Origin of the sequence: Halomonas sp. A40-4 (genome assembly GCF_015767635.1) — a bacterium.
Classification (GTDB): Bacteria; Pseudomonadota; Gammaproteobacteria; order Pseudomonadales; family Halomonadaceae; genus Vreelandella; species Vreelandella janggokensis.
Genome location: NZ_CP065230.1, coordinates 2,304,420 through 2,534,391, shown reverse-complemented (window position 1 = coordinate 2,534,391; position 229,972 = coordinate 2,304,420). Strand labels below are relative to the sequence as shown.

211 protein-coding genes, 1 tRNA gene, 1 other RNA gene and 1 pseudogene (2 of these 214 only partly in view) are annotated in these 229,972 nt (G+C 57.4%); 143 read left to right on the top strand and 71 right to left on the bottom strand.

From position 1 onward, the window contains the following. Both IT895_RS11810 and IT895_RS11805 read right to left on the bottom strand, forming a co-directional pair. Positions 1-2,514, bottom strand: partial view of an efflux RND transporter permease subunit gene (locus IT895_RS11810; RefSeq protein WP_199283557.1) — the 5' portion only. Its footprint begins 549 nt before the window's first position; only the first 2,514 of its 3,063 coding nucleotides appear in the window; its start codon is at positions 2,512-2,514; the stop codon falls past the left edge of the window. After that, positions 2,498-3,619, bottom strand: coding sequence for an efflux RND transporter periplasmic adaptor subunit (locus tag IT895_RS11805; RefSeq protein WP_199283556.1), 1,122 nt, complete (start codon positions 3,617-3,619; stop codon positions 2,498-2,500). The genes IT895_RS11810 and IT895_RS11805 overlap by 17 nt, the downstream gene beginning before the upstream one ends. Positions 3,620-3,859: 240 nt before the next feature. Here IT895_RS11805 and IT895_RS11800 point away from each other — a divergent pair, with 240 nt between their 5' ends. After that, positions 3,860-4,834, top strand: a complete 975-nt coding sequence (locus tag IT895_RS11800) for a malate dehydrogenase (protein WP_085920233.1) — start codon at positions 3,860-3,862, stop codon at positions 4,832-4,834. A 310-nt stretch (positions 4,835-5,144) separates the two neighbouring features. Here the strand turns inward: IT895_RS11800 and IT895_RS11795 are convergent, their stop codons facing one another. After that, positions 5,145-5,381 (bottom strand): hypothetical protein, encoded by a 237-nt coding sequence (locus IT895_RS11795; RefSeq protein ID WP_199283555.1) that lies wholly within the window; start codon positions 5,379-5,381, stop codon positions 5,145-5,147. Here IT895_RS11795 and ltrA point away from each other — a divergent pair. Next, positions 5,380-6,768 carry a group II intron reverse transcriptase/maturase gene (ltrA, locus tag IT895_RS11790; RefSeq protein WP_199283554.1) on the top strand — a complete coding sequence of 463 codons (1,389 nt, stop codon included), beginning with the start codon at positions 5,380-5,382 and terminating at the stop codon, positions 6,766-6,768. The two genes, IT895_RS11795 and ltrA, sit on opposite strands and share 2 nt — an antisense overlap. 140 nt (positions 6,769-6,908) lie before the next feature. Here ltrA and IT895_RS11785 read toward each other — a convergent pair whose 3' ends face one another. Beyond that, complete coding sequence (locus tag IT895_RS11785; RefSeq protein WP_199283553.1) at positions 6,909-7,565, bottom strand: HAD family hydrolase; 657 nt, start codon at positions 7,563-7,565, stop codon at positions 6,909-6,911. Positions 7,566-7,752: 187 nt separating this feature from the next. Here IT895_RS11785 and IT895_RS11780 point away from each other — a divergent pair, with 187 nt between their 5' ends. Beyond that, positions 7,753-8,244 carry an RNA pyrophosphohydrolase gene (locus tag IT895_RS11780; protein ID WP_085920235.1) on the top strand — a complete coding sequence of 164 codons (492 nt, stop codon included), beginning with the start codon at positions 7,753-7,755 and terminating at the stop codon, positions 8,242-8,244. Between the two features lie 81 nt (positions 8,245-8,325). After that, entirely contained in the window at positions 8,326-10,587 is a 2,262-nt protein-coding gene (gene ptsP / locus IT895_RS11775; protein WP_085920236.1) for a phosphoenolpyruvate--protein phosphotransferase, read from the top strand. 9 nt (positions 10,588-10,596) lie between these two features. Here ptsP and IT895_RS11770 read toward each other — a convergent pair whose 3' ends face one another. Continuing rightward, positions 10,597-11,367: an NRDE family protein gene (locus IT895_RS11770; RefSeq protein ID WP_199283552.1), complete on the bottom strand. Its 771-nt coding sequence runs from the start codon at positions 11,365-11,367 to the stop codon at positions 10,597-10,599. 178 nt (positions 11,368-11,545) lie between these two features. Between IT895_RS11770 and IT895_RS11765 the strand changes: the two genes are divergently transcribed. The 12 genes from IT895_RS11765 (at position 11,546) to hutC (ending at position 23,964) form a co-directional block, all read left to right on the top strand. Continuing rightward, positions 11,546-12,718, top strand: coding sequence for a response regulator (locus tag IT895_RS11765; RefSeq protein WP_199283551.1), 1,173 nt, complete (start codon positions 11,546-11,548; stop codon positions 12,716-12,718). Then, the gene (locus tag IT895_RS11760) at positions 12,715-13,515 is read left to right on the top strand and encodes a sulfite exporter TauE/SafE family protein (RefSeq protein WP_199283550.1); all 801 of its coding nucleotides are present in this window, start codon (positions 12,715-12,717) and stop codon (positions 13,513-13,515) included. The genes IT895_RS11765 and IT895_RS11760 overlap by 4 nt, the downstream gene beginning before the upstream one ends. Before the next feature lie 86 nt (positions 13,516-13,601). Next, positions 13,602-14,390, top strand: coding sequence for a prolipoprotein diacylglyceryl transferase (gene lgt / locus IT895_RS11755; protein WP_199283549.1), 789 nt, complete (start codon positions 13,602-13,604; stop codon positions 14,388-14,390). 92 nt (positions 14,391-14,482) lie between these two features. Then, on the top strand, positions 14,483-15,310 hold the full coding sequence (locus IT895_RS11750) for a thymidylate synthase (protein WP_309781007.1): 828 nt from the start codon (positions 14,483-14,485) through the stop codon (positions 15,308-15,310). Next, a complete protein-coding gene (locus IT895_RS11745) occupies positions 15,307-15,840 on the top strand; it encodes a dihydrofolate reductase (RefSeq protein ID WP_199283548.1) in 534 nt (177 codons plus the stop codon). Before IT895_RS11750 ends, IT895_RS11745 begins: the two co-directional genes overlap by 4 nt. 45 nt (positions 15,841-15,885) lie before the next feature. Next, entirely contained in the window at positions 15,886-16,677 is a 792-nt protein-coding gene (locus IT895_RS11740) for a ProQ/FINO family protein (protein ID WP_199283547.1), read from the top strand. A gap of 260 nt (positions 16,678-16,937) precedes the next feature. Then, positions 16,938-18,071, top strand: coding sequence for a porin (locus IT895_RS11735; protein WP_199283546.1), 1,134 nt, complete (start codon positions 16,938-16,940; stop codon positions 18,069-18,071). A gap of 109 nt (positions 18,072-18,180) precedes the next feature. Beyond that, positions 18,181-19,164, top strand: coding sequence for a hypothetical protein (locus IT895_RS11730; protein WP_199283545.1), 984 nt, complete (start codon positions 18,181-18,183; stop codon positions 19,162-19,164). Positions 19,165-19,522: 358 nt separating this feature from the next. Beyond that, positions 19,523-21,481: a sensor domain-containing diguanylate cyclase gene (locus IT895_RS11725; protein WP_233337232.1), complete on the top strand. Its 1,959-nt coding sequence runs from the start codon at positions 19,523-19,525 to the stop codon at positions 21,479-21,481. A gap of 127 nt (positions 21,482-21,608) precedes the next feature. Then, positions 21,609-22,556: an AEC family transporter gene (locus IT895_RS11720; RefSeq protein ID WP_199283544.1), complete on the top strand. Its 948-nt coding sequence runs from the start codon at positions 21,609-21,611 to the stop codon at positions 22,554-22,556. Positions 22,557-22,606: 50 nt separating this feature from the next. Next, positions 22,607-22,683 (top strand) — tRNA-Arg (locus IT895_RS11715). A gap of 564 nt (positions 22,684-23,247) precedes the next feature. Next, a complete protein-coding gene (gene hutC, locus IT895_RS11710) occupies positions 23,248-23,964 on the top strand; it encodes a histidine utilization repressor (protein ID WP_199283543.1) in 717 nt (238 codons plus the stop codon). 47 nt (positions 23,965-24,011) lie between these two features. Here hutC and IT895_RS11705 read toward each other — a convergent pair whose 3' ends face one another. Further along, positions 24,012-25,334, bottom strand: a complete 1,323-nt coding sequence (locus tag IT895_RS11705; RefSeq protein WP_085920248.1) for a YjiH family protein — start codon at positions 25,332-25,334, stop codon at positions 24,012-24,014. 310 nt (positions 25,335-25,644) lie between these two features. Here IT895_RS11705 and hutI point away from each other — a divergent pair, with 310 nt between their 5' ends. The 5 genes from hutI (at position 25,645) to IT895_RS11680 (ending at position 32,517) form a co-directional block, all read left to right on the top strand. Further along, positions 25,645-26,859, top strand: a complete 1,215-nt coding sequence (hutI, locus tag IT895_RS11700; RefSeq protein WP_199283542.1) for an imidazolonepropionase — start codon at positions 25,645-25,647, stop codon at positions 26,857-26,859. Further along, the gene (gene hutG, locus IT895_RS11695; protein WP_199283541.1) at positions 26,849-27,811 is read left to right on the top strand and encodes a formimidoylglutamase; all 963 of its coding nucleotides are present in this window, start codon (positions 26,849-26,851) and stop codon (positions 27,809-27,811) included. The genes hutI and hutG overlap by 11 nt, the downstream gene beginning before the upstream one ends. 54 nt (positions 27,812-27,865) lie before the next feature. Next, positions 27,866-29,545 carry a urocanate hydratase gene (gene hutU, locus IT895_RS11690; RefSeq protein WP_199283540.1) on the top strand — a complete coding sequence of 560 codons (1,680 nt, stop codon included), beginning with the start codon at positions 27,866-27,868 and terminating at the stop codon, positions 29,543-29,545. Positions 29,546-29,559: 14 nt separating this feature from the next. Continuing rightward, entirely contained in the window at positions 29,560-31,095 is a 1,536-nt protein-coding gene (gene hutH / locus IT895_RS11685) for a histidine ammonia-lyase (RefSeq protein ID WP_199283539.1), read from the top strand. 75 nt (positions 31,096-31,170) lie between these two features. Next, complete coding sequence (locus IT895_RS11680) at positions 31,171-32,517, top strand: Na+/H+ antiporter family protein (protein WP_199283538.1); 1,347 nt, start codon at positions 31,171-31,173, stop codon at positions 32,515-32,517. Between the two features lie 221 nt (positions 32,518-32,738). Here IT895_RS11680 and IT895_RS11675 read toward each other — a convergent pair whose 3' ends face one another. Both IT895_RS11675 and IT895_RS11670 read right to left on the bottom strand, forming a co-directional pair. Continuing rightward, a complete protein-coding gene (locus tag IT895_RS11675) occupies positions 32,739-33,323 on the bottom strand; it encodes an exopolysaccharide biosynthesis protein (protein WP_199283537.1) in 585 nt (194 codons plus the stop codon). Positions 33,324-33,536: 213 nt separating this feature from the next. Next, the gene (locus IT895_RS11670) at positions 33,537-35,489 is read right to left on the bottom strand and encodes a diguanylate cyclase (RefSeq protein ID WP_199283536.1); all 1,953 of its coding nucleotides are present in this window, start codon (positions 35,487-35,489) and stop codon (positions 33,537-33,539) included. Between the two features lie 199 nt (positions 35,490-35,688). Here IT895_RS11670 and IT895_RS11665 point away from each other — a divergent pair, with 199 nt between their 5' ends. Together IT895_RS11665 and IT895_RS11660 are read left to right on the top strand one after the other, a co-directional pair. Beyond that, complete coding sequence (locus tag IT895_RS11665) at positions 35,689-36,660, top strand: GlxA family transcriptional regulator (protein ID WP_199283535.1); 972 nt, start codon at positions 35,689-35,691, stop codon at positions 36,658-36,660. A 114-nt stretch (positions 36,661-36,774) separates the two neighbouring features. After that, positions 36,775-37,713 carry an ABC transporter substrate-binding protein gene (locus IT895_RS11660; RefSeq protein WP_199283534.1) on the top strand — a complete coding sequence of 313 codons (939 nt, stop codon included), beginning with the start codon at positions 36,775-36,777 and terminating at the stop codon, positions 37,711-37,713. Here IT895_RS11660 and IT895_RS11655 read toward each other — a convergent pair. From IT895_RS11655 to IT895_RS11635, 5 genes are all read right to left on the bottom strand, one after another. Then, a complete protein-coding gene (locus IT895_RS11655) occupies positions 37,710-38,531 on the bottom strand; it encodes an alpha/beta hydrolase fold domain-containing protein (protein WP_199283533.1) in 822 nt (273 codons plus the stop codon). The genes IT895_RS11660 and IT895_RS11655 overlap by 4 nt on opposite strands. Positions 38,532-38,581: 50 nt before the next feature. Beyond that, positions 38,582-39,037, bottom strand: coding sequence for a thioesterase family protein (locus tag IT895_RS11650; RefSeq protein WP_199283532.1), 456 nt, complete (start codon positions 39,035-39,037; stop codon positions 38,582-38,584). Further along, positions 39,037-39,990, bottom strand: coding sequence for an L-carnitine dehydrogenase (locus IT895_RS11645; protein ID WP_199283531.1), 954 nt, complete (start codon positions 39,988-39,990; stop codon positions 39,037-39,039). The genes IT895_RS11650 and IT895_RS11645 overlap by 1 nt, the downstream gene beginning before the upstream one ends. Continuing rightward, on the bottom strand, positions 39,987-40,880 hold the full coding sequence (locus tag IT895_RS11640; protein ID WP_199283530.1) for a 3-keto-5-aminohexanoate cleavage protein: 894 nt from the start codon (positions 40,878-40,880) through the stop codon (positions 39,987-39,989). Before IT895_RS11640 ends, IT895_RS11645 begins: the two co-directional genes overlap by 4 nt. A 177-nt stretch (positions 40,881-41,057) precedes the next feature. Continuing rightward, positions 41,058-42,362: an L-fuconate dehydratase gene (locus IT895_RS11635; RefSeq protein ID WP_199283529.1), complete on the bottom strand. Its 1,305-nt coding sequence runs from the start codon at positions 42,360-42,362 to the stop codon at positions 41,058-41,060. A 178-nt stretch (positions 42,363-42,540) separates the two neighbouring features. Between IT895_RS11635 and IT895_RS11630 the strand changes: the two genes are divergently transcribed. The 9 genes from IT895_RS11630 to nanR all read left to right on the top strand — a co-directional run bounded on the left by IT895_RS11630 (position 42,541) and on the right by nanR (position 50,534). Further along, the gene (locus IT895_RS11630) at positions 42,541-43,305 is read left to right on the top strand and encodes an SDR family NAD(P)-dependent oxidoreductase (protein ID WP_199283528.1); all 765 of its coding nucleotides are present in this window, start codon (positions 42,541-42,543) and stop codon (positions 43,303-43,305) included. After that, positions 43,302-44,318: a 4-hydroxythreonine-4-phosphate dehydrogenase PdxA gene (gene pdxA, locus IT895_RS11625; RefSeq protein ID WP_233337231.1), complete on the top strand. Its 1,017-nt coding sequence runs from the start codon at positions 43,302-43,304 to the stop codon at positions 44,316-44,318. The genes IT895_RS11630 and pdxA overlap by 4 nt, the downstream gene beginning before the upstream one ends. Further along, positions 44,305-44,889, top strand: coding sequence for a four-carbon acid sugar kinase family protein (locus tag IT895_RS11620; RefSeq protein ID WP_199283527.1), 585 nt, complete (start codon positions 44,305-44,307; stop codon positions 44,887-44,889). Before pdxA ends, IT895_RS11620 begins: the two co-directional genes overlap by 14 nt. Next, entirely contained in the window at positions 44,858-45,448 is a 591-nt protein-coding gene (locus IT895_RS11615) for a nucleotide-binding domain containing protein (protein ID WP_199283526.1), read from the top strand. Before IT895_RS11620 ends, IT895_RS11615 begins: the two co-directional genes overlap by 32 nt. A gap of 146 nt (positions 45,449-45,594) precedes the next feature. Then, complete coding sequence (locus IT895_RS11610; protein ID WP_199283525.1) at positions 45,595-46,593, top strand: sialic acid TRAP transporter substrate-binding protein SiaP; 999 nt, start codon at positions 45,595-45,597, stop codon at positions 46,591-46,593. Between the two features lie 63 nt (positions 46,594-46,656). Next, entirely contained in the window at positions 46,657-47,193 is a 537-nt protein-coding gene (locus tag IT895_RS11605; protein ID WP_085919002.1) for a TRAP transporter small permease, read from the top strand. A gap of 26 nt (positions 47,194-47,219) precedes the next feature. Beyond that, a complete protein-coding gene (locus IT895_RS11600) occupies positions 47,220-48,599 on the top strand; it encodes a TRAP transporter large permease (RefSeq protein WP_085919001.1) in 1,380 nt (459 codons plus the stop codon). Positions 48,600-48,624: 25 nt separating this feature from the next. Further along, positions 48,625-49,701, top strand: a complete 1,077-nt coding sequence (locus IT895_RS11595; RefSeq protein ID WP_199283524.1) for an Ldh family oxidoreductase — start codon at positions 48,625-48,627, stop codon at positions 49,699-49,701. Positions 49,702-49,811: 110 nt separating this feature from the next. Further along, complete coding sequence (nanR, locus tag IT895_RS11590; protein WP_085918999.1) at positions 49,812-50,534, top strand: transcriptional regulator NanR; 723 nt, start codon at positions 49,812-49,814, stop codon at positions 50,532-50,534. Positions 50,535-50,575: 41 nt separating this feature from the next. Here nanR and IT895_RS11585 read toward each other — a convergent pair whose 3' ends face one another. From IT895_RS11585 to IT895_RS11570, 4 genes are all read right to left on the bottom strand, one after another. Continuing rightward, complete coding sequence (locus IT895_RS11585) at positions 50,576-51,598, bottom strand: zinc-binding alcohol dehydrogenase family protein (protein WP_199283523.1); 1,023 nt, start codon at positions 51,596-51,598, stop codon at positions 50,576-50,578. 61 nt (positions 51,599-51,659) lie between these two features. Continuing rightward, positions 51,660-52,505 carry a fumarylacetoacetate hydrolase family protein gene (locus tag IT895_RS11580; RefSeq protein ID WP_085918997.1) on the bottom strand — a complete coding sequence of 282 codons (846 nt, stop codon included), beginning with the start codon at positions 52,503-52,505 and terminating at the stop codon, positions 51,660-51,662. Positions 52,506-52,567: 62 nt separating this feature from the next. Next, on the bottom strand, positions 52,568-53,317 hold the full coding sequence (locus tag IT895_RS11575; RefSeq protein WP_085918996.1) for an SDR family oxidoreductase: 750 nt from the start codon (positions 53,315-53,317) through the stop codon (positions 52,568-52,570). Between the two features lie 172 nt (positions 53,318-53,489). Next, positions 53,490-55,019, bottom strand: a complete 1,530-nt coding sequence (locus tag IT895_RS11570; protein WP_199283522.1) for a UxaA family hydrolase — start codon at positions 55,017-55,019, stop codon at positions 53,490-53,492. A gap of 376 nt (positions 55,020-55,395) precedes the next feature. Between IT895_RS11570 and IT895_RS11565 the strand changes: the two genes are divergently transcribed. From IT895_RS11565 to uxuA, 8 genes are all read left to right on the top strand, one after another. Further along, entirely contained in the window at positions 55,396-56,157 is a 762-nt protein-coding gene (locus tag IT895_RS11565) for a GntR family transcriptional regulator (RefSeq protein WP_199283521.1), read from the top strand. Then, positions 56,154-57,365, top strand: coding sequence for a D-mannonate dehydratase ManD (gene manD, locus IT895_RS11560; RefSeq protein ID WP_199283520.1), 1,212 nt, complete (start codon positions 56,154-56,156; stop codon positions 57,363-57,365). Before IT895_RS11565 ends, manD begins: the two co-directional genes overlap by 4 nt. Positions 57,366-57,379: 14 nt before the next feature. Beyond that, entirely contained in the window at positions 57,380-58,402 is a 1,023-nt protein-coding gene (locus tag IT895_RS11555; RefSeq protein ID WP_199285472.1) for a Zn-dependent oxidoreductase, read from the top strand. Positions 58,403-58,465: 63 nt separating this feature from the next. Beyond that, entirely contained in the window at positions 58,466-59,434 is a 969-nt protein-coding gene (locus IT895_RS11550; RefSeq protein WP_199283519.1) for a TRAP transporter substrate-binding protein, read from the top strand. Between the two features lie 96 nt (positions 59,435-59,530). Then, a complete protein-coding gene (locus IT895_RS11545; protein ID WP_199283518.1) occupies positions 59,531-60,109 on the top strand; it encodes a TRAP transporter small permease in 579 nt (192 codons plus the stop codon). Between the two features lie 2 nt (positions 60,110-60,111). Then, the gene (locus tag IT895_RS11540; protein ID WP_199283517.1) at positions 60,112-61,395 is read left to right on the top strand and encodes a TRAP transporter large permease; all 1,284 of its coding nucleotides are present in this window, start codon (positions 60,112-60,114) and stop codon (positions 61,393-61,395) included. A 2-nt stretch (positions 61,396-61,397) separates the two neighbouring features. Beyond that, on the top strand, positions 61,398-62,867 hold the full coding sequence (locus tag IT895_RS11535) for a mannitol dehydrogenase family protein (RefSeq protein ID WP_199283516.1): 1,470 nt from the start codon (positions 61,398-61,400) through the stop codon (positions 62,865-62,867). Between the two features lie 24 nt (positions 62,868-62,891). Further along, on the top strand, positions 62,892-64,070 hold the full coding sequence (gene uxuA / locus IT895_RS11530; RefSeq protein WP_085918986.1) for a mannonate dehydratase: 1,179 nt from the start codon (positions 62,892-62,894) through the stop codon (positions 64,068-64,070). A gap of 40 nt (positions 64,071-64,110) precedes the next feature. Here uxuA and kduD read toward each other — a convergent pair whose 3' ends face one another. The 5 genes from kduD to IT895_RS11505 form a co-directional block, all read right to left on the bottom strand. Beyond that, on the bottom strand, positions 64,111-64,863 hold the full coding sequence (kduD, locus tag IT895_RS11525; RefSeq protein ID WP_199283515.1) for a 2-dehydro-3-deoxy-D-gluconate 5-dehydrogenase KduD: 753 nt from the start codon (positions 64,861-64,863) through the stop codon (positions 64,111-64,113). A gap of 47 nt (positions 64,864-64,910) precedes the next feature. Then, positions 64,911-65,594: an HAD family hydrolase gene (locus IT895_RS11520; RefSeq protein ID WP_233337230.1), complete on the bottom strand. Its 684-nt coding sequence runs from the start codon at positions 65,592-65,594 to the stop codon at positions 64,911-64,913. Positions 65,595-65,602: 8 nt separating this feature from the next. After that, positions 65,603-66,577, bottom strand: a complete 975-nt coding sequence (locus IT895_RS11515) for a 2-hydroxyacid dehydrogenase (RefSeq protein WP_085918983.1) — start codon at positions 66,575-66,577, stop codon at positions 65,603-65,605. 45 nt (positions 66,578-66,622) lie between these two features. Further along, positions 66,623-67,606: a sugar kinase gene (locus tag IT895_RS11510; RefSeq protein WP_199283513.1), complete on the bottom strand. Its 984-nt coding sequence runs from the start codon at positions 67,604-67,606 to the stop codon at positions 66,623-66,625. Positions 67,607-67,691: 85 nt separating this feature from the next. After that, positions 67,692-68,702, bottom strand: coding sequence for a LacI family DNA-binding transcriptional regulator (locus IT895_RS11505; RefSeq protein WP_085918981.1), 1,011 nt, complete (start codon positions 68,700-68,702; stop codon positions 67,692-67,694). 177 nt (positions 68,703-68,879) lie between these two features. On the opposite strand from IT895_RS11505, the gene IT895_RS11500 reads away from it, so the two are divergent. Together IT895_RS11500 and IT895_RS11495 are read left to right on the top strand one after the other, a co-directional pair. Next, positions 68,880-69,689, top strand: coding sequence for a methyltransferase domain-containing protein (locus IT895_RS11500; protein ID WP_085917907.1), 810 nt, complete (start codon positions 68,880-68,882; stop codon positions 69,687-69,689). Then, a complete protein-coding gene (locus IT895_RS11495; RefSeq protein ID WP_199283512.1) occupies positions 69,686-70,693 on the top strand; it encodes a methyltransferase in 1,008 nt (335 codons plus the stop codon). The genes IT895_RS11500 and IT895_RS11495 overlap by 4 nt, the downstream gene beginning before the upstream one ends. On the opposite strand, the gene greB is transcribed toward IT895_RS11495, so the two are convergent. Further along, positions 70,694-71,230, bottom strand: a complete 537-nt coding sequence (gene greB / locus IT895_RS11490) for a transcription elongation factor GreB (protein ID WP_199283511.1) — start codon at positions 71,228-71,230, stop codon at positions 70,694-70,696. A gap of 194 nt (positions 71,231-71,424) precedes the next feature. Here greB and IT895_RS11485 point away from each other — a divergent pair, with 194 nt between their 5' ends. The 6 genes from IT895_RS11485 to cysN all read left to right on the top strand — a co-directional run bounded on the left by IT895_RS11485 (position 71,425) and on the right by cysN (position 76,532). Beyond that, positions 71,425-72,051: a hypothetical protein gene (locus tag IT895_RS11485; RefSeq protein ID WP_442786535.1), complete on the top strand. Its 627-nt coding sequence runs from the start codon at positions 71,425-71,427 to the stop codon at positions 72,049-72,051. Between the two features lie 72 nt (positions 72,052-72,123). Further along, positions 72,124-72,795, top strand: coding sequence for an NUDIX domain-containing protein (locus IT895_RS11480; RefSeq protein ID WP_199283509.1), 672 nt, complete (start codon positions 72,124-72,126; stop codon positions 72,793-72,795). Between the two features lie 2 nt (positions 72,796-72,797). Continuing rightward, positions 72,798-73,244: a DUF1249 domain-containing protein gene (locus IT895_RS11475; protein ID WP_085917912.1), complete on the top strand. Its 447-nt coding sequence runs from the start codon at positions 72,798-72,800 to the stop codon at positions 73,242-73,244. Further along, complete coding sequence (locus tag IT895_RS11470) at positions 73,244-73,978, top strand: metallophosphoesterase (RefSeq protein WP_199283508.1); 735 nt, start codon at positions 73,244-73,246, stop codon at positions 73,976-73,978. Before IT895_RS11475 ends, IT895_RS11470 begins: the two co-directional genes overlap by 1 nt. Before the next feature lie 155 nt (positions 73,979-74,133). Continuing rightward, positions 74,134-75,096, top strand: coding sequence for a sulfate adenylyltransferase subunit CysD (gene cysD, locus IT895_RS11465; RefSeq protein WP_422823549.1), 963 nt, complete (start codon positions 74,134-74,136; stop codon positions 75,094-75,096). After that, positions 75,096-76,532, top strand: coding sequence for a sulfate adenylyltransferase subunit CysN (gene cysN, locus IT895_RS11460; RefSeq protein ID WP_085917914.1), 1,437 nt, complete (start codon positions 75,096-75,098; stop codon positions 76,530-76,532). The genes cysD and cysN overlap by 1 nt, the downstream gene beginning before the upstream one ends. Before the next feature lie 103 nt (positions 76,533-76,635). On the opposite strand, the gene IT895_RS11455 is transcribed toward cysN, so the two are convergent. Genes IT895_RS11455 through IT895_RS11445 form a run of 3 tightly spaced genes read right to left on the bottom strand, consistent with a single transcriptional unit; the run spans position 76,636 to position 78,903 of the window. Then, a complete protein-coding gene (locus tag IT895_RS11455; protein ID WP_085917915.1) occupies positions 76,636-77,445 on the bottom strand; it encodes a substrate-binding domain-containing protein in 810 nt (269 codons plus the stop codon). Between the two features lie 34 nt (positions 77,446-77,479). Beyond that, on the bottom strand, positions 77,480-78,202 hold the full coding sequence (locus IT895_RS11450; protein WP_085917916.1) for an ATP-binding cassette domain-containing protein: 723 nt from the start codon (positions 78,200-78,202) through the stop codon (positions 77,480-77,482). Then, positions 78,199-78,903, bottom strand: coding sequence for an ABC transporter permease (locus IT895_RS11445; protein ID WP_085917917.1), 705 nt, complete (start codon positions 78,901-78,903; stop codon positions 78,199-78,201). The genes IT895_RS11450 and IT895_RS11445 overlap by 4 nt, the downstream gene beginning before the upstream one ends. A 117-nt stretch (positions 78,904-79,020) precedes the next feature. Here IT895_RS11445 and IT895_RS11440 point away from each other — a divergent pair, with 117 nt between their 5' ends. The 7 genes and pseudogenes from IT895_RS11440 (at position 79,021) to IT895_RS19390 (ending at position 89,237) form a co-directional block, all read left to right on the top strand. Beyond that, entirely contained in the window at positions 79,021-79,902 is an 882-nt protein-coding gene (locus IT895_RS11440; protein ID WP_199283507.1) for a helix-turn-helix transcriptional regulator, read from the top strand. 97 nt (positions 79,903-79,999) lie between these two features. Beyond that, positions 80,000-80,563 (top strand): type 1 glutamine amidotransferase domain-containing protein, encoded by a 564-nt coding sequence (locus IT895_RS11435; protein WP_085917919.1) that lies wholly within the window; start codon positions 80,000-80,002, stop codon positions 80,561-80,563. Then, on the top strand, positions 80,563-81,687 hold the full coding sequence (locus IT895_RS11430; RefSeq protein WP_085917920.1) for an App1 family protein: 1,125 nt from the start codon (positions 80,563-80,565) through the stop codon (positions 81,685-81,687). The genes IT895_RS11435 and IT895_RS11430 overlap by 1 nt, the downstream gene beginning before the upstream one ends. A 92-nt stretch (positions 81,688-81,779) precedes the next feature. Next, the gene (locus IT895_RS11425; protein WP_066317710.1) at positions 81,780-82,454 is read left to right on the top strand and encodes a zinc metallopeptidase; all 675 of its coding nucleotides are present in this window, start codon (positions 81,780-81,782) and stop codon (positions 82,452-82,454) included. Positions 82,455-82,673: 219 nt separating this feature from the next. Next, positions 82,674-84,811, top strand: a pseudogene (locus IT895_RS11420) (type VI secretion system Vgr family protein). Next, a complete protein-coding gene (locus IT895_RS11415) occupies positions 84,808-88,188 on the top strand; it encodes a toxin VasX (protein ID WP_199283506.1) in 3,381 nt (1,126 codons plus the stop codon). Before IT895_RS11420 ends, IT895_RS11415 begins: the two are co-directional and overlap by 4 nt. Positions 88,189-88,712: 524 nt before the next feature. After that, on the top strand, positions 88,713-89,237 hold the full coding sequence (locus tag IT895_RS19390; protein ID WP_233337228.1) for a hypothetical protein: 525 nt from the start codon (positions 88,713-88,715) through the stop codon (positions 89,235-89,237). A gap of 50 nt (positions 89,238-89,287) precedes the next feature. Here the strand turns inward: IT895_RS19390 and cmoB are convergent, their stop codons facing one another. The 3 genes from cmoB to cmoA are packed head-to-tail and all read right to left on the bottom strand — an operon-like array spanning position 89,288 to position 92,466. Then, the gene (gene cmoB / locus IT895_RS11405) at positions 89,288-90,274 is read right to left on the bottom strand and encodes a tRNA 5-methoxyuridine(34)/uridine 5-oxyacetic acid(34) synthase CmoB (RefSeq protein ID WP_199283505.1); all 987 of its coding nucleotides are present in this window, start codon (positions 90,272-90,274) and stop codon (positions 89,288-89,290) included. A gap of 15 nt (positions 90,275-90,289) precedes the next feature. Beyond that, positions 90,290-91,729 (bottom strand): phospholipase D-like domain-containing protein, encoded by a 1,440-nt coding sequence (locus tag IT895_RS11400; RefSeq protein ID WP_199283504.1) that lies wholly within the window; start codon positions 91,727-91,729, stop codon positions 90,290-90,292. Continuing rightward, entirely contained in the window at positions 91,726-92,466 is a 741-nt protein-coding gene (cmoA, locus tag IT895_RS11395; RefSeq protein WP_199283503.1) for a carboxy-S-adenosyl-L-methionine synthase CmoA, read from the bottom strand. The genes IT895_RS11400 and cmoA overlap by 4 nt, the downstream gene beginning before the upstream one ends. Positions 92,467-92,561: 95 nt before the next feature. On the opposite strand from cmoA, the gene pgi reads away from it, so the two are divergent. The 5 genes from pgi (at position 92,562) to serB (ending at position 101,807) form a co-directional block, all read left to right on the top strand. Beyond that, positions 92,562-94,256, top strand: coding sequence for a glucose-6-phosphate isomerase (gene pgi, locus IT895_RS11390; RefSeq protein ID WP_085917927.1), 1,695 nt, complete (start codon positions 92,562-92,564; stop codon positions 94,254-94,256). 279 nt (positions 94,257-94,535) lie between these two features. Continuing rightward, a complete protein-coding gene (gene parE, locus IT895_RS11385; RefSeq protein ID WP_199283502.1) occupies positions 94,536-96,431 on the top strand; it encodes a DNA topoisomerase IV subunit B in 1,896 nt (631 codons plus the stop codon). A gap of 123 nt (positions 96,432-96,554) precedes the next feature. Then, positions 96,555-98,507 carry a methyl-accepting chemotaxis protein gene (locus tag IT895_RS11380; RefSeq protein WP_233337227.1) on the top strand — a complete coding sequence of 651 codons (1,953 nt, stop codon included), beginning with the start codon at positions 96,555-96,557 and terminating at the stop codon, positions 98,505-98,507. A 109-nt stretch (positions 98,508-98,616) separates the two neighbouring features. Next, positions 98,617-100,863 (top strand): DNA topoisomerase IV subunit A, encoded by a 2,247-nt coding sequence (gene parC, locus IT895_RS11375; RefSeq protein WP_085917929.1) that lies wholly within the window; start codon positions 98,617-98,619, stop codon positions 100,861-100,863. Between the two features lie 20 nt (positions 100,864-100,883). Then, entirely contained in the window at positions 100,884-101,807 is a 924-nt protein-coding gene (gene serB, locus IT895_RS11370; RefSeq protein ID WP_085917930.1) for a phosphoserine phosphatase SerB, read from the top strand. Positions 101,808-101,814: 7 nt separating this feature from the next. On the opposite strand, the gene IT895_RS11365 is transcribed toward serB, so the two are convergent. The 7 genes from IT895_RS11365 to IT895_RS11335 all read right to left on the bottom strand — a co-directional run bounded on the left by IT895_RS11365 (position 101,815) and on the right by IT895_RS11335 (position 108,600). Beyond that, positions 101,815-102,627 (bottom strand): DUF6694 family lipoprotein, encoded by an 813-nt coding sequence (locus tag IT895_RS11365; RefSeq protein ID WP_325073205.1) that lies wholly within the window; start codon positions 102,625-102,627, stop codon positions 101,815-101,817. 114 nt (positions 102,628-102,741) lie between these two features. Continuing rightward, positions 102,742-103,128 carry a Na+/H+ antiporter subunit G gene (locus IT895_RS11360; protein ID WP_066317683.1) on the bottom strand — a complete coding sequence of 129 codons (387 nt, stop codon included), beginning with the start codon at positions 103,126-103,128 and terminating at the stop codon, positions 102,742-102,744. A gap of 37 nt (positions 103,129-103,165) precedes the next feature. Beyond that, a complete protein-coding gene (locus IT895_RS11355) occupies positions 103,166-103,435 on the bottom strand; it encodes a K+/H+ antiporter subunit F (RefSeq protein ID WP_066317677.1) in 270 nt (89 codons plus the stop codon). Further along, positions 103,429-103,926, bottom strand: a complete 498-nt coding sequence (locus IT895_RS11350; protein ID WP_066317673.1) for a Na+/H+ antiporter subunit E — start codon at positions 103,924-103,926, stop codon at positions 103,429-103,431. Before IT895_RS11350 ends, IT895_RS11355 begins: the two co-directional genes overlap by 7 nt. Next, positions 103,923-105,434, bottom strand: a complete 1,512-nt coding sequence (locus IT895_RS11345) for a monovalent cation/H+ antiporter subunit D (RefSeq protein WP_199283500.1) — start codon at positions 105,432-105,434, stop codon at positions 103,923-103,925. The genes IT895_RS11350 and IT895_RS11345 overlap by 4 nt, the downstream gene beginning before the upstream one ends. Further along, complete coding sequence (locus IT895_RS11340) at positions 105,431-105,763, bottom strand: Na+/H+ antiporter subunit C (RefSeq protein WP_066317667.1); 333 nt, start codon at positions 105,761-105,763, stop codon at positions 105,431-105,433. Before IT895_RS11340 ends, IT895_RS11345 begins: the two co-directional genes overlap by 4 nt. Next, on the bottom strand, positions 105,763-108,600 hold the full coding sequence (locus IT895_RS11335) for a monovalent cation/H+ antiporter subunit A (protein ID WP_199283499.1): 2,838 nt from the start codon (positions 108,598-108,600) through the stop codon (positions 105,763-105,765). Before IT895_RS11335 ends, IT895_RS11340 begins: the two co-directional genes overlap by 1 nt. A gap of 167 nt (positions 108,601-108,767) precedes the next feature. Between IT895_RS11335 and IT895_RS11330 the strand changes: the two genes are divergently transcribed. The 4 genes from IT895_RS11330 to IT895_RS19380 all read left to right on the top strand — a co-directional run bounded on the left by IT895_RS11330 (position 108,768) and on the right by IT895_RS19380 (position 112,817). Then, positions 108,768-109,637, top strand: coding sequence for an ion transporter (locus IT895_RS11330; RefSeq protein WP_199283498.1), 870 nt, complete (start codon positions 108,768-108,770; stop codon positions 109,635-109,637). Positions 109,638-109,957: 320 nt separating this feature from the next. Continuing rightward, on the top strand, positions 109,958-111,664 hold the full coding sequence (leuA, locus tag IT895_RS11325; protein ID WP_085917938.1) for a 2-isopropylmalate synthase: 1,707 nt from the start codon (positions 109,958-109,960) through the stop codon (positions 111,662-111,664). A 31-nt stretch (positions 111,665-111,695) separates the two neighbouring features. Continuing rightward, positions 111,696-112,097: a hypothetical protein gene (locus IT895_RS19385; RefSeq protein ID WP_233337226.1), complete on the top strand. Its 402-nt coding sequence runs from the start codon at positions 111,696-111,698 to the stop codon at positions 112,095-112,097. Positions 112,098-112,106: 9 nt separating this feature from the next. After that, positions 112,107-112,817 carry a hypothetical protein gene (locus IT895_RS19380; protein WP_233337225.1) on the top strand — a complete coding sequence of 237 codons (711 nt, stop codon included), beginning with the start codon at positions 112,107-112,109 and terminating at the stop codon, positions 112,815-112,817. Between the two features lie 74 nt (positions 112,818-112,891). On the opposite strand, the gene IT895_RS11315 is transcribed toward IT895_RS19380, so the two are convergent. The 3 genes from IT895_RS11315 to epmB all read right to left on the bottom strand — a co-directional run bounded on the left by IT895_RS11315 (position 112,892) and on the right by epmB (position 116,522). Next, complete coding sequence (locus tag IT895_RS11315; protein ID WP_199283497.1) at positions 112,892-114,970, bottom strand: pyrroloquinoline quinone-dependent dehydrogenase; 2,079 nt, start codon at positions 114,968-114,970, stop codon at positions 112,892-112,894. 10 nt (positions 114,971-114,980) lie between these two features. Then, on the bottom strand, positions 114,981-115,346 hold the full coding sequence (locus IT895_RS11310; RefSeq protein WP_199283496.1) for a hypothetical protein: 366 nt from the start codon (positions 115,344-115,346) through the stop codon (positions 114,981-114,983). A gap of 156 nt (positions 115,347-115,502) precedes the next feature. Then, positions 115,503-116,522 carry an EF-P beta-lysylation protein EpmB gene (epmB, locus tag IT895_RS11305; RefSeq protein ID WP_233337224.1) on the bottom strand — a complete coding sequence of 340 codons (1,020 nt, stop codon included), beginning with the start codon at positions 116,520-116,522 and terminating at the stop codon, positions 115,503-115,505. 108 nt (positions 116,523-116,630) lie between these two features. Here epmB and efp point away from each other — a divergent pair, with 108 nt between their 5' ends. Together efp and epmA are read left to right on the top strand one after the other, a co-directional pair. Continuing rightward, entirely contained in the window at positions 116,631-117,197 is a 567-nt protein-coding gene (gene efp, locus IT895_RS11300) for an elongation factor P (protein WP_066321208.1), read from the top strand. A gap of 235 nt (positions 117,198-117,432) precedes the next feature. Further along, positions 117,433-118,413: an EF-P lysine aminoacylase EpmA gene (epmA, locus tag IT895_RS11295; protein WP_199283494.1), complete on the top strand. Its 981-nt coding sequence runs from the start codon at positions 117,433-117,435 to the stop codon at positions 118,411-118,413. 19 nt (positions 118,414-118,432) lie between these two features. On the opposite strand, the gene asd is transcribed toward epmA, so the two are convergent. The 3 genes from asd to rsgA are packed head-to-tail and all read right to left on the bottom strand — an operon-like array spanning position 118,433 to position 121,156. Continuing rightward, positions 118,433-119,266 carry an archaetidylserine decarboxylase gene (gene asd / locus IT895_RS11290; protein ID WP_199283493.1) on the bottom strand — a complete coding sequence of 278 codons (834 nt, stop codon included), beginning with the start codon at positions 119,264-119,266 and terminating at the stop codon, positions 118,433-118,435. Positions 119,267-119,276: 10 nt separating this feature from the next. Then, positions 119,277-120,119, bottom strand: a complete 843-nt coding sequence (locus tag IT895_RS11285; protein WP_199283492.1) for a sulfurtransferase — start codon at positions 120,117-120,119, stop codon at positions 119,277-119,279. Further along, on the bottom strand, positions 120,116-121,156 hold the full coding sequence (rsgA, locus tag IT895_RS11280) for a small ribosomal subunit biogenesis GTPase RsgA (RefSeq protein ID WP_199283491.1): 1,041 nt from the start codon (positions 121,154-121,156) through the stop codon (positions 120,116-120,118). The genes IT895_RS11285 and rsgA overlap by 4 nt, the downstream gene beginning before the upstream one ends. 87 nt (positions 121,157-121,243) lie before the next feature. On the opposite strand from rsgA, the gene orn reads away from it, so the two are divergent. Further along, positions 121,244-121,825: an oligoribonuclease gene (gene orn / locus IT895_RS11275; protein ID WP_199283490.1), complete on the top strand. Its 582-nt coding sequence runs from the start codon at positions 121,244-121,246 to the stop codon at positions 121,823-121,825. Between the two features lie 13 nt (positions 121,826-121,838). On the opposite strand, the gene queG is transcribed toward orn, so the two are convergent. Beyond that, positions 121,839-122,930 carry a tRNA epoxyqueuosine(34) reductase QueG gene (queG, locus tag IT895_RS11270; RefSeq protein WP_199283489.1) on the bottom strand — a complete coding sequence of 364 codons (1,092 nt, stop codon included), beginning with the start codon at positions 122,928-122,930 and terminating at the stop codon, positions 121,839-121,841. A gap of 127 nt (positions 122,931-123,057) precedes the next feature. Here queG and IT895_RS11265 point away from each other — a divergent pair, with 127 nt between their 5' ends. The 11 genes from IT895_RS11265 to IT895_RS11215 all read left to right on the top strand — a co-directional run bounded on the left by IT895_RS11265 (position 123,058) and on the right by IT895_RS11215 (position 136,104). After that, positions 123,058-124,551 (top strand): NAD(P)H-hydrate dehydratase, encoded by a 1,494-nt coding sequence (locus IT895_RS11265; RefSeq protein ID WP_199283488.1) that lies wholly within the window; start codon positions 123,058-123,060, stop codon positions 124,549-124,551. A gap of 11 nt (positions 124,552-124,562) precedes the next feature. Further along, positions 124,563-125,060, top strand: a complete 498-nt coding sequence (tsaE, locus tag IT895_RS11260) for a tRNA (adenosine(37)-N6)-threonylcarbamoyltransferase complex ATPase subunit type 1 TsaE (RefSeq protein ID WP_085917949.1) — start codon at positions 124,563-124,565, stop codon at positions 125,058-125,060. A gap of 5 nt (positions 125,061-125,065) precedes the next feature. Continuing rightward, entirely contained in the window at positions 125,066-126,544 is a 1,479-nt protein-coding gene (locus tag IT895_RS11255; RefSeq protein WP_442786519.1) for an N-acetylmuramoyl-L-alanine amidase, read from the top strand. 30 nt (positions 126,545-126,574) lie between these two features. Then, positions 126,575-128,473 carry a DNA mismatch repair endonuclease MutL gene (gene mutL, locus IT895_RS11250; RefSeq protein WP_199283487.1) on the top strand — a complete coding sequence of 633 codons (1,899 nt, stop codon included), beginning with the start codon at positions 126,575-126,577 and terminating at the stop codon, positions 128,471-128,473. Positions 128,474-128,518: 45 nt separating this feature from the next. Beyond that, positions 128,519-129,457, top strand: a complete 939-nt coding sequence (gene miaA, locus IT895_RS11245) for a tRNA (adenosine(37)-N6)-dimethylallyltransferase MiaA (RefSeq protein WP_085917951.1) — start codon at positions 128,519-128,521, stop codon at positions 129,455-129,457. Between the two features lie 136 nt (positions 129,458-129,593). Then, on the top strand, positions 129,594-129,842 hold the full coding sequence (gene hfq, locus IT895_RS11240) for an RNA chaperone Hfq (protein ID WP_066321194.1): 249 nt from the start codon (positions 129,594-129,596) through the stop codon (positions 129,840-129,842). 37 nt (positions 129,843-129,879) lie between these two features. Next, on the top strand, positions 129,880-131,190 hold the full coding sequence (hflX, locus tag IT895_RS11235) for a ribosome rescue GTPase HflX (protein WP_085917952.1): 1,311 nt from the start codon (positions 129,880-129,882) through the stop codon (positions 131,188-131,190). Between the two features lie 136 nt (positions 131,191-131,326). Further along, on the top strand, positions 131,327-132,586 hold the full coding sequence (gene hflK / locus IT895_RS11230) for an FtsH protease activity modulator HflK (protein ID WP_199283486.1): 1,260 nt from the start codon (positions 131,327-131,329) through the stop codon (positions 132,584-132,586). Then, entirely contained in the window at positions 132,587-133,471 is an 885-nt protein-coding gene (gene hflC / locus IT895_RS11225; RefSeq protein ID WP_085917954.1) for a protease modulator HflC, read from the top strand. It begins immediately after the preceding gene. A 144-nt stretch (positions 133,472-133,615) separates the two neighbouring features. Beyond that, positions 133,616-134,809 carry an ATP phosphoribosyltransferase regulatory subunit gene (locus tag IT895_RS11220; protein ID WP_199283485.1) on the top strand — a complete coding sequence of 398 codons (1,194 nt, stop codon included), beginning with the start codon at positions 133,616-133,618 and terminating at the stop codon, positions 134,807-134,809. After that, complete coding sequence (locus IT895_RS11215) at positions 134,809-136,104, top strand: adenylosuccinate synthase (protein ID WP_199283484.1); 1,296 nt, start codon at positions 134,809-134,811, stop codon at positions 136,102-136,104. Before IT895_RS11220 ends, IT895_RS11215 begins: the two co-directional genes overlap by 1 nt. A gap of 87 nt (positions 136,105-136,191) precedes the next feature. Here IT895_RS11215 and cobO read toward each other — a convergent pair whose 3' ends face one another. Then, positions 136,192-136,791, bottom strand: a complete 600-nt coding sequence (gene cobO, locus IT895_RS11210) for a cob(I)yrinic acid a,c-diamide adenosyltransferase (protein ID WP_085917957.1) — start codon at positions 136,789-136,791, stop codon at positions 136,192-136,194. A gap of 201 nt (positions 136,792-136,992) precedes the next feature. Between cobO and IT895_RS11205 the strand changes: the two genes are divergently transcribed. From IT895_RS11205 to IT895_RS11190, 4 genes are all read left to right on the top strand, one after another. Further along, entirely contained in the window at positions 136,993-137,478 is a 486-nt protein-coding gene (locus tag IT895_RS11205) for a YajQ family cyclic di-GMP-binding protein (RefSeq protein WP_085917958.1), read from the top strand. Between the two features lie 64 nt (positions 137,479-137,542). Further along, a complete protein-coding gene (pepN, locus tag IT895_RS11200; RefSeq protein ID WP_199283483.1) occupies positions 137,543-140,173 on the top strand; it encodes an aminopeptidase N in 2,631 nt (876 codons plus the stop codon). Between the two features lie 34 nt (positions 140,174-140,207). Further along, positions 140,208-141,167, top strand: a complete 960-nt coding sequence (gene yegS, locus IT895_RS11195; RefSeq protein WP_199283482.1) for a lipid kinase YegS — start codon at positions 140,208-140,210, stop codon at positions 141,165-141,167. A gap of 69 nt (positions 141,168-141,236) precedes the next feature. Further along, positions 141,237-141,947 carry a hypothetical protein gene (locus IT895_RS11190; protein WP_199283481.1) on the top strand — a complete coding sequence of 237 codons (711 nt, stop codon included), beginning with the start codon at positions 141,237-141,239 and terminating at the stop codon, positions 141,945-141,947. Between the two features lie 76 nt (positions 141,948-142,023). On the opposite strand, the gene IT895_RS11185 is transcribed toward IT895_RS11190, so the two are convergent. Next, positions 142,024-142,227: a cold-shock protein gene (locus tag IT895_RS11185; protein ID WP_066321172.1), complete on the bottom strand. Its 204-nt coding sequence runs from the start codon at positions 142,225-142,227 to the stop codon at positions 142,024-142,026. A 134-nt stretch (positions 142,228-142,361) separates the two neighbouring features. Here IT895_RS11185 and IT895_RS11180 point away from each other — a divergent pair, with 134 nt between their 5' ends. After that, positions 142,362-143,018 carry a LysE family translocator gene (locus IT895_RS11180; RefSeq protein ID WP_199283480.1) on the top strand — a complete coding sequence of 219 codons (657 nt, stop codon included), beginning with the start codon at positions 142,362-142,364 and terminating at the stop codon, positions 143,016-143,018. Between the two features lie 14 nt (positions 143,019-143,032). Here IT895_RS11180 and IT895_RS11175 read toward each other — a convergent pair whose 3' ends face one another. After that, on the bottom strand, positions 143,033-144,967 hold the full coding sequence (locus tag IT895_RS11175) for a transglycosylase SLT domain-containing protein (protein ID WP_199283479.1): 1,935 nt from the start codon (positions 144,965-144,967) through the stop codon (positions 143,033-143,035). 97 nt (positions 144,968-145,064) lie between these two features. On the opposite strand from IT895_RS11175, the gene IT895_RS11170 reads away from it, so the two are divergent. The 4 genes from IT895_RS11170 (at position 145,065) to sixA (ending at position 149,235) form a co-directional block, all read left to right on the top strand. Then, positions 145,065-145,412, top strand: coding sequence for a YkvA family protein (locus tag IT895_RS11170; RefSeq protein ID WP_085917964.1), 348 nt, complete (start codon positions 145,065-145,067; stop codon positions 145,410-145,412). 100 nt (positions 145,413-145,512) lie between these two features. Further along, positions 145,513-147,417: a molecular chaperone HtpG gene (htpG, locus tag IT895_RS11165; RefSeq protein WP_085917965.1), complete on the top strand. Its 1,905-nt coding sequence runs from the start codon at positions 145,513-145,515 to the stop codon at positions 147,415-147,417. 263 nt (positions 147,418-147,680) lie between these two features. Next, positions 147,681-148,748, top strand: a complete 1,068-nt coding sequence (locus IT895_RS11160; RefSeq protein WP_085917966.1) for an NAD(P)H-dependent glycerol-3-phosphate dehydrogenase — start codon at positions 147,681-147,683, stop codon at positions 148,746-148,748. Next, positions 148,741-149,235, top strand: coding sequence for a phosphohistidine phosphatase SixA (sixA, locus tag IT895_RS11155; RefSeq protein ID WP_199283478.1), 495 nt, complete (start codon positions 148,741-148,743; stop codon positions 149,233-149,235). Before IT895_RS11160 ends, sixA begins: the two co-directional genes overlap by 8 nt. 42 nt (positions 149,236-149,277) lie before the next feature. On the opposite strand, the gene gatB is transcribed toward sixA, so the two are convergent. The 3 genes from gatB to gatC all read right to left on the bottom strand — a co-directional run bounded on the left by gatB (position 149,278) and on the right by gatC (position 152,546). After that, positions 149,278-150,732, bottom strand: a complete 1,455-nt coding sequence (gene gatB, locus IT895_RS11150) for an Asp-tRNA(Asn)/Glu-tRNA(Gln) amidotransferase subunit GatB (protein ID WP_085917968.1) — start codon at positions 150,730-150,732, stop codon at positions 149,278-149,280. Next, positions 150,732-152,192: an Asp-tRNA(Asn)/Glu-tRNA(Gln) amidotransferase subunit GatA gene (gatA, locus tag IT895_RS11145; RefSeq protein WP_199283477.1), complete on the bottom strand. Its 1,461-nt coding sequence runs from the start codon at positions 152,190-152,192 to the stop codon at positions 150,732-150,734. Before gatA ends, gatB begins: the two co-directional genes overlap by 1 nt. A gap of 66 nt (positions 152,193-152,258) precedes the next feature. Next, complete coding sequence (gatC, locus tag IT895_RS11140) at positions 152,259-152,546, bottom strand: Asp-tRNA(Asn)/Glu-tRNA(Gln) amidotransferase subunit GatC (protein WP_199285467.1); 288 nt, start codon at positions 152,544-152,546, stop codon at positions 152,259-152,261. 228 nt (positions 152,547-152,774) lie between these two features. On the opposite strand from gatC, the gene IT895_RS11135 reads away from it, so the two are divergent. From IT895_RS11135 to tldD, 7 genes are read left to right on the top strand one after another with little or no spacing between them, the layout of a single operon-like run. Next, positions 152,775-153,812 (top strand): rod shape-determining protein, encoded by a 1,038-nt coding sequence (locus tag IT895_RS11135; protein WP_066321157.1) that lies wholly within the window; start codon positions 152,775-152,777, stop codon positions 153,810-153,812. Between the two features lie 24 nt (positions 153,813-153,836). After that, positions 153,837-154,781: a rod shape-determining protein MreC gene (gene mreC / locus IT895_RS11130; RefSeq protein WP_085917971.1), complete on the top strand. Its 945-nt coding sequence runs from the start codon at positions 153,837-153,839 to the stop codon at positions 154,779-154,781. Continuing rightward, positions 154,781-155,266: a rod shape-determining protein MreD gene (gene mreD / locus IT895_RS11125; RefSeq protein WP_085917972.1), complete on the top strand. Its 486-nt coding sequence runs from the start codon at positions 154,781-154,783 to the stop codon at positions 155,264-155,266. The genes mreC and mreD overlap by 1 nt, the downstream gene beginning before the upstream one ends. Before the next feature lie 39 nt (positions 155,267-155,305). Continuing rightward, positions 155,306-155,905, top strand: coding sequence for a Maf family protein (locus IT895_RS11120; RefSeq protein WP_085917973.1), 600 nt, complete (start codon positions 155,306-155,308; stop codon positions 155,903-155,905). An 18-nt stretch (positions 155,906-155,923) separates the two neighbouring features. Further along, entirely contained in the window at positions 155,924-157,387 is a 1,464-nt protein-coding gene (gene rng, locus IT895_RS11115) for a ribonuclease G (protein WP_085917974.1), read from the top strand. 3 nt (positions 157,388-157,390) lie between these two features. Then, complete coding sequence (locus tag IT895_RS11110; RefSeq protein ID WP_199283476.1) at positions 157,391-161,266, top strand: YhdP family phospholipid transporter; 3,876 nt, start codon at positions 157,391-157,393, stop codon at positions 161,264-161,266. Further along, positions 161,263-162,714 carry a metalloprotease TldD gene (gene tldD / locus IT895_RS11105; RefSeq protein WP_085917976.1) on the top strand — a complete coding sequence of 484 codons (1,452 nt, stop codon included), beginning with the start codon at positions 161,263-161,265 and terminating at the stop codon, positions 162,712-162,714. The genes IT895_RS11110 and tldD overlap by 4 nt, the downstream gene beginning before the upstream one ends. Positions 162,715-162,718: 4 nt before the next feature. Here tldD and yjgA read toward each other — a convergent pair whose 3' ends face one another. Beyond that, positions 162,719-163,237 carry a ribosome biogenesis factor YjgA gene (yjgA, locus tag IT895_RS11100; RefSeq protein WP_085917977.1) on the bottom strand — a complete coding sequence of 173 codons (519 nt, stop codon included), beginning with the start codon at positions 163,235-163,237 and terminating at the stop codon, positions 162,719-162,721. 95 nt (positions 163,238-163,332) lie between these two features. Here yjgA and pmbA point away from each other — a divergent pair, with 95 nt between their 5' ends. After that, the gene (pmbA, locus tag IT895_RS11095; RefSeq protein ID WP_085917978.1) at positions 163,333-164,673 is read left to right on the top strand and encodes a metalloprotease PmbA; all 1,341 of its coding nucleotides are present in this window, start codon (positions 163,333-163,335) and stop codon (positions 164,671-164,673) included. 21 nt (positions 164,674-164,694) lie between these two features. Here pmbA and IT895_RS11090 read toward each other — a convergent pair whose 3' ends face one another. The 10 genes from IT895_RS11090 to IT895_RS11045 all read right to left on the bottom strand — a co-directional run bounded on the left by IT895_RS11090 (position 164,695) and on the right by IT895_RS11045 (position 171,762). Next, a complete protein-coding gene (locus tag IT895_RS11090) occupies positions 164,695-164,964 on the bottom strand; it encodes an HPr family phosphocarrier protein (RefSeq protein WP_085917979.1) in 270 nt (89 codons plus the stop codon). A 56-nt stretch (positions 164,965-165,020) separates the two neighbouring features. Beyond that, positions 165,021-165,902: an RNase adapter RapZ gene (gene rapZ / locus IT895_RS11085; protein ID WP_199283475.1), complete on the bottom strand. Its 882-nt coding sequence runs from the start codon at positions 165,900-165,902 to the stop codon at positions 165,021-165,023. Between the two features lie 76 nt (positions 165,903-165,978). After that, complete coding sequence (locus IT895_RS11080; protein ID WP_085917981.1) at positions 165,979-166,452, bottom strand: PTS sugar transporter subunit IIA; 474 nt, start codon at positions 166,450-166,452, stop codon at positions 165,979-165,981. Positions 166,453-166,456: 4 nt separating this feature from the next. Further along, positions 166,457-166,765 (bottom strand): ribosome hibernation-promoting factor, HPF/YfiA family, encoded by a 309-nt coding sequence (hpf, locus tag IT895_RS11075; RefSeq protein WP_009721972.1) that lies wholly within the window; start codon positions 166,763-166,765, stop codon positions 166,457-166,459. 86 nt (positions 166,766-166,851) lie between these two features. After that, on the bottom strand, positions 166,852-168,273 hold the full coding sequence (locus tag IT895_RS11070) for an RNA polymerase factor sigma-54 (RefSeq protein ID WP_199283474.1): 1,422 nt from the start codon (positions 168,271-168,273) through the stop codon (positions 166,852-166,854). A 104-nt stretch (positions 168,274-168,377) separates the two neighbouring features. Continuing rightward, positions 168,378-169,127 (bottom strand): LPS export ABC transporter ATP-binding protein, encoded by a 750-nt coding sequence (gene lptB / locus IT895_RS11065; RefSeq protein ID WP_199283473.1) that lies wholly within the window; start codon positions 169,125-169,127, stop codon positions 168,378-168,380. 10 nt (positions 169,128-169,137) lie between these two features. After that, positions 169,138-169,632, bottom strand: a complete 495-nt coding sequence (gene lptA / locus IT895_RS11060) for a lipopolysaccharide transport periplasmic protein LptA (RefSeq protein WP_199283472.1) — start codon at positions 169,630-169,632, stop codon at positions 169,138-169,140. A 3-nt stretch (positions 169,633-169,635) separates the two neighbouring features. After that, a complete protein-coding gene (lptC, locus tag IT895_RS11055) occupies positions 169,636-170,214 on the bottom strand; it encodes an LPS export ABC transporter periplasmic protein LptC (RefSeq protein ID WP_085917985.1) in 579 nt (192 codons plus the stop codon). A 6-nt stretch (positions 170,215-170,220) separates the two neighbouring features. Then, positions 170,221-170,757, bottom strand: a complete 537-nt coding sequence (locus IT895_RS11050) for a KdsC family phosphatase (protein WP_085917986.1) — start codon at positions 170,755-170,757, stop codon at positions 170,221-170,223. 21 nt (positions 170,758-170,778) lie between these two features. Then, positions 170,779-171,762 carry a KpsF/GutQ family sugar-phosphate isomerase gene (locus tag IT895_RS11045; RefSeq protein ID WP_199283471.1) on the bottom strand — a complete coding sequence of 328 codons (984 nt, stop codon included), beginning with the start codon at positions 171,760-171,762 and terminating at the stop codon, positions 170,779-170,781. A gap of 262 nt (positions 171,763-172,024) precedes the next feature. On the opposite strand from IT895_RS11045, the gene IT895_RS11040 reads away from it, so the two are divergent. The 9 genes from IT895_RS11040 (at position 172,025) to hisD (ending at position 178,858) form a co-directional block, all read left to right on the top strand. Continuing rightward, positions 172,025-172,846, top strand: a complete 822-nt coding sequence (locus IT895_RS11040) for an ABC transporter ATP-binding protein (protein ID WP_199283470.1) — start codon at positions 172,025-172,027, stop codon at positions 172,844-172,846. A gap of 5 nt (positions 172,847-172,851) precedes the next feature. Next, on the top strand, positions 172,852-173,646 hold the full coding sequence (gene mlaE, locus IT895_RS11035; protein ID WP_199285466.1) for a lipid asymmetry maintenance ABC transporter permease subunit MlaE: 795 nt from the start codon (positions 172,852-172,854) through the stop codon (positions 173,644-173,646). Positions 173,647-173,663: 17 nt separating this feature from the next. After that, positions 173,664-174,128, top strand: a complete 465-nt coding sequence (gene mlaD, locus IT895_RS11030; RefSeq protein WP_085917988.1) for an outer membrane lipid asymmetry maintenance protein MlaD — start codon at positions 173,664-173,666, stop codon at positions 174,126-174,128. 159 nt (positions 174,129-174,287) lie between these two features. Further along, positions 174,288-174,884 (top strand): MlaC/ttg2D family ABC transporter substrate-binding protein, encoded by a 597-nt coding sequence (locus IT895_RS11025; protein WP_422823556.1) that lies wholly within the window; start codon positions 174,288-174,290, stop codon positions 174,882-174,884. Next, on the top strand, positions 174,881-175,219 hold the full coding sequence (locus IT895_RS11020; RefSeq protein WP_085917990.1) for an STAS domain-containing protein: 339 nt from the start codon (positions 174,881-174,883) through the stop codon (positions 175,217-175,219). Before IT895_RS11025 ends, IT895_RS11020 begins: the two co-directional genes overlap by 4 nt. 98 nt (positions 175,220-175,317) lie before the next feature. Further along, positions 175,318-175,569 carry a BolA family protein gene (locus IT895_RS11015; protein ID WP_085917991.1) on the top strand — a complete coding sequence of 84 codons (252 nt, stop codon included), beginning with the start codon at positions 175,318-175,320 and terminating at the stop codon, positions 175,567-175,569. A 10-nt stretch (positions 175,570-175,579) separates the two neighbouring features. Then, positions 175,580-176,842 carry a UDP-N-acetylglucosamine 1-carboxyvinyltransferase gene (gene murA / locus IT895_RS11010; RefSeq protein WP_085917992.1) on the top strand — a complete coding sequence of 421 codons (1,263 nt, stop codon included), beginning with the start codon at positions 175,580-175,582 and terminating at the stop codon, positions 176,840-176,842. A 28-nt stretch (positions 176,843-176,870) separates the two neighbouring features. Further along, positions 176,871-177,527 (top strand): ATP phosphoribosyltransferase, encoded by a 657-nt coding sequence (gene hisG, locus IT895_RS11005; RefSeq protein WP_085917993.1) that lies wholly within the window; start codon positions 176,871-176,873, stop codon positions 177,525-177,527. A gap of 11 nt (positions 177,528-177,538) precedes the next feature. Then, positions 177,539-178,858, top strand: a complete 1,320-nt coding sequence (gene hisD / locus IT895_RS11000) for a histidinol dehydrogenase (protein WP_085917994.1) — start codon at positions 177,539-177,541, stop codon at positions 178,856-178,858. Positions 178,859-178,887: 29 nt separating this feature from the next. On the opposite strand, the gene IT895_RS10995 is transcribed toward hisD, so the two are convergent. Beyond that, positions 178,888-180,162, bottom strand: coding sequence for a S1C family serine protease (locus tag IT895_RS10995; RefSeq protein ID WP_199283469.1), 1,275 nt, complete (start codon positions 180,160-180,162; stop codon positions 178,888-178,890). Between the two features lie 139 nt (positions 180,163-180,301). Here IT895_RS10995 and IT895_RS10990 point away from each other — a divergent pair, with 139 nt between their 5' ends. After that, on the top strand, positions 180,302-181,063 hold the full coding sequence (locus tag IT895_RS10990) for a Nif3-like dinuclear metal center hexameric protein (protein ID WP_085917996.1): 762 nt from the start codon (positions 180,302-180,304) through the stop codon (positions 181,061-181,063). Between the two features lie 51 nt (positions 181,064-181,114). Here the strand turns inward: IT895_RS10990 and IT895_RS10985 are convergent, their stop codons facing one another. After that, a complete protein-coding gene (locus IT895_RS10985; RefSeq protein ID WP_176243638.1) occupies positions 181,115-181,567 on the bottom strand; it encodes a YhcB family protein in 453 nt (150 codons plus the stop codon). A gap of 192 nt (positions 181,568-181,759) precedes the next feature. Here IT895_RS10985 and zapE point away from each other — a divergent pair, with 192 nt between their 5' ends. From zapE to IT895_RS10945, 8 genes are all read left to right on the top strand, one after another. Then, a complete protein-coding gene (gene zapE / locus IT895_RS10980; RefSeq protein WP_085917998.1) occupies positions 181,760-182,938 on the top strand; it encodes a cell division protein ZapE in 1,179 nt (392 codons plus the stop codon). Positions 182,939-183,203: 265 nt separating this feature from the next. Beyond that, positions 183,204-183,632 (top strand): 50S ribosomal protein L13, encoded by a 429-nt coding sequence (gene rplM / locus IT895_RS10975; protein WP_085917999.1) that lies wholly within the window; start codon positions 183,204-183,206, stop codon positions 183,630-183,632. 13 nt (positions 183,633-183,645) lie between these two features. After that, complete coding sequence (gene rpsI, locus IT895_RS10970; protein ID WP_066321105.1) at positions 183,646-184,035, top strand: 30S ribosomal protein S9; 390 nt, start codon at positions 183,646-183,648, stop codon at positions 184,033-184,035. 205 nt (positions 184,036-184,240) lie between these two features. Next, a complete protein-coding gene (petA, locus tag IT895_RS10965) occupies positions 184,241-184,840 on the top strand; it encodes a ubiquinol-cytochrome c reductase iron-sulfur subunit (RefSeq protein ID WP_199283468.1) in 600 nt (199 codons plus the stop codon). Next, complete coding sequence (locus IT895_RS10960; RefSeq protein ID WP_199283467.1) at positions 184,840-186,099, top strand: cytochrome b; 1,260 nt, start codon at positions 184,840-184,842, stop codon at positions 186,097-186,099. The genes petA and IT895_RS10960 overlap by 1 nt, the downstream gene beginning before the upstream one ends. Further along, positions 186,099-186,848, top strand: a complete 750-nt coding sequence (locus tag IT895_RS10955; protein ID WP_199283466.1) for a cytochrome c1 — start codon at positions 186,099-186,101, stop codon at positions 186,846-186,848. Before IT895_RS10960 ends, IT895_RS10955 begins: the two co-directional genes overlap by 1 nt. A 147-nt stretch (positions 186,849-186,995) precedes the next feature. Next, positions 186,996-187,622 (top strand): stringent starvation protein SspA, encoded by a 627-nt coding sequence (sspA, locus tag IT895_RS10950; protein WP_085918003.1) that lies wholly within the window; start codon positions 186,996-186,998, stop codon positions 187,620-187,622. A gap of 53 nt (positions 187,623-187,675) precedes the next feature. Then, positions 187,676-188,182, top strand: a complete 507-nt coding sequence (locus tag IT895_RS10945; protein WP_199283465.1) for a ClpXP protease specificity-enhancing factor — start codon at positions 187,676-187,678, stop codon at positions 188,180-188,182. An 88-nt stretch (positions 188,183-188,270) separates the two neighbouring features. Here the strand turns inward: IT895_RS10945 and IT895_RS10940 are convergent, their stop codons facing one another. Genes IT895_RS10940 through IT895_RS10925 form a run of 4 tightly spaced genes read right to left on the bottom strand, consistent with a single transcriptional unit; the run spans position 188,271 to position 191,389 of the window. Continuing rightward, the gene (locus tag IT895_RS10940; RefSeq protein WP_233337223.1) at positions 188,271-188,855 is read right to left on the bottom strand and encodes a BON domain-containing protein; all 585 of its coding nucleotides are present in this window, start codon (positions 188,853-188,855) and stop codon (positions 188,271-188,273) included. 34 nt (positions 188,856-188,889) lie between these two features. Further along, positions 188,890-189,477: a phosphoheptose isomerase gene (locus IT895_RS10935; RefSeq protein WP_066321086.1), complete on the bottom strand. Its 588-nt coding sequence runs from the start codon at positions 189,475-189,477 to the stop codon at positions 188,890-188,892. 21 nt (positions 189,478-189,498) lie between these two features. Next, positions 189,499-189,870 carry a YraN family protein gene (locus IT895_RS10930; protein ID WP_085918005.1) on the bottom strand — a complete coding sequence of 124 codons (372 nt, stop codon included), beginning with the start codon at positions 189,868-189,870 and terminating at the stop codon, positions 189,499-189,501. Continuing rightward, positions 189,860-191,389: a penicillin-binding protein activator gene (locus IT895_RS10925; RefSeq protein ID WP_199283464.1), complete on the bottom strand. Its 1,530-nt coding sequence runs from the start codon at positions 191,387-191,389 to the stop codon at positions 189,860-189,862. The genes IT895_RS10930 and IT895_RS10925 overlap by 11 nt, the downstream gene beginning before the upstream one ends. 110 nt (positions 191,390-191,499) lie before the next feature. On the opposite strand from IT895_RS10925, the gene rsmI reads away from it, so the two are divergent. The 17 genes from rsmI (at position 191,500) to lpxC (ending at position 210,492) form a co-directional block, all read left to right on the top strand. Continuing rightward, entirely contained in the window at positions 191,500-192,357 is an 858-nt protein-coding gene (rsmI, locus tag IT895_RS10920; RefSeq protein WP_199283463.1) for a 16S rRNA (cytidine(1402)-2'-O)-methyltransferase, read from the top strand. 32 nt (positions 192,358-192,389) lie between these two features. Next, positions 192,390-192,748, top strand: an RNA gene (gene rnpB / locus IT895_RS10915) — RNase P RNA component class A. Between the two features lie 96 nt (positions 192,749-192,844). Next, the gene (gene rsmH, locus IT895_RS10910) at positions 192,845-193,795 is read left to right on the top strand and encodes a 16S rRNA (cytosine(1402)-N(4))-methyltransferase RsmH (RefSeq protein WP_199283462.1); all 951 of its coding nucleotides are present in this window, start codon (positions 192,845-192,847) and stop codon (positions 193,793-193,795) included. Between the two features lie 14 nt (positions 193,796-193,809). Continuing rightward, on the top strand, positions 193,810-194,145 hold the full coding sequence (ftsL, locus tag IT895_RS10905) for a cell division protein FtsL (RefSeq protein ID WP_085918009.1): 336 nt from the start codon (positions 193,810-193,812) through the stop codon (positions 194,143-194,145). Further along, a complete protein-coding gene (locus IT895_RS10900; protein ID WP_199283461.1) occupies positions 194,142-195,848 on the top strand; it encodes a peptidoglycan D,D-transpeptidase FtsI family protein in 1,707 nt (568 codons plus the stop codon). Before ftsL ends, IT895_RS10900 begins: the two co-directional genes overlap by 4 nt. A 15-nt stretch (positions 195,849-195,863) precedes the next feature. Continuing rightward, the gene (locus IT895_RS10895) at positions 195,864-197,348 is read left to right on the top strand and encodes a UDP-N-acetylmuramoyl-L-alanyl-D-glutamate--2,6-diaminopimelate ligase (RefSeq protein ID WP_199283460.1); all 1,485 of its coding nucleotides are present in this window, start codon (positions 195,864-195,866) and stop codon (positions 197,346-197,348) included. Beyond that, complete coding sequence (locus IT895_RS10890; RefSeq protein ID WP_199283459.1) at positions 197,349-198,707, top strand: UDP-N-acetylmuramoyl-tripeptide--D-alanyl-D-alanine ligase; 1,359 nt, start codon at positions 197,349-197,351, stop codon at positions 198,705-198,707. 9 nt (positions 198,708-198,716) lie between these two features. Next, on the top strand, positions 198,717-199,799 hold the full coding sequence (mraY, locus tag IT895_RS10885; RefSeq protein WP_085918013.1) for a phospho-N-acetylmuramoyl-pentapeptide-transferase: 1,083 nt from the start codon (positions 198,717-198,719) through the stop codon (positions 199,797-199,799). A gap of 56 nt (positions 199,800-199,855) precedes the next feature. Then, on the top strand, positions 199,856-201,244 hold the full coding sequence (gene murD / locus IT895_RS10880) for a UDP-N-acetylmuramoyl-L-alanine--D-glutamate ligase (protein WP_085918014.1): 1,389 nt from the start codon (positions 199,856-199,858) through the stop codon (positions 201,242-201,244). Beyond that, positions 201,241-202,422: a putative lipid II flippase FtsW gene (gene ftsW, locus IT895_RS10875; RefSeq protein WP_085918015.1), complete on the top strand. Its 1,182-nt coding sequence runs from the start codon at positions 201,241-201,243 to the stop codon at positions 202,420-202,422. The genes murD and ftsW overlap by 4 nt, the downstream gene beginning before the upstream one ends. Positions 202,423-202,442: 20 nt before the next feature. Continuing rightward, entirely contained in the window at positions 202,443-203,537 is a 1,095-nt protein-coding gene (gene murG / locus IT895_RS10870) for an undecaprenyldiphospho-muramoylpentapeptide beta-N-acetylglucosaminyltransferase (protein WP_267905854.1), read from the top strand. Positions 203,538-203,590: 53 nt separating this feature from the next. Further along, the gene (gene murC, locus IT895_RS10865) at positions 203,591-205,000 is read left to right on the top strand and encodes a UDP-N-acetylmuramate--L-alanine ligase (protein ID WP_199285464.1); all 1,410 of its coding nucleotides are present in this window, start codon (positions 203,591-203,593) and stop codon (positions 204,998-205,000) included. Continuing rightward, complete coding sequence (locus tag IT895_RS10860; RefSeq protein WP_199283458.1) at positions 204,997-205,938, top strand: D-alanine--D-alanine ligase; 942 nt, start codon at positions 204,997-204,999, stop codon at positions 205,936-205,938. The genes murC and IT895_RS10860 overlap by 4 nt, the downstream gene beginning before the upstream one ends. Then, positions 205,935-206,648 (top strand): cell division protein FtsQ/DivIB, encoded by a 714-nt coding sequence (locus IT895_RS10855; RefSeq protein WP_085918018.1) that lies wholly within the window; start codon positions 205,935-205,937, stop codon positions 206,646-206,648. The genes IT895_RS10860 and IT895_RS10855 overlap by 4 nt, the downstream gene beginning before the upstream one ends. A gap of 299 nt (positions 206,649-206,947) precedes the next feature. After that, a complete protein-coding gene (gene ftsA / locus IT895_RS10850) occupies positions 206,948-208,237 on the top strand; it encodes a cell division protein FtsA (RefSeq protein WP_066321059.1) in 1,290 nt (429 codons plus the stop codon). Positions 208,238-208,271: 34 nt separating this feature from the next. Next, positions 208,272-209,444, top strand: a complete 1,173-nt coding sequence (ftsZ, locus tag IT895_RS10845; RefSeq protein WP_085918019.1) for a cell division protein FtsZ — start codon at positions 208,272-208,274, stop codon at positions 209,442-209,444. Between the two features lie 136 nt (positions 209,445-209,580). Further along, positions 209,581-210,492: a UDP-3-O-acyl-N-acetylglucosamine deacetylase gene (gene lpxC, locus IT895_RS10840; protein WP_199283457.1), complete on the top strand. Its 912-nt coding sequence runs from the start codon at positions 209,581-209,583 to the stop codon at positions 210,490-210,492. 68 nt (positions 210,493-210,560) lie between these two features. Here the strand turns inward: lpxC and IT895_RS10835 are convergent, their stop codons facing one another. Beyond that, complete coding sequence (locus tag IT895_RS10835) at positions 210,561-211,046, bottom strand: DUF721 domain-containing protein (protein ID WP_085918021.1); 486 nt, start codon at positions 211,044-211,046, stop codon at positions 210,561-210,563. Positions 211,047-211,203: 157 nt separating this feature from the next. Here IT895_RS10835 and IT895_RS10830 point away from each other — a divergent pair, with 157 nt between their 5' ends. The 4 genes from IT895_RS10830 to IT895_RS10815 all read left to right on the top strand — a co-directional run bounded on the left by IT895_RS10830 (position 211,204) and on the right by IT895_RS10815 (position 216,698). Continuing rightward, on the top strand, positions 211,204-211,566 hold the full coding sequence (locus tag IT895_RS10830; protein ID WP_085918022.1) for a hypothetical protein: 363 nt from the start codon (positions 211,204-211,206) through the stop codon (positions 211,564-211,566). A gap of 74 nt (positions 211,567-211,640) precedes the next feature. Beyond that, positions 211,641-214,382, top strand: coding sequence for a preprotein translocase subunit SecA (secA, locus tag IT895_RS10825; protein ID WP_199283456.1), 2,742 nt, complete (start codon positions 211,641-211,643; stop codon positions 214,380-214,382). A gap of 29 nt (positions 214,383-214,411) precedes the next feature. Then, positions 214,412-215,641, top strand: coding sequence for a bifunctional glutamate N-acetyltransferase/amino-acid acetyltransferase ArgJ (argJ, locus tag IT895_RS10820; protein ID WP_199283455.1), 1,230 nt, complete (start codon positions 214,412-214,414; stop codon positions 215,639-215,641). A 100-nt stretch (positions 215,642-215,741) separates the two neighbouring features. Then, the gene (locus IT895_RS10815) at positions 215,742-216,698 is read left to right on the top strand and encodes a Nudix family hydrolase (RefSeq protein ID WP_233337222.1); all 957 of its coding nucleotides are present in this window, start codon (positions 215,742-215,744) and stop codon (positions 216,696-216,698) included. 82 nt (positions 216,699-216,780) lie between these two features. Here the strand turns inward: IT895_RS10815 and IT895_RS10810 are convergent, their stop codons facing one another. Both IT895_RS10810 and IT895_RS10805 read right to left on the bottom strand, forming a co-directional pair. Next, a complete protein-coding gene (locus IT895_RS10810) occupies positions 216,781-217,683 on the bottom strand; it encodes a carbon-nitrogen hydrolase (RefSeq protein WP_199283454.1) in 903 nt (300 codons plus the stop codon). Then, positions 217,680-218,756 (bottom strand): agmatine deiminase family protein, encoded by a 1,077-nt coding sequence (locus IT895_RS10805; RefSeq protein ID WP_233337221.1) that lies wholly within the window; start codon positions 218,754-218,756, stop codon positions 217,680-217,682. The genes IT895_RS10810 and IT895_RS10805 overlap by 4 nt, the downstream gene beginning before the upstream one ends. Positions 218,757-218,961: 205 nt before the next feature. Here IT895_RS10805 and IT895_RS10800 point away from each other — a divergent pair, with 205 nt between their 5' ends. Together IT895_RS10800 and IT895_RS10795 are read left to right on the top strand one after the other, a co-directional pair. Next, the gene (locus tag IT895_RS10800) at positions 218,962-220,203 is read left to right on the top strand and encodes a lipoprotein-releasing ABC transporter permease subunit (RefSeq protein ID WP_199283453.1); all 1,242 of its coding nucleotides are present in this window, start codon (positions 218,962-218,964) and stop codon (positions 220,201-220,203) included. A gap of 10 nt (positions 220,204-220,213) precedes the next feature. Further along, positions 220,214-220,918, top strand: coding sequence for an ABC transporter ATP-binding protein (locus IT895_RS10795; RefSeq protein ID WP_085918027.1), 705 nt, complete (start codon positions 220,214-220,216; stop codon positions 220,916-220,918). Here the strand turns inward: IT895_RS10795 and IT895_RS10790 are convergent. Then, the gene (locus tag IT895_RS10790) at positions 220,915-221,466 is read right to left on the bottom strand and encodes a DUF2062 domain-containing protein (protein WP_199283452.1); all 552 of its coding nucleotides are present in this window, start codon (positions 221,464-221,466) and stop codon (positions 220,915-220,917) included. The two genes, IT895_RS10795 and IT895_RS10790, sit on opposite strands and share 4 nt — an antisense overlap. A 97-nt stretch (positions 221,467-221,563) precedes the next feature. Here IT895_RS10790 and IT895_RS10785 point away from each other — a divergent pair, with 97 nt between their 5' ends. Genes IT895_RS10785 through murB form a run of 7 tightly spaced genes read left to right on the top strand, consistent with a single transcriptional unit; the run spans position 221,564 to position 229,108 of the window. Beyond that, positions 221,564-223,834 carry a DNA internalization-related competence protein ComEC/Rec2 gene (locus tag IT895_RS10785; protein WP_085918029.1) on the top strand — a complete coding sequence of 757 codons (2,271 nt, stop codon included), beginning with the start codon at positions 221,564-221,566 and terminating at the stop codon, positions 223,832-223,834. A gap of 56 nt (positions 223,835-223,890) precedes the next feature. Beyond that, positions 223,891-225,627, top strand: coding sequence for a lipid A export permease/ATP-binding protein MsbA (gene msbA / locus IT895_RS10780; protein WP_199283451.1), 1,737 nt, complete (start codon positions 223,891-223,893; stop codon positions 225,625-225,627). Then, positions 225,624-226,619, top strand: a complete 996-nt coding sequence (gene lpxK, locus IT895_RS10775) for a tetraacyldisaccharide 4'-kinase (protein ID WP_085918031.1) — start codon at positions 225,624-225,626, stop codon at positions 226,617-226,619. The genes msbA and lpxK overlap by 4 nt, the downstream gene beginning before the upstream one ends. A 16-nt stretch (positions 226,620-226,635) precedes the next feature. After that, on the top strand, positions 226,636-226,845 hold the full coding sequence (locus IT895_RS10770; RefSeq protein ID WP_085918032.1) for a Trm112 family protein: 210 nt from the start codon (positions 226,636-226,638) through the stop codon (positions 226,843-226,845). Further along, positions 226,846-227,622: a 3-deoxy-manno-octulosonate cytidylyltransferase gene (kdsB, locus tag IT895_RS10765; RefSeq protein WP_085918033.1), complete on the top strand. Its 777-nt coding sequence runs from the start codon at positions 226,846-226,848 to the stop codon at positions 227,620-227,622. It abuts the gene before it with no gap. 3 nt (positions 227,623-227,625) lie between these two features. After that, positions 227,626-228,090, top strand: coding sequence for a low molecular weight protein-tyrosine-phosphatase (locus tag IT895_RS10760; RefSeq protein ID WP_085918034.1), 465 nt, complete (start codon positions 227,626-227,628; stop codon positions 228,088-228,090). 1 nt (position 228,091) lies between these two features. After that, positions 228,092-229,108, top strand: coding sequence for a UDP-N-acetylmuramate dehydrogenase (gene murB, locus IT895_RS10755; protein WP_085918035.1), 1,017 nt, complete (start codon positions 228,092-228,094; stop codon positions 229,106-229,108). A gap of 83 nt (positions 229,109-229,191) precedes the next feature. On the opposite strand, the gene rne is transcribed toward murB, so the two are convergent. Next, positions 229,192-229,972, bottom strand: the end of a protein-coding gene (rne, locus tag IT895_RS10750; RefSeq protein ID WP_199283450.1) for a ribonuclease E. 2,543 nt of this gene lie beyond the right edge of the window; 781 of the gene's 3,324 nt are visible here — the last part of the coding sequence; its start codon lies beyond the right edge, outside the window; its stop codon occupies positions 229,192-229,194.

The window sequence follows — 229,972 nt, the reverse complement described above, 5'->3', positions numbered from 1 at the left end:
CTGCTCACCGGCCACATTCACCATCAAACCGTCGGGTAGACTATCGTTGCCGGCTTCTAACAGGGCGTTCAGACGCTCGTCAGCCAGATAGCCAGGGGCAAGGTCGGCATCGATGGTGATTGCCCGGCGGCCGTCAATGCGGTTCAGTGTGCCGACTTTAGGGGCCGGTTCCAGGGTCACGAAATGCGAGATGGGTACCTGCCCCCGCTGAGTATTGATGGTCAAGCGCTCAAGCTGATTCAGCGAGCGCCAGTTTTGCGGTAGCCGTACGCGGATATCCACTTCATCGTTCACCTCGGGCGGACGATAGCTTGCTACCTGAAGGCCGGTGGTGAGCAACTGCACCGCGCTCCCAATGGTTGTCACGTCGGTGCCCATACGCGCCGCAGCTTCCCGATCCACGTTCACCCGCCACTCCACACCGGGCAGGCTGCGGTTATCCTGAATATCGGTAAAGCCGCCCAGCTCGCGCATTAACTGGGTCAGTTGGTCAACGCCGGCATCGGCAACATCAGGATTCGTGGCGCTCACTTCGAGCACAATGGGTTTGCCGCCGCCTGGGCCCATTTCCTGTTCCTGAAACTCCAGCGTAATGCCGGGGATATCCCCGGCGCGCTTGGCCATATCGTCCAGAATGGCCTGGGCAGGGCGGCGCTCATGCCAGTCGATAAACTGGAACTGCAGCATGCCGATGACGTCATTGCCCATCTGCTCGTTGGGCACTGCGAAGGAGCGCGCATAAAGCGCACGTACTTCGCTCATGCCGGATAGCTTGGCTTCTACCCGCTGCACGATGGCGTCGGTCTCCTGCGCAGAGAAATCCCCCCGGGCACGCACCAGCACCTGGGCGCTGTCCGGCTCCACATTGGGAAAGAAGTCGACGCCGTGGTTGAAGCGCGCATAGCCGGTATACAGCAGCGCCATTAACAACAGGGCGATCAACAGCACCCAAGCGGGATGCTTGAGCAGCCTGGCCAGCAGGTGACGATAGCCGCGACCAAAGGACGTCGTCGCCTCTTCAGGGGGCGCACTATTCGACGCTGCCGCGGTACGTGTAAACAAACGGCCTAGCGCCGGCAAGAATACCAGCGCCATGGCCAGCGACGCTAAAAGGCACAAGATCACCGTGGCGGGCAGGTACTTCATGAACTGGCCGACCACGCCGGGCCAGAACAGCAGGGGAATAAACACCGCGAGCGTGGTGGCTGTGGAGGCAATGACCGGCCAGCTCATCCGCGAAGCGGCGTTAAGCCATGCCTGGTGAGGGGCTTGGCCATCGCGCAGGTGGCGGTCGGCAAGCTCGCTGACAACGATCGCCCCATCCACCAGCATGCCGGCTACCAGAATCAGCGCGAACAGCACCACGATATTGAGCGTAAAGCCGCATGCCCAAACCAGCAGGATGCCGGTCAAAAAAGCGCCGGGTATGGTAAGCCCGACCAGCAAGGCCATACGCCACCCCATTGCTGCTACCACCACAATCAGTACCAGCACCACGGCGGTGAGCACGTTGTTCAAGAGCTCTGAGAGCATATTCTCAACGGTGGTCGACTCATCCAGAATGGTGGTGAAGCGCAACTGGTCGGGGAGCAGGTCATCGGCTTGGGCTAACCTTTCACGCACAGCGCCAATGGTAGCGATAATATTGGCCCCGGCACGTTTGGAAATTTCCAGTACGACCGCAGGTTGGCCGTCAATTCGGGCAAAGCCTTCGGGGTCTTTGTAGGTCGGGTTGATCCAGGCCACATCGCCAAAGGTGACCACACGGTCCTCATCGACCTTGACCGGCATATTCATGACATCGTCAAGGGACTCGATGATACCGGGGACTTTTAACGCCAGGCGCCCCGCGCCGGTATCCAGGCTGCCCGCTGCCACCAGGCGATTATTGCGCGATACCTGATTGAACAGCGTATCAAAATCAACCCCGTAGCTCTCCAGCACCAGTGGATCGACGACGATTTCCAGCAGGTCTTCCCGCTCACCGGCAATATCGACTTCCAGCACATCGGCAATGCCTTCGATCTCTTCCTGTAGGCGCCGGGCTACGGTCATGCGTTCGCGGGTGTCCAGCTGCCCAGAAAGACCAATGGTCAATACCGGGAACTCCGATACATTGACCTCCATGACCCGAGGCTCATCGGCCTCGTCAGGTAGTTCGCTACGGGCAATATCCACTCGGTCGCGGACATCTGTCAGCGCAGTGTCAGGGTCAAAGCCAGGGTCGAATTCCAGCGTGATCGAGCCATGCCCCTCGCTGGATTGGGCTGTAAATTTACGCAGCCCCTCAATACCGCGCAGTTCCTGCTCCATGGGGCGAATCAGCAGCCGCTCGCCGTCCTCGGGGCTAACGCCCTCCAGCGACAGCGAGACGTAGATCATCGGAATGGTGACGTCGGGGTTGGCTTCCTTGGGGATCACCTGCCAGGCCGTCATACCTGCCAGTAGCAAACTGACTAACAGCAGTAGTGTTGTACGGCTGTGGGCTAGCGCGGCATCAATCAACTGGCGCATGAACGCTATCCTGGCCAGTTAACGGTTGTGAAATCGTGGCTTCTTCCATTATTACCGGGGTGACCGTTTCGCCAACGTCCGCCATACCTGCGCCCAATGTCACCAAGCGTAGCGGGTCGGGCAGGCCGGTCACGTAGGCGCGCTGGGTATCGGCACTGACCAGTTCCACGGCGGTCTGCTGCACCTGGTTGTTGTCATCCAGGTGCTTGACCGCCAGTTGCCCTTCGCTATTCAGGCTGAGCAGCGCAGGGGATAGGGTATGCACCTGGCGAGGCGGCAGGGTGATAGTCAGCTCGGCGCTGCCGCCTGCAAGGCGTTTACCGGCTGGGTTATCAAGCGTGGCTTCGACATAGAAAGTGCGTGTGGCTTCTTCTGCACGGTGGCTGATAAAGGTCAGCTCGCCCTCCAGGTGGTCGCCGTTCAGCAGTCGAGCGGTGACCGGCAGGCCCACGCTCAAATCGCCCACCTGTTGCTGTGACACCCAGGCAACGCCTTTCAAGCGGCGATCATCAACCAGTTGGCCCCACTCTTCGCCGGGCTGGAGTAAATCACCTAGCTCTACCTGTACACGGTTAAGCACGCCGTCAAAAGGCGCGGTGGGACGGCTGTCATCCAACTGCTTCTGCAACTGGGCCACCGAGGCGGCGCTGGCGCTAAGCGCGCTCTGAAGGCGTAATAGTTCGGGCTGGGAGATCAGTTCCCGCTCACGCAGGTTGCGGGCACCAGCATATTCCGCCTCGGCGACGGCCAGCTCGTCTCGGGCCTGTTGCAGTTGCTCGGGCAATGCGTCGTTATCCAGTACTAACAGTGTATCGCCCGACTCAACGCGGCTACCCTGGGTCACCGGCTTCTCGGCCACAAAGCCCGCTATATTGGCACGCAGTGTGGTTTCGCGCTCAGCTGTCAATTGGCCTTGGGTAACCTGCTGCGGGATAAAGACGATGCTTTGTTGCTCAACTACCTCGACCCTCGGGCCTTCAGTCTGGCGATCAGGGGCATCCGGGGGGGTGCTTTGAAAGCCCTGGAAGTTACCCAAGGCGAGCCATATCACCAGCGCCAGCACGAGCAGGCTGGCGAGTGCGTAGGAGAACGGGATTCTTCGCATGGGGCGTCCATGTCCTTGGCAACACGAGAAAAGCAACTGTTGAACGTTGACACCATAGCGCAACTGAACCTGTTCGGCGAGTCGCAAACGGCTGTGTCGATAGCAAGCATGCCAAATGGGTACTAGTCGCATGTCTGATTGAGTTTTTGCCTAACTGGGCATACCATCTTTGCGTCTTGAGTTCTGTCGACCCACCCTCAGGCGAGAACCATCCCTAGGCGAACCCATCAAGGAGCAATGATGAAAGATCCAGTACGTATTGCGATTACCGGCGGTGCCGGTCAGATTAGCTACTCTCTTATTTTCCGCATCGCCGCCGGCGACATGCTGGGGCCGGATCAGCCTGTCATTCTCCAGCTGCTGGAAATTCCCCCGGCAATGGATGCACTGACGGGCGTGGTGATGGAAGTCAACGACTGCGCCTTCCCGCTCGTTCAGGATGTCGTCGCCACCGACGACCCTAATGTCGCGTTCAAAGACGCTGACTTCGCCCTGTTGGTGGGTGCACGTCCGCGTGGCCCTGGCATGGAACGTAAGGACCTGCTGGAAGCCAACGCAGCGATCTTCTCTGTTCAAGGCAAGGCGCTTAACGACCACGCCAGCCGTGACGTGAAAGTACTGGTTGTCGGTAATCCGGCCAACACCAACGCGCTGATTGCTTCCTGCAACGCGCCGGACCTGGATGCGGGTCAGTTTACGGCCATGACGCGTCTGGATCATAACCGCGCCCTGACGCAACTGGCACAGAAAACCGGCAAGCACGTCACTGACGTTGAAGACTTGATCATCTGGGGCAATCACAGCGCGACTCAGTACCCGGATCTGGCTCAGTGCAAAGTCGACGGCAAGGCAGCGTTCGATCTGGTTGAGCGCGACTGGTACGAAAACGACTTTATCCCCACCGTGCAGCAACGCGGTGCGGCGATCATCAAAGCACGTGGCGCCTCTTCTGCTGCCTCTGCTGCTTCTTCTGCCATCGACCATATGCACGATTGGGCGCTGGGTTCCAAGGGCATCGTCAGCATGGCGATTCCGTCTGACGGCAGCTACGGCATCGACGAAGGCATCATCTACTCCTACCCGGTACGTTGCCAGGGTGGCAAGTATGAAATCGTTCAAGGCTTCGAGATTGACGAGTTCAGCCAAGAGAAGATGAAGGCTACCGAGACAGAACTGCGCGAAGAACGTGCGGCCGTCGAGCACCTGCTCGGCTGAGCGGAGAAAAGCAAGAAATTAGAAGTAAGCAATAAGATGTAAGAGAGCCCCACAGGCTGTGACCTGTGGGGCTTTTTTGGTGTGCGCCAGGCATGGCGCGCAGCGCCTTAACTGGCGCTGTTCCTGGGGGTGGTGCCTCAGGATGACTTGGGGGTGAAAGTCCCCTGCACGCCCGGCAAGGGGAAGTGCTAGCCGACGGCAAGGGTGTCTCCCGCGAGGGGGAATCTGAAGGCAGCCTGAGGCAAAACGCTGGCCTGACGAATAGGAAGCGGATACGAGGCGTTATGGCGGGGTGAGGTGGCACTAATCACTAAAGCCCGATACTTGCACGGAACGTCATGACGTAAATCCGACAGGCATAAGCGGGAAGGTCGCGCGTCTTACCCTGGGAGGTCTGGTGGTCTGCCATGGTGCTACCGGCGTCGAGAGGCGACGGGATGGACCACCAGACGTCAGCAGAGGCCATAGTAAGTGCCGGTTCACTCCGGCACCAAGGGCCGAACATGAAGAACCGCGAGTAGGCGATAACGTCTCGAGGATCGATCATGAAGACAGAAACTGACGCTAACACCGTCACTCACCCAGAGGGGCAGGGGCAGTACCCTGAGCCCCAGCCGGTGAGCGTCGAGACGACCCCGGCGTCGCTATCGTGGACGAAAGCGGAGCCAACCTCGCTCATGGAACGGGTCGTTGACCCGGAGAACATGGAGCGAGCTTACCGTAAGGTGGTTGCCAACAAAGGGGCACCGGGTGTCGATGGCATGACAGTGCATCAATTAGCCAACCACCTAAAGCAATACTGGCCAACGCTGCGCGAGCGGCTGCTGGCCGACGAGTATCACCCAAGCCCAATCCGAGCGGCCACGATCCCCAAGCCTAAAGGCGGCGAGCGGCAACTCGGCATTCCTACGGTCACAGACCGACTGATCCAGCAAGCGCTGCTGCAGGTGCTCATGCCTATCTTCGACCCGATGTTCTCCGAGTCGAGTTACGGCTACCGCCCCAAACGCAACGCCAAGCAGGCCGTCTCGTCCATGAAGGCCCACGTTACCGCCGGCCACCGCTGGGTGGTCGATCTCGACCTGGAAGCCTTCTTCGACCGAGTGAACCACGACCTGCTGATGGCACGGGTGGCGCGACGCGTTGACGACAAATGCGTGCTGCGCCTGATCCGCCGCTACCTGGAGGCAGGCATATTCCAGCACGGCCTGCCCACACCGAGACGCCAAGGAGCGCCTCAAGGTGGGCCCCTCAGCCCGCTGCTGGCGAACATCCTGCTGGACGATCTGGACAAGGAGCTGGAACGCCGAGGCCACCGCTTCTGTCGCTACGCCGATGACGTTCAGGTGTACGTCAAAAGTCGACGAGCAGGCGAGCGTGTCATGGACAGCTTGAGTGAGTATCTCGAGAGTTCACTCCGGCTGACGGTCAATCGCCGCAAAAGTGCGGTGGATCGGCCGTGGAAACGCGGCTATCTAGGCTACAGTCTCACTCGGCACAATCAGCCGAAACTGACGCTAGCCAAGACCAGCCTGAAGCGTATGACGCAGCGTGTCCGGGAGATCCTGAAGCGTGGCAGGGGGCGTAACATCCAACGGGTAATCGAAGGGTTGAGGCCAGTCCTACGAGGATGGGCCAACTACTTCAGCCTCGTTGATGTAAAGCGCCCGCTGGAAGCGCTGGATCAATGGATACGCCGCCGCTTACGCGGCCTGCTCTGGCGGCAATGGAAGCGCCCAGCGACCCGGCGGCGGAAACTCCGAGGCCTAGGTCTGGACGCATACCGAGCTTGGAAATCGGCGGGTAATGGGCGAGGCCCCTGGTGGAATGCCGGGGCATCGCACATGAATCAGGCCCTGCCGAGGAAGTGCTTTTATGACCATGGCCTAATCTCGATACTCGATACGGTAGGATGGCTCAAACGTTGTTCATGAACCGCCGTGGTACGGAACCGTATGCCCGGTGGTGTGAGAGGACAGGGGAGGTAACTCCCCTTCCTACTCGATTGATATCTTGAGCTATCCTGGCTCTCTTTCAGGCACAAAGCGGCGCTTTTCAAGCTTCCAACTGGTTATCAGTCCCGTAAACTCATGATCCGCCATTGGCGCTCTTCGGCGATCTGGCGAAGGGTATCGTCAGGGTCGACGGCCACCGGGTTTTCGACTTTCTCCAGTAGCGGCAGGTCATTGTGGGAATCGCTGTAGAACCATGCGTCGTCCATGGTCATTTGCTGTTCTTCCAGCCATTGTTCCAGGCGGATGACCTTGCCTTCACGGTAGCTGGGTACACCCTTCACACGGCCGGTGTAGTGGCCGTCGATGCATTCGGGTTCAACAGCAATCAGGTGCTCAATGCCCAGGCGCTCGGCAATCGGCCCGGTAATGAAGCGATTGGTAGCGGTAATAATCAGTAGCGTATCGCCCATGGTGCGGTGGCGGGCCAGCAATTCCTCAGCTTTCGGCAGGATATGTGGCTCGACCTTGCTGGCCATGAACTGCTGATGCCAAGCGGCAAGCTGCTCTGGCGTGTTGTCGGCAAGCGGCTTTAGCGCGACAGCCAGAAAGTCGGCCATGTCGAGCGTGCCCGCTTGGTAATCGGCCATAAACCGGTCATTGGCTTCCCGGTAGGCAACGGGATCTACCGCCCCCTGCTCAAGCAGGAACTCCCCCCAGGCATGATCGCTATCGATTGATAGCAAGGTATTATCCAAGTCGAAAATGGCCAGACTCACGGCGCTCCCCTTATGCTTGATGATGGTCGTTTGCAGCCAGACGTGAAGCGCCGGATTATCGCAGAGTCGCCGATGCTTTGACACCGACGCGCCGCGCTGCGTTGGTAACTTGGCGCTATATTGTATTGATACGCTTGTTGTCCTTGTGGAAAAATGGTCACAACTGAAAATTTATAAGGTGATGTCCGTGATCGACGCTGACGGCTTTCGCCCCAATGTTGGCATTATTATCGCCAACCGCCAGGGGCAGCTGCTATGGGCGCGTCGTGTAGGACAGAATGCGTGGCAGTTCCCCCAGGGAGGCATCAAATCAAGCGAGACGCCGCAAGAAGCTCTTTTCCGTGAGCTTCACGAAGAAATTGGCCTGACGGCCAATGACGTTGATATTGTCGCCTGCACCCGGGGCTGGCTGCGCTACCGTCTGCCACGACGCATGATTCGCACACATTCGCGGCCAGTTTGTATTGGCCAGAAGCAGAAGTGGTTTTTACTCCAGATCCGCTGCGAGGACAGTCGTATCTGCATGACGGCGACACCCAAGCCCGAATTTGATGGGTGGCGATGGGTTAGCTACTGGTACCCTCTTGGTCAGGTTGTGCCGTTCAAGCGTGAAGTGTATCGCCGTGCGCTCCGCGAGCTGTCGCCCCGTGTTCAACGATTGGCATTAATTGATGAGTAAACTGCCGCCCTGCGATAGGGTGGAGGTTGACGGCCAAGAAATTCCTCAGCGAGTCAAATAACAGTGAAAAGTAAAACGTCCATGCTTGAGGTTCTGCGCCGCGTTATTCAGGAAGTGAATGGCGCGCGCAACCTGGATGCTGCATTGGCCACCATGGTGCGGCGCATTCGCAAAGCGATGCAAACCGATGTGTGCTCTTTTTACCTTTACGATAAAGAGCTTGAATCCCTTGTGCTCATGGAAACTATCGGTCTGCGCACTCAGGCCGTCGGGCAGGTGGTGCTTCCATTAGGCGAGGGTCTGGTGGGGCTCGTCGCCAAACGCAGCGAGCCGCTTAACCTCGAAGATGCTCAATCTCATCCCCACTTTCGCTATTTTGAGGCGACCGGCGAGGAGCGTTATTCGAGCTTTCTGGGTGTTCCCATCATCCATCAACGTCTCATGCTGGGTGTGCTGGTCGTGCAGCAAGCCGAGCAGCGCCAGTACGACGACGAAGACGAAGCCTTCCTGGTGACCATGGCGGCTCAGCTCGCGGGTGTGTTGGCGCACGCGTTGGCGACAGGCAATTTAAACCGCCGTGCGCTGCCCAGTGGGCAGACCATGTTCAAGGGCGTGGCTGCGTCGCCGGGTATGGCGATGGGTGAGGCCGTGGTGATCACTCCGCCATCGGATCTCAACAGCGTGCCTGATCTGGTCCCCAGTGATGAGGACTTCGAAGTCGCGCGGCTCAAGGAGGCCATTGGCAAAACGCGCGCTGAAATCCGTGCGGCGGCTGAACGATTGGTCAATCGTATTTCGACCCAGGAGTTGGCGCTGTTCGACGTTTATCAACAAATGCTGGGTGAAGCAGCGCTTTCAGAGGAAGTTGAAAAACGTATTCGTGAAGGGCAGTGGGCACCTGGTGCCCTGGCCGACGTGGTTCGACGTCATGTGCAATACCTTGAGCGCGTGGATGATAATTATCTGCGCGAGCGGGCGGCGGATATTCGCGACCTGGGGCGCCGCGTGCTGGCCCACTTGCAGGAGGATTCCCCCTCAACGCCGGAGACCTATCCCGATAACGCCATACTGGTCGGCGATGAAATCAGTGTTGCGATGCTCGGTGAGGTGCCCCGCGACAAGTTGAAAGGGCTGGTGTCGGTGCGCGGTTCGAGTACGTCTCACGTGGCGATTGTTGCCCGCGCAATGGGCATACCCACGGTGCTTGGCATGGTGGATCTGCCGCTTCCGCGCCTGTCGGGAGCGCCAGTCGTGCTCGACGGCCACCGGGGGCGGTTATTCGTCAGGCCTGCCCCTGAGTTGAAAGCCCGCTATGAAAGCCTGATTGCCGAAGAAGAAGCCCTCAGTGAACTGTTGTCGCACGAACAGGATCTGCCCAGCGAGACGCCGGATGGTCATGATATGCCGCTGATGGTGAATACAGGGCTTGCTGTCGATGCCGCTGCCTTGCTCAAAAGCCGTATTAGTGGCGTGGGGCTTTATCGTACCGAAGTGCCGTTCATGATTACTGAGCGTTTCCCAGGCGAGAAAGAACAGACACGACTCTACCGCGATCAGTTGGAAAGCTTTTCGCCGCTACCGGTGGTCATGCGTACGCTGGATATCGGCGGCGACAAAGACCTGCCGTATTTCCCGATCGAAGAAGCCAACCCCTTCCTGGGCTGGCGCGGTATGCGAGTGACCCTGGACCACCCTGAAGTCTTGATGGTTCAGCTGCGGGCGATGCTGAAAGCGTCCAAGGAACTCGATAACCTCTACGTACTTTTCCCGATGATTACCAACGTCGAAGAAGTGGACGAAGCACTGCGATTGCTGGACCGTGCGATCCTGGAGCTAGGCGAGGAGGGTATCGACGTAGAGCGTCCCAAGGTAGGGGTAATGATCGAGGTGCCGGCCACTATCTATCAAATGGATGCCCTGGCCAAACGGGTGGATTTCTTCTCGGTGGGCAGTAACGACCTGACTCAGTACCTTCTTGCGGTAGACCGTAACAACCCGCGCGTTTCTAGCCTCTATGATGCACTGCATCCAGCGCTGCTTGGTGCGCTGCAGGAGCTGTCCCAGGATGCACAACGACTCAAAAAGCCTATTTCGTTGTGCGGTGAGCTGGCCGGTGACCCGTCGGGGGCATTACTGCTAATGGCGATGGGCTTCACCAGCCTGTCCATGAATGCCCCCAGTCTGCCCAAAGTGCGCGCGGCGATTCGCCGTGTTCCTTTCAGGGATGCCCAGCAGTTGCTGTCGGAAGTCATGCTGCTGGATACGCCTGCTCAGGTGCATATGCACCTGGATAAACGGATGGATGACTGGCAGCTCTCGCATTTGCTCCCCCCGCGTGACTAGATGCGTTGCTCAGCGCTCGCAAGGGACGCTGAGCGTCGTTTCTCCTTCAAATGTCCCACACGGCCCAAAACGTTGCTCGGTGAGAGAGATGTCGCCATTGTCAGCTAGCGTTAACCAACTGGTGGCACGTGTACCGTAGCGTTCGCCGACGATAAACGCTGCTGATAGCTGTTTTTCAAGTTCGGTTCCCACGCCGGTATCCGGTAGTGCGGATAGGGAGGCTTGGCGGGGATCCTGGAAGGCGTCCAGCGCCTTCCCCGGGAAGTGCATGGGGTCAACCTCTTCAAGCGCAGCTCTGGCCGTTAGCAGTTTCGGCCATGGGCTGTTGAGTGTCGCATTAGACAGGCCGTGAATGCCCGCCGACACTTCATGGAGTGACACCTGCTCGCGGCCGCGATGCAAGCACCAAAGCTGAGTCGGGGTGGCAACCAGCAAGTTGAACCCCGCGTACTCAGTTGCCCCGCCGTCAGCGAGGTTGTCTAACCAGACCAAGATGTTGTCGCACTCCAATGCTTGTTTCACCAGATGCCCGCGGCTTGGCGCGCCAGGCGCTGAGGCCAGGGCAGGATCACGAACATTGGTAATCGCCGCGACCCTGCCCTGATGGTTGGCGGCAAGCCAGCTTCCTCCTGCCACCAGATCGCGTCCACCTACCAGGCAGGGAGCGTCCTGCCAGGTTGCGAGGGGGGCTGTTGGTCGCGCGTGGAACTCATCGCGGTTGCCGATCAGTTGCAAAGGGGTTGCAGATTCGGGATGCCAGCGGAAAGCGATTAAACACATGGAGGGCTCAATGTCAGGTTAGTGTTTCAGACAGTGCGTACATGACACTCCACGCGTCTCGACGTACACTTGCTGCCTGTCATTTCCTACACTAACGCAAATTACCGCAAAAATTCGTGGATTATCAGGTTTACGCATTCGTTCGAGTCAATTTGCCAGAGAGGAAGGCGCTTCTTTTATGCAACCTAGTCAGCGGGAACATTTCTGGAACACGTTGATATGGCCAGTGCTTTGGCCATTACTACTCCTGCAGGCCACGCTGGTGGTGCTTTGCGTGCTGTTGGTTTGGCTGATTGGCTGGGTTTCGCCTGGCTACGCCTCATGGAGCATTTCGCTATGGTTGATGCTAGCACTACTGGTTGGCAGTTGTTTGAATGTGGCGGCGTTTTTGATGCTTGTGAAATCACGTGCCAAGCACAAAGAAGCGCGCCTGATGCAGCAGTTGGTTGAGCTCGAGAGGCATACGCAAGCCATCAGCCAGCAAATGTCGACAGCGTATTCTCAACAAGCGTCAACGCTTGACGAACTCCCTAAAACACCGCCTTTCGCACGCATTGCTAACGTTAATCGGGTGTTGGCAAGCCTGTCGACGTCGATGGCTGACGGCTCTTTATCAACACCGGAGAAACCGGCCAGCGCTGACGAAGATGCCAAGGTGCTACTCGATGACCTGCATGACCAGCAGCAGCAGGTAAAACGTTTGCTCGCCGGGCGCGACCGAGCGCGAGAAGAGTCGCGGCTCAAATCCGAGTACCTGGGCTTGTTACAGCGCGAGACCGATGCGCTGTTTGCACGTTTGAGTGAGCAGTTAAATAGTGAAGTCAGCGAAGATTGTCGGGCCAACATGCTCGAGGTGCGCGAGCGAATCGCCGATATCCGGGCCTTGCTAATGAACCTGGTGCAAGACCGTGACGTCCAGACTGAGGCTTCCGATCCAGCACCGGTGGCAATGTCGCTGCGCGTGCTGGTTGTCGATGACGGCCCTGTTAATCTCATGTTAGCGCGTCAGATGCTCGAAAATCACGGCCTGCATGTCGAGGGCGTGAGCAGTGGAGAACAGGCGCTGGAGCGTCAACAGCAAAGCGATTTTGACCTTGTTTTCATGGATATTTTCATGCCCACGCTCAGCGGGTTGGAAACGACCCGTCGCTGGCGGGAGGTTGAGGCAACCCAGGGGAGTCGCAAAAGTGTTCTCGTTGCGCTTACGGCGAACGCTGACAATATGGGGCAGGACGAATGCTTGTCTGCAGGGCTCGATGATCTGCTGACCAAACCCTATCAGCCGGACACCCTGCTGGGCATCATTGCCAAGTGGTTTCCCGATAATCAACGAACACCGTCTGGCGCATGAGCACCTTGACGATAACGTTAGGCTATTGGCTGCTTGGCGCTGTCGCCGGCACGATGGCGGGTCTTTTTGGCGTCGGGGGCGGGTTGATTATTGTGCCCGCTTTAGCCGCGGCCTTTACCCTGCAAGGGCTATCGCCAGATGTTGTGATGCACCTTGCCATCGGTACCTCGCTGGCTACCATCGTGGTAACGGGAACGTCATCCACATTGGGCCACTGGCGACGGGGAAGTATCCATCTTGCCTGGTTTCTCGCCTTGCTACCCGGGTTGATGGCCGGTGCCATACTGGGGGTGCTGGTTGCCGGGCAGTTGGAAGGGCCGCTGCTGGGTACGTTGTTTGGTCTGTTTGTCCTGTCGGTGGCTGTTAAAATGGCGCTGGGGTTCAGGCCTTCGCCACGCCGGGGTGCCCAGACACCTCGTTATGCGATGGTTCTGGCAGGGAGTGTCATTGGGGGCGTGTCGGCGTTGTTTGGCATCGGCGGTGGCACCTTGGCGGTTCCATGGCTGTCACGCTGCGGGGCGAGTGTAACCCAGGCGGTGGCGACATCAGCCGCTTGTGGTGTGCCTATCGCGTTATTCGGCACCGCCACTTTTGTATGGATGGGCTGGAACAATTCCCTGTTGCCTCCCTGGGCCACGGGGTATGTGATGTGGCCAGCCTTTATTATCATTGTCATGACAAGTATTCCCTTCGCCCGCCTGGGCGTTCGATTGGCACACCGACTGCCCAGCCATGTCTTGCGCTGGGCATTTGCGGCCCTGCTCACCGTTGTGGGGCTTAAGTTTTTATTGAGCTAGACATCGCTCAGCGAGGCATGGTCGTTGAGCTAATCGCGTTAATCCTATTCAGACATATTAATAGACCCACTAAGTAGAGAGCCTAGATGATTAATTATCCAACAATCGACCCGGTTGCCATCGCCATTGGGCCGCTGCAAGTTCATTGGTATGGGCTGATGTACGTCGTGGGGTTTGTGGCCGCCTGGTGGTTGGGTTGTCGGCGAGCGGCGCGAATTGGGTTGAACCGGGACGATATCGGCGACTTGCTGTTTTACTGTGCCATCGGGGTGGTCGCCGGAGGGCGCTTAGGCTACGCGCTGTTCTATGGCCTGGGTCAGTGGACGGCCGACCCGCTATGGGTGTTTAAGGTCTGGGATGGCGGCATGAGCTTCCATGGCGGCCTGATAGGGGTGCTGCTGGCGGCCTGGCTCTTTGCGCGGCGTAAGCAATTGGCCATATTGACGTTAACCGACTTTATTGCCCCCCTGGTGCCCATTGGGCTAGGCGCTGGCCGCATCGGTAATTTCATAAACCATGAGCTGCCCGGACGTATCACCTCGCTGCCCTGGGGGATGCCATTCCCCGGTATGGGGCCGGAACCGCGTCATCCATCGGCCCTTTACGAAGCGTTGTTAGAAGGCCTCGTGCTGTTCTGTATCATATGGTGGGCATCGGCCAAACCGAAAGCGCGCGGCTTTATCTCAGGCCTGTTCTTGCTTGGTTACGGCATATTCCGCTTCCTGGTCGAGTTTTTCCGTATGCCCGACGCCCATATCGGCTTTATTGCCTTTGGCTGGGTGACCATGGGCATGTTGCTGACGCTGCCCATGATCGCACTGGGCACCGTGTTGATTGCCTGGTCGCGCCAACAGCCGGTGGATGCAGTTCGGTGAATTTTGGATAGTGAGTCGTCAGTGGTTCACTGTTCGCAGGCGGCTCACATGTATAGAATAGACGTTAATTGATGACTTGATCTGGGATTGCCGTGACTGCAACGACGCCGATGAAAGAGGCTCTCGAACAGCCCTATTTGGATTTAATGCAACTGGTATTGAATCAGGGAACCGATCGCCATGACCGCACCGGGGTGGGCACCCGCTCGGTGTTTGGCCACCAAATGCGCTTCGACTTGTCGCGTGGTTTCCCGCTGTTGACCACTAAAAAGCTGCATTTGCGCTCGATTATTCATGAGCTGCTGTGGTTTTTAAAAGGCGATACCAACATCGCCTACCTGAAAGATCATGGCGTGCGTATCTGGGATGACTGGGCGGATGAAAACGGCGACCTGGGGCCGGTTTATGGTTATCAGTGGCGTAGCTGGCCCGACCCCAAAGGCGGCAGCGTTGATCAAATTGCCAATGTGCTGGAGCAGATTCGCACGTCGCCCCAGTCTCGTCGGCTGATAGTGTCAGCCTGGAACCCGGCTCAGGTGGACGATATGCAACTGCCGCCATGCCATTGCCTGTTCCAGTTTTACGTGGCGAACGGGCGACTTTCCTGTCAGCTTTATCAGCGCAGCGCCGATATTTTCCTGGGCGTGCCGTTCAATATCGCAAGCTATGCCTTGCTGCTGAGCATGGTGGCTCAGGTGACCGGGTTAGAGCCTGGTGAGTTTGTGCATACCTTGGGCGATGCCCACCTTTACAGTAATCACTTGGCCCAGGCGGAGCAGCAGCTTGGGCGCACACCCAATGCACCGCCGCGGTTGAACCTGAACCCCGAGGTCAACGATCTCTTTGATTTCCAGTTCGACGATATCGAGATAGTCGACTATCAGCCACACCCCCACATTAAAGCAGCGGTGGCGGTATGAGCGAGTTCGAGTCGTTGGTACCGGTGGCCATGATCGTGGCCATGGCGAAAAATCGCGTTATCGGGGTGGAAGGGCAGTTGCCCTGGTACTTACCCGAAGATCTGAAATTCTTTAAGCGCATGACCCAGGCCAAACCGCTGGTGATGGGGCGTAAGACCTTTGCCTCGATTGGCAAGCCGCTGCCGAATCGGTTAAACATAGTGGTGACCCGTCAGGAAGCGTTCGCTCACGACGGTGTTCGAGTCTGTCACGACCTGTCGGCAGCACTTGCGCTGGCGGATCAGCAGGCAACCATTGAAGCGGCCGAAGAAATCATGGTGATGGGCGGGGGAGAAATATATCGTCAAGCCATGCCGTATGCGACCCGACTCTATGTCACAGAAGTTGACATTGAAGTGGAAGGTGATGCGTACTTTCCCTTGTTAGACCCCAGCGAGTGGCGTGAAACGCAACGCGTAGCCGGGCAGCCTAACGAACAGCAGCCTGATTATGCGTTTGTTACTTACGAGCGCATCGTGGCAGAGGCCTAGCTGTGTTCAAGCTGTGTCTAAAAGCACCGCGAAGGAGAGCCCAGAATGTCGGTTAGCACTAAATCGGTAAGCGCTGAATCAAGCCCTATGGCGTTATTGGACGATCTGGAACGGCGCTTGATGCTCACGCAGGCAGAGCTGGCCCAGTTGCGTGCGGAAAACGCCAAGCTAAAGCAGCAACTGGCTCAGGCCCCCGGGTCGACGCCATCGGAAGCAGAGGCATCTGATGCTCAACAGTCGGCTTTTGAGTTCGTAGGCTCAAATGAAACAGACGAGTCTGAGCTCGAAGCGACGGCCTCGTCAGCGGTTGATGTTCCCGCGCAAGGGGCGCCCGGGTCTGAGCCTCCATCGCCGCATGCACTGCTGGCACAATGGTACAAACGCTACCCTAAAGCGTTTTTCAAGGGGCATACCCAGCCGCTGAAGGTGGGTATACACCACGATTTGGCAGAGCGTGAGCCATGGTCGGGTAAGCTCATTCGCCGCGCGCTGGCAAACTACGTCAATCTGCCGCGCTATATAAAGTCGGTGCGGGAGGGGGCCACTCGGATTGATCTGGAAGGCAATGAAGCGGGAGTGGTAGACGCGGAAGCCGCGCGCCATGCGGCCCAAAAGCGTGCCCAGCAGGTGTCTTCTCCGCCAAGTGAGCCTGTCCAGGCGACCAAGGAAGCCCCCTCTCGCGCCAAGACGGCAAAGCCCAAGAAACCCAAGAAACAAACATCTGAAAAAGCGGGTGGCAGCGCAAAAAATACACCGACGGACGCTAACAAACCGCAAAAGCAACTTAGCCTGGAAGATAAGCTCTTGGGCTTGCAGCAGAAATTTCAGGACCGCTAGGACCCCGCTTAAGTGGGCTTGGTTCCAAAAAAAATCACAAATAATAAAAAAACAGTGTTTTTTTCTATTGCGTTCCTCTGAATCCCGGTATAGAGTTTGCCCTGCGAGCATTGGAATATAACAAGGTGTTGTTGAGGAAGTGCCGCATTGAATTGGGAATGCTCCCGTCAGTGACACAAGAGCACACCCAGCATCCCGGCTGTCGACCTTAGGTCGGACAGAAACGATCAAAACAGTAAGCTTGTTAAGGAACCTACACCATGAAAAAGACACTTTTAGCGACTGCTATCGCTGGTGCTGCATTCGCCTCTGGCGCCCAGGCAGCTACCATCTACAACGAAGATGGCACCAAACTTGATCTGTACGGCAACATTCAGATTGCCTACAAAAGCATTGATCAAGGTGCTGATGGCAGCGAAGACGAAATTTTTGACAACGGCTCAACAATTGGTTTTGCTGGTGAACATCTGATCACTCGTGATTTAACTGGCTATTTCAAAGCTGAGGTTGAGCACGACGCAGACGAAGCAAAAACTGCTGGCGGCCTCGACACTGGTGACCAAGCTTACTTGGGTCTGAAAGGCAACTTCGGTGATCTGCGTGTCGGTTCTTGGGATCCGCTGATCGACGATTGGATTCAAGACCCGATCACCAACAATGAATTCTTCGATGTGACTGATTCCAACAGCCGCATCGTAGGCATCGAAAGCCGTGAAGGTGATAAGTTCACTTATACCTCTCCATCTTTCAGCGGCTTTACTTTTGCCATTGGTACTCAGTATGAAGGCGATGCTGAAGGCGGCGGTACTGTCAATACTGGCGGTGATACCGGTGCTAACATTACCGTTAGTGACGAGACTGGAAGTAACGCATCCGCTTTTGCTGGTGTTGAATACTCAGCGGGCGCTTTCTCTATCGCTGCCGTTTATGACGATCTGGGTAATAACGATGGTACTTTCACCGGAACAGATGCTGACGGCAACGCTGTAAGCGGCGACTATGACGCTGGCGAACAGTACGGTATTACTGGTCAGTACACCGTTGACACGCTGCGTGTTGCTCTCAAGCTGGAGCGTTTCCAGTCTGACAGTGACTTCTTGGCTGATACCAACTACTACGGCGTTGGTGCTCGTTTCGGTTATGGCAACGGCGATATCTACGGTGCCTACCAGTATGTTGACGTTGGCGGTGACGATTTCACCGATACTGCTGATGCAGCCTTCACCAGCGGTGACTTCCCGAACGAAGTTTCTGACGAAAGCTACAACGAAATCGTTCTGGGTGCCACTTACAACGTTTCTGACGCAATGTACACCTTCATCGAAGGCGCTATGTACGATCGTGAAAACGACGAAGATGACGGCGTAGCGGTTGGTGCTGTCTACTTGTTCTAAACCCTCTTTCGAGACATGGGGGTTCCCAGTCTCCTAGGGTTTTGATATATAAAGCCGATCCCTTAGGGGTCGGCTTTTTTATATGTGGGTACAAATGGAGAGTGGTGTTATGAAGAAAGTAACGTTGACGGCTAGTCTGCTGGCTCTTGGAATCTGTATTGCGAGCACTCCCGTCGTCGCCAGTACCATCGAAGAGCGCTTTCGCGAAGAAGGCAAGCAAATGGATTTGACGCGTTTTCTTAGCTCCGAAAACGATGCCCGCAGTCGTAGCTTTTTTTACGGTAGCGTTCACGAGCATGACTTCACGGTGGATGAGGAAGGCACTTATATATTCAGTAGCCAGGTGCCGGCGGGAGAGTCGGATGACTACCGTGTTGATGTTGTCTTGATGGATGATGCGGGCAATGTAGTCGCACGTGATGAACTGAACAGTAATGAGCGGTTGAGCCAGACACTTGTGCCTGGCGACTACGTTTTGCAGGTACAGGGCTATAAATACGGCAGCACGAGCACCGGCGGCAACAGTTTTTATGTCACCGTGGGTGGGCAGAATGTTGACCAAGGCATTTCAACCGGTGACGCCATTGCCTTTACGGGGAATCGTCGCGAAGGCGGCCAGTCAGCCTTTGTACGCCGATCAGACACGGTGGTCGCCATTGCTGCCAGTAATGATTCTGTTTCTCAAGAAGAGCCCGCTTCATCGTCTAACACCAATGAGCGAGTAGCCAATAACGCGGCCGGCCAAGCATCGAATTCTGAAAGCCGTCAAGGCTTCCAAGAAATCGTCACCGACGTGAAAATTCGTGCAAAAGGGGAGGTGCTCAACTTCGAAATGCTCGAGGCCGGGCCTATTCTCATTACCACTTCCACCTTCGGTAATAACAGCAGTGAGTACCGTATCGTGGCAGAAGTCCTGAATGACCAAGGCCAAGTTGTAGCCCGTGATAGTGGCGAAGGTTTTGATGGTGATATTGATTTACGCACTGAGTTGCCACAAGGCCGTTACAGCATCCATGTTCAGGGGCAAAAATTCGGTGGTGCTCGTTCAGGTGTTAACAATTACGAGTTGAGAGTTAAGCGTCTTGATCCATAACACATCATTCATATGCATCGATAAGCCCCAACAGCGTTGGGGCTTAAGGATCGAATCCTGCCGGTTTTTACCCTTGTCCTATGACGACTTCACAATGTTGACCGAGCTGCTATACCGATGCCGATATCGTTACAGAGCTCTGTGGTGACAGATGTTTACTAGAAGGAGTTGTCATCAGGGTATGAGTCACGCTTGATTCTTTTGTCGTAAACGCTCAGGTAACGGTACTATAGGCCGATATACAATCAAGATAGCAATTTCCTACGTTGAATATTCGGCAAAGTAAGCGAGGTGCGAGGGTTTGGTTCGCTGGTTAACACGCAAAACTTGCATCGGCTCGCTTCAGAACCGAATGCTGATGGGACTGGCTATTACCTGGCTACTGGTTGTGATGCTGGTACTGGGGATGGCCTGGCAGTTAGGCAATTCCATGGTAAAGGCCACCAATATGGCGCACTTGCGCTATGAATCGACGTTGGTGGCTGACGAGGTTACCGAGCAGATAGAAGCCCGTATTGATGCGTTAAGTCGTCTCGACAGCCAGGTCGAGGACGATGAGAATCGTGACGCCATACGCGCCACCCTGAAACGCAATGAAGCCCTGATGGCCTGGTTCGAAGGTGTCGTCGTCGCCAATAAAGAAGGGCAAGTGATTGCCGACTGGCCGAATGTTGCCGGGCGTGAAGGGTTGGATACCTCTCAGTTGGAATACTTTAAAATGTTGCGTGGCGCACAAAGGCCTTATGTGAGTGAGCCCTTTGTGGGCCGTGCCAGCGGTATGCCCATGGTCCTGATCAGCGTGCCGCGCATTGATGAACGCGGTGAGTTTAAGGGCTTTTTAGGCGGGATTGTCAGTCTTGATTCCGGTGGCCTGTTTGATCGCCTATCGCGTGTAAGATTAGGCGGAGAAGGCTACGTCGGTGTGGCGACGGCGTCGGGGAAGATTCTTTATCACCCTAACCGAGACCTGATCATGACCGATGTGCCGGATAGGGATTTCAATCCCTGGCTCAATCTGGCATTGGATGGCTGGGAAGGTGAGTCCATCGGCTCGCTGCTTAACGGCCAGGAGGGTTTTCAGTCCTACGGTCAGGTTTGGCCGGCAAACTGGGTCGTCGGCCTGTACTTGCCCAGTGATCAAGCCCTGGCGCCGCTGAATGATTTTCTGCAGCGACTGTGGTGGCTCGGGGTTGCGCTGACACTGCTGATGCTGCCGGTACTCTGGTTGATCCTGCGCCGCATGCTGTCGCCATTAAAGCATTTAGCCAAACAGATCGGGCAAGTGGGGCGTGGTGAGCGCGCGCGAGTGGAGCTTGGCACCCGGATGCAAGAGTTGCAGCACGTGGCGGGCACCTTCAATCGCGTTGAGGACGAGCGCCAGGTATTAATGGCCAACCTTCAAGAGCGTGAAGCCTTTCTTGACTCTGTGCTGAATGCCACTCCCCAAGGCATGTTCGTCGCCAATTTTGATGGCGACATTACCTATATGAACCCTGCATTGCTCGATATGCTCGATATCCAGCCGAATACCCCGATGGAGACCTGGCTACATAAAATTCATTCGGATGATCGGGGGGGCGCCAAGGATATGTGGCAACACAGCTTGAAGTCCGGAAGCGATTTCGTCCGACAGTTGCGCTTTATGCGCAATGAGAAAGAAACGCTATGGCTGGATATTCATGCGCGAGTGGTCATGCTCTCCCAGGGCGGACATTCGCTGGGATTGGTGGGAGTGGTCAAGGATATTACCGAGCGTCGCGAGCAGGAGGCCATTCAGCGCTGGGAAGCCGAACATGATCCGCTAACCGGCTTGCTTAATCGGCGCGGTTTCGAGCGGCGCCTTGATGATGCTTTTGCTGAGTTTCAAAAGACCAGCACGCCTTCGGCGCTATTGTTGTTTGACCTTGACCATTTCAAGCCGATTAATGATGAAGGCGGTCATGCGCTGGGTGATGAAATGCTTAGGCGCATTGCCCAAGTGGTGGCCTGGGAGGTGCGTCGCAGCGATCATGTTGCCCGTCAGGGCGGTGATGAGTTCGGCGTTCTTCTGCCCAGCTGTACCTTGAATCAGGCACAAAAAATAGCTGAATCCCTTTGTCATTCAGTGGGGGAAATTTCGGTTGTTCATGAAGGCAAAGAATATAGCGTAACGCTAAGCATTGGGGTCACGACCTTCCATGAGGATGATGGCAGTACTGAGGACGCAGTGGCTCGTGCCGACGCCGGAAGCTACGCGGCGAAAGACAAAGGCCGCAATGGGGTGGTAGTCAATTTGCATGACGAAAAAGAAGCTGACTTTGTTCATCTTTTTGAGTAGTTTCTAGCCTAGCCTTTCCCACCCAGCCTTTCATTACTTCCACTTTGGTCGACAAAACCCCGCCAACCGTAGAATATAAGCAGGTGCTGTTCTTGATATTGATATTCAGGAAAAGAGATTGCCGCCTGTGAGCCTATTTGAACTTTTTGCCCGGACCCTTGATGTTACGTTGCCTGTCTTTGCCATGGTATTCATTGGTTTGGGCTTAAAGCGACTGGGCTGGATTGATCGGGCATTCGTATCCACCGCCTCTGCACTGGTCTTCAGGGCGACCTTGCCGACGCTGATCTTCCTGAGCTTGATTAAAGCTGATCTGGCCGTGGCGCTGGATATACCGCTGTTGGTGTTTTTCGCCTTGGCGACGCTTTGCCAATGCGCGCTCAGTTGGGGGTGGGCGCGCTTTCGGATCCCGCGTCGGGAGCGTGGTGTCTATGTGCAAGGCGCATTTCGCGGTAATTGTGGCGTGGTGGGGCTGGCCCTGGCGGCGGGCATGTACGGCAACTATGGTCTTTCAGCAGGTAGTTTGTTGCTGGGTATTGTCATCGTTACATATAACGTTCTTTCGGTCGTTATGCTGGCGATGTACCAGCCTGGCCAGGCCACCGACTGGCGAAGTCTGCTCTGGAAGATCGTTACCAACCCGCTGATTATCGCCGTAATAGCCGCGCTGCCATTCACTGCCTGGTCAGTTGAGTTGCCCCGTTGGTTGATGACATCGGGCGATTATTTTGCCTCTCTTACCTTGCCGCTGGCACTGATTTGTATCGGGGCCACTCTGTCGGTTAGCAGTCTGAGAGATAATCAGGAGGTTGCACTAAGCGCCAGCGTGATGAAAATGGTCATTCTTCCCGTCTTGTCGACCGGAGCTGCCTGGCTGATGGGGTTTTCCGGGCAATCGCTGGGCCTGCTTTTTCTCTTCTTTGCCAGTCCTACTGCGGCAGCCAGCTTTGTCATGGTCAAAGCGATTGGTGGTAATGTCGCCTTGGCAGCCAATATCATTGCCATCACCACACTGATGGCCAGCGTGACGGTAACCGTTGGGATTTTTGCGTTGCGATTGCTCGGCTGGATATAGCCATGCCTTGGCCTGGGTTGGCCGAGACGTTATAATCCGCCTGCCTATAAGTCCCTGTAGCTCAGCAGGATAGAGCAGCCGCCTCCTAAGCGGCAGGTCGCAGGTTCGAATCCTGCCTGGGACGCCAATTAAATCAGTTGGTGAGTTGTGCATTTCCCTTAGTGTTTCCGCTGCATTTTCATTTCGCCTCCGCAGGTGCCCCTCAAACTCTCGCTTCTGTCAGTTATTCAAAACCTTCCTTGCCTTTGATTCCGCAGGTTTTTCAGAAATCGAATGTTATTTCATCAACCTATTAGCCCGGACTGGTTTAACAGGTAAACCCAAGAATTATTCGATGTGTGAGCTTTTTGTATGCCTGGCTAACAAATAGTTATAGACATTCCACCCATAATTCTTGTGTTTAGTTCATACATAAGGACTTTAATGGAAATAGTGTCAGATGATTCTTTCTTAACAGATATAAAGCTTTTTAAGCGTGACTCGATTTCGCGATCGGCGTTGTGGCGGCGACTGGAGGAGAGGAACGTGCCTCCAGGCAGCAGAGTTGAACCTCGCGCGATAAAGGTTATTGGTAGAGGTTCACAGCTTCACATCACTGGTATGCCTAACAACGCGAGAAAGCGTTTGTGACTTTGCTTTAACGTGTAAACTATATGTATATACATTGTTGGCAGTGAAAAAAGGTGCTTTTATGGCTAGCTCTTCTCCTCTCTACCAGCAGATACAGAAGCATCTGCTGGACAAAATAAAAAGCAACGAATGGCCATCGCACCATCAGATCCCACCAGAAGAGAAGCTGGCACGTGATTTCAATGTCAGCCGCATGACCGCTAACAAAGCGATCCGTGATTTGGTGCAGAAAGGGTATCTGACGCGCCAGCCAGGGCTCGGTACCTTCGTGACCGACCGCAAGGCCGAGTCATCGCTGGTCGAGGTGTACAACATCGCTGAGGAGGTGCGTTTACGTGGACACCGCTATGACAACCAAGTGTTGATCTGCGAAGCCATTGAGGCCGATGACGAGGTGGCGTTGCGCCTGGGGGTCAGGCTTGGTAGCCGCGTCTTTCATACCTTGATCGTGCATCTGGAGGATGAGGTGCCGATTCAACTGGAGAAGCGCTACGTCAATCCACGCTGGGTGCCAGACTATCTAGATGCCAACTTCACCACTCACACTCCCAATGAGGTGTTGGTGGCCGCCTGCCCCATCACCGATGTCGAACACATCGTTGAGGCGATTCTGCCCGAAGCACAGGCTGCCGAATGGCTGAGTATTGATACGGCTAGCCCCTGTCTCAGCATGATTCGGCGCACCTGGTCTGGTGAGCAACTGATCAGCTACGCGCGGCTGCTCCATCCTGGGGAGCGGTATAAGCTGCGTTCATCAATGCATCGAGAGCTGAGCTGACCCCGCGGGTAGCCAAGACCAACGCCAATGCAAGTTTGACGGTGGACTCAGCCAGTTAGTGTCTGCACCAAATAACCGGTGGGTACCGCCAGCAACAGGCTCAGCGCCACGCGGATAAACCACACGATCAGCATCTTTCCCACCGTCAGCGGGATGCTGGTTGAGAGAATACAGGGGATGGAGGCCGAGAAGAACAGGACGGCGGAGACCGACACCACTCCCGCGGCGAAGCGAGCGGCGAACTCGGCCTCAGCCATCAACAGCGCCGGTAGGAACATCTCGGCAAGCCCGGCAGCAGAGGCCTGAGCCAGCATTGCGGCGTCCTCCAACCCCCACACGGCCACGAATGGGTAGAACACCCAGCCCAGCCATTCGAACAACGGCGTGTACTTGGCAGCCAACAACCCTAGCAGGCCCACCGACATAATCGACGGCAGGATGCTGATTGCCATCACCAACCCTTCCTTGAAATTAAGCGCCACGCTGCGATGTAGGCTTGGTGCTTTGGCTGCCACCTCCAGCCCGACCTGCCAGGCGGTAACCAGCCGCTTACCGGGTTCAGCCTCCGGTTCGCCATCCTCCACACTGTCATCCATGCGCGAAAGTGGCGGGAAGCGGACGGTGACCGCGGTGACGATGAAGGTGATCAGGAGTGTCAGCCAGAAGTAGAGGTTCCACACCGCCATCAAATCGAGGGTCTTGGCGACGATGATCATGAAGGTGGCCGAAACCGTGGAAAAGCCAGTGGCGATGATAGCCGCTTCTCTGGCGGAGTACTGCCCCGCCTGATAGACCCGGTTGGTGATCAGCAGTCCGATGGAGTAACTGCCGACGAAAGAGGCCACCGCATCGATGGCACTGCGCCCCGGTGTGCGCCAGATGGGGCGCATCACCGGTTGGATCAGCACGCCGATCAGCTCCAGTAGCCCGAAGCTGATCAGCAGGGCCAAGAAGATAGCGCCGATGGGCACGATCAGACCTACTGGAATCACCAGCTTGTCGAACAGAAAAGGCAGTATATCGGGCTCGTGTAGAAAGGCGGGTCCCCAGCCTGTCAGTGCCATTAGTGCCGCGATGACCCCGAGCAGTTTTAGCACCGTGAATAGGCGTTCTGTGAGGTTGCGGTTCCAGTAACCACGGACCAGCGGGTAGGCAGCACCCGCCACGATCAGCGCCAGCGCATAGAGTCCGCTGGCATCACCCAATAGACTGCGGGCGCCGGTCACCATGTGATCAAGCAGAATCGTGCTGTGTCCATTGATCTCGACCGGAACGAAGAAGATCAAGATACCCAGGGCACTGGGTAGGAAGAGCTTGAGGATGGTGATGCGGCTGGCCCGCTGTTGGGGGTTGTCGCTTGGGGGTTGCATGGCACACCTCTTGATGGTGATGGCGGAAGAGAACATTCTGCTTGTTAATGTATATACATAATTTACGCCCCAGATCTTATCCGAGCCACTCTTTGTGATTAGACATTGGTCTAGTTAAAGAGTGGTTTTTATCATCTTGCAGCTCGACGATTTATAAATAAACAATTGAAAAATATATAAAATTTTTTATTTTCAATGTTTTTTTCTATCCAGCAGATACACCTTTGAACAATATTCAGGGGGTGACTCGGCGCGTCTTCGGAGCTAGTCTAATTGTATATACATAACATGCCTTATCCGAGGAGGTTCCATGTCTAACACCGAAAAGCGTCGTTTGTGGCGCGACGTCAGTGTCTTCGACGGTCTCCACACCCTGCCGGAGCCCATGGCCGTGATTACTCAGGGTGGTCGCATCGTCTCTCTGGTTGCCATGCATGACTTCGTTGAGCATCAGGCTGAAGGCTGTGACGAGATGGGGCGTGGCGGAGTCATGACCCCTGGCCTGGTGGACTGTCACACCCATCTGGTGTTCGGCGGTTCCCGTGCAGACGAGTTCGAGGCGCGCCTGGAGGGAGTTGGCTACGAAGAGATTGCCCGCCGCGGAGGCGGCATTCTAAGCACCGTGTCGGCCACTCGCGATGCTAGCGAGCAGGCGTTGTTCGAACTGGCTAAGCCGCGCCTTGAAGCATTAATTGCCGATGGTGTCACCACCGTGGAGATCAAGTCCGGTTATGGACTGACGGTCAAAGACGAACTGAAGATGCTGCGAGTGGCGCGCCGCCTCGGTGAGGCACTGCCGGTGCGTGTGGAGACGACACTGCTTGGCGCGCATGCGGTGCCGCCAGAATTCGAGAATGACAGCGACGGTTATATCGACCTGGTGTGCCAGGAAATGATCCCGGCTGCAGCAAAGGAAGGCTTGGCCGATGCCGTTGACGTGTTCTGCGAGAAGATCGCCTTCTCGGTGGCCCAATGCGAGCGGGTGTTCGAGGCGGCTGAGGCCCATGGCCTGCCAATCAAGGCCCATGCCGAGCAACTCTCCAATCTGGGCGGCACCGCCATGGCGGCCCGCCACGGGGCGCTCTCCGCCGACCATGTCGAGTACCTCGATGCGGCTGGGATTGCGGCCATGCGGCAGGCCGGTAGCGTCGCCGTGATCCTGCCGGGGGCTTTCCATACTTTGCGTGAGACCCAGCAGCCGCCCATCTCAGCACTGCGCGAGGCAGGCGTGCCCATGGCCGTGGCCACCGACGCTAATCCGGGCAGCTCGCCGCTGTTCATGCCGACCCTGATGCTCAACCTGGTCTGTACCCTGTTCCGCCTGACGCCTCAAGAAGCCCTGGCCGGCATGACCGCCCATGGCGCTTCCGCTCTTGGTCTCAAGGGCGAGGGGCGGATCGAGGAGGGTGCCCGCGCCGACCTGTGTGTCTGGGACATCGATACCCCGGCTGCGCTGGCTTATGCCGTCCAACCAGGACGCCTGCGTCAGCGGCTGTTCCAGGGAGAACTGACTCATGCCATCTGATACTCCGCTCGAAAACGCTATCGACATGACGCCCTGGAAAGGACGCACCGATCCCGAGCCCCATAGCGAGCGCTGGCACCAAAAAGTTCAGCCACTGAATGGGAGTGGCGCCCCGGGCTGTGCGTTGCTGGGCTTTGCTTGCGATGCGGGAGTGGCGCGCAACCAGGGCCGTGTGGGTGCTGCCGAGGGACCCGCCGCATTGCGCCAGGCACTAGCTCCGCTAGCTTGGCACCGTTGCGGTCCAGCCTATGATGCCGGTGACGTGCGCTGTAAAGGCGACGCCATGGAAGATGCCCAGCAAGTCCTGGCTGATCGTCTGAAACCATTGCTCGACGCTGGCCACCGACCCATCGTGCTAGGCGGCGGCCACGAGATCGCCTATGCCAGCTGGACGGGGCTCGCCCAACACCTGGCAGGTCGAGGCGAGACCGCGCCGCGAGTCGGCATCATCAACTTCGATGCCCACTTCGATCTACGCGACCCGGCTAACGTACGCTCCTCCGGCACGCCGTTCTCGCAGATCGCCGACGACAGTCAACAGCGAGGTTGGCCGTTCCGCTACGCCTGCTTGGGCGTGAGCCGGGCCGCTAATACCCGGGCGCTGTTCAACCGAGCGACCGAACTCGGCGTGCTGGTCCGCGAAGACCGGGACTTCGACACGCGTTACCTCAATGCCATCCAACGTGACTTGGAACGGTTCATCGCCCGTTGCGACCACCTCTACCTGACCATCGATCTGGACGTGCTGCCTGCCGCCGAAGCGCCTGGGGTGAGTGCCCCGGCTGCTCGTGGCGTCTCGCTTGCCCTGATCGAGCCGCTGATTGAGCGCATTCGAGACAGCGGCAAGCTGCGCCTGGCCGACCTGGCGGAGCTCAACCCCGGCCATGACATCGATGGCCGCACCGCCAGGGTGGCGGCTCGCCTAGTGCACCTGCTGACCCTGAATGATTAAGCGCTTAAGGCTCAACGTTCCTGATCACGAACATCACCCTCAGAGGAAGACACCATGACGATGCACGACAAGCGCCACGACCCCTCCCGCAAGATCGCCGCTCCCACTGGTACTGAGCGCAGCTGTAAAAGTTGGCTCACCGAGGCACCGCTGCGCATGTTGATGAATAACCTGCACCCTGACGTGGCCGAGCGGCCCGAGGATCTGGTGGTGTATGGCGGTATTGGCCGCGCCGCCCGTGACTGGGAATGCTATGACAAAATTGTTGATACGCTCCAGCGCCTGGAGGACACCCAGACCTTGATAGTGCAGTCCGGCAAGCCAGTCGGTGTATTTGAAACCCATAAAGACGCCCCGCGTGTACTCATTGCTAACTCTAACCTGGTACCCGCCTGGGCCAACTGGGAGCACTTCAACGAGTTGGATCGTAAAGGCTTGATGATGTATGGACAGATGACCGCAGGTTCGTGGATCTACATCGGTTCTCAGGGCATTGTCCAAGGCACCTACGAAACCTTTGTCGAGGCAGGTCGCCAGCACTTCGATGGCGAACTGAAAGGGCGCTGGATACTGACTGCTGGCCTTGGCGGTATGGGCGGTGCGCAACCGCTTGCGGCTACTTTGGCTGGTGCCTGTTCGCTCAACATCGAGTGCCAGCAAACCAGTCTCGACTTTCGCCTGCGTACCCGCTATCTGGACGAGCAGGCGGAGGATCTTGACGACGCCCTGGCACGCATCGAGCGCTATACCGCCGAGGGTAAGGCGATCTCCATCGGCCTGTGTGCCAACGCTGCTGATGTGCTCCCGGAGCTTGTCAAACGTGGCGTCAGGCCCGACATGGTCACCGATCAGACCAGCGCTCATGACCCGCTGCATGGCTATCTGCCAGCAGGCTGGACATGGGAAGAGTACGTCGCCCGCGGAAAACGCGAGCCACAAGCCACCGTCAAGGCTGCCAAGCAGTCCATGGCAGTGCATGTCCAGGCGATGCTCGACTTCCAGAAGATGGGTGTGCCGACCTTCGACTACGGCAACAACATCCGCCAGATGGCGATGGAAGAGGGTGTTGAGAATGCCTTTGATTTCCCCGGTTTCGTGCCAGCCTACATTCGCCCGCTGTTCTGCCAGGGCATCGGCCCCTTCCGTTGGGCGGCGCTGTCCGGCGACCCTGAAGACATCTACAAGACCGACAAGAAGGTGAAGGAGCTAATTCCCGACGATCCGCACCTGCACAACTGGCTCGATATGGCGCGCGAGCGCATCAGCTTTCAGGGCCTGCCAGCGCGCATCTGCTGGGTGGGTCTCAAGGATCGTGCTCGTCTCGGCCAGGCATTCAACGAGATGGTCGCCAATGGCGAGCTAAAGGCGCCGGTGGTGATCGGTCGTGATCACCTGGACTCTGGCTCGGTGGCCAGCCCCAACCGCGAGACCGAGTCGATGATGGACGGTTCCGACGCTGTCTCCGACTGGCCACTTCTCAATGCCCTGCTCAACACCGCTGGCGGTGCCACTTGGGTCTCACTGCACCACGGCGGTGGCGTGGGCATGGGTTACTCCCAGCATGCCGGTGTGGTGATCGTCGCCGACGGCACCGACGACGCCCACGCCCGCCTGGGCCGCGTGCTGCGCAACGACCCGGCGACCGGTGTCATGCGCCACGCCGATGCAGGCTACGAGATCGCTAAAGAGAGCGCCCGCGAGCACGGCCTCGACCTGCCGATGCTGGACAAATAACAGGAGATTTACTGATGACCCATCTCGAGATTCAACCCGGCAAGATGACGCTGGCTCAGGTGCGCTGCGTCTTTGAGGGGCATGTGCCGGTCAGGCTCTCGGAAAGCGCCAACGCCGATATCCATAAAAGCGTGGATTGTGTTAACCGGGTGGTCGCTGAGAACCGGACTGTCTACGGCATCAATACGGGCTTTGGACTGTTGGCCCAGACCCGTATTGCCAACGAGGATCTTGAGGCGCTGCAGCGCTCGCTGGTACTTTCCCACGCCACCGGTGTCGGCGCGCCAATGGACGACGCCCTGGTGCGACTGATCATGGTGCTCAAGGTCAATAGCCTGGCCCGCGGCTATTCTGGTATCCGTCGCGAAGTACTTGATGCCCTCATTGCACTCATCAACGCTGAAGTTTATCCACATATTCCGTTGAAGGGCTCAGTAGGCGCCTCTGGGGACCTGGCGCCGTTGGCGCACATGAGTGTCGTACTACTCGGCGAAGGCAAGGCGCGCTATCGGGGGGAGTGGCTCTCCGCCAAGGAGGCGCTCAAGGTGGCAGGGCTAGCCCCGATGGAGCTGGCACCCAAGGAAGGTCTGGCGCTGCTCAACGGTACCCAGGTTTCCACCGCCTATGCGCTGCGCGGCTTGTTCGATGCCGAGGATTTGTTCGCTGCGGCTACTGTGTGTGGTTCGTTGACGGTTGAGGCCACTCTTGGGTCGCGCTCGCCCTTTGACGCGCGTATTCACGAGGTACGTGGCCAGCGTGGTCAGATCGACGCCGCGACAGCCTATCGTCACCTGCTCGGCGATGGCAGTGCCATTGGCGATTCTCATGCTGACTGCGACAAAGTTCAAGATCCATACTCTTTGCGCTGCCAGCCCCAGGTGATGGGGGCAGCACTGACCCAGATTCGTCATGTTGCCGAAGTGTTGGCAGCCGAAGTCAACGCTGTCTCAGATAACCCGCTGGTGTTTGCTGAGAGTGGCGACATCCTTTCCGGGGGCAACTTCCACGCTGAACCGGTTGCCATGGTCGCCGATAACCTGGCGCTGGCCATCGCTGAGATCGGCTCGCTGAGCGAGCGTCGCATCTCGTTGATGATGGACAAGCACATGTCCCAACTGCCGCCTTTCCTGGTTGAAAAAGGCGGCGTTAACTCCGGGTTCATGATCGCCCAGGTGACGGCGGCAGCCCTCGCCAGCGAGAACAAAGCACTTGCGCACCCTCACAGCGTTGACAGCCTGCCAACTTCAGCCAACCAGGAGGACCATGTCTCCATGGCGCCGGCGGCTGGCAAACGACTATGGGAAATGGCCGACAACGTGCGAGGCATCCTTGCCATTGAGTGGCTCTCTGCCTGCCAGGGGCTCGACATGCGTCACGGCTTGAAGAGCACTGAGATGCTAGAGCAGGCCAGAAAGCTGCTACGCGACCGGGTTAGCCACTACGATCAGGACCGCTTCTTCGCGCCTGATATAGAAGCTGCCAGCGACTTGCTAGCGTCCAGAACGCTGAGTCACTTGCTCTGCTCTGGCATCCTGCCAAGTCAACACTAACTAGCATCTCCCTCCCCGCAGCTACAGGCTTCGGGGATTACCGCATTCAATTCCAACGACAAGAGTAGCTTTTTTATGAATGCTATCGTTTTGGCCATTTTGGTGATGGTCAGTCTCAGTCTTGCCCGAGTTTCCGTCGTCTTTGCTCTCATTGTCGCGACATTGGTAGGTGGCCTCTATGCTGGCATGCCAATCAACGACATTCTCAATGCCTTTAACGACGGCCTTGGAAACGGTGCTACCGTGGCGCTGGCTTATGCAGTGTTGGGGGCTTTTGCTGTCGCGCTCTCTCGTTCGGGGATTACAGAAGTCATGGCCAATCGGGCTATTCGCCGCTTTCATATCAACGAAACGGGTAGTAGTAGGCGCATGGTGACTTATACTTTGCTGGCGGCTCTGCTGGCAGCTGCGGTCAGCTCTCAGAACCTTATTCCAGTGCATATTGCGTTCATTCCTGTGCTGGTGCCGCCGTTACTGAAGCTGATGAACCATCTGCAGCTCGACCGCCGACTTGTTGCCTGCGTGATTACGTTCGGCATTACCGCCCCCTACATGCTACTGCCAGTAGGGTTCGGCGCTATCTTCCTCAATGACATTCTGCTCACCAATCTCAACGAAAGCGGTGCCGAATTAGGGCTGGAAGTAACACGCCAGATGGTGCCCATGGCCATGGTGATTCCCATCGGCGGCATGGCATTAGGCCTTGCTGTGGCTGCGCTGTTTAGCTATCGCAAGGGCCGTGACTACGAAGATCGCGATTTGGCGCATGGCGAAGAGTCCCCCGCCGAGGCGGCCCAGCACCTCAAACTCTGGCAGAAGGTGGTATTGGCTATCTCGCTTGTTGGCACGGTAGCAGTGCAGTTGTACACCGGTTCGATGGTGCTCGGCGGTATCTTCGGTTTTGCTCTGCTGTCGCTGAGTGGTGTTTTTCGCTGGCATGAGCAGGATGGCATCTTCACTGAAGGTATGCGCATGATGGCTTTGGTGGGCTTCATCATGATTACCGCGGCTGGCTTTGCCAGCGTCATGCAGGCAAGCGGTGAAGTTGAAGCATTGGTGAGTAGTTCCACTGACATCATCGGTGACAACAAGGGGCTGGCGGCGTTGGTCATGCTGTTAGTGGGGCTTTTCATCACCATGGGCATTGGTTCGTCATTCTCGACGATCCCTATCATCGCATCTCTTTATGTACCGCTTGCCCTCAACTTCGGCTTCTCGCCCCTGGCGACCGTAGCCCTTGTGGGAACCGCCGCAGCCCTGGGGGATGCCGGTTCTCCAGCATCAGATTCAACGCTAGGCCCAACCGCCGGTCTCAATGCCGACGGCCAGCACGATCACATCTGGGACAGCGTGGTACCGACCTTTATCCACTACAATATCCCACTCATTGTCTTTGGCTGGGTCGCTGCGATGATGTTGTGAAACTATCGTGACTTCTGCAGCAGCGATCCTGCTGGCGATGGAATAGAAGAGCCGGGGCTGGTGATCCAGCCCTGGTTATGGCTCTGAAGCAGAAACAGGGAGAAATGGCGATAGCAGTGAGTCAGGGCAGCACTATGTCGGATGGGTTAGGTGTTTCACTTGCTTATTGATACCGCCCGGTTTCGAATATTCTGCGACTCTCCGCTCATGTCGAAGAGCCGTCACAGAATGTTGGCAACGATAAGTATGAGAGTTGCGCTGAATGCCCCAAGAGCCAGCAGTACCAACAAGCCGTCATGCACGACGAGTGCCAGTCCTAGCGCCAATAACGCCAGACCAGCGGCCGAAGATGAAAATGGCACCAGCTCCATAAATGGCATGCAAAGTCCGACGACGATGCATAGTAAGGCAATCCCATAGCTACCGCCGTTACGAACCAGAAATGTTAACCTCGGTTTGAGAACGCGGTCGATGCTGCGTGCAGGCTTGTTGAGCCAATGGAGCGCTTTTTGAAGCTTGCGGCGCTCGATGGAACGGTTGAGGATAAAGTGTGGCAACCAGAACTGTTTTCGGCCGATGAGCATCTGTACGGCGATTAGCAGCACGAATGACCCCATGAAGATGGACATGCCGGGTAAACCGCTTAGCGGCGAAAACAGCGTAATACCAATCAGCATCAGCAACGGCCCAAAAGAACGCCTGCCAACCGACTCGACAACCATCCCGACTGAGACCTGGTCGTTGTCGTGCGTCGATTGACTAACCCGGTCGATTAGTTGTTCAAGGCTTTGCAGTGGTTGGGTCATCAAAGGTTTCCATTCCATGTAGAAGTCAAGCGCCCGACGCACTGCTTCGGGTGACTAAAAGTGTATAAGAAGCTGGGACCACTTTACTGATCGCAGAATTCCCCTGGCCCTCAAGATAATCTGGTCAGAAAGCAAATTAAGCTGTCGCTAGCAAAACGTCATCGGGAAGAATTGATGGCTGAACGGGAGGGCGAATCATTCAAAATTCAGTCATTACCTCTCTTGAAGAACAATACGATTCCGGCCCGCAGCTTTAGCTTCGTAGAGGCCGTTGTCGGCGCGTTTGATAGCGGCCTTTAAGCTCATTTCGCCACTGGCGACGTGCGTCACGCCGAAGGAAGCGGTGATGGCAATGGTAATCGGTACGTCGTCTTGCTCAAGGGGCACTTGAGTCTGCTCCACGGCAACTCGAATGCGCTCTGCCACTTGCCACGCTTTCTCCAACGGAGTGTCAGGCAGCAAGATGGCGAATTCTTCGCCGCCTACACGGCACAGAAGATCTTCATGGCGCAGCAATCCTTTAATGACATCGGTAAAGCGTTTAAGCACTTCATCGCCGGCGTCGTGACCGTATTCGTCGTTGATGCGCTTGAAATGATCAATATCAATGGCGATGAGAGAGATAGGCGTCTGGTGCCTTGAGGCACGTGATATCTCGACGCTGGCCTGCGCTTGTAAGTAGCGCCGATTGTAGACGCCGGTTAACGGATCCGTCATGGCCTGGGCGCGGAGCTTTTCTTCCAGTTGCTTGCGCTCGGTAATGTCAAAGACGGTGGCGTTTGAGTACTTGAAACGATCTTTTTCCAGATACCCGACGGCTTGAATGACCACTTGGCGCTCCTGGCTATCGGTGGCTATCAGTGTGCATTCTGCCTCGCCCTGGCGGCCTGCTTTTACGTCCTGAAAGGCGGCATCAAAAGCGGACAGTGAATCTGGCGAAATAAAGTCGCGATAGCAACGCTTGCCGATAACATCGCGGGTTAAGCTCAGCCAGTCGAGTTCGGTCTGGTTCATTTTAAGGATCACGCCATCGGCGTTCAGTGAATGGTAACCACAGGGGGCGTTTTCATACAGATTGCTGACTTCGGTGGCTTGCTGCTGTGCCTGACGACGCAGCTTGCGCTGTTGGTGACTGCTTATTGACCAATAGATGCCCAGCGCCACAGCCGTGGAGTAGGTGAGCAATAAAAACCAGACAACGATGGCTTCATCTTGCAGCAGCGACTTCCAGGTGGGGGTGGGTAGGCTAACCCCCAATACCCAGGGGAGGGTGTCGTCCTGGCTAAAAATGCGTCCTGTTAGCCCCTCGTAGGCTTCGCTACGTATATCCAAACGCTGAAAACGTAATAAATGGTCGCCAAGGGTGAATGCCCCTTCATCTTGCTCGGTTACAGGTTGCCATGGTTCAGCGGCCAGTCGGGCGTAATTGTCACCAAACCTGATCATCGGCAGGCGCTGGCTGCCTTCCGTGAGAAGCCAACCGCCCTGGGCATCCGCCAATAGAACGCCCGCGTCGGGATCAATGAGCATGGCCTGTTGGACGGCCTTGGTGAGGTGCTGCCAGTTAAGGCTCAACAGGACCATCCCCTGGCGTTCGCCTTGATCATCAAAAATAGGGGTGGCGACATTGACGACCGGGACCACTTCACCACTGAATAGCTCGAATTGGAGGTTGTGACCGGGTGGGGAGATGTAGAGATCACGGGCAAACAGCTTACTGGCAGCTTTGAAATAATCGGTACTGGCATGACGATGGTCTGCAAATCGAGGGTCGGAGGTAATCCCAACCGGAGCACGCAGGACTTCGTTACCCTGATTGTCGATCAGTATAAGCTTGGTGTAGCGCGGGTAGTGTTCGATCAGCGTCGATAAAAAACCGGTCAACTGCGCCGCTGTCGTGTTGTCGACGCCTTCACCGCTCTCGCCTGTCATATGAGCCTTGATGACCGGCATCTCGGCAACTGCGAGCGCGTAACTGAGCGTCTCGTTAATATCGCGTAACAGGGTATCTTTGCCCACCTGCATAATGGCGCGAGTTTCTGCACGTATGCTTTCCTGGCGGGTTTCCAGGTGCACACGCAGTACCGGCCATAGTGTGGCGGTGACCAGCATCAACGGTAAGGTTACGGCCATCAAGAGGCGCGCGTAAAGGCGCTGTCGAGTCAATTGTGATTCCTGTGATTATTTTAAAGAGCTATCGTCTTTAATATATAAAGTATACGTCAAGGGCCGATAATCTGATATGCGAGAAAGCCAGCATGCCAGGGCTATTTAATCGTTTGCCAATCGTTGCGGAAGAAACGTCAAGTGGCCGATAAATCGCTTTTCTTTCAAGTGTTTAAATGTACTGAACGTGAGCATTGTTATGCGTCTTAGTTACCATGGCCCGACACCCGAAATGGTAGGGTTTTTATTGTTGCCACAGTTTTCCATGATGGCCTTTTTTGCGGCAGTCGAGCCACTGCGTATCGCTAATCGCATTGCCAACCGCCCACTGTTCGACTGGACCTTGATTAGTGCGGATGGCGGGCCAGTAACGGCGTCCAACGGCATGACGCTTATGGCAGACCAAGCGACCCGAGAGGTGCATCACTTGCCATCCCTGGCAGTATGCAGTGGTTTTACGCCCGAGGCGCATCTCACTCGGCCATTAATGGCGTGGCTTCACCAGTTGGATCAGGCGGGCTGCTGTTTGGGTGGCATTGATACCGGCGCGTTTCTGCTCGCCGCCACTGGGTTGTTGAAACGCGAACGGGTGGCGCTGCACTGGGAGAGTCTGCCGGCTTTTCGCGAACGCTTTCCGGGTATTGATACCACCGATGAACTTTATGAGCTTGGCGAGCGGCGTTTTTCCTGCGCGGGTGGGGCGGCGGCGATGGATATGGCGCTGGAGGTAATCGCGCGACGGCATGGCGCGAAGCTGGCCATCGATGTTTCGGAGCAGCTTATTCATGACCGGATTCGTACCCGCAGCGACCAGCAGCGTATGGCGCTTGTCAAGCGGTTAGGTACCCACAACCGGCGCGTGGTCGAGGCGGTGGCGCTAATGGAGCAGAACCTTGAAGAGCCGCTCACCCTTGAAGAGGTGGCAAGCCGAGTAGAGGTGTCGGTGCGTCAGCTACAGCGACTGTTTGAACAGGAGCTGGAGGCCACCCCGCGACAGTGGTATTTGCAGTTGCGTATTAAACGCGCAAGGCGACTGCTGGCTGAGACCGATTTAGCCGTCTTGGCAGTGGCCGTGGCCTGCGGATTTAGTTCGTCGTCGAGCTTTGCGCGTGCGTTCCGCACTTATTACGGCGTTTCGCCACGGCAGGTACGTTATTCAGACACAGAATAAAGACGCCAGACGGTTGAAAGTCGCTTAATGATTAATAAATGTCGCTTTGTGGTTAGTAGTGGAGTGGAAGCCGCGCATACTGACGGAACCTAATCAACAAGAGGGTTTAGCCAGATGCCGACCACTATCAAATCGATGTCTTTAAAAGCGGGATTTTTACTCACTGCATTGACCACGACCCCCGCCATGGCAGAACTTGACGAGCTGCGCTTCGGGGTACCGCCGTGGCCAGGTGTCACCGTGAAATCCGAAGTGGCGGCCCAACTGCTCGAAGCCATGGGTTACCAGACGCGGCAGCAGGATCTAGCCGTGAGTGTCATTCTTGAAGGCTTGTCGAATAACGATCTTGAGGTCTATTTAGGCGGCTGGTACCCCGTGCAGACCGATATGGTCGAGCCGTTGGTGGCTGACGGCAAAGTTGAGAAAGTGGTTTCGAACATCAGCGGTGCCAATTCCGGGCTGGTGGTTCCCCAGTACGTTTATGATGCTGGCGTCACGACGGTCGCTGAACTGGCAGAGCATCACGACCGGTTTGACGGTGAAATCCAGGGTATTGAAGCGGGAACTGGCATAAACGAGGCGATTCTCAACGCCATCGATAACGACCTTGCCGGCTTGGGCGATTGGCAGCTCCGCGAAAGCTCGACCTCGGCGATGCTTGCCCAGGCTGAGCAAAAAATGGCCGATGAGGAGTGGGTGACGTTTGTCGGCTGGGAGCCTCACTGGATGAACGTGAGTTTCGACCTGGCCTACTTGGCCGATAGCGACGACGCGGGTGTGGCATCGATTGAAAGCACCGTATGGACCATTACGCCGGCCAGCCTGGCGGACGAGGCGCCCGAGGTCCACCGTTTCCTGTCGCAGTACGTGATCGATATCGAGGACCAGAATGAGTGGGTGCATGAGTACAGCTACGAAGAGCGCCCGGCTGATGAAGTCGCGAACGAGTGGATAGGCAACAACCTGGATACCGTTGCCCAGTGGCTTGAGGGCGTTGAAACCCGTGAGGGCGAATCCGCTATTGAGCAGGTGCGGGCCCAGTTCGGCTCTTAACCAACAAGGCGATGCTTGAGCGCATGGCAAAACGCCTGCCATGCGCTGCCCATATTGGGCAGCTGTGATTGGGCGTGCAGAGCGCCGTGTACCATCTGCGGCGCACAGCGATAGCCGATTGAGGCACCCGCTTCCTGCCAGTTAGCGACTGCGGTTTCGATGGGCCGAGTCAGCGGATCGTGTTCGACTGTCAGTACTTCGATGCCCGTCGCAGGTGGCGCAAGATCGCGCTTGGCGGCGCTGATCTCTGGGCAGCGTTGGCGAAGGCCTAGTATATCGTCGCGTGAGAGCAGCGGCGCATCCTTCCCGAGACACCCAGGTGATAGCTCGCCAACCGTTGGATAGATCAACCCAAGCGGTGGGGCCTTAATCAACGGGTGGGCAAGATCGATAGCCAGACGCCCGCCTGCGCTGTCACCTACCAGCGCAATGGGCTGTATCGCTTCGAGCACCGTTTGGCAGTCTGCCAGCATGGCAGGGTAAGCGACTTCAGGCGCAAGCCGGTAGTTGACGCTTATCACTTCTCGACCCAGCGCACGGGCCAGGCTGGCGGCGGGGCCATGGTGGCTTTCGATCGAGCCGATGGTAAAGCCACCGCCGTGTATAAACAGCACACGCCCCGGTAGACGATGCTTGGGGATAAAATGGCGAACATCGATACCATCAACAGTGCCGTCTTTAATCCGCATACCGGCCGGATCAGAAGGGGCGAAGGTTCGGCAAAGAATGTCATAGGCGTGCCGTGCCAGGGGTAATGGCATTTTTTCCATTTCCGCCAGTTGTGCACTAAAACGTTGAATAAAGGCATCAATGTGCATGGCGTTTGCCTTTTCGCATCACCTGTCCTGGATAGCCTGTTTTGTATAACCTAGCGCCGTATGCCGATAGTGCGTCCTGCAAGCTCCGGCCACAGGTCTTTGTTGGCTTGAGGAAGCTTCGCCACGGAGCTTGCTACCGGCTCAGGAAACGCGCTGGGGCGTCCTGATCCCTGTTCCATGCCCATCAGCATCTGTTCGCTGCTCGCCAGCAGGTTGTCTTCATCATCGAACATGGCGAAAAACACATGCAGGCGTTTGGCATCGCTATCCAGTAGCGTCAGGTCGACACTTAACGGTTGGCCTTGATGTGCCTCGCGGCGATAGCAGAGGTGGGTTTCCAGCGTGTAGATCGTGTAGCCGTAGTGTTCCCGGCCTGCTTCGTCGAGTCCTATCTGGTCGATCAGCGCTTCACAGGCCTGGGAGAAGACGCGGGCGTATGCCGCGTCGTTCATATGCCCATTGTAGTCGACCCACTCAGGGGCGACTTGGGTTTCATGGATGATCATTAAATGCGTCCTTTTAAGCCCTCGGCTTCCGGCCAGTACTTGTGGACGACCTCAAGCAACTCGACCAGAAAGTCATCGCGACGCTTGTCCAGTGTCGCCACCGAGCGCCCCGCGGCTTGATGTTCACAGCCTTCTACCACTTTATCAATCAATTCGTCGGTAAGTTCCGGGGCTTCAAGCTTGGTCCAGGGCAGTTTTAACGCCGGGCCGAACTGTTCCAGCATATGCCGCATGCCTGGCTCACCACCCGCCAGGTGGAAGGTTAAAAACGTACCCATCAACGGCCAGCGTAGTCCACAGCCGTAAACCACGGCCGCATCAATCTCTTCGGTGGTCGCCACGCCATCGTTGACCAGATGCAATGCTTCCCGCCACAGCGCTTCCATCAAGCGGTCGGCGATATGGCCTTCAATTTCACGGCGAACCACCAGCGGGCGCATGGCGAGTGACTGATAGCGTTCCTGGGCAGCGGCAATCTGCTCGGGCTGAGTGGCGTCACCCCCCACAAGTTCCACCAGCGGCAGTAAATATACCGGGTTGAAGGGGTGGGCGACGATCACGCGTCCGGGTGTCTTTTGGCACTTTTGCTGCAGGTCGGTGGGCTTGAAGCCGGAGGTTGACGAGCCGATGATGACGTCCGGTTCGGCAGCAGCGTCAATGGCCGCTAGGGTTTCTTGCTTAAGCGGTAGACGCTCGGGAACGTTTTCCTGAATCAGGTCAGCACCGTTCACGGCCTCTTCAATCGTCGCTACAAACGTTAGCCGCTCAGGGCTGGCATCAGGTGCCAGGCCGAGCTGGGTTAATGACGGCCAGGCGTTGTCGATAAATGAACGGGTGCGTTCCGGCGCTTTGGGGTCTGGATCGAAAGCGACGACCTCCCAACCCTGGGCGAGGGCGCGGGCAATCCAGCCGTTGCCAATCACGCCGGTTCCAATCACGGCTAAACGGCTCATGCATCACCTCCTGATGGATGGCGTAAGCTCAGGTGGGCGCGGGTTTCCGCAGGCGTCATGACCCGGGCGCCGAGGTTCTCGATAATGGTTGAGGCTTTCTCCACCAGTTGGCCGTTGTTGGCCAGTACGCCTTTCTCCAGAAACAGGTTGTCTTCCAGGCCAACTCGGGCGTGGCCACCCAGCAGCACCGCCTGAGCGACCATGGGCATCTGATGGCGACCAATACCGAAGGCCGCCCAGTTGGCGTTATCCGGCAGCTTGTTACGCATAGCCAGCATGGTTTCGGTGTCGGCTTCGGCGCCCCAGGGGATGCCCAGGCAGAGTTGATAGAGAGGGTCATCGTCGATCAACCCCTCTTGCTGAAGCTGACGGGCAAACCAGACATGGCCCAGGTCAAAGCACTCAAGCTCTGGTTTGACGCCGGCGGCTTGCACCAAACGAGCATGTTCGCGCAGCCAATCGGCGGGGTTCACGTAGACCATGTCGGCAAAGTTGAGGCTGCCGCAGTCCAGGGTGCACAGCTCGGGGAGCAGCTCACCCACCGGTGCGTGACGTTCAGCGGGCGTCTGTATATCGGTGCCTGGGCCGCCGCGGGTGGGATCGCTTACATCCGGTATCCAGTCGCCGCCGCCACCGGCGGTGACGTTCATGACGATATCGACATCCGCCTCTCGCACACGCTCCATCACCTCACGGAATTGCTCGGTGGAATGGCTGATGCCACCGGTTTCCGGGTCGCGCACGTGGATATGCGCGATGCTGGCCCCGGCGCGGGCAGCCTCGATGCAGGACGCCGCGATGGCCTTGGGCGTAATGGGTACATTGGGGTTTTTAGTCGTGGTATCACCCGCGCCGGTAACGGCGCAGGTGAGGATGACATTGCGGTTCATGGCGCGCTCTCTAATCAGCGGTTTATTCGCTGACTAGTGTGTCGCGGTGGATAAAAAAAAGTTGTCGTGAAGCGTCGTTCACTATACATAATCTGCCTAAAATACTTGGCGCGTTTTGTCGCCCGCCTTGAATGCGCGGTCAGGCGTCAGGCTGATCTAAAAACCGCCCCGCACCCTTCAGCTTTCTTCTTGCCAGGCAGCGCCATCAGGGAAACGGTGTCTGGCAAGCGAGTCGTCATGCATGGTGATGCTATAACCGGCGGCAGTCGGCACCTGGTAACGGCCTTGGCGAACGACGACCGGATCGACGAAGTGCTCGTGTAGATGGTCGACGTACTCCAGTACCCGGCCCTCGAGGCTACCCGACACGGCGATATAGTCGAACATCGAGATGTGCTGGACGTATTCGCACAGCCCAACGCCACCAGCGTGTGGGCAGATCGGCACACCGAACTTGGCGGCCATCAGCACCACCAGGATGACCTCGTTCAGCCCGCCCAGTCGCGCAGCATCGATCTGGCAATAGTCGATGGCGTCGGCTTGCAGGAACTGCTTGAACATCACCTTGTTATGACAATGCTCGCCGGTGGCCACGCCAATCGGCGCGACACGGTGACGTATCTCGGCATGGCCCAGGATGTCATCCGGGCTGGTGGGTTCTTCGATCCACAGCGGGTCGTACTCCGCCAGGCGGCGCATCTTGGCCACTGTCTCATCGACTTCCCATACCTGGTTGGCATCCATCATCAATACGTTGTCCCAGCCGATCTCCTCGCGCAACAAGGCGGCGCGCCTTGCATCTTCGTCGAGATCGCCACCGATCTTCTGCTTGAAGTGCGTCCAGCCCTCGGCCAGGGCCTCGCGAGCCAGTTGGCGGACCTTGTCGTCGGTATAGCCGAGCCAGCCTGCCGAGGTGGTGTAGCCGGGAAAACCATCACGACGCATTTCGGCTTCCCGCTCGGCCTTGCCGGGTGCCTGCTTGCGCAGCAGGGCAATGGCTTCTTCCGGCGTCAAGGCATCGGTGACGAAGCGGAAGTCGAGGCAGCGAACGAGCTCTTCAGGACTCATGTCGGCGAGCAGTTTCCACACCGGCTTGCCTTCGCGCTTGGCCCACAGGTCCCAGACGGCGTTGACCATGGCGGCGGTGGCCAGATGGATCGCACCCTTGTCGGGGCCGATCCAGCGCAGTTGGCTATCGCCGGTGATCTCACGCCAGAAAGCACCCATGTTGGCGGTGATCGTCTCCAGCGAGCGGCCCTCAAGGAGTGGAGTGAGTGAGCGAACGGCGGTGACCACGATCTCGTTGCCGCGGCCAATGGTAAAGGTCAGGCCATGGCCCTGGGGGCCGTTGTCGTCATCGGTGTGCAAAATTACGTAGGTGGCTGAGTAATCAGGCGCGGCGTTCATGGCGTCCGAGCCGTCGAGCGAACGGGAGGTCGGAAAGCGTATGTCCTGGACCTCAACGCGAGAAATGGTGGTCATGATGGCGTCCTCATGGTCGTTGGCATTGGTGAGTAATGCGAATGGCTAAGAAGGTGAACTGGCATCTGGCCAACTTTCACCTATCATGCAAGCAATGTCATGATGTATGAAAGGTATGCCATAAACCCTAACGCAACCTAATGGCGATTGCCACACGATAACCAATCAGGAGTGCAGCATGTTCGATGAAATGAAAGGCAAACGAATACTGGTGACCGGTTCGAGTCGGGGGATCGGCGCGGCAGTTGCCAGGCGGCTCGGTGGACTGGGGGCGCGCGTGGCGGTGCATTACCACCGCAGTGAAGGACCGGCCCAGGCGGTCTGCGACGATATCCGCCAGGCGGGCGGCGAGGCCTTTCTGATTCAAGGTGATATCAGCCGCACGAAAGAAGCCACCTCGATTGTCGATCAGGCGGCGGAACAGCTGGGTGGGCTCGATCTGTTGATCAACAATGCCGGTGATATGCAGGGACGCGTCAGCCTGGACGAGATGGATGATGAGTATTACGACAGCGTCATGGACCTCAACGCGCGTTCGGTTGTCATGGCCAGTCGGGCGGCGCTGCCTTACCTGCGCCAGGCCGGGGCTGGAAATATCATTCATACCGGCTCGATCGCAGCGCGTAATGGCGGTGGCACTGGCGCGGGGCTCTACGCTTCGGCCAAGGGCTTCGTCACTACCTTGACCCGCAACATGGCCAAGGAGCTCGCCGGCGACAAGATTCGTGTCAATGCCGTGGCGCCTGGCGTGATTACCACGGATTTCCACGCGCGTCACTCCAACGATGCCCAGATGGAAGCCGCGCGTGCCACGATCCCTCAGGGGCGTCTTGGCAGCGCTGAGGATTGCGTTGGTGCCTACCTGTTCCTGGCGACCGATGCCCTCAGCAGCTATGTCACCGGGCAGATTATTGAAGTCAACGGCGGGCAGTTGATGCCATGAGCCGCAACAGGCAATACGACATCGCCATTACCATGGGGGACCCGGCGGGTATCGGCCCCGAGATCATCTGTCGGGCCATCGCTGACATGTCGCCATCGGCGCGGGCGGGCACTTTGTTGGTCGGCGATCCGGCGATCTTTCGACGTGCCGCGCAAACCATCGGCAGCAACCTGGATTTCGCGCCTTTGGATATGGCCGACGCCGATATAGATCGTGTGGCAGTCGCGGTGGTGGAAGCACCTGCCGATGCCGACATTCCCGACGGCGAGATCAGTGCCGGTGCCGGTGACATGGCCTTTCGCTGCATCGCCAGGGCCGTGGAGCTGGTGCAGAGCGGTCAGGCCGGAGTGATTGTCACGGCGCCGTTGAACAAGGCAGCACTGCATGCGGCCGGTCATTATTATGATGGCCACACCGGTATGCTGGCGGCGCTAACCGGTGCGCCCTCATCGTTCATGCTGTTAGCCTCCGAGCACTTGTCGACCCTGCATGTGTCGACCCATGTGTCGTTGCGTGAGGCCATTGATCGGGTAACGCCTGAACGGATCATTGCCACCGTCGAGGCCGGTGACGAGCATCTCAGGTCGCTGGGAATGGCCAATCCGCGCATCGCGGTGGCCGGACTTAATCCGCACTGCGGTGAGGGCGGTATTTTCGGTGACGAAGACACCCGCTGTATTGCACCGGCTGTCGAGACCCTCAAGGCGCGTGGATTTGAAGTAAGTGGCCCGATCTCCGCCGATACTGTTTTCTTTCGCGCGTCGCAGGGCGAGTTCGACCTGGTGGTTGCCCAATATCACGACCAGGGGCATATCCCGGTCAAGCTGATTGCCTTCGACACCACGGTGAATGTCAGTCTTGGTTTGCCGATCCGGCGTACGTCTGTGGACCATGGTACCGCCTTCGACATTGCCTGGCAGGGCAGGGCGGATGCGACCAACATGGGCGCGGCGATTGCGTACGCGCATCGGTTGGTGGCTGGAATGAGAGCTAACCCAAATGGACGTGAATGAGTGCCGCGTCGCCATTGTCGCCGACGACCTGACCGGTGCGCTGGACGCCGCGGCACCTTTCGCCCAGCGCGGCGCGACGACACGCGTGGTCGTGGCATTGGAGAGCCTGGAGGCTTCCCTGGACGCGTGGCAAGGGGCGCTCCCTGACGTGATCGCGGTGACAACCGAATCGCGCCACCTGATGGCATCGGCGGCGGCCGAACGCGTGACCCAGGCGACCCGGATACTCGCTCGTCTGGCTCCTGCTGTGTGGTTCAAAAAAATCGACTCGACACTGCGCGGCCAGGCAGTGGCTGAGAGCCTGGCGATGCACCGGGCTTGTTGTCGACGGCTGTTGCTCGCTCCCGCCGTTCCTTCTCAGGGCCGCACGACCTGCGATGCCCGAATCCTCGTGTACGGCCAACCCCTCGAAGCAACCGACTTTGCCCGCGACGCACGTTCCCAGCCCCCCCACTGGTGGCCTGGATGCTCTGTTCGCTGCCGCCGGATTACCCCTGGCGCGCCATGTTCCAGGTCAGCGACTGCCGATGGCGGACAGCGTGGCCGATGCCGAAACAGATGCCGACCTTGATGACTTGGCCGGTGGGGTCGGCGACGAGCCGGGGAAGTGGCTGGCGGTAGGTGCTGCAGGGTTGAGTCGCGCTCTGGCTCAGGTCATGTTCGGTGCGGCGGTGCCATTGGACCATGCCCCTTTTGTCGGCCTCTGGATGGCCGTCGGGTCGCGCAGCGAGCGAGCCAGGCAGCAGGTGGCCGCGCTGCGTCGTGCCGTGCCCGAGCTTCCTGTCATGACGGACATTGACGAAGCGACGGTTGAGTCGCCTTGCCTGTTGTTGATGCCCGATACAGAGGCACCTCCGCGTGGTGCCAACGAGGTGGCGGCAGCGCTTGCCGACGCACTTGCCTTGGGCATGCTGGCGGCCAGGCAGCGCCTCTACCTGGTGACCGGTGGTGATTGCGCCAGTGCGCTGATGAAAAGGCTGGATGCTTGCTATATCGACGTAGCGGGCGAGTGGGAACCAGGAATGGTACTGGGCTATCCGCAGGGCAATCGGAAGTGGCCCTTGCTGACCAAGGCAGGTGGCTTCGGCGACGAGGCGTTGCTGGTGCGCTTGTTAAGATCCCTGGATTGAACGTCAATCCAGAGGTTGCATTGCTCAGAATTGGCGACTAGATTGGATTATGATGGTATGACACGTATACAAGAAGTCCATCACCTTCACTTTCAAATCACCCAACAACCCAACTCCCCAATCATCACGCTATGGAGCAAAATAAAATGGGTAACGCCAACTTCCGACTCAAAACCTTCCATCGTCTCGCCTCCGGCACCCTCCTGCTGGCGGGCATGACGGCAAGCGGCTATGCCTTCGCCGAAACGCTCAATTTTGCCCACGTCTACGAGACATCCGAGCCCTACCATGAGTGGTCGCTGTGGGCGGCTGATGAGATCGAGGAGCGCACCGACGGCCGCTACGAGATCGAGGTTCATCCCGCCTCGTCGCTAGGTAAAGAGGCCGATATCAACGAGGGCCTCCAACTGGGTACCGTGGATCTGATCTACACCGGCAACCAGTTCGCCGGGCGTTTTTACGGCCCCATCGGTATTGCGGGAGCGCCCTACATGTTCCGCGATTTCGATCACTGGCGTGCCTATGCCGACAGCGATCTTTTCGACGAGATCGCCCAGGGCTACCAGGATGAGACCGGCAACGTGCCATTGGCGATGAACTACTATGGTCGCCGTCATGTGACCTCCAATGAACCCATTAACGAGCCGGCGGATATGGAAGGCCTCAAGATCCGCACGCCTAATGCGCCGATGTATATGATGTTCCCTGAGGCCGTGGGTGCCAATCCGACCCCTATCGCCTTCGCTGAGGTCTATCTGGCGCTTCAACAAGGCGTCGTGGACGCCCAGGAGAACCCTCTGCCGACCATTCGCGCCAAAGCCTTCTACGAGGTGCAGGACTACATCAACCTGACCGGCCATATCACCGACTCGCTGATCACCATTGCCGGTGGGCCACTTTGGAACCGCCTCTCTGAAGAAGATCGCGAGATTTTCCGCGAGGTCTACATGGAAGCGGGTGAGAAAATCACTGAAGACATCCTCCAGTCCGAAGAAGATCTCGTTGCCTGGTTCGAGGATCAAGGGGTGACCGTCAATGAGGTCGACATCACGCCATTCCGCGAAGCCACCGTGCCGTACCATACCGGTGAAGATGCGACCTGGGATCAGGAAACCTACGACCGCCTTCAGGCGATCGGTCAGTAAGCCTCTTCTCATAGCCGACACGCCATCCCCTGAAGGGGGGGGCGTCTTCTGCGGAGCTTGCAAATGACAATCGATAAATGGCCTGCCGAGACATCCGACTTTCAGATGGAGGAAGACGATACCTTTGAGTGGCGTGACTATGGGATTGAGGATTACGCCACCCTGGTGGTGTTCTGGCTGCTGGCGCTGGATGTATTCATGCAGTTCTTCAGCCGCTACGTATTGGGGAATTCGATCGCCTGGACGGAAGAGATGGCTCGCTATCTTTTGGTGACCGTGGGGTTCATGGGAGGCTCCATGGCTGTCCGCACGGGTACGCATATTTCCGTCGAATTCTTCTATCGCTATATGCCCGGCTGGATGAGTCGGCTGCTTGTGACCTTGGTGGATGTTGTCAGTATTGCCTTCTTTGCCACCGGCGCCTGGATCACCTGGAAGCTCGCCGACCGGACCACGGCGTTGATGGCGTCGGTCGATATCCCCAAGAGTTTTCTCTACTACCTGGTGTTGTTGGGGTTCATCTTGATGTTGGGACGGGCTATCCAGATGGCGGTAATTCGCTGGCGTGACCGCAATTCCTCGCACCCTGACGCCCCATAACGACCACTTTGGCCGGAGCTTTCCCCATGTCCCATTTCCTGGCTATGCGCCCTCGAGGGGCGTTGGTTTCACCCCTGATCGCCGCCCTTGCGGTATCGGGTTGCTTGACCCTGGCTTTCTTCGGCGAGTATTTGCTGTTCCTGTTTGCCGCGCTGTTCACCATGTTGCTGCTGGGCGTGCCGATTGCCATCAGCCTGGCGGGTTCCTGCCTGCTGTATGTCTATCTCACCGGGCGCGTGCCCGATGTGGTGGTCGTGCATCGAATGGTCAACGGCGTTGACAGCTTTCCGTTGTTGGCGATCCCGTTTTTCATCCTGGCTGGCAACCTGATGAACAATGGAGGTATCACCAAACGCATTTTCGATTTTGCCAAAGCGTTGATGGGTTGGATGCGCGGTGGTTTGGGCCATGTCAATGTCGGCGCGAGCATCGTCTTTTCCGGCATGTCCGGTGCGGCGGTGGCTGATGCCGGTGGCCTAGGGACTATCGAGATCAAGGCCATGCGCGATGCAGGCTACGATAAGGAGTTCTCGGTGGGCATCACAGCCGCCTCCTCGACGATCGGGCCGATTATTCCGCCCAGCTTGCCGATGGTCATCTACGGTGTCATGGCGTCGGTTTCCGTCGGTCAGTTGTTCGCTGCCGGGCTTATTCCAGGTCTGTTGATGGGCGTGGCACTGATGGTGATGATCACGATCATGGCCAAACGTCGCGGTTATCCCCGGGATTCGGCATTCTCGATTTCGCACCTATGGACGACGTTCCGCCGTGCTTTCCTGTCCCTTTTGACACCGGTGATCATCGTCGGTGGCATCATTTCTGGTGTCTTTACCCCTACCGAGGCCGCCATCGCGGCGGTGGTCTATGCGCTTTTCCTGGGCGGGGTGGTGTATAGAATCCTCACCTGGCGTCGCCTGATGAAGGTCAGCATGGAAACCATCGAGACGACAGCCGTCATTCTGCTGATTGTCGCGGGTGCTTCGATCTTTGCCTGGATCATGAGCAGCAACCAGGTAACGCAGCATGTCATGGGACTTTTGGGCCCCTTTGCCGATAATCCCATCGCTCTGCTGATTATCATCAACCTTGTGCTGATCCTGGTTGGCTGCTTCATGGAGACCATTGCGGCTATCACCATCCTGGTGCCCGTTCTGTTGCCGGTGGCCGTATCCGCGGGTGTAGATCCGGTGCACTTTGGCGTCATCATGGTACTCAATTTGATGATCGGCCTGCTGACGCCGCCGGTGGGTATGGTGCTTTATGTCTTATCGCGGGTCTCGAACATTTCCTTCGAGAGTTGCATGCGCGGCACGCTGCCGTTTCTCATTCCGCTGGTGATCTCGCTGCTGCTGGTGACCTTCATTCCAGCGATTTCGCTGTGGCTGCCAACCCTGGTCTACCGTTGAGTTTGACGAAAGGAGCTGAGTGTCGATGACATCCGATTCGCCTGATTTTCGCGTTGCCGTTACTGATCTGGAACGTTTCATCGATCGTATTCTGCATCGCGCGGGAGCCGATGTGGCCTCCGCCCAGGCCGTGACTCGCGCGCTGGTCACGGCTTCGCGCATGGGGACGGACAGCCACGGATTGCGGCTACTGCCGCACTATATCCAGGCCTTGCAAGGTGGGCGTATCAATGGTCGCCCCGAGATGCATTTTACCCAACCCCTGCCAGCCACTGGGTATCTGGATGCCGATGACGGCCTAGGGCATTTGGCGGGCTACACGGCCATGGGGCATGCCGCTGACATGGCCGAAAAAGTGGGGCTGGGCGCGGTGGCGGTGGGTAATTCATCCCACTTTGGCGCTGCAGGTTGCTATGCGCTGGCGGCCGCTGAACGCGGGTTGATCGGTATGGCCTTCTGCAACTCCGACCCTTTCGTCTTGCTGCACGAGGGACGGTCGCCGTTTCATGGCACCAATCCGATTGCCTTTGCGGCACCGGTCAATGGCCAAGCTCCCTACCTGCTGGATATGGCGACCAGTTCGGTGCCCTGGAATCGCGTTCAGCAGTACGGCGCCATCGGTCGTGAACTTCCGGACCAGGTCGCGGCGGATGCCGCGGGTCGCGTGACCCGCACGCCAGCCGACGTGTCAGCGTTGTTACCGCTGGGCGGAAGTGATTTCGGCTTCAAGGGGGCAGGGCTCGGTGGCATGGTCGAGATATTGAGTTCAACGCTTTCGGGCATGCTTAACGGTTTCCGTCTTTTGCCAATGGGCGGGCCCGATATGGCGACACCGCGGGGAGTAGGTCACTTTTTTCTGGCGATGAACCCTGATGCCTTTAATGAAAATGCATCCTTTGAGACTTGTCTACGCGAATACCTCGAGGACCTGCGTGCTCAGCCCGCCAACGAGGGGGCTGAGACACTGGCACCTGGGGACCGGGAGTGGCGATGCCTTGGTATGCGGGATGCTAATGGCATCCCCCTGGACAGGGCTAACCAGGCCGCTTATGCCGCGCTGGCCGAGCAGTTCGATGTTGAGCCGCTGACGCCTATGCGCTGAAAAAGACGCCTTTCCTGCCCCGAAATGACGGCGAAATGCGGTAAAATATGGCCATAAGGGGTAAAGAAAGGTTTGTTTTCTTTACCGAAGACAGTCAGGAGAAGGCGTGCATGAGTCGATATCAGGTAGAGCGCAAGACACTATCCGAGCAGGTAGCCGAGCAGCTGGAAACCGAAATCCTCGAGGGACGTTTGAGCGAAAACGCGCAATTGCCTTCAGAACGAGAACTGATGGAGCAGTTTGGGGTGGGGCGTCCGGCGGTGCGCGAAGCGTTGTTCTACCTGCAGCGTTTGGGCTTGATCGCCATCAATAGCGGAACGCGTGCGCGGGTTATTCGTCCTACGGCAGAAGCGGTGATGTCGCGCCTTTCAGGGGTAACCCGGCAGTTGCTTTCCAAGCCTGATGGGCAGCAGTATTTCCAGGAGGCCCGCGCCATGTTCGAGATATCGCTGGCGCGTTACGCCGCCGTCAATGCCAGTGAAGAAGACCTCCAGCGCCTGCGCGATGCCCTGCAGGACAATCGCGATGCCATAGGCGATGAAGCGCGTTTCAAGCGTTCAGATAACGAATTTCATGGGGTACTGGCCAGTATCGGGCGCAATCCTATTTTCGACGCTATTCATGTGGCACTTTCCGAGTGGCTTGATGACCGTCGTGCACAAGTGCTGCAGCAAGAAGGTGAGGATAAGGCCGCGACAGCAGCGCATACCGAAATCATCGAGGCCATCGAATCACGCGACCCCGATGCCGCCGAGGCAGCCATGCGCCGCCATCTGGACCGCCACTATGGTACCTATATGCAGCTCAAGGAACGCCTGTCAGCGTCGCCTTGAGAAGACGCTTCCCGATAACGGGGCTGCCTCTCCATGGGAGGCTAGTGGTCAAGGTGTATCATTGCCTTGATAACGCCGGTAGCAGGGTCACACCACGCCGACATTCGCTCCGGGACTGCATCGAGCTCTTCACGGTGTGTGATCATCGCTGTGTCTTGCAGTCTACCGGCTTCCATCAGTGTCGAGACCCAGGTGAAATCCTCACGTGTGGCATTGCGGCTACTGAGCAGGGTCATTTCCTTGCGGTGAAAGTCAGGGTCGTGAAAAGTGATGTCCGCTTTGACGATACTGACCAGAACGTAGCGTCCCGCCTGGCCGACAAGGTCGAAGCCCTGCTGCATGGCCTCGGGGTTCCCGGTAGCATCGAAGACGGCGTCTGCCAGTGCACCGTCGCTGAGGGTCTCCAGTTGCGCTAGCGTATCGTGTTGCAAGGGATTCAGGGTGTGGTCGACATGCAGTGTCTCGCGGCAGAAGGCTAGCCGCTGTTCGTTGGTATCGACGACCACCACGCGGGCCCCGCACTCCCGGGCGAATTGCGCTACCCCAATGCCTATCGGGCCAGCACCTACGACAACTGCCCATTCACCCTGAGCCAGCGCGCTGCGACGCACGGCGTGGGCGCCGATGGCCAGGCATTCCATCAGCGCGAGCTGGTCCAGCGACAGGGTGGGGGAAAGCATCAAGTGGTCGACTGGCACCACCAGCATGTCGCACATGCCGCCGTCGCGATGCACGCCGATGACCTTGATTCGCTGGCAGCAGTTGGTGAGCCCCCTTTGGCAGGCGCGGCATTCACCGCAATGCAGATAGGGGATGACTGAGGCGTTCTGACCCACCAGTGCCTGGTTGTGGCTATCACCCACTTGCACAACCTCACCAGCCAGCTCGTGCCCCAGCACTCGCGGATAGGCAAAGTACGGCTGATTGCCACCAAAAGCATGGATATCCGTGCCACAGATGCCGATTCGCCGGATGCGCAGCAGGGCCTCGCCCGCTCCGCAAACCGGTGTTTCTCGGTCATCGTGTTCCATCAAGCCGGGGCGCGTACAGACGATGCTGCGCATGGCTTGGCCCTCCTTCATCTCAACTCAACGGCGGGGTTGATTCTGACGATTGAATTTCAGCCTAGTCGTCGGCAACCACTTGCTGGTTCTGTTCGCCCAGCCCCTCAATCCCCAAGCGCATGCGCTGGCCAGGGCGAAGGTAGACCGATGGTTTCTGACCCATGCCGACGCCTGGGGGGGTGCCGGTCGAGATCACATCACCCGGCTGCAGGCTCATGAAGCGGCTCAGGTAGCTGATCAGGAAAGGAATCTGGTACACCATGGTGCGCGTGCTGCCGTCCTGATAGCGCTTGCCATCCACTTCGAGCCACATGTCTAGCTCGTGCGGGTCGGCTACCTCGTCGGGCGTGACCAGCCAGGGCCCCATCGGGCCGAAAGTGTCGCACCCCTTGCCCTTGTCCCAGGTGCCGCTGCGTTCGAGCTGAAACTCGCGCTCGGAAACATCGTTGATCACGCAATAGCCCGCCACGTGTTTCATGGCATCGGCTTCGGCGATGTACTTGCCGCCTTCACCGATCACTACACCCAGTTCGACTTCCCAATCGGTTTTCTGCGAATCACGCGGGATGATGACATTGTCATCGGGGCCGCAGATGGCGCTTGTCCATTTGTTGAACACTACAGGCTCGGGGGGCACTTGGGCACCGGTTTCGGCGGCATGGTCGGAGTAGTTGAGGCCGATGCACAGGAACTTGCCGACACCGCTGACGCAGGGGCCGAGGCGCGTGTCTTTAGGCACTTCCGGCAGTTTGTCGGTATCCAGCTCAGCCAATACGGACAGGTGGTCACGGCTGAGGTGGGGGCCATCGAGATCGGGCAGGTGGGCCGACAGGTCGCGAATGACCCCTTGAGTGTCCAGCAGGCCGGGCTTTTCATGGCCCGGAGGGCCGAAGCGCAGTAATTTCATGTGTGCTCCTTATAAATGTGGGCATTGATATCGTTCATTAACCATCATCTGGCGCGGCATTATCAGTTTAACCAGCCGCCATCGATGATCTGAGTGGTGCCGGTTGTATAGGCGGATTCGTCGGCAGCCAGGTAGGTGGCAAGTGCCGCGATCTCGTCGGCGCTGCCCAGGCGGCCCAAGGGCTGTCGGGCGTTGAATTCGGCGTAGACGTCATCCTCTTCGCGGCCCTGCTTTTCGGCCTGGGCGCGAATGCGCTGGCGCAGCGACGGTGAGTCCACGGTGCCTGGGCAGATGGCGTTGCAGCGGATGCCCTGGCCGATGTAGTCGGCGGCGACTGACTTGGTCAGCCCCAGAACCGCGGCCTTGGTGGTACCGTAGGCGCAACGGTTGGGCACGCCCTTGAGGCTCGACGCTACCGAGGCCATGTTAATGATGCTGCCACCGCCGTTGTCGATCATGGCGGGCAGCATGGCACGGATAATGCGCATCATGGCCATGACATTGAGCGAGAACGACAGTTCCCAGTCATCGTCGGTACCTTCAAGCAACGAGCCGTTGGCCACATAGCCTGCGCAATTGAAAAGAATGTCGACAGGGCCGACTTCATCGGCCAAGGCCTTGATGGCATCAGCATTGAGCACGTCCAGTTGACGAGTCTCGATGCCGGGCGTACCGGCCAACTCGGCCAGGGTAGCGTCATTGATATCCGTGGCGATGACCCGCGCGCCTTCAGCAGCGAATCGCAGCGCAGTGGCTCGGCCGATGCCCTGGCCTGCTGCGGTGATCAGGGCCGTCTTGTTATTCAATCGCATGGCAGGTTCCGTGATCGTGTTTGTTGAGACCTATTGGTCTGTTGTTGTTTTGTGATGAATAAGCTGTATGACAGGATGACAGTACGATATCTGCGTTTGAGTATGGCCCAATCGACTGTCTTTGCCAAATGGTCGCCGACAGCTGATAGGTATCACTGATGACGTCTGTTGATCAGGTGACGGCGCCCACCATCCAGGGGACAAACTCGTTACTACCATAGCCCAGCGATTCGCTGGCCGTTTCTTCGCCGGAGGCGATGGCAATGATCTTCTGGAATATCGCTTCGCCACAGCTCCTGACGGTGTCATCCCCGTCGATGATGCCGCCACAATTGATATCCATATCCTCTGACATGGCATCAAACATGGCGGTGTTGGTGGCAAGCTTGATACAGGGTGCAGGCTTGAAGCCCGACACGGAGCCACGGCCGGTGGTAAAGCACACGATCGTCGACCCAGAGGCAATCTGTCCCGTCACGGAGACCGGGTCGTAGCCAGGGCTGTCCATGAAGTTGAAACCGGGCTTTTTGATGGGTTCGGCATACTCGAGCACATCACTGAGACTTGAGGAGCCACTTTTGGAAACGGCGCCAAGTGACTTCTCAAGTATTGTGGACAGGCCACCGGCTTTATTACCTGGCGAGGGGTTGTTGTTCAGCTCAGCGCCATTGATCCAGGTGTAGTGCTTCCACCAGGCGATACGCTCCAGTAGCTTGCGAGCAACGCTGACATCGACGGCCCGGTTGAGCAGCAGGTGTTCGGCGCCGTAGATCTCTGGGGTCTCGGCCAGAATGACACTGCCCCCATGCTGTACGATGAGGTCGGCCGCATAACCCAGCGCCGGGTTGGCGGTAATGCCCGAATAGCCATCGGAACCGCCACACTGCAGGGCAACGGTAAGATGTTTGAGTGGCGCTGGCTGGCGCGGGGTATGCGCATGGGTATTGGCCATGGCGAGTATCTTGTCGCTGGCCAGTTTAATGCTGGCACGTGTTCCACCCGCCCCCTGAATGTTGAAGTAGTCGAGCCGTTGGCTATCCGTCATTCCGTACTTGTCGACCAGCGCCTTTACCTGGTTGCTCTCGCAGCCCAGGCCGATCACGATCACAAACGCGAAATTCGGGTTCACCGCATAGCCGGTGACGACTCTTTCCAGAAAGGCAAATCCCTCCGACTCGGTGTTCATGGCGCAGCCTGACCCATGCGTGACGGGAACCACACCATCGAAGCCGAGTTTTTCAAGCCCTGCCGACGCGTTAAGTTGATCCGCGGTGGCCTTGACCACGGTCGCCGAGCAATTGACCGTAGCCACGATGCCAATGTAGTTACGGGTACCGACGCGGCCATCACTGCGGTGAAAGCCATTGAAGGTCAGGTCACTCTCCACGATGGGTGTCGGTGCGGCGGGAGTGAAGTTTTCAAGCGATGTATCACGCTCCAGCATGGCCAGATTATGTGTGTGGACATGGTCACCCGCACGGATCGGCTGGCTGGCCAGGCCTATCGTCTGCCCATATTTTACGACGGGGGTGTTCGCCTCGATATCGACCAGCGCCACCTTGTGGCCGGCCATGATGTTTTCTCGTGCAGCCCCTAATGCCTGACTGAGCGAAAGCCCTTCGGCGATATTCCGGGTGGCAACGCCCACATTGTCATCAGGGTCCAGGCTGATCACCATCGGGTAATCATTGATAAGTTCCATCGTTTTCTCCAAATCGCGACAGGCGGTTCGCATACCGTCGGGCCAAGGTGACTCCTGGTGTGATGGTATAGCTGTCATGCCACCATGCTACACGTTTATATGAGCCCTAAAGTTCCGTCAAGGCTTTGTCGTTACTTGGCCTGTCTTGACGCTATTTTATGGGTTTTTGTCATGCGGCTTTGGGGGCGGACGTTACTGGTGGTGAAAAAATACTGGGTGCAGTGATACATCGTCACTTAGGACCTTATGGACGCCGATCAGTCAGCGACCAAAGTATAAGTGCCGCAGGCTTTCTATATCATCAATCCACTACCATACTAGTCATATCAGTAGTGGCCGTTACCTGTCACGAACCTTCTTATCAGGATCAGTTGTTATGCACGCGACCTTACAAACGCTATGGCAGGAAACCCACGAAAGAGACCCGGTACGCCAACGGCTATTTCATGTGCTGAGGCAGTCGATTATCCAGATGGTGCTGGCGCCAGGGCAGGCGCTATCGGAAAAGGAGCTTGCCGACACCTTTTCAGTTAGCCGCCAGCCAGTACGTGAAGCCTTCATAAGGCTCTCCGAGGCCGGATTAGTAGAGGTGAAGCCTCAGCGTGGCACTTATGTGGTGAAGATATCCCAGCGGGCGGTGCTTGAGGCTCGCTTTGTGCGTGAAGCGGTGGAAGTGGCGATTGTAAAAATGGCGGCTGAAAAAGGCCTTGATCCGGGCGTGTTAACAGATCTGCATGATCTGTTAGCACGGCAGCGTCGCTGTATTGAGCCTAATGATAATGAGCGATTTTATCGTCTTGATGAAACCTTCCATCGAACGCTTTCGCTGGGCGTAAAGCAGCAGGCAGCCTGGAAAGTCATTGAAGAAGTCCGGGCTCAGCTTGACCGGGTGCGCTATCTCAGTGTGCCCCATAGCACCCCGCTGGAAAGGCTTGTGGATCAGCATTCCAGCATCGTTGCGGCAATTGAGGAGCGAGACGCCTCCCGAGCAGAGCAGGCGATGTCTCTTCATTTGCGCGAGATATTGGTGTCCATGCCCGATCTGGTGCGTCGTTTCCCCAATCTTTTCGAGGCACAGGAAAATCAACGGTTCGATGAACAAGAAAACCCAGCGCTGAAGCAGGAGGCAATCCAATGAAGATTGAGCAGGCCTATACCATTGTAACCTCGCCGGGGCGCAACTTTGTGACGCTGAAGATTGTGACTGATCAGGGCGAGTACGGCATTGGTGATGCGACGCTCAATGGGCGCGAAATGGCGGTTGTGGCGTACGTGGAGGAGCACGTAATCCCGACGTTAATTGGGCGCGACCCCCAGCGCATCGAAGACATCTGGCACTACCTATACCGTGGTGCATACTGGCGGCGTGGCCCCGTCACAATGACCGCGATTGCCGCCGTGGATATGGCGCTTTGGGATATTAAAGCGAAGCTGGCGGAGATGCCGCTGTACCAGTTGTTAGGTGGTAAGAGTCGTGATCGGGTGATGGTGTATGGCCATGCTACCGGCCGAGATATCGACGCCTGCCTGGAAGAGGTCGCTCGCCACGTAGACGAAGGCTATAAGGCAGTCCGTGTTCAAGCGGGTATTCCAGGCATTGCCAGCATCTACGGCGTTGCCAAAAAAGATGGCGAACCCTACGAGCCTGCAGATGCTGACTTACCCGCAGAGCACGTGTGGAGTACCAGTAAATACTTAAACCATGTACCTAAATTGTTTGCCGCTGTTCGGGAGCGTTTTGGTGATGATTTGCACGTGCTACACGATGTTCATCACCGCCTGACCCCCATCGAAGCCGCCCGTTTAGGCAAAGAAGTTGAGCCTTATCATTTATTCTGGCTTGAGGACTGTGTGCCTGCTGAAAATCAGGAGGCGTTTGGACTCATTCGCCAGCACACCACCACACCGCTGGCGGTAGGTGAGGTATTTAACAGCCTGTTTGATGCCAAAACGCTGATTGAAAATCAGTGGATCGACTATATCCGCACCACTTTGACCCACGCTGGGGGAATTACCCACGTACGGCGAATCGCCGACTTGGCGGGCCTTTATCACGTGCGTACCGGCTTCCACGGGCCGACGGATCTCTCGCCGGTTTGCCTTGGCGCGGCGATTCACTTTGACACCTGGGTACCCAACTTCGGCATTCAGGAGTATATGCCGCATACCAGCGCGACTGATGAGGTCTTCCCCCACGATTACCGGTTTGAAAACGGGCACTTCATTGTGGGCGAAACGCCCGGTCACGGCGTCGATATCGATGAGCAATTAGCCAAGCAGTATCCCTATAAGCGGGCCAGTCTGCCGGTTAACCGGTTGGAAGATGGCACTTTGTGGCACTGGTGAGGAGAAGCATGACAATGAAAGCATTTCAGGTGAAGGCGCCGCACGACTACCAGGTCGCAGATGTTGCCCCCCCTCAGGCTGCCGCTGGAGAAGCGCTTGTACGTGTAGCCTTTGCAGGTATCTGTGGTTCGGATATGCATATTATCCATGGAGATAACGCTTTTGTGCGTTTTCCTCGTATCACCGGTCATGAGTTTGCCGGGGTCGTAGAGGCGGTCGGTGATGGAGTGCAGAACGTCGCTGTAGGGGATCGTGTTTGCATTGATCCTGTTATCAGCTGTGGCCAGTGCTATCCCTGCCGTATTGGCCGTCCCAATGTGTGCAGCGCGCTTGAAGTGATCGGCGTGCATCGTGACGGTGGCTTTGAGGAATCTGTTGCCGTCCCCGCCGCAAACGTCCACCACCTTCCAGATCATATCGGCCTGGACGCGGCTGCCCTGGTTGAGCCTTACACCATTGCCGCCAATGTGCTTGATCGTATGCAGCCGCATCCCGGTGACCGACTAATGATTTTGGGAGCGGGTGTTATTGGCATGACGATCCTGCAGATGGCCCTGGCCAAGGGCATTGAAGAAGTGATCGTAACGGATGTGATCCACGAACGATTAGCGGCAGCGAAAGAGCTCGGTGCAACTTATGTGTTCAATAGCCGCGAGCAGGATGTTGAAAATGAGGTCCTGGCCTTGACCAACGGTGAGGGGGTACCACTGATCGCGGATGCGGCCTGTGTGCCAGCGCTTTTACCCCAAATGCTGCGCTTGGCGTCTCCCGCCGGGCGCATTGGTTTGCTGGGTTTCAGCGTTCAGCCAAGTGAGCTCGTTCAGCTAGAGGTCATCAAGAAGGAGCTGACCCTGGTGGGGTCACGTCTTAATAACCGCAAATTTCCTGAGGTGCTTGAGCTAATGGCTAGTGGCCAGTTGGATCCATTGGCGTTGGTGAGCCATCGGCTGCCACTCAATGATATGCCAAGGGCTATAGACATGCTTGATCACCGACCAGAAGAAGCCCGAAAAGTGCTGATTCAAATCAGTGCTTAAAGGCTAACCACGCCAACTCGCGCGTCATTAACAACCTACAACACCAGTGTGCAGGAGAGAAAAATGATTAAACAACTACTATCTAGTGCGGTTCTTGGGGCTGCCATTTTAAGCAGTCATTCACTCATGGCAGCAGATTACACGTTGCAATTTGGCCACTTGGCAAATGAACAGAACATCTGGCACCAGGCTGCCGAAAAGTTCAAAGAGGAAGTTGAAACGAATTCCGACGGTCGGATTGAAGTGCAACTTTACCCCAATGAGCAACTCGGTAACGAAATGGATGTGATCAATAGTATCCAACTAGGCACGGCGGATATGACGATCACCGGTGAAAGCTTGCAGAACTGGGCACCTAAAGCCGCGATGATGGCGGTGCCTTACGCTTTCCGAGACGCCGAGCATCTGCATGCTGCGGTTAACGGTGACATTGGCGCCGAAATTGAAGCGCAAATCACCGAGCGCACTAACCTGGTACCTCTTGCATGGTTTGAGCGCGGCCCCCGTCACTTGACCTCCAATCGGCCTATCCGTACGCCTGACGACCTGGATGGCTTGCGCCTTCGAGTGCCTAACGTGCCGTTGTTCGTTGATACGTGGCAAGCATTGGGAGCGCGTCCTACGCCTATGGCCTTTAGTGAAGTCTTCACCGCGCTCCAGCAAAACACCCTGGAAGGCCAGGAAAACCCGCTTAGCTTGATTGAAAGCGCCAGCTTCAATGAAGTTCAGGACTACATCAACATGACTGGCCATGTGCGCAGTTGGATCTATGTCGTGATTGGACGTGATCAGTTGGAAAATATGCCTGAAGAGCTTCAGCAGGTGGTGCGCGATGCTGCTCAAACGATGCAAGCGTACGAAGCTGAACTGTTCGAGGAAGACCAGGCACGTCTGGAAGAAGCGCTAGAAGAGCGTGGCATGGAGTTTGTTGAGGTCGATGTCGATGCGTTTGCTGAAAAGGCACGTCCTGCCGTGCTTGAAGCACTGACGGATGAACAGCGTGAACTCTTTGACGCTATCCAGGACCTGTAAGGCCGTCTTGGCAATGAATTGGCAACCACAATGGGCTGGCCGCAGCGCCAGTCCGTTGTCTAACAACACAAGCAGCTTGCCCATGAGGATACGGTTATGAACTCGGATCACAAAGCGCTTGAAAAGCAAGCGTTGGAGAGTCTGGATTCAATGTCGGCGGTGCCTAAATTTAAAGGCCCCATTGGGCGCGTGATTGGCTGGGTGGATACCTGTTTTTTGACGTTGGCCGTTATGGCGTTGATTGCCATTGCTGCCACGGTACTGCTGCAAATATGTTCGCGACTGTTTTTACCATTTTCGATTGCTTGGACAGAAGAACTGTCGCGCTATCTGTTTATTTACATGGTGGCGTTATCGGTGGGTGTGGTATTGCGCCAGAATCGCAATATCAGCGTTGAGCTTTTCCATCATCGGCTGAGTCCTCGAATGAAGGCAGCTTTCCAAGTCTTGATCTGCTTGATGATTGGTCTGTTTGCCTTACTGGTGCTGCCTTATGCTTGGCAGTATGCCCAAAATGGCACCTGGCAGACCTCTCCAACGCTGCATGTCCCCATGCTGTATATCTTTTTCTCAACGGTCGTCACCTTTGCGCTACTCCTGGTGTATAGCTTACTGGGGTGCCTTGAGGGGATGATCGCGATGTGTCGCTCCTCTGCCTCCCTTCAGGAGTCGTAAGCATGGAAGTTATTATCCTGTTTAGTGTTTTCTTGGTGCTACTGCTGGTAGGGATGCCGATAGCCTTTTCGTTGGGGTTGGCATCACTTTCTTACCTCCTGCTGGAGGGTATTTCATTAACCATAGTGCCGCAGCGGATGTATGCGGGCATCGATACCTTCGTTTTACTCTGCATTCCGGGCTTTGTATTGGCCGGTAACCTGATGAATGCGGGTAATATCACTGATCATATTGTGCGCTTTGCCAACGCCTTATTAGGCCATATTCGCGGTGGGCTGGGGCTGGCGAATGTGGGGGGATCGATGATTTTTGGTGGTATTTCAGGTACCGCCGTGGCGGATTCTGCCAGCATCGGCTCGGTCATGATTCCCGGTATGGCGCGCGCAGGCTATGACAAACCCTTTGCCGCCGCCGTCACCGCCGCGTCGTCGACCATTGGGCCGATTATACCGCCAAGCGTTCCCATGATTATTGCTGGATCGCTGAGTGGTATTTCGGTAGGGCGGATGTTTTTGGCAGGGGCCGTTCCCGGCTTGTTGCTGGGGCTCGCCATGATGATTACGGTGTATATCCTGGCCGTTCGCCGCGGGTATCCAAAAGAGAAGCGGGTATCTTTGCTGCAGCTGCTTTGTGAAGCGAAAACGGCCTTTTGGGCACTCTTGATGACCGTGATCATTCTCTACGGCATCATTGGTGGCTTCTTCACGCCCACAGAAGCATCCATCGTTGCCAGCCTATATGCATTAGTGGTTGGCATGTATGTTTACAAAGGGTTGTCGTGGAAAAAACTGCCGGCGATTTTGTCTGACACTGTATTGACCTCCTCGGCATTGCTGCTGATGGTGGGGTTAGCGAATTTGTTTGGCTGGATCCTCACCAGCGAACAGATACCTCAGATGATCGCTGAGCTTATCCTCTCTATTAGTGATAATCCGCTGATAGTTTTATTAATACTTAATCTGATCCTGCTATTCGTCGGCGCGTTTATGGAAACCATCGCCGCGTTAATAATTCTTTTTCCCGCCCTGGTGGGTGTAGCGACTGGCGTGGGTGTCGATCCGGTTCATTTTGCGGTGATCGCGGTACTAAACTTGATGATTGGCCTCACAACGCCGCCGGTAGGGGTATGCCTATTCGTTGTCGCCGGGATTGGTAAGCTGCCGATGTTGACGGTCGCAAGAGCCATTGTGCCATTTTTACTTTGCAACTTAGCCGTACTGTTGTTGGTAACTTACGTGCCCGCTATTTCGCTTTGGTTACCCAACCTACTGATGGGGAGTCATTAACCATGCCTTCACACCGTATTGAAACCTCATCTAAAAGCGGAGAGGTTGGCGTCGTTCATCTGGGGCTCGGCGCCTTCCACCGCGCCCACCAAGCGGCGTATCTGGAGCGTTACCGCCAGCGTACAGGTGACTCTGAATGGGGTGTTTGCAGCGCTAACCTTCGTGCCAGCATTGGCTTGGTCGACGGATTGCGCGCGGCAGGGCATCGCTACCATGTTGCCGAGTACGCCGACAGTGAAAGCCTGACGCTGCGCGAAATAGGCGTGATCGAAGAGACGCTGTTCACTGGCTGCGATACAGAGGGTAACTGGGGACGCGACCGGGAGGCCTTGCTATCGCGGATGGCATCCGCGGATACGCGAATTGTGACCCTGACGGTCACTGAAAAAGGCTATTTCTTGAACCCTGCCAGTGGTGAGTTAAGAAATGATGACCCCATGATCGCCGCTGATATCGCTGCCCCCAAGCAGCCACGCACTGCGCCCGGGCTATTGGTGGAAGCATTGGCCCGGCGGCACAAGGCAGGCATTGCTCCTTTTACCGTTCTGTCTTGCGACAACATGCCAGATAACGCCAAACGGACACGCCAGGCGGTGGTGCAGCTCGCTGAACACCAAGATCCCGCCCTGGCGAGTTGGATTGCCGATGAAGTGGCGTTCCCTTGCAGCATGGTGGATCGGATCGTGCCCGCGATGACGGACGCTGACTTTGAGCGCTTGGCAGCGCTGGGCGTTAACGACCCAAACGCGGTGGTGTGCGAAGCATTCACGCAGTGGGTGGTCGAAGACCACTTCCCCGCAGGGCGGCCGAGCTGGGAAGCTGAAGGTGTTGAAATGGTGGCCGATGTGGCGCCGTTTGAAACCATGAAGCTACGCATGCTCAACGGTAGTCATTCGCTGCTGGCTTACCTGGGTGCGTTGGCAGGGATTGAAACGGTCTATGAGGGTGTCCAGCATGCCAAACTGCGGGCGCTGTTACACCGCTATATGCTCGAAGAGGCGGCGCCCACCCTCGAGATGCCAGAAGGCATCGATCTGGACGCCTACGCGGACTCGCTATTGGCCCGTTTTGCCAACGATAGCCTGCGCCATCGCCTGCATCAGATCGCCATGGATGGTAGCCAGAAGCTCCCGCAGCGCTGGCTATCCGCCGCCCTGAAGCGCGCAGGTGTCGGTCAGTCATCGCCGTGCGTGGCATTAGGCATGGCGGCGTGGATTCGCTATACCTCGGGTGAGGATCTGATGGGCAATCGCCATCCCGTCGACGACCCGCTCGCCCAGCGCTTCCAGTCGATACATCACGCGCATGGTCGCGATGCTGACGCACTGGTGGCGGCGTATCTGGCCATGGATGATGTGGTGCCAAGCGAACTGGCAACGAATAAGGCATTTGCCCAGGCCGTGGTGACGGCGTACCAGACGTTGACCCAGGAAGGCCTGGAGGAGGCGCTCGCAGCGCTGAAGCATGGTTAGGGGCTAACAAAAAAGGAGAGCACCATGGAACACACCTGGCGTTGGTTTGGCCCGAATGATGCGATTCGCCTGGACGAGATTCGCCAGACAGGCGCAACCGGTATCGTTACCGCCCTGCATGAGGTGCCTAATGATCAGGTATGGCCGGTTGAGGCGATTCGCGAGCGTCAGCAGATGATCGAAGCGGCTGGACTGACATGGTCGGTGGTGGAGAGCGTCCCGGTCCATGAGTCGATCAAGAAAGGACTGCCAGAACGTGACGCGCTGATCGAAACGTATTGCCAGACGCTGCGACACCTGGCGGCCTGCGGTATCGACACCGTTTGCTATAACTTCATGCCGGTACTCGATTGGACACGTACTGACCTGACCTATGAATTAGCTGATGGCGCCTTGGCGCTGCGCTTTGATCAGGTGGCTTTTGCGGCCTTCGATCTTTATCTGCTGCGGCGACCAGGGGCTGAGCAAGACTACAGCGCTGAGGATAAAGCTCAAGCAAGTCGCTATCTGGAAAGCTTGGATAGCGCTGGCCGTGACCAATTAGTCAATACCCTGATCGCGGGGCTGCCCGGCGCCGAGGAGCATTACACCCTTGAACAGTTTCGGGCTGTGCTGGAAGGGTATGCCGATGTCGACGCCGCCCGGTTGCGAGAAAACCTGGGTTACTTTCTGCAGGCGGTTATTCCGGTGGCGGAAGAGGTGGGCATTCGTATGGCCATCCATCCGGATGACCCGCCCCGGCCGTTGCTGGGATTGCCTCGGGTGGTATCGACGCGCGAGGATGCCCAGTGGATTATCGATCGTGTGCCCAGCCCCGCCAATGGTTTGACGCTTTGCACAGGGTCTTATGGCGTCCGTGAAGATAATGACTTGGTGGCCATGACCCGCCACTTCGCCCCACATATTCATTTTATCCATCTGCGTGCCACGCAGCGCGAAGCGGATAACCTGTCTTTTCACGAGGCGTCGCACCTAGCCGGTGATGTGGACATGGTGGGGGTCATTCATGCGCTGGTGAAAGAAGAGCGGCGCCGCGAACGCGAAGGTGGGGCACGTTTACCGATGCGCCCGGATCACGGTCACCAGCTTCTCGATGATCAACAGCGCCATACGGCACCTGGTTACCCGCTTTACGGGCGCATGCGTGGCCTTGCCGAGCTGCGTGGCGTAGAGTTCGTGTTGCGGCAGTCGACGGCTGGCTAGTGACTGGCTGGATGGCCTTCAACTTACTGCTGGATATCATTTAGCGGGCTAGCCAGCCACCGTCGACTGCCAGGGTATGACCATGGACGTAGTGGGCAGCGTCGGAGCATAAAAAGATCACGGCACCCGCTAGATCCTCGGGCGTCCCCCAGCGGCCCGCGGGTATGCGACCGAGTATTTCATCGTGTCGCTTGGGGTCGTCGCGCAGCGCCTGGGTATTATCGGTGGCCATGTACCCTGGGGCGATGGCATTGACGTTTATATCATGGGCAGCCCATTCGTTGGCCATCAGGCGGGTTAGGCCGAGGATGCCGCTTTTGCTGGCGGTGTAGGAGGGCACGCGAATACCGCCTTGGAACGACAGCAGTGAGGCAATATTGACGATCTTGCCCGGTGCCTCGCGCTCAATCAGGTGTTTAGCCACCTGCTGGGAGAGAAAAAACGCTGCCTTCAAGTTGATGTCTATCACCGCGTCCCAGTCTTCTTCGGTGAACTCGATAGCCGGTGCCCGGCGAATCGTTCCCGCATTGTTGACCAAGATGTCCAGCTTACCCGCCTGAGTGACCGCTTGATGAACAATGTCGTTAGGCGAATCATTGCCTAACTCTGCTTCAACAGCGTAAAAGCGCTTGCCTAAGGCTTCAACCTGCTGGCGGGTTTCCTCGGCAGGGCGGCGGCTGACACCGACAATATCAGCACCCGCTTCGGCCAGGGCCACGGCCATGCCTTGGCCTAAGCCTTTGTTGCAGCCGGTAACCATCGCCACTTGATGTTGCAATGAAAATAACCTCATTGAATCCTCCTGAGCCGATTTTCACCAATATGTGTCAACTCCATGTATTAAACGTCAGCAGGCACGTTGGTGGATAGGTTGGCAATCGCGGTGGGTAATTCACTGGCATGCAGAATGCCGATCGCACCGTCGGGAGTGGTTTCCTCTCCAGGAAAGTGGTTCAGATGAATCACCTGCATGCCTGCCGCTAGGCCTGCCTCGACACCCACCGCCGCATCATCAATCACCACACACTGACGGGGAGTATAGCCCATGGCGGCCGCCGCCTTACGATACAGCTCGGGGTCTGGCTTCCATACGTTGAGGGTGTAGGCGCTAAACAGCCAGCCTTCAAAATGGTGGCCTAACGCGGTGCTTTCCAGCGCGCAACGGATCTTGCGCTCGGGGCCATTGGATACCACGGCCATAGGGTGGCTGCTTAACTGTTCCAACGCATCGGGCATGCCGGGTATTACCACAAGCTCGGCACGCATGCGGGCTTCCATGCGTGCCCGCATGTCCGCTTCAAGCTGGGTGAATTTGTCTTCTGCCAACGTCTGAAAACGGCTTTCCAGTGTTTGGACGATGGTCTGGAAACGCACCCCGCGAAATTCATCCATATACTGTCGGGCTGAAAAGGGTAGGCCGAATTCAGGAAGTATCTCGCCCATCACCTCGGCAAGCAGTATCTCGCTATCCACCAGGGTGCCATCGCAGTCAAACAGCAGACAGAGCGGTGTGGCTGTGCTCATCGCAGAGTTCATTGATAGGTTTCCTGATTGACCAGGCTAATGGGTCGTTCACCCTGAAGCGCCAAGCGAATATTATTCACAGCCCGTTGAGCCATGGCGTCGCGGGTTTCATGGGTGGCAGAGCCGATATGCGGCAAAGCGACGACATTGGCCATCGTCGGTAGCGTTGACGAGGCGGCGAGCGGCTCCTGCTCGAAGACATCCAGTCCGGCTGCTTGTATAGCGCCGCTCTCCAGAGCGTGTATCAATGCCGCTTCATCGACGACTTTGCCGCGGGCAATATTGATGAAAATGCCGGTTGGTTTCATTTGTGCAAATTCTTTGGCGCCGATCAGGTGTTCGGTCTCGGCAGTCAGCGGTACTGTGACACAGACAAAGTCAGCTTCGGCCAGCAGTTGGTTAAGTTCGCAGCGCTTAGCGCCAAGCTCGCGTTCTAATGCGGGCTTTGGGGAGGCGTTGGAGTAGAGCACCGGCATGCCAAAGCCCAGCGCACCGCGCCTGGCCACTGCCTGCCCAATGCGGCCAAAGCCGACCATGCCCAGGGTTTTGCCATGCACATCGCTACCAAACAGAGCGGGGCCAATACTGGCTTGCCATTCGCCTGCTTTTACCCACTCGGCTAGTTCCACTACTCGACGCGCGGTGGCCATGACCAGTGCAAACCCCGTATCGGCGGTGGTTTCGGTAAGCACATCCGGTGTATTGCACAGCATGATGCCGCGCTTGGTCAGTTCATCAACGGGGATGTTGTCATAGCCAACAGAAACGGTCGCGATGACTTCCAAGTTGGGGGCTGCGTCCAGCAACTGAGGGGTGATTGCCAAGCCGGAACCGATAATGCCGTGCGCCTCTGCTAATAGAGCGCGATTTTCAGGGGCATCAAGCGCGGAGGTTTTTGCCAGCACATCTACCTTAAATAAATCGCTTAGCTCACCCAGTTGGGCATCGCTGAGTCGTCCTTGAACCATTAACCGTTTTTGCATTGTTATCTCCAGGGTAAAAAAGCGGCTACAAAAAAGCGAGGCGGGTCAGGCGGTGGGTTGCTCTGCTTCAAGCACCTGTAAACGCTCGCGACCAGGCAGGCCTTCCATATCACCAATGACTTGAACGGCCTGAGCACCAATTAAATTTCCCCGCTGGGCGGCTTGGCGTGCTGAGCAGCCATCAAGCAGGGCGCTGATTACGCCAACGGCAAAGCCATCGCCTGCACCTACGGTATCCACTACTTCAGCGACAGGGCAACCGCTTACCGTAAAGCTCTCCTCTTTCCCATCTAAGCTGCCTCGGTAATAGCTGCCTTCCGGCCCCAGTTTGATAACCACCGCCGAAGCACCTTGATCCAGATAGTAGCCTGCTATGTCGTAAGGCGTCTTTTGCCCTGTGAGTAGCTGGCCCTCGGAAAGCCCTGGTAGTACCCAGTCGGCACGGCCGGCGAGTTCGTTGAGGGTCGATCGCATAACGTTTTCGTTGGGCCAAAGTGACGGTCGCAAATTAGGGTCAAAGGAAACACTGGCACCATGGGCGCGGGCCTGTTCCATCAAATGATGGCTAAGCTGGCAGGCGCTTTCAGATAACGCCGGTGTAATGCCCGTTGCGTGAAGGTGGTTAAGTGCTTGGAAGTCGACATGCTGGGCGTCGTCAACCGTCAGGTGACTGGCAGCACTGCCACGTCTGAAATATTCGACTCGCGGGTCGGCGCCGTCCTGGGCGCGCTCTTTAAAGAGCAGTCCGGTGGGGTGCTGTGCATCGGCGTGAATATAGCGGCCATCGATTCCTTCCGCGGTTAACGCCGCCTGAATAAACTTCCCAAAGCTATCGGTGCCCACTCGGCTTAACCAACCCACTTGAAAACCCAGTCTTGAGAGGCCGATGGCGACATTGTTGTCGGCACCGGCCAAACGGCGGTGGAAACCCTCGATAGCGGATAAATCGCCCGGCGTATCGGCTACAAACATGGCCATGGCCTCGCCAAAGGTGAGAATTTCGGGTGGGCTATCGATAGCGTGTGGCATGGTCAATATTCTCTTTCGACTGTTTTTTAGCATTCAATGGGAACGATACCATTTTTGCGACTCTTTTCTAGCGATGCCTTGGAAATTAGCGCTGGGTGGAGCCCCGCTCAATCAGGCCAGGGGCAAAACTCACCGTGGTCGGCATTGCCGATATATGGGGTGCAATGCGATGCATCAAACATTCAATTGCCGCTTTGCCGATCGCATCGGTGGGCTGGCCAAGGGTGGTGATGCCGGGAGGCACTAAGGCGCACCAATCGAGTTCATCAATCCCCATCAAGCCTGTCTTGCCAAGTGTTAAGCCCAACTGCTGAAAAAGGGCAGTCACTGCTAGGGTGGCATTACCGTTACCACACAAAACGGCACAAGCGTGCTGTTGGTGGTCGGCTAAAAAGTCGCTTAGCATTTGCTGCGATGCAGTGCCATCTTCGGTGGTAAGCAGTAATGTCGCGTGATGCAGCCCGCGTAGTTCGGCAGCTTGGTGAAAACGCGACAAACGTCGTTGACGCGTGCTTGATTGTTCGGGCGCTTCGCTGACATACAGTACGGCTTGGTAGCCCTGGGCGCACAAGTGTTCGAGCGCCATATCAACCGCCAGGTGATTATCGAGCCCGACCACTTCCGCCTCCACATGGTCGACGTCGCGGTCTAGCAGCACAATAGGGGTTCCCTGACTCATAATGGTATGCAGCTGGTGTTCGGGGCTGCCGGATGCATTCACCACCAAGCCTTCCACTTGATAGGCGCCAAGCAGGTCTAGATGCTGGCGCTCCTGCTCCGGGTCATTGTCGGTATTACACACGACTAGCGAGTAGCCGTATTGGCGGCAAGCTTGCTCGACACCGTGGGTGATGGCTACTGAAAACGGATTGCGGATATCGGCGACCAACATTCCGATCAATTTCGAGTGCCCCCCTTTTAAGCCGCGTGCCATTTGATTCGGCTGGTAGCCAAGGGTCCCTGCCGCCTGGGCGATGCGCCTTTTGAGGGAAGGCGATAGCCGGTCATGCTCTTCGCCAAAATAGCGCGAAACGCTGGTTTTAGAGGTGCCTGCCAATTTGGCAACTTCGATGAGGGTAGCTCGGGATGAAGGCATAAAAATGGGATTGATATAAATGGTAACGTTCCCAAAGTAGGGCTTTTCGATTTGAAAGGCAATACACGTACATTAGTTGATAACATTAACCCGTCCCTCATCTCCCCTAGAGTGACAAGCGTTATATTCTTCAGAAAGGTAAACTACATGGCTTTGATACAACGCTCGGCCCATTGAATGCATCCACATTATGAATTGACCCAAGCGGGCGATCGTTACTTCGACGGCCTGGTCGACAAGTTTTCACGATCGCTCTACCAGGCGCCCAGAGGCGAGTTGCGTCTGGCTATGCTCGACTATTTATTACCGCAGATGCTGAATTTACAGCAGCAGGCAGTATTGGATATCGGCGGTGGCCTGGGCCAGCAAACTGCGTGGTTTGCAGAGCGAGGGCATAAGGTCACGATGGCAGAGCCCTCTGGCGAAATGCTGGACCATGCAAAAAACTGGCATCGTGATGCCAATGAGCTGCCCAGCGATGCGATTGAGTACCTGCAGGCGCCTCTGCAAACGATTCGGCAGCACGCCCCAGGTCCCTGGCCACTCATTGCCTGCCACGCGGTACTGGAATGGCTCGGCGAGCCGCGTTTGGCCATGCAAACGCTGGCGAGCCTGCTCGCCCCAGGCGGTCAACTGAGTCTCATGGTGTTTAACCGTGATGCGCTGCGTTTTTCCAATGCCATGAAAGGTAACTTACAAAAAGCCTTAAGCGACCAGCTTGAGGGTCAGGGCAGGGGCCAGCGACTGACGCCCATTTCGCCCATCACCCACGACCAGGTTGTGCAGTGGAGCGGGGAAAATGGCTTGGTTGTTGAGTCGGTAGCCGGTATTCGAGTCTTTCAGGACTATTTACGCCAGCCCGCGTTAGCGCCACGCGAGCGCGACACGCTGCTGGCGCTGGAAAAATGCTACTGCCGACAGGACCCCCACTGGCGCCTGGGTCGCTACTTGCTTTATACCCTCAGCAAACCGGAGACCGTCGAATGAGTGCCCAAACGCCTGCCTGCCAACTGCTTGAACGACAGCCAGCGCGCGATGAGCCGCTCTGGGGAGTCGGTCCGCCGTTGGATCCCTGGTTGGTTGAGCAATCAACGGGTGTTGTCAGCGCTGACTTGGCTGTGCTTGACGCTTGGCGCGCTCGGGGTAAATCAGCGTTTAGCCCGTTTGTGGATGAGCATGTTGAGTACCTGGCAGGCGAGGTGGTGCTGTTCTGGCCCAAAGCCCATCAGTTGGGTATCTGGTGGCTGGAGTGGCTATGTGAGGTATTGCCAGGTGACACGCCGGTAGAGGTTGTCGGTGAGCATAATGGAGGCATCAAGCGCGTCCCCAAGTTGCTCGCTGAGCGGGGCATGGAGTGCGACAAGCTGGATAACGCCCGACGCTGCTCGCTATTTGCCACCCGCACGGTAAAGCTCGCTTCCAAGGACGATGTGTGGACGCGTTTCGACGCGCTGGGTCTGGCACTGATCAGCCACCCGGGCGTATTCGGGCATGGCAAGGTCGACGAAGGCACCCGGCTACTCCTGAACGTCCTGGAGAGCGAACTTCCCAGCACACCACTCAGCAACCCTCTGCACGTGCTGGATATGGGCTGCGGTGACGGGATTATCAGCGCGTGGCTAGCCCGTCGCGGGCATCAGGTCACCGCGGTGGATGTCAGTGCGTTTGCGGTTGAGTCGACCCAGCGAACGCTGAGGGTCAACGGGCTCGAAGGCCGCGTATTGCAAAGTGATGTATTCAGTGCTTTGCAGGGCGAACACTTTGATCTTATCGTCAGCAATCCGCCTTTTCACCAGGAGCGTGATGTCAGCTATGGGCCAAGCCAGCGCCTGATCAGTCAGGCGCCGACCCACTTGACGTCAGCGGGCCAATTATTGCTGGTTGCCAATGCGTTCTTGCCCTATCCGGACCGGCTCCAGAACGCATTTGGGCAGTTCCAGACCCTGGCGGATAATCGCCGTTTCAGGGTCTATCGCGCCCAGCAGTATTAATTACCGTTCGGGGGCATAGTCAATGGCTGTCACGGTGTAGAACGTCTCGCCGTTGGGCGTGAGCACTGTTATATCCTCGCCCACTTCCTTGCCCAGCAAGGCCTTGGCCATGGGAGCATCGATACTGATCCAGCGTTTTTGCGTATCGGTTTCATCGTGTCCAACAATGCGTAGAGACAGCGTTTCACCTTCTTCGTCTTCCAGGCTGACAAAGGCGCCAAAAAATATTTTTTGCGTGTTGGCGGGCAGGCGGTCGACCACCTGGAGCTCATCCAGACGCTTGGTGAGGTATCGAATACGGGCGATGACGCGATTGAGTTCCTTCTTGTTGTAGGTGTAATCGGCGTTTTCACTGCGATCACCCTGGGCGGCCGCTTCGCCCACTTTCGCCGAAATTTGCGGGCGTTTTACCCGCGAGAGATGGTCCAGAATGCCTCTCAGGCGTGCTGCACCCTCAGCGGTAATCAGGTTGCTTTTAGGTTCCTGGCGCGGGTCTTTTGCCGGATTGCGCCAACGTGTCATGTTGCGGCCTTTCATTGCCAACTCCCTTCTGGTTAGGCGATCCCCACTTTAACGCGATTTGCCTCAGGACGGCCAAACGTCGCGTCGAATGATTTGCGACTGGCGATTAATTCAAACGTTCGTTACATTGTCCGGGTGGCTTATTTTGCCGACTGGCAGTTATCCGACAACAACAAGCTAAGGAGTTGATAATGGTTCATTCAAACCTGATGCGCTATTTCGCAATGACCGCGCTCAGCAGTTCGCTGGCGCTCGCGTCGTTTAACGCGGTGGCTTATGAAAGCGAGCTGTTCTCGCTTAAGAACCGCTGGGAGCATACGGTAACGGAGATGCCTGAAAGTGAGCGGGAAGAAGCGCTCAGTGGCCTGGCCGACGAAGTGACACAGCTTGCTGAGCAGCATAGCGACGAAGCCGACGTGTTGGTCTGGAAAGGGGTGGTATTGGCCGCTTATGCCCGTGAACGAGGTGGTCTTGGTGCGTTGGGCGTTGCCAAAGACGCCCGGAATACCCTCGAACGTGCTGTCGAGATCGATCCGCAAGGCAATAATGGCTCTGCCTATGTGACGTTGGGGGCGCTATACGACCGCGTACCCGGTGGGCTGATTGGTTTTGGCGATAGTGATACGGCAGACAAGATGTTTCAGCGGGCCTTGCAGATTCGTCCTGACGGCATCGATGTCAACTATTACTACGCGACCTTCCTCCAGGAAGAAGGCAATACCCAAGCGGCTCGGGAGCATGCCCAGCGCGCCTTGAACGGCACCGCCCGCGAGGGTCGCCAACAGTCCGATGAAGCGTTGCGCCGTGACGCCGAAGCGTTGCTTGGTGAACTATAACTCCTTCCACAAATTGGCATTCCCGGTGGCAAGCATTGATAATAGGACAATTGTTATCACCGGGAGCGCCTTATGGCATCCAGCGCCAGCACGTCTCTGCTCAACACGCCGCTAGGCCGCGAAGATGTTGAACTGCATAAACGTGAAACCCTGCACCAGGGCTTTTTCCGCCTGGAGGCGTTAGAGCTTCGTCATCGCCTGTTTGAAGGCGGGTGGAGCGACGTCATGCGTCGCGAGGTCCATCAACGCTTTGATGCCGTGGGGGTGCTGCTTTACGACCCCGCGCGCGATAACCTGGTGTTGGTTGAACAGTTCCGTGCCGGTGCCGTTGACGATCCGCACACGCCATGGAAGCTTGAGCTCGTGGCCGGCCTCGTCGAGCAGGACGAGTCACTGGAAGATGTTGCCCGTCGTGAATCTCTGGAAGAGGCCGGGTGTCATGTGGGCCAATTGACTGAACTGCACTCCTATTACCCCAGTCCAGGCGCCTGTAACGAACGCGTGACACTGTTCTGCGGCTTGATCAATACGCAGGGGGTGGGCGGGGTTCATGGCCTGGCTGAAGAACATGAAGATATTCGCGTCCATGTGGTGTCTTTTCCCACTGCATGGGAACTCTTGGGCCAGGGAAGACTCGACAACGCCATGTGCTTGATTGCACTGCATTGGCTGGCAGGCCAGCGGGCGTCTTTACGCGCCGCTTCCCGCCCAATACCCCCGCAGGGCGAAACCGACGAGGAGTGAGCATGGCGAAAATGGCTTATGTCACCGATTTGAAGACGCTCCAAGCCGAGTGCAGCGCCAACTATTTGCGACTGGTTCGCCTGGTGGGTGACCTGGAAGGCGACCAGCAACGCAACATTGCCTTGCGCGGCGATGACCAGGATTTCGGTGTTTTACAACTCAAGATTTTGCAAAACGCCCCTTACACCACCATGTTGGAAGTGTCGCAAAGCAGTCCGATGGATACCTTGTGGGAAGGGCCTCGCATGCGTGTGCATCTTTACCACGACGTCCGCATGGCAGAAGTCACCGATTTTCAGCGCGAGCGCCACTTTAGAGGGCGTTACCGCTACCCTAATGCGCGGATGCACCAGCCGGATGAAAAGCTTCAGTTGAATCGCTTTCTCGGCGAATGGCTGGCTCATGCCCTGGCACATGGACACACCGTTGATGTACCGGAGCTTCCCTGATGCGCCTGGTGCAAATCACCGATGCCCACCTGTACGCGGATAAACAAGCGCGTTCCCGCGCGGGAGTGCCCTGGCATCACCTAAAGCGGGTGCTGCAGGCGGTCATCGCTGAGCGACCCGACTTCGTGGTGTTGACCGGTGATGTCAGTCAGGACGAAACAGCGACCTCTTATGCACTGGCCAGTGAGGCGATGTCGCAGTTGCCCTGTCCGTGGGCCTGGATGGCGGGTAATCACGACCAGCCCGCGCTGATGCAAGCAGAACATCCGCTGGTCGATGAGGTGTCGTTGCCGCCCTGGCGCCTACTGCTGCTGCACACCCCGGTTGAGGGGGAGCCCTATGGTGAACTGGGCCGTGACGCCTTGGCGACGCTATCGTCAAAGCTTGAAGGAGATCGCCGACCGACCTTGATCGCGATGCATCATCCTCCCGTTGAGGTGGGAGCGACCTGGATGGATGCCATTGGTTTGCAGGACCGCGATGCGTTCTGGGAGGTCATCAGCGCGTTTCCCCAGGTCAAGGTCATCCTGTTTGGTCACGCCCATCAGACATATACCCAGCGCCATGTAGCCGGTACACATGATGTTGCCGTTTATGGCTGCCCGGCGATTGCCGATCAATTCATGCCTGGGGCAGAACACTTTATGATTGATGAGGCATCACGCCCCGGTTATCGCATCGTTGATTTCCACGACCAGCAGTGGGAAACCCGGGTCGAGCGTGTCACGGTTTAGCCGTCAAAACGGCTTTTTGATCTTATAGGCAGTAAAAGAATAAAAAGATAGTTATTAATTCTTTTGGGTTATTATCGACAAGACGTTACCCTACCCACATCTTAGCGCTCAGCTTTTGCGCAGTGCACAGGTTTGTTTTTGTGAGGTAGTCGGCCATGTCCCAGTTTTCCAATCTTTCAGCCGCGTCGCGGCCTGAAATGCCCGGTGCGCCTAGTGCTGCGCGCATGACGCACTTGAAGCAGCTCGAAGCGGAATCGATCCATATCATTCGCGAAGTCGCCGCCGAGTTTTCCAATCCGGTGATGATGTACTCCATCGGCAAAGATTCCTCAGTGATGCTGCACCTCGCGCGCAAGGCGTTTTACCCCGGCACGCCCCCGTTCCCGCTGATGCATATAGACACCACCTGGAAATTCCGCGAGATGATCGAGTTCCGCAACCGCATGGCGGCAGAGGCGGGCATGGAGCTTATCGTCCACACCAACGAAGAAGGTCGTGCGGCGAACATCAACCCGTTTGACCACGGCAGTGCCAAGTACACCGACATCATGAAAACCCAGGCGCTCAAGCAGGCGCTGGACAAGCATGGGTTTGACGCCGCCTTTGGCGGTGCCCGGCGTGATGAAGAAGCGTCCCGTGCCAAGGAACGTGTCTACTCCTTCCGCGATAAATACCACCGCTGGGACCCGAAAAAACAGCGCCCTGAGCTGTGGAATATCTACAACGCCAAGGTCAACAAGGGCGAATCGATCCGCGTGTTCCCGCTTTCCAACTGGACCGAACTGGATATCTGGCAGTACATCTATCTGGAATCGATCCCCATTGTGCCGTTGTACCTGTCAGCCCCACGCCCGGTGGTCGAGCGTGACGGCATGCAGATCATGGTCGACGACGACCGCATGCCGCTGGAGCCGGGCGAAGTGCCGGAAGAAAAGTGGGTGCGTTTCAGAACCCTGGGCTGCTACCCGCTCACCGGCGCGGTGGAATCCAAAGCCGCCACCTTGCCCGAGGTCATCCAGGAAATGCTGCTGACCAAAACCAGCGAACGCAGCGGCCGCGCCATCGACCACGACCAGGCCGGCTCGATGGAAAAGAAAAAGCGTGAGGGGTACTTTTAATGTCACACCAATCCAATTTGATTGCCGACAACATCGAGCAATATCTGCACGAACACGAAAACAAGGACCTGCTGCGCTTCATCACCTGCGGCAGTGTCGACGACGGCAAGTCCACGCTGATTGGCCGAATGCTGCACGATTCCAAAATGATTTTTGAGGATCAACTGGCGGCGATCACCCAGGCGTCCAAAACCAGCGGTACCACCGGTGATACCGTTGATCTGGCGCTGCTGGTCGATGGCCTGCAGTCGGAGCGCGAGCAGGGCATTACCATCGATGTGGCGTATCGGTTTTTCTCCACCGATAAGCGCAAGTTCATTATCGCCGATACCCCGGGACACGAGCAGTACACCCGCAACATGGCCACCGGCGCCTCTACCGCGAGCCTGGCGGTGATCCTGATTGACGCGCGCTACGGCGTGCAGACGCAAACCCGCCGCCACAGCTTCATTGCCGATTTGCTGGGTATCCAGCATCTGGTCATTGCAGTCAACAAGATGGATCTGGTCGATTTCTCCGAGCAGCGCTTTAACGAAATCGTAGAAGAATATCGTGCTTTCGCCACCAATCTGAACGCCCCCGATATTCGCTTTGTGCCGATGTCGGCGCTCAACGGCGACAACGTCGTCAATCCCAGCGAGCAGACACCCTGGTATTACACCGCGGGCTACGAAGGCAAAACGCTGATTGAGCTGCTGGAAAGCGTCGAGGTCACTTATGACCAGAACCTTACCGATCTGCGTTTGCCGGTGCAGTATGTTAACCGGCCCAACCTTGATTTTCGCGGCTATTGCGGCACCTTGGCAGCGGGCGTGTTGCGCCCTGGCCAAGCCGTGAAGGTGCTGCCTTCGGGGAAAACCTCGCGCGTCGAGCGGATCGTGACCTTTGAGGGGGACTTGACGGCGGCGTATCCGGGGCAGGCCATTACCGTTACGCTGGACGATGAAATCGATATTTCCCGGGGCGACTGGCTCGTCAGCGCCGAGGAAGAGTTGCCGCTGTCAAATGCTTTTGAAGCGGATATTGTCTGGATGCATGAAGATGCGCTGGCGCCGGGCAAACTGTATGACTTCAAGCTCGCCACGCGGGACCTGTCAGGGCAAGTCAGCGCGGTTGACTACCAGATCGACGTGAACACCCTTGAAAAGCACGCCGCGGATTCGCTGAGCTTGAATGCCATCGCCCGCTGCGAAGTCGAATTGACGGCGGCGATCCCTGTTGACAGTTATCGCAGCAGCCCTGGTACCGGCAGCTTTATCATTGTCGATCGGCTGACCAACGTGACCGTCGGTGCGGGGATGATCCGTGGCGTCGCCAAGGCGTCAGGCAGTGGTCCAGAGAAAACCGATTGGGCGGCGTTTGAGCGCGATCTCAACGCCCTGGTGCGTAAGCATTTTCCGCATTGGGAAGCCAAGGATATTCGCCAGCTGCTGTAGGTTTTTACCTGGCATCAACTGGGTAAGATAAGCAATGTGGTTATATAGAAGCCCCTCTGGCAGCATGCCTGAGGGGCTTTTTTATCGATGACTTGTCGGTAGGTTATTCCGCGTTGGGGAAAAACAGCTGTTGGCCATCGACCTCGTAATCAGCGATGGCGGCTTGGCCCTCTTCTGAGACCAGCCATTCATGCCACTGGGCGGCAAGGTCATGCTTCAAGTGAGGGTGGCGCTCTTCCGAGATCAGCAAGCTGCCATACTGATTAAAAAGCGCCTCATCGCCTTCAAACAGTAAGGTCAAGTCCTGCGGGTTTTCAAAAGACACCCAGGTGGCGCGGTCAGTGAGGGTGTAGGCGTTCATGCCCGCTGCCGTATTGAGTGTCGGCCCCATCCCACTGCCCAGCTCTCGGTACCACTCGCCTTGCGGGTTAACGTCGGCGTCTTCCCATAAACGCAGCTCGGCACGGTTGGTGCCGCTGTCATCACCCCGCGAGGCAAAGGCCGACTCGCTTTCGGCAATGCGCTGCATGGCTTCTTCGACGGTCTCGCTGCTTTGAATGTCGGCGGGATCATCGCTTGGGCCGACGATCACGAAGTCGTTGTACATGACATTCAGGCGCTCGGTGGCATAACCCTCTGCGACAAACTGCTCCTCGCCTGCCGTGTCGTGAACCAGCAGGCTGTCGGCGTCGCCGCGCCGGGCGGTTTCAAACGCCTGGCCGGTGCCTACGGCCACCACCCGGACATCAATATCGGTCTTGTCGGTAAACTGGGGAATGATGGCATCAAATAGCCCCGAATTTTCCGTCGAGGTGGTGGAGGCCAGTGTGATGTAGTCGTCATCGGCCAGCGCCAGACCTCCCCAGGCCAGGCTTAGCAGGCTTGCGCTGGTGATGATCGCTGTCTTTTTCATGTCACGATTCCTTCTTTTTGCGAGATGCTCAGGGTTACCAAACCAGCTCACCCTGGATAAATGCGCGACCCTCTGACGAGCGAGGCGCGGAGAAAAATGTCTCGTTGGAGGTGTGTTCCCTCAATTGACCGTTATGTAAAAACACCACGTCATCGGCCAGGCGTTTGGCCTGATGCAAGTCATGAGTCGTCATCACAATGCGGGTGCCGCTTGCGTGAAACGCCATAACGGCATCTTCCACGGCTTTGATTGCTGCCGGGTCCAGGGCCGAGGTGGCTTCATCCAGAAACAGCACATCGGGGTTGAGCAGCCAGGCGCGGGCCAGGGCAAGCCGCTGCTGCTCGCCACCCGAGAGTACTCGGGCCGGACGATGGGCGAGGGAGGTTAAACCGAAGGTGTCGAGCGCTTGATAGGCACGCGCTTTACGCTGGGCACGGGGCACTTTATGGATACCCAGTACGTAGGTGAGGTTATCAATCGCTGAGCGGCGAAGCAGCACCGGCCGTTGGAACACCATCGCCTGTACCGGGGTAGGGCCTTGCCAGTAGATACGTCCAGTCGTTGGGGTAAGTAGTCCGTGAGCCAAGCGCATCAGCAGGCTCTTGCCCGCGCCGTTTGGGCCCATGATGACCGTACGACGACACCCCGACAGTGTCAGCGAGGTGGGGGCCAAAAGCGATTGGCCGCGGTGTTCAAAGCTGACGCTATCGAGCTGCAGGTCGGCGATAGGCGCGAGTATGGACGTTGGTGCATTCATCCCAAGCGCCTCTTGGCCGTTTCGCCCATCAGGTGGGCCATCGCATTAATCAGTGTCACCAATGCCAGTAGAATAATACCCAGCCCGAGTGCCAGAGGCAGATTGCCCTTGCTGGTTTCCAGCACGATGCTGGTGGTCATGACCCGCGTCACACCCTCGATATTGCCGCCCACAATCATTACCGCACCGACTTCAGCGCTGGCACGCCCAAACCCCGCCAGCATGACGGTGACCAGCCCAACGCGGGCGTCCCAGAGCAGGGTGGGCATCATTCTCGCGGTGGATAAGCCCAGTGACTGGAGCTGTTCGGCGTATTCGCCGTGTAATGCCTCGATTTGTTGGCGCGTCAACGAGGCAATAATCGGTAGCACTAACACCCATTGGGCCACCACCATGGCGGTGGGGCTGAACAGTAGCCCCCATTCGCCCAGTGGTCCGGCGCGCGAGAGCAGCAGATAAACACACAGCCCGGCGACAACGGGGGGGAGGCCCATCAAGGCGTTCAACACGATAATCACACCGTTGCGACCGGGAAAGCGCCAAAGCGCCAGAGCGGCACCCAGCGGTAAGCCCACAAGCGCGGCGAGCGCAACGGCCACGAGCGATACCTGCAGCGACAACGACACAATCGCGAACAGGTCGCTATCCATGTGCAGAATAAGCTGCAGCGCGGTTAAAAAAGCATTATCGCTAGCGGGCATAATCAATAGTCAGCATGATGTGGTGTAGGTAGGCAGCATGATCGTTAATATGCAAAGATGCACCCTATGCTGAAATTGGTGCAGCTATATGCAGCATAAAACACTGAGGGTCTGCCGTTGAGCGTCAATTATTTAACCACCAGCGAAGTGGCCGACTATTTACGGCTTAAGGAGCGCAAGGTCTACGACCTGGTGCGCCAGGGTCAGATACCTTGTAGCCGTGTGACGGGGAAATTGCTCTTTCCTCGCCAACAGATTGATTTATGGGTGCTCAACCATCTGGAAGGGGATCAGGCCCAACGCCAACCGCCGCCTGCAGTGGTAGCCGGTAGCCAGGATCCGTTACTGGAATGGGCCATCCGCGAAAGTCGCTCCGACTTGGCCAGCTTGTTTCATGGCAGCGGCGACGGCGTTCGTCGCCTGCTGGAGGGTCGCGCCATGGTTGCCGGGGTGCACTTGCTCGATCCTGACAGCGGTCAATACAACCAGCCGCATTTATTGGGGTTGGGCGGCGTAAAAGATTTGGTTGTGTTGCGCTGGGCAATCCGGCGCCAGGGGTTATTGATTCCCGCTGGGAATCCATTAGGGATTAACAGTGTGGCCGACCTGACGCGCCCCAAGATACGCGTTGCTCACCGCCAACCCGGTGCCGGTGCCGCTCGGTTGTTAACTTACCTGCTCGGCAAAGCGGGCATCATGACAACGTCGGTTGATTGGGCGGCTCACCCGAGTCTGAACGAAGACGATTTGGCGCTGAGCGTTCTGCAAGGGGAGGCGGATGTCGGGCTCGGCGTTGAAGCAGCGGCGCGGCGTCAGCAACTGGGTTTTATCCCGCTTTACGATGAGCAGTTCGATTTAATGATGCATCGCCGCAGCTACTTCGAGCCGAGCATGCAGGCGCTATTGGCGTTTACCCGTCAGCCCCGGTTTGCTCAGCGTGCTAAGGCACTTGGGGGCTACGACATTCGTCAGATGGGCGAGGTGCTGTACAACGCCTAGCGCCCCGCGCATTGGGTATTTGGCTTGACGATTATACAACAGATGCCACACTGGTTAGGTGTTGTTAACGTCTAATCATCACGAAAAGGAGAGCATGATGAGTCAAGCACTAAATGGAAAACGCGTTGCTATTCTGGCGACCGATGGCTTTGAAGAATCCGAATTAAGCGTTCCCCGTGCGGCACTTCAGAAAAATGGCGTTGAGGTGCATGTAGTCACGCCTGAAGGGAAAGGTATTCGTGCCTGGGCCGAGACTGATTGGGGAGACACCTATGATGCCGATGTGGCCCTTGCTGACGTCAACGAATCTGACTATCACGCCTTAGTCCTGCCGGGCGGTCTGTTTAATCCTGATGCGCTACGCCTCAATGATGATGCGCTGAATTTTGCGAAAGCGTTCTTTCAGGCAGGTAAGCCGGTAGCGGCTATTTGCCATGCCCCCTGGATTCTGATTAATGCGGGTGTCGTAGAAGGGCGTCGCATGACCTCGGTGGCGAGCGTCGCCCAGGATCTGCGTAATGCGGGTGCCAACTGGGTAGATGAGCCTGTCGTGGTCGATAGCGGTCTGGTCACCAGTCGCACGCCCAAAGACCTTGATGACTTTAATGCGAAGCTTCTGGAAGAACTTCAAGAAGGACGTCATTCAGGCCAGCACGCTTGATGAAGGTGTTTCGCCAGTGGTCAAGCTTCGTTAAGCGGCTTACCCATGTGATTGCCAAGCCCATGAAACGCGATCTTGGCCGCGGCGGCATGATGGTTCACCCCTATCGTGGCTACGGGTCTCAACGAGAAATCTTCGTCATGGGCAGGGTGTTCCGTCAGGCCGCCCTGGGCCGCGCCATTCCCAGGCGGGGCATGCTGCGCGACACAGCTGACGTCGCCAGGCGTGTCTTTCGTCGCGGATTTTCCGGCGCGGCTATCGAACTTTCCCTAGGTGAAAATCAGCTGTGTGTGACGACCGACCGCGATGGCTACTTCAATGTCCACCTGCCGATCAGTCATCCTCTGCCTATCGATGTTTCCTGGCACGTTGCAGACATAAAGGTTCAGGCTGAAGGCCAGCGGCCCGTTAACACCCAGGTAGAAATTTACGTACCGCCGCCCGAGGCAGACCTGGTGGTGATCAGTGATATTGATGACACCGTGATGTTCACGGGCGTGGCTGAAAAGCTCAAGATGCTGTACCGCCTGTTTGTGCGCAAGCCGCACCGCCGTACTGCATTTCCTGGAGTTGCTTCCCTCTATCAGGCGCTGCATCGCGGTGCCAGCGATAAAGCCGAACGGCCTATTCTGTATGTTTCCCGCGGGCCCTGGGCTATCTATGAAATGCTGGAAGCATTTTTTCAACTCAACCGCATTCCGGTAGGCCCTATTCTTTTTTTGCGGGAATGGGGTATTTCGTGGCGCCATCCCTGGCCGAGGCGAGGGGAGGCACACAAGCGGGATCTGATCGATCATATGCTGGCGCTATTCGATGACATGCCTTGTATTTTGATAGGCGACAGCGGTCAGCATGACCCTGAGGTGTATAGTGAGGTTGTCCGCGATTACCCTGGGCGTATAAAGGCCATTTATATTCGCCGTGTTGATCAAGACCCCGCTCGAGAAGAAGCTATCCAGCATTTACGCAACGAACTGGCCGACACCGACTGCCAGCTGGTACTGGCCGCCGATAGCGTGCTGATCGCCGAGCATGCTCATGCGGAAGATTATATATCGGCGCGAGGACTTCAGGCGGTCAAGCGTGACGTGGCCGCAAGCTATCAGGAGGCTGCCAGCGAATAAAATAGGCACTTTCATCCTTCCCGGTCGTCACGTCCTGTAGAAAAGATGTTTAATAGGTCATGTCAATTCGTTTTGGGGGGCTGGGAACCATGATGTTCGTTGTGCTGATTATCTTCGCCCTGGCGATTTTTGTGCTGCCTAACCTGTGGGCCAAATGGGTACTCAAGCGCCACACTCGGGGACGTGACGACTATCCCGGTACTGGCGCCGAGCTTGCCGATCATTTGCTGCGCCGACTGGGCATAGAGGGAGCGAGTGTCGAGCGCACTGAATTCGGTGACCATTATGACCCTGAAACACGCTGCGTCCGTCTTTCTCCGGATAATTACGATGGACGTTCACTGACCGCCGTCACGGTGGCCGCCCATGAAGTTGGGCACGCCATTCAGCATCACCAAGGTTACGCGCCGCTATTGGCGCGCAGTCGTCTGGTGAAAGTGGCGCAAAAAGCTGAAAAACTGGGCGCGATATTGATGATGGCGGCGCCGTTTCTGTTTCTACTCACTCGGTTGCCGGGCGGGCTGGCGGTGATCATCGTCATGGCCGTGATCAGCTTCGGCACCGCGGCACTGGTGCATCTGGTCACCTTGCCCGTCGAGTTTGATGCCAGCTTCAACCGGGCCCTGCCGCTACTGAAGGAATATGTGCCCCCCAACGATATGCACGGCGCCCGGCATGTGCTGACGGCCTGCGCCTTCACCTATGTAGCGGCGTCGCTTGCCAGCGTGATGAACCTGGGCCGCTGGCTGGTGATTTTAAGGCGCTGAGGCCAAATAGGCTTGCCGCCCCTCGGCGAACTTAGTCAAGCTCTCTCAGGATGTTGTGTTCGCACCTGCTTAATCGCCATTTTGTAAGATATTTCTTAAAATTTTGTAAGACATTGACGTTTCGTGCCTGGGCTGGGTTGTTCTGCCAGCTAGTGCCGCTACCCTGACCGTTTCTCATTAGCGATTAATGGTCCAGGGAGCGGCACGATGTCTGAAAGGATGGGGGCGAACCAAGCAGGCCTGCATTTCACCCTGACGCTACCCGGGGTGGATGATATCGCGGTGATCGACTTCACCCACCGCGAAGCGCTCTCCCAACCTTTCGAGCTGGCGCTCAACCTGGCCAGCCGTGATGGCAGCCTGGATGCCGCCGACCTCCTGGATCGCGAGGCTTCATTAACGATCTGGCAGGACGGCAAACCGCTGCGCCGGGTGCACGGGATTGTCGCTGAATTTGGCCGCGGCGACCGCGGTCATCGGCGCACCTTCTATTCCCTGGTACTGCGCCCAGCGCTATGGCGGCTATCGCTGCGCCAGAACTCGCGCATCTTCCAGAAAGTCGACCCACTCACCATCATCAATACCCTGTGCGACGAGCGCGGCATCCGCGACGTGGCCTTTGCGGTCACTCGCGAGCTCCCCGAGCGCGAGTACTGCGTACAGTACCGCGAGACCGACCTCGCCTTTATCGAGCGCCTGGCCGCCGAAGAAGGGCTGTTCTATTCCATCTGTTTGATGAAAAAGGCGAGGATAGTGACGGCGGCGCCCACCGGCTGGTGTTTGCCGATGACCCGCAGGTGCTCACTAGCCTAGGCGAGCGCAGCTACCACAGCCGCGCTGGCGGCACCGCACCCCTGCACCATGTGCGCAAACTCAGCCATACCGCCCGGGTGGCGAGTTCGTCCGCCACGCTCAAGGATTACAGCTTCAAGAACCCGGCCTATGCGCAGCTGCACGACCACCTGGGCCGGGACGTCGAGCAGCACGGCCAGCAAGTGGACTACGAACACTACGACTACCCCGGCCGCTATAAGCAGGATGCCTCCGGCGAGCCGTTCACCCGCATACGCCTGGAGCAGCTGCGCCGGGAAGCGATCACCGCCAGCGCCGAAAGCGACCTGCCCGAACTGGCTCCCGGCCTGCGCTTCACCCTGACCGACCACGACACTGACACTCTCAACCGCGACTGGCAGGCGATTAGTGTCACCCATCACGGTGAGCAACCCCAGGCGCTGGAAGAAGATGGCATCACGCAAGGTGACGCTGCCGGGATGACCCGCTACCACAACCAGGTCACGCTGATCCCCGGCGATGCGCCCTGGCGGGCGACCCCCAACCCCAAACCCCGCGTCGACGGCCCCCAGGTCGCCTTTGTGGTCGGCCCCGACGGCGAAGAGATCCACTGCGACGAACACGGCCGGGTCAAGATCCAGTTTCCCTGGGACCGCTACGCCGAACCTGATGAGACGGCAAGCTGCTGGGTGCGGGTCGCCCAGGGCTGGGCAGGCGGCGGCTACGGCAGTATTGCCATTCCGCGCATCGGTCACGAGGTGATTGTCTCCTTCCTGGAAGGCGACCCGGATCAGCCGCTGGTCACCGGGCGTACCTACCACGCCGTCAATACCGCGCCTTACCCGCTGCCGGAGCACAAGACGCGCACCGTCATCCGCACCCAAAGCCACAAGGCCGAGGGCTTCAACGAGCTGCGCTTTGAAGACGAAGCGGGCGAAGAGCAAATCTGGCTCCATGCCCAGAAAGACCTGGAGCTGCTGACGCTCAACGACCGCACCGAAGAGATCCGCCGCGACAGCCACCTCAAGGTCCACAACGATCGCATCAGCGAGGTCGACAATGACGACCACCACACGGTGCATAACAACCGCCATACGAAGGTCGACGGCGACGACCACCTGATGATCAATGGCACTCGCCATGAAAAGGTTGGCAGAGCACACCTGCTGGAAGCGGGGCGGGAAGTGCATCACAAATCAGGCGGCAAAACAGTCATTGATGCCGGTGCAGAGATCACCCTCGAGGCCGGGGGCAGCTTCGTTAAACTCGACCCCAGCGGTATTACCATTGTCGGCGCCCAGGTCAAAATCAACTCTGGGGGTAGCCCGGGCTCAGGCAGTGGGCAAGAAGCCAGCCCTCCAGAGCTACCCCAGCATGCAGAGGGAGAGGGGCACGCTCGCACCGACTTCTCAGGCCATGAACCCAGCCAGCAGGCCAAGCGGGTCGAGGCAGAAGGAGTAGGCAAGCGAGAATTCCTCGTCGACGTGACCAGCGGCAGCCAGGATGGTCAGCAGGCGCGCCTGCGCAAGAAGCGTCGCCCGACAAAAGGGGAGCAAAACGGATGAGCGAAGGCGATCTCAAGGAACTGCAAGACGAAGACACCGACCTGGGCGTTCGACGGCGGGTAGAGTACGAAGACGAGGAAGACGGCACTCTAGCGCTGGTCATTCCCAAGCGTGCAAGCGGCGGCGACATCGAAATACCGCTGATGGAGCATGCCCGGACCGTCTTCGAGCGTACTGATGGCAGCTTGCAGGACAACACCCTGCTGGCCGTTCGTCCCCTGGCGGAAGTGGGCCGCGACCGTCCTGTGCAACAGAATGGTGTCACGACTTATACCGGCATCGCCGCCGCTATGCTGCGCCCGGGATACTTATACGTCTTCTTCGACAATCGCTTGTGGCGCGAACTCGAGGTCGGCCCCGACGGCAAACTCAGCGATGTGGACCTTACGCACTATCGCGAACAGGCTGAGGGGGGCGATACCCCCAACGAGCGCGCCAGCGAAGGCGAATGGCTCGATGACATACTGTTGCCAGCCATGCTGCAGAGACAGGCTACCCTGCATCGTGTGCGCCTAGCCTACAGCGAGATTGCCTGGAGTTGGCCTTATATTACGTGGCTGGAAGCAAACCCCGGCCAACTTGAAGTTCGCACCACCGCCGTCGGGCATGCCCATGCCGTGATTTTCGATATCGAGAAGAAGCTCTCCATGCAGACCGGTTTTCCCGCCGGTCGCGTGGCCGACCAGCCAGCGCTGCGCGAGCGCGATCTGGGCATCGAACTGATGCTGGAAGCCCCCGAAACCTTCTCGGCCGATTTTACCGCACCGGCGGGCGAGGAATTGTGCACCAAGCTCAAGGCCCTGTGGGAGCAGGCCGGTGAAACCGACCGGGCGGCGACGCTTGCCCTGGAATGCGAGGCAGGCGACGACCTCCTGGCGAGCATCCGGGAAAACGCTGGCATCGTCGCCGTAGCACTGCCGGATCCTCTATTTACGCTGCGCCATGCCCTGTCACAGATCCACCTCGCCCAGCACTACCTGGATGGCCTCGATAGCTTGCTCAGCGACAAACCACTGGCACATTCCGCTAAATTAGTGCGCCAGGCGCTCTACGATGTTTCAGAAAACGGTGAACAGACGCCTCTGGCTGAATACCGCGACACCATTGATCAGGAAAAATTGAATCGAACACTGAATCAGGCTGAGCGTGATCATGCCGTGGCGCGAGTGCAACATCACATCGAATTATTGGAACCACTGATCAGTGACGGCACCTTAGTGGCGGTATTGCGCGATTACAGCAGCCATCATCAATTAGGCATATGTGAGTTCTATGCGCTATGTGGTGACTTGCTAGGTGTGTTGCAGCAATTGCCCGGCATCTTGCGCGAACAAGGCGCAGCCGCTATAGGGGCCAACGTCAAGACGCTGCTCAGTCGGCTGCTGAGCCGTCATGATTTACAAGCGCTGTGGTGTGCTGACTCAGACAGCGAAGAAAGCGAGAATGGTGGCAGCGGCAACTTCCGGCCAGCGTTTCTCAGCCAACTGGCCGAAGACGATAGCGATATTGATGAAGCGGCTGCCACAGGCTTAGGCATGGAATCTCTGGGCGTCATCGCGCAGAACCTCTCGGCACAAGAGCTTGCCCAGCAAGGCGACGTTATCAGCTTGGCCAATGCCGGTAAGGTCAGTGGGCTGATCAGCACCATCGTAGGGCAATGGAGCCAGGCGGTGTTGCGGGCAGCCGAAAAGGTCAGCGACGATGTGGAGGTCGTTCAGCTAAGGCGCACCTTCACTGCCGTTGGGAACCACGCCAATCTGATCGATGGCAACCTGCGGGGCGAACTACACGTCATGCCGCGTGGTGACGTCGACTTGAACCGCTATACCATCATCGGCGTACATGGCGATGGCATCGAATGGGGATTGAGCGGCCGTGATCGCACCAGTGGCGCCCTGCAGACTCAGCGGGATTACCTTTACGCCGAACAGGTGGATCCAAGAGGCAATGTGAGTGCCTCGACCAGCCCGCAACGCATGTCGGCGGAAGTCGACGATGCCATTCGCCAGGTGGCAGGGCATACCCTGGTATACGTATTGCCAGTCGGGCACCCCGAGGCGGCTAAACTCAACCAACTACGCCTAACGAAAATTGCCGGGCAGGCCAAGTTAGTGATCGATGGCCCGGCGGTGTCGAGGGTGTTGGTGGGGTTTGCGATTTATAACATCGGAATGGAAATAGCAAAGCTAAAAGAAATAAGCAATGCTGGCGAAAGCACAGCACTTCAGTGGTCAAAAGTTATGAGTAGCCTTGTTGACTTAAGCGCTGCTTCGATGAAATTACACACAACACTTTACCCAACTTCATACTCTACAACTGGCATATTTGTACAAAGGGCCTGGTTCGATATGAAGAACTGGCCTTTAATAGGCTCCAGGCTTTCCCAGGTGGGGGCAAGCATGCTTGTCCGCACTATTGGCTTGTTCAACTTTTTTGCGGGCGCCTCCGCCGTGGGCATTAGCTCTTGGGAGTTGCGCAATAGCCTGCAAGGTGGCGACTATGATGCCGCTATAGGCCATGGTATAGCGGTTGCCGGAGGCTCGCTGTTTCTTGCCGCTCCCTTGATGGCGGGGTTGGTAATGATTCCTGGCTGGGGCTGGGCGCTACTGGGGTTGGGATTAGCCATTGGCGGCACCAGCTACGCCGCCATGAATCAGGACACCCCTTTTGAACAATTGCTAAGGCAAGGGCCACTGGGTACACACGCGAGTAGTGATATGGCGTCAATGGATGACCAAGCCTACTACCCACAGCTATTGACACAGCTTAGCCCTGTCGAGATTAACGTTACACGCTACGGTGCATTGGAACCCAATGAGCGACAGGCCTTGCTGGATAGCGTCTGGGAATCAAAAAGAGAAGCACCAAGCAAGCGTGATTATGTCGTGACCATCAGCACGCCGCTAATCAGCCGCTACAAGATTGGGGAAACGCTGAACCTGGCCGTGCAGGAGCTGGAACAGACCGATACCGGCACCACTACCCCACTTGGTACTTATGCACAGTTCTCGCAAATCACCAGGGAACCGGAACCCTTCGAAATTGGCAAACGCCAACTGCTGCCACAGCAAAGCGCCGTACGTTTTCTGGTCAAGCGCAAAGTGGCAGAAGAAAGCTTCGAGATGGGCGGCACTGCCGTAACGTCTACTTCCCGCCTTCGGGTCGCCATGCAGGCCAAAGTCGATTGGGAACTGGACGAGATGGTGCTGCCGACCCCGATGTTGACAGAGTACGAACCCTATGAGGAAAGTCAGCACAGTGAACTGCCTGCTCGGTCAAATCGGACGGTTAACAACCCCTTCACCAACTTAATTCACACCTTGACGGGACAGCCCCAGGATCCACGTTATTGGTATATCAAGGAATTTCGGGTATGACTGAGACGACTTCCTCTCATTATGGCCCCAACACATACTGTGGCGGGGCTATTCCTCCGTTGCCCAAAGCGCCTAAGGAAAGAAGCCGTCTAGGTGAAGACCTGCTACCTTTCGGTGATTATGCCTATATCGACCCCCATCAGCAGGTTTGCGCGGATGCCGAGTTGGTTCAGCACATGGAGCAGAAAGACGAGCAGTTCTATGAATCGGATGATTGGTGGTGGGATCATTGCCATATAAAATTTATGGTTAAAAGCGCAGGGATCTCTCTGGGTATAATGCTAATTCCTTATTCTTGTGCTTTATTGATGTTTGGTGCTGTTTTTTACTTATCTGTACAAGTAGCGATGTACCTTGAGGCAGTGAATTTCTTTTTAGCAATAATCACCATGTTGTGTTCAGCCGTGCTTGGCTTTTATTTAATTGGTACAGTTGGCCCAAAGCTAACTAATTGGTTAATTAATAATCTAGTCAATACTATAGGCCCTTTTCGGAGCTGGCTTGCCAACCGCGGCAATCGCTACATGCAAAACCACCAGAGCGAGCTTAATCGCCAGACTGGCATGGTGAGCTTTGCCCAGGGCAAGAAAAAGCCACCGCTCGTTGCGCCTTTTGTCGAGTTCGATGGCTATGTGGAGCGGGTGGTGCAGCGGGGCGGTGTGTTCTACCGATTGATGTTTGTCCACCGCTATACCGGCAAGCAGTTCAACCAGACGTCGCTTAGCGCCATTGTCGATCATCAGCACGAAGTCCGGGCTACATGGGATATGCTGCAGCGCTATATGGACGTCAGCCAACCGCTACCCGATGTGCCCCGCCTGGAGCCTTTCCGCCACCTCGACCCCACCACCGCCGAGCATGATCAGAAAACCGGGCGCGACCCGCGCTTTTGGCGCGACCTGGATCTGGAAGCCTGGAAAGCGGGCGAGGGCGCCGCTCTTCGCAAGGCGCAGATCGACTATCCCTGGGACCGCCAGCACTGCCAGTTAACCCCTCAGCTCGGGAAGATAGAGATGGCGGCGTATCGGCAACGGCAAGAGGCCGTGTAGGTGAAGACCTGCTGCCTATGATCGGGTAAATCACTCTTTATGCAAGTTCCCTACCCCGGCTTATTCGCCAATATCACCGCCCGGCGCGGAGCAGGGTAGCCTTCGATGGTGCGGGTACGGTCGTCTGGATCGAGGAAATCGGCCAGCGACTGGTAGGTCATCCAGTCGGTGGAGCGCTGCTCGTCAAGGGTGGTGACTGCTTCATCCACCACGCGCACATTGGTAAAGCCGCAGCGCTCGAGCCAGTGGCATAGCGCCTTGGAGGAGGGCAGGAAGTAAACGTTGGGCATGGCGGCGTAGCGTTCGCCGGGCATAAACACCGTCTGCTCATCGCCTTCCACCACCAGGGTCTCCAGCACCAACTCGCCGCCAGGCGCCAAAGCGGCCTTTAGCTGCTGAATGTGCTCCAGCGGCGCGGGGCGGTGGTAGAGCACGCCCATGGAAAAGACCGTATCGAAAAAGCCCAGGTTTTCCGGTACGTCTTCGATGCCCACCGGTAAGAACTGCGTTCTGCCGCCGTCTGCATCGCCCACGAAATGGCGTACCGCCTGGAACTGCCAGTAAAAGCGCGGTGAAGGGTCAATGACCAGCACAAAAGCTGCACCTGCCCCGGCCATCCGCCAGGCGTGGTAACCGCTACCTCCGCCCACATCGAGCACTTTGCGGTATTCGAGCGGTGCCAGGTGGGGGGCCACGCGCTGCCACTTCCAGTCGGAGCGCCATTCGGTGTCGATATGGATGCCACCCAATTGAAAAGGGCCTTTCCGCCAGGGTGCAAGCTTTCTCAGCAGGTTGAAACACTGGCGCTTTTGGCTGTCGGTGAGGTCAATGTCGACAGTCACGGTGTCGCTGTTCAGGTCGACGCGCCGCTCGCTTGGCAGCGCGGGCAGTTTGGCCACGGCTTTTTCCCAGGCGGGCAAGTCGCCGTGGCGGTTGCGGTCGAGGCCGCGCGCCAATTGCTCGGGCAGACGTGCCAGCCAGGTGTCCAGACCCTGGTCAATAAAGGCGTGGTAGAGCTCGCGGTGGGGGTGGGGCATGGGTGTCTCGCTGTCTTAAAAAGTGCACCAGCCGCTGGCTTCCATCAGTCGATACTGCCAGTAGCGCCAACGAGAGGCGTCCAGGTAAGCCTCGGGGCCGGTGCTGTAATGCTCGGTGTCGGTATTATGCCAGTGGCGTTCAAAGGCTGCGCGGGCCTCGTGGATAATCTCATCATCGCTGTCGGCGACCCACTCGAGATTGGCTTCGAAGTTGAGGTCGTTAAGGCTACGCCGGGTATAGTTGGCCGAACCCAGCAGCAGGTGGGCGGGGCGCTTGCCAGCATGGCGCAGCAATACTTTGCCATGCGCCTGCTCGCCGCGGGTATCACTCCAGCGTAGCTGGATGTCGGCGTTGATCAGGTCGTTGGCCGCCTGGCGGTTGGGAATACCGCTGCCGGAGACGCCAAAGGCATGGTGGTTGGGGTCGAGAAGCACGCGTACCTTAACGCCCCTTGCCGCGGCTCTGACCACGGCCGCGATCACGCGACGGTGAGAGAGGTAGAGTATCTCGATATCGAGCCTCTCGTCTGCGTGGGCGTCGTCGATGATCGCCAGCGAAGCGCGTTTGATGGCGCCTTCGCTAAGCAGGCGTAGGCGCGGAGTGTCGCCACTTTTGTCGCTAGTGGCTGCCGTCGGCTGGACGTGGGCGATGGGGACGCCGCTGAGGGCGGCAATTTCGCACTCGGAGGCAAGCAGGTCGATGGCGGTATCGCCGGAGACCCGCAGCGCCACGTCCCGGTAGTCGCTGCTGCCGTCATCGGCGTTGGCTGAGCTGACCACGGCGGTCCAGCGATCACCTTCGTCCACTACCAGGGTCTTACGATGGTTGGCGTTGAGGTTAAGCAGGGTCAGGTAACTGCGAAGACCGACCTTGCCCTGGCCGATAGGGTTGGGTAGCCAGCCGGCCCGGGGCGAGTGGCGCAGCCAGCGAAAGCTCAGCCGCCAAAGCGCGGTCCAGCTTGGGTTGGGGTCACGCCCGATCGTTAGGTCGGTGGTGGCGACCCGGATGCCAGCCGCTTCAAGTGCTTGATGGTGGCTAAGCTCGAGCCCGCCGTAGACGGCGTTGATAGGATCGGTAATTACCACTATCTCGATATCAGGGCGCTGGTGCTTGCGGTTCAGCAGGGCGTCACGCATTGCCACGGAAATCTGGCGATGGCAGTCGTGGCAGTCGTGGCGGTCGTCGGCGGGGTCGTTGAACTGGAACATATCCAATACCACCAGCTTTTTGGCCTGGCCAATCAGGCGCAACATCTCGTCGAAAATCTGCTGTCGGCAGTGGCGTTGGCCGTCGGCATCGACAAAGGTTTCGTCGAGAAGCAACTGCGATGCAACAGGCGACCGCCACTTGCCCTCGACGCTCAGGCCGGATGGCAAGGGCTTGCGCGAGTGCCACCAAACGGTGGCTACATAGAGCGCCAGCGCGGCCCCGGTCAGGACGACCCAGATACTCATGGCTTGAAGGCGATCAAGGAGGCGAAGTTGAGGTATTGGAACCAGGTCATCGAGCGCGGAAAGCCGGCTTGCTTCAGGCGGTCATGAAGAACTTCAAGGGTGTCCGGCACCAGCACGTTCTCGAGGGCAGTACGCTTTTGGCTGATTTCCAAATCGCTGTAGCCATTGGCGCGCTTGAAATCGTGGTAGCGCTCGACCCGCCAGGCGTTGTCGCGTTCGTCGGCGTCGACAGTCTTTTCCGATAGAATCAGCACGCCTCCGGGCTCGAGCGCATCGAACAGCCTCTTCAAGAGGGCATCGCGGTCATCGGGCGGCAAAAACTGTAGCGTAAAGTTGAGAATGATCATCCCCGAAGGCGCATACTCAAGCGTACGAATATCAGCTTCTTCCACCTGCATGACATAGTCGGCGCACTCATCGGCAAACGTTTGCCGAGCCTGTTTCACCATGGCGGGGGAAAGATCGATTCCGGTATAGCGAAAGGCGTCGGCAGGCAGCGCGCCGGCAAGTGCCAGCCCCGAAGCACCCAGCGAACAGCCCAGATCGTAGACGTGGGCGCCGTGGCGGAGATGTCGCTGGGCGATCAGGCTCAGCATGCCGAGGATTTGCCCGTAGCCGGGCACCGAACGGCGGATCATGTCGGGAAAGCACGCGACCACCTGTTCGTCAAAGGAGAACCTTGCCACTTTATCCAAGGGTGTCGAAAAGATAGCGTCGCGGTAAGATGCATCACTCATGGTCAAGCCAGGATTATTAATGAGGTTGCGTAGTTTACGCGCCCTTGGTAAGCCAGAACAGACCCAGCACGGAACGATGCCACAGGAGAGGGCAAATGGCTGCATCATCACGCACAACCCCTGATTCGCTACCCGCATGGCAAACGCTGAAACAGCACGCCCAGTCGCTGGAACATGTGCATCTGAAAAACCTGTTTGGCAACGACCCTGGCCGCTGGACGCACTTTACGCGCGAGGTGGCAGGCTTGACCCTGGATCTCTCCAAGCAGCGCTGGGACGACGATACCCTTGAGCATCTGCTGGCGCTGGCGGATGAGGCGGGGGTGCCTGGGGCGATCGAGGCGCTGCTGAGCGGCAAGCGTGTCAACATCAGCGAAAACCGCCCGGCCTTGCACACGGCCCTGCGGTTGCCGCCGGGGGCGAGCCTGGACGTGGAAGGGGAAGACGTAGCGACGGCAGTACATGAAAGCCTGTCGCAAATGGAGCGCTTGGTAGAGCGTCTACATGCGGGCCAGTGGCGTGGTGCCACCGGCAAGCCGATCCGCCACGTGGTGAATCTGGGGGTCGGCGGGTCCGATCTAGGGCCACTGATGGTCACCCACGCGCTGGCCGACTACCGTCCTGATGATATTCACCCAGTGGAGGTTCATTTCGCCTCGACCATGGATGGCTCACAGCTTGCCGATTACCTGACGCGCTTTAACCCCGAAACCACGCTATTTGTGTTGTCGTCGAAGTCGTTTACCACCATTGATACGCTGTCCAACGCCAATACCGCCCGCGACTGGCTGATAGGGCGGCTGTCGAAGCACGGTGAGCTACCCAGCGCCAATCCGGTCAGTGACGAATTGATCATTCGCCAGCACTTTATCGGTGTGTCGGCAAGCCCTGATAAAATGAGCGAATGGGGCATCACGCCCGATCACCAACTGATGTTCTGGGAATGGGTCGGCGGGCGCTATTCGCTATGGGGCACCATTGGTCTGCCGATTGCGCTGGTGGTGGGCATGGAGAACTTCCGCGAGCTGTTAGCCGGCGCCCATGCCATGGACCGTCACTTTCAGGAGGCGCCTTTGGCTGAAAATGTGCCGGTGCTGCTCGGGCTGGCGGGTATCTGGAACGTCAACTTCCTGGATATTCGCGCTCACTCGATTTTGCCTTATGACGGTCGTCTGGAGTATTTTGCTGCCTACCTTGAGCAGTTGGAGATGGAGTCCAACGGTAAGTCAGTGACCGGTCAGGGGCAGGCGGTCAATTATTCCACCTGTCCGGTGCTTTGGGGGCAGTTGGGGCCCAATGCCCAGCATGCGTTCTATCAACTGCTCCATCAGGGGACCCAACCGGTTGTATGCGACTTTATCGCGCCGCTTAAGCGTTACGATGAGGTGGAAGACCCGGATACCCGCCGCCACCTGAAATCCCAGCACCGGCTGGCATTGGCCAATTGCTTTGCCCAATCGCGGGTACTGATGCTCGGTGACGACGCGATTGATGACGATGGCCCGCGCCCGGCGCATAAACGCTATCGGGGAAATCAGCCGTCGACCACGGTGCTGCTGGACAAGCTGACCCCGGCAACCCTGGGTTCGCTGATTGCGCTCTACGAGCATAAGGTATTTGTCCAGGCGGTCATCTGGGATATCAATCCGTTTGACCAGTGGGGCGTGGAGCTGGGCAAGCAGATTGCCACCGATACCCGGAAAATTATCGACCATCAGGGTGACCTGTCGCGACTGGATGCATCCAGCCGCGGCTTGATTGAAGCCTTTTGGGCGGCTGAGCAGGAGTGATAATTAAGCCGGTGCTAGCGCCGGTGACAGGTCTACGAGGAAGTGCTGTGAACCCATCCTTGGGCGCTACATTTGCCATCTGACCGCCATGGATGGCGGAAATGCCGGAATTGAAGGGATCATTTTTCCGGCCATGGCAAATGACCTCCTCTACGACCTATCCCCGGCGCTCTTCCCTGGTAATAAATATGGCTGGATATACAGCATTTTGCTTTTCGGCTATCCTGTATCCCTTTGAAAGCATTCATACGTGCATGACCCTTCAGGAATCGACGTTACATGACCCAGTTTGATGCCTCCCAGTACGGCGCGAGTTCCATCGAAGTCCTCTCGGGGCTCGAGCCGGTACGAAAGCGTCCCGGTATGTATACCGACACCTCGCGGCCCAACCACCTTGCTCAGGAAGTGATCGATAACAGCGTCGATGAAGCGCTGGCGGGCCACGCCTCAGCTATCAGCGTCGTGCTGCATAGCGACGGTGCGATCGAGGTGCAGGATAACGGCCGCGGAATGCCGATCGATATGCACCCCGAGCACGGCGTGTCGGGCGTCGAGCTGATCTTTACCAAACTGCACTCAGGCGGCAAGTTCTCATCGGACAGCTACCGTTTTTCCGGTGGCCTGCACGGCGTCGGCGTGTCGGTCGTTAATGCGCTGTCGCGGCGCCTGGATGTCGAAGTCACGCGCAACGGTGCGCGCCATGCCATGGCGTTCGAGTTCGGGGAAAAGGTCGAAGAACTGCGCGAAATTGGCAAAGCGGCCAAGCGTGCCAGCGGTACCCTTGTGCGTTTCTGGCCGGATGAAAGCTACTTCGATAGCCCTAAACTGGCATTGGGCAAACTGAAACACCTGTTGCGGGCCAAGGCGGTACTTTGCCCACGGCTTGCCGTTACCCTGATTGAGCCCGACGGCACCAAAACCGAGTGGGCCTACGCCGATGGGCTTCGCGACTACCTGGCAGAAGCCACCGATGGTTATGAAGTGGTGCCAGCCGAGCCCTTTATCGGTCACTTCAACGACGATGAAAACGGCGTGGACTGGGCTATCCAATGGTTGCCCGAGGGCGGCGACGCGCTATTGGAAAGCTATGTTAACTTGATCCCCACCCCGCAAGGCGGCACCCACGTGAACGGGTTTCGCTCGGGTTTGCTCGAAGCACTGCGCGAGTTCTGTGAGTACCGTAGCCTACTACCCCGTGGCATCAAGCTCACCGCTGATGACTTGTGGGAGCGCGCCTCCTTTGTGCTTTCGGTCAAGATGCTGGATCCCCAGTTTGCCGGGCAAACCAAAGAGCGGCTTTCGTCGCGAACCATCGCGGGCTTTGTGTCAGGGGTGCTCAAGGACGCCTTTTCGCTATGGCTCAACCACCATGTCGACCAGGGCGAAGCCCTTGCCGAGCTGGTGATTAGCGCCGCCCAGCGCCGCCAGAAAAAAGCCAAGAAGGTGGCGCGCAAGAAAGTGACATCGGGCCCGGCCCTGCCCGGCAAGCTGGCAGACTGCTCGGGGCAGGACCCCGCTCAGAGCGAGCTGTTCCTGGTCGAGGGTGACTCCGCCGGGGGCAGCGCCAAGCAGGCGCGTAACCGCGAGACCCAGGCCATAATGCCGCTGCGTGGCAAAATCCTTAACACCTGGGAAGTCGAGACCCACGATATCTTCGGCTCGCAGGAAGTTCACGATATCGCGGTGGCGATTGGCGCCGACCCGGGCAGCGCTGATCTGGAAAAATTGCGCTACCACAAAATCTGTATTCTCGCCGACGCCGACTCCGACGGCCTGCATATTGCCACGCTGCTTTGCGCGCTGTTCGTCAAGCACTTCCCCAGTCTGGTGGACGCGGGCCACGTCTATGTGGCCATGCCGCCGCTTTACCGTATTGACTTGGGAAAAGAGGTTCACTACGCCCTCGACGAAAGCGAAAAAGCCGCGATCCTAAAACAGCTTGCACAAAAGCGTGGTACTCCGAACGTTCAGCGTTTTAAAGGCTTGGGCGAAATGAGCCCGCTGCAACTGCGCGAAACCACCATGGCGGTGGAAACCCGCCGTCTGGTTCAGCTTACCCTCGATGAAGGGGATGGCACGCTGGAAATGATGGATATGCTGCTGGCCAAAAAGCGTGCCGGCGATCGCAAGAAATGGCTGGAAGATAACGGCAACCTTGCTGACGTCGAGGTCTAGTGACGGTGTCAACCCTGCATTGGTATTAAATAGCTAAGGTTGGGCATTAATTAGCCGATAGTGAATAAAGAGCGTACCTGAAAAAAGTACGCCAGTCAGTATCACTTACATCACTAAAGGGGAATGTCCTTGTTTAATACCATTTCGAGGCAGTTAACACTGGCGGCGTTTGCTCTCATGCTACTCATGGCAGCAAGTATTTACGCCGTCATGGCATGGCGCGGCCAACCGCAGGTTATAGAGGCAAGCCAATTGCTTGTTGACCGAACAGGTGACTCCATTGTCAACGCAATGAATGCACAGCTAGCCCGCGTGGAAGGTAATACAGCGAGTCTTGCCTCGCTCGCAGAGTCATTACCTCGCGAGGAATCGTTGTTTCGTCAAGCCTTCCCACGGGTTGTCGACGACAGCGGCAATACAGCCATTGCCGGGGGTGGTATCTGGCCGGAGCCGGGTGCGTTTGAAGACGGGGTCGAGCGATTCAGCTTCTTCTGGGCGAGAAATGCTGAAGGTGAGATTGAGTTCCTGGATGATTATAACGCTGATGATATGGCGCCTTACCATGAGGAGGCCTGGTATCAGAATGCCCGCGATGCCGAGCCAGGTCAGTGTATCTGGTCAACGGCTTATCGCGACGCAACTACCGGGGTGGCGATGGTAACCTGTAGCGTGCCCTACTACCTTGACGATGAGTTCGCCGGGGTCGCGACCATCGATATGCAACTGGAAGGCATCGCCGAATTTCTGGCCGAGAATGGTGGCACAACCGGGGGCTATGCCTTCGTGCTTGATAGAGCAGGCAAGGTCATTCACTTTCCTGGTGCGGATCTGGCGACGGCTGATATGCAAGGGTTAGACGATCTGACCAGCGATATGCCCTGGCTTTCACCCGTGGTCGAGGCTGTCGAATCAGGCAGTCAAAATGTCCAGGTGGAAACAGCAGGCGTTCTGGATAAGCCTGCCTCGGTTCGTTTGTTCGATATGGAGGACACGGGCTGGACATTGGGTCTCATGACGCCTCAAGAAAAAGTGACGGCACTGGCACAGACATTGACGCGTGATCTGATGGTGGTAATCCTTCCCCTTTTGGCCCTGCTGCTGGCGTTAGGCTGGTGGGGTGGACGTATACTTTTGCGTCAAATCCACAGCACCACCGAGCAGATTGACCAACTCGGCCAAGGCGGCTCAAGTCGAGAACTGACGATTTATCGTAATGATGAAATTGGCGAGTTGCGCAGTGCGGTGAACCGTTATGCTGAAAAATTACGACACCTGTTTGAGGACGTGAGCCAGGTATCCGACGTGATTGCCAGTGAAGCGACGGAAATTGCCTCCGGCAACACAGAATTGTCCAGTCGGACCGAGCAACAGGCCGCATCGCTTCAGGAAACTTCTTCCACAATGGAGGAAATGGCGACAACCGTTAAGCGCAACGCTGATAATGCCAACGAAGCCGATCAGCGCGTCACTGACGCGACTGAAAAAGTCAGGCGGGGTGGCGAACAGGTCGCACGTTTAGCTCAGTCGATGGAGGCGATCAATGAAAGCTCGGGAGAGGTTTCTTCAATTGTCGATGTCATTGAAAATATTGCGTTTCAAACCAATATTTTGGCACTCAATGCCTCCGTTGAAGCTGCCCGGGCGGGTGAGCACGGGCGAGGTTTTGCGGTCGTCGCCAGTGAAGTTCGCGAACTGGCTTCCAGAAGCGCTACATCCGCTCGCGACATCAATGAGTTGATCAAGACCACGTCCCAACAAATTGAAACCGGTAGCGGTTATGCTCGTGATGCAGAAGGTGCAATGCAGGAAATTGTTTCGGCGATTGAAGAAATCGCCGAACGCATCGCAGAAATCAGTCAAGCGTCCAGCGAACAGACGAACGGCATTGATGAAATCAATCGTGCTGTCTCGCAAATGGACACGGTTACCCAGCAGAACGCAGGGCTTGTGAGCCAAGCGTCAGGAGCGGCCAACGAACTTTCTGTTCAGGCACAGCGCCTGAAGAGTTTACTTGATGATTTTCAGCGCGATAATCAACGCTCCCCGGAAGCGGTACCGCTTTCGGGGCCTCAGTGACGTTATTGATATGACGTAAGCAACTACTAACGCATTGAGTATCAATGTGTAGCAGGAATAGCCGCTCCCGTCGGGGCGGCTTTGCTTGTCAGGAAAGGATGAATACCCCATGGATATTCAGGTAGCGGAAGGCGACGTCGAGCGCTTGTCCTTGCGCGATTACACCGAAAAAGCGTACCTCGACTACTCGATGTACGTGATTCTCGACCGTGCACTGCCCAACATTGGCGATGGCATGAAACCCGTGCAGCGGCGGATTATCTATGCCATGCGCGAGCTGGCGCTGCATGCCAACGCCAAGTACAAGAAGTCGGCGCGCACCGTCGGCGACGTGTTGGGTAAGTTTCACCCCCACGGTGACAGTGCCTGCTATGAAGCCATGGTGCTGATGGCACAGCCTTTCAGCTATCGCTATCCGCTGGTGGACGGTCAGGGCAACTGGGGGAGTCCTGACGATCCGAAATCGTTTGCCGCCATGCGCTACACTGAAGCCAAGCTATCCAAGTTTGCCGAAGTGCTGCTCAGCGAGCTGGGCCAGGGAACTGTCGACTGGGTGCCCAACTTTGACGGTACCATGCAGGAGCCGCTGGTGCTGCCCGCGCGCTTGCCGCATGTGCTGCTCAATGGCGGCACCGGGATTGCGGTGGGTATGGCGACCGATATTCCGCCGCACAACGTGTCTGAGGTCGTGGATGCCACCTGTCACCTGTTACGCAATCCGCAGGCCACGACGACAGATCTGATGGACTTCATTCCCGCGCCGGACTTCCCGACTGATGCGGAAATTATTACACCCAAAGAAGACCTGCGGAAGCTCTACGAATCCGGTCGTGGTTCGGTCAAGTTGCGCGCTCGCTACGAGCGGGAAGGCCCCAACATTGTAATTACCTCCTTGCCGTATCAGGTCAGCGGCGCCAAGGTGCTGGAACAGATTGCTGCCCAGATGCAGGCCAAAAAGCTGCCCATGGTGGCCGATCTGCGCGATGAATCGACCCACGAAGAACCCACTCGTCTGGTGATTGAGCCGCGCTCCAATCGCATTGACGTTGAGTCGTTGATGGACCACCTGTTTGCCACCACGGACCTGGAAAAGAACGTGCGGGTTAACATGAACGTGATCGGTCTGGATGGCCGCCCAAGGGTGATGCCGCTGCCCGAGATGCTGGGCGAATGGCTGCGCTTTCGTCGTGGGACGGTGCGCCGCCGACTTGAGCACCGCCTGGGCAAGGTGGAAGACCGCCTGCATATTCTGGAAGGCCTGCTCACCGCCTACCTGAATATCGATGAGGTGATTCGCATTATTCGAGAGGAAGATGAGCCCAAGCCTGCATTGGTAGCGGCCTTTGGCCTCTCTGAACGACAGGCGGAAGCGATTCTGGAATTGCGCCTGCGTCATCTTGCCAAGCTTGAAGAGATGAAAATCCGCGGCGAGCAGGATGATCTGGAAAAAGAACGCAAATACCTACAGGGCCTGCTGGGCAGTGAAGCCAAGCTGACCACGCTGATCGAAAAAGAGATTCGCGCGGCGGGTAAAGAGCATGGCGATGAACGCCGCTCGCCACTGGTCGCCAGGGCCGACGCCAAGGCGTTGTCCGAAGTCGAACTTCTCGGGGCTGATCCGATCACCGTCGTGCTGTCAGAGAAGGGCTGGATTCGGTCTGCCAAGGGCCATGATATCGACCCCGAAGGGCTTTCCTATAAAGCGGGCGACCGTTTCCAGTTGGCTGCACGAGGCAAAACCAACCAACCCTTGGTGCTGCTGGATGATACCGGGCGTGCCTATACGCTCAGTGCCCATAACCTGCCCAGTGCGAGGGGGCAGGGAGAGCCAGTCACCGGGCGCGCGAATGTGTCGGCCGGGGCCCGTATGGCCGGTTTGATGCTGGCACCTGCCGAGCGGCGTTTTGTCCTGGCAAGCGACGGCGGCTACGGCTTTATTGCCCGTTTGGAAGCGCTCACCGGTAAAAATAAAGCAGGTAAGGCGGTGCTTAGCCTGCCTAAAGGCTGCAGTGTGATGGCACCGGTTGAAGTGCCTGAGGGCGAAGAACTTTGGGTGGCTTCGGTCTCCAACGAAGGTCGGCTATTGCTGTTCCCCTTGGATCAGTTGCCTGAAATGGCCAAGGGCAAAGGCAACAAGATGCTGGATATCCCCGGTCCGCGTGCCGCACGCCGCGAGGAATTCGTGCGCAGCATCGCGGTAATTAAAGACAGCGACGTCCTGGAGCTGCACGCCGGTAAGCGAAAACTCACGCTGAAAACCGATGATTTGGCCTATTATCGCGGCGAGCGAGGTCGGCGGGGCAGCAAGTTGCCACGCGGTTTCCAAAAGGTTGATTGGATAGGGGCAGGGGACTAAACAATGACAGGAACTAAGTGATGGCAAGCGGCGATTTAATTTTAACCGTGTTAGCGCCGCGTTTAAGCGCGGATATTCAGTCCCAGGTGGACGCTTTGAGGGTACAGTTTGACCTGCAGGAAAACAGCATCCGACGGCTGTCAGATGTGGCGCAGGGCGAACGCATCGACTGCCTTGAGCTGTACTTGAGTGGTACCGATGTTGATCTTGAAGCCCTGCGTCATGCCGCGCTGGTTTTGAGCGAGACCTTGAACGTGGATATTGCGGTTCAGCAAAACCTGCGACAACAGGTTAAGCCTCGGCTGGTGTGCTTCGATATGGACTCCACGCTGATCAAGGCTGAAGTGATTGACGAGCTGGCCTATCGTCATGGCGTGGGCAGTGAAGTTGCCGACGTAACCGAGCGGGCGATGCGTGGTGAGCTCGATTTTCAGCAAAGCTTCCGCGAGCGGATGAGCAAGCTGGCTGGTCTGGACGAGTCCGTGTTGGCTGAGATCGCCGCCGAGCTACCCTTGATGGAAGGCGTCGAACGGCTGATGGCCAACCTGAAGCGCCTGGGGTATCGCACTGCCATCCTTTCCGGTGGTTTCACTTACTTTGCTGACTACCTACAGCATAAACTCGGCTTCGATGAGGTCCATGCCAACGAGCTGGTGATCGAGAATGGCAAGGTCACCGGCGAGGTGCGCGAGCCGATTGTCGACGCAGACCGCAAGGCTGAACTGCTGGAAACCATTGCTCTGCGTGAAGGTTTGACACTCGACCAGACGATTGCGGTGGGCGATGGCGCCAATGATCTCAAAATGCTCGCTAAAGCCGGCCTGGGCATTGCTTACCGCGCCAAACCCATGGTGCGGGCACAGGCGCGCCAAGCCATTTCACATCTCGATATTGATGCGGTGTTGTACCTTATAGGCTACCCAGACGTAGATTTGATCGACTGATATAAAGTCAAGGCCCTTGAGAGGGCCCTTCCTGCTCGCCGGAATGAGCGGTCATGTCGCCATACTCCTCACGCAACTCATCGAGTCTCTCTCGCTGTTGCTCGCTAAGCGGGGGCGTATCCCAAAGCGGGTCGCCCTCGGCGTCGTGCAGGCCTTCGATGGTGACATCGAACTGGGCATTATCGGGAATCTCGCGGTTACCCCAGGGGCCAAAACGGTTGGGCGCCAAACTCCATTGGGCGCTTTCGCCAGGGGCTAAACCGCCGGGAATCACGTAATAAAACGCTTCATCGACCCAGGGTGTCTCGAGACCAGGACTGCTGACAACGCCTCTGAGTGACAGTTCCGAGATACGTTGGTCAGAGCCGTTGGTGACCTCCAGTTCAATAACCGGCTCCAGCGCTCCATAGGGGCTTGTGCTCATGTAAAAATCGGCGCTGTCGAGGGTCACCTGAGCCCGTTGTTCGCGGTCATGCTCCGCATTAGCCTGCTTTTCTTCAAGTCGGGAGAGAATGCCCAGCGCCTGACTTCGTTCCCGTGCCCGGCGGTTACGCAATAACTCATTGGCTTTCTCTATCGCTTCATCACCCGTCAGCCCATGCATGTAAGCATTGGCCGACTCGGCGATTTCCGCGGCGTTCATCGGCCTTGGGTTAAGAATATCGATACCGTTAAACGATGACATCGCCATAATGGTCAGCGCTTGATCAAATTCGTCGCGCTTGTAAGGGGGCAGTGAGTCGCGCACTTTTTCGACGGATATAACAGCGGCGGGCATTGAACTGGTATCAATTCTGGGCTCTGAACACCCCGCAAGCATTATCATTGCGAACGATAATGTCGATAGCCTTAACAGGCTCCACATACAGTTACCTCACCTCAATATCGTCAACCCGGGAAGGGTGCCAGCGCTTGGTTTAGAAGGCAAAATCGATCAGCCATGGCCTTTGTCGGGGTGAGGGACCGGCTTTTTACCGACTTCCTCGGAGCGAAGCTCCACGGGTTTACCCTGGGTGATATCGATGTGCTTCAAGCGTAAGTGCAGGCCGGTTTTGGCAAGCAAGTGGGCGCTGACCGGTGCGGTAATAAATAAAAACAGAGTGATCAATAATTCCTGAATATCGGGTCTGCCGTCAATGCTCCAGAAGTACGCCATGGAGGCCACCAGCATGCAGCCGATCCCCAGTGTCGTTGCCTTGGTGGGGCCGTGTAAGCGCATGTAGAAATCGCGAAGATGCGCCATCCCCAGAGAACCGACGAATACAAAAGCGCCGCCTGTGATCAGCAATAATGAAATAAAAGCCTCTACCCAAAGCGACATAAGCGTACCTGTATAATAACCAAGAGAGTGACCGGGTTCATTCGATAATGTCCCCGCGTAATATGTACTTGCACACCGCTACCGTGCTGATAAAGCCCAGCATGGCGATGAGCAGCGCCGATTCGAAATAGGTCTTGCTGTTCAACCATAAGCCGAGCAATACAATCAGCGCGATGGAGTTGACGTACATGGTGTCCAGCGCCAGTACTCGATCCGGCAAATCGGGACCAATGGTCAGCCGATAGAGGTTCATCAGCAGTGCCATCACCACCAACGCCAGGGTGATATAAAGTGCGATGCTTAGCATTCGTAAATCTCCTTGAGCGGGCGTTCGTAGCGCTCCCGAATCTGCTCGATCAGTGCCTCTTCGTCTGTTTCGTTGAGGGCATGAATAAGCAGCGATTTACCGTCCATACGCAGGTTGGCGGAGACCGTCCCCGGCGTCAGGCTGATAGTGCTGGCAAGCAGTGTAATGGTGAAACGCTCCTCAAGCATCAGAGGGTATTCGACAAAATGGGGATTTAATTTACGCCATGGGTTGGCGATCAGATACGCCACTTCAAAATTGGCGGTGATGATGTCGCCAAGCACGCGCAGCACAAAACGCAACAGCAGCAACGGCTTTTTGATGCGCGGTCGGGCATCCCAAAAGCGGTTGGTAAGCAAGGGGATGATAATGGCCAGTGCGCCACCCAATACGATATGCCCGGGCGCCACACTGCGCACCAGGAGTAGCCACACGAAAAGCAGCAACAATGAAAAAACCGGGGTCGGCAACCAGGCGCGGGATCGAATCATTGGGTGCCTCCAGCGTCATTGATCAACGTATCGATTACCAGGCTAGGGTTAGCCAATTGCTTAGCGGCGGCCTGGGTATAGTCGCTAACGGGGCCGGCAAACACGACCAGCAGTAGCGAGCTACTTAACAGCCACGCCATGCCAAACCACTGGCAACGGGGCAGTGGACGGCCACTGAGATGGCCGCGATGACTGCGCCAGAACAGGGTTGAACCCGCACGCGAGAGCGCAATGAGCGATGCCAGACCTGCCAGCAAGACGAGTGTCCAGAGCCAAAGTCGTTGGCTGCCTTCCGCGGCGTTGAGCATCAGCGCTTTGCCGAAAGCGCCCGAGAGAGGGGGTAAGCCAGCCACCGCGATCGCCCCTATAAAGAACGCCAGCGCCAGTGCCGAGCCTTGTACCATGGGCCGACCCTTGACTAGCCGCGTACCCGGTTTGCCACGTTGCAGGCCGATCATCTCCGCCAACAAGAAGAGGCCGCCGGTAATCAGCGTCGTATGAATCAAGTAGTAAAGCAGTGCCGAGGTGGCTTCAGGACTGCGCATTCCGACGCCCGCAAGTAGCGTGCCGACGGAAATCAGCACCAGGTAGGCAATCAGCAGGCGCAGATCCCGAGCGGCCATCACCCCTATCCCAGCGGCGGCCAGGGTCGCTAATGAAAGCCACCAGACCCAGGGTTGTTCGAGGGCTTCCAGATTACCTGCCTGGTCGCCAAAGACGAGGCTGTAGACCCGCAAGATGGCATAGATGCCTACCTTGGTCATGACCGCAAACAGGGCGGCCACCGGGGCAGGGGCTGACGCATAGGCACGGGGCAACCAGAAATACAGCGGTAAAATGGCTGCCTTGAGGCCGAAGACCACCAGTAACATCAAGGCACCAGCCACCACCAACCCTTCGCGTTCAGCGGGCAGTTCGGCCATGCGCGAGGCCATATCCGCCATGTTCAGCGTGCCGGTTGCCCCGTAGAGAATGCCCACGCCAATCAGGAACAGCGAAGACCCCGCCAGATTGAGTACCACGTAATGAACACTGGACTGAATGCGCGCCTTGCCGCCGCCGTGAAGCAGCAGGGCATAGGAGGCCAGCAGCAGCACTTCAAAGAAGACGAAGAGGTTAAACAGGTCTCCGGTTAAAAAAGCACCGTTGATGCCCATCAACTGCCATTGGAAGAGGCCGTGAAAGTTGCTGCCTTTTTCATCATCACCGCCGCAGGCAAAGACCACAGCCCCGACGGCCAGGAGAGCGGTCACCAGCAACATGAGCGCCGACAAACGATCGAGCACCAGCGCAATGCCAAACGGCGGCTGCCAGTCGCCAAGGGCGTAATAGGTCACTTCTCCACTGGCGGCTTGGTTCAGCAGCCCAATGGCAACCAAAAGCAGCGCTGACGTGGCTACCACGCTGACAATACGCTTATAACGAACCATTCCCTGGCGTTGGTAGAGTAACAAGATACCCGCGATTAACGGCACAACGACAGGTAAAACAATCAAATGCTGGATCATTCGCGGTCTTCCTTTTTGCCGTCTACGTGGTCGTTACCCACTTCACTTCGCGCGCGCATCGCCAGAATGACCACAAAGGCGGTCATCGCAAACCCGATCACGATGGCCGTCAGCACCAGGGCCTGGGGAAGCGGGTCAGCGAAGCCATCGCCTTCATTGACCAGCGCCGCGCCATCGGTGGTTAGCCCACCCATGGAAAATAGAAATAAATTGACGGCATAGGAGAGCAGGGTCAGGCCGACCACCACCGGGAAGGTTCGCCCACGCAGCGTCAGGTAAAGTCCGGAGGCGGTGAGCACGCCAGTGGTGATCGCGTAGAGCAGTTCCATTAGCGAGGCTCCTTGCTGGTGGGGTTGGAAGATGTCTCAGCGTCTTTTTCGGTCTGTTCGGGCACCGGACGGTGGGCAGTGGTCACTTTGCCCAGGTTGGCGAGGATCATGAGCGTGGCACCGACGACGGCCAGATAAACACCCAGGTCGAAAAGCAGCGCCGTTGCCAATTCAAACTCACCGACGACGGGTAGTGTGAAGTAGCCAAACGACGATGTCAGGAACGGATAGCCGAACAGCCAACTGCCAAGTCCTGTCAGCGTCGCGACCGCGACGCCCATGATGGCCACAGGCTGGAAGGGGAAATCGAGGCGCTCCTGCGCCCACTCCACACCTCGGGCCATATACAGCAGAATCAACGCCACAGCGGTAATCAAACCGGCGATGAAGCCACCGCCGGGCTGGTTGTGGCCGCGCAGGAAGATAAACGCTGATACCAGCAAGGCCAGCGGAAGTATCGTCATGGAAACAGACGTCAAGATGGCCGGGTAGCGGTCCGGCGACCATACCCGACCCTCGCCATCACTGTGCGGTATAAACAGGCGTAAACGGTTGAGTAGCTTGAAGATCGCAAGGCCTGCAAGGGCAAGCACGGTAATTTCGCCTAGCGTATCGAAGCCCCGGAAGTCGACCAGGATGACGTTGACCACGTTGTAGCCGCCACCGCCGGGTTTGCTGTTTTCGACAAAAAAGCTGGAGATCGACAGCGTTTCCCGGGTCAACACCGCATAGTTGAGGCTGGCAATCACCAGCCCCAGCGACCCTGCCAGCAGAATGTCGCGGACATTGCGCAGCGGGCTCGACTCCTGAGGTGTTTTCTGCGGCAGGAAGAACAACGCCAGCATCAGCAGAATCATGGTCACCACCTCTACGGATAGCTGGGTCAGCGCTAAGTCCGGCGCTGAAAAACGCGCAAAGGTGAGGGCCACAAACAGCCCGACAATCGACAGCATGAGCAATGAAATCAGACGGTAACGATGGGTGGCCGCGGTTGCGATGCCGCCAAAGATGAGCATCACTGCGCCCAGAATCACTACGCCGTCGATCGGCTGGTTGCCTGCCGCCCCTGTTAGATCGGTGACCTGGACCAGCCCGATGAGCCCCATCACGAAGGCAGCGGATAGCAACAGTGTCATGTAGCGCTGTAATGAATTGCCCTCGAATGCAGCCAGGAACTGTTCAGCACGGTAGCCTATCGCTACCACAAAGCGCTCGAACACCCGCCGGGCATCGACGCTTTCGAACTGTCGGGTGAACAGGCGCATGTCTCTGTGGCGCCAATAGAGGACGGTGCCGATCAACAATGCCGCAACGCTCATCATCAGTGGCAGGTTGACGCCATGCCAGATCGCCAGTTTGAAATCCAGCGGACGCTGCAGTACCGCTTGGGTGGCAAGGTCGAGCAGGTGTGTGGCAGTGAGGGCGGGCAGCAGACCGATCACGACGCACAGCACTACAAGAATTTCCACGGGTAAACGCATCAGGTGTGGCGGTTCGTGCGGCGATTTAGGCGGTGCCTCGCGGGCTGGCTTGAAGAAAACCGCATGCACCAGGCGCAGCGAGTAAGCCACAGAGAGAATGCCCCCCAGCGTGGCAAGGGCAGGCAGTAACCAGCTCAAGCCACCCAGTACCGGGGTTTTAAGGGTTTCAGTAAAGAACATCTCTTTTGAAAGAAAGCCGTTGAACAGCGGCACACCCGCCATGGCGGCGGCGGCAAGTGTGGTCAACAGTGCGGTTACCGGCATGGCTTTTTTCAGGCCACCCAGTTGCTTGAGTTCACGTGTTCCTGTCTCGTGGTCAATAATGCCAGCGCTCATGAACAGCGCCGCTTTGAAGGTGGCATGATTGAGAATGTGAAAAAGAGCCGCCAGGACAGCCATTGGACTGCCGATGCCCAACAGTACCGTGATCAGCCCCAAATGGCTGACCGTGGAAAAGGCCAGAATGCCTTTCAAGTCGGTTTTGAATAGCGCAAACCAGGCCCCGTAAAGCAGCGTGGCGGTGCCCACGAGCGATACAACGACGGTCCACAGCTCACTGTCGGCAATTGCCGGGTGTAGCCTTGCCATGAGGAAAATGCCGGCCTTCACCATCGTGGCCGAATGCAGGTAGGCCGAAACCGGTGTAGGAGCGGCCATCGCATGAGGGAGCCAAAAATGAAACGGAAACTGAGCTGACTTGGTAAAAGCACCGAGTAAAACCAGGCCGAGCATCAGCGGATAACGCGAGTCGGCGATGATCCTGTCGCTACTGGCCAGAACGTCTCCCATGCTGAAACTGCCTGCCATATCCCCCAGCAACAGAAGCCCTGCCAACAGCGCCAAGCCGCCAGCGCCCGTCACGGTGAGTGCCATTCTTGCGCCTTTACGCGCATCCGATTGGTGCGACCAGAAGCCGATCAATAAAAACGATGAAAGGCTGGTGAGCTCCCAGAATAGCCACAGCAGGATGAGGTTGTCGGACATTGAAATACCGACCATGGAGGCCATGAACAGCATCAGGAAGGCGTAAAAACGACCGACGGGTTCGTCACTTGCCAGATAAAAGTGAGCGTAGAGCAGTATCAACAGCCCGATGCCCATGATTAAAATATTAAACAGCAGCGACAGGCCGTCCAGGCGTAGTGCCAGTTCCAGGTTGAGTTCTGGCAGCCAGCCAACGGCGAAGCGTAGTGCTTCGCCTTCCAGTAGTGCGGGTATCTGCATCAAGGTTAGCAGCAGGGCAATAGCCGGCAGCAGGGCGGTTGCCAACGAGCAGACCATGCGGCTGCGTTGAGCGTTGAGGGCCGGCACCAAGACGCCTAGTAACGGTAGTAAGGCTATCCACAGCAGTGTCATGGGAGTCATCCAGCGCAAAAATCAAAAAAAGCCCACGGCCCGCCATCGTAAACGTGTCGGCTGAGGCATCGGAGACCGCAAATTAAACAAGAGGATATCACTTGTAGTGGCATTGTGAAGTTTTAGTATAAAGTGACGCCGTCCACCCAAGCGAGCCAATTGACCCTATGAATCAACCTTTCGACACATGGCAGCAGCGTTTCGAAACCCTGCGTTCGAACAAATTTTTTGAAGCCTTTGTGATCGCGATTATCGTCATCTCCGCGCTGGTGATCGGCGCTAAAACCTACGAAGAGGAGACGTCGCGCTTTGAACAATGGCTTCTCTATCTCGACCTGGCCATCACGGTTTTTTTCCTGGTAGAGATCCTCATCAGGATAGCGGCTGAAGGAAGCCTGATACGCTTTTTCAGACGAGGATGGAACGTCTTTGATTTCGTTATCGTGACCGCCAGCCTGATCCCCATGGACGACTCCGAGATGGTCCTGCTGGCGCGACTGCTGCGTATTTTCCGCGTGCTGCGCCTTGTCTCGATGATTCCCGAGCTGCAGATGCTGCTTTCAGCCCTGGTGAAGTCTATTCCGCGTATGGGCTACGTGGTGTTGTTAATGTTCATTATCTTCTACATCTACGCCGCCATTGGCAGCTTCCTGTTTGCCGACGTCGACAGCTTCTTGTGGGGCAATATATCCATTTCGATGCTGACGTTGTTTCGTATCGCCACCTTTGAAGACTGGACGGATATTCTTTATGCCACCCAGGAGGTTTATGCCTGGAGCTGGATTTACTACCTGACGTTTATCTTTCTGACCGCGTTTATTTTCCTCAACATGATGATTGGCATCGTACTGGACGTCATGCAGAAAGAGAGCGCCGCGCTCGATGTTTTGACCAATGGAGAAGATGTCGATGAGACGTACGCGCTGCGCAACGAAGTCAGTGAAATGCGCAGCCAGCTAGACCGAATGGAGGCAGCCCTATCAGGGCAGAGGGCTGACAATGCGCGCACGGATATTGACAAAAACCGCCAAGACTGATTTTCTAGACGTATGAATACATCCATGAACACCTTTGCACTAGACCTACGACTACTAAGCGCCCGTCTCTGAATATCAGGGTCGGGCAGTGCTGCTGGCATTGTCGTTGGTTTTCTTAGTGGTGAGGTAGACATGGTTACAAACACTGGAGTTATTGAATCAATTCAATTTGTAGGGTGCCGCTCTTTTATAATCGTGCGCCCGACAAATCCTTATGATCTGCGCCCCATGGCCTTTACTGGCGATGGGGCGTTTTTCGTTGGCACGCCCGCCGTCCATCCAATCGAATACTTTCACCCTACTTGCCCAGGAGAACCGTCATGATGTTGTCTGATCCCGCCAAAAAATACCGCCAGTTTGTTGCGGTGGACCTGCCTGACCGCCAATGGCCCAGCCAGCGGATTGAAACACCGCCGATCTGGTGCAGTGTTGACCTGCGGGATGGCAATCAGTCATTGATCGACCCGATGGATCATGAGCGCAAGCAGCGCTTGTTCGACATGCTGCTGAAGGTCGGCTTCAAACAGATCGAAGTCGGCTTTCCCTCAGCTTCGCAAACCGATTTTGACTTTGTCCGCACGCTGATCGAACAAGACAAGATCCCGGAAGATGTGACCATTCAAGTGCTGACCCAGGCGCGCCCGCACTTGATTGAGCGCACCTTCGAAGCCTTGAAAGGCGCCAAAAACGCGATCGTGCACGTTTACAACGCCACCGATCCGATGTTCCGCCGTGTGGTGTTCAACGTGGATAAAGCCGAATGCGTGAATATTGCCACCGAGGCCACGGCGCAAATTCGCGACCAAATGAAGGCAGCGCCTGAAACCAACTGGACCTTCCAGTACTCGCCCGAGCTCTTTACCACGACAGAGATGGATTTTGCCGTCGAAATTGTCGAAGCGGTCATGGAAACCTTCGGGCCCAGCGCCGACAACCGGATGATCGTCAACCTGCCGGCAACGGTTGAAGTCGCCACGCCGAATAACTACGCGGACCAGATCGAGTGGTTCTGCCGCAACGTCAAAAATCGTGACCATTTGATTGTCAGCGTGCATCCCCATAATGACCGGGGTACCGGTGTGGCTGCCGCTGAGTTGACGCTGATGGCGGGAGCTGACCGCGTTGAAGGCACCTTGTTCGGCAATGGTGAGCGCACGGGTAACGTCGATATCGTCACCCTCGCCATGAACATGTACACCCAAGGGGTTCATCCGCAGCTCGATTTCTCCAATATCACCCCGGTCATGCGCGAAGTGGAGTACTGCAACCAGTTGCCGGTGCATCCACGCCATCCTTACGTGGGCGATCTGGTGTTTACCGCTTTCTCTGGTTCCCACCAGGATGCGATCAAGAAAGGCATGCTTGACCGTCGCGCCAATCCCGAGGCGGTTTGGGATGTGCCCTATCTGCCTATCGACCCGCTTGATGTAGGTCGTAGTTACGAGGCGGTGATTCGGGTCAACAGTCAGTCCGGTAAAGGCGGGGTGTCGTACCTTCTGGAGCAGGAACACGGTATCGAGCTGCCGCGTCGGCTTTCCATCGAGTTCAGCCAGGTGGTGCAGGAAGTGGCCGACCGGACCGGTAAAGAGATTACCTCTCAGATGATTTACCAGGCTTTTGCCGATGAGTATCTGGAGCAACGTTCACCCTTTGCGCTGGTCAACCATCGTTTATCGTCGGAGCCAGATAGCCCCAAAGTAACGCTGGACGCCGTGGTCGAGCAGGATGGCGAGCGTCAAACGCTCAATGGCGAGGGTAACGGGCCGCTCGCAGCGTTTGTAAAAGCGCTGGCTGCTGCCGGGCATGATGTGGAAATTATCGACTACCATGAGCACTCCCGTGGCCAGGGCGCCGATGCAGAGGCCATTGCCTATGTGGAAGTCCGCATCGACGGCAAGGCGGTATTCGGTGTCGGTAACGATGAAAGCATTACCAGCGCCTCGATGAAAGGCGTGCTTAGCGCGATCAATCGCCACCATTCGACCCAACCCGCAGCGGCAAACGTGACGGCGGCGTCGTTGGCCTAATCCACCGATGTCCAATTGAATGAGACAGGCAATGTTGCGGCTCTGGCAGCTTATCGTGTTCGCCGCCATTGTGGTGGCCGGGGTCGCATCAGCCGTGGCTTCCCATGAGCCGTTTGAGTCCAAACTGGTCCGCCTGGAAGCTCAGCTGGCGCTGCCTGCAATTGGGTCAATACTTCGGCAGGAAACGCCGGCGCTCAACGCGACTTTCTTAAGCTACTCACATGATCAGGCGCTCTGGATGAGCGCCTATCTTGCGCTGATGCGCCATGGTGGTGTGGCCCGAGGGGTGCTCATCGACTATGGTCATTTGCCGAAATTCCAGAGCGTATTGGTCCGTTACGGGGCAGACGTGGTTCTCCCTATCAACTACTTTCATGATAACGATATTGCTACGTTAAGTGCCCAACACTGGTTTGACGAGCGCTACCAATAAGTTAGCCGCTTGTGGAACGACGAAACCGAGGCAGTGTCCAGCGAGCTTACCCCCTACCGCCGCGGGCAAATGGGTATTGCGCTACTCGACACCAATGGTCACGGGCTACTCAATCAATTCGTGGTGGGTGACGAGGGAGACGTTGAGTGGCTGCAAGGCGAGCGGCTGGTCTCGGGGGTTGGCGATTTCTTTACCAGCGGTCTGCGTGATCTTGAAAGCCAGTGGCGGCGGGGCGACGCCATTGGCGCCGCCGATCTAGGCTGGGCGGGTATCGATCTACTGGTCATGGCCAGCACCGTTAAGGTGCTGCGGGCAGGCAAGGCCGCTCGTGCTGCCCAGGTGGGCAGCGTGGAAGCCCAGGGCGCTCGGACTGGCTTGCGCCAGGGGATGGTTGCTTCAGGCGGGCGTTTTGCGAGCCTACCGCGTATGGCCAAGGTTGTCGCGGTCGCAGGTACCGCCTATGTGGTGGTTCGCCACCCAAGCCTCGTCAGCGCACTCGGTGCCAACCTGTCTACCTGGCTTGGCTGGCCGGTATGGTTGGGGCAGTTTCTTGTCTGGCTAATCGTGCTGCTACCGGTACTGATAGTGGTGCGATTTGCTTATCGCTGGCTGCTTACACCTATGCTGTGGCTGTTAGTGCCGTTGATGCGGTTATGTTTTAGAACAGCTAACCATGCGTTAGCCAAGCGGACTCAACGGCAAGCCGAGGAGACTGACTAAGGAGATGGGGTTTAACATAAGCGGGGCGGCCTTAAGGCCGCCCCGTTGGTTTTTTTATGGGTCAATCGCAAGCGTTATTCCGGCAGGGCGTAGACCGTAATTTGGTCGCCCACCTGATCTTTCAGGATGGTGTTACCGCCTGAAACAAAGGCGACATATTCGCGCCCCTTGTATTCATACACCGCCGGGTTTGAGACTGAAGGCGCTTCGGTCTGAGACGACCACAGCTCTTCGCCGGTTTCCAGGGAGTAGGCACGCACCTTGGCATCCATGGAGGCACCGATAAAGATAACGTCGCCCGCCGTAACGGCTGGTCCACCAATGGTGGGCGAGCCCCAGCTTTCGGGCATAAAGAAGCCATATTGCTGTGAAGCACCTACCGGGGTCCGCCACTTCACGTCGCCGGTCGTCATATCGAGAGCGACCAGTTCACCGAAAGGCGGCTCCCAGCAGGGCATGCCGAACCGGTTGAGCGCCACCTCAAGCCGCATGCCGTAGGGCGCACCTTCCTGCGGGGCAAAGCCGCTCTCGTTGCCCGATGTCCTATTGGCTGCCTCATAATCCTCGCGATTATAAAGCTTGATGTACTGCACAATATGCGAGGTATTGACGATCGCGGTCTGGCTTTCCGGGTCAAAAGCGACGCCGCCCCACTGAACACCACCCGCACTGATGGGGTAGCCAAGCGTGCCTTCGCCCTGGGTAGTGGGCGGGGTGTACATGCCTTCATAACTAAGATCGTCCCACAACGCCGAGCACTCCCCGAAGCTGACCGCATCGGCCAGCGCCCAGACGTCGGGTTTCTCGGACTGATCTAACAGTGGAGCGGGTTTGGTCGGGAAAGGTTGAGTCGGTGCGTAGACTTCACCCTCGACGTTGCCGTCGCCGCTGGGCACTGGGCGCTCCTCAATCGGCCATACGTCTTCACCGGTTTCTCGGTTGACCACAAACAGAAAGCCCATTTTGGTCGCCTGAATCAGCGCCGGGATCTCCTCGCCATCAACGGTAATGTCCATCAGCGTGGGGGCGGCGTTAATATCGTAATCCCAGATGTCATGGTGAACCCACTGCCGCGACCAGACCACCTCGCCAGTCTCAACATCCAACGCGGTGGTCGATGTGCCCAGAGGTACTTCTTCGGTGCGGTTACCGCCCCAGTAGTTAGGCGATGGTGAAGAGACGGGTAAATAAACCAAACCAAGCTCTTCATCGGCGGACATATGCGTCCAGACGTTGGCGGTACCGCTCTGTTCGCGCGTCTCATCGCTGAGCGCCTGGAAGGTCCATTCGCGCTCGCCGGTGCGGGCATTGATTGAGTAGACGGTGCCGGGAGGGGCTTGTTCGTAGGCCCAGTCCTTTCCCGCCCAGCCGAGAATCAGATGGTCGCCCACCACGGTCGGCGGCTGAAGTAGGGATAACGGCCAGCGGTCATTGGTATCGTTCCACTGATTGACGTCGAGAACGCCGTTATCGGCAAAGTTGGTGCACTGTTCGCCGCTATCGGCGTCGACCGCGAAGAGCTGCGCATCCATGGTGCCCATGTAAATGATTTTCTGGCAGGGCTCGCCCGCTTCGGGGTCATCTGCTTCCCAATAAGCCACACCGCGGTTCTTAAGGGCGGGCTGGGTCAGTGCTTCAAGGGAGGATTGAGTATCGAAGCTCCATTTCTCTTCGCCGCTTGCGGGGTCAAGTGCCAGGACCCGGTAGAACGGTGTGCCGATATACAGCGTGTCGTTGGCAAACACCGGGGTGGCAGACCAGACCGTCGCGGGTAAATCGCCTGAACCATCTGCTACATCGCCGGTATGCACTTCCCATGCTTTCTCCAGCTCGCCGACGTTATCAGCGTTGATTTGATCAAGCGGGCTATATTTCTGGGCATTAAGCTGGCCGTGGAAACTATCCCAGACCGGCTCTCCGGGTACCAAGGGGATAGGGGCGGCGTTAGTCGTTTCTTCCGGTGAGGCGTTCTCTTGCCCTGCTGATGCTTGCTCCCCTGGCGCCTCTTGAGCCGTTGGCTGCTCCGTCTCTGCTGACGGTTCCTGAGCCATTAGCGGCATGGGCGTTAGGCAAATTGTCAGAGCGGTAACCGCGCCTAAACCAGATGTAATGGGTTTAAACGGAGTGCTTGTGGCGGATAAAAACGTCGTCATGAGCAGCTCCTTAAGAAGGGGTGAGGCGTGCATGGCGCGCCGGGCGGAAAAGATCAAGAACCAGGCCGATCAGGCCCACGACCATCGCAACGCCGATCCACCACTGATGGAGCAGCATTGCGGCGAAAAATGTCCCGCCGAGGCCTATCAGAATAAGTACCCGCAGGATAACGGACGCACCACGCCCTCTTGCAGCAGCAAGAAGTAGGGCCAATATTGCCAGCGCGATACAGGCCACGATGGCAACCAGTGCCCCGAGTGTTCCCGTGACCCCGGTCAGTGGGGTGAAGTAGGCATACAGAGCGACGGCAAGACCGGCGAGTGAGGCTATCAGAAGGACGATAGCGCCCGATTTTGATGAGAGGGATGACGACATAATGTGCTGGCCTCCTAATGAGTGAGGTAGCCAACATTGAGGCTAAGTCAATGTCGGAAGTCGTTAGCCCTATAACTTTAGCAGAAAATTGTTTTTTAGACCTTTGTATACTGTTTTAGAAATGAGGTGCATGAGTATCTAGCCGGGATGAACTTTTTACAGTGGCGTTTTGCTCCCTTTGCCGGGAATTTCCCGCACCAGGCGTGGCATCAAGAACCCCGGCAACAGGTCGCGAAGTGAAGCTACAAGCTTGCGGGCTTCTTCATCCGGGACATCAAAATGTGCAGCGCCCTGCACGGGATCCAGTACGTGCAAGTAGTAGGGCAGAATGCCTGCTTCAAATAGCCGTTCCGACAGTGTGGCTAGGGTTGTTACGCCGTCGTTAATACCCCGTAGCAGGACACTCTGGTTGAGTAGCGTTACTCCGGCTTGTTTAAGCCGCGCGCAGGCGTCGACCACTGCCTGGTCGATCTCGTTGGCGTGGTTGATATGCAGCACCACGACTTTTTGCAGGCGAGTTGAGGCTAGCCAGCCAATCAGAGCATCATCAACACGGTCGGGAATTACCACGGGCAGACGTGTGTGAATACGTAGCCGCTTCAGGTGTGAAATGCCTTCAAGCTGCTCGACCAGCCAGGCCAGTTGGCGGTCATTGGCCGCAAGCGGATCACCGCCTGAGAGAATCGCCTCGTGAATGGAGGTGTCGGCGCGCAGGTAGTCGAGGGCTTCCTGCCACTGAGCCCTGGAGGGCGAATTCTCGCTGTAGGGGAAATGGCGGCGAAAGCAGTAGCGGCAGTTGATGGCACAGTTAGGGCTGGCGATCAGCAACACGCGGCCCGCATACTTGTGAATCAGCCCTTTGACGGGCTGATGATCCGCCTCCTCGAGGGGGTCCGTGACGTAGTTTGGCGGTGTCAGGGCCTCGTCGTCGAGCGGTAGCACCTGACGCAGCAGTGGATCATGAGGGTCGCCGGGGGTAATGCGCGACAAATAGGCGGCGGGCACACAGATATCAAAGAGTTGATGCCCCGTTCGAGCACCTGGCAACCATTCATCGCTCAACGCAAGCTGTTGACAAAGAATGGCGGGGTCGCGAATCGCCTGCGAGAGCTGCTGCTGCCAAGACGCTATTTGGGTCGTGGGGCACTTGTCGGCGATAATGATGTTCTCCTGCAAAAAAGCCCTCCTTCGGGTTATCATGCGCGCACTTATTGAACCAATATCATTAGAGTCGAAGCGGTCCTTCGCTCATCACGTTACTGACATGCATCATTGAGAGGCAATATGGCGAACTATTCTACCAACGAATTCAAGGGCGGTTTGAAAGTAATGCTCGACGGTGATCCTTGCTCGATCATAGAGAACGAGCTGGTCAAGCCGGGCAAGGGCCAAGCCTTTAACCGCGTCAAGCTACGTAACCTGATGACCGGTCGCGTGGGGGAGCGGACCTTTAAGTCGGGTGATTCGTTAGAGGGTGCCGACGTCATGGAACTGGAGATGGAGTATCTCTATAACGATAGCGAAATGTGGTACTTCATGAAAACCGACGGCTCCTTTGAACAGTATGCGGTGGAAAAGAAAGCGCTCGGCGAGACCGAAAAGTGGTTGAAGGAGCAGGTGCCTTATACCGTTACCTTGTGGAACGATAACGCCATTCACGTAGCACCGCCGAATTTCATCGAGCTTGAGGTGGTCGAAACCGACCCGGGGTTGAAAGGCGATACTGCCCAGGGCGGTTCCAAGCCTGCCACCTTGTCTTCCGGTGCCGTAGTGCGTGTGCCGCTGTTTATCAATGAAGGGGAAGTCCTCAAGATTGATACGCGCAGTGGAGAATACGTCTCGCGGGCCTAGCAGCCTGTCGGACTTAACACTGATCTACTGCGAATCCCGGTATTTTGGCCAACTTTATTCGATCGATTTCGTTAAATAGCGCGCTACTCGCCTCAATCGATCGATAAATTTGGCTCAAAATCCGTGATTCTCGCGACGATCGGTCAAGCCCGACAGGCTGCTAAAAGGCGCCAGGAACGCGATATATTGACAGCCACGCCACAGGGCGTGGCTTTGTCTTTTGGGAGTAAGGCCAATGACAGAAAGTTGGCGACCGACGGCCACCATCGAGACGCTGCGTGAGCGAGCCCGTTTACTGGCGAGCGTGCGACGTTTTTTTGCTGCGCGCGATGTGCTGGAGGTGGAAACGCCAGTGTTGGGTCAGGGGGGGAGTACCGATGTCCACCTGGTTTCGCTTTCAACGATGGCGCGTACGGATAAAGGCCAGCGTAAGCTGTGGCTGCAAACCTCGCCGGAATTTCATATGAAGCGACTGCTTGCAGCGGGTAGCGGGCCCATTTTTCAGCTGGCAAGAAGCTTCCGCGATGGTGAAGTGGGCGCTCGTCACAACCTCGAATTCACCATGCTGGAATGGTACCGCCCAGGATTCACCTTGGCAGATCTGATCGACGAAACGACCACCCTGGTCGCCAATATTCTGCCCAGTTTTCATGGGCCGGTGGTGCATTACCGCTATCGTCAGCTGTTTCATACCTATCTAGCGGTCGACCCGTTCACGACGTCGCTTGAGGCATTGCGCAGGCTTGCGGCTGAGCGCGGTCAGATGCCAGCCGGGGCGATGGCAAACGAGGGGCGCGATACGTGCCTCGATTTGTTGATGGGGCTGGTGATCGAACCGCAATTAGGGCGCAACGAACTAAGTGTGGTGGTGGATTACCCGGCAAGCCAGGCGGCGTTGGCACGCCGCCATCAAGACACGGACGGTGAGTGGGTTGCCTCACGCTTTGAGCTTTATCTAAACGGCACGGAATTGGCCAACGGTTACGATGAACTGACCGATGCGGCTGAGCAGCGTGCCCGCTTTATTGAAGATAACGCCGAGCGCCGCCGCTTGGGGTTGCCCGAAGTGGACGTGGATGAACGGCTGCTGGAGGCCCTTGAGCATGGCATGCCGGATGGGGCAGGGGTGGCGCTGGGCATTGACCGTCTGGTTCAACTGGCGCTTGCAAAAGCACGCCTGGAAGACGTGCTGACGTTTTCGACGCCCAATTGCTAACTATCACCGGGATGAACCATCAATAACATCCAAGCGACTCTCCCATGCTGACCATCGAGGCGAGGGGCCGCTCTGTGAAACTAACCGGTTTGGCAAAGCACATCACCACCGTGGAGCCGAGCTTGAAGCGCCCCATTTCAGCGCCTTTTTCCAGGGTGATCGGTTGGCCAAACTGCATGCGCTGAGGATAGCCGGAAAGTGGCGTAACCTGTCCCGACCAGACGGTTTCGATCGCCGCGACGATCATGGCGCCCACCAGCACCATGGCCACTGGCCCCTGCTCGGTATCAAAGATGCACACCAGGCGCTCGTTACGGGCGAATAGCCCCGGCACATAGTTGGCCGTGGCCTGGTTGACAGAGAACAGCCTCCCGGGGACGTAGATCATTTCCCGCAGTGTGCCGGTGACCGGCATATGCACCCGGTGGTAGTCCTTTGGCGAAAGATACACCGTCGCAAAGCTGCCGCCGAGAAATTCTTCTGCCAGTTCCGTATCGCCGCCGAGCAGGGTTTGCGCAGAGTAGGTATGCCCCTTGGCCTGCACCAGTTGGCCGGCCTGGAGGCGGCCATACTGGGATACGGTGCCGTCGGCAGGGCTGATGATACCCTCGTGAATCGGACGGGCATCGGCCTTGAGCGCCCGAGTAAAAAAGTCGTTGAAAGTGGCGTAGGCCGTTGGTTCAGGTTCCAGTGCCTGGCTCATATCCACGTTAAAGCGCTTGATAAAGGCGTTGATCAGAGTGTTTTTCACCCAGGGGTTATCACACTGGGCAAACAGGCCGGTCAGGCGCGAAAGTGCGTGGTGGGGCAATGGGTACTGAATCAGCGAAAAGGCTTTTTGGTAAAGGGTCACGATAATATCTTCACTTCTCGATCGGCGTGTCGTCGCGGTTGCCCCATTCGCCCCAGGAGCCCGCATAGCCGCGCATATTGAAGCCCAGCGCCTTGCCGACCAGCCAGGTAAAGCTGCTGCGGTGGTGGCTCTGGCAGTGGGTGGCGATTTCCATTTCAGGGGTCAGGCCGAGGGCATCCAGCTCGGTAACCAGTTCGGCGTAATCGCGAATGCGCAGTGCCCGGTGGCGATCCATGACGTTCAGCCAATCCATGTTGACTGCCCCCGGAATATGTCCCAGGTGCTTATTGTTACCCTTCTCGCCGTCGTATTCGGCGGTCGACCGTGCATCCCAGATGGCAAACTGTTTATCGTCGAGCTTCTGTTTGATCTCGTCGCAGGTAATCAGTGCCTGGGGATTAAGGATTTCGGCCCGATAATCGCTGGGTGTCGGTGCCGAGGGCTCGGTGCTTTCTTCAAGCCCTTCATCGCGCCAGGCGTGTATGCCGCCGTTCAGATAGGAATATCGGGTATGCCCGATCAGCTCCAGCGTCCAAAGTAGTCGGGCCGCCCAGCCGCCGCCCTCGTCGTCGTAGGCAACGACATGGATATCGCGGGTAAGGCCGAGCGCGCTGAACAGCCGCGAAAGCGCCTCAATGCTGGGAACGTCACTGGGAACAGGCCCTTCACCGCGCATCAAATAGCGAAAATCGAGGAAAATAGCGCCGGGCACATGGCCCTGACGATAACTGTCGGGGTTTACCGGCACGTCGATGATGAGCAGCTGAGGGTCGTCCAGGTTCGCCTGAAGCTGCTCGGGCTCAACAATCAGCGGTAGCACATTGGTTTCAGACGAATGACTCTCGGTGCTCATGGGCGACTCCTTATGGGTTCAGCGTTCAGGCTATCAACAATCCGCCTGTAGCTGGCAAATCGTTCTGGATGGATGTTGCCTGCCTCGACCGCTTCAAGTAAAGCACAACCGGGCTCAGCACGATGGCGGCAGTCGCGAAACCGACAGTGGCCGATAAACGGCCGGAACTCAATGAAACCGTCGGTAACCGCCTGTTCATCAAGATGAATCAGGCCAAATTCACGAATCCCGGGCGAGTCGATCAATTCACCGTCAATGACTTCATCCGTGCGCATGGCATAAAGCCGTGCCGTTGTCGTCGTATGGGTGCCTTTACGTGAATCCTCGGACAGCGCCCCGATGCGCAGGGTTTCATCGGGTAGCAGCAGATCAATGAGCGATGACTTGCCTACGCCGCTCTGGCCGACGAATACGGATGTGCGTCCTTCAAGCTGGCGGCGCAACGCATCCCATCCTGAATCTGTCGCGGTGGTCGTGCGCACCACGGTGTAACCCAAATCGCGGTAGCGTTCCAATAACTGACCCAACTCGCCACCATCGTTCGGCAGTAGATCGGTTTTATTGAGCACCAGCACCGGTGCGATACCAGTGGCTTCGGCAGCGACCAGGTAACGGTCGATCAAATTGGGGTGAGGGGCGGGTTCGGCGGCAAACACGATGAGTATCTGGTCAATATTAGCGGCCACTGGTTTGAGCTGGCCGCGCGCATCAGGGCGCTTGAGGACGCTTGCACGTTCGTCGCGGGCCACCACCACCCCGGAGCCTTCCTGGCCTGCCCGCCAGATGACCCGGTCACCGGTTACCAATCCGTCCAGGTTGGCACGCAAGTGACAACGCACAGGCACACCATCGGCATTACGCACTTCTAGCGTGCGCCCAAAATGCGCCATCACGCGACCCGGCTGTTCGGCACCGTATTCGCCAGCGGCAAGCTTCTCGGCATCCTGTGTATCGCGTTTTTCAGCGCGCTGGGCACGCTCTGCCTGAACCTTCTCGACCCGCCAACGCTGTTGACGGCTTAATTTACGTTTGCTCATGACCACCCGATGCTCGGTACAATGGGTTTATTGTACCTGTTAACTGGCGCAGGGTAACTTGAATGACCCACCATTTTGGAGAGCACGATGAGCGAACATAATGCACCGCGTGATGACCGGCTGGTCTGGATTGATCTGGAGATGACCGGTCTGGACCCTGACAAGGAGCGCATTATCGAAGTGGCCACCCTGGTGACCGATGCCTACTTGAACGTCGTGGCGGAAGGGCCGGTGATCGCCGTCAAGCAGCCCGATAGCCTGCTGGCGCAGATGGATGACTGGAATCAAAAGACCCACGGTGATTCGGGGTTGGTCGCTCGCGTGAAAGCCAGCACGGTGGAAACGGCTGACGCCGAGCAGCAGACTCTGGACTTCCTTCGCCAGTACGTTACCCCGGGTTCCTCGCCCATGTGCGGCAACAGCATCCACCAGGACCGGCGTTTTCTGGAGCGTGAAATGCCCGCGCTATGGGCGTTTTTCCACTACCGCAACCTGGATGTATCCACCGTGAAGGAGCTCGCCAAACGCTGGAACCCTGGCGCACTTGTCGGGTTCAAGAAGCAAAATGTCCACCTGGCAATGGACGATATTAAAGAGTCGATTGCCGAACTTTCCCATTATCGCAACACGTTTTTGCGTCTTGAGACCCAGAGCGACGAAGAGGAATAGATATACGTAACAACTAAGAAGCGGCGGTGGCAATGCGCGTTTCGCGCTTGAAACGCTGCTCCTCGAGTGCCCAGGCAACGTGTTCACGTACCAGTTCGCTTGGAAAGGCTCTGCGTGCCCAAAGTGCGGCCTCGACGGCTTCGCTCCAGGGCGCGTTGCCCAGGCCCACGGCGATATTGCGTAGCCAGCGCTCGTAGCCAATGCGCCGAATGGGACTGCCGGCTGTCTTGGCGAGAAATTCTTCTTCCCCCCAGGTGAAAAGGCGAACAAGCGACGCGCGGTCAAGATCATGGCGCGGTGCGAAATCGTCTTCCTGGGTCGCGCGGGTAAAGCGTGTGAAGGGGCATACCAGTTGGCAGTCGTCGCAGCCATAAATGCGGTTGCCCATGGCGCGGCGATATTCCACCGGAATGGCGCCGTGGAGTTCAATGGTCAGATACGAAATGCACTTGCGTGAATCGACGACTTTATCATCGACGATGGCCCCTGTTGGGCAGGCGGTGCGACAGGCGTTGCAACTGCCGCAGTGTTCTTCTTCAAAGGGGGCGTCGACAGGTAGTGGCAGGTCAGTGTACAGCTCGCCCAGGAAAAACAGCGAGCCGGCCTTGGGGTTGAGCAGCATGGCGTTCTTGCCGAACCAGCCCAGGCCGGCTTTCTGAGCCAGCGCCCGTTCCATGACCGGTGCAGAATCGACAAAGGCCCGGTAGCCAAACGCACCGACCTTGTGCTCAATCTGCTTCGCTAACTGTGCCAGGCGCTTACGCATCAGTTTGTGATAGTCCCGGCCTAGGGCATAGCGCGACACATAGGCACGACGGGGTTGGCCGAGGACCTTGGTGCTTTCTACCTCGGCAGGCAGGTAATCCATGCGCACGCTGATGACCCGCTGCGTGCCGGGCTCTAGCTCCGCCGGGCGGGTGCGTTTAGTGCCGTGCTTGTCCATGAAGCCCATTTCACCGTGGTACCCTTTGTCCAGCCAGGTGTTGAGGTGCGCTTCATGGGCCTCCAGGTGGGTGTCGGTAATGCCTACCTGCTGGAAGCCGAGCTCACGCCCCCAGGTTTTGATGAGTTCTGCAAGATCGGCAAGGGTATCGTCTGAAAGCATGGGGAACGCCGCTTCGTCGCAAAAAAAGAAAAGCCAGAGAAAATTGGGCGTTGATACTCAACGGTCAGGCGTCAGCCGCGCTATGCTAACGCATTGCTGGCCGTCACAACATGTGAAAGGAGAGATCGTGTCTCGCTTAACAACGTCTACGTTACGCCCTCTTTATAAAGCCGCTCAAGTACGCGAGCTGGATCGGCGTACCATTGCCGGAGGAATCGATGGGTTTGCCTTGATGCAGCGCGCGGCATCGAGTGCTTGGCACAGTTTCCGCTCCCGTTGGCCCCAGGCACGTAGCGTCACGGTGCTATGTGGCAGCGGTAATAATGGCGGTGATGGCCACGTGCTGGCGGCCCTGGCGATGCAGTCGGGGCTTAAGGTCCAACGCATTTCGCTGAAGCCGTTGAATGAGCTGAAGGACGATGCCTTTCGTGCCGCGCAACTCGCCAGTCAAGCCGGAGTGAGTTGCGAGGAGTGGCACCCCGCGACGGTGTTGTCGGGTGAAGTGATTGTCGATGCACTGCTGGGAACTGGTTTGAACGGCGAGGTGTCGGGTCGCTATCAGCGAGCTATCGAGCTGATCAATGCAGCCTCCCAGCCGGTGTTATCGATTGATATTCCGTCAGGGCTGGCAGCCGATACGGGTGCGGTACTTGGTGTGGCGGTGGAAGCCGCTTGCACCGTAACATTTATCGGCGACAAGATCGGCCTGCACACCGGTGAAGCCCCTGCTTACACGGGCGAAATCGACTTCCGTCCGCTGAGTGTCAAGGCCCAGGCATTTTTTGATATTCCCCCCACCGCCTGGCGCCTTGACGACGACATGCTCAGCGAAGCGTTCAGACCGCGCTCGCGGACCAGTCACAAAGGCCGTATGGGTCATGTATTGGTCATGGGGGGCGCGCCTGGCTTTGGCGGTGCCGCGTTGCTGGCGTCCCAGGCCGCGGCGCGTCTGGGGGCAGGCAAAGTCAGTCTGGCAACGGCTGCTGAGCATATTACCGCCAGTTTGGTGCGCTGCCCGGAAGTCATGGCACATGCGATACGGGGTGGTGCCGAGGCCATTGAGCTGCCTCAGCAGGCGGATGCCGTGGTGGTTGGGCCCGGGCTTGGCCAGGCCGCATGGGGGCAGGCCATCCTGCAAAGTGCCTTGCAGGCAACTGTACCGCTGGTCGTGGATGCCGATGGGTTAACCTTGCTGGCCAGTCACTGGCCTGATTTACGCTGTGATGATTGGGTGCTCACCCCCCATCCGGGTGAGGCAGCCCGTTTACTGGGCTGCTCGGTGGAGGACGTTCAGGCTGACCGGCCCGCCGCCGCTCAGGCGCTTCAGCGTGCGCGGGGGGGCGTGGTGATACTCAAAGGCGCGGGCAGTCTGGTGGCAGGCCCTGGTGGCTTGATGGTATGTCCCTACGGCAATCCTGGCATGGCCAGTGGCGGCATGGGCGATGCGCTCAGTGGGATGCTCGGCGCGCTAATTGCCCAGCGGGGCGATGTCGAAACCAGTGCCTGGCTAGGTACCCTGGTGCATGCCTTGGCGGCAGATCGAGCGGCGGCAGCGTTCGGCGAGCGTGGCTTGCTGGCGAGCGATCTGGCATCCTATGCGCGAGAATTAATTAACCCGTGAAGGCAGCCCAAATGCAGGTGCAACTGGATAATGAACAAGCTCAGGTAGCCTTCGGTGAAGCCCTGGGTAGCGTATTGCAAGGACGCGGGCGTATTTATCTGGAAGGCGACTTGGGAGCGGGGAAAACGACACTGACCCGCGGTGTATTGCGGGCTTACGGCTATCAGGGGGCGGTTAAAAGCCCTACATACACGCTAATCGAACCTTATGAATTGGCCAGCATGCGGCTTTATCATCTGGATCTATATCGCTTGTCCGACCCTGAGGAACTCGAATTTATCGGCGGACGTGACGTATTGGCAGATGACGCGCTGTGCTTGATTGAATGGCCGAGCCGTGGCGAGGGCTGGCTGCCAGCGGCGGATATTTGCCTGCAGTTGGCAGTTGACGAGCCTGGGCGTAGAGCCCGGCTAAGTGCCGGTAGCGACTTCGGCGAAAAGGTGTTGGCCAAGTTAGGTGATCGTTTGTCTGTCTGTCCCCAGCAGGGCGGTGTATTTCAATGGTCATAAGCGCGATGGGTATCCATGCAAAGGTGATGAAAGTATTGGCATTGCGCCAGTTGGCGCTGAGTATTGTAGCGGTCATATCGGCGGGTCTATGGACGTCGCTTCAGGCGGCCACCGTCGAGGGCATGAGGCTCTGGGCGGCGCCCGATCATGCGCGCCTGGTTTTTGACCTTTCGGGCGCAACATCGGCTGACGTATTTTCTCTGGATGATCCTGCACGTCTGGTGATTGATCTGGAAAACAGCCAGCTAGAAGCCGACCCTGATAGCCTGTCGCTTGAAGACAGCGCCATCAGCGCGTTGCGCACCGGTACGCGAGAAGGTAATGGATTACGCGTCGTCCTTGAGCTCAATCGTGAAGTCGAGCCGCGCCACTTTACCCTGACACCCAACGACCAGTACGGGCACCGGCTTGTGGTCGATCTGGAATATCCTGGCGAAAGTGCCGTGGAAAACCCTATCGACCCTATCGAGGCAATGATTCGCGAGCAGGAGATTCAAGCGCAACGAGCGGGTGCCCAGGTGCGAGCAGGCAGTGATCAGCAGGCAACTGAGCCGACATCGCGTTCGTCCGAGCAGGCCAAGCCTCACCCGAGGCGCGATATTATTATCGCCGTGGATGCAGGCCATGGCGGTGAAGACCCAGGGGCAATCGGTCCATCAGGTACCCGTGAAAAAGACGTCGTACTCGATATTAGTCAACGCTTGGCCAATATCATCAATGCGACTGAAGGTTTTAAAGCGGTGTTGATTCGCGACGGCGACTATTACCTTGGGCTGCGCCAGCGAACCCAGCTTGCCCGTGAACAGAAAGCCGACTTTTTTGTCTCGATTCACGCCGATGCCTTCACCAGCCCACGCCCACAGGGAAGCTCGGTATATGCGCTTTCCCAGCGCGGGGCAACATCAGAAACGGCGCAGTGGCTGGCCGACAGCGAAAACCGCTCCGACCTGATTGGTGGGGTGGATGGCAGCCTGTCTCTACGCGATAAAGATCAGGTGTTGCGGGGCGTATTGCTGGATTTAACCATGACAGCGACGCTCAACGATTCCCTGTCAATCGGCGGTCAGGTGCTTGACCAACTGGGCCGGGTGAACCGGTTGCATAAGTCCCGGGTTGAGCAGGCTGGCTTCATGGTGCTCAAGTCGCCCGATATACCGTCATTGCTGATTGAAACGGGCTTTATATCCAACCCGGAAGAAGAGCGACGCTTACGCGATCCTGTACACCAGCAGGGGGTTGCCGAGGCTATTTTTGGCGGCCTGAAGAGCCATTTTGAGCGTTATCCACCGCCCGCCAGCCTGCTGGCTTGGCAGCGGGATAATCAACGCCGCCCTGGTGGCGATGAATACCGTATTCAGTCCGGCGATACGCTGTCGGCGATTGCAGTGCGCCACGGTGTGCCCGTGAACCAGTTAAAGCAGGCGAACGACCTCAACGGAGATGTTATCCGGGTGGGCCAAGTATTGCGTATTCCCAGTTCATGAGGTGTTGTATTGACTGAAACGACGTCCGCTATGCCACGTATACACGTACTGGACCCGCGGTTGGCGAACCAGATTGCCGCGGGGGAAGTGGTCGAGCGACCGGCTTCGGTGACCAAGGAACTGATCGAAAATGCCATCGACGCAGGCAGCCAGCGTATCGAAGTCGATATTGAAGCGGGCGGTGCGCGGCTTATCAAGATCCGCGACGACGGTATTGGCATTGGTGAGCAGGATTTGCCGCTGGCGCTCGCCCGCCATGCCACCAGCAAGATCGATAGTCTGGAAGATCTGGAAGGCGTCAGCTCACTGGGTTTTCGCGGTGAAGCACTGGCGTCAATCAGTTCGGTATCGCGCCTGGAACTGGTGTCCAATGCGCTGGACGACCCGCGACAGGGGTGGCGCGTGGTGGCTGAGGGGCGCGGCATGGAAACACGCGTGACGCCAGCGCCTCATCCTCGAGGCACTAGCGTGTCGGTGCGCGACCTGTTTTTTAATACCCCCGCGCGGCGTAAATTTCTGCGTACCGAAAAAACCGAATTTGCTCACGTTGAGGAAGCCTTCCGCCGCCAGGCTTTATCGCGCTACGACATTGCCTGGACCCTGCGGCATAATCAAAAAGTGGTCCATCAACTACCACCAGGCGATACGGAAGCGGCCCGTGAGCGGCGTATTGCCTCGCTGCTCGGCAATAATTTTATTGAGCATGCGCGTTACATTGAGCGCGAAGCCGGTGCGCTTCGTCTGAGTGGTTGGGTGGGCTTGCCCACCCATTCACGCGCCCAGGCAGATCAACAATACTTTTTTGTTAACGGCCGTGTGGTGCGCGACCGGTTGGTCGCCCATGCCGTTCGCCAAGCCTACCGCGATGTTCTTTATAATGGGCGCCATCCGGTCTTCGTCCTTTACTTGACGCTTGATCCAGATGTGGTGGATGTCAATGTGCATCCTACCAAGCACGAGGTACGTTTTCGCGATGGTCGCATGGTGCACGACTTTCTTTATTCAAGCCTGCATCACAGCCTGGCAGATGCCCGGCCCAACGCCGAGGATGTCAATGCTGTGTCGCCGTCACAGCCCACGGCCCCTGTGGAGACCCCGGGCGAGCCTGCCCGCTGGCAACAGCAGGGTATGGCGCTTTCACCTTCAGCCGCACCGTCAGCTGATCGTCACCCGGGTGGCGAACGAGTGCGCCGTTTCATGCAGGGTTATCAGGCATTGCACCCCGACCATGAAGAGACACTGCTGACGCCCCAGTCGACTGCCCATGAAGGCCCATTTGGCGAGACGCAGGGCGACGTGCGCGAAGCGCCGCTGGTGATGCTGCAGAGTGACCCCACCAGCGCACCGCCGCTGGGGTTTGCTCTGGGTCAGCTTCATGGGGTTTATATTCTGGCCCAGAATGTCCATGGCCTGGTGTTGGTGGACATGCATGCCGCTCACGAGCGCATCGTCTACGAGCGAATGAAAAATCAGTTGGCGGCGTCACAGGGGGTCGACACGCAGCCATTACTCGTGCCCGTGTCACTGGCCGCCAGCCGCAGCGAAGTGGCTACCGTGGAAAGTGAACGTGATGCGATCGTCAAACTGGGCGTAGAGCTGGATGTGGCGGGTCCTGAAACCCTGCTGGTACGCCAGCTTCCGGCCATGCTTGCGCAGGCAGATCCCGAGACACTGGTTCGTGAAATGCTGGAAGAACTGGCTCGCTTCGGGCGCACGCACCAGGTCGAAGCGCGCATACACGAACTGTTATCGACCATGGCATGCCATGGGAGCGTACGCGCCAATCGGCGTCTGACGCTGGATGAAATGAATGCACTGTTGCGCGATATGGAACGCACCGAGCGCAGCGACCAGTGCAATCATGGTCGCCCGACCTGGACGCAAATGGATATGAAAGCCCTCGATAGGCTATTCATGCGCGGTCAGTAACGGTTATGTTGGAATCAGGTAGGGTCAGCGGAGTTTTACCAGCGAATGGCTGATACACGCCCTTGGGCAATTTTTTTAATGGGTCCGACCGCCGCCGGAAAAACGGATACGGCAATCGCGTTGCATGAGCGGCTGGGTCATCAGTTGATCAGTGTTGATTCGGCGATGGTGTATCGTGGCCTCGATATCGGCAGTGCCAAGCCCAGTGCGGATGAGCTTGCTCGCGCGCCTCACCGATTAATCGATATTCGTGACCCGGCCGAGCCTTATTCAGCCGCCGATTTTCGCTGCGATGCGCTTGATGAGATGCGACAAATCAGCGCGGCGGGCCAGGTGCCGTTGCTGGTAGGCGGTACCATGCTTTACTACAAGCACTTGCTCGAAGGTGTCGCCAATCTGCCCCCGGCAGATGCTTCCATTCGAAAAGAACTAGGGGCGAGGTGGCAGGCAGAAGGGCTTTCAGCCCTGCATCAAACATTGGCGCAGGTTGACCCGCCTTCGGCGCAGCGTATCCATCCCAACGATCCGCAGCGCCTCATGCGCGCTCTGGAAGTGTATTACGCAAGTGGGCGTCCGATGAGCGCATTGTGGGCTGAACAGCAACCGGAAACCTTTCCATGGCGGGTGTTGTCGATAGGGCTATTGCCAGCAGATCGGGCGATATTGCACCAGCGCATCGCGCAACGGTTTGAAATGATGTTGGCAGAGGGCTTGATAGATGAGGTCGCCGCCCTCAAACAACGTTATGACCTGCATGGTGATTTGCCCGCGATTAAAAGCGTTGGATACCGGCAGGTTTGGGAATATCTGGAAGGCCGTTATGATGATGCAATGCTGCGCGAGCGCGGTATTATCGCCACTCGACAGCTCGCCAAGCGGCAGATTACTTGGCTGAGGCGTTGGCCGTCACTGCATTGGATCGATACTTTGCAGCCTAACTCATTGGACAAGGTGCTGAAAATCGTGCGCGGAAGCGGTGCTTAGCGTAAGATATGAGGTTCGTAAGTCATGATTTCGAGTGGCCGAGCGAGCAGGCCTTTGGCCAACAAGATATCGGCGTAGCACCAGTTGGGCACGCCATCCATAATTAACCCCCAACGACAGTTTTAGGGAGAGCAACATGTCCAAAGGGCAGTCCCTTCAAGACCCGTACCTGAATATTTTGCGCAAGGAGCGTATTCCGGTCTCTATCTTCCTGGTCAACGGCATTAAGCTGCAGGGCCAGATTGAATCGTTTGACCAGTTTGTCATCTTGTTGCGCAATACCGTCAGCCAGATGGTTTATAAACATGCGATCTCAACCGTCGTACCATCGCGAAATGTGCGGTTGCCTGCACAAGATCCGGCCGCTCCGGACGAAGATGAGTAACACGGTGAGATCAGCAAAACAGTCCATGAGGTATTGATTGTTTTTTGAACGCCCTGAAGCCGGCGAAACGGCAGTGCTTGTTCACGTTGATTTTCAGGATGAACAAGCACGCGAAGACCCGGGTGAGTTTTTAGAACTCGTACGTTCTGCCGGTGCAGAGCCTGCTACATTGCTCACGGCCAGCCGACACCGCCCCGATTCACGTACCTTTATCGGGTCAGGCAAGTTGGAAGAGCTGCGGGCAATGCTCGCAGCTCACCAGGCCGAGTTGGTCATCTTTAACCATGGTTTAAGCCCATCGCAGCAGCGTAATCTTGAGCGTGAACTCAAGTGCCGCGTGCTGGACCGGACGGGCTTGATTCTGGATATTTTTGCACAGCGTGCGCGCACCCACGAAGGTAAATTACAGGTTGAGCTTGCTCAGCTTGAATACGTATCCACACGCTTGATTCGCGGGTGGACTCACCTTGAACGTCAGAAGGGCGGTATCGGTCTGCGCGGTCCGGGTGAAACGCAGTTGGAGACCGACCGGCGGCTTCTCCGTGGCCGTATCAAATCGATCAATAAACGACTCGATAAAGTGCGCAGCCAGCGTGAGCAGAATCGCCGAGCTCGTTCACGGGCAGAAATTCACAGCGTCTCGCTGGTTGGTTATACCAACGCTGGAAAATCAACCCTCTTCAATGCGTTAACGCAGTCACACGTGTATGCTGCTGATCAGTTGTTCGCGACGCTTGACCCGACACTAAGACGTCTGGAAATTGAAGATGTAGGGCCTGTCGTGATGGCCGATACCGTCGGTTTTATCCGTCACCTGCCTCACAAACTTGTGGAGGCGTTTCAGGCCACGCTTCAGGAAGCGGCTGAAGCAACGCTACTCGTACATGTCATCGATGCCGCCGATCCTGATCGTGATCTAAACGTTGAGCAGGTCGAGCGTGTACTCGAAGAAATTGGTGCCGATGATGTCCCGGTACTGAAAGTCATGAACAAAATTGACCGGCTGGACAGCGCGCCCCGCATTGAGCGAGACGGACAGGGGCGTCCCGATGTCGTTTGGCTTTCAGCCCAGGAAGGCAAGGGGCTCGCGTTACTCCACGAGGCACTAACGGAGCGCCTGGCGAGCGATGTCATCGGCTTTTCGCTAACGCTTTCCCCCGAGCAGGGCAAGTTGCGTGCAGGTCTTCACGAATTGAATGCCGTGCGGGAGGAAGCATTTGATGAACAGGGACGTTCGGTACTGAATGTGCGTTTGCCTCGACGTGACTTTAACCAGTTGATGGCGCAACTTGGTGAACGCGCCAATACCTATTTGCCAGCCGAGCTGCGCGAAACGAGTGAATGGTGAGTTCTCGTGGAGCGGGTAGGCACGAGCCCCGGTCAGTGACCGAACAAGCTCCAGATTGCATAATACTAAATTGCGCTATGGCCCCGTGTTAACGTCGGGGCTTGAGCGTGAGTGAATACCTCAGTGGAGACGAAGTATGGCCTGGAATGAGCCCGGTGGCGGCAACCAGCATGATCCTTGGAGTGGTGGTGGCCGACGAGGCGGAAGCGACGGCGGTGGAAACCGTGGTGGCAATAACGATAGCAACAATGGCAATAAAGGGGGCAACAACCAAGGCCCTCCCGATCTCGATGAAGCGCTGAAAAAGTTTCAGGATAAGCTGAGCGGTATGCTCGGTGGCGGCAAGAAATCTGGCGGCGGCGGTAACAAAGGTAGCGGCGGCGGCAAGCCTCGTAATGTCTTTGCGCTACCGGGCTTGTTGATTATTGTCGCATTGGCGATCTGGGCCGCAATGGGCTTTTATGTCGTGGATCAATCCGAGCGTGGCGTTGTGCTTCGTTTTGGCGAATACCAGAACACCGTTACCCCTGGACTTCAGTGGAATCCACCCTTGATCGACGAAGTGCGAATGGTCAATGTGACGCGTGTGCGCTCGCTGACCCAGACCCAGTCGATGCTGACCCGGGATGAGAACATCGTTGAAGTGGAAATATCCGCTCAGTATCAGGTGGCCGATCCGCGCAATTTCGTCCTCAATGTACGAGACCCGGAGCTGTCACTGGACAACGCCCTCGACTCATCGCTGCGTCATGTGGTCGGTGGAACCGACATGATCGATATCCTGACCTCGGGTCGTGAAATTCTGGGCAGTTCGGTATCGAGCCGTCTTCAGTCCTACCTGGACAACTACGGCGCTGGTATCCAGCTCCAGACCATCAACATCGAGTCCACCTCTGCTCCGCAGCCGGTCATTGATGCCTTTGATGACGTGATCCGCGCCCGTGAAGATCGTCAGCGCACGATCAACCAGGGCATCGCCTACGCCAACTCGATCATCCCTGAGGCTCAGGGTCAGGCGCAGCGGTTGGTCGAACAGGGCCAGGGTTATCGTGAATCGGTCGTGGCCGAAGCGCAGGGTCAAGCCAACCGCTTCAATTCGCTGCTCGCCGAGTACGAGAATTCGCCTGATATCATGCGTGAGCGGATGTACATTGAAGCCATCGAAGATGTCTTTGGCGAAACGCCCAAGGTGCTGCTTGACGTGAGTGAGAACGCACCGATGATGTACCTGCCGCTCGAGCAGTTGAATCGTCGCCAGGGTGCCGCCGCTTCGCAGCAGAGCAACAGCGACGGTGTCGATCCGCAGGTGCTTGAAAGCCTGCGCAGCGGTAACAGCAGCAGTCAGAGCAGCAACTCCTCATCCAATAGCAGCTCTATCCGCAGGGAGGGCCGGTAAATGATCAATAATCGATCCCTGCTAATCGTTGGCGGCATTGCCGCCGTTGCGTGGCTTGCCAGTAACAGCCTGTATGTTGTCGATGAAACCGAACGTGCGGTCAAACTGCGCTTCGGTGAGGTCATCGAAGAGAACATTCAGCCGGGCCTGCACGTCAAAATGCCGATTGCGCAGACAGTGCGTACTTTCGATACCCGCCTGCTGACGCTGGATACCGACACCAGCCGCTATCTGACCCAAGAGCAGAAAGCGGTCATTGTCGATTCCTACGTGAAGTGGCAGGTGGTCAATCCCACTCGCTACTACGAGGCCACCGCAGGGGATGAAATGATGGCGACGCGCCTGATTCAGCCCCGCGTTGACGAAAGCCTGCGCAACCAGTTTGGTCGCTTGAACCTTCAGCAGATCATCGCCGAGGAGCGCGACGACCTGATGGATGGCCCGACCGAGGAGCTCGACGCACTGATGCGCGAAGAGCTTGGCGTGGCGATTCGCGATATCCGTATCAAGCGGATCGACCTGCCGGACGACGTATCAGCCGCGGTCTATGAGCGGATGCGTTCAGAGCGCGAGCGTGAAGCCCGGGAATGGCGTGCCCAGGGTCAAGAAGAGGCCGAGCGCATCCGTGCGAACGCAGATCGCCGCCGCCAGGTGCTGCTCGCTCAGGCCAATGAGCGTGCCGAAACCTTGCGCGGTGAGGGCGATGCCCAGGCGGCGGCCATCTTCTCTGAAGCCTACGGTCAAGACCCTGAGTTCTTCACTTTCTGGCGTAGTCTGAATGCCTATCGTGAGAGCTTCTCGGGAGATGACAATCTGTTGGTGCTGGAGCCGGATAGTGACTTCTTCCGCTACCTGCGCAGCGCCATGCCTGACGAAGACAGTTAAGCCATTGACGTAGGCCCCGTCGGACACCGGCGGGGTTCAACACGTCATAAAACGTGATAGACTTTACCAACCGGGCGTCGCCCGGTTTTTTTGTGGCCCTACGTCATTGGGCCTTCACTATTGTCGTCTCGCAGGATTGTTCACATGACCATTGCTGACCGCTGGCTATTGCCCGACGGCATGGACGAAGTGCTGCCGCCTCAGGCAAGCCGTATGGAAGAGCTACGCCGGACGTTGCTGGATCTATACCATGTTTGGGGCTATGACCAAGTCATGCCACCGCCGGTGGAGTTTCTGGACTCTCTGCTTACTGGCACGGGAACCGACCTGGACCTCCAGACCTTCAAGTTGACCGACCAGTTGACGGGGCGGATGATGGGCGCGTCGGCGGATGTTACACCGCAGGTGGCCCGAATGGATGCCCATTCGCTCAAGCGCCAGGGGCCGGTGCGCCTGTGCTACTGCACCAACGTATTGCGCGCCAAGGCAGACCAGCATCAGGGGGGGCGGAGCCCTGTCCAGGTGGGGGTCGAGCTGTTTGGCCACGCCGGTCTGGATGCTGACAAGGAAATTATCCATCTGGCACTGTCGAGCCTGCAGGCGGCAGGTGCGCAGGAGATCCACCTGGCGCTGGGGCATATCGGTATTTATCGGAGCCTGGTAGAGGCGGCGGAATTGAACGCCGATCAGGAAGCGCAGCTGTTTGACGCTCTGGCGCTCAAGTCACCGGGCCTGCTGGCAGAAAACGTCAGCACCAGCGTAAGAGATCCTGCTTTGGCTGAGATGCTATTGGCCCTGGGCGAACTGCATGGCGATGCCGATATTTTGCTTCAAGCGCGTGAACGTCTGGCGGGTGCGCCCGCGTCCGTGGTCGCAGCGCTGGACCAACTGGATGCCCTCTATCAAGGTGTACTGGCACAGTTTGATGTCTCGCTGTATTTTGATCTGGCCGAATTACGTGGCTATCAATACCATACCGGCATGATGTTCGCGGCGTATGTGCCAGGCTACGGCCATGCGCTGGCGAAAGGCGGTCGCTATGATGATACGGGGCGTGCTTTCGGGCGTGCGCGTCCGGCAACCGGCTTTTCGATGGACTTGAAACAGTTGGCCTCACTGGATATGGCCTCGTCGGAGCAGGGCGCGATATGGGCGCCAGCAGAGCAGGCCGCATCACTTGATGCTGCCATTGCCTTGCTGCGTGAGCAGGGCGAGCGGGTAATTCAGGCGCTGCCAGGGCAGCGTACGGGACCGGCGGAACACGGTTGTGACCGCCGTCTTGAGTTTATCGATGGTCGTTGGCAGCCAACGACACTGACACAAGAGACGAGTGCATAATGGGTAAGAATGTCGTAGTCCTGGGAACCCAGTGGGGCGATGAAGGCAAAGGCAAGATCGTTGATTTGCTGACTGAGTCGGCGTCGGCGGTGGTGCGTTTTCAGGGTGGCCATAACGCGGGTCATACGCTGGTGATTGACGGTGAAAAAACCGTGCTTCACCTGATTCCTTCCGGCGTACTGCGGCCTGACAAGACCTGCATCATCGGTAATGGCGTCGTGCTCTCGCCGGAAGCGCTGATCAAAGAAATTCGCGAGCTTGAAGCCAAAGGTGTCCCGGTGCGTGAACGGTTGCGCTTGTCGCCTGCCTGCCCGTTGATCCTGCCCTACCACGTATGCCTGGACCAGGCGCGGGAAAAAGCCCGCGGTATCGCAAAGATTGGTACGACGGGCCGGGGGATTGGCCCCGCTTATGAAGATAAAGTCGCTCGCCGGGGTTTGCGTTTGGGCGATATGCTTCACCGCGAACGTTTTGCTTCCAAACTGGGCGAAGTGCTCGACTACCACAACTTTGTCCTGGTTAATTACCACGGCGAGCCAGCCGTAGACTTCCAGAAAGTGCTCGATAGCGCCATGCAGATGGCCGAAGAACTACGCCCCATGGTGAGCGACACGGTGAGCATGGTTCACGATCTGCGCAAATCCGGAGAGAATATTCTCTTCGAAGGTGCCCAGGGGTCGCTGCTGGATATCGACCACGGTACTTATCCGTTTGTGACCAGCTCCAATACCACCGCGGGCGGAACGGCGACGGGGTCCGGCGTTGGTCCGCTGTACCTGGACTATGTGCTGGGTATCACCAAAGCCTACACCACACGCGTCGGGTCAGGTCCGTTTCCCACCGAGCTGTTTGACGACCACGGCCGCCATCTGGCCGAGAAGGGCCATGAGTTTGGCGCTACCACCGGCCGTCCGCGTCGCTGTGGCTGGTTCGATGCTGTCGCGCTTCGCCATGCGGTGCAGATCAATTCGGTTTCGGGTATCTGTTTGACCAAGTTGGACGTGCTCGACGGGCTGGAAAATATCCGCGTGTGCGTTGGTTATCGCAGCAAAGACGGTGACGTGCTCGATACGCCGGTCGATTCAGAAGGCTACGAAGCCCTTGAACCAGTCTATGAGGACCTGCCTGGCTGGAAAGAGTCGACCCTGGGCGTAAAAAAGGTCGAAGAACTGCCGGCCAATGCGCGGGCCTACATCAGTTTCCTGGAAGAACAAGTAGGCACCAGCATCGACATTATTTCCACTGGCCCAGACCGCATTGAAACGATCGTGCTGCGCAATCCGTTTGATGGATAACCGGCTGAATAGCTGACACATTCTGTCGGGTGGGTGTAAAGAAAGGGGCGACGTGTTCGCCCCTTTTCAGGTCTGTCATTCGAACGCTTAAAAATCGATGCCGCGGCGCGCCTGGATGCCGTTGTTGAAGGCATGGCGGACTTCCTGCATTTCGGTCACCGTGTCTGCCATGGCGACGAGATCGCGGTGAGCGTTGCGGCCGGTAATAATCACGGTCTGTTCGCGAGGACGCTTCTCCAGAGCGGCTTTGACCTCGGCAATATCCAGGTAGCCAAACTTGAGCATATAGGTGATCTCGTCCAGTACCACCAGGTAGGTGTCGGGGTCGGCCAGCATTTTCTCTGCGTCTTGCCATACCTCTTGGCATGCCTGGGTGTCCGCCTCACGGTTTTGCGTTTCCCAGGTGAAGCCGGTGGCCATGATGGCAACGCTCAGGTTGGGGTCTTCTTCCAATCGATTGCGCTCGCCGCACTCCCACAGCCCTTTGATAAACTGAACGACGCCAACTTTATAGCCGTAGCCAAGGGCGCGGGTCACCGTGCCCCAGGCCGCTGTCGTCTTCCCTTTGCCGTTGCCGGTGTTGATGAGTATTAGGCCACGCTGCTCGGTGGCATCCGCGACCTTCTCGTCGACGCGAGCCTTGAGTTTTTCCATTGATGCTTTATGGCGTGTATTACGGTCGGTCATGGGGGTTCCTCAGCTGCGAATAGAGCGTTCCGGTGCCTTAGCCTAAGCGATTCATCGTGCCTTGAACATCTAGGAGAACCCTCTTTTATTCCACGATAAGTCGTCTGGATTCAGTATTTTGGCTATTTATATCCACATAATTGGCCGGTGGGGGGCTGGCTGCTCTAGAATAGTGGGTCATGTCTTGTCAGGAATCCGTTTATGCCCTCATTTGATATTGTCTCTGAGTTTGATCAGCACGAAGCTGCCAATGCTGTCGACCAAGCCAACCGCGAAGTTCAGTCCCGCTTTGATTTCAAGGGCGTGGATGCGTCTTTCACGCTTGAAAAGGAGTCGGTTCAGCTTGAAGCCGAGGTCGATTTTCAGCTCAAACAGATGCTTGATGTACTGCGTAACCGTCTGATTGCACGGGGCATCGATGCGCGCTGTATGGATATTAAAGACCCTGTGCTATCGGGTGTTAAAGCCCGTCAGGAAGTGGCGCTCAAGCAAGGCCTGGATCAAGGCGAGGCGAAAGATATCGTCAAGCGTATCAAGGCCAGCAAGCTAAAAGTCCAAGCACAAATTCAGGGTGAAAAGGTGCGGGTTACAGGTAAAAAGCGTGACGATTTGCAAAGCGTCATGTCGCTATTGCGCGGTGAGGAAGGACCGGAACTGCCGCTTCAGTTCGATAACTTCCGGGATTGACCCGACGCCCTGGTAACCTCTTTACGCCGCCAATAACAGCAATGACTATAAGGAGTTTCTCATCATGTCTGATCCGCAGCCGGTTTATTTAAGCGATTACCAGCCTCCCGCCTACCGGGTGACCCATACCGAGCTGACGTTTGATCTTGACCCCGCCGCGACTCGAGTCAAAGCGCGCCTGCACATCGAGCGACAGGCAACGGCCAGTGCTGATGAACCACTCAAGCTTGACGGTGAGCAACTGACCCTTGACGCCTTGCTGATTGATGGCAACCCACTGTCGGGTAATGATTATCAGGTAAGCGATGAGGGGCTTCGTATTGAACAGGTGCCTGCGCGCTTTACCCTGGAAAGTGAAGTACAACTCTCGCCCAAGGACAACACCGCGTTGGAAGGTCTTTACCAGTCCAACGGCATGTTCTGTACCCAGTGTGAGGCGGAAGGATTTCGACGTATCACCTTTTATCCCGATCGTCCGGATGTAATGTCGACCTTTAAAGTGACCGTCATCGGGGATCGCGAGCGAGAGCCCGTTCTGCTCGCCAACGGCAATCCGGTTGAACAAGGCGATCTTGAAAACGGTCGCCACTTTGCTATCTGGGAGGATCCACACCCCAAGCCCTGTTACCTGTTTGCCCTGGTCGCCGGCGATTTGCATAGCGTTGAAGACCGTTTTACCACCCGGTCCGGGCGCGAAGTGACACTGCAGCTTTGGGTTGAGCAAGAAAATCTGGCCAAAACCGAGCATGCCATGGGGTCGCTGAAACGGGCCATGGCCTGGGATGAGCAAGCCTACGGTCGTGAATACGACCTGGACCTGTTCATGATCGTGGCGGTGAATGACTTCAATATGGGGGCCATGGAAAATAAAGGTCTCAATATCTTTAATTCGGCGGCGGTATTAGCCCATCCGGATACAGCGACTGACGGCGCTTTCCAGACGGTTGAGGGCATTGTTGCCCACGAGTATTTCCATAATTGGTCGGGTAATCGAGTCACCTGCCGCGACTGGTTCCAGCTCTCCCTGAAAGAGGGCTTCACTGTCTTCCGTGATCAATGTTTCTCCGCCGAGACCAACTCTGCCCCAGTGAAGCGGATTCAGGACGTTTCGTTTTTCCGCACGGCGCAGTTTGCCGAAGATGCTGGACCGACGGCCCATCCGGTGCGGCCGGATCATTATATTGAGATCACCAATTTCTACACCCTGACTATTTATGAAAAGGGCGCTGAAATTGTTCGCATGTTGTGCAACCTGGTCGGGTGGGACGCCTTTCGGCAGGGGGCCGACCGTTACTTTGCGCGCTTTGACGGTCAGGCGGTAACCATCGAAGACTTTGTGGATTGCATGGCAGAGGCCTCGGGACTTGACCTAGGTCAGTTCATGCGTTGGTATTCCCAGGCGGGAACACCCGAAATCGACGCCCATGGCGAGTACGACTATGCCCACGGCGAGTACCATTTGACGCTGCGTCAGCGGACCCCCGCTACGCCGGGCCAAGTAGATAAAGAGCCGCTGCATATCCCCATTGCCATGGGCCTTGTGGGTACCAAGTCGGGCCAGGACCTGGCGCTTACCCTGGACGGCAACAAGCTCGGTAAAGAGACAGTCATCCACCTGCGCGAAGACGAGCAGACCTTCGTGTTTACCGACGTGGCAGAGGCCCCTGTGCCTTCGCTACTGCGTAACTTCTCCGCGCCAGTGAAGCTGCATTTTCCGTATTCGCGGGAAGATCTCGCCTTCCTGCTGACCCAGGACAGCGATGGGTTTAACCGCTGGGATGCCGGGCAACGGCTGGCGATGCTGGCGCTTGATGACTTGATTGCCGCTCACCGTAATGGTGTGGAAAAGGTAATGGACAGCCGTGTCGTCGAGGCATTCCGAACGCTATTGGCCGATGCGCCGGCGGACAAGGCGGTGCTTGCCGAAATGCTCACGTTACCTTCGGAAGCGTACATCGCTGAGCAGCAGCCGATTGTCGATGTCGATGCTATCCACGCGGCCCGAGAGTTTGTCCGACAGTCACTGGCGATGGCGCTGCGTGATGAGTTCATGGCGACCTTTGAGGCCAATCGCTCCAGTGAGCCTTATGCACCGACGCCTGAGCAGATTGCCCAGCGAAGCTTGAAGAATGTAGCACTCAGCTACCTGATGTCGATTGAAGATGAGCAGGGTGTGGCGCTCTGCGAAGGTCAGTTTGCGGCGAACCACAACATGACTGATGTACGTCATGCATTGACGCTGCTGGTTCATAGTGACCGTGACGACCTGGCCTCTCCGGCGCTCAAGACCTTCGGTGAAAAGTGGGCCCATGACCCGCTGGTCATGGATCAGTGGTTCACGATTCAGGTCTCGCGCCCCCAGCCGGATGTGATCGACCGTGTGAAGTACCTGATGGCCCATCCCGCCTTCTCGCTGAAGAACCCCAACCGTGTGCGCGCGCTGATTGGCGCTTTTGCCCAAAATCGCGTCAATTTCCATCGTCTGGATGGTCAGGGCTACGCTCTACTGGCTGATGTCGTGATTGAGTTGAATCGGCTGAACCCGGAAATAGCGGCGCGCCTGATTACCCCGCTAACCCGTTGGCAACGGTTCGATGAAACACGACAGGTCTTGATGCGGTCTGAGCTTGAGCGCATTCAACGCGAACCGCTATCGAGTAACGTATATGAGGTGGTGGAGAAAGCATTGGCGTAACAAATTGATGGAGTGACAAGGAAAGGAAATCTCAGTGACAACACCAAAAAAGCGTTTTTTACTCATTGTTAATGGTAAATCAGCCGGTAATGCGGCGTTACGTGAAGCGGTAGCTGAGCAAAGAAAGGCAGGGATGTCGATTAGTGTTCGGGTAACCTGGGAAGCGGGCGATGCCGGGCATTTTGCCGTGGTCGCCGTCGATATGGGAATGACTCATGTGATTGCCTGTGGCGGGGATGGTACCGTCAACGAGGTGATGAACGGTCTGATGCGTCTGGATAAAGAGCGGCGGCCGGTCATGGGAATTGTGCCGCTGGGTAGCGCAAATGACTTTGCGACCTCGGTGGGCTTGCCGCTGGAGCCCTCCGAGGGGCTGTCTGCGGCGTTGACGCTGTCTGATTACCCGATTGACGTTGTTAAACTATGTGCCGAGAGCGACACTGAGTCGGTCACCAGCTATTACGTTAATATGATGACGGCAGGTTTTGGCGCTGAAATTACCTCGTCCACTCCCAAAATGCTCAAGCGCATGTTGGGTGGCGGCGCTTATTCCCTGATGGGGGCCGTCAAGGCATGGCGACACCATAGCTACCGTGGCACGCTACACTGGGACGATCAGGAAGAGTCGACGTCGCTTTTACTGCTCGCCATTGGCAACGGTCGCCAGTCAGGGGGTGGGCAAGTGCTGGCCCCAAAGGCGAAATTGGATGACGGTCATCTTGATATCCTCGTGGTCAAGGATTTTCTCACAGCGCGGGCACTGACGGATCTGGTCAGCGAATTGCAGGATTTTCCCAGCCATGGGCAATTCGTGCGCTATGTATCGGCGGATGCGCTCAGCGTATCGACACTATCTGACGATCCTCCGTGGCCGTTAACCCTGGATGGTGAAGCACGCCATTATCGACGCTTTCGCGCTGATGTTGTGCCGTTGGCTATCCATGTGGTGCTGCCCGATCAATGCCCACTACTGTCATCGGTCATAGAGACCTGAAATTAATAATCTGTCATTGACCCACTTTTACAGAGGCGATGAGACATACACATTGAGGAGACAACATAAATGACTAAAAGCGTTTGGCTACCCTTGCTGGCAGCTGTCGTGTTGGTGGTCAGTGGCTGTGGCGATAACGACGAAACGTCCAACGCCGATCAGCAGCAAGAGTCTGCTTCATCATCAAATAACGGAGACGCTGTATCTGCTGATGCTCCAGCAGGTACTGAAGAGGAGGGAGCCGTCGACGAGCCCGGTGCCAGCGGCAGCCAGGAAGATAGCGATGCTATTGAATCCCAGGCGGAAGATGAGCTGGATCGAACTGAGGCCCTTGAAGGCGAACAGGCGGAGGAAGACAGCGCCGTGCAGACCGAAGATGTTGAGGCCGGCGAGGATACCTTGGCTGCTGATCCTGAAGACGTGCTTGAGGAAGGCGGCGCAATGCCCGGTGAGGCAACTCGGTCGGATGTGGACGATATGATTGCCGAAACCGAACGCCGGTTTGAGGAGGCGCAGCAGCGGCTGGAAGAGCAGTTTCAGGAAGTCGAGAAGCAGTCCCCTGTTGTCGATCCTATCAGCGATGAAGAGATGGAGGAGCGCTGGGAGTTTGAAAGCAGTCTGCCTGAGTCGGCTCGCGACGGAGAGCGTACGCGCGGTAAAGATATAGATGAGCTGATAGAAGACACCGAGCGGCGTTTTGAAGAGGCTGAGCAGCGATTGAATGAACAGTTTGAATCAATCGAGGAAGAGCGCCCTGAAACCATAGAGCAGGAAGAATAACTTCCCTGGTGAGGCTTGTGCGCTAGGCAAATAAAAAGGCCCGCATCGTCATGCGGGCCTTGTGCGCGATAGCGAATTACGCAACGCGTATATTGGAAGCCTGGAGGCCTTTTTTACCCTGGGTTACCTCAAAGCTGACTTTCTGACCATCCTGCAGGCTTTTGAAACCTTCAGCTTGAATTTCGGAGAAGTGAGCAAATAGATCGTCACCACCGTCATCCGGGGAGATGAAGCCGTAACCTTTGGTATCGTTGAACCACTTGACAGTGCCAGTTGCCATTATGCATTTCCTTCACGAGCTTGATGTTCAAGCGGGGCGCTATTGCGAACCCGCCTGAATTACTCTAGATGCAAAAAAACCTGTCGTCCAGTCACAATGTGATTGAATCGTTTCCATCGAACGAGTGCCTTGTTATGACGCCATTTAGCCTGATTGATGCGCAGTTTGTGCCATTTGTCATTGCCATTACGTTGCTGTCGATCACCCCTGGGGTCGATACGTTGCTGGTGATCCGTAATACGGCCAGGGGAGGGCTGCGTGACGGGGTCGCCACCAGCATGGCGATCTGCAGCGGCCTGTTCGTGCATGCCACCATCTCGGCAATGGGGATTTCGCTGATCCTGCTGCAGTCAGCCTGGGCGTTTCATGCCTTGAAGCTGGTGGGAGCTGGCTATTTGATCTGGCTGGGTATTAGCAGTCTGCTGGCGGCACGGCGTGGACAACCATTGCCGGTGAAGGGTGTGATGACCACGGATACGGCCGTTCCACTCTGGCAACCGCTGAAAGAAGGGTTTTTATCCAATGTGCTTAACCCCAAGACGGTAGTATTTTATATGGCTTTTCTGCCGCAGTTCATTGCCCCGAGCGATCCAACGCTGGTCAAGTCGCTATGGTTGGCAGGCGTTCACTTCGTGATTGCCAACCTCTGGCAAATCAGTGTGGTACTGATGGTCGGCAGCGCCGGAAAATGGCTGGCCAGCGCGCGTTTTGCACAAACGCTCAACGCGATGACTGGCACCGTATTGGTGATGCTGGGGATCCGGCTGGCGTTTTCGCAGCGGCCGGTGTAACGCTAGAGCGTGGATTAATCGCGATTGACCAGCGCCCGACTGTAACGTACCTGCCTTTCGCCGTCGCTCAGCAGCGATATTCCGTCACTTGAGCCGTTGGCGAGACTTTCAAAAATGGCACGATAACTCAGCACTGCCTGCACGTAGTTGCGCGTTTCACGGTAGGGAATGCGCTCCACAAAGAGGTCAAAGGCCTCGATGCTGTCATCCCTCAGCCAGCTGTCTACCCGTCCAGGGCCCGCGTTGTAAGCTGCTGCGGCAGCTAAACGATTGCCCTGGTAGCGCTGCAGCTTGTCGCGTAAGTACGTGCTGCCCAGGCGAATATTCAGCTCCGGATCGAGTATACCGTAGGGGCCAGGATCATCGAGGCCCAGTTGGCGACTTACCTGGGCAGCGGTGCCAGGCATCAATTGCATCAGCCCGCGGGCGCCGGCAGGTGACAGGGCATCGGGATTGTAGGCGCTTTCGCGCCGGGTAATCGCCATTAGCAGGTAAGGATCCACGCCGCTAATGCGCCCCCAGTGGATGAAGTCGTCGTGGTAGGCCTGGGGGAAGCGCCATTCGAGGGCGTCCCACATACCCGCCGCTATGGTGGTTTGCACCAGCCGGGCATGCCAATCCTGCTCGGCGGCAAAGTCCGCCAGCGCTCGGGCTTCTTCGGTGGATGCCTGCTGAACGGCATGCAGCCACTCACTATTGGCCAGGCCGTCTTCGCCGATGCGCATCAATGCCTGGGTACGCTGCACCATGGGCAGTTGCGCGATACGCTCACGTGAAGCGTCGTCAAAATAGAAGCGCTCATTGTTCAACGCTAACGGCTGCCCCAAACGCTCAGCAGCGGCAAAACCGTAAAAGCTACGCTGTGAAGCAGCTTGCTGGAAATGCGTTGCTGCCGCCGTCTGATCGCCTAGCTGCTGGCTGGCTCGGGCGAGCCAGTATTGCCACCGTGCATCCGCTTTCTGCTCGCTGGGCATTTGGGTAATCCACTGGCGCACCGACTCCCATTGATGAGCTTGAAGGGCGCGGCGAACACGCAATTCAAGAACGCGCTCGCTGTCCAGATTGGGCAAAACGCTATCGACCCACGCCATCGAATTGGGCACTTCACGCACCAGTACGTAATACGCCAGCTCTTCCTCGATAAGCTGTTGATCGCTGGGCAACAGGCTCAGTCGCTCAGTCAGTGAGCGCCAAACGGACAGCGCTCGCGGGGTGTCGTCTAGCGTAAGGCGTTGCATTGCCGCCTGGTAAAAAGCGGCCGTAGCCGCGCATTCAGGGCCCAGACAGGTGGGGGCACTGAGTAAGCGCTGCGGGTCGCTATCCACCGCTTCGTAGGTATCAATGGCGGTTTGCCAGCGCTCACTTAATTGATTGCTCAGGTAGTCGGCCAGCCGACGGTTATCTGCCTGCCAGGCTAACATCAGGCGTTCCCAAATCAACTCGCCATCGATGGTGCCGTTTGCTCTCAACCGGTCAAACAACGGATCGCAGGCGTTCGGTTGGGATTGGCCCACAAGCCAGAGGCGTTGGCCGGCCTCAACCGCTTGTTGTGGGGCAATGTCAAAATGGGCCGTGTGGTAGTGGCATTGCCGGGCGGCGCCGTTGGGCTCACCATTGCTGACCGCCCGTACACGGCCATACTGGCCTGCCTTACCGTATTGATCGATGGCCTGTCCACGCATCCAGTCGCTCAGCGGTGAGTCCCTGTGGGTATCGATATAGCGGTTGACCGTTTCCGGCGGCAGGTCCGGTAGCTGGTTGCGCAACCGATGATAAGTGACATAGCCGCTTAACGGATGGTCTTCAATGGCCGCCATGTCAATGCGGTCCCACTGCTGGTTGCGTGCAGCATCGAGCGCGTCGCGCATTGCACTGTCGCTCAAGGCCCATGACATGCTTGGTAAGCAGGCAATGAACGCAATGGATAATACGCGGGCAGTGCAGGGCATGATGCTTCCTCGATACGGCATTGGGTGGCCTTGGGGGACTGAACTATCCTAACGCAAAAGACTCCGACAACCGAACGCTTTGGAGGATTCAATACTGATGGCTCTATTATCCGGCTGGTGGTGGCTGCGTCGACTGAAATCCCGTGCTTGGGTATTCAAGCGCATGTGGCGTGCGCTGTCATTGTTTTTCCCCATGACGCGTGACGTCGTCAAGGGCCGTTTTCGGCCTGTGCCCTGGTCGGCTTTCGGGTTGATGGCGGTGGCGCTGATGTATCTGGTGTTGCCGTTTGATTTGATCCCCGATTTTCTCATGTTGATTGGCGTGGTCGACGATGCGGTCATTGTTGGTTGGTTGCTCAATCGTATGGACCAGCAACTGGCCGGCTATCGTGCCTGGAAGTATCCCGAGAGGGAATCCACTGATTCCCCGCACACGGCCGCTTGAAAAATTTTCCCTCAGCCCCATATCTCGTTCACACCGACTTTTATGCCTTTGCCAACTTGGCGAGGCGCTTTACGTACCGAGATCAACGAGGGCTGAGCGAATGTCCAACACGACCCACGAAGAAACCCTTGGCTTTCAAACGGAAGTTAAGCAGCTGCTGAATCTGATGATTCACTCGCTGTACTCTAATCGGGAAATTTTCCTTCGCGAGCTGATATCCAATGCTGCCGACGCCTGTGACAAGCTGCGCTACGCGGCCTTGGACAACGATGGGCTCTACGAAGGCGACAGCGAGCTACGTGTCGAAATCGAGCACGATGCCGACGCCGGAACGGTAACGCTGCGCGACAACGGTATCGGCATGACGCGCGATGATGTGATTGCCAACCTGGGCACCATTGCGCGTAGCGGTACGTCCGAGTTCCTCAAGCAGCTGTCAGGTGAACAGCAGAAAGACGCCAAGTTGATCGGTCAGTTCGGCGTGGGTTTCTATTCCAGCTTTATTGTCGCCGACGATGTAACGGTTCGCACACGTAAGGCCGGCGAAGATGTAAGCACTGGTGTGGAATGGCGCTCGAAAGGTGAAGGCGAGTTCACCGTCGCCGACATCGATCTTGAGCAGCACGGCACCGAAATTACCCTGCACCTGAAAGATGACGCCAAAGAATTTGCTGACGACTTCCGTCTGCAAAACCTGGTGCGTAAGTACTCGGACCATATCGAAGTACCGGTTCGCATGCCCAAGACCGAAACTGCCAAGGACGATGAGGGTAATCCGGTCGAAGGCAGCGAAGTGACCACCTGGGAAACCGTCAACGAAGCCACGGCGCTTTGGGTGCGCCCCAAGAGCGATATTTCGGATGACGAGTACAAGGCGTTCTACAAACACGTCGCCCATGACTTTAGCGACCCGCTCACCTGGAGCCACAATAAAGTGGAAGGCAAGCTGGAATATACCAGCCTGCTGTTTGTGCCCGGTCGCGCGCCGTTTGATATGTTCGACCGCGACGGTGCCCGTGGTGTGAAGCTCTACGTTCAGCGTGTCTTCATCATGGACGACGCCGAGCAATTCCTGCCGCTTTACCTGCGCTTCATCAAAGGTGTGCTGGATACTCGCGACCTGTCGCTCAACGTATCCCGTGAGCTGCTGCAGCAGGACCCCAAAGTCGACAAGATCAAGGGTGCCCTGACCAAGCGCGCACTGGATATGCTCAAGAAGCTTTCCAAAGACGACGAGCAGTATCAGACCTTCTGGAACACCTTCGGTAGCGTCCTCAAGGAAGGCCCGGGCGAAGACGCGGCCAACCGCGAGAAAATCGCTGGCTTACTGCGTTTTGCCTCGACCCACACCGATACGGCCGCCCAGGAACATTCGCTGGCCGACTACGTTGCGCGGATGAAAGAAGGGCAGCAGAAAATCTACTATGTGGTGGCCGACAGCTTTAATGCCGCCAAGCACAGCCCGCATCTGGAAATCTTCCGTAAAAAGGGCATCGAAGTACTGCTGCTGTCCGACCGCATTGATGAGTGGCTGATGAGCCATCTCACCGAATTTGACGGCAAATCCTTCGCTGACGTGGGTAAAGGCGAGCTTGACCTTGGCGATGTGGAAGATGAAGCCGAGAAAAAAGAGCAGGAAGAAACCGCCAAAGCCAAGGAGTCACTGGTCAAGCGCGTCAAGGAAGCGCTGGGTGAAGGTGTGCAGGATGTCAAAGTGACCCACCGCCTGACGGATTCGCCAGCCTGCGTAGTGCTTCCAGAGCATGAAATGGGCTATCAGATGCGCCGCATCATGGAAGCCGCCGGGCAGCCGTTGCCCGAGGTCAAGCCGATTCTGGAGCTGAATCCCAGTCATTCACTGGTTGCGCGCCTGGAAAGTGCTGAAGATGGACTGTTTGCCGACCTGGCACACATCCTGCTGGATCAGGCGATTATCGCGGAAGGCGGCCATCTGGATGACCCGGCTGCCTACGTGAAGCGCCTCAATGGGGTGCTGGCGGCATAACGCTCACTTAACGGCGTATAACGGCCCCTTGGGAGTGATCCCAAGTGGGCCGTTTGTTTTTTCGTACCCTTATTAACGATTGCGCTTGCCCATACTGCGTTGAAATTAGCTTCGTGCGCGAGTCCGATCCAAATACTGATTTACTACGTGTAAACTCGTACGCGAGCCCGGTCTTTTTTTGGCTAATTACGCCTTGTCCGGCCTTCGCTCATGACGTTAATTAGGACTTCTAGTTTTTCGCTTACCAACTATCCGGGATTCCCATGGCTGAGCAGCAGATTCAGGTCGCCGTATTGGGCGGCGGTAGTTTTGGCACTGCCCTGGCAAGCATTGCCGCTGACAATGGCGCGCAGGTGCGTCAATGGATGCGCGATGAAGCGCTGGTGGAACAGATTAACCGGGAGCGACGCAACGGCCGCTATTTGCCGAATTATGCCATTAACCCCGCTGTACAGGCGTCCACCGATCTGGAAACGGTGCTGCACAACGCTGAGCTGGTGCTGATTGCGATTCCGTCCCAGGCCTTTCGCAGTGTTGTTCAGGCGGCCAAGCCGTGGCTAAGGCCCGAGCAAATTCTGGTCAGCACCACCAAGGGGATTGAGCAATCCGGCTTTTTATTGATGAGCCAAGTGCTCGAACAGGAAACCGGCTTTGCCCATATTGGGGTAATTGCGGGCCCCAACCTTGCTTCGGAAATTGCCGATAAACAGCTCACTGCCACGGTGATCGCCAGCGCCGATGCCCTGACTCGTACCCGGGTTCAGCAGGCCCTTGGTTGCCGTTACTTCCGTGTCTATGCCAGCAATGATCGACACGGTGTCGAACTGGGTGGGGCGCTGAAAAATATCTACGCCATTGCCGCGGGCATGGCCGCGGCGCTCGGCATGGGTGAGAATACCCGCAGCATGCTGATGACCCGGGCATTGGCCGAGATGAGCCGTTTCGCTGTTGCCCAGGGGGCTAACCCCATGACATTTTTGGGTCTTGCCGGGGTGGGGGATTTAATCGTCACCTGCTCGTCAGACTTGTCGCGTAACTACCGCGTCGGCTACGCCATCGGTGAGGGCCGGTCGCTGGATGAAGCCATCAATGCGCTTGGCCAGGTGGCGGAAGGTGTCAATACTGTCAGGCTTGTGTGTACCAAAGCGGCCGAGATCGGCGTCTACATGCCTCTGGCGGAAGGACTCTACCATGTGCTGTTTGACGGTGTGCCCGCTGAGGACATGGCACGTACGTTAATGATGGGCGAGCAAAGCAGCGACGTGGAATTCATCTTGCCGCGCGAGGACGTCCAGCAAGCCCACCGCGAAACAGGACATTGGCATGAATGATTCATCCACCCAGCAACTCTGGCTAATGCGCCACGGTGAAGCCGGCCCCGGGCGGCCAGATGAACAGCGAACGCTGACGCCGCTCGGCGAGCAGGAAGTTGCCAAGGTCGGGGCATGGCTGGCCACGCATATAGCGGCCCAGACAGGGGCGCCGCCGAGGCTGCTGGCAAGTCCCTATCGTCGCGCTCAGCAGACAGCTGCCCGGTTGAGTGAGGCGCTGTCGGTGCCGGTAGAAACCCTGCCGCTGATTACTCCGGACGACGCACCCGAAGCGGTCATCGACTGGCTGCTCGAGCAAAGCGATGAACGACTGATTCTGGTCAGCCATATGCCGCTGGTAGGGGAGCTTGCTGAAACGCTGGTCGACGGTCGTTCAGCCCGCGGCGTGGGATTTCCCACCGCCGGGCTTGCCGAGTTCACTGCACCGGTATGGGCAAAAGGCTGCGCGCAGTTGACGCGTTTTCTGCATCCCGGCCAGTTGGACTAAAAACGGCCGCATAAGCGGCCGTTTTCCAACCAACAGCGATATTTACAGCAGTGCGTCAAGCTTCTCTTTTAGCAGGCCGTTTACCTGCTGAGGGTTGGCGGTGCCGCGGGATGCCTTCATGACCTGGCCGACAAAATAGCCAATCATCTTGCCGCGTTTCTCGGGTTCGGCGTCACGATACTGGGCCACCTGAGCGGGGCTGTCGGCAATCACCTGGTCAATCATTGCTTCGATAGCGCCGGTGTCGGTGACCTGCTTTAACCCTTTCGCCTCAATGATGGCATCGGCGCTGGCGCCTTCGCCGTGCCAAAGTGCCTGGAAGACCTGTTTGGCGGCTTTGCCGTTAATGGTGTCGTCAAGCACACGCTGAACCAGCTCACCCAGTTGGCTGGCAGTGACCGGGCTGTTGGTGATGCTGAGGTTTTCGCGGTTGAGCGCGCCGGACAGCTCACCCTGCACCCAGTTGGCTGCCTGTTTGGCATCGCCACAGGCGCGGTGGACTGCCTCGAAATATTCTGCCATTTCGCGGCTGGCGGAAAGCACGGATGCATCGTAGGCCGATAGGCCTAGTGCCTGCTGAAAGCGCTCGCGTTTTTCAGCAGGCAGCTCCGGTAGCTGGCTGCGAAGATGGTCCAGGTAGGCCTGGTCGAGTACCACTGGCAGCAGGTCTGGGCAGGGGAAGTAGCGATAGTCGTTGGCTTCTTCCTTGGTACGCATACTGCGTGTCTCGTCGCGCTCAGGGTCGAACAGGCGGGTCTCCTGGACGACCTTGCCGCCGTCCTCGATCAGTTCGATCTGCCGCTCGACTTCGAAGGCAATGGCGCGTTCCACAAAGCGGAAAGAGTTGACGTTCTTGATTTCGGCCCGGGTGCCAAAGGCTTCCTGTCCCTTGGGGCGCACCGAAACGTTAACGTCGCAACGCATCGAGCCTTCCGCCATGTTGCCGTCGGAAATCCCCAGGTAGGTGACAATTGAATGAATCGCCTTGAGGTAGGCAGCCGCTTCTTTGGCGCTGCGCATATCCGGCTCGGAGACGATCTCGAGCAGCGGTGTGCCAGCGCGGTTAAGGTCAATGCCCGTCATGCCGTGGAAATCTTCGTGCAGGGATTTCCCTGCGTCTTCTTCCAGGTGGGCGTGGTGAATACGAATCCGCTTGGTGGTGTCATCATCCAGGGCGATCTCTACCTCACCGGGCCCCACGATGGGGTGATACATCTGGCTGGTCTGATAACCCTTCGGCAAATCGGGATAGAAGTAATTTTTACGGTCGAACACCGATACTTCAGGGATATCGGCATGCACGGCCAGGCCAAACTGCACCGCCATGGCCACGGCTTGTTCGTTGAGCACCGGCAGCACGCCAGGCAGACCCAGATCGACCGCGCAGGCCTGACTGTTCGGTTCAGCGCCGAAAGCCGTTGACGCGCCGGAGAAAATCTTCGAGTGGGTGGCAAGTTGAACGTGGACTTCTAGCCCAATAACGGTTTCCCATTGCATCAGGCGCTCTCCTCGGCAAAATCAGGGCGTTGCAAGTGCCAATCGGTCGTTTGCTGGAACTGGTGGGCGACATTTAACAACTGGGCTTCGGCAAAGTGGGTGCCCAGTATCTGCAGGCCGACGGGCCGGCGGCCCACGAAGCCGGCGGGAACGCTTATGCCCGGGATGCCCGCCAGGTTGACGGCAATCGTATAGATATCCTGCAGGTACATCGATACAGGGTCCTTCTTGGCGCCTAGATCAAAAGCCGGTGTCGGCGAGGCAGGCCCCATCAGGACGTCCACATCTTCAAAGGCATCCAGGAAGTCCTGGCGAATCAGGCGGCGAACTTTCTGCGCCTTGGTGTAATAGGCGTCGAAAAAGCCCTCTGACAAGGTATGGGTACCGATCAGGATGCGGCGCTGTACTTCGTCGCCAAAGCCTTCAGCCCGCGAACGCTTGTAAAGATCGATCAAGTCGCTGGGGTTGTCGCAACGGTGGCCGAAACGCACGCCATCAAAGCGAGACAGGTTGGAAGAGGCTTCGGCTGGGGCGATAACGTAATAAGCGGGGATGGCGTAATGCGTGTGAGGCAGGCTGACATCCCGCACCGTGGCGCCCAGCGACTCATAGACGCGAACGGCCTCACGAACTGCCTTCTCGACGTCAGGGTCGAGGCCTTCACCGAAGTACTCTTGAGGGAGGCCGATTTTGAGTCCTGAAAGCGACGCATTGAGCGTTTCCGCATAGTCGGGCACGCCGCGGGCCACACTAGTGGAGTCGCGCACGTCGTGGCCAGCCATGACGTTCAGGAGGTGGGCGCAGTCTTCGGCGCTGCGTGCCATGGGGCCCGCCTGGTCAAGGCTGGAGGCGTAGGCGATCATGCCGTAGCGGGAAACGCGTCCATAGGTCGGTTTGAGGCCGGTAATACCGCAGAACGCCGCTGGCTGACGAATCGAGCCGCCGGTATCGGTGCCGAGGGCCGCCGGCGTCAGGCCTGCGGCCACCGCGGCCGCGCTGCCGCCAGAGCTGCCTCCTGGCACGGCGCTCAAGTCCCAAGGGTTATTCACCGGGCCGTAGTAGCTGTTTTCATTGGAGGAGCCCATGGCGAACTCGTCCATATTGGTCTTGCCAAGACTGACGGTGCCCGCCGCCTTGAGCTTTTCTACCACGGTGGCGTCGTAAGGCGCTGTAAAGTTGTCCAGCATTCTGGAGCCACAGCTGGTTTTAACGCCCTGGGTGCAAAAGATATCCTTCAGGGCAAGCGGTAGACCGGCCAGCCATCCGGCGTTGCCGTTGGCGCGCGCCTGGTCGGCGGCATCGGCCTGTGCCAGCGCTTGATCAGCGGTGACGGTAATAAAGCTGTTTAGTGTTGCACCGCTATGTTGTATGCGTTGCAGGTAGTGCTCAGTGAGCTCGCGGCTGGATAGTTCACCGCTGCCCAGCGCGTTGGCGAGTTGCGTCAGTGTCTTGTCGTGCATGACCTGAGAGCTCCGTTCGAAGCAAAAGATAAGGCTGAAAAGGTGGCTTATGCCCTGAGTGATGCGCTATTCGACGACGCGGGGCACCAGGTACAGACCGTTTTCAACCGCTGGGGCGCAGCGCTGGAAAGTGTCGCGCTGATTGGTTTCGGTGACTTCGTCGGCGCGCAGGCGCTGGGTGGCATCGAGGGGATGGGCCAGGGGGGCGACGCCGTCGGTATTGACGCCCTGCAGCTGGTCGACCATGTCCAGGATGCGGCTCAGGTCCTCTACGAAACTGCTGGCTTGGTCATCGCTGACGGCGATCCGGGCTAGGTGGGCGGCCCGGCGCACATGAGAGTCTTCAAGCGCCATGTTCGAAATTCCTCGCGAAGGTGATGGAACATATCCCGCATTACGCGGTATACAGTCAGTCATCGTAATAACGTCTTGTATCGCAGATGTGTAAAATAGCCGCAAAATGTACCACATCTTGGCGCAAACGGGCAGTGTCTGGCGCGACTCGTGCTTGCTGCCAGGGGGTTGCGGTGATACCGTTTGCATCCGCACAGGGTTCCCAGTCTGCACTAGGTATCAACATCCATGTTCAAACGTCTGAGGGGGCTGTTTTCCAGCGATCTATCGATCGACCTGGGTACGGCCAACACACTGATTTACGTACGCGGTCGTGGCATCGTCCTTGACGAGCCATCCGTCGTTGCTATCCGTCAATCCGGTAATATGCGAAGCGTCGCGGCAGTAGGTGCCGATGCTAAACGCATGCTGGGGCGTACGCCGGGTAATATTACGGCTATTCGCCCGATGAAAGACGGCGTCATTGCTGACTTTACCGTCACCGAGCAAATGCTTCAGCATTTTATCCGTAAAGTGCATCAAAGCACCTTCATTACACCCAGCCCGCGCGTTCTGGTGTGCATCCCCTATATGGCGACACAGGTGGAGCGCCGCGCGATTCGCGAGTCAGCCGAAGGGGCTGGCGCACGTCGGGTGGATCTGATCGAGGAGCCCATGGCAGCGGCAATAGGTGCCGGGCTTCCCGTGGAAGAAGCGCAAGGCTCGATGGTCGTGGATATCGGCGGTGGTACCACCGAAATTGCGATTATTTCGCTCAACGGTATTGTCTATTCTGAATCTATCCGCGTGGGTGGCGACCGCTTCGACGAAGCGATTATTGCCTACGTGCGCCGTCATTACGGCAGCTTGATTGGCGAAGCGACGGCTGAGCGTATTAAGGAAGAAATTGGCTGCGCTTATCCTGGTGGCGAGCTTCGCGAGATCGATGTGCGCGGGCGTAACCTGGCTGAAGGGATTCCGCGCAGCTTTACGCTCAATTCCCACGAAATTCTCGAAGCACTGCAAGAGACACTGGGCTCAATTGTCGCAGCGGTAAAAAATGCGCTGGAGCAATCACCTCCCGAACTGGCGTCTGATATCGCCGAGCGGGGACTGGTGCTGACCGGTGGTGGCGCGTTGCTGCGTGATATCGACAAGCTGATCGCTGAGGAAACCGGGTTGCCCGTGATCGTGGCGGAAGATCCGCTGACCTGTGTAGCGCGCGGCGGGGGCAAGGCGCTCGAAATGATAGATCAGCACACTTTTGAGTTGCTGTCGAGCGACTAATCGCAGCGGTTAATTGCGGGGGATTTGCCTATTAAACCGCTGTTTTCGCATGGTCCTTTACCGGGATATCGGCTATTTTTCTGCGTGCTGATTGCCAGTGCGTTGATGTTTGCCGACCAGCGTTTTACGCGTATGGAAAACGTGCGCGCCCAGATGTCAGTGGTGGTAGCCCCCATCCAGTGGGTGGTGGGCGTTCCCAGCCGGCTTCTGGATTGGGGGTCGTTGGCGTTTTCAGACCAGCAAGCGCTCGTTGATGAGAATCAGCGCCTGCGTGAGCAAATTCTGACGCTGTCCCACCGTGGGCAGCAAATGGCAAACCTCACCAAGGAAAATGCTGAATTACGCCGTTTGCTAGGCGCTGCCCAGCAGCGCGATATCCCCTTTATGACCGCGGAACTGCTGTCTCTCGACAATGACCCCTTCAGTCATCAGATGGTGGTGGATCGCGGGCATCGCCATGGTGCCTATGTGGGCCAGCCGGTCATTGATGCCACGGGGCTGGTCGGTCAGGTAACCGCCGTTTCGACCTACTCCAGTCGTGTGCTGCTGGTCGCCGATGCCAGTCATGCCCTGCCGGTGCAAGTCAATCGCAATGGTTTGCGTTTCATTGTCCAGGGCACGGGACGCTATGGTCGCGTGAATGTGTTGCATGTGCCCAACACGGCGGATATCCGCGAAGGCGATTTGTTGACAACGTCGGGTTTGGCAGGGCGGTTTCCGCCTGGCTACCCCGTTGCCAGGGTCACCAAGGTTGCGCATGACCCTGGACAGCCGTTTGCTCAGGTTACCGCAGAGCCCACGGCTCAGTTGAAACGCTCGCGCTATTTTCTGTTGCTTTCCCCCCCGCCCCAAAAACTGCCTGATGAGCAATATTGGGATGACTCTCTGCGAGTCTCGGTCGACGCGTTACGCAGTGCTCACCAGGTGGCAAACCCTGACGATGAATCATCTTCCCAGGAGGTGCCCTGATGCCCCGCGTTCCGGTAACGCCTTTGGTGGTGGTGTGGTTGACCTTGCTGATGGCGCTGTGTCTGCAGGTGATGCCGCTGGGTGATGAGTGGCAGGTGTTCCGACCCGAGTGGCTGGGCTTGATGATGATTTATTGGTGTATGCGCGAGCCCGATCAAGTGGGGGTGTTCCACGGCTTTGTGCTAGGTATTCTGCTGGATTTGATCGAGGGAACCCCTCTGGGTCATCACGCCATCATGTTCTCTTTGCTGGCGTTTCTGTGCGCACTTGTCTATGCCCGTTTTCGTGCCTACTCACTGCTCCAGCAGGCGTTGCTGGTGCTGGTGCTGCTGGGGCTCGTCCAGCTGGTCGACCAGTGGTTGCGCAGCCTGGTGGGAGATTTCTCTATTCATCTGGCGTTTTTAACCTCGTCGGTGGTCAGCGCCGCGTTGTGGCCTTGGCTTGCGACGATGTTTTCCGCCCTGCAGCGCCGCCTTGCCCGCTAACAACAGGTAAGGCGGCCTGAAAATCGACGTGGAGCTGATATGGCGTTGGAATCAGAGCCGGTGTTGTGCTTGGCATCCGCATCGCCACGACGCCGCGCGCTGCTCGCATCGATCGGCGTGGCGGTGCAGGTGCAGCCCTGCGACATCGATGAAACACCGTTAGCCAATGAGTCCGCTGAGGGCTATGTGGAACGCTTGGCAAAGGCCAAGGCGCAAGCGGCGGCAGCCCTGACGCCACTACCCACATTAGGCGCCGACACGGCGGTGGTCGTGGATGGGCGGATTCTAGGCAAGCCCGAGAGTCAGCAGCATGCCGCCTGGATGTTACGCCAGCTCTCGGGGCGCGAGCACCAGGTACTGACCGGTGTCGCTGTCACCGGCCCCCAAGGCGTGTTGACGTGTGGTGTGACCACCCGCGTGACGTTGCGTGACATCAGTGAAGTAGAAATAGCGGCCTACTGGCAAACGACTGAGCCAGAGGACAAGGCCGGCGGTTATGCGATACAGGGATTGGCGTCGGTGTTTGTAGCCGGGATTGAAGGCAGTCACTCGGCAGTGGTGGGGCTGCCGCTTTTTGAAACAGCGTGCTTGCTGCGTCGTCAGGGGGTACCGTTATGGGATGGATATTTACCCGCGTAAACCCACAAGGATTTTTGCATGAGCGGTGAGGTTCTGATTAATTTGACGCCGATGGAGACCCGCGTGGCGCTGGTCGAAAACGGCGTATTGCAAGAGGCGCTCATCGAGCGTTCCCGTCGGCGCGGCATCGTCGGCAATATCTACAAAGGCAAGGTGGTACGAGTGCTGCCTGGAATGCAGGCTGCCTTTGTCGATATTGGCCTCGAACGTGCCGCCTTTATCCATGCCCAGGAAGTGATGGCCCCTGGTACCTCCGTTGACGAGCAGCAGACCATTGGCCAACTGCTGCATGAAGGCCAGGCGTTGGTCGTGCAGGTCACCAAGGACCCGATCGGCAGTAAAGGGGCGCGGTTGACCACGCATCTTTCGGTTCCCTCGCGCTATCTGGTCTACATGCCCGATTCGCCCCACCACGGTGTTTCCCAGCGCATTGAAGACGAGCGTGAGCGTGAGCGTTTAAAGGCATTACTGGATAACAGCATCGGCGAGCAAACGCTGGATGTAAACGGCGGCTTTATCGTGCGTACCGCGGCTGAAGGGGTGGGCGATGAAGAGCTTATCGGCGATATGCATTTTCTGCTGCGGCTATGGCGCAAGGTCAGCGAGCGTAAAATTTCGGCGGCGCCCGCAACGGTCATATATGATGACCTGCCCCTGTTCATGCGCACCTTGCGCGATGTGATGCGAGATGATATCGAAAAAATCCGCATCGATTCCCGTGAAAATTTTGTCAGGCTGGTGGAGTTTGCCGAGGAGTTCATGCCCGACGCGGTGGACCGTATTGAGTATTATCCTGGCGAGCGACCCATTTTTGACCTGTACAGCGTCGAAGACGAGATTCAGAAAGCACTTGGCCGTAGAGTGCAGTTGAAGTCGGGTGGCTATTTGGTGATTGACCCTACCGAGGCAATGACCACCATCGATGTCAACACCGGTGCTTATGTAGGGCACCGCAATCTGGAAGAAACCATCTTCAAGACCAATCTGGAGGCGGCAACATCGATCGCCCGGCAGTTACGCCTGCGCAATCTGGGCGGCATCATCATTATCGACTTTATCGATATGGAAGATGTCGAACACCAGCGACAGGTGCTGCGCGTGCTGGAAAAGGCGCTGGAACGTGACCATGCGAAGACAAAATGCACCGGTGTCACCGAGCTTGGCCTGGTACAACTGACCCGTAAGCGTACCCGGGAAAGTCTTGAGCAAACACTGTGCGAAGCATGCCCTACCTGCAGTGGTAGAGGCACTCTCAAAACCCCCGAGACCGTGTGCTACGAGATTTTCCGCGAGATTCTTCGTGAAGAGCGCGCTTACAGTGCCGAGATGTATATGGTGTTGGCTTCCCAACCGGTGGTTGATCGTTTATTGGACGAAGAGTCAGCTGCCGTTGCGGACTTGGAAGGATTTATAAATAAGACGATACGCTTTCAGGTGGAACAGCACTATTCTCAAGAGCAGTACGATATTGTGTTGATGTGATCCATGAGGATTCGTCCAGTGGTGCGTATTGCGTTGAGAATCGCAGCATGGTGGCTTGGTGCGCTGGCGGTTATGCTGCTGTTAGTGCGCTTGGCGATGAGTCAGGCGGATGCACTGACGCCCCGCGTTGAAGCATTTCTGGAGTCCCAGCTTGGCGTTCCGGTTCACATTGAGCAGCTGACGCTCGCCCTTCAGCGTAATGATATCGAACTCATGGTGGGCGATGTCAGCGCCCAGACCCCCAATGGCTATCCCCTGTTCAAGCTGGCCCAAGCAACGCTTCGATTGGATGTCTGGGCATCGCTCAAGGCGCGCGCGCCTATTTTCAATGAGGCTGATATTCGTGGCACCGAATTCCACCTTTATCGTCTCTTCAGTGATAGATGGGAGTGGCCAGCTCCTGCCAAACTGCCTGTGATGGAAGCCCAGCCTGATATCAATTTAACCGCGCTGGATCGCTGGACGGGGATTCTGCTCCGCCAACGGCTGAGCGTGGAAGATACGCGCCTGGTGCTGCACGGTGAGGATAATACGGTCGATTTACATGCGCCGACACTATTGCTGGGGGGGGATGAAGAGCACACTCAGTTTGAAGGCAGTATTAATATTATTGATCAGACGGAAGGTGAGCCTTCAAGGCCATTGCCGGTGGCGTTTCTGCAGGCGGAGGTTTCTCCGGGGGAGGACGGCTATCGAGACTTCTCGGCGGCGTTGAGCGTAGATGTTCAACTTGACAATCTGGCTCTCCTGGCGGATGTCATACGTCCCGAGTATGTCCCCAAGATTACCCAGGCGGGGGGGGATGCGCGTCTTTGGGGGCAGTGGTACAAAGGCCAGCTGGACCGGGCGCGTGTGGGCGTTGATATACCCCAGTTGATACTGAGCCACGATGTACAACGCGCCATATTGCGAAATGTAGAAGCCTTGGGCCAGTGGCAACGCAATGGCAATGGTGGCGAAGCCTGGCTAAGTGGTGATGCGGAAAATGTCGAGTGGGCACAGCCCGCGGGCGTCAGTGAGGGCCCCGCGCTTCCCCGGCATTGGTACCTGACGCACCAGCCCAATGATTGGGAAATGCGCACCAGTCCCTTTGAGCTGGCGTCACTTGCCGCATGGCGAGACTATGTACTGATGCCGGAGTCGGTGACCCGCGTATTACAAACGCTCGCTCCGCGTGGTCAGGTGCAAGGATTCCGTATTGGTCAGAAGAACGGTGAGTGGGGCGTTGATGCGGCCATCAGCAACCTCGAAGTGTTGCCCTGGGAGCAGGCACCCGGAGGTGGTCCCTTGGATGCCTGGGTACAGGCGCGTGATTTCAGGGGGCGCGTTCAGTTTGCCAACCAACGCGAAAGCACTCTTTACTTTCCAGAACTCTTTGATGCCCCCATGCAGTTACAGCATGCCACAGGGCAGGTGGAGTGGGTTTACGATGGCCCTCGGGCATTAGTCAGCGGGCGGGATATCACCCTCGACTGGGATGGCGCACGCGTCACCGGAGGTTTTGGACTAGTCACCGATGCTGATCGTGGGCATTTCGGCCTGGATATTGATTTTCAGGATGTCGATGCCCTTGATAGCCCGCTCGCGCAGTGGGTGCCAATGAAGGCACTAGAGCCGGAATTGCGCGAGTGGCTGAGTAACGATGTGGGGGGCTATGTCACCCAGGGCGCATTAAAGCTCAGCCAGCCTTTCGGCGATGACGTTGGCGACGATGCGTTAACGTCCACCCTGGAACTGACACTGCGCGATGGACACTTGCCTATGGCCCCTGGCTGGCCGCAGATTGAGGATTTGGCCGGTCGCTTGAAGTGGCAAAATGGCCGCCTGTTGGCTGAGGTGGAGCGTGGGCAAACACAAGGCGTAGTGCTTAGCGATGGTGCCGTTCGGTTACAGGACGATGAGCTGAACTTGTCAGGCCAGTGGCAGGCAAGCGGGCAAAACGCGCTGGCGTTCTTGTCGGCGATGCCCGATATCGATACCCCTGACATCAACGCCCTGGAGCTCCAGGGCGATATTGATGGAGACGTGGCACTTGCCTTGTCGCTGGAAAAGGAAGGCGATCTAACTCTGGAAGTCAACGCCGAACCCAGAAGCATGCAGGTAGGCTATGGTGCCCTTGCCGAGCGCATCGAGGCATTGCAGGGCCAGATTAGCTGGCAGCAACAAGGCAAGCAAAGCGCACTGGTTGGCCAATTGAATGGGCAACTATTGGATGGCGTGATTCAGGCGGCGATTGATACCCGGGAAGACAGCGTGGCGCTTCAGGGCAACGCATCGGCTCGCGGGTTGCTGGGGTTGGCAGGGCTGAGCCCTGAAGCGGCGAGGTCGCTTGTCGAAGGTCGGTCATCCTGGCAGGGGCAACTGGTCCTATCGCCCACGCCCAAGTTGGTGTTGGAAAGTGATTGGCAAGGCATGGCCGTCAAGCTGCCCGCTCCCTTTGCCAAGAGTGCCCAACAGGCATGGCCCTGGACACTAACGGCGGACCTTGAGCCGTTACGTATTCAGAGCCGCCTAGCCGATATCGCCGATTTACATATCCAGTCTACCGTCGGCGAGCTTGCTGGCAGCGTACGCCTGGGTGAAGCTTCTCGTCGTACGTCGGGCTGGCGGCAAACGCCTGGCTGGCAGCTGGCTGCCGAGGTTGAACGGCTGGACATCGCCGCCTGGCAAAGGGCGTTATCCCCCCTTGTTCGGGGCAGCGACGCGGCAGACGCTGGCGATACGTCAATGTCAACACTCCCGCCGCTTTCGCTGAATATCGCCACGTCCTGCGTGGTCTATAAGCAGGCTTGCCTGGGAGGTGGTACCGCTGAGGGCAGCCTGCGTGACAGCAAGGTGTCGCTGATGGTCGACAGCGATTTGGTGAGGGGGCAGGTTGAGTACCGCCCCGCTGGGCCGAGGCCCTTGGATATCGCGCTCACTCAGCTCTCCCTGGACCCCATTGTGGAGGCGGCGACGAGGGATGGTCGGGAGCAGACAACGGCGCCTATGCCGACTTCCTGGACCGAATCCGTTCAGACAACGACACCTGAAGCATCGACTCCAATGGCTTTGCCCGAATGGCTGGCGGATGTTCCTGATGGCCGTTTGCGTCTGTCCGAGATGTTGCTCGACGGCAAGCGAATGGGCCCTTTAACGGCGTTCTGGCATGCCGATGGTAACGGCTTTTCGCTGGAGCCCGTCGGCTTGACGCTGGGGCAGCTCACCGCCGCCGGTTCGCTGCATTGGGAAGGGGGGAGCGCTACCAGTCGGACGCGTACGGACGTGTCGATCAAGGGTGGCAATATTGCCACCGCGCTTGAACGTCTTGACCAGCCGGTGGCCATGCGCAGCCGCAGTACCCGGGTGGATGCCGCGCTTGCCTGGCCCGGCGCCCCATGGCAGTTGGATCTCGCCAAGGCAGGAGGGGAGATGACCACCGACATCCGCGATGGTCGTTTTCTTACCCTGGAATCGGCACCGGCACGCCTGGTAGGGCTGCTAAACTTCGACAATATCTTGCGGCGTTTGCGGCTGGATTTTTCCGACGTAACAGGTCAAGGCACGGCGTTTGATCGTGTCCACGGAGCTGCCGACATCGCCAATGGTCAGCTCATGCTGCGGGGGCCATTGCAAATAGAGGCGCCTGCCGCCACGTTATCGCTTAGTGGAGACGTTGATTTGGTGAACCGTGAACTTGATCAACGCCTTGGCGTCGCATTACCGGTAAGCCAAAGCTTACCAATGGCGGCGCTCGCTATCGGAGCGCCCGTGGTAGGCGGCGCGTTGTTCCTGGCCGACCAACTATTCGGCGACGCCTTGGATCAGGTGACCACAATTTATTACCGTGTGGAGGGGCCATGGGCCTCGCCGCAAGTGACTTTAGAAGGTTCTCGATGACCGCAGACACTAACGACTTACAAACCGCCGTTTCGATTTTGCTCACCCCGGGCGGACTGGATATTGACGCCTTGGACAGCGGCCTGGGTTACGCCATGGGCGCCGGGGTCGACTATGCTGACCTTTATTTTCAGCGCTCCTGGGAAGAGGGCTGGGTACTGGAAGATGGAGAGGTTAAAGAGGCAAGCTACAACATCGATGGCGGCGTCGGCGTACGCGCGCTGGCAGGCGAGAAAACCGGCTTTGCCTATTCCAACCAGATCACCGCCGATGCGTTGATGGATACCGGACGAACGGCAGCCGGTATCGTGCGCAGTGGCAAGCAATTGACCGGACAGGCGGTCAAGCCGGTGACGGCTGCGTCCTACTATGCTGGCATCGACCCGCTGGCCGGGCTGAGCGCTGACGAAAAAGTCGCCATGCTGAAAGATGCTGACCGTATTGCCCGTGCGGCCGACCCCAGCGTCACTCAAGTGAGCGCGTCGCTCTCCGGCACCTACGAAGTGGTGCTGGTACGGGCCAGTGACGGCACGCTAGCGACGGATATTCGTCCATTGGTGCGCTTCAATGTCAGTGTGATTGCCGTCAAGAACGGCCGTCGCGAACGCGGCAGTGCCGGTGGGGGCGGGCGTTATTCAATGTCGCGGCTGCGCGATGAGCAGGTCTCGGAGCGCTACGCCAAAGAGGCCGTGCGTCAGGCGCTGGTCAACCTTGAGGCGGTCGATGCCCCCGCCGGGCAAATGCCGGTGGTCTTGGGGGCCGGGTGGCCGGGTATTTTACTTCACGAAGCCGTCGGTCATGGCCTGGAGGGAGATTTCAATCGTAAGGGAAGTTCGGCGTTTGCCGGGCGGATGGGCCAGCGTGTGGCCTCAAAAGGCGTTACCGTGGTGGATGATGCCACGTTACGCGATGGGCGTGGTTCGCTCAGCGTCGACGATGAGGGCACGCCAGGGCAGTACACCTCGTTGATCGAAGACGGCGTGCTGACTGGCTATATGCAAGACAAGCTCAATGCTCGTCTGATGGGTATGGCGCCCACTGGCAACGCCAGGCGCGAGTCGTTTGCCCATTTGCCGATGCCGCGAATGACCAACACCGTCATGCTCGCGGGGCATGACGAGCCAGACGACATCATCAAGAGCGTCAAGCGGGGTATTTACGCCGTGAGCTTTGGTGGCGGCCAGGTCGATATCACCTCAGGTAAATTCGTGTTCTCCGCCAGCGAAGCCTATTTAATTGAAGATGGCCGCGTGACAGCGCCGGTTAAAGGCGCGACGCTGATCGGAAATGGCCCTGACGCCATGAGCCGTGTCTCGATGATCGGCCATGACATGGCGCTGGATACCGGCATTGGTGTTTGCGGCAAAGAAGGCCAGGGCGTGCCGGTGGGGGTTGGTCAGCCGACGTTGAAAGTTGACGAGCTGACCGTCGGCGGCACGCAGTCTTAAAAAATTACAGCTCAGCGGTATTGCGTAAAAACTTGAAAAGCTTGCGAGCACTGGTGGGTGGCTTGTCCTGATCACGCTCGCGTCTGGCGTTGCGAATCAACTGGCGAAGGGTTTGAAGGTCGGTGTCCGGGTGCTCGTTGAGCCACTGCTCAGCGGCCGGGTCCCCTTCATCAATTAGCCGGTCACGCCATTTTTCAAGTCGATGAAACGCATGGTCGCGCTGCTGCTTTTCTTGTTCGATGTTGTCGAACACGGCCTGAATGGCGGCAAGGTCTTCCTTGCGAATTAATTTGCCGACGTACTGCATATGCCGACGGCGCCCTTCATGGGAACGAATGCGAGCGGTTTCGTCGATGGCACGCAGCATGTCATCGGATAGCGGGAAACGCGCCCGCTCGGCGGGTTGCATGGCAATCAGTGTTTCCCCCAATGCTTGAAGCGCATGCATTTCGCGCTTCAACTGGGACTTGCTGGGGCGCTCTGCCATGCCGTCGTCTAGGGGCTCGGGGCGTTGTTTTGGCATCGTAGGTTCTCATCAACAGAATTCGTGGTCTTATTATATCAGGCTGCGATGCTCAATATTGATCTACCGACCATGTCGGTGGTTAAGGAGATTGTATGGCACAAGCGTTCGACGCATCTGCCCAGCAGGCACTGCTCACTCTTCGCGCTGAAAGCGCGCTGGCAATGGCCAAACGGATGGGGGCAGATGCCGCTGAAGTGGGCGCAAGTGTTGATCAGGGAATTGGCGTCAGTGTCCGCCAGGGCGAAGTGGAAACCGTTGAGCTTTCCCGTGACCAGGGGATTGCCATCACCGTATATGTGGGGCAGCGCAAGGGTAGCGCATCATCCACTGATGCCAGCGAGGCCTCGCTTCAGGCAACCGTCGAAAAGGCCCTGGGGATTGCCCGCTATACGGGGGAGGACCCGTCGGCAGGTCTTGCTGATGCGGCGCTTATGGCGACCGATATCCCGGATCTGAAAGTCCATCACCCCTGGGCGTTAACCACTGACCAGGCGATCGAGCTGGCCTTGGCCTGTGAGCAGGCAGGACGGGACGTAACGGGGATTACCCAGTCGGACGGGGCATCGTTGTCCAGCGGTGAAGGCGTGAGGGTGTACGCCAACAGCCATGGCTTCATCGGTACCCAAAAAGGTAGCCGACATTCGCTTTCCTGCATGTTGATTGCCGAAGACGAGCAAGGCATGCAGCGCGACATGGACTATACCTCGGCACGTGATCCTGGGCAGTTAACCGACCCGGCGACGGTAGGCCGCGAAGCGGCGAGACGTACGTTGCGTCGGCTGGGGGCCAAACGGCCGCCTACCGGTACGTATCCGGTGTTGTTCGATCCAAGTCTGGCCAGTGGTCTGGTGGGCCATCTGATGGGCGCGCTGGCAGGCGGTGCGCTATACCGTCAGGCCTCATTTCTGTGTGATCGACTCGATACTGCGCTGTTTCCCGATTGGTTCAGCCTGGAAGAACGACCCATGGAAATCGGCGCGACGGCGAGCTCACCCTTCGACGGAGAAGGTGTTCAAACGCGCAACAACCGCTTTATCGAAAACGGCCAGATTGCAAGCTATATGTTGTCCTCCTACAGCGCACGGCGTTTGGGAATGAGTACCACGGGTAATGCTGGCGGCGCGCGCAATTTGCGCATTACCGCGCCGTTATCCAGCCCGGCAGCCCTGTTCGAGCAAATGGGCACTGGTGTCTGGGTGACTGAGCTGATGGGGCAGGGAATCAATGGCGTGACCGGCGATTATTCCCGTGGTGCGGCCGGTTTCTGGGTCGAGAAAGGCGTGGTTCAATACCCGATCGAGGAGTTCACCATTGCGGGCAACCTGGAGCGTATGTTCGGAGGCCTGGTAGGCGTGGGAGATGATATCGACCGCCGGGGTAGCATCCATTCCGGTAGCTGGTTGATTGATGGCATGACCATCGCCGGTAACTAACCAAGCGTTGAAGGCAGGGCTTTACTTGTCTTCGTCAAAGCGGGCGTCGAACAGCGATTGAATGGCATCCAACGCCTGTTCGGCGTCATCGCCTTCTGCCTTGATGCATAGCTCCGTGCCACAGGGCGCCGCTAGCATCAGCAGTGCCATGATATTGGCGGCATCGGCTTCCTGTTGCTGTTTGCAAATGCGTACGTTGGCGTCAAATTGCTGACTGCACTGAACAAGCTTCGTGGCGGCCCGCGCGTGAAGACCGCGTTGGTTAGTGAGGGTAAGTCTACGTTCTGGCACCCTGGTTCCTTTTGGCTATGAGGGTCTTCGCAATAGCGGGTCAATGTGGCTCGAACTTAAAGCGACGCGTTAACCGTGTACTGCAAGCCTAGCTCGCGGTGGCGTAATTTTACTTCGCCCTGTTGGCTGGCGATGCGTTGCGCCAGTTGTTCAGCCATATACACGGAGCGATGCTGACCGCCGGTACAGCCGATCGCAATGGTCATGTAGCTGCGCTGGCTATGCTGGTAGGCGGGCAGCCAGCGTTCAAGCCATGCCTGAATATCGCTGGTCATGTCATCGACCAGTGGGTAGCTGGATAAAAACGCAATGATGTCGGCATCGCGGCCAGTTGAGCCTCGTAGCACAGGGTCCCAGTAGGGGTTTGGCAGGCAACGGACATCAAAGACAATATCGGCATCCAGCGGAACGCCGCGCTTATAGCCGAAGGACTCGAAGGTCAGCGTTAGCTCATCGCGTCGCTGATGGGCGACCTGGTCGGTGATGCGCCGACGAAGGTCATGGACTGAAAGCCGCGTTGTGTCGATGGTCAAATCGGCCAGATCGCGTATCTCGTGCAGCGTTTGCTCTTCTTTGTCGATGGCTTCTTCTAGCGTGAGACTGCTGTTGCGCGTGAGCGGATGCCGCCTGCGAGTGGCTGAATAGCGCTCCAGTAAAATACGTGCGTCGGTGGTGAGATACACGATCTGGCACTTGATGGTCCGCTGTCGAAGCTCCTTGAGCAGTTCTGGAAGTTTGGCAAGTGCGCCTGGCAGATTGCGTGCATCAATGCTGACAGCCAAGTGGGAGCGATCACCCTGATCACGCAACTCATCCACCAGCGAGTCCAATAGCATGGCGGGCAGGTTATCAATGGCGTAATAACCCAGATCTTCCAGCGCCTGTAAGGCTATCGATTTGCCTGACCCCGATCGGCCACTAATAATGACGAGTTGCATGAAGGCTCTCTTGCTTGCGGTCAAGCGACTTGGATAAACGCCCCTTGGTCAGGACGGTTCATTACGTGCCGACCTATTAAAGGCTGGCCGCCTGGTCGCGTATCTTGGCGGAGATGAGGTCCAGCAATTCACGTTGACTACCCGACTTACGGAGCTGCTGGCGCGTGTCGGCATCATTCATGATGGAAGCAACTTGTCCCAGCAGTGCGAGGTGGGTGTCGTCGGCTTCTTCAGGCACGAGAAGAACAAACACCAAGTCAACCGGGTCGCCATCAATGGCGTCAAAGTCGACCGCTTCATTGAGTTTGAGAAAGCCGGCGATAGGTGAATCACAGTGCGGGCTTCGAGCATGGGGAATCGCCACGCCGTTGCCAATCCCCGTACTGCCGAGGCGTTCACGACCAATCAAACGGCTGAACACTTCCTGGCTGTCGAGGCTGGGAATGTTTTGTGCGATAAAGGTGCTGAAAAACTCCAGCACCCGTTTTTTGCTGCCCCCGGGCACATCGTAGAGAACGCGTTCCGGGGGGAGGATTGTGGCCAACGTCATTGAATTAACGCACACCTGCGCCCTGGGCGCGGGCTTGTGCTTTTTCCTTATGCTTAACGAGCTGTCGATCAATCTTGTCCGCCAGGGCGTCGATGGCGGCGTACATGTCATTATCGAGGGCCTCAGCATGCAAGTCAGCCCCAGCAGCGTGGAGTGTGCAGGCGGCCTGTTGGCGCTCTTTTTCGACCGAGAGCGTTACCTGCACGGTGGTGATGTTGTCGTAATGGCGCTCAACGCGTTCCAGCTTTTCGTTGACATAGTCACGCAAGGCGTCAGTCAGATCTACATGATGACCGGTGATATTGACTTGCATTGACGTACTCCTTATCCGTCGGACTGTCCTTCGATTGTAACCCTTTTTGGCGTTAAGCAAAGCCCTTGTGTTGAGTTTCCGTTTGCTTAACGTAAGCGACGCCGTTCGCTGGACGAAGGGATGCCCATGCCTTCGCGGTATTTGGCAACCGTGCGGCGTGCCACGTGGATGCCGGCTTCCTCCAGCAGGGTGACCAGACGGCTATCTGACAAAGGTTTGCCGGGGGGTTCTTCCTGAATCAGTTTTTTGAGACGAGCGCGAATGGCCGTGCTGGAGTGGCTGTCGCCGTCCTGGCCACTGATCTGGCTGGAAAAGAAGTATTTAAGCTCGAAAATGCCCCGCGGTGTATGGATGAACTTCTGGGTGGTGACGCGAGAGATGGTCGACTCATGCATCTCTACCGCATCGGCAATATCGGCCAGTATAAGCGGTTTCATGGCCTCTTCGCCGTGTTCGAGAAAGCCGATCTGGCGAGTGATGATTTCGCGGCCGACGCGTAACAGGGTGTCGTTGCGGCTGGAGAGGCTTTTGATCAGCCAGCGGGCTTCCTGCAAGTGATCCTTGAGGAACTGGTTATCATGACTCTTGTCGGCGCGCTTGATCAGGCTAGCGTAGTCGGGTTGAATCCTGAGCTTGGGTAAGGCCTCTGGGTTGAGTTCGAGGTGCCAGCCTTCGTTATCGTGGCGAACCACCAGGTCGGGAATCACGTAGCTATCGTCAGTGGCGCTGTAAACGCTGCCGGGGCGCGGGTCCAGGCTTCTGATCAGTTGGATGACGTCATCGAGTTGCGCATCGTCCAGGCCGAGTCTTCGCTTGAGGAGGCGCTGATCATTTTTACCCAGCGCTTCAAGGAACTGGCGAACCAGACGCCGTGCAGGAATCAGCAGCGGTGTGTCACCGGGTAGTGCGGCGAGCTGAAGCATCAGGCATTCGCGAAGATCGCGGGCGAAGATGCCGGTGGGCTCGAACTGTTGCAGTCGCAGTAGAATGGTTTCGACCTCGCGCTGGCTGAGGCCTTCCACGCCCTGGTCTCGCAGTCCTTCGCGGATATCGGCAAGGGGCTGGGTGAGATAGCCGTTAGCATCCAGTGCGTCAATCAGGCTCTCGGCCACCAACTGTTCACGTTGGCTCAAATCGGTCATGGCGAGTTGCCAGAGGAGGTGGCCATGCAGCGTTTGCCCGGTGGCCTGGCGCTCGAAGTCAGGTCCCTCGCTACTTGTGCTGCCACTGCCCATCGTATCCTGATAGGTATCTGACCAGTCGCTATCGACGGATAGCTCCTTGGGAATGCTATCTGCCCACTCGCTTGCTTCCGGCTCGCTGTCAGCTTGCTCGCTTTCGCTGAACTCATCTTCCTGCTCGAGCATGGGGTTGGCGTCAAGCGCTTGCTGGATTTCCTGGCGTAAATCGAGCGTTGATAGCTGTAGCAGGGCAATTGCCTGCTGCAGCTGGGGTGTCATGGTGAGCTGAGTGCCGATCCGCAGTTGAAGAGAAGCTTTCATGACCATCTGAGAACCACTCGTTTATCGGAAAGCATCCACCCTAGTGCGAGTTGTGTTTGGGTGCAAGTGCAATAAGTATGCCATCGGCAATAAATATGCCATTGCTGGCTTTAGAGACGGAAATCAGCACCTAGGTAAACGTCACGCACCTCCTGGTTGTCAAGAATAGCGGCCGGCGAACCGCTGGCGATAATATGCCCGTCGCCGACGATATACGCCACATCGCAAATATCCAGCGTTTCACGCACGTTATGATCGGTAATCAATACGCCAATACCTCGCTCCTTCAAGGCGCGGATGATCGACTTGATATCGCCCACGGAGATGGGGTCTACACCTGCGAAAGGCTCATCAAGCAGGATGAACGCAGGCTCTGTCGCGAGGGATCGGGCGATCTCGACGCGGCGCCGTTCGCCTCCGGAAAGGCTCATGCCCATATTGTCGCGGATGTGGGTAATGTGGAACTCTTCCAGGAGTGTTTCCAGGCGTGCTTCGCGTCCGGCTCGATCCAGGTCGTGACGGGTTTGTAAAATGGCCATGATGTTGTCGGCGACGGAGAGTTTGCGAAAGATCGACGCCTCCTGGGGCAAATAGCCAATGCCTGCCTTGGCACGCTCGTGCATGGGTGCTCGGGAAAGGTCCAGGCTATCAATCCCGACGCTGCCTGCATCTGCCTTGACCAGGCCGACAATCATGTAGAATGAAGTGGTTTTACCGGCGCCGTTGGGGCCGAGCAAACCGACGATGCTGCCTTGTGAGATATCCAGGTTGATGTCTTTTACGACGCGTCGGCGCTTGTAGCTTTTCGCCAAATGGCGGGCGTATAGCGTTTGTGTTGCGCTGTTGTCGGCAACTGCCATCAGGCTCTCCTTATCCCTCGGGTTGCAGCGTCATGCGGATGCGCTGCGACTCTTGATTGTCGACGTCGGAGCGCGCCTTGACGAACTCGCGGTCGATAAAGTATTCCAGCCGCCCCCCGGTGAAGCGGTCGCCTTGCTGGATGATTTCCGCCTGGTCAATCAACTCGACGCGTCGCTCGGCGACATGGTAGATCACCCTTCGACCCCAGCCTTCCATCGGGCCATCCTGGTCTTCGGGCTGCCGCCGCAAATAGGCCCGTTCGCCCAGCGCCGTGGCCCGCGAGAGCTCGCCTTCCTCATTTCGCTGGATTTCCACTTCGTCGCCTCTTATCAGCATGTTGCCTTGGCGAACTTCGACGTCGCCGGTGTAGACCGCTGTACCGGCGCGCTGATCAAGGTCGAGCTGGTCGGCGACGACTTCAACCGGTTGCTGGTGATTATCTGCGGTTGCGTAAAAAGGCACTAGGCAGGCAGCAGCCATCGCCGTGTAGATAAACGCTTTCATGTTTCATTCCTGTCCGGGTTGCGTCTCCGGAGGGTGGTGGCCTTGAACGTTACCTTCGAGGCGCACCTCCTCCTCGTTGAGCCATGCATCCATTCGCTGTGCTGTCATGCGCTGGGGCGGTTGCTGGAGCAGCACATGAGTATTACTCCACGCATGGGCGGTTTTCCCCTCATAGTGCAGAACGTCCGTGTCGAGCTGCCAGCCTTCATCAGGGGCGATCAATCTTGCATTGCCCGAAAGCGTCAGCTCCTGGGAACGGGTATTCAGCGTACCTATCTCTGACGTGGCGTTCCAGATACGTCGCTCGCTGTCATAAAGCGTGGCGTGCGGCGTTTCGGCGAGTGTTGAGGCGGATTGGGGGGTATGTACCAGACGAGGCGTGGTTAACCCCTGCTGAATATTCCCCTGTTCATCAAACAGTGTAAGCTCGGCATTGTGAAGGACATGACCTGGCTCCTCGGCTCGAGCTTCCGGGTCTGTCGGGACAGTCTGTGGGCCACCTGGGTCCAGCCATACCAGAAAGCCACCCAGAGCCAGCACTATCAGGGCCAGTCCCAGGCGCGTGCGCAGTGTCTTCAGCATAGTGCCTCAGCCGTGTAGATAAGTATCGACGACGGCACCCCAGTGGCCCTGAGCATCGAGTAACGTATCGCAGACTTCGCGGACAGCGCCGTGTCCCCCCAGGCGTTCGGTGACCCAGTCAGCGTGGGTGTGCATGTAGTCAGGGGCGTTGGGTACCGTGATGCCAACCCCCGAACGCTTGATGCTGGCCAGGTCGGGAAGGTCGTCACCGCAATAGGCAACCTGAGACAAGTCAAGCTCCAGGCGTTGGCACAGGCCGCGGAGGACGGCCAGTTTATCTTCGCAGCCTTGATAGACGTGGGGGATGCCCAGAGCGGCGGCACGTTGGCTGACCATGGGGGAGTCGCGGCCGGTGATCAAGGCCACTGAGATGCCCGCACGTTTCAACAACTTGAGTCCATGGCCGTCCTGGGTGTGGAAGGCTTTTATTTCGACACCGTCGGCTTGAAAGTAGAGGCGACCATCGGTAAGCACACCATCGACATCAAGGGCAAATAAGCGAATGCGACGTAGTCGGTCGAGTAGGTCAGCAGAAAGGGTCATTAGGACTCCGGTCGATTTAGGTTAAATAACGCCGCTGGCAAGCAGGTCATGCATATGCAGCGCGCCTATCGGGCGCTGGTGTTCGTCCACTACGGCCAGCGCGGTAATGCGGTTGTCTTCCATGATACGAACGGCTTCCGCCGCGAGAAGGTCGGGAGATATACGCTTGCCAGGCCGGGTCATGACGTCATCTACCTGTACGTCACGCAGGTCGTGAAAGTTATCCAGGGTGCGGCGCAGATCGCCATCCGTATATACGCCGACTAACAGGCCGTCGGGGTCTACCACGCAGGTGAATCCCAGCCCTTGTCGGGTGATTTCCAGTAACGCATCGCGCAGGGGGCTGCCCAGGGCGACCTGAGGTAAACGTTCGCCTTGATGCATAAGATCACGAACGCGAAGCAGGAGGCGGCGGCCCAGGCTGCCGCCAGGATGCGACAGGGCAAAATCTTCTGCGGTAAAGCCGCGTGCTTCAAGTAGGGCAACAGCGAGAGCGTCGCCCAGGGCTAATGCCGCTGTGGTAGAACTTGTCGGCGCTAGATCCAGTGGGCAGGCTTCCCGATCGACACTGCTGTTCAAATGAGCATCCGCATGCTGGGCAAGTGTAGAGGTCGGGCGTCCTGTCATGCTGATCAGTGGCGTACCCAGGCGCTTCAGCAGCGGCAGCAGAGCCGTTACCTCAGCGGTTTCTCCTGAGTTCGAGAGCGCGATCACGACATCGCAGCGGGTAATCATGCCCAGGTCACCATGACTGGCTTCACCAGGGTGAACAAAAAACGCCGGCGAGCCAGTACTGGCCAGCGTGGCCGCGATTTTGCCGGCAATATGGCCTGACTTTCCCATGCCGGTCACCACAACGCGTCCCTGGCAAGCCAGAATCAGCTCGCAGGCATGGTCGAAATGCGCATCCAGTTTGCCGACCAAGCCTGCGATGGCGGCCTGCTCAATGTCTAGCGTGCGCAATGCGCTTTGGCGAAAGGGTGTGGTCGCAGTTGTCGCTGGCATGGGTAATCGCGTGGCTCGTTAAAAATGACAATTAAAACGTAAGAGTAACATTGACCGAGTGGACTTTGCCCCATCGTTTTGTCGTGAGGATAAGCGATGCTCGCTTGTCATCGTCTGCTAGGGTTAGAATACGTTGTTCGATAATGGTTTTTTAACGTGGTTTTTTAAATACAGTTTTTTTAACACGGATTTTTTATCACTGTTTCCTAATTGCTGCGTGAAGCGAGCAATGGTGCAAGTCAACGCGAGAGTCGATGGTTCCATGAGCGATGTGCCTTTTATTGAAGTCGAGAACCTGCATTTTTCTCGGGGTGATAACGAGATTTTCCGCGGGGTGAACATGACCATCCCGCGCGGTAAAGTGACGGCGATCATGGGCCCCAGCGGGACTGGCAAAACGACCCTGTTAAAGCTCATCGGCGGACAGCTGACCCCCGACAAGGGCCGCGTGCTGATCGACGGGGATGACGTGCATCGGCTTTCGCGCAAGGCACTATTTACGCTACGTAAGCGCATGGGCATGCTGTTTCAAAGTGGGGCGCTGTTTTCCGATCTGGATGTGTATGAAAATGTGGCATTTCCATTGCGGGTTCATACGGACCTGCCCGATGCCATGATCCGTGACCTGGTGTTGCTCAAGCTTCAGGCAGTCGGCCTGCGCGGTGCCCGCCATCTCACGCCAGCCGAGCTTTCGGGGGGCATGGCCAGACGCGTTGCGCTGGCGCGGGCCGTGGCGCTGGATCCGGAACTGATCCTCTACGACGAGCCGTTTGTGGGGCAGGATCCTATTTCCATGGGCGTGCTTGTCCAACTGATAAAGCGGCTGAATCAGGCGCTAAACCTGACGTCAGTGGTGGTTTCCCACGATATCAAGGAGACCCTGACGATTGCTGATTATCTTTACTTTATTTCCGAGGGCCATGTGGTCGCACATGGAACGCCAGCGGATCTCGACGTCAACCAGGACGCACGGGTGAAGCAATTTATCCATGGTGAGCCCGATGGTCCCGTTCCTTTCCATTACCCAGCCGCTCAGTTTTACCAGGATATGCTGGGCGATACGGCGACCCGAGGAGGAGCCTGATGTCGATGAGAGGTGGGCAGGTCGCCACGCGTATTACCCGGTTAGGGCGGCGCAGCTGTGATTTAGTGGAATCGCTGGGCCGTGCCGGGGTGTTTCTTGCTCAGTCTGCGGTGGGGGTGCCATCAGCTGAAGGCTTCCGCCTTTGGGTGCGGCAGTTGCATTTTGTCGGTGTCCTGTCGCTGGCCATTGTGCTGGTATCCGGCCTGTTCATCGGTATGGTGCTGGCGCTTCAGGGCTACACCATTCTGATTGATTTTGGCGCCGAGGACGCCCTGGGTCAGATGGTGGCGCTTTCGCTGTTACGTGAATTGGCCCCGGTAGTCGCTGCTCTGTTATTTGCCGGTCGTGCTGGTTCGGCGCTGACCGCCGAGATCGGTTTGATGAAAGCCACCGAGCAGCTAACCAGCATGGAAATGATTGGCGTGGATCCGCTGAGAAGGGTGGTGGCGCCGCGTTTCTGGGCAGGTGTGGTGGCGCTGCCGATTCTCACTGTGGGGTTCAGCGTTGTCGGCATTTGGGGCGGCTACCTGGTCGGCGTCGAGTGGCTGGGGGTTTTTGAAGGGTCTTACTGGAGCAACATGCAGGCCAGCGTGGCGTTTATCAACGACATTGGCAACGGCATGATCAAAAGCATTGTGTTCGCCGTGGTGGTCACCTGGATAGCGGTTTTCCAGGGCTATGATCTGCTGCCTACCTCCGAAGGTATTTCCCGTGCGACAACGCGGACTGTTGTCTATTCGTCGCTTGCGGTACTGGGGCTTGATTTCATATTAACCGCCGTTATGTTTGGCGGCCTCTGATTAGCTGGAGCTGTTTCATGAAACGAAGTAGGACCATGGAGTTTGGCGTCGGCCTGTTTATCCTGGTGGGCATCCTGGGGTTGGTGTTTCTGGGGCTGCGGGTGAGTGGCTTGACCTTTTCGGGTGCGTCTAATACGTATCAACTGGAGGCTAACTTTTCCAACATTGGCGGCCTGAAACCTCGTGCGCGGGTGTCCATGGCAGGTGTCACGGTGGGTCATGTCGAGTCGATCGAGCTGGATACCGAATGGTATGACGCCCGGGTAACGCTGAACCTGAGCAATGAGCTGGAAGGTCAGATTTCCCGGGATGCCACTGCCGCGATTCTGACGTCAGGGTTGCTCGGGGAACAGTACGTTGGCCTGAGCATGGGGGGCGACCCCGAGATGCTTGAGGAAGGCGATACGATACGCGATACCCAATCGGCTCTGGTGCTTGAAGAACTTATCCAGCAATTTATATCCAATATGGCAACTAACTGATCATTGTGATGAGGTGCCCTTGCCGTATTTGTTTGACTTGCTCGTGTTGAAACAGGTGACGGAGACATTGTTCGCCGTCAATAGGAGGATAAAAGGATGTCTGTAAAGAAAGGGTCGTTCGTCTCGGTGTTCACCTTTGCTGTCGCGCTTTTCGCGGCGATGGTGCCGCTCTCGGCAAGCGCTCAACCCGAGCCACCCGAAGAGATGATTCGCAGCAATATCAACGAATTCATGGCCCAGCTTGAAGGCCGTGAGGCGTACTACGAAGAAAATATCGATGAGCTGAAACAGCAAGTCGATGAGAGTCTTGAAGAAGTGGCGGACTTTCGCTACATCGGTGCCAGCGTGATGGGAAGTTATTTCCGTAATGCCTCGCCAGAGCAGCGCAGTCGTTTTGTCGACGTGTTTCGTCAAACGCTTATCGATACGTACACACGCGGATTGGTGACCTTTGACTACGATGACATTCGCGTTCTGGATGACCAGCGTCCTCAGCGTGAAGAAGACCGTGCCAGCGTGGCCATGGAAGTCGTCGCCACTAATGGTGATGTCTATCCGGTCAACTATAGTCTGCGGTTATCCGACGGCGAGTGGCGTGTCGTCAACGTCATTGTGAACGGCATCAATCTGGGGCTGACCTTCCGTAACCAGTTTGATCAGGCAATGCGTGACAATAACCGGGATTACGATGCGGTAATTGATAGCTGGGCGCCGGACGTGGGTGTCGACGAGCTCGAAGCAGGGGGCGATGCGTGACGGTGATTTTTACCGACCGCGATGTATCGCTGCACCAGCAGGCCGATGGCTTGAGTGTGCAGGGTGACGTGGATATTGCCTCTGCGGCAGCACTTGCTGCAGAGGGCGCGCGCTGGTTAGCCAGTCAAAAGCCCGAAACGGTCGCGTTTGATTTCAGTAAGGTGGCAACGCCGCGCAACGTCGCCTTGAGCGTCTTGCTCCAATGGTTGCGCACATGCCATGAGTATCGTATCAGGGTAACGTCTATTGCCCTGTCAGCGCCGCTCCAGCGGCTTGCCGAACTTGCCGAGCTGGACGCATTGATCCGGGCGCCCGGCGAGCAGTCTGTTGGCTGATTCGTGGGCGTCGCCAAAGCGCCAGCTTTTCTTTATGATGTCCTCCTCTTGATATCCATCTACCCACTTACAAACGTCCTTTAAGGAGTCTCTGTCCTATGCAACCCCAAGAGGTGAAAGCCCTGCTCGAATCGCGTGTCGACGGATGTCAGTTCCATATTCAGGGCGAAGGCTGTAATTTTCAGGTGATTGCAGTGGGTGATGCCTTTGAAGGATTATCGCCCGTGAAGCGCCAGCAATTGGTGTATTCAGCCTTGAGTGATGAGATTGCCTCGGGTGCCTTGCATGCCATCAGCATCAAGACCTACACCCCGTCACAGTGGCAAACCGCTGCTGAAAACGTGCAGTAACGGTTATCTCATGGATAAACTCATAATTACCGGCAATGGCTCGGTTGACGGCGAAGTTTGGGTCAGCGGCGCCAAAAACGCGGCATTGCCCATCCTTTGCGCTAGTCTTTTATCCAAGGGGCCTGTGGTGATCGGTAATTTGCCGCACCTGCAGGACATTACCACCACGTTGGAACTGCTTGGCCGTATGGGCGTCGAGCCGGTGATGGGGGATAACCTCACCATCCAACTGGACGGCTCCCAGGTCACTCACTGCCACGCGCCTTACGAGCTGGTAAAGAAAATGCGCGCCTCCATTCTGGTGCTGGGGCCTCTGCTGGCACATTTTGGCCAAGCTGATGTGTCCTTGCCCGGTGGTTGTGCGATCGGTTCCCGCCCCGTGGACTTGCATATTCGTGGTCTCGAAGCCATGGGCGCCGAGATTCGCGTCGAAGCAGGGTATATTCGTGCGCGAGTGGATGGTCGCCTGAAAGGGGCGACGATTTATTTTGATACCGTGACGGTTACCGGCACCGAGAACCTGTTGATGGCCGCCACACTGGCGGATGGCGTCACCGTGCTTGAAAACGCCGCTCGTGAGCCTGAAGTGGTCGACCTGGCTGAGTGTCTGATCAAAATGGGCGCTCGGATCAGTGGACACGGCAGCGATACCATCACGATTGAAGGCGTGGCGTCGCTTGGGGGCTGCGTTCACGATGTCATGCCGGACCGTATCGAAACCGGTACCTTTCTTGTTGCGGCGGCCATGACCGGTGGTCGCGTGAAGGTAAAACGCACCCGGGCGGATATCCTTGAAGCCGTGCTCGCCAAGCTGGAAGAGGCGGGTGCCGAGATTTCTACCGGCGACGACTGGATTGCCCTGGACATGCACGGCAAGCGTCCCCGTGCCGTGAATATCCGCACGGCGCCGTACCCGGCCTTTCCTACCGACATGCAAGCCCAGTTCGTGGCCATGAACGCCGTGGCAGAAGGGGCATCAAGAGTTGTTGAGACGATTTTTGAAAACCGTTTCATGCACGTGCAGGAACTGAACCGCATGGGTGCGAATATCGTTCTGGAGGGCAATGCCGCCTTGATTAGCGGTGTTGACAAGCTCTCGGGTGCGCCGGTGATGGCGACGGATCTGCGCGCGTCCGCCTCGTTGGTGATTGCCGCCATGATGGCGGAGGGCGAAACCCTGGTCGATCGCATTTATCATATTGACCGTGGCTACGAATGTATCGAGGAAAAACTGCAGCTGCTGGGTGCGCGTATCCGCCGTATCCCAGGCTGAGCCCGGCCCCCAACCATTGGCAACCAAAATGAGTAAGCAACTGATCTTAGCCCTCTCAAAGGGCCGTATTCTAGAAGAGACGCTACCGCTGCTGGCCGATGCAGGCATCACGCCTACAGAGGATTTAAATAAAAGTCGTAAGCTGCTGTTCGATACCAACCTGCCCGATGTCAAATTCGTCGTGATCAGGGCAACGGACGTGCCGACCTACGTTCAGCTTGGGGCAGCCGATCTGGGGGTGGCCGGTAAGGATGTCCTTTTAGAGCACGGCGCCGAAGGGCTTTATGAGCCGCTTGATCTCGATATTGCACGCTGCAAGCTGATGACCGCCGGCGTTACCGGTGAGCCGCCGAAGCTGGCACGCCGTCGGGTGGCAACAAAGTTCGTCAATATCGCTCGGCGCTACTATGCCGAGCAAGGTATCCAGGCCGAGGTGATCAAGCTTTATGGTGCCATGGAGCTGGCGCCGTTGATGAACCTGGCCGATGAAATTGTCGATATCGTCGACACCGGTAATACCCTGCGCGCCAATGGTATGGAACCGCGTGAGCTGATTGCGCCGATCAGCACGCGCCTGGTGGCCAACAAGGCGGCCATGACCATGAAGCACGCGCGTATCAAGCCATTGCTGGCTCGACTGGAACGCGCCATTGCCGATCGCAAGACGATATCGTCCGCCGACTAAGTGAGGTTGCTATGAACGAGAACGCTACAGTGACGATAGCACGGCTCAACACTGCCGATGAAGCGTTTGCCGGACAACTGGACGCGTTGCTGGATTGGGAGGGCGTGTCAGACAGTGCTGTTCAGGCGCGCGTGAATGACATTCTCGCCAACGTGAAGCGTCATGGTGATGCGGCAGTCATCGAAGCCACCAATCGCTTTGATCGCGTTTCGGTTACCCAAATGGATGAGCTTCGTCTGACGGCTGAGCAATTGCGTCAGGCCTTTGAGTCGCTGCCCGCTGAGCAGCGTGATGCCTTGGCGAGGGCTGCCGAGCGAATTCGGCGTTATCACGAGCATCAGAAACCGACCTCCTGGCAATACGAAGAACCTGACGGAACGGTGCTTGGCCAGCAAGTGACGGCCATCGACCGCGCGGGGATTTACGTACCTGGCGGCAAGGCGGCCTATCCCTCATCAGTTCTGATGAATGCGATTCCCGCTCATGTGGCGGGAGTGCAAGAGATCATCATGGTGGTTCCCACCCCCGATGGTGTACTCAACGATCTTGTACTGGCGGCAGCGCACGTGGCCGGTGTGGACCAGGTGTTTACCATTGGCGGAGCCCAGGCCATTGCCGCCCTGGCCTACGGAACAGAAAGCGTCCCCAGGGTGGATAAGATCGTCGGGCCGGGCAATATCTATGTGGCCACGGCCAAGCGGGCCGTGTTCGGTCAGGTGGGTATCGACATGATTGCTGGTCCCTCTGAAATCATGGTGGTGTCGGATGGACTGACCGACCCTGATTGGCTGGCGATGGACTTGTTTTCCCAGGCGGAGCACGATGAAGATGCTCAAGCCATCCTGGTGAGTTGGAACGCTCAGCATCTGGCGGATGTAGAAGCCGCTATAGAACGTCTGCTTCCGACCCTGGAGCGGGCCGATATCGTCCGTGAGTCATTGCGTCGACGCGGCGCGCTGGTTCACTGCCGCGATGCGGAGGAGGCCGTCACGCTGATCAACCGGGTTGCCCCCGAGCACCTTGAGCTTTCAGTGGAAACGCCAGATGCGTGGCTCGCGGGTATTCGTCATGCGGGCGCGATCTTCATGGGGCGTTACACGGCAGAGGCGCTGGGTGATTATTGTGCGGGGCCGAATCATGTGCTGCCCACCTCGGGTACCGCGCGCTTCTCATCACCGCTGGGCGTCTACGATTTTCAAAAGCGCTCGTCGTTGATTCACTGCTCGGCCGAGGGGGCGTCAGCGCTGGGTGAGGTCGCCTCAGTATTGGCACGCGGTGAATCGTTGACCGCTCACGCGCGATCCGCTGAATATCGAATCAAACCGTCTTGATGGGGTGAAAAAGGCGGCCACTCAGTCCGTCAGGGCTGGGTTGGTTCGCCTTCATCATTGTCACTTCGGCGGGTTCCGTCGGGTTGTGGAAGTGTCGAAGGAATGGGGCGCTCACCAACATTCAGCGTCATCTCCATGCGTTCACCGTCGCGGACAATCGTCAGCGGTAGCTCGGTGCCTGGCTTGATCGAGGCAATATCGCTCATGGTGGCGCGCGCATCGAGAATAGGTTGGCCATCGACTGATAGCAGGACATCGCCAGGCAATAATCCCGCCTTCTCTGCGGGCCCTCCATCCACAACGCCAGCGACAATCACCCCTTGAGGCGTGCGTAGGCCGAAAGAGGCGGCAAGCTCTCTAGATAGTGCCTGCGCCTCAATCCCCAGCCAGCCACGGATGACTCGCCCCTGGGTAACCAACTCGTCCAGAATGCTATGGGCAAGGTTGGCTGGAATGGCAAACCCGATACCCTGAGACCCCCCCGAGCGCGAAAAGATGGCCGTATTGATGCCCACCAGCGCGCCTTCCGGGTTGACCAGCGCCCCACCCGAGTTCCCCGGGTTAATGGCTGCGTCGGTCTGAATGAAATCTTCATAGGCGTTCAGGCCCAGATGGGTACGCCCGGTGGCGCTGATAATCCCCATTGTCACCGTCTGTCCAACGCCAAAGGGGTTGCCGATGGCCAGGGCGACATCGCCAACGGCAACATCCGTTGAATTGCTCAGCTCAATAACGGGCAGGTTTTCCAGGTCGATTTTAAGCACGGCGAGGTCACTTTCAGGGTCAGTGCCAATCACTTCAGCGAGTACTTCGCGGCCATCGCGCAGCGCTACCTGGATTTCGTCGGCACCGTTGATGACATGGTGATTGGTGAGCACATAGCCTTCGTCACTGACGATAACGCCTGACCCCAGGCTCGACAGCATACGTTGATGGGTAGTGGCGTCATCGCCGTTGAAAAACTGCTGAAAGAACGGGTCTGACATCAGCGGGTGTTCGTCGCGTTCGACGATGCGAGATGAGTAGACGTTGACCACGGCAGGCGCCGCCTGGTTGACTGCAGCGGCGTAGCTGGCAGGGCCCTGGTTGCGGTTCAGGGGTGCCGCTCGCCGGACTTCAGGTGCCGGTCGGTCTGGGTCGGTCTCTTGATCTGCCGTGGTGACCAGAGAGGGCGTGTCTGCGGTTTGGGGGGCTGAAGGCTGAAAGGGCAGCGGGAAGCGCTCAGGAAACGCAAACATGATGACCGCTGCCAGCAAAAAGCCTGTGATGATGGGCCATATATAAGGCAGCACAAAGCGTTTCATTGAGGTTTCCTTTGGCGATCGTCGAGGGGTAGATAATAGCGCTGACGAGTCGTCAGTTTTACACTAGACGTTATCTTATAAATGATAACATTTTATTGGCTTGTATCTCATGGATGCCAGCAGATACTTAGGAGCAACGGTGATTCAACGCGATATATTAGTAGCAGCCTGTGACCATCAGCTTCGCGCTTCACAGTTTAAAGACTTTACAATTAACGGCCTTCAGGTGGCAGGTCGTGATCGAGTAGCCCGTGTCATGACCGGCGTGACGGCCTGCCAGTCCTTGCTTGACGAAGCAGTGAGCTGGCAGGCTGATATGTTGATTGTGCACCATGGCTATTTTTGGAAGAACGAGCCGGTCGCCATTACGGGCATGAAGCAAAGACGAATCAAAACCTTGCTCGATCATGAGATAAACCTGCTGGCCTATCATCTACCCCTTGATGCCCACAGCGAGATGGGCAACAACGCTGAGCTGGCCAGGCAGCTTGGCTGGAAAGTTGAAGGTTGCCTGGATGGGGAGCTGGGTGAAGGTTTGCTTTGGTCTGGGCGCGTTGCCAAGCCACTGAGTGCGACCGCGCTTGCCGGGCAAATAAGCCAGACCTTGCAGCGAGAACCACTGCTCATTGAAGCGCCGGGTGTGGGTGACATAGAGCGCATCGCCTGGTGCACGGGTGGGGCGCAGGATATGATCAGTGCCGCTTTTGAAGGTGGTGCGCAGGCATTTGTTTCCGGAGAAATTTCAGAGCGAACGACGCATCTTGCCAGAGAAATGGGGATCCATTATCTGGCGGCAGGCCATCATGCCACTGAACGTTATGGTGTTCAGGCATTAGGGGAATGGTTGGCTGATGAATATGGTGTTGAGCACCGATTTGTCGATATTGATAATCCAGCTTGATGACGTTGACCCTCGGCAATGCTGCCGAGGGTCAACTCACACTGGAAGCGCTCAGTAACGTGGCGGTGTTGCCGTGTCGTCGCGAGCCTCTTTATCCTTGAGGCCGAAATGTTCGGATAACGTGCCGTTCTGGCCATCGGCGTAGTCGCGAGGCGTCGCGGGTGCACTCAGCGTATCACTGGGCTCGTTTACAGGGCGAAGGTCAGTCAACTCGGCAGGGCGATGTGTTAGCTGGTCTAGTTGCCACTGGCCCGCGTCGTCTTGCAGCTTTTTTTCCAGCTCGTCGGTTTCCTGGCGGATCGTTGCCAGCGATTCATGCACACTGGACAGTTGATGGCTGACGCCATTCTTGAGTGACGCCACCTGATGTTCACGTTCCAATAGTGTTTGGCGAAGTGAAGCAAGTTGACGCTGGCTTTTGCTGAGTAACCGGTAGCATCCTGCGCCGATTATCAAGCCGATCACAAGGCCTATTGCTGCATAGGTTAATGGCTCGCTTTCCACATTTATCTCCCTTGATGCCTGTCGCTGCTGGTTATACAGCGCATGAAACAGTCGATTGCTATTATAGGCGCCTTGATGATGGTTGGGTCAATGCTCATGCGTTGGTGAGCCTAACCACGTATACTTGTTGCCTTTATTTATGTTGTGTTGGTTTTCAGTAATCCTAGGCGGAAATAACAGGAGAGTTAAACGATGAGGGCAACGTCGGACGGTGGTGGGCCAGCGCCGAATACGGCGACGCCGATGGGGCGTTATCGTGCAGACCTTAAGCGAGAGGGGTTTGAGTACGACCCGGCCCAGGAAGCGGCAGTGGCGCATTTGCAGCGTTTATACGATGCATTGCTGTCAACCCCGACGACGGTGCCGAAAACGGTCCTTGCCAATAAAGGGCTTAAGGCCAAGGTGGCGGGGTTGATAGGTAAAAAAACGTCCGCTCAAGAGCCGGTGACGCCGAGCGTTCAGGGACTTTATTTCTGGGGAGGTGTGGGTCGCGGCAAAACGTACCTGGTGGATACTTTCTACGAATCGCTGCCGTTTGCCGATAAAATGCGCACCCATTTCCATCGCTTCATGCAGCGTGTGCATAACGAGCTCACCCATTACAAAGGGGAAAAGAACCCGCTGACATTGGTGGCGAGCAAATTTGCGAGTGAGGCGAGGGTGATTTGCTTTGACGAGTTCTTCGTCAAGGATATCACCGACGCCATGATCCTGGCGAACCTGCTTGAAGCCCTCTTTGAAAGAGGTGTCGTCCTCGTGGCAACGTCGAATATCGTGCCTGACGACCTGTATAAAGACGGTCTTCAACGCGCCCGGTTCCTGCCTGCTATCGATTTGCTCAATCGCCATTGTCAGGTAGTGAATGTTGACTCGGGTGTTGATTACCGACTGCGCGCTCTGGAGCGCGCAGAAATCTTTCACTCGCCGCTCGACGACGCCGCCGAAAAAGAGCTGGCACGCAGTTTTCGCGAAATTGCGGGGCACGCTGGGGAGGAAGACGCTCCGCTTGAAATTAATCAGCGTGTGCTGACGACTCGCCGGCTGCACGATGACATCGCCTGGTTTGAGTTTGCGGCGCTTTGCGATGGACCGCGTAGCCAAAATGACTATATCGAGCTGGCACGCGAATTTCACACGATTATCGTTTCTAATGTCCCTGCTATGCGCGGCGCAGATGACGATCTGGCAAGGCGCTTTATCAATATGGTGGATGAGTTCTATGACCGGGGCGTCAAGGTCTTGATGTCGGCAGAGGTGCCGGTGGAGTCGCTCTATCAAGGTGGAAAGCTGACGTTTGAATACCAGCGAACGCTCTCTCGGCTGCAGGAGATGCAGTCCCATGAATATTTGGCGCTGCCGCACAAGCCCTAGCGGCATAAAGTATAGCCATATAAAACTCGGTCGTAGAAACTTGGTCGTAGAAACTTGGCTGTATGAACCATGACCACATAAAAAGATAAATCCAGAAAAGTCTCGGTGAATACCTATAAAGGCTTAACTTGACGGATGGCTTGCTGTAGAATACCGCCTCGCTACACGTTGTGGGTCAAGATCCCGCAACCAAAAAAAATAGGGATGGTGCAACGCCGCATTGCGGTGTGTCGTACCCAACACATTTTAACTGGTGATTTCATCCATGAAGACGTTCAGTGCTAAGCCGCAGTCCGTCCAGCGCGATTGGTACGTTGTCGACGCAACGGACAAGACGCTCGGCCGTCTGGCTACCGAAATTGCTCGCCGCTTGCGCGGTAAGCACAAGCCCGAATTTACCCCTCACGTTGATACCGGCGATTACATCGTGGTGATCAACGCTGAAAAAGTCCAAGTGACCGGCAACAAGGCGAAGGACAAGACCTATTACCGCCATACTGGTTACCCGGGCGGTCTACGCTCCATGACGTTCGATAAAATGATCGACCATGCGCCCGAGCGTATTATTGAGTCTGCCGTGAAAGGCATGCTGCCCAAAGGCCCGCTTGGCCGTGCCATGTACACCAAGTTGAAAGTGTACGCTGGTGCCGAGCATCCGCATGCTGCCCAACAGCCGCTTGAACTGAACATCTGAGGAAATCTCCGCCATGACACAGCAGTATTACGGTACCGGGCGCCGCAAGACTTCCACCGCCCGCGTCTTTATGAAGCCGGGTTCCGGCAAAATTACCGTCAACAACCGTGAACTCGACAATTACTTCGGTCGTGTAACTGGTCGTATGGTTGTGCGTCAGCCGCTAGAACTGACCGAAACCCTCAACCAGTTCGACGTTTACGTCACGGTTGAAGGCGGCGGTGGTTCAGCACAAGCCGGTGCCATTCGCCACGGTATTACCCGTGCGCTGATGAATTATAACGAAGACCTGCGTCCTGCACTGCGCGCCGCGGGTTATGTGACGCGCGATGCACGTCAGGTAGAGCGTAAGAAAGTCGGCCTGCGTAAAGCACGTCGTCGTCCGCAGTTCTCCAAGCGTTAATCGGACGCTCAAATACTGTGGAAAAAGCCCAGGCCATTGGCCTGGGCTTTTTTTTGCTATAACAATCATCCGTCAAGGTGTACGTTGATTAAGCGTGCCTGGCGAACTGCACGCTGGTTAAACTACTTTATACATAGACATTAAATAACAACAGTCATTCTTGCGGAACGTTAAGCGTTGCGTGAGGAAAAAGTGGGGGCCGGATATGGCAAATAACGGCGTTAACAAGGGGCGGCGGCGTTTCCTTGTAGGCGCGACGACGGTTGTCGGCGCAGTAGGAGCGGTTGGGGTTGCAATCCCGTTCGTGTCAGCTTGGCAGCCGAGTGCAAGAGCCCGTGCGGCAGGGGCGCCTGTTAAGGCCGATGTTTCGAAACTGGCTCCCGGGCAGCGTATGACGGTCGAATGGAGAGGGCGACCCGTCTGGATTATCAACCGAACGCCCGAAATGATCGAGCGCACGGAATCCTTTGCCACTGACCGCCTCGCTGACCCTGAATCTCAAGCGTCTCAGCAACCTTCCTATATTGCCGGTCAAATGCGCTCCATACGCCCGGAAATCGGTGTCCTGATTGGTATCTGCACGCATCTGGGTTGTTCGCCCGTCTATCGTCCCGAGCCTGATGCAGCGGGCGTTGGCGTCGAGGATTGGCCTGGTGGCTTCTTTTGTCCCTGTCATGGCTCACGGTTTGATTTGGCGGGACGAGTGTTCAGCAATGTACCGGCGCCGACCAATCTGGAAGTGCCCCCCTATCGTTTCGAAGGCGATAACATCATTGTTGTCGGTGAAGATGAGGAGACGGCCTGATGGGTAATTCGAATAAAACCAAAGCGCCCCGAGGCCTGATGCGCTGGATTGACGCCCGCTTTCCGGCAACGCAGTTCTTTCAGGACCATCTATCGCACTATTACGCGCCGAAAAATTTTAACTTTTGGTATTTTTTCGGTTCACTCGCGCTATTGGTTCTCGTCAATCAGATTCTGACCGGGATCTGGCTTACCATGAGCTTCAACCCCAGTGCGGAAGGCGCCTTTGACTCCATTGAATATATTATGCGCGATGTGGAGTGGGGCTGGCTTATCCGTTATATGCATACCACGGGGGCATCAGCCTTCTTTGTGGTGATCTATCTGCATATGTTTCGGGGATTGCTATATGGCTCCTACAAAGCCCCCCGAGAGCTGGTGTGGATTTTCGGCATGGCCATTTATTTGACCCTGATGGCCGAGGCCTTCATGGGGTATCTGCTGCCTTGGGGGCAAATGTCGTACTGGGGTGCGCAGGTCATTATTTCACTGTTCTCTGCCATTCCCTTTATTGGTTCGGATCTGGCGCAGTGGGTGCGTGGCGACTACCTGATTTCAGGCATCACGCTGAATCGCTTTTTTGCCTTGCATGTGGTCGCGTTGCCGATTGTGATTCTCGCGTTGGTGGTGCTGCACATTGTGGCACTCCACGAAGTGGGTTCAAACAACCCGGACGGCATTGATATCAAGCAGAAGAAAGATGAAGCCGGTAATCCGCGGGATGGTATCCCTTTTCATCCTTATTACACGGTTAAGGATCTGGTTGGCGTTGCCGTTTTTCTGTTTGTGTTCTGCATTGTGGTTTTCTATTTCCCGGAAGGGGGTGGGTATTTCATTGAAACACCCAACTTTGAACCGGCGAATCCGTTACAAACCCCCGACCACATCGCGCCCGTGTGGTATTTCACGCCCTTTTACGCGATTTTGCGTGCCATTACCTTCTCGATTTTCGGTTTGGAGGCTAAGTTTTTAGGGGTGATGTGCATGGGGGCGGCCATTGCCGTGATGTTTGTGCTGCCGTGGCTGGATCGTAGCCCTGTGCGTTCGATCCGCTATAAAGGCTGGATATCCAAGCTGATGTTAGCGTTGTTTGCGGCAAGCTTTGTGACGCTGGGTGTTCTAGGTGTAATGCCTTCAACAGGGGGGCGAACACTATTGGCCCAAGTCTGTACGGCGATCTATTTCGCTTATTTCTTGTTGATGCCGATCTATACGCGGTTGGAAAGAACAAAACCCGTTCCGGAAAGGGTGACAGGCTAATGAAAAAACAACTGATCGCGCTCATTGCTGTTCTGGTGCCTATGACCACAATGGCTGCCGGTGGCGCAGGTGTCCCGCACTCCATGGAGCCGGATCTTCAGAATCAGGCGTCGTTGCAAAATGGCATGAAGCTCTACGTTAACTATTGTATGGGGTGCCACTCGCTTGAGTATCAGCGATTTTCGCGCGCCGCTGAGGATTTGGATATTCCACGGGACATTATTGAGGACAATGTCATCTTTTCCTCCGAAATGGCGTTCAACGATCAAATGGAAACGTCAATGAGCGAGGAAGACGGTGAGACCTGGTTTGGTGCGCCGCCCCCTGACCTGACACTGTCAGCTAGGCTGCACGGCACTGATTGGTTGTATTCCTATCTACTCAGTTTCTATCAGGATCCGAGCCGTCCTACCGGGGTTAATAATGCGGTATTCGAGCTGGTCGCCATGCCCAATGTGCTGGAGCCGCTTCAGGGTGTACAGGAAAAGGTATGTCCTGAAGCAGATGCATCAGAAGGTACCTCCGGCAGCGAAACTGGCTGTAATACGTTGGAAATTACTCGTCAGGGCGAGCTCTCGCCAGAGGAGTTTGAAGAGGCGGTTTATGACCTCACAAACTTTCTTGCCTATGTGGGAGAGCCCTCGAAGCTTCAGGCGCAGGCGTTAGCGCCGAAGGTGCTCATCTTTTTGTTTATCTTTGCCGTCATTGCCTATCTCCTCAAGCGCGAATATTGGCGCGATATTCATTGAAGGCGCTGATTCAGGGCAATCCCGGGCGCACGGTCAAGTCGTGCGCCTTTTTCGTGTTAGCCTTTAACGTAATGCATGGCGTTGCCTTCCCCAAGGGTGGGGTGGACGTGTTATTATTCAAGATTGATTCGTTGCGAGGATGGTTTCATGGGAGTTGTGGCCAAACGGTCGTCGATGATTTTTTATTCAGGTAATGATGATCATTTCAGTCATCGTGTCCGCATTGTGTTGGCTGAGAAGGGGGTGGCTGTCGACGTCGTCGATGTCTCCGACGAGAATGTCCCTGACGAGCTCGCCGACCTGAACCCCTACAATAGCGTTCCTACGCTGCTTGATCGTGATCTGGTGCTTTACGAGTCGAAGGTCATGATGGAATACCTGGATGAGCGTTTTCCGCATCCACCACTCTTGCCTGTCTACCCCGTGGCACGTGCGCAGAGCCGCCTTTGGATGCATCGCATCGAACGCGAGTGGTGCCCGATGGTCGAACAAATCACCAGCGGTGGAAAAAAAGAAGCCGAAAAAGCACGTAAAGAGCTGCGCGAGAGCCTGATCGGCATTTCACCTATTTTTGAAGACATGCCGTATTTCATGAGTGACGAATTCACTCTGGTGGACTGCTGTCTGGCGCCGATACTATGGCGTTTGCCGGCACTGAATATTGAGTTGCCGGAAAAACAGGTAAAGCCGCTATTAAACTATATGTCGCGGGTGTTCGAGCGAGACGCATTTAAAGCCGCATTGAATGAGCGTGAAAAAGAGATGCGTGCCTGAACCCACTCAGGCCTCGCCTGGCGGGGCCTTCTCTCTGGGAGGAGCGAGACGAGATGAAATCGAGCCGTCCTTATATTGCCCGAGCGCTTTACGAGTGGTTGTTGGACAACGAACTCACGCCGCACCTGGTGGTGGATGCCACTCAGCCTGGTGTTGAAGTGCCGCGTCAATTTGTGCAAAACGGCCAAATCGTACTCAATGTTGCGCCTACAGCGGTTCGCGACCTGTTTATGGAAAACCAGGCCATTGGTTTTAATGCGCGTTTCGGTGGGCAGCCCATGCAGGTGATGATTCCAACGCCGGCACTCATCGCGATTTATGCCCGGGAAAACGGCGCTGGTATGGTGTTCGGTCACGAGCCGGAATTAACTCCGCTCGAGGGCGAGGAAGAGGCGAAAGACGAAGCCACTCCGCCAAGCAAGCCAACATTGGCGGCGACCGAATCAACCGGTGAGGCGGATTCTTCCTCTGAGGAAATGCCAACGAAAACGTCGGAATCAGACAGTGAATCAAAGGATAAGCCCGGCAAGAAAAAACCATCGCTCCGGGTGGTGAAGTAACGCGATAGACTTCCTTCGGAGTCTTCCTAAATGAAAAAGCCTCGCTGTTCAAAACAGCGAGGCTTTTTCATTTATTTTTCGCGTCGGGTCAGTCGATATACTCGAAGACTTTTACAATCCGCTGGACGCCGGCCACGTTGGAAGCCGTATTGACGATGCGGTCCGCTTCTTCACGCGTCACCATTCCCATGATGTAAACGCTGGCGTTTTCCGTCGTGACCTTGAGCTTTGAAGAGTCAATGCGGTCATTGGTCGCCAGCTGAGCGATAACATTGCTGGTTAGCCAGGTGTCGGTCAAGCGTTGGGTGCTGGGTAGGCGGGCCGACACCGTGAGCTCGTTGTGTACGTCATTGACACCACGTAAGTCAGCGGTGACGTTTCCGGCCATCTCGCGCAATTCTTCGCTGGGCACTTGGCCTACCAGCAGCACGACGCCATTGAAGCTATGGGGGCGAATGCGAGCGTCACCCAGCCGTCCGTCAGCTCGGTCCAGCGCACGCCCGACTTCTCGTTCAATTGTTTCGTCAATGGCAACGACATCTTCGCCACGTTGACCGTAATTTGAAGCATCGACAGCGGTATTGGTCGCGCAACCTGCGAGCAGAATACTGGCACCCAGGGTGGCGGCCATTAACAAACGAGAAAAACGTGAGGCTGAGAGGTTTGGAGTCATTGATAGGTTCCTTTTCATTTTCGGCAGGGCGGGGTTAGCCGCCGAATAGTTGCTCATCGATTAAGTCGCAAAGGCAGTGGATGACCAACAAGTGCACTTCCTGGATGCGTGCCGTGGAGGTCGCCGGCACACGAATTTCGCAGTCATCCTGACCCAGTAGCGATGCCATGTCACCGCCATCCCGGCCGGTTAACGCCACGACTGTCATGTCACGGTCGTGAGCGGCTTGTATAGCCTGCACAATATTAGCCGAATTGCCACTTGTCGAAATGGCCAGGAGTATGTCGCCCGGTTGACCTAACGCCCTGATCTGCTTAGAAAATACTTCATTATACGTATAGTCGTTGGCGATCGAGGTTAGCGTGGAGGTATCCGTGGTTAACGCCAGTGCCGGTAAGCTCGGCCGCTCGCGCTCAAAGCGGTTGAGCAACTCTGACGAGAAATGTTGGCTATCTCCCGCGCTGCCGCCGTTTCCGCAGGCAAGGATTTTGCCTTCGCTTACCAAGCATTGCACCATCATCTGACTGGCGACCTCAATAAAAGGCGGCAGCACTTCGCTGGCGTAGGTTTTGGTATCAATGCTGGCGTTGAAGTGGTCCAGTATGCGTGGTTGAAAGTCCATTAGGGCTTCCTGGTTGTCGATTCAAAAGGCATCAAAAGCGGCTTTTACCCACTCGACTTCCATCTGAGGGGGCATGCCGGTCATGGCGATAACATCAAAACGACACGCTGACGGGTGTCGCCTGGAGGCCAAATAAAGGCGTGCGGCCCGGATAAGCCGCTGCTGTTTCTGAGCCGTTACGGACTCGAGAGGATGCCCGTAGCGGCTCGATTTGCGATGTTTGACCTCTACAAAAACCAGAATATCCGCATCTTCCATGATCAGGTCAAGCTCACCGCCTTTAACATGGTGATTACTGGCGATTAAGCGCAGTCCCTGCTGCTGCAGCCATTGCGCGGCAAGCTGCTCAATGGCTTGCCCGCGCGCTCGTGCCGTCTTCGAGCTAGTCGTCATCGCTTGCGTCGTTGTCTTCTTCATTGCTCATCAAGCCCGGGATTAAAATCGGCACAGGTGTCCCGTTCTGGAACTTGGCCCAGGGCAGCTCGCGATAGATCCTGCCGTCACCGGTGAGAAACAGCTTGCCTGTGCTGCCATCAAAGCCTTCCAGTGCAGAAAAATCAGACAGGCTTGTGGCAATTTCATAGGCATCGACACCCATGGCCATTAATCGGAACATCGAGGCATCGGGCTCTTCCCGGAGGCGCTGGTAGCTGTCGTAGAAAGGCAGTACTTCTTCACCACCCACGGCGGCATCAGGAATTTGCCAGGGGATGTCCATGAACATGACGTCATTGAGGTCCTGGTCAAGGCGCGTCTGACCCCGTCCTTCGTGAAGGTGGGAAGTGGCATAGATGGGAAGATCGGGCGCGTAGTAGTAATCCATGGTGGGCGGCACCTGGCGAGCATAGTCAGGTAGCGCGAGTAGGAAGAGGGCATCAATATCATTCAACTGGGCGCGCTCACCGCGAACGTTCAAGGCTGTCTTTACCGCATCAGAAACCGGATTGTCAGGGTTGTAGCGCACTGCGTTGCTGATATCGCCTCCCTGGCGATGCCACTCGTTCCAGAAAGCTTCGCCGACGCGCTGCCCCCAGTTGTTATCGGGTACCATAAGTGCCATTTGGCGGTGGCCATCCTGCCAAGCGCGGCGTGCGGCCTGACGCGCTTCATCTTCAGCCGAGAGGCCGTATTGGAAAAGCCGCTTGGCTTGATTGCGATCGCCACTCCCGTAGTTGAGGGCCAATGTCGGCACGGGAACACTGTCGCGCTGTTCAAGCTGAGTGACCAGTTCCTTGTCCAGCGGCCCAATCATCACCTGGGTGTTCATCTGCTGGGCGCGATCATAAAGCTCGTTGAGCGAGTACTGCGAAGCATCCAGGAAGCTCAGTTGTACATTGTCGCCGGTGATGTCGTGATGGCGGCGCATGGCGGAGGCAATGGTCTCGGCGACGCTGCTGAGCGCGCCGGATTCGGGGAGTGCCACGACGATACGGTTGATCGTTTCGCCTTCGAGTTCAGGCAGTGCAAAGCGTTCCGGATCGGGTTTGTCGAGCGCTTCGCGAGCCCAGCGCTGGCGGTCTTCAAGCGTGCGCTGCTGGTCGGCCTGCATCGGCAACTCGTCATCAAGCACCTGGGTGGCGCGCAAGACGCTGTCAGGTTCATTGAGTGCGCGGGCTAACTCGGAAAAAAGGAGTGCCCAGCGAACCCGGTTTGCTTCGGACAGCGCTTGTTCGTCAATGTTGTCAGCCGCCTCAAAGGCATTTTCGCGTTGGCCCTGGCGGGCAAAAATATTGGCCGCCTCTAGGCGCGTTCTGGCTGCTTCTTCCGGGGCCTGTTCTTCCGCCTGGCTAAGCAGGCGACCAGGGTCCTCGTCGGGTACTCGATCAACGACGCCGGGGGGCTGTGTCGCACAGCCCGCAACGAAAAGCGCCATGAGCGTAGCGGCAAGAAAGCCACGTAATGACTGTTTCATGTATCCTTCCTTAGTTTCCATTTGCGCCGTCGCTGCTTGTCAACGATTTGGCGACTATTGCACAAGCATAGCGTACCGAGGGGCAAGCCATTGACGAATTGGGAGTCACGATGACACATACACCGCCGGGTACATTGTACGTGGTCGCCACGCCGATTGGGAATTTGGATGATCTTTCTGCCCGCGCCGTGCGACTGCTGGGTGAGGTGGCCCGCGTTGCCGCTGAGGATACTCGTCACAGCGCCCGCTTGCTGTCGCATCTGGGCTTGAATAAGCCGATGGTATCGTTGCACGAGCACAATGAAGCGCGACGGGTCGATAGCCTGGATCGCTACCTTGAAGCGGGGGAGGATATTGCCTTGATCAGCGACGCCGGGACACCGCTGATCAGCGACCCGGGGTTCGTATTGGTGCGTGAACTGCGCGCGCGTAATCGTCATATTGTGCCGATACCTGGCCCCTGCGCACTGATTACCGCGTTGTCTGCAGCCGGCTTGCCTACCGATCGCTTTGTATTTGGCGGGTTTCTGCCTGCTAAGCCCGGCGCGAGACGACAGGCGCTGGAGGCTTGGAAGGTGCGCGAGGAGACGCTGGTATTTTACGAATCCCCGCATCGTATCGTTCATACCCTGGAGGCCTTGCATGAACAGCTGGAAGGCCGCGAGGTCGTCCTGGCTCGCGAGCTGACCAAAACCTTCGAGACATTTCTGCACGGTACGCCGTCGTCGTTGCTGGCGCAGTTGTCCAGCGATCCGAATCAGGCGCGCGGCGAGTTTGTCGTGATCGTCGCAGGTTCGCCGCCGGTAGCGCAAAGTGAGCAGCAGGCGATTGACGCCGACACCCTGCTTGAGACGTTGCTAGCAGAAGGCATTGGTGTCAAACAGGCGGCAAGTGTTGCTGCCCGCCTGTTCGGCGGTCGTAAGCAAACCTGGTATGCCCGCTTGCAAGGCATGAAAGGCGAGCATTGAGGCGAACGTTGGGCACTGGTATGCTTGCCGCCGGAGTTGGCCAGACAGTCGCCGCTAATGCCCCTCAAAAGGTGTTGGGGGAGGAAAGTCCGGGCTCCATAGGGCAGAGTGCCAGGTAACGCCTGGGCGGCGTGAGCCGATGGAAAGTGCAGCAGAGAGTAGACCGCCTAAGCCCTTCGGGGCCGGTAAGGGTGAAAGGGTGCGGTAAGAGCGCACCGCGCGCCTGGCAACAGTGCGTGGCAAGGTAAACCCCACTCGGAGCAAGACCAAATAGGGACCCAATGGCGTGGCCCGCGCTGGGTCCGGGTAGGTTGCTTGAGCGCTGTGGTAACGCAGTGCCTAGAGGAATGACTGTCCACGACAGAACCCGGCTTATCGGCCGACTCCCCATTCATCGGGGCATGCCCAGGCATGCCCCTCATTCTCCTGTGAGTGTACTGTCTGTGACCTGGACTACCTGTGACCTGGACTACCTGTGAGCTTTACCATGCCGTCATCTGATCAGGCTAGCGCTCCATTCGAGCATACCAGTGTGCTACTGGACGGCGCTGTCGATGTCCTCGTTCATCAACCTGATGGCATATACCTTGATGGCACCTTTGGCCGTGGCGGCCATTCCCGGGTCATTTTGTCGCGCTTGAATGAGCTAGGTCGCTTGATTGCCCTCGACCGGGATCCTCAAGCCGTGTCGGCGGCGGCAGATATCGCCGATTCACGATTTACCATGGTACAGCGCGACTTTGCCCGGCTGGGCGATGTTGCCCGCGAGCAGGGTGTGCACGGCAAGCTTGCCGGGGTCTTGCTCGATGTTGGCGTGTCATCGCCACAGCTTGATGACCCTGAGCGGGGTTTCAGCTTTATGCGCAATGGCCCTCTGGATATGCGTATGGATCCCGGTCAAGGGGAAAGCGCCGCGGAATTTCTTGCTCACGCCAGTGAAGCCACTATCGCGCACGTATTCAAAGCCTATGGCGAAGAACGCTTTGGAAAACGGCTTGCGCGGGCGGTCGTCAATAGGCGGGCCGAGGCGCCATTTACGCATACGGTGGACTTGGCCGACGTACTGAAAGCTGCCCATCCGGCATGGGAAAAAGGCCGTCATCCGGCCACCAAGGCATTTCAGGGCCTGCGGATTTATTTAAACGGCGAGTTGGAACAGTTGGATGCCGCGCTTGAGGCTGCCCTCGAGGCCTTGGCGCCGGGGGGGCATTTGGTGGTTATTAGCTTCCATTCGCTCGAGGATCGCCGGGTCAAGCGTTTTATTCGCCATCATGTGCGAGGCGATACACATCTACCCAAGGGCGTGCCGATTCGTGATGACCAGTTGAGTCGTCGTCTCGAGGCGTTGGGTAAAGGAAAACGGCCGAGCGATGCCGAAGTGGCCGAGAACCCGCGTGCCCGAAGTGCGGTCATGCGTGCTGCGCGCAAACGAGAGTGATCACGGATGTCAGTATGAGTTTGGAGCAACTTGATCGGTGGTGGTCTTCTTTGCAGGCCGGATGGCCGTTTTCTTTACGTCTGCGGCCCTGGCCAGTGGCTCTTAGCCTGCTTTTTTTAGCCTGCCTGGCAACGGCTTTTTGCGTCGTCGTGACCACCCATGCGACCCGGGGGCAGTACGCTCAGCTACAGCAACTAGAGCAAGAGCGGAACCAGTTGAACACTGAATGGGGTCAGCTACTGCTGGAGGAAGGCGCGTGGTCAACGCCTGCGCGCATAGAGCAGATTGCCACACAGCGTCTGGGGATGCGTATTCCCGATGTTGATGACGTTGAGGTAATTCGGCCATGAGCACTCAGCGCCGGGGCGTCAGTTCACGCCAAGCGCCTGTCGCTCCTCCGCTGCCGGGTGGGCGGTTTTTCTTTGTCATGCTGCTTATTGTCCTGGCGTCCGCGATCCTGATAGGGCGGATTACCTTGCTGCAGGTGATCGACCGACCTTTTCTGCAAAGCCAGGGGGATGCGCGTACGCTGCGTAATGAGGTCATCCCTGCCCACCGGGGGATGATTACTGATCGCAATGGCGAGCCGCTGGCGATCTCCACGCCAGTAGTTACGCTTTGGGCGAACCCCCAGGAACTACCCGACGATGCGATTCAGCGTATCGTCCTGGCCCAGGCACTGGGTATGTCGCTGGAGTCGTTTGAAGCTCGAGTGGCGCGCTATAGCGAGCATGAGTTCATGTACCTGCGTCGCCAAATGACGCCTGAAGCCGCTCAACGTATCCTCGATTTGCGCACACCAGGGGTCTACCCCCAGCGGGAATACAAGCGTTACTACCCCGCAGGTGAAGTGGCGGCACAGCTGCTTGGCGTGACCAACGTTGATGATGTCGGACAGGAAGGGCTTGAGCTTGCCTACCAGCCTCACCTGGCCGGTCGTCCGGGGCAGCGACGCATTATCAAGGATCGTCGTGGCCGACTGGTCAGGGAGCTGGATGTTATTCGTGAAGCTCAGCCGGGTGGCGATTTGACCCTCTCAATTGATCAGCGATTGCAGTACATGGCCTACCGGGAACTCCGGTCAGCGGTCGTTGAAAACAAGGCGGATGGTGGTGTTCTGGTCATGATGGATGCCCGCAGTGGTGAAGTGCTTGCCATGGCCAATCTACCCTCCTATAACCCGAATAATCGGGCAGGGCTAGACCCCCGCGGGCTGCGCAACCAGGCGTTGGTCGATGTTTTCGAGCCCGGCTCGGTAATGAAACCGCTGGCGATGTCGGCGGTGTTGGAAAACGAGGGCTTTGATCGCGATACCATTGTGGACACGTCACCGGGCTGGATGCGGATCGACGAGTACACGATCCGCGATTTTCGTAATTACGGTGAGCTGGATCTAGCGGGCATTCTCGAAAAGTCCTCCAATATTGGCATGTCGCATCTTGCCCTTGAGCTTGATGACACGGAGATCTGGGAAAAGTACCGGCAGCTTGGCCTTGGCCAAAGTACGGAAACGGGATTCCCCGGTGAAGCCACCGGCCACTTGCCCTCACCGATACGCCTGTCGCGCAGCGAGCGGGCCGCACTGTCCTATGGCTACGGCCTGTCGGTTTCAGCCGTTCAGTTGGCGAGTGCTTATACAGCGCTTGCCAATGACGGCAAGCGTTTGCCGCCCTCGCTGCTGCGTCTTTCTGAGTCACCTCAAGGCATCCCTGCCATAGAGCCCCGGGTTGCTAATGACTTGCTGGATATTCTGGAAAGCTCGGTCGCCGCTTATACGGGTGGCCGACGAGCTCGGGTTGAAGGTTATCGTGTAGGTGGTAAGACCGGGACGGTTCGTAAATCCGGCCAGGGGGGATATGCCAAAGACGCTTACCGTAGTGTGTTTGCCGGGATTGCCCCGATCTCGGATCCGCGCATCGTGACGGTGGTCATGATCGACCATCCCAAGGCAGGCGAATTCTATGGGGGTGCCGTGGCAGCGCCGGTATTCTCAAGTGTGACAGGTAATGCGCTAAGGTTATTGGACGTGCCTCCTGATAGAGAGGCGGACTAGTGGGAAGGAGATTGCATGACGCTCAGCCCGAATGAGGTGATACAAGCGCTCACCAAGGTGTGGCCAGCCGGTGGGCTGCCCGCCTCGCTGCCATCGTTGTCCGACAATATCAATATTACCAGCGATTCTCGCCAGATCGGCCCTGGCGATATTTTTGTGGCCGTTCCAGGCGGCCAGCTAGACGGTCGCGATTTTATTGATAGCGCCCTTGAAGCAGGTGCGGGCCTGGTGCTTGCACATGCAAGCGATGGTGAGATCACGCTCAATGGCCGTGTTCTGCAGTTACCTTATCTGACGCGACGGCTTGGGGAGCTTGGGCGTGCGCTTTTTCAATTGCCTCAGGGCCCTGAAGTCATCGGGGTCACGGGAACTAATGGGAAAAGCTCGGTGACGCACTACATTGCCGCGTTAAGCGATGCACTGGGTACACCGGCTGGCGTCATCGGCACCTTGGGTGTAGGCCGGTTGGGCGCGCTGAGCGATACCGGGCTGACAACGCCCGGCGCACTTGCCATGCATGCGGCGCTGGGCGGGTTGGCTCGTCAAGGTGTCAAGCGTGTGGCGCTGGAGGTGTCATCCCATGCCCTTGATCAATCCCGGCTGGATAGCGTTGATATCACGACCGGCGTGTTCACCAATTTGAGCCGTGATCATCTGGATTATCACGGCAGTATGGCTGCCTATGCGGCTGCCAAGGCCAAGTTGTTCAGACGTACTGAGCTTGCCCTTGCCGTGATGAACGGTGATGACCCGCTCGTTCGTCTGATGTTGGCCGGCTGCGATAGCCATGTGCGCGTCCTGGCGACAGGCACTGAAGAGGCCGTCACGCTGCGCGTGGTGGGCTGGAATCCGCATAGTGAAGGCCAGCAGGCACTGATCGCCACGCCGGATGGTGAAAAAACGCTGTCGCTGTCACTGATGGGGCGCTTTAATCTGGATAACGTGTTGCTGGCCATGGCAACGCTATACGGTTTGGGCGAGTCACTGGATTCACTGTTTGAGGCGGCAGAGTCGCTTAGCCCGGTACCGGGACGCATGGAGTGCTACCGCCAGGCAGGCTCTCCCAGTGTGGTGATCGATTATGCTCATACGCCGGATGCGCTTGATAATGCACTGCGCGCCCTTGATGGGCATGCGGGCAAATTATGGTGCGTGTTCGGCTGTGGCGGTGAACGTGATACCGGCAAGCGCGCCGAGATGGCGCGTGTGGCAGAAGCGCATGCGGATGGCGTGATCGTGACCGATGATAATCCCCGGGGTGAGTCTGCCGACAGTATACGCGCCGACATTCTGGCAGGCTTCACTCAGAAGGCTCAGCCGTTGGAAATAGCCGAGCGAGGCGAGGCGATTGCTTATGCGGTCCGTCACGCCAACCCTGATGATGTCATTCTGGTGGCGGGTAAAGGTCACGAGCCCTATCAGGAAATCAAAGGGGTGCGCTACCCCTACCATGATGGTGAGGCCGTACAGTCCGCACTGGCCGCTCGGGAGGCGCTCTAGATGGACTGGACCCTCGGTCACGTGGCGGCGGCGCTCGCTGTTGAAGTGCCGCCATCCTTGGCGGACATGCCCATCAGTACTGTCGTCACCGATACACGCAAGATGGCGGCGGGAGGGCTCTTTGTCGCCCTCAAGGGGCCACGGTTTGACGGTCATGATCTATTGGCCGAGGCACAGCAGGCGGGCGCGGCTGCGGCTGTGGTGCAAACGCCAGTGAAGAGTCCGCTGCCACAATTGGTGTGTCCTGATACCCGTCTGGGGTTGGGGCTGCTGTCAGCCGCCGCGCGCGAAGCCTGGCAAGGCCCGCTGGTAGCGGTGACCGGCAACAGCGGCAAAACCACGGTAAAAGACATGACGGCCGCCTTGCTGGCACCGCTGGGCGCGGTTCATTCCACCCAGGGGAACCTCAACAATGACATTGGGGCGCCGTTAACCTTGCTGGCGTTGACGCCAGGGCACCAGGCGGCGGTAGTCGAGTTGGGGGCCAATCATCTGGGGGAAATTGCCTGGACGACGCGTCTGGCTCGGCCTCAGGTCGCCGTTATTACCAATGTGACCGGTGCTCATGTCGGCGAGTTCGGCGGTATGGGGCAGATTGCCCAGGCCAAGGGCGAAGTGCTGAGCGGTTTGGCGGACGATGGCGTGGCGGTTCTAAATCGCGACGATCACTATTATGCCTACTGGGCGGCCTGTGCTGCGCCGCGTCGTGTCATCAGCTTCAGCATCAAGGCACCGGCCGATATCTGGGCCGAAGCGCTTTCCTGTGACTCCCAAGGGCGTTATGCTTTCACGCTTAACTATCAAGGCCAATCCCTTGGGCGGGTGCATTTACCGCTGCTGGGCAAGCATAATGTGAGTAATGCGCTTGCGGCGGCGGCGGCGGCGCTCTCCCTGGGCGTGTCGTCGGCGCAGGTAATCGAGCGTCTGGCGTGCTTGTCCGCACTGCCTAACCGGCTGGGTGTGCTACCCGGCTTACGTGGTGCAAACGTGCTTGATGATAGCTATAACGCCAACCCTGGCGCTGTAAAAGCCGCGCTGGATACGTTGATGAGCCTTCCTGGGCCACGTTGGTGTGCCTTGGGGGCAATGGGGGAGCTGGGTAGCGACTCCAACGCTTTGCATGCTGATATCGGCCGGTATGCGGCCCAGTTGGGTGTTGATCTTCTGTTAACGCTGGGGGAAGTGGCCAAGCCGGCCAGCGATGCCTTTGATGGTGGGTTGAATTTTAATGATCACGCGACGCTTGTGCGTCATCTTCATAATACGTTGCCGCCCAATGCCAGCCTGCTGGTAAAAGGGTCGCGCAGCGCAGGCATGGAACAAGTTGTCACCGCCCTGCGCACGGATAAGATAAGGTAAACGCCGTTCATGTTACTTCACTTGGCGAATTTTCTGTCGCAGTATCAATCTGCCTTTCAAGTCTTTAACTATTTAACCTTACGGGTGATTTTAGCCGCCCTGACAGCCTTGTTTCTGTGCTTATGGCTAGGGCCCTGGGTGATAAGGCGGCTGGTCGAAGGGCAAATTGGCCAGGCCGTGCGTGATGACGGTCCGCAATCACACCTCTCAAAAGCCGGCACGCCGACCATGGGAGGGGCGATGATTCTGATGGCCATGGCCATCAGCACCTTGATGTGGGGGGACCTGACCAATCACTACGTATGGGTCGTGCTAGGCGTGACACTGGGGTTTGGCGCGATTGGCTGGATAGATGATTACCGCAAGGTGGTCGAGAAAAATCCTCGGGGTTTACCGGCACGCTGGAAATATTTCTGGCAATCAGTGGTCGGCTTGAGTGCGGCACTGATTCTTTACTTTACCGCAGCCTCGGCGGTCGAGACCAGCTTGTTGATACCGACGTTGAAAGACGTCGCGATTCCTCTGGGTGTTTTTTATATCCTGCTAACCTATCTGGTGATTGTCGGTAGCTCCAATGCCGTCAACCTGACCGATGGCCTGGATGGCCTGGCTATCATGCCGACGGTGCTGGTGGCGATGGGGCTGGCGATTTTTGCCTATGCCAGCGGCAACGCACTTTTCGCTGATTATCTGCATATCCCGTTTATTCTGGGCACCGGAGAGCTGGCTGTTTTTTGCGCCACGATAGCGGGCGCTGGATTGGGTTTTCTTTGGTTCAATACCTACCCTGCACAAGTCTTTATGGGCGACGTGGGAGCGCTCGCACTGGGCGCTGCGCTTGGCGTCGTCGCCGTTATTGTCCGCCAGGAAATCGTGTTGTTCATCATGGGCGGTATTTTCGTTCTGGAGACCGTCTCGGTCATTTTGCAGGTTGGTTCCTACAAGCTTACTGGACGCCGGATTTTCCGAATGGCGCCTCTACATCACCACTATGAGCTGAAAGGCTGGCCAGAGCCGCGGGTGATCGTGCGCTTCTGGATCATTACCGTGGTACTGGTGTTGCTGGGTCTAGCCACGCTGAAAGTCCGTTAAGTTTTTTCATTTTCAATGCGGCCGGGCCAGACATGGGTCGGTGTGAGGGAGCCGGGATGGTTCATGTTCCACCAGGAATAACGCTCGTCGTGGGGCTGGGAATCTCGGGGCGGGCGATATGTCGCCACTTGGCGCGACAGGGCGTGTCGTTCATGGTGGCGGACACCCGCGAGGAACCACCTGAAATGGCTGCGTTCCACAGCGCCCATCCTGACGTGGTCGTTCATTGCGGCCCCCTCGAGGTCCTGGATATTGACGCGGTGGAAGAAGTCGTGGTGAGCCCGGGTGTCGACCCCCATCATCCGACCTTAGCGCCGCTGGCGGCGCAGATGAACCCCCGTACTGGCGAGCCCCGGCTGGTCGGCGAAATGGCCCTTTTTGTGCGTGCAGCATCTGCCCCCATTGCCGCGATTACCGGCTCGAATGCCAAGTCAAGCGTGACAACCCTGCTCGGGCAGATGGCCCAGGTGTCAGGTGTCAACGCCGCTGTTGGCGGTAATCTCGGCACCCCGGCACTGGATCTATTGGCGCAACAGCCTGACGCTGAGCTATTCATCCTTGAGCTTTCCAGTTTTCAGCTCGAAACCACCCCCCGCCTTGGGGCGGCGGTAGCCGCCTTTTTAAATTTATCGGAAGATCACCTGGACCGACATGGCGATATGCAAGGCTATTGTCGTGCCAAGCAAGCCATTTTTCACGGTGCCCAGCATGCTGTTGTCAATGCCGATGATCCCATGACGTTTCCCAACGAGCCGGTTGCCACGCTGACTCGCTTTGGCAATCAGGCGCCAGGCAGTCGTGATTTTGGGTTGGCGATAGAGCAGGGGCAGTTAACCCTGATGAAGGGGAAAGCGCCTTGGCTTGCCGCCGATCAATTGGCGATGGTAGGCCAGCATCATTACGTTAACGGGTTGGCCGCCCTGGCCATGGGGGACGCATTGGGGTTTGATCAAACGGCCATGTGCGAGGCATTAAAGGGCTTTAAGGGATTGCCCCATCGCAGCGAGCTAATCGTTGAACTCGACGGCGTTAAATGGGTGAACGATAGCAAGGGTACCAATGTGGGAGCGACCCTTGCGGCCATTGAAGGCATTAGCGCCAGCTTAACAGGTCGGTTGATATTGCTGGCAGGCGGGGTGGGGAAGGGGGCCGATTTTTCTCCCCTGGCGGCGCCATTAAGCGCCAGCGCACGCTGCGTTATCTTGTTCGGCCAAGATGCATTGCGGCTGGATGAGGCGTTGGCTGACCACGTCGAGACGCGTCTGGTGGAAGGGCTGGAGCATGCCATGCAAGAAGCATATGCGCTTGCGAAACCCGGTGATTGTGTGCTGCTGTCGCCGGCCTGTGCGAGTCTGGACCAATTCGTCAATTACCAGGCAAGAGGCGATGCCTTTCGTCAATGGGTAGAGCAAAAGGCACGATTCTCCAGCGAGGCAACGTCATGAAGCGATTCCAGGATCTACGCCAAAAACTATCTACCCAAGGGGCGCCCTGTGACGTCTGGTTGATCGTGGTGGCGGTGGCGCTAGCGGGTTTCGGCTGGGTGATGGTGAGTTCGGCCTCTATCGGGTTGGTCGATGACAGCTATCACTATGCACAGCAGCATGGTGTGTTCTTGCTGCTCGGCATAGCGGCATGCCTGGTGATGTTGTGTCTTCCGCTGGAGGTCTGGCGTCAAAACGCCAGTCTGATTCTGCTTGTCAATATTTTCCTTCTGACACTGGTTCTGTTCATCGGTCAGGAAATCAACGGCAGCAAACGCTGGATTGCACTGCCCGGCCCATTGCCTAGCCTGCAGGTATCCGAGCTCGCCAAGATTGGCTTGATTCTTTATATGGCAGCTTTCATGTCACGCTTTGCTTACGACCTCAGACGCAAGCCATTCAGCATATGGCGGCCACTGGCCGTATTGGCCGTGCCGGCCGGGCTGTTATTTTTAGCGCCCGATTTTGGCGGTATGGTGGTATTTGCAGCGTGCGTGATTGGTATGCTGATGATGGCGGGGGCGTCGCTAACTTTATTGATTGGTAGTGGCAGCCTGTTGGCGACGGGTGCGGTGATGATGGTGGCGCTTGAACCCTACCGGCTGGCTCGCTGGACCAGTTTTTTGGACCCATGGGCCGATCAGTTCGCGACGGGGTATCAGCTGACCCAGGCACTGATTGCCTTTGGCCGTGGTCATGTCACCGGTACCGGGCTTGGCAACAGCGTGCAGAAGTTGCATTACCTCCCCGAGGCGCATACCGATTTTATTTTTGCAGTGGTCGCCGAAGAGTTGGGGATGTTGGGCGCCATCACAGTGGTGGTGTTATTTACGCTGTTGATTGCCCGGGCCATGTTGGTAGGGCGTCGAGCTGAGCTGTCAGGGCATCTGTTTGGCGCTTATGTCAGCTATGGTATTGGTTTCATTATTGCGGCTCAGGCGTTTATCAACATGGCGGTAAGCTCTGGACTGCTGCCAACCAAAGGATTGACGCTACCACTGATGAGCTATGGCGGTTCCAGCTTGCTGGTGACCGGCGTCATGATCGGTTTGTTGTTGCGCACCGATGTGGAAACGCGCCAACAGCCAAAACGTGCCTCGACGCCCTATCGCCCGCGTCGTGAACCACGCCTCTCATAATCAAGCTTAAGGAGTTGCCTGTGACACAGCCAGCGCGCCGAGCGCTCATCATGGCAGGAGGAACCGGGGGCCACGTGATGCCTGCTTTATCGTTGGCGCGCGCTCTGATGGCTCAGGGTGTCGAAGTTGAGTGGCTGGGTAGTCCGAAAGGCATTGAAAACCGGCTGGTGCCCGACGCGGGTATCACTCTGCATACCATTGCTATTTCAGGGCTGCGCGGTAATGGTCTGACAGGCTGGCTGAAGGCACCTTTGAACCTGAGCCGCGCGGTACGTCAGTCCCGCCGTGTCATGGCAGCATTCAAACCTCAAGTTGTGGTTGGGTTGGGTGGTTTTGCCAGTGGTCCTGGCGGCCTGGCCGCCAGGACATTGGGCATTCCGCTGGTGATTCATGAGCAGAACGCGGTGGCGGGATTGACGAACAGGGTGTTGTCGCGCCTGGCTACCCGCACCTATGCGGCTTTTCCGCAGGCCTTTGGCCAACGGGCGGAAGTGATTGGCAATCCGGTCCGCGAGGATATTGCCTCCTTGGGCGATCATCCGCGAGATTCGGCGACCATGACAGACCGTCCTCTACGCCTGTTGGTCGTCGGTGGTTCACTGGGCGCTGTTGCCCTTAACGAGCGACTGCCCGAAGCGGTCGCCCGTCTGGCGGCTGCGCAGCGGCCGGCTATATGGCATCAGGCCGGCAAGGCGCGTGATGCTGATACCGCGGCTCTGTATGCCGAGCAGGACGTCGAGGCGCGTGTAGAACCATTTATTGATGACATGGCGGCGGCTTATGACTGGGCCGATCTAGTGGTTTGCCGTGCCGGGGCATTGACCGTTGCGGAGCTGGCGGCAGCGGCCAAGCCAGCCTTGCTGGTGCCTTTCCCTTTCGCGGTAGATGATCACCAACGCGTCAATGCCCAGGTGCTTGTCGAGGCAAAGGCGGCACTGTGCATCGTCCAGTCCGAGCTGACCGCCGAGCGCCTTAGCCATGAATTGGCAAATTTATTAACGCCTGACACCCTGGCGGCGATGGCCGCTAATGCACGCCAGGCTGCCTACTTGGAAGCAACCCAGCGCCTGGCCGACGGGTGTCTGGCTGTGATACCGCAAGGAGAGACTGTGTGACCCACTCTGTAACCAAGGCGGCATCAGCAACGACCGCCCCCACTGGTCGCGGCATGCGCCGCATTCGGCGCATTCATTTTGTTGGCATCGGCGGTGCAGGTATGTGTGGCATCGCGGAGGTGCTAGCCAACCAGGGCTACGCTGTCAGCGGCAGCGATTTGAAACCTTCGCCCGTTACCGAGCGTTTGAGCCAGTGTGGTGTCAGTATATCGATCGGTCACGCTGAGGCACACGTGTCGGGGGCGGATGTCGTGGTGGTATCGAGCGCCATCGATCCGACGAATCCAGAAATTCGCTGGGCCAACGATCACCGCGTACCGGTGGTGCGTCGCGCTGAAATGCTCGCAGAACTGATGCGCTTTCGCCACGGCATCGCGGTGGCCGGTACCCATGGCAAAACCACGACCACCAGTTTGACGGCAACGATACTGGCCGAGGGCGGCCTTGACCCGACGTTTGTGATCGGTGGCAAGCTGACCAGCGCGGGTGCCAATGCAAGGCTGGGTGAGGGTGATTATCTGGTGGCCGAGGCCGATGAATCCGATGCGTCATTCCTGCACCTGCAGCCGATGGTCTCCATCGTTACCAATATCGATGCCGACCACATGGCAACTTACGGTGGTGACTTCTCGCGTCTTAAAAGCACGTTTGTCGAATTTCTTCATAATCTGCCTTTCTACGGACTGGCGGTGCTTTGCACGGATGATGCCAATGTGCGCGAGCTCTGTGACCAGGTGAAACGTCAGTTCGTCACCTACGGGTTCGACGCGGATGCCGACTACCGAATCACCGATTTTGAGCAGCAAGGGGGCGAGGTATCGTTTACCGCATTGCGTCCAGGTGATGCCGACCCGCTACCCATACGACTGGCCATGCCGGGACGTCACAACGCATTGAACGCGATGGCGGCCATCGTGGTGGCCACCGATGCGGGTGTCAGTGATGAGGCGATCACGCGCGCCCTGGCGAGCTTTGCTGGGGTAGGGCGCCGCTTTCAGGTGCATGGCCATTACCCCAGCCCGACGGGCGGTGACGTCATGCTGGTGGATGATTATGGTCATCATCCTCGGGAAGTGGATATGGTCATTCAGGCGGTTCGGGCGGGGTGGCCTGAGCGGCGTTTGGTGATGCTTTATCAGCCGCATCGTTATAGCCGGACGCGCGATTTATACGAGGATTTTGTCCGGGTGCTCTCCCAGGTGGACACGCTCGTGCTGTTGGACGTTTATAGCGCTGGTGAAGCGGTGATTCCCGGGGCAGAAGGCCGTACGCTGGCGGGTTCGATTCGTCAGCGTGGCGAGGTCGATCCGCTATTTGTCGAGCATAAACACGAATTGCCTAACCTGCTAAGTCACGTGCTGCGCCCCGGCGACATTTTGATTACCCAGGGTGCCGGGGATGTCGGCGGTATCTCGCTGCGCCTGGCGCAAGCCCAGTTGGCGTTAAATGAGGTAGACCTGTGAGCGGACTCAACTCTGAACCCCTATCGCTTGAGCGTGTTGTCGTCATCTATGGCGGTCATTCTGCCGAGCGTGAAGTGTCATTGAAGAGCGGCGCCGCGATTATTGCGGCGCTGGAGCGTCAGGGCGTTAATGTCCAGGGTTACGACCCGCGCGAGGGCGGGTTGGTCGGTCTGGAAAAGCTGGCGCCAACCGCCGTTTTTGTCGCGCTGCACGGCCGTGGCGGGGAAGACGGTACGCTGCAAGGGGCGCTTGAGCTATTGGGCATTCCCTATACGGGCAGTGGTGTCCTGGCGTCGGCATTGGGTATGGATAAGCAACGAACCAAGCAGGTATGGCATGCGCTGGCGTTGCCAACGCCGGAAAGCATCATGCTGCATGCAGACTCTGACTGGGCTGGGGTTGTCGCGCAGCTTGGCTTGCCGCTGATCGTCAAACCCGTCCACGAGGGTTCGACGCTTGGCATCAACATTGTCGACGATCAGGTAGCCCTGGAAGCCGCCTATCATGATGCCGCCCGTTTTGACGCGCGGGTCATGGCAGAGCGATTCATCCAAGGCGATGAATACACGGTGAGTCTGTTAGACGATCAGGTGCTCCCCGCCATTCGCGTTGAAGTACCGGGTGGCTTTTACGACTATGAAGCCAAATATTTAACCGATACGACGCAATATCATCTGCCGTGCGGTCTGTCGCAAGAGGACGAGTCTGCGCTGGCAGCGCTCTGCCAACAGGCATTTGCCGCCGTGGGTGGGCAGGGTTGGGGGCGCGTTGACGTGATGCGTGACAGTGAAGGGCGCTTTTGGTTACTCGAAGTCAATACCGTGCCCGGGATGACCGACCACAGCCTTGTGCCCCAATCGGCTGCCCATGCCGGTATGGATTTTGATCAGTTGGTGATGCGTATCCTGCAAACGGCCGGCCAAAAGAGCGCCTCATGAAAAAACGCCAGGCCTGGTTGGGTGCTTTGATGTTGGGTCTGCTGTTGGTGGCAGGTGGACAGGCGCTATGGCTGTGGCTTGATCGCCCCATTGAGCGTGTCTCTATTCGGGGCGACTGGGACTACGTCGATGCTGATTATCTACGGACCCAGTTGGCACCTGTCGTTGAGGACACTCAGTGGTTATCTGCTGATCTGGGGGCGTTAAGGCAACAGGCATTGCGCATAGGTTGGTTGAATGAAGTGCGCATAACACGTGAATGGCCCAATGCGCTGGTATTTGAGCTGATTGAACAAACCCCGGTGGCCCGCTGGAATGACGACTTTCTGCTTAACGCAGAAGGCGAAGCTTTTGCATTCGCCCCGATGGAAGCGCCCAAGGGCTTGCCCGATATGGCAGGCCCCGCTGGTAGCAGTAAAGAAGTGTTGGATTATTACCACCAATTAACCCCGCATTTCGCAGGGCTGAATCTACGGTTAACGCAGTTACGATTAGAGCCGCGTGGCGCTTGGCGGTTACAGTTAAATGATAGCACCTGGGTTATGTTGGGGCGTCGTCAACATCAAGTGCGGCTGGCGCGTTTAAGCGCTTCCTGGCAGCGGGAATTGAGTCGTTTAAGCGAACGCATCCGTTATATCGATTTACGCTACCCCAATGGGGTGGCGGTGGCTTGGCACGGAGAAAGTGAATTTGATGTGCAAGAAGAGTAACGCGTCGATGAAACATCGTTTAACGGTGTAAAGTAAGCAGTCGCTGTCGATGAAAACCGCGCGAATGGGGTTTTATTTCGCTTTGATGGCGACTATTGTGATAATTGACTAGTCGTAATGCGCTGATTGTTTCTATACTATGAGCCAATCGTGAATTATAAATGTTAATATTGCCGATTAAGTTAGCTCACTGCTCAGCATCGCAAAGACACAAGTTGGCACTCTTATTAACTAGTGCCCAAGTAGAATTGAACGTTAATTGTTTTTTTATTTAAGGCGACAAGGAGATTTCCCGACTCATGGCAGGCTCACCCAACGCATCCAACATGGTGGTCGGGCTGGACATTGGAACGTCCAAGGTCGTCGCGATCGTCGGTCAGCCGACCGACGACGGTGGAATTGAAATTGCAGGTATTGGCTCGCATCCTTCGCGGGGCATGAAGCGCGGCGTGGTTATTAATATTGAGTCGACCGTGCAATCAATCCAGCGCGCCGTTGAAGAAGCCGAACTGATGGCAGGCTGCGACATTCATTCTGTCTATGTCGGCGTGGCTGGCAGCCATATCAAATCGATGAATTCCGATGGTGTGGTGGCCATCAAAGAGCGTGAAGTGACGCCCTCGGATATCGAACGAGTGATTGACTCGGCGCGCGCGCGCGCTGTTTCAGAAGGGCAGCGCGTTCTGCATGTGCTGCCCCAGGAGTTTTCAATCGACGCTCAAGGCGGTATTCGCGAGCCCCTGGGTATGTCGGGGGTTCGCCTTGAGGCGCAGGTTCATTTGGTAACCGCCGCCCTCAATGCGGTACAGAACATTGAAAAGTGTGTACGCCGCTGTGGTCTGGATGTAGATGCCATTATCCTCGAGCAACTGGCGTCCAGCATGGCAGTGCTGACCGAGGACGAGCGCGAGCTGGGTGTCTGCATGGTCGATATCGGTGGAGGAACAACCGATATGGCGATTTTCACCGAAGGTGCCATTCGCCATACGGCGGTGATTCCTATTGCCGGCGATCAGGTCACCAACGACATTGCGATGGCGTTGCGGACCCCGACGCAGCACGCTGAAGAGATCAAGGTAAAGTACGCTTGCGCGCTGACTCAGTTAGCGGCAAGCGACGAAATGATCAAGGTACCTAGCGTAGGTGACAGGCCGGCTCGGGACCTTTCCCGGCAAGCCCTGGCCGAAGTAGTGGAGCCACGCTATGAGGAACTGTTTACGCTGGTCAGAGACGAGCTGCGTCGCAGCGGCTATGAGGACATGGTCGCTGCCGGTATTGTGCTGACGGGCGGTACGTCACGTATGGAAGGCGTGGGCGAGCTGGCTGAAGAGATTTTTCATATGCCCGTTCGCATTGCGTGTCCACAAAATGTCAAAGGGTTGTCAGACGTAGTACGCAACCCTATCTATGCAACGGGTGTGGGTTTACTGCATTATGCACTGCAGGAATCCCGCCATGGGCATGGTCGAGAAAGTCAACGGGGAGTCATCCCTGTGCACAAGGGGCGTACTGACGTCTCCCGGCGTGACGTCAAGGATGGCAGTGCAGCGCTGGCAAGAATCAAAGGCTGGTTCAAAGGAAATTTCTGACAGGGCCGCAAGCGCGGTTCAGGAGACGGGGCTTATGTTCGAATTGGTAGATAGCGCACCCTCGAGCAGTGCGGTCATCAAAGTGGTTGGCGTTGGCGGCGGTGGTGGCAACGCAGTTAACCACATGGTCGAAAGCAACATCGAAGGCGTCGAGTTCATCTGCGCCAACACCGATGCTCAGGCATTAAAGCGGGTATCCGCTAAGACGGTTCTGCAGCTTGGGGGTGAAATCACCAAAGGCCTGGGTGCGGGAGCTAATCCGGATGTCGGCCGTCAGGCGGCGATGGAAGATCGTGAGCGTATCGCTGAGCTTCTCAATGGCGCTGACATGGTCTTTATCACCGCTGGTATGGGCGGTGGTACAGGTACCGGTGGTGCGCCTGTCGTCGCGCAGGTGGCCAAGGAATTGGGTATCCTGACGGTGGCGGTGGTGACGCGCCCCTTCCCCTTTGAAGGGCCCAAGCGGATGCGCGCGGCAGAAGAGGGCATGAAAGAGCTCTCGGAGCATGTGGATTCGTTGATCACCATTCCCAACGAAAAGCTGCTCTCTGTTCTAGGCAAAAATGCCACCTTGTTGACCGCCTTTAGCGCAGCCAACGATGTGCTGCTGGGGGCTGTCCAGGGCATTGCCGAGCTGATTACGAGCCCGGGCATTATCAACGTCGACTTTGCCGACGTGCGCACGGTGATGTCCGAGATGGGCATGGCGATGATGGGCACCGGCGGTGCGACAGGTGAAAACCGCGCCCGCGAAGCCGCTGAAAAGGCTATCCGCAGCCCGCTGCTGGAAGATATCGATCTGCACGGCGCCCGCGGCATTCTGGTCAATATCACGGCAGGTCCTGATCTATCGATTGGCGAATTCAACGACGTGGGCGCCACGGTTCAGGAATTTGCCTCCCAGGAAGCGACGATCGTCGTGGGAACTTCCATTGATATGGAAATGTCAGACGAGCTGCGTGTAACGGTGGTGGCGGCAGGCCTGGATGGTGGTCAGCCTAAAGCGGCTACCCGCGAGCCGGCTCGCCGTACGGCGGAAACCTCTGCAGATTACCGCAAGCTGCAACAGCCGACGGTAATGCGCCAGCAGGCAAGCAGCCGTGCCGAAGCTGCCGAAAGCACACCTGCACGCCCTGAAAAGCGTCGCGCTGCGGATGCTGACGACTACCTGGACATCCCCGCGTTTCTTCGCCGCCAAGCGGATTGATACAAGCTATCAGGTTCATGCTACCGCCAAACGAGAGTTTTATTGGTCAAAACTCTCGTTTGCTGTTAAAGTGAACACTGTTTGATAACTTTCATCCCTTGCGGTTATCCCCGTTATTAGAGTTCGACCACTGCCCATGATCAGACAACGCACCTTACAAAATATCATTCGTGCCACCGGAGTGGGTTTACACTCGGGTAAAAAAGTTCATCTGGCTTTGCGTCCGGCGCCCGCTAATACGGGGATTGTGTTTGTCAGAACGGACCTGGAGCCAATGGCCCAGGTGCCTGCCCGCGCAGAGTTGGTTGAAGATACCAAGCTGTGTACTGCACTCAGCTATCAGGGTGTCAAAGTCGCGACTGTCGAGCATTTGATGTCGGCGTTTGCTGGATTGGGCATCGATAATGCGTATGTCGATGTTAGCGCCCCAGAAGTGCCTATCATGGACGGCAGTGCAAGCCCGTTTGTCTTCCTGATTCAATCGGCGGGTATTCTGGAGCAGGAAGCAGCCAAGAAATTTATTCGTATCAAGCGTCCGATCAGCGTGACAGAAGACGATAAAGAAGCGACCTTCCTGCCGCATCAGGGGTTCAAGGTTTCTTTTGCCATCGACTTTGATCACCCGGTGTTCGACCAGCAAAAGCAAACGGCACTGATCGACTTTTCGACGACCTCCTTCGTTAAAGAAGTCTCCCGTGCGCGTACCTTCGGGTTTATGCGCGATCTCGAATTCTTGCGCTCGAACAACCTGGCATTAGGTGGAAGCCTGGATAATGCCATCGTTGTCGATGACTATCGAATCGTCAATGAGGGCGGGTTGCGCTACGAAGACGAGTTCGTCAAGCACAAGGTGCTGGATGCCATTGGTGATCTGTACCAGCTAGGTCATAGCCTGATTGGCGAGTTCCGCGGCGTAAAGTCGGGTCACGCATTGAACAATCAATTATGTCGCGAGTTACTGGCTCAGCCCGATGCCTATGAAATTGTCACCTTTGAAGAAGAACAGGCCGTGGCGCCGATTTCCTACTCGGCACCTGCCATGGCGTAGTCAGTCTTGTTCGCCTGATTGACTGCTCGAAAAACGCACCGCCATGGCGGTGCGTTTTGTTTTGTGGGTCAGTCTTCATGGCTGGGTTCGTTGCTGGCTTCATCCGGTGCGTGGGAGGCCAGTCGTTCCAAGGCCCGCTTGAGGGCAGGGTGGTCGGTGTCTTCGGCACATTGGCTGAGCGTATTGCCGGCTGAACGCGACAGAGAGCGGGTATTGCGTAAAGGTGGCTGGATGGTCCTTACAGGACGCACCTTGAAGGTAAATCCGGTGACGCCCTCGAATCCCGGCAACTGATGAATAAGGCTTAGCAAGCGGTCCTGTTCGTAGCGCAGCCAAGTTAGCCATTGGGCCTGGCCGCTAATCAATGTCAAGCGTCCGTCTCGGAATCCGCCAACATAAATATGCTCACGCATTGCCTCGGGCAAGTGGGCCTGCAAATGCCGTTGTGCCTGATCAATAAGTGCTGAGAGGCGCATAAGCTTGCCGATATCGCCCGACTTGCCCATCAGACGGCTGATGGGCTGGGCCTGAGATCGCTTAACCTTTATACTCATACGCTTGATTCCTAAGGTATCGCTTATTGCCCTATGCATGGGGACTTTACCTTTACATAGGTGCCTTATGTAGATGCTTTCTGGCAAAGGTGATGTCGGGCACACGTCAGGTTGCCCGATCCTTAAAGCCTAACACGCTCAGGAGTTTGTCCACAGCATGTCGCAAGCGTTGAACATTGCCTCGGTATTGCCTCGGCGTCAGCGTCGCCATAGTCTGGCGCGCTGGTGGCTGGCAGGCCTGTTGGTCGGCTGTTTATTGCCGACTAACCTGACCTATGCAGAAGCGCTGCGGGGTGGTGAGCGCAGCGTCGTGGCGTGTATTTGGGTGCCTGCCGTCTTGCGCGCACGGACACGCTTGATGGCAACCCGGCGTCGCGCTATGCGGCGCTTCTGGGTCGTGTTGAAGCCCTTAACATCACCTAGACCTTTCGCATTCAAGCGGTTTGTTAGTGTGCTAGTGGCCGCACATGATGTGTTCAGCCGTCGTGGCCCCCCTCAGAATTCCCCGTTTTACCGCTGAAAAATCAGTCAACCTTCTTCATTTATGGAACGGGGTGGCCCTGTCAAGGGCGCTCGCGGTTAGTTGGAAACTACATGATCAATAATTTATTACGTAAGGTCGTCGGTTCAAAAAATGACCGTGATGTGAAACGCATGCTCAAAAGCGTGCAGCACGTTAATGCGTTGGAAAGTGAGTTCGAGGCATTAAGCGATGCCGAACTGCAGGGCACAACGGCGACACTGCGTCAGCGACTGGCGGACGGTGAGTCGCTGGACAGCTTAATGCCGCAAGCCTTCGCGATGGTCCGTGAAGCCAGCAAACGCGTCATGGGGATGCGTCACTTTGATGTGCAGATGGTCGGCGGGATCACCCTGCATCGCGGCCGTATCGCCGAAATGAAAACCGGCGAGGGTAAGACCCTGGTGGCGACCCTCGCCGTTTACTTGAATGCGCTACCGGCGAAAGGCGTTCACGTCGTGACAGTGAATGATTACCTGGCCCGCCGTGACGCTGAATGGATGCGCCCGCTTTATGAGTTTTTAGGGCTCACTGTCGGGGTTATTTTCAGTGGTCAGACCAGCGCTGAAAAGCGTCATGCGTATCACTGTGATATTACCTACGGCACTAACAACGAATTTGGCTTTGACTATCTGCGCGATAACATGGCCTTTTCGCTTGAAGATAAAGTCCAGCGTGACTTGCACTACGCGATTGTCGATGAGGTGGATTCGATCCTGATCGATGAAGCCCGTACGCCGCTGATTATTTCAGGCGCTGTCGACGAGAATACCGACCTTTACAAAGTGGTTGATCGCCTGTCGCAGCAGTTGGAAAAAGGCGAAAAGTCCGAGGACGACGAAACGCCGGTCACGGGGGATTTCGTCCTCGAGGAAAAGCAAAAACAGGTCGAGCTGACCGAGCAGGGCCACAACAAGGTCGAAGCGCTCATGCGTGAGGAGGGGCTGCTGGGGGAAGATGACTCCCTCTACGCGGCTCAAAACCTCAACCTGCTCCAGCACATGCACTCGGCGTTGCGGGCTCGTCATCTTTACCATCTCGACGTGGACTATATGGTCGCCGACGATCAGGTGGTGATCGTTGACGAACACACCGGCCGTTCCATGCCGGGGCGGCGTTGGTCCGAGGGTCTGCACCAGGCTGTCGAAGCGAAAGAAGGCGTCACGGTTCAGCGCGAGAGCCAGACCCTGGCCTCGACCACCTTTCAGAACTACTTCCGCCTCTACGACAAGCTCGCCGGTATGACCGGGACGGCCGATACCGAGGCCTTTGAATTCCGCCAGATTTATGGGCTTGATGTGGTGGTGATTCCCACCAATCGGCCGTTGACGCGTAAAGACCTCAATGACCTGGTCTACCTGAGCGCGGAAGAGAAGTACGAAGCCATCATTCAGGATGTTAAGGTGCAGACCGAGGCGGGTCGCCCTGTGCTGGTGGGTACGGCCTCCATCGAAACCTCCGAATACATTGCGCACCTGATGCGCGAGGCCAAACTCGCGTTCAACGTTCTCAATGCCAAGCAACACCAAAGTGAAGCCGAGATCATTGCCCAGGCGGGGCGTCCTGGGGCGGTAACGATCGCCACCAACATGGCGGGCCGGGGTACCGATATCGTGCTGGGTGGTAACTGGGAAGCTGAAGTGGCCAAACTGCAGCAGCCCAGCCAGGCGCAGATTGATGCCCTGAAAGCAGAATGGCAGGAGCGTCACGACGCCGTTCTGGAAGCCGGCGGTTTGCACGTGATCGGCTCCGAGCGCCACGAGTCGCGGCGAATTGATAATCAGCTGCGCGGCCGTGCCGGGCGCCAGGGTGACCCAGGGTCCACCCGTTTCTTCCTGTCCCTCGAAGACAGTTTGATGCGACTGTTCGGCTCTGACCGCGTCAAGCGTCTGATGCAGGCGATGGGCCTGGAGCGTGGCGAAGCCATCGAGCACAAGATGGTCTCCAATGCCGTTGAGCGAGCGCAGAAAAAAGTCGAGGGGCGCAACTTCGACATTCGTAAACAGCTCCTTGAATACGATGATGTGGCCAACGACCAGCGTCGGGTCATTTATCAGCAGCGTAACGATATCCTGGCGGCGGATAACGTGGCAGACGCTGTTGCGGGTATCCATGAAGAAGTCATGGAAGACGCCATCAGCGACTTTGTTCCGCCGCAAAGCCTGGCGGAGCAATGGGACCTGCCGGGCCTGGAAGCGCACCTGAAAACCGAGTTCAACCTGGATGCGCCGGTGGTTGAATGGGCAGAAGCGGATCAACGCTTCAACGAAGAGAAGCTGCGTGAACGCCTGCACACCATGCACCGCGAAGCCTACGCTGCGAAAATCGACGCCGCCGGTGAAGCGCTTATTCGCCGGTTTGAAAAGCAGGTGATGCTGCAGGTTCTCGATACCCGTTGGAAAGAGCACCTGCAATCCATGGACCACCTGCGTCGCGGTATTCACCTGCGTGGCTATGCGCAGAAAAATCCCAAGCAGGAATACAAGCGTGAAGCGTTTGAGCTTTTTCAGCAATTGCTGACTAACATCAAGGCAGACGTGACGCGGATTCTCAGCCATGTACAGGTGCGCCAGCCGGAAGAAGTGGAAGCCCTCGAGCAGAAGCGTCGTGAAGCGCTGGAACGTGAAAAAGCCACTGCCGCCAGTCGCCATGATGACCCGGACTCTGCCGCGGCCGAGGATACCGACGCGCCTAAACAGGCGCCTGGCGCCGACGGCCGTCCCGTTCGTCGCGAGGGCCCCAAGGTGGGGCGCAATGACCCCTGTCCTTGTGGATCAGGCAAAAAGTATAAGCAGTGTTGCGGTAAACTCGATTAAGTGCATAAGCCACGTTTAAGGAGAACTACATGGCGGTAGGATCGATGCCTTTCCCTTCTATGCCGACCCTTGACGGGGTGCGTTTGGGTTCGGCCATGGCCGGGATAAAAAAGCCAGACCGCCGTGATGTCGTGGTTATTGAGTTGCCCGAGACCTCGACGGTGGCGGGGGTGTTTACCCGTAATGCCTTCTGCGCCGCTCCGGTGAAAGTGGCAAAGGAGCACCTTCAGCGTAGCGCTGAAAACGGTCAAGTCCCTCGTTTCTGGTTGATCAATACGGGCAATGCCAATGCAGGCACCGGCGACACAGGCCTTAAGGACGCTCAGAACAGCTGCACGTCAGTTGCTGAGCAGGTGGGTGCCAATCCTTATGCCGTGCTGCCGTTTTCCACGGGCGTGATCGGCGAGCCAATGCCCATGGCACGCTTTCTGGACGGCATTCCTGTGGCGCTTGGTGATTTGGCAAGCGATGGTCAAGCTTGGCAAAACGCGGCTGAAGGTATTTTGACCACCGATACACGTCCCAAGGGGGCGAGCGTGACCTTGGCGATCGGAAACCGGGAGGTTGTCATCAACGGGATCGCCAAGGGCTCGGGCATGATCAAGCCTAACATGGCCACCATGTTGGGCTTTGTAGTGACGGATGCGGGAATCGATCAGGCATTGCTGGATCGCCTGCTGCGCGAAACGGTCGATCGCTCGTTCAACTGTATTACCGTTGACAGCGATACCTCGACCAATGACGCCTGCATGCTGGCGGCAACCGGCACGGGGGTGCGTATTGAAAGCGATGCGCATATCGAGATATTCCGCAACGGCTTGCAGCGGGTAATGACGGAATTGGCGCAGTCCATTATTCGCGATGGTGAAGGTGCGACCAAGTTTGTCACCTTGCAGGTCGAGCAGGCGCGTAGCCGCCAGGAAGCGCTTGATGTGGCCTTTACCGTTGCCCACTCTCCGTTGGTCAAGACGGCACTCTATGCGTCCGATGCCAACTGGGGACGTATTCTTGCCGCCGTTGGTCGTGCGCCAGTCAATGCGTTTGACGTTGAAAAGGTCATCATCGAGCTTGGCGATGTGCGCCTGGTGGAAAACGGCGGTCGAGCGGCGGGGTATACGGAAGAAGCCGGTAGCCAGGTGATGGCCAACGATGAGATTACCATCCGCATTTGTCTGGGGCGGGGAGACGATAGTGCCACAGTGTGGACGTCGGATCTCTCCCATGACTATGTATCGATCAACGCTGATTATCGTAGCTAAGCGACAAACTATCGTCGCTCCCTCGACGTCAATAGATCTTAACGTAGCGATATAACACCACTATCGCTCAGCGGGTGTGCACACAGTGGATAGAGATGCAATGAATATCATGGTTAAACGACGGGTTCACGTGGCAGCCGCTGCCATTATCAGTGCTGACAAGCAGCAGGTGTTAATTGCCAGGCGGCCTTCGAATGTTGATCACGGCGGGTTATGGGAGTTTCCCGGCGGCAAGCTGGCCCCCTACGAAACCGGGTTGGAAGGCTTGAAGCGGGAGTTACACGAAGAGCTGGGTGTCGAAATTGTCAATGCGCAACCATTAATCCGAGTGCATCATGAGTATTCGGATAAGCATATACTGCTCGATGTCTGGCAGGTGCATGCCTTTGCCGGTGAACCTTTCGGTCGCGAAGGCCAGGCCGTTCGCTGGGTCCCCATGGAGGAACTGGTGAACTACCCGTTCCCGGCGGCAAATTTGCCTATCTTGCGGGCTGTCATGTTGCCGACTGAATACCTTATTACCGGTGAAGAAGCCGATGAAGCCCGTTTTGAGGCGTCACTCACCCGGGCGTTGAGCGAAGATGGTATTCGCCTGGTGCAGCTACGCGCCAAGCAGTTAACGCCGGAGGCCTATGTGGCAAGGGCTGAGCGTGCACTCGCCCTTTGCCATGAGGTCGGTGCTCGCTTGCTGCTCAATGGCGATCCGTCGCTGCTCGATCAGGTGGATGCCGACGGTATTCACCTGACCAGCGAGCGTCTTATGCAGCTTGAGCGTCGGCCGATTGCGGAAAATAAATGGCTATCGGCGTCGACCCATGACCCCAAGCAGTTGGAACAGGCTGCCTCGCTAGGCTGTGACTTTGTCTCGCTATCGCCGTTGCGCACCACGCCGTCGCACCCCGACGTAGCCCCCATCGGCTGGCATGATTTTCAGCAGTGGGTGGAGCACGCCGGCATGCCGGTCTTTGCGTTGGGCGGCATGACGCGTTTTGATGCCAATCACGCCCGGGCCGTTGGTGCCCAGGGAATTGCCTCCATCCGCGATTTCTGGAAGTAAGGAAGTAAGCAGGGCATGAAAAACGCCTGTCTGGTTAATCCCAGGCAGGCGTTTTGCTTAACAATAGAAGAGCATCAGGCGCCTAGTCCCTGAAGCGTCGGGTCAGCTCGCCATACGCATCGATACGGCGGTCACGCAGGTAAGGCCAGATACGCCGCGTGTTCTCGCTGCGTGCCATATCGACCTCCACGACCAGCTGTTCTGTCGTCTCTCCCGCGCTCGCCAGCAGTTCACCCTGCGGGCCACAGACAAAACTGCCTCCCCAAAACTGGATGCCCGCACCCACGGTAGACGGGTCTGCCTCAAAGCCAACGCGGTTGGCGACGACCACGGGTAATCCATTGGCGACACCGTGAGCGCGCTGGATGAGCGTCCAGGCGTCCTGCTGACGAGCCTTCTCGGCATCGTCGTCGTTGGGATCCCAGCCGATGGCGGTGGGGTAGAGAAGCAACTCGGCGCCGGCAAGAGCCATCAGTCGCGCGGCTTCGGGGTACCACTGGTCCCAGCAGACAAGCACGCCCAGCCGGCCGAGCGACGTATCGATGGGAGTGAACCCCTCATTGCGCGCGGCGTCGTGATCGCCTGGGGTGAAATAGAATTTCTCGTAAAACCCGGGGTCGTCGGGGATATGCATCTTGCGATAGTGCCCCACGCGGCCCTCGGCGCGGTCATATACCACCGCGGTATTGTGATAAAGACCGGGCGCCCGGCGCTCGAACAGGGAGCCGACGAGTACGATGTCCAGTTCCTGGGCCAATTCAGCGAGCCGTTGGCCCGTGGGTCCGTCCAGCGGCTCGGCCAGGTCGAACACCGCAGGGTCTTCGTACTGGCAGAAATAGTGCGTGGCATGCAATTCCTGGAGCAATACCAACTGAGCCCCTTGCTGCACAGCGTTGCGAATGCCCGCTTCACTGGCATCCAGGCTTTGGGTTTTATCGGGCCAGGCTTGCTGTTGCACGATGCCAACGGTGACGGGGCTTTTCATGATGATTCCTCAGCGGTCTGATGAGCAGTGGCGAGCGAGCCTCTGGGGAGCTGCATGGTTAAACAATGCAGGCTGCCGTGTTGGCGGATGACGTGACTGCACTCAATGGGAATAAGCGTATGTTCGGGAAAGGCGACCGCCAGAGCGTTCAGCGCGATAACGTCGGCGGGGTCCCCGTAGGTGGGTACCAGTACAGCGCCATTGATGATCAAAAAATTGGCGTAAGTGGCTGGCAAGCGGCGACCATCGTCGGGTGCATAGCAGGCCTGAGGCCAGGGCAGCGGAATTAGCCGATAGGGCTCGCCATTTCGCTGCCGAAACGCCTGCAGCTCCTGCTCCATCGCTTGCAGGGCTGGGTAGTGAGGATCCGTCGGGTCGTCACAGCGCACATAGGCGATCGTCGTCGGGTTGCAAAAACGCGCCAGGGTATCAATGTGGCTATCCGTGTCGTCGCCTTCCAGATGGCCATGGGCCAACCACAGCACGCGATCTATCCCTAAGTCTTTCTCAAGCTGTTGTTCCAGTTGATGCCGCGTCATCTGCGGGTTGCGATTGGGATTAAGCAGGCAGGCCTCGGTGGTGAGCAAGGTGCCATCGCCGTCCGTCTCAATCGCGCCTCCTTCCAGCACTAGCTCGCGGCGGCTTACACAGCAGTTCCAAACGCCTTCCTCGGCAAGCCGGTGGGTCAACTGGTTATCGCGGTCAGCAGGAAATTTACCGCCCCAGCCGGTAAAGGTGTAATCCAGCAGTTGCAACGCCCCCGTTTCATCGGCGACGGTAATCGGCCCGTGATCGCGTGCCCAGGTGTCGTTGCTGGACGCGACGCACAACAGTAACTGACCTTCGGGTACCCCGTAGGCGTCGAATGTCGCTGCCAGGCGTGTGCGCGTGGCATTGTCAGGCACGCTGATGAGCACTCTTTGATAGCGGCTCACGGCGACGACAATACGCTCAAGTGTGCCTTCAATGCCACCCAGGAGCGCCTGCCAGTCGCCCTCCGGGCGTGGCCAGGTGAGTTGAATGCCATCTTGAGGATGCCACTCGGGTAATAAACGGTAGGTCGAAGTGATCAACGTAAAGCCGCTCGCAGCGAAGTTAAAAGAGAGCGCGCCTGGCGCCAGTCGAATCGGCGCAATGTAGGGGCTGGCGCGAAAAGTTGCAAGTATAGAGAATCATGAGGGAACGCTGGCGGCTGATGTGCCTCTAAAGCCCGCTTATACATATGCAGCGATGCTAAAAAAACCGTACCATGAGCGCTGACTTATAAGGAATGACGCCATGCTTGATCGTTTGCCTTTTTTGGTGGGGCTGCGCTACGTGCGCGCTAAACGCCGAAACCATTTTATTTCGTTTATATCGCTGACCTCCATGCTGGGACTGATGCTGGGCGTGGCGGTACTGATTCTCGTTCTGTCGGTAATGAACGGGTTTGACCATGAGCTGCGTACCCGAATTCTGGGCATGGTGCCGCATGCCAAAATCGAAGCCCGTGATGGCATGGTGGAGTGGCAGTCGCTGGCCGAAAAGATTATGCAGCGTGACCGCGTTGAGGGGGTCGCCCCCTATGTCGAACAGCAGGGCATGTTCTCGGTTGGCGGCAACAATGAAGGCGCCATGGTCAACGGTATCCACCCCGACTGGGAAGATAAGGTATCGATTATTGGCGACCACATGCAACGAGGTGAGTTAAGTGACCTGGTGCCGGGCGAATGGAACGTGGTGCTGGGGTCGATGTTGGCCCGACGCCTGGGCGTCGGTGTGGGTGATCGAGTGACATTGCTGGTTCCTGAGGCCTCGATTACCCCGGCGGGCGTATTTCCGCGTCTCAAACGCTTCACCGTGAGCGGTATCTTTAGCGTTGGCGCTGAGCTTGACGCTAACTTAGCTTACGCTAATATCGAGGACATGCAGACGCTTGGTCGTCTTGGTGATGCGATCGGGGGGCTGCGTCTTGAGCTGGACGACCTGTTTGTCGCCGGTAGCGAAACACAGGCTATCCTCAATGAACTGGGCCCCGGCTATCGAGGGAGCGACTGGACCTATTCACAGGGCAATCTTTTCCAGGCAATCCAGATGGAAAAACGCATGATTGCGCTGTTGTTGACGGTCATCATTGCGGTCGCCGCCTTTAATATTGTGTCGACCCTGGTCATGGTCGTCACCGACAAGCGGGCTGACATCGCCATACTGCGAACCATTGGTGCCACGCCGCGTTCGATCATGGGCATTTTTATCGTGCAGGGGTTGGCTATCGGCTTGATCGGGATTGCCGTGGGCGTCGCTGTCGGTGTGTTGCTCGCCTTGACGATTTCCGATCTGATCGGCTGGGTCGAGGGTTTCTTGAATATTAAATTCCTCGACGCAGGGGTCTACTTCATCAGTGATTTGCCGTCGCGTTTACACTTTGAAGATGTTCGAAACATTGTGCTGGCTGCCTTTGGGTTGACGTTCTTATCAACGTTATACCCGGCTTGGCGAGCCGCTAGTGTCCAGCCTGCGGATGTGCTGCGCTATGAATAAGGATGCCAACATGTCTGAGACGACATCGAATCAAGCCCCTGTAATGCTTAAATGCGAAGGGTTGACTCGCACTTACAGTGAAGGGCCGCAGGATTTAACCGTCCTCGATACCCTTGACCTTCAAGTGCATGCGGGCGAGCGCGTTGCCATTGTGGGTAGCTCAGGGTCGGGCAAGACGACACTGCTAAATTTGTTAGGTGGATTGGACCGGCCCACTAAAGGCGATGTCGTGATCGCGGATCAACCCCTGGCGGGTCTGAATGAGACGGCGCTGGGGCGCTTTCGCAACCGTTATATCGGCTTTGTCTATCAGTTCCACCACTTGCTGGCAGAGTTCACGGCGGTAGAAAACGCCGCGCTGCCGTTGATCATTCGCGGGCAAGCGAAAAAAACGGCCGAGCAGCGCGCCATGCAGATTTTGTCACGGGTGGGTATGCAGGACAGGGCCGATCATAAGCCGGGTGAATTATCCGGCGGGGAGCGCCAGCGGGTGGCCATTGCCCGCGCGCTGGTCACGGATCCCAGCTTGGTATTAATGGATGAGCCTACGGGGAATCTGGACCAGACCACCGCCGCCACGATTCTGGCGCTAATGGATGAGCTGGCGCGCGAAAGCGCCTGCGCCTTCGTGATTGTCACCCACGACATTGGCCTGGCGGGGCACCAGGATCGGATGATGAAACTGGATGGTGGAAAACTCGTACAGCAGCCTTAATCGTCGAATTCTGCTTCGACACGGGCCCGCCGCTGCCGCCTTTTTTGGCGGCGGCGCTTCCAGTGATGGGAAACGTGCCAGCGCCAGATCAAGCGGACGGCAATATTGGCCATTACCGCCAGGACCAGGGCTGACACCAGGGAGCCCAGCAGCAGGGCAGGCATGATGTTATGCATTTGTTCGGCCAGCCATTGTGTCGAAAGGCGGGAAGGCGCCTCACGTGCAGGCGTATCCAGAAAAAAGGTACCAATCCAATAGTTACCGTAAAAAAATAGCGGCATTGTCAGTGGGTTGGTAATCCACACCAGGCCCACCGCAAGAGCAAGGTTGCAGCGGCTGAAGCGAGCACCTATGGCCGCTACCACCATTTGGCAAGGAATCGGCAGCATGGCGCAGAAAAGCCCCACGCTGAACGCATTGGCGACGCTGCGTCGCGTCAGTTGCCACAAACGCGGGTCGGCAATCAGTGGCGCCATGAAACGCAGCGACCGCTGACGCTTTAGCGTATCGGGCCTGGGCATATAGCGTTGAAAGAAACGGCGAGGCATGTCGGACACTCTTGCCTGTGAATGCCGCCCATTATCCATAAGGGACAGGGTTTCGGCTACGCCAAGGCGGTGATAAGGCGGTGCCAGGGAGGGCAATATGCGCATTGGGCTTGCGATGCCGGTTGCAGTGGCCGTGATGGCGGGAGCTGTTCTTGGCAGTTGGCTAGGACCCGCCTGTAATACGCTGTGGCTGACCTCTGCGCTGGGCATTTTGCTGCTTGTCCTGGCGACAGTGCGTTTGCGCTATTGCCTCTGGCTGGCAATCGTCTGTTGGGGGGTGGTGGCCATCCAGTCCCAGTGGGCACGGCAATTACCCGTCGGCCTCTCCGGCGAGGATGTTCGGGTTGAAGGGCGTATTACTCAGACCCAGCAGATAAGCGGTGGCCTACGCCTGTTATTGCAGGTGGAGCGCTGTGAGGCACCGGATCTTCGGCCAGACTGCGAGCGCCTGCAAAGGGTTCGGGTCAGCGCATACGCCCTGGAGTCGCCGTTGCCTCAACCAGGCGAGCGCTGGATGATGACGCTGCGTTTGCGCCCGCCCAGCGGCTTTATGAACCCCGGTGCTTTCGACTATGCCCACTGGCTATGGCGCGAAGGTATCGATGCGACCGGCTATGTCCGACAGGAACCATCTGCTCAGCGGTTAACCGCTGCCTCGTTCTCACTACGTCAGCAAGCGCATGCCATGCTGGAAGAACAGCCGCTTTCGCCGCGCACCCGGCGTTGGCTGGCGGCGCTGACATTGGGGCTGGGAGACCAGCTCACCCAGAGTGACTGGAAGCTGCTCAACGCCAGTGGCACGACCCACCTGGTCGTGATCTCCGGTTTGCATGTGGGGTTGGTGGCGTCTTTTGTTTTGCTGTTGGCGCGCCAGGCAGCACGCTGGATAACGCCGGGTAACTGGCGCCTGCGAGCGTGGCCCTGGTGGCTATCGGCTGCAGCGGCCCTTGGTTATGCGCTGCTGGCGGGTATGGAGCCGCCGGCCATGCGCGCCATGATCATGAGCGTTGTGGGTCTCTGGGTGTTGAGTGGTCGCCACGCGCCGGGCCCCTGGCAAGGCTGGTGGCTGGCATTGGCCGCCGTATTGGTGATCGATCCCGTTGCCCTTTGGCGACCCGGGTTATGGCTATCGTTTGTGGCTGTTGCCTGGCTCATCATCATTTGGCAAGGCAGGCCACGCCCCCAAGGCCTGCGTGGATGGTTTTGGGCCGTGCTGCGGTCCCAATGTCTGCTGGCACCGTTGATGGCGGCGGCGGTGCTTGTCGCGTTTGGCCGGGTAGCACCGACGGCTCCCCTGATTAATCTTGTCGCCGTCCCCTTTATGAGCCTTTTCATGGTGCCGCTGGCGTTGTTGGGTTGGTTGTTGACGCCAGTGCCTTACGCGTCGACAGCGGCCTGGTGGTTGTTCGAGCAGGGGTTGGGTGGCTTTTACAGTGCCTTGGAGGTGGCAGTGGTGCACTGGCCGCTATGGGAGCCGCCGCGCTACCTGCAACTGCCATGGGCATTGGGGCTTCTTGTGATGGCGTTATGCTGGGGGTTGCCCGGCACGGCCAGGTGGCTCAAGCGAGGGGCGCTTACCATTGTCATGTTGGTGCCTTTTTGGCCAGCGTCTCCTCGCCTCTCAGGCGATGACCTGCTTATCACCGTTTACGATGTGGGGCAGGGTCAACTTATAGAGCTGCGTAGCACCCATCAGCGGATGCTTGTGGACACGGGGCCGCGTTATCGCTCGGGATTTATGCCCCTTGAAACCCTATGGCCGCCGGGGCAGCACTTCGATCTGGTGCTTGTCAGCCATAGCGATAGTGACCACGCAGGGGGCGTGCAGGCGCTCCGCGACCAGCACCAGGTGGAGGAATGGCGTGCGCCTGCCCTGGAACCCCTTGCGGTGCAACGTCTTGACTGTCAACGGGGTGACGAGTGGCAGCGTGATGGCGCGCATTACCGCGTATTGTGGCCCAACGCGGACCAGGGCGAATCCTCGTCCAATGACCGGTCGTGCGTGCTGTCGGTTCAGGTGGGCCAACAGCAGGTGTTAATCACCGGCGATGTCGGCCGTCAGGTCGAGCGGCGGTTGATCGGAGATATTAATTCACCCGTTACGGTATTGGTCGCTGGACACCACGGCAGCGCCTCGAGTTCGGGGCTGCAGTTCGTGCGGGCGGCCGATGCCCGGCATGTTATTTTTAGTGCCGGGCGCGATAACCCCTTTGGTCACCCCAATGACGACGTTGTGCGGCGTTTTCGCGAGCAGGGGAGCTGCTTATGGAATACCGCGCAAGATGGTGCCATCCAGTTACGCCTCTCACCCGGTGCCTCGCTTGAAATAAATCCCCTGCGGGAGTCGACGCCTCGACAGCGGTGTTGATGCGCAGCGCCATCAGGTAGAATTCCCCCACTGCACGCTATTGCTTAGGAGCTCGTGTGACTGAATCAGGCTGGGTCCTCTATAAACGTTTATTAAGCTATGTAAAGCCGCACTGGCGTGCCTTTAGCCTGGCGCTGGTGGGTTTTGTGATTTATGCCGCGTCAAGCACGGCGCTGGCGGAAATGATGAAACGCCTGATTGACGGCATCCAAGACCCCGACGCCTCGTTCCGGCTCTTCCTTCCGTTATTTGTCATCATCATGTTTTCCGCGCGGGGCATCGGAACCTTTCTGAGTACCTACTTCATGTCGTATGTCGGGCGCTATGTGATTCATACGCTGCGTTGCGATGTCTTTGCCCACATGCTCCACCTGCCGGGCATGTTTTTTGATCATCACTCCAGCGGTCATCTGGTGTCCCGGGTTACCTACCATGTGGAGCAAGTTGCGGGAGCCGCGACCAAAGCGTTTACCATCCTGCTACGTGAAGGCTTGTTCGTAATTGGCCTGCTGGGCTATTTGCTATGGACCAACTGGATGCTGACGCTGCTGTTTTTGGGCGTCACGCCGATTATTGCAGGCGTGGTGAGCTACGCCAGCAAGCGCTTTCGCAGGCTTTCCAAGCGTATTCAGCACTCCATGGGCGACGTGACCCATGTGGCCTCCGAAGCGCTTTCGGGTCACCGGGTGGTTCGCACCCATGGCGCGGAAATGTATGAAAAGCAGCGTTTCAAGCGCGTCAGCGAAGAGAATCGCCGACAAAGCATGAAGGAAGCGATGACGCGCGCCATCAGCTCACCGGTGATTTTGATTCTGGTGGCGATCTCGATGGCCATTCTTGTCTGGCTGGCTATGGCACCCTCACTGATGGCCAGTATGACGCCGGGTGAATTTGTCGCCTTTATTACCGCGGCCGCCCTGATGATCAAGCCGGTTCGTCAGCTGTCGGAAATCAACAGCGAAATCCAGAAAGGGATAGCCGCCGCCGCCGAACTGTTCGGCCTGCTGGATGAGGCCCCCGAAAGCGATAGCGGTACGTATCGGGTCGAACGATTGGCGGGTCGCGTCAAGCTCGAAAACGTCAGTTTCCGCTATGCCGATGATCAGCCCTATGTTCTTCAAGATATCAATCTTGATGTGGCAGCCGGCGAGATGGTGGCGATTGTGGGGCGGTCCGGCAGCGGCAAGTCGACCCTGGTGAGCTTGCTGCCGCGCTTTTACCATGCCAGTGAGGGGGACATCACCATCGATGATGTGCCACTGGACGATTATGCGTTACGCCCCCTGCGTCAGCAAATGGCACTGGTCTCCCAGCAGGTTACGCTGTTCAATGCCTCGATTACCGAGAACATCGCTTACGGCTTGGATAATCCGGACCCTGCGGCGGTCAAGTCGGCGGCTGAAGCCGCCTATGCAGATGAGTTTATCGACCAGCTTCCCCAGGGCTATGACACGGTGGTAGGGGAAAACGGCGTGATGCTGTCAGGCGGTCAGCGCCAGCGGTTGGCCATTGCGCGGGCGATATTCAAGGATGCCCCGTTACTGATTCTGGATGAGGCCACCTCCGCTCTGGATACCGAATCAGAGCGTTACATCCAAAAGGCGCTCGAAGATGTCTGCCAGGGTCGCACGACCCTGGTGATTGCCCACCGATTGTCTACCATTGAGCGCGCCGATCGGATTATCGTCATGGATCAGGGACGCATTATTGAGCAGGGCAGTCATCAAACCCTGCTGGCGGCAGGCGGTGCCTACGCGGCGCTGCACCAGCTGCAATTTCAGGAGCCCCAGTGAAGCTTGCCGACCGCTGGCTTGTGGGTGCCTACCAAGGTAGCTGCTGGCTATGGCCTTTGCGGCCCTTGGGTAAGCTATATCAATGGCTGATGCAGCGACGGGCGCGTCAGTTTCAGACTGGCAGGCGACGCGCATGGCGGGCGCCGGTGCCGGTCATCATTGTGGGTAATATCACCCTGGGCGGTACGGGTAAATCCCCGCTGGTGGCATGGTTGGGTAACCGGTTGGCAGCGCAAGGCTGGTCGCCGGGTATCGTGTCACGCGGCTATGGGGGGAGTGCCGAACGCTACCCACTGCGGGTAACGCCGACCACGCCGGTAAGCGAGAGCGGCGATGAGCCGCTGATGCTGGCCCAGCAGACGGGGCTTCCGGTCATGGTCGACCCACAGCGTGCCCGAGCGGTGGAGGCACTTGTCCAGGCGGGTTGCGATCTGATTATCAGCGATGATGGCTTGCAGCATCTCCACCTGGCGCGCGATATTGAATTGGTGGTGATTGATGGCGCACGTGGACTGGGAAATGGTCATTGCCTGCCGGCAGGCCCGCTGCGCGAACCGCCAGACCGGTTGAAGAGTGTCGATGCCGTCATCGTGAATGGCGTCAACACTTGTGAGTTGCCGGTAGCGGCCGTCAAGATGCACCTGGGGCCATGCAGCTGGCGCCGACTTGACGATGGTCAGCGGTTTCCGCTGGCACCGCTGCCGTTTGAAGCCCCGGTGAACGGGCTGGCTGCCATTGGTAATCCCCAGCGTTTTTTTGCGGCATTGACATCACTGGGGGTAACAGGCGAGTGGCATCCGCTGGCGGATCATCAGCCGTTGACCGAGACATTGCTGAACCAGTGGAGAGGGCGTCCGCTGGTGATGACCGCCAAGGATGCCGTGAAATGTCAGGCGTTCGCCCCGCCGGATAGTTGGGTTCTCGATGTGGAAGCCGTGCTTCCACCTGATTTTGAGCATTGGCTGACAGGCAAGCTGTCAGCGCTTACATGAGACAGGAGAAACGCTCATGGATAAGGAACTGCTGGCAATGTTGGTCTGCCCGCTGTGTCAAGGCAAGTTGCATTTCGACCGCGAGGCCCAGGAGCTGCATTGTGTTTACGATGGCCTGGCCTATCAGATTGAAGACGGCATTCCGGTGATGTTGCCGGAGGCGGCGCGTGCGCTGGATGTCGATGAAAAACTTCCTCCGTCACCAGGCCGCAAAGGAGAGGGGTGAATGGCATTGTCGTTTACCGTGGTGATTCCCGCCCGTTATGGTTCGAGCCGATTACCGGGCAAGCCACTGCTGGATATTGCGGGAGAGCCGATGATTGCCCATGTCTGGCGACGCGCCTGCCAGAGCCGCGCCAGCCGTGTCGTGGTGGCCACCGACGATGCACGTATTCGGACGGCCATGGAGCCTTACGGCGCCGAGGTCGTCATGACACGCGAGGACCATGCTTCCGGAACCGACCGGCTGGCCGAGGTTGCCGACCAGTTGGCGTTGGATGAGTCGGCGCTGGTGGTCAATGTCCAGGGGGACGAACCCTTGATTCCCCCGGCGCTGATCAATCAGGTGGCCGAGCGTTTGGCGGACGATGATCAGGCCTCCATCGCGACACTGGCGGAACCGATTGCGGATATCGATGCACTGTTCAACCCCAATGTCGTCAAGGTGGTGCGTTCATTTCAGGGGCGGGCGCTGTACTTTTCCCGGGCACCGATTCCCTGGGATCGTGAACATTTTTCGCAGCCGCCTACGGGGCTCAATACCGATGCGTGGCTACGCCATATCGGCCTCTATGCCTATCGAGTCAGCTTCCTGCATGCCTATTGCGACTGGCCTGCATCAAGCCTCGAGCAGCTTGAGCAGCTCGAGCAGCTGCGCGCACTGCAGTATGGCCATACGGTTCAGGTTGCGTTGGCCTGTGATTTGAACCCGGCCGGGGTCGATACCGCTGAAGATCTAGCCCGTGTGCGCGCGTTATTGGCGCCAACACAGCAGAAGGAGTGAATCGTGAAGGTGCTGTTCGTTTGCTTAGGTAATATCTGCCGCTCGCCAACGGCTGAAGGCGTGTTTCGCCGCGCGCTGGCGCGCGCCGGATATCAGGATCGCGTGGTCGTCGACTCCTGTGGCGTGGGGCGTTGGCATGTAGGCAATGCGCCCGACCCGCGTGCGCAGGCAGCGGCAGAACAGCGAGGTATCGATATCAGCGGTTTGAGGGCTCGCCAATTGCAAGCTCAGGATTTCGCTGACTTCGACTATGTGCTGGGGATGGATCGCGACAATCTTCGCGCGATGCTCGCCATGAAACCTGCGCACGCCAATGCCCATGTGGGGCTGTTTCTGGACTTTGCCGACCTGGCGGAAAGCGAGGTACCGGACCCTTACTACGGTGGCGATGAAGGCTTCGAGCGGGTGTTCAACCTGCTTGAGACTGCTGCCGAAGGTCTGGTTGAGCATATCCAGCGTGAACACTGAAATGAGCACAGTGTCAGTCCAGCGAGAAGTCGACCTGAGTGATGCCAATACGCTGCGTCTCCCGTGTGTGGCCGAACGGTACGCGGCGCCTCGCACGCTGGCTCAATTGCAGCAGGTGCTTGCCCAATCCAGACAAGAAGGGTGGTCGGTAACCGTGCTGGGCGGCGGTAGTAATGTGCTGTTGCCAGCCCGGCTCAGCGGCATCGTGCTTCGACCATTGCTTGAACAGTGGTGGCTTCAAGCGCGGGGCGATCAACTGTTTGTTCATGTGGGCGCGGGCGTGAACTGGCACCGACTGGTCATGTCTCTGGCAGCATCCGGGGTATGGGGCACCGAAAACCTCGCCCTGATACCTGGTGATTGTGGCGCAGCCCCGGTGCAAAATATCGGTGCCTACGGGGTAGAGCTGGCGGATAGGCTCGACGCGGTGCAGGTGGTTGATCGGACGACCGGGGAGGTGCGCTGGTTGAGCCGCGATGCCTGCCAGTTCGGCTATCGCGATAGTATCTTCAAAGGCGCACTGGCGGAAACGGTCATTATTACCCGGCTGGTGCTGCGACTGTCCCGTGAGCCCCTGGTCACGCTGGGCTATGGGGACTTGGCAACAAGGGTGCCGGCGTCACCTACGCCGCTGGCAGTGGCCAACGCAGTATGCGACATCCGCCGTGAAAAGCTACCGGACCCTGAAGAACTGGCCAATGCGGGCAGCTTTTTCAAAAACCCGTTTGTGACCGATCAACTGGCCGCGACGCTACGCCAGCGCTACCCTGAGATGCCCTGTTTTCCTCAAGGTAACGGGCAAACGAAGCTGGCAGCAGGTTGGTTAATTGACCAGTGCGGCTTAAAAGGATTTCGTCAGGGGGCGTTTGCGGTTCACGAGCGTCAAGCGCTGGTACTGGTCCATTTCGGCGGCGGGAACCGCCAGGGCCTGCTGGCGTTGGCCAATACGGTCGCTGAGCGGGTTGCTGAACGCTTTGCTGTCAGGCTAACCCCGGAGCCGCGTCTGATCACGGGATGATCCGTTTCGGTTGCACACAAAAAACGCCCCGCCGTTAACAACGGCGGGGCGTTTGTTTTGGTGCCGCTCGGCTGACTTGGTCGTTAGTCGGCGTTCTTGTCGTTTGCCTGCTGCTTGCGTTTCTCGCGCGGGTCATTATGTGCCCGGCTGCGACGACGGCGCGGTTTTGCGGCTTCTTTAGCCACTGCTTCGCTGTCGGGCGCTGCTTGCTGCGCAGGTTGCGACGGCGTTTCAGCCGCTGGTTCCGTGGCTGGTGCCTGCTCAGGCGAGGTTTTCACAGCAGTGTCTTTTTCAGTAGCGCCTGGCTTAGCAGGGCTATCTTCGACTTCCGCTTCAGGACTCGCTTTAACAGGTTCTTCAGCACTTACTTCAGGTGCGTTTTCTTCAGAAGTGCTTTCTTGAGAAGCGCTTTGCTCAGGTGCCTTCTCCGACGCCTCGGGCGCTGACGCGGCTTGCTCGCCATCGTTGTCCTGCGGCGTCTGCGCTGTCGGCTGCTCGCTTACCTCAGCCGTTTCGTCGCTGGCGGCTGGCTTGGAGGCGGCCTCTGAGGTGTTGTCCTCAGGCGCGTCTGTACCGGCAGTTGGGGCGGCAGTCTGCTCCGGCGCTGTTGTTGAAGACGTGTTAGCACCCGCCTGATCAGCGACGGGGTCAGCCTTGGGCGTCTCTTCCGTTACCGATGCCTGGGCTGCTGGCGCTTCGGCGGCCTCGGAGGGGGTGGAAGCCTCCTCCTCTGATACAGTCGCTTGGTCTTGTGACGGCACTGCGTCAGTGCCTTCATTCGATGCCGTATCGCCACCTTTCGAACGCGAATTGCGCTTTGGCTGACGCCGTTGCTGAGTCGACTTGCGGGCCTTGGCCGCATTA

Bases quoted from the DNA above. Each gene is read 5' to 3' on its own strand.
- IT895_RS11340 (WP_066317667.1), bottom strand. From the start codon at position 105,763: ATGGAACTGCTCTACGCGATCACCACTGGCGTGCTCACCGCCTCCGGA.
- sixA (WP_199283478.1), top strand. From the start codon at position 148,741: ATGAATGATTCATCCACCCAGCAACTCTGGCTAATGCGCCACGGTGAA.
- IT895_RS11360 (WP_066317683.1), bottom strand. From the start codon at position 103,128: ATGTCGCTTTGGGTAGAGGCTTTTATTTCATTATTGCTGATCACAGGC.
- IT895_RS11470 (WP_199283508.1), top strand. From the start codon at position 73,244: ATGCGCCTGGTGCAAATCACCGATGCCCACCTGTACGCGGATAAACAA.
- IT895_RS19390 (WP_233337228.1), top strand. From the start codon at position 88,713: ATGCAAAACCACCAGAGCGAGCTTAATCGCCAGACTGGCATGGTGAGC.
- gatB (WP_085917968.1), bottom strand. From the start codon at position 150,732: ATGCAATGGGAAACCGTTATTGGGCTAGAAGTCCACGTTCAACTTGCC.
- petA (WP_199283468.1), top strand. From the start codon at position 184,241: ATGGCAAATAACGGCGTTAACAAGGGGCGGCGGCGTTTCCTTGTAGGC.
- IT895_RS11345 (WP_199283500.1), bottom strand. From the start codon at position 105,434: ATGATCCAGCATTTGATTGTTTTACCTGTCGTTGTGCCGTTAATCGCG.
- IT895_RS11510 (WP_199283513.1), bottom strand. From the start codon at position 67,606: ATGCCACACGCTATCGATAGCCCACCCGAAATTCTCACCTTTGGCGAG.
- parE (WP_199283502.1), top strand. From the start codon at position 94,536: ATGACCCAGTTTGATGCCTCCCAGTACGGCGCGAGTTCCATCGAAGTC.
- mraY (WP_085918013.1), top strand. From the start codon at position 198,717: ATGTTACTTCACTTGGCGAATTTTCTGTCGCAGTATCAATCTGCCTTT.
- IT895_RS10995 (WP_199283469.1), bottom strand. From the start codon at position 180,162: ATGAAACGCTTTGTGCTGCCTTATATATGGCCCATCATCACAGGCTTT.
- IT895_RS10835 (WP_085918021.1), bottom strand. From the start codon at position 211,046: ATGAGTATAAAGGTTAAGCGATCTCAGGCCCAGCCCATCAGCCGTCTG.
- IT895_RS11585 (WP_199283523.1), bottom strand. From the start codon at position 51,598: ATGCGCAGCATCGTCTGTACGCGCCCCGGCTTGATGGAACACGATGAC.
- IT895_RS11315 (WP_199283497.1), bottom strand. From the start codon at position 114,970: ATGACGACGTTTTTATCCGCCACAAGCACTCCGTTTAAACCCATTACA.
- IT895_RS11620 (WP_199283527.1), top strand. From the start codon at position 44,305: ATGGACGTGAATGAGTGCCGCGTCGCCATTGTCGCCGACGACCTGACC.
- IT895_RS11705 (WP_085920248.1), bottom strand. From the start codon at position 25,334: ATGCAACCCCCAAGCGACAACCCCCAACAGCGGGCCAGCCGCATCACC.
- IT895_RS10895 (WP_199283460.1), top strand. From the start codon at position 195,864: ATGACGCTCAGCCCGAATGAGGTGATACAAGCGCTCACCAAGGTGTGG.
- IT895_RS11550 (WP_199283519.1), top strand. From the start codon at position 58,466: ATGATTAAACAACTACTATCTAGTGCGGTTCTTGGGGCTGCCATTTTA.
- IT895_RS11450 (WP_085917916.1), bottom strand. From the start codon at position 78,202: ATGAATGCACCAACGTCCATACTCGCGCCTATCGCCGACCTGCAGCTC.
- IT895_RS11515 (WP_085918983.1), bottom strand. From the start codon at position 66,577: ATGCAAAAACGGTTAATGGTTCAAGGACGACTCAGCGATGCCCAACTG.
- IT895_RS19385 (WP_233337226.1), top strand. From the start codon at position 111,696: ATGTTGCGGCTCTGGCAGCTTATCGTGTTCGCCGCCATTGTGGTGGCC.
- mutL (WP_199283487.1), top strand. From the start codon at position 126,575: ATGCCACGTATACACGTACTGGACCCGCGGTTGGCGAACCAGATTGCC.
- IT895_RS11120 (WP_085917973.1), top strand. From the start codon at position 155,306: ATGGCGTTGGAATCAGAGCCGGTGTTGTGCTTGGCATCCGCATCGCCA.
- IT895_RS11495 (WP_199283512.1), top strand. From the start codon at position 69,686: ATGAGTGCCCAAACGCCTGCCTGCCAACTGCTTGAACGACAGCCAGCG.
- rpsI (WP_066321105.1), top strand. From the start codon at position 183,646: ATGACACAGCAGTATTACGGTACCGGGCGCCGCAAGACTTCCACCGCC.
- IT895_RS11475 (WP_085917912.1), top strand. From the start codon at position 72,798: ATGGCGAAAATGGCTTATGTCACCGATTTGAAGACGCTCCAAGCCGAG.
- IT895_RS11045 (WP_199283471.1), bottom strand. From the start codon at position 171,762: ATGCCAGCGACAACTGCGACCACACCCTTTCGCCAAAGCGCATTGCGC.
- lptC (WP_085917985.1), bottom strand. From the start codon at position 170,214: ATGCTGAAGACACTGCGCACGCGCCTGGGACTGGCCCTGATAGTGCTG.
- hutC (WP_199283543.1), top strand. From the start codon at position 23,248: ATGGCTAGCTCTTCTCCTCTCTACCAGCAGATACAGAAGCATCTGCTG.
- IT895_RS10955 (WP_199283466.1), top strand. From the start codon at position 186,099: ATGAAAAAACAACTGATCGCGCTCATTGCTGTTCTGGTGCCTATGACC.
- hutG (WP_199283541.1), top strand. From the start codon at position 26,849: ATGCCATCTGATACTCCGCTCGAAAACGCTATCGACATGACGCCCTGG.
- IT895_RS11745 (WP_199283548.1), top strand. From the start codon at position 15,307: ATGAGCGAGTTCGAGTCGTTGGTACCGGTGGCCATGATCGTGGCCATG.
- IT895_RS11640 (WP_199283530.1), bottom strand. From the start codon at position 40,880: ATGAACCGCAATGTCATCCTCACCTGCGCCGTTACCGGCGCGGGTGAT.
- IT895_RS11080 (WP_085917981.1), bottom strand. From the start codon at position 166,452: ATGACGTTGGCCACAATCCTCCCCCCGGAACGCGTTCTCTACGATGTG.
- IT895_RS11480 (WP_199283509.1), top strand. From the start codon at position 72,124: ATGGCATCCAGCGCCAGCACGTCTCTGCTCAACACGCCGCTAGGCCGC.
- IT895_RS11645 (WP_199283531.1), bottom strand. From the start codon at position 39,990: ATGAGCCGTTTAGCCGTGATTGGAACCGGCGTGATTGGCAACGGCTGG.
- IT895_RS10930 (WP_085918005.1), bottom strand. From the start codon at position 189,870: ATGACGACTAGCTCGAAGACGGCACGAGCGCGCGGGCAAGCCATTGAG.
- IT895_RS11160 (WP_085917966.1), top strand. From the start codon at position 147,681: ATGGCTGAGCAGCAGATTCAGGTCGCCGTATTGGGCGGCGGTAGTTTT.
- IT895_RS10900 (WP_199283461.1), top strand. From the start codon at position 194,142: ATGAGCACTCAGCGCCGGGGCGTCAGTTCACGCCAAGCGCCTGTCGCT.
- greB (WP_199283511.1), bottom strand. From the start codon at position 71,230: ATGAAAGGCCGCAACATGACACGTTGGCGCAATCCGGCAAAAGACCCG.
- IT895_RS11330 (WP_199283498.1), top strand. From the start codon at position 108,768: ATGAATCAACCTTTCGACACATGGCAGCAGCGTTTCGAAACCCTGCGT.
- IT895_RS11730 (WP_199283545.1), top strand. From the start codon at position 18,181: ATGAAGAAAGTAACGTTGACGGCTAGTCTGCTGGCTCTTGGAATCTGT.
- IT895_RS11050 (WP_085917986.1), bottom strand. From the start codon at position 170,757: ATGACCCTTTCTGCTGACCTACTCGACCGACTACGTCGCATTCGCTTA.
- IT895_RS11610 (WP_199283525.1), top strand. From the start codon at position 45,595: ATGGGTAACGCCAACTTCCGACTCAAAACCTTCCATCGTCTCGCCTCC.
- htpG (WP_085917965.1), top strand. From the start codon at position 145,513: ATGTCCAACACGACCCACGAAGAAACCCTTGGCTTTCAAACGGAAGTT.
- ptsP (WP_085920236.1), top strand. From the start codon at position 8,326: ATGCTTGAGGTTCTGCGCCGCGTTATTCAGGAAGTGAATGGCGCGCGC.
- murC (WP_199285464.1), top strand. From the start codon at position 203,591: ATGCGCCGCATTCGGCGCATTCATTTTGTTGGCATCGGCGGTGCAGGT.
- IT895_RS10945 (WP_199283465.1), top strand. From the start codon at position 187,676: ATGAAATCGAGCCGTCCTTATATTGCCCGAGCGCTTTACGAGTGGTTG.
- IT895_RS10830 (WP_085918022.1), top strand. From the start codon at position 211,204: ATGTCGCAAGCGTTGAACATTGCCTCGGTATTGCCTCGGCGTCAGCGT.
- IT895_RS10795 (WP_085918027.1), top strand. From the start codon at position 220,214: ATGTCTGAGACGACATCGAATCAAGCCCCTGTAATGCTTAAATGCGAA.
- IT895_RS11110 (WP_199283476.1), top strand. From the start codon at position 157,391: ATGAGGATTCGTCCAGTGGTGCGTATTGCGTTGAGAATCGCAGCATGG.
- IT895_RS11800 (WP_085920233.1), top strand. From the start codon at position 3,860: ATGAAAGATCCAGTACGTATTGCGATTACCGGCGGTGCCGGTCAGATT.
- hflC (WP_085917954.1), top strand. From the start codon at position 132,587: ATGATCAATAATCGATCCCTGCTAATCGTTGGCGGCATTGCCGCCGTT.
- uxuA (WP_085918986.1), top strand. From the start codon at position 62,892: ATGGAACACACCTGGCGTTGGTTTGGCCCGAATGATGCGATTCGCCTG.
- IT895_RS10940 (WP_233337223.1), bottom strand. From the start codon at position 188,855: ATGACTCCAAACCTCTCAGCCTCACGTTTTTCTCGTTTGTTAATGGCC.
- IT895_RS11185 (WP_066321172.1), bottom strand. From the start codon at position 142,227: ATGGCAACTGGCACTGTCAAGTGGTTCAACGATACCAAAGGTTACGGC.
- rsmH (WP_199283462.1), top strand. From the start codon at position 192,845: ATGCCGTCATCTGATCAGGCTAGCGCTCCATTCGAGCATACCAGTGTG.
- IT895_RS10935 (WP_066321086.1), bottom strand. From the start codon at position 189,477: ATGGACTTTCAACCACGCATACTGGACCACTTCAACGCCAGCATTGAT.
- IT895_RS11445 (WP_085917917.1), bottom strand. From the start codon at position 78,903: ATGCCCGCTAGCGATAATGCTTTTTTAACCGCGCTGCAGCTTATTCTG.
- cysD (WP_422823549.1), top strand. From the start codon at position 74,134: ATGTCCCAGTTTTCCAATCTTTCAGCCGCGTCGCGGCCTGAAATGCCC.
- IT895_RS11650 (WP_199283532.1), bottom strand. From the start codon at position 39,037: ATGATCATCCATGAAACCCAAGTCGCCCCTGAGTGGGTCGACTACAAT.
- IT895_RS11535 (WP_199283516.1), top strand. From the start codon at position 61,398: ATGCCTTCACACCGTATTGAAACCTCATCTAAAAGCGGAGAGGTTGGC.
- IT895_RS11190 (WP_199283481.1), top strand. From the start codon at position 141,237: ATGACTAAAAGCGTTTGGCTACCCTTGCTGGCAGCTGTCGTGTTGGTG.
- hpf (WP_009721972.1), bottom strand. From the start codon at position 166,765: ATGCAAGTCAATATCACCGGTCATCATGTAGATCTGACTGACGCCTTG.
- hutU (WP_199283540.1), top strand. From the start codon at position 27,866: ATGACGATGCACGACAAGCGCCACGACCCCTCCCGCAAGATCGCCGCT.
- nanR (WP_085918999.1), top strand. From the start codon at position 49,812: ATGAGTCGATATCAGGTAGAGCGCAAGACACTATCCGAGCAGGTAGCC.
- IT895_RS11540 (WP_199283517.1), top strand. From the start codon at position 60,112: ATGGAAGTTATTATCCTGTTTAGTGTTTTCTTGGTGCTACTGCTGGTA.
- IT895_RS11595 (WP_199283524.1), top strand. From the start codon at position 48,625: ATGACATCCGATTCGCCTGATTTTCGCGTTGCCGTTACTGATCTGGAA.
- IT895_RS11500 (WP_085917907.1), top strand. From the start codon at position 68,880: ATGCATCCACATTATGAATTGACCCAAGCGGGCGATCGTTACTTCGAC.
- ftsL (WP_085918009.1), top strand. From the start codon at position 193,810: ATGAGTTTGGAGCAACTTGATCGGTGGTGGTCTTCTTTGCAGGCCGGA.
- IT895_RS11455 (WP_085917915.1), bottom strand. From the start codon at position 77,445: ATGAAAAAGACAGCGATCATCACCAGCGCAAGCCTGCTAAGCCTGGCC.
- IT895_RS11630 (WP_199283528.1), top strand. From the start codon at position 42,541: ATGTTCGATGAAATGAAAGGCAAACGAATACTGGTGACCGGTTCGAGT.
- parC (WP_085917929.1), top strand. From the start codon at position 98,617: ATGGATATTCAGGTAGCGGAAGGCGACGTCGAGCGCTTGTCCTTGCGC.
- IT895_RS11675 (WP_199283537.1), bottom strand. From the start codon at position 33,323: ATGACCCAACCACTGCAAAGCCTTGAACAACTAATCGACCGGGTTAGT.
- zapE (WP_085917998.1), top strand. From the start codon at position 181,760: ATGAGGGCAACGTCGGACGGTGGTGGGCCAGCGCCGAATACGGCGACG.
- IT895_RS11070 (WP_199283474.1), bottom strand. From the start codon at position 168,273: ATGGTCATGAAAGCTTCTCTTCAACTGCGGATCGGCACTCAGCTCACC.
- IT895_RS11570 (WP_199283522.1), bottom strand. From the start codon at position 55,019: ATGGAACTTATCAATGATTACCCGATGGTGATCAGCCTGGACCCTGAT.
- cmoB (WP_199283505.1), bottom strand. From the start codon at position 90,274: ATGCCCCACCCCCACCGCGAGCTCTACCACGCCTTTATTGACCAGGGT.
- IT895_RS11025 (WP_422823556.1), top strand. From the start codon at position 174,288: ATGGTGCCGCTCTCGGCAAGCGCTCAACCCGAGCCACCCGAAGAGATG.
- kduD (WP_199283515.1), bottom strand. From the start codon at position 64,863: ATGAGGTTATTTTCATTGCAACATCAAGTGGCGATGGTTACCGGCTGC.
- lpxC (WP_199283457.1), top strand. From the start codon at position 209,581: ATGATCAGACAACGCACCTTACAAAATATCATTCGTGCCACCGGAGTG.
- IT895_RS11205 (WP_085917958.1), top strand. From the start codon at position 136,993: ATGCCCTCATTTGATATTGTCTCTGAGTTTGATCAGCACGAAGCTGCC.
- murB (WP_085918035.1), top strand. From the start codon at position 228,092: ATGAGCACAGTGTCAGTCCAGCGAGAAGTCGACCTGAGTGATGCCAAT.
- IT895_RS11655 (WP_199283533.1), bottom strand. From the start codon at position 38,531: ATGCACATTGATGCCTTTATTCAACGTTTTAGTGCACAACTGGCGGAA.
- IT895_RS11660 (WP_199283534.1), top strand. From the start codon at position 36,775: ATGCCGACCACTATCAAATCGATGTCTTTAAAAGCGGGATTTTTACTC.
- IT895_RS11350 (WP_066317673.1), bottom strand. From the start codon at position 103,926: ATGATTCGATCCCGCGCCTGGTTGCCGACCCCGGTTTTTTCATTGTTG.
- lptB (WP_199283473.1), bottom strand. From the start codon at position 169,127: ATGGCAGTTGCCGACAACAGCGCAACACAAACGCTATACGCCCGCCAT.
- IT895_RS11310 (WP_199283496.1), bottom strand. From the start codon at position 115,346: ATGTCGTCATCCCTCTCATCAAAATCGGGCGCTATCGTCCTTCTGATA.
- IT895_RS11285 (WP_199283492.1), bottom strand. From the start codon at position 120,119: ATGAGCACCGAGAGTCATTCGTCTGAAACCAATGTGCTACCGCTGATT.
- leuA (WP_085917938.1), top strand. From the start codon at position 109,958: ATGATGTTGTCTGATCCCGCCAAAAAATACCGCCAGTTTGTTGCGGTG.
- argJ (WP_199283455.1), top strand. From the start codon at position 214,412: ATGGCGGTAGGATCGATGCCTTTCCCTTCTATGCCGACCCTTGACGGG.
- IT895_RS11505 (WP_085918981.1), bottom strand. From the start codon at position 68,702: ATGCCTTCATCCCGAGCTACCCTCATCGAAGTTGCCAAATTGGCAGGC.
- IT895_RS11355 (WP_066317677.1), bottom strand. From the start codon at position 103,435: ATGCTAAGCATCGCACTTTATATCACCCTGGCGTTGGTGGTGATGGCA.
- cobO (WP_085917957.1), bottom strand. From the start codon at position 136,791: ATGACCGACCGTAATACACGCCATAAAGCATCAATGGAAAAACTCAAG.
- IT895_RS11740 (WP_199283547.1), top strand. From the start codon at position 15,886: ATGTCGGTTAGCACTAAATCGGTAAGCGCTGAATCAAGCCCTATGGCG.
- IT895_RS10785 (WP_085918029.1), top strand. From the start codon at position 221,564: ATGCGCATTGGGCTTGCGATGCCGGTTGCAGTGGCCGTGATGGCGGGA.
- IT895_RS11380 (WP_233337227.1), top strand. From the start codon at position 96,555: ATGTCCTTGTTTAATACCATTTCGAGGCAGTTAACACTGGCGGCGTTT.
- IT895_RS11435 (WP_085917919.1), top strand. From the start codon at position 80,000: ATGAGTCAAGCACTAAATGGAAAACGCGTTGCTATTCTGGCGACCGAT.
- IT895_RS11555 (WP_199285472.1), top strand. From the start codon at position 57,380: ATGAAAGCATTTCAGGTGAAGGCGCCGCACGACTACCAGGTCGCAGAT.
- IT895_RS10855 (WP_085918018.1), top strand. From the start codon at position 205,935: ATGAAAAAACGCCAGGCCTGGTTGGGTGCTTTGATGTTGGGTCTGCTG.
- IT895_RS11175 (WP_199283479.1), bottom strand. From the start codon at position 144,967: ATGCCCTGCACTGCCCGCGTATTATCCATTGCGTTCATTGCCTGCTTA.
- hutI (WP_199283542.1), top strand. From the start codon at position 25,645: ATGTCTAACACCGAAAAGCGTCGTTTGTGGCGCGACGTCAGTGTCTTC.
- queG (WP_199283489.1), bottom strand. From the start codon at position 122,930: ATGCTTTCAGACGATACCCTTGCCGATCTTGCAGAACTCATCAAAACC.
- pmbA (WP_085917978.1), top strand. From the start codon at position 163,333: ATGGCACAAGCGTTCGACGCATCTGCCCAGCAGGCACTGCTCACTCTT.
- IT895_RS11760 (WP_199283550.1), top strand. From the start codon at position 12,715: ATGAGCACCTTGACGATAACGTTAGGCTATTGGCTGCTTGGCGCTGTC.
- yjgA (WP_085917977.1), bottom strand. From the start codon at position 163,237: ATGCCAAAACAACGCCCCGAGCCCCTAGACGACGGCATGGCAGAGCGC.
- gatC (WP_199285467.1), bottom strand. From the start codon at position 152,546: ATGGCGCTTGAAGACTCTCATGTGCGCCGGGCCGCCCACCTAGCCCGG.
- pgi (WP_085917927.1), top strand. From the start codon at position 92,562: ATGGCTGCATCATCACGCACAACCCCTGATTCGCTACCCGCATGGCAA.
- ltrA (WP_199283554.1), top strand. From the start codon at position 5,380: ATGAAGACAGAAACTGACGCTAACACCGTCACTCACCCAGAGGGGCAG.
- IT895_RS11545 (WP_199283518.1), top strand. From the start codon at position 59,531: ATGAACTCGGATCACAAAGCGCTTGAAAAGCAAGCGTTGGAGAGTCTG.
- IT895_RS11565 (WP_199283521.1), top strand. From the start codon at position 55,396: ATGCACGCGACCTTACAAACGCTATGGCAGGAAACCCACGAAAGAGAC.
- IT895_RS11365 (WP_325073205.1), bottom strand. From the start codon at position 102,627: ATGCTTGCGGGGTGTTCAGAGCCCAGAATTGATACCAGTTCAATGCCC.
- IT895_RS11425 (WP_066317710.1), top strand. From the start codon at position 81,780: ATGTTCGTTGTGCTGATTATCTTCGCCCTGGCGATTTTTGTGCTGCCT.
- IT895_RS11605 (WP_085919002.1), top strand. From the start codon at position 46,657: ATGACAATCGATAAATGGCCTGCCGAGACATCCGACTTTCAGATGGAG.
- ftsW (WP_085918015.1), top strand. From the start codon at position 201,241: ATGAAGCGATTCCAGGATCTACGCCAAAAACTATCTACCCAAGGGGCG.
- murA (WP_085917992.1), top strand. From the start codon at position 175,580: ATGGATAAACTCATAATTACCGGCAATGGCTCGGTTGACGGCGAAGTT.
- IT895_RS10960 (WP_199283467.1), top strand. From the start codon at position 184,840: ATGGGTAATTCGAATAAAACCAAAGCGCCCCGAGGCCTGATGCGCTGG.
- ftsA (WP_066321059.1), top strand. From the start codon at position 206,948: ATGGCAGGCTCACCCAACGCATCCAACATGGTGGTCGGGCTGGACATT.
- IT895_RS11725 (WP_233337232.1), top strand. From the start codon at position 19,523: ATGGGACTGGCTATTACCTGGCTACTGGTTGTGATGCTGGTACTGGGG.
- rplM (WP_085917999.1), top strand. From the start codon at position 183,204: ATGAAGACGTTCAGTGCTAAGCCGCAGTCCGTCCAGCGCGATTGGTAC.
- IT895_RS11485 (WP_442786535.1), top strand. From the start codon at position 71,425: ATGCGCTATTTCGCAATGACCGCGCTCAGCAGTTCGCTGGCGCTCGCG.
- mlaD (WP_085917988.1), top strand. From the start codon at position 173,664: ATGAAACGAAGTAGGACCATGGAGTTTGGCGTCGGCCTGTTTATCCTG.
- IT895_RS11135 (WP_066321157.1), top strand. From the start codon at position 152,775: ATGTTCAAACGTCTGAGGGGGCTGTTTTCCAGCGATCTATCGATCGAC.
- hisD (WP_085917994.1), top strand. From the start codon at position 177,539: ATGAACGAGAACGCTACAGTGACGATAGCACGGCTCAACACTGCCGAT.
- IT895_RS11680 (WP_199283538.1), top strand. From the start codon at position 31,171: ATGAATGCTATCGTTTTGGCCATTTTGGTGATGGTCAGTCTCAGTCTT.
- orn (WP_199283490.1), top strand. From the start codon at position 121,244: ATGAGCGAACATAATGCACCGCGTGATGACCGGCTGGTCTGGATTGAT.
- miaA (WP_085917951.1), top strand. From the start codon at position 128,519: ATGGCTGATACACGCCCTTGGGCAATTTTTTTAATGGGTCCGACCGCC.
- tldD (WP_085917976.1), top strand. From the start codon at position 161,263: ATGACCGCAGACACTAACGACTTACAAACCGCCGTTTCGATTTTGCTC.
- cysN (WP_085917914.1), top strand. From the start codon at position 75,096: ATGTCACACCAATCCAATTTGATTGCCGACAACATCGAGCAATATCTG.
- hutH (WP_199283539.1), top strand. From the start codon at position 29,560: ATGACCCATCTCGAGATTCAACCCGGCAAGATGACGCTGGCTCAGGTG.
- tsaE (WP_085917949.1), top strand. From the start codon at position 124,563: ATGCAGGTGCAACTGGATAATGAACAAGCTCAGGTAGCCTTCGGTGAA.
- IT895_RS11795 (WP_199283555.1), bottom strand. From the start codon at position 5,381: ATGATCGATCCTCGAGACGTTATCGCCTACTCGCGGTTCTTCATGTTC.
- IT895_RS11635 (WP_199283529.1), bottom strand. From the start codon at position 42,362: ATGACCACCATTTCTCGCGTTGAGGTCCAGGACATACGCTTTCCGACC.
- murD (WP_085918014.1), top strand. From the start codon at position 199,856: ATGGTTCATGTTCCACCAGGAATAACGCTCGTCGTGGGGCTGGGAATC.
- lptA (WP_199283472.1), bottom strand. From the start codon at position 169,632: ATGAAAGCGTTTATCTACACGGCGATGGCTGCTGCCTGCCTAGTGCCT.
- IT895_RS10770 (WP_085918032.1), top strand. From the start codon at position 226,636: ATGGATAAGGAACTGCTGGCAATGTTGGTCTGCCCGCTGTGTCAAGGC.
- IT895_RS10815 (WP_233337222.1), top strand. From the start codon at position 215,742: ATGAATATCATGGTTAAACGACGGGTTCACGTGGCAGCCGCTGCCATT.
- IT895_RS11015 (WP_085917991.1), top strand. From the start codon at position 175,318: ATGCAACCCCAAGAGGTGAAAGCCCTGCTCGAATCGCGTGTCGACGGA.
- IT895_RS11040 (WP_199283470.1), top strand. From the start codon at position 172,025: ATGAGCGATGTGCCTTTTATTGAAGTCGAGAACCTGCATTTTTCTCGG.
- IT895_RS11215 (WP_199283484.1), top strand. From the start codon at position 134,809: ATGGGTAAGAATGTCGTAGTCCTGGGAACCCAGTGGGGCGATGAAGGC.
- lgt (WP_199283549.1), top strand. From the start codon at position 13,602: ATGATTAATTATCCAACAATCGACCCGGTTGCCATCGCCATTGGGCCG.
- IT895_RS11520 (WP_233337230.1), bottom strand. From the start codon at position 65,594: ATGAGCACAGCCACACCGCTCTGTCTGCTGTTTGACTGCGATGGCACC.
- IT895_RS10790 (WP_199283452.1), bottom strand. From the start codon at position 221,466: ATGCCTCGCCGTTTCTTTCAACGCTATATGCCCAGGCCCGATACGCTA.
- IT895_RS11220 (WP_199283485.1), top strand. From the start codon at position 133,616: ATGACCATTGCTGACCGCTGGCTATTGCCCGACGGCATGGACGAAGTG.
- pdxA (WP_233337231.1), top strand. From the start codon at position 43,302: ATGAGCCGCAACAGGCAATACGACATCGCCATTACCATGGGGGACCCG.
- IT895_RS11335 (WP_199283499.1), bottom strand. From the start codon at position 108,600: ATGACACTGCTGTGGATAGCCTTACTACCGTTACTAGGCGTCTTGGTG.
- manD (WP_199283520.1), top strand. From the start codon at position 56,154: ATGAAGATTGAGCAGGCCTATACCATTGTAACCTCGCCGGGGCGCAAC.
- IT895_RS11665 (WP_199283535.1), top strand. From the start codon at position 35,689: ATGCGTCTTAGTTACCATGGCCCGACACCCGAAATGGTAGGGTTTTTA.
- pepN (WP_199283483.1), top strand. From the start codon at position 137,543: ATGTCTGATCCGCAGCCGGTTTATTTAAGCGATTACCAGCCTCCCGCC.
- rsgA (WP_199283491.1), bottom strand. From the start codon at position 121,156: ATGAGCAAACGTAAATTAAGCCGTCAACAGCGTTGGCGGGTCGAGAAG.
- IT895_RS11400 (WP_199283504.1), bottom strand. From the start codon at position 91,729: ATGAGTATCTGGGTCGTCCTGACCGGGGCCGCGCTGGCGCTCTATGTA.
- IT895_RS11735 (WP_199283546.1), top strand. From the start codon at position 16,938: ATGAAAAAGACACTTTTAGCGACTGCTATCGCTGGTGCTGCATTCGCC.
- IT895_RS11805 (WP_199283556.1), bottom strand. From the start codon at position 3,619: ATGCGAAGAATCCCGTTCTCCTACGCACTCGCCAGCCTGCTCGTGCTG.
- IT895_RS11770 (WP_199283552.1), bottom strand. From the start codon at position 11,367: ATGTGTTTAATCGCTTTCCGCTGGCATCCCGAATCTGCAACCCCTTTG.
- mlaE (WP_199285466.1), top strand. From the start codon at position 172,852: ATGAGAGGTGGGCAGGTCGCCACGCGTATTACCCGGTTAGGGCGGCGC.
- IT895_RS10890 (WP_199283459.1), top strand. From the start codon at position 197,349: ATGGACTGGACCCTCGGTCACGTGGCGGCGGCGCTCGCTGTTGAAGTG.
- rsmI (WP_199283463.1), top strand. From the start codon at position 191,500: ATGACACATACACCGCCGGGTACATTGTACGTGGTCGCCACGCCGATT.
- IT895_RS11255 (WP_442786519.1), top strand. From the start codon at position 125,066: ATGGGTATCCATGCAAAGGTGATGAAAGTATTGGCATTGCGCCAGTTG.
- IT895_RS11580 (WP_085918997.1), bottom strand. From the start codon at position 52,505: ATGAAATTACTGCGCTTCGGCCCTCCGGGCCATGAAAAGCCCGGCCTG.
- efp (WP_066321208.1), top strand. From the start codon at position 116,631: ATGGCGAACTATTCTACCAACGAATTCAAGGGCGGTTTGAAAGTAATG.
- IT895_RS11765 (WP_199283551.1), top strand. From the start codon at position 11,546: ATGCAACCTAGTCAGCGGGAACATTTCTGGAACACGTTGATATGGCCA.
- cmoA (WP_199283503.1), bottom strand. From the start codon at position 92,466: ATGAGTGATGCATCTTACCGCGACGCTATCTTTTCGACACCCTTGGAT.
- IT895_RS11430 (WP_085917920.1), top strand. From the start codon at position 80,563: ATGAAGGTGTTTCGCCAGTGGTCAAGCTTCGTTAAGCGGCTTACCCAT.
- hflK (WP_199283486.1), top strand. From the start codon at position 131,327: ATGGCCTGGAATGAGCCCGGTGGCGGCAACCAGCATGATCCTTGGAGT.
- rng (WP_085917974.1), top strand. From the start codon at position 155,924: ATGAGCGGTGAGGTTCTGATTAATTTGACGCCGATGGAGACCCGCGTG.
- kdsB (WP_085918033.1), top strand. From the start codon at position 226,846: ATGGCATTGTCGTTTACCGTGGTGATTCCCGCCCGTTATGGTTCGAGC.
- hisG (WP_085917993.1), top strand. From the start codon at position 176,871: ATGAGTAAGCAACTGATCTTAGCCCTCTCAAAGGGCCGTATTCTAGAA.
- secA (WP_199283456.1), top strand. From the start codon at position 211,641: ATGATCAATAATTTATTACGTAAGGTCGTCGGTTCAAAAAATGACCGT.
- IT895_RS11575 (WP_085918996.1), bottom strand. From the start codon at position 53,317: ATGCGATTGAATAACAAGACGGCCCTGATCACCGCAGCAGGCCAGGGC.
- IT895_RS10800 (WP_199283453.1), top strand. From the start codon at position 218,962: ATGCTTGATCGTTTGCCTTTTTTGGTGGGGCTGCGCTACGTGCGCGCT.
- IT895_RS11180 (WP_199283480.1), top strand. From the start codon at position 142,362: ATGACGCCATTTAGCCTGATTGATGCGCAGTTTGTGCCATTTGTCATT.
- hfq (WP_066321194.1), top strand. From the start codon at position 129,594: ATGTCCAAAGGGCAGTCCCTTCAAGACCCGTACCTGAATATTTTGCGC.
- epmA (WP_199283494.1), top strand. From the start codon at position 117,433: ATGACAGAAAGTTGGCGACCGACGGCCACCATCGAGACGCTGCGTGAG.
- IT895_RS11415 (WP_199283506.1), top strand. From the start codon at position 84,808: ATGAGCGAAGGCGATCTCAAGGAACTGCAAGACGAAGACACCGACCTG.
- gatA (WP_199283477.1), bottom strand. From the start codon at position 152,192: ATGCACGACAAGACACTGACGCAACTCGCCAACGCGCTGGGCAGCGGT.
- sspA (WP_085918003.1), top strand. From the start codon at position 186,996: ATGGGAGTTGTGGCCAAACGGTCGTCGATGATTTTTTATTCAGGTAAT.
- mreD (WP_085917972.1), top strand. From the start codon at position 154,781: ATGCCCCGCGTTCCGGTAACGCCTTTGGTGGTGGTGTGGTTGACCTTG.
- IT895_RS11600 (WP_085919001.1), top strand. From the start codon at position 47,220: ATGTCCCATTTCCTGGCTATGCGCCCTCGAGGGGCGTTGGTTTCACCC.
- IT895_RS11170 (WP_085917964.1), top strand. From the start codon at position 145,065: ATGGCTCTATTATCCGGCTGGTGGTGGCTGCGTCGACTGAAATCCCGT.
- IT895_RS10925 (WP_199283464.1), bottom strand. From the start codon at position 191,389: ATGAAACAGTCATTACGTGGCTTTCTTGCCGCTACGCTCATGGCGCTT.
- serB (WP_085917930.1), top strand. From the start codon at position 100,884: ATGGCAAGCGGCGATTTAATTTTAACCGTGTTAGCGCCGCGTTTAAGC.
- ftsZ (WP_085918019.1), top strand. From the start codon at position 208,272: ATGTTCGAATTGGTAGATAGCGCACCCTCGAGCAGTGCGGTCATCAAA.
- IT895_RS10810 (WP_199283454.1), bottom strand. From the start codon at position 217,683: ATGAAAAGCCCCGTCACCGTTGGCATCGTGCAACAGCAAGCCTGGCCC.
- rapZ (WP_199283475.1), bottom strand. From the start codon at position 165,902: ATGCAACTCGTCATTATTAGTGGCCGATCGGGGTCAGGCAAATCGATA.